Consider the following 230,686-nt stretch of genomic DNA (forward strand, 5'->3'; position numbering starts at 1 on the left):
TCCTGCGAGCTGCTGCTCGCGGGGCCGTCGTCGGCGGGGGAGGCAACGTCCGTGCCTGTGGTCGACCCGCAGGCGGTGAGAAGTCCCATCAGAACGGCGCTGCCCGCTATCGCCGCGGCCCTGCCGCGGAATCCGGCGAGGCGGTGCCCGGTGGTCGCGGTCGGCTGAGACAGGGCGTTGCCGGTGCTCAGGTGCATGCCCATGGTTTCCACTCCTGTGGTTCGCGTTCGTCCGACGGCTGATCCGCCGGGCCTGCTGCACGCAACACTTCCGCCCGGATATCCCGATTCCGTCACCGGAGACCCACCAAGATCCAACAACCACTCCGCCACATCCCCCAGGAGGAGGCGTGAGTTTCGTGCAACTTCGCCGGCGCGGGCTTCCAGCGCATGCTCCACAGGGCTTGGCCCTTGTGAGTGTTCTTGCCCGGCGGGGAATCCAGTTGTGCGGCGATGACGTCCCCGACCTGGCCGAGGAGGACGGACGGCGGCCGTCCCGGCCGTGGCTCGTCGACGGGAGCGTCCGGCCGCCGCTTGACGAACCGCTTGATCCGCCGATTTCCAGCGCATCACACTAGTGCCGCGGCAGGCAACGTTTGCCCGTCAAGGAGCGGCGTTCGGTGCGTGCTCTCGGCGTGCCGGCCGGAAGTCCTTGTACTGGACGTACTCGGGCTTTCGGCCGGTGCGGCGAGAGGGCGTGCCGGGCGTCGCGACGGGGCGAACGTTGCCTGCCGCGGCACTAGCTGACTGCCGAGCGGGGAGGGTCGAATGTCTTCGCAGTGGAATGCGCGAACCACTCGCGGGAGCTGCGCTGGTGGAGCAGCACCAGCATCGTCACGCCCAGGACCACACTGAGAATGGACCCAGGGCTTTTCACTATCACCAGCAAGGAAACGGCACCGAGGATGTACACGGACAGAGTCACGGTGAGGGTGATGCGCAGTATGTTGCGGCCTGGTCGGAGGTAAAAGACATGGATAACACTCGACAATGCGGGCAGAAGTGACAGCACCTGCACGAGCAGCGATCCGGGGTAGTACTGCAACGCGATGCCCACCACCGCGATGACCACGAAGGCCATGAGGACGTAGAGAAGTGTGCGCAGTGCTTTGACTGTACTTGGAAGCGCCATTGTGATCTCCTTGGGTTCTTGCCGCGAGGCCAAGAGGCTTGGATGGTTTGAAAGCGGGCCCGTATGGCGACACGGTTCACTTGAGCTTTGGTCTGATTTGCCCGGCCGGCCGGTGCGAGGCTCTTCGGCATTGCTGCGGATTGGTGGACACCTCAGCCCACCCTCAGCAGTCAGTTGCAGCCGGCCTCCATTGGCGAGGAAGTCTGCCAAATCGGTCGCGGCCCGGCCCGGCACCGGTGCTGCGGGCTCGAAGCCAGTGCAGCGTTTTGGTGAAAGCGTCACTCAGGCCGGTGATGTCGGCTAGCAGGCGGGGTCCGGCATGGTTAAACACCCGCGACCGTCGCAGGGAACGACGAGCTTGGGGCGTAGGGCGATGAGGTTCACGCAGATGGCGAAACGCGCAAGCTAGGTCATGTACCTGAACCAGAATGCTTCGCTGCCAGATCCGCGGCAGCAAAATTACTCACCGTTTCAGTAAAGGCGATTGAGGCGTTCTGGTCGTCTCTCTCCGCAGCTGTGGTCATTGCGGCCACCAGACCCGCGGTTGCAGCGCGAAACGCACGTCTTCGCCTTTACCGAATTCATCATTTCCTTCGCTGAAGAGAGGCAACTTTGCCACGTCTGCCTCGTGGTGCATGACATTCTACTCATGATCCTTGGTGCGTCAACTAACTCTTCGACGGGTATGTGTGACAGGCGGACTGGAGAAACGAAACGGACGGGTCGTCAGGAACAGTTCCACTGTGTCTGTTTCGCGGAGTTGGCCTGCGGTGTCCAGCAAGGCAGTCGGCGATCGGGGCGCCGGTACGGTCCTGCCGGACCGTACCGACGCCCCTTGTCTCGCGCAGGAGTTTCCGCTCAGGCAGGAGAATGCCCGGCAGGCTCCGGTGTCAGCTCGTCAGGTAGGCGTCATTGATCGTCTGCTCGACGGCGTTGCCCTGCTTGTCGACGGCCACGGCCTTGAAGGAGACACTGCCTCCGGCGCGGGGGTTGACGACCTGGACCGCATTGTCACGCACCGTCAGCTTATGCCAGGTGTCGCCCTTGTCGTAGGAGGCCCACACGGTGAGGGACTTGAGGTTGCGCCCCGCCGCGGGTCCCTCGACGCTCACCGGCACCTTGATCTTCGCGCCGGCCTTGGCGGTGTTGTTGAAGGACAGTTCGGGGGTGAAGCGGACCACGGAGAGGGGAAGGGCGGTCAGCTTCGTGGTGCGCTCCGAGGCGAACGTCCAACTTGCGGTCACGTTCGTGGAGACTTCGGACACCGTCGGGCGAGTGATCGAGACCGTCAGCCGGTAATCGGCTCGCTCGTCGCCCAGTCTGAACTGGAAGTCGAAGGGCTGGGGGCTCCAAAAGACGGACTTGCCGTCGCGGTGGAGCTCAGTCGAGGCGTCGTCGTACGGGGTGTGGTTGTCGTTCATGTTGCCGAAGCGATCCACGAACAGCGGCACGTCTCCGAAGAGCGACGAGTCCAGACGGTAAACTCCGGCACCTGTAGGCAGGGCGGGGCCGAAGACACCCACGTTGAACGCCTTGCGATAGACGCGTCCCGGCTTGAACACGTCTGCGGACAGTGGCGTGTACTTGGTCCACCAGCGGCCGTTCGCGTTGGTCTGGTTGAACACGCTGTGCCAGGTGCTGTTGCTCGGCCCGAGCAGGTGAACGGCGCCGGTGTACGGCAGACGGTGGGACGTTGCGTAGCCACCGCCCACCCCGGAGATACCCGGGCTGACGATGCCGAACTTGTCCTTGCCCGTCGCTCCGATCTTGACGTTGACATCCGCGAAATCGTGGCGCTTGGTGTGGCGGGTGAAGCCGGTCAGAGCAGCGTCGCTCTTGGGCTGGTACACCAGGTGGTACTCGTCATGGCCGGTGGCGCCGGTGGAGAAGGAGAACGCGAGGTTCTGCTTCAGGAACTGTTCCTGGAGGTTCACCTTGGGGCCCAGGTGGGCGGTGCGTATCGCCTTGAGGGGGTCGAGTTTCGGGTCAGCCCCGGAGTATCCGACGACGAATCCGGCGCCCTGTTCTTCGCTCATCCCGGTGTACACACCCATGACGGCGGACACCGGACGTGCGGAGCGGTTCGGGACGGTGACGTCGAACGACTTGGTGGTACGGGCGTCCAGTGTCACCGTGGTGTCCCCGGTGATGTCGAGCCGGGGCTGGTTGATGAAGTCGATGCCCTGGTCGAACGACCCCTCCGGATCCACCGGGAGCAGTCCGTTGAGGAAGTAGCGGCCCTTGGGAACCCGCACGGAGGGAGTGCTGCCGGGCACGTAGGCGTTGTATCCGGCGCCGGCGCCGGACAGGCCCGCCAGCGCGGCGGACCAAGAGGGATCGGCTGGCTTGCCGGCACGGTCGAGAGCCTTGACGGTGAGGGTGTAAGCCTCAGCCTCGAGGTCCACCGACAGGGCGGTGCGGATGGTCTGGCCGCCGCCGGTCGCGATGACGCGCCCGCTGAAGAGCCCTGTCCGGTCACCGGTGGTCCGGGTGTCGGCGGTGACCTTCACGGTCTTCTCGCCGCCGGGGGCGACGGTGACCTGCTCGTCGACCGTGAACAGGCTGCTGGGCGCGGGCGTGCCGTCGGGCCCGGTGGCCTCCGTGGTCAGCTTCAGGGTGAGCGGTGTGCTGCCCAGGTTGCGGTACGTCACGTCCTTCGTGATCGGCTGGTCGTCGGTGTGCGGCCACAGGGCGGTACCGAAGGGCAGCGACATCTGACGGGCGACCGCGGTCTGCTTGATCGCCGCGCCCAGATCGGTGCGTCCGGAACCCTGCTGGAAGGCGGTGTAGGCACCCGGCGTCGTGGAGGAGGTCAGTACCTGCTTGATGTCCTCTCCGGTCCAGTCGGGGTGCTGCTGGGCAAGGATCGCGGCGGCACCGGCGACGTGTGGGGTGGCCATGGAGGTACCGCTGAGGGCGGTGTAGCCGTCGCCGACAGGTGTGCCCAGTCCGGTGTCTTTCGCCAGCGCGGCCCCGATGTCCACACCGGGCGCCGTGAGGTCGGGCTTGAACGCGCCGTCACCGACCCGCGGGCCGACACTCGAGAAGTCTGCGAGGCGGTCCTGCTTGTCCACCGCCCCGACGGTCAGAGCGGCGTCCGCGCTGCCCGGCGAGCCGATGCTGCCCGCGAACGGCCCGCGGTTGCCGGCAGCGATGACGAACAGGGTGCCGGTCTCGGCCGACATCCTGTTGACGGCCTCCTCCATCGGGTCGACGCCCGGGAAGTCGCTGCCGCCGAGGCTCAGGTTGACGACGTCGGCCTTCTCGGCCACCGCCCACTCCATACCGGCGATGATGCCGGAGCTGTCACCGACACCTCCGTCGCCCAGAACCTTGCCGTTGAGGATTTCTGCGCCCGGCGCCACACCCTTGTACTGGCCGCCGGACTTCGCTCCGGTACCCGCTGCGGTGGATGCGACATGGGTGCCGTGGCCCACCCGGTCGAGGGTGTCCGGCGAGTCGGTGAAGTTGCGCTCGGCGGTCACCTGCCCGGACAGGTCGGGGTGGGTGGCGTCGATACCTGTGTCGAGGACGGCGATACGCGACCCGGTGCCGTCGAATCCCGCTTCCCAGGCCTGGGGGGCACCGATCTGCGGCACGCTCTTGTCGAGACTCGCCTCCACCACGGCGTCGAGCCACACGGAGGCGATACCCGGTGCGGTGGTGCGGTTGGCGGCTCCGGCGGATCCGTTGGTGAGCGCGGACCACAACTGCGCGCTGCCGCCCGGAGCGGAAAGCGCGTCCCCGTTGATGCTGTCCAGGGTGTGCCGCGTCTCCGTACCGGCGCGCAGGGCCGTCCTGGCGGCCGGGCGGGCGGAGTCGTACCGCACGATGAACCGCAAGTCCTGGCGCTGCGCGTAGGCGGGAGAACTCAAAGTGGTGATGTCGAACAGCCGCCGGTCCAGCCGACCACTGTGGATGAGCTTCCGCGCATCGGCGGGCACCGCATACGTGTGCCCACCGAAGGTCTCCCTGACGACAGGGATCCCCTCCCGGCCCTTGGCGGGACGTATGGAGACGATGTCCCCCTTGCCGTTCACCGCCACCAGGTCGCCGGTGAGCAGCGGAATCCAGCGCTGCTCACCGGCCGAGTTGCCGGAGGAGGAAGAGGCCGTGGAGCCGGGCAGGGCGGCCGAGACCCGACTCGGCGGCACCGCCGCGCCGGTGGGCCCGGCGACAGCCAGGGATGTCGACGCGGTGGCGGCGACCAGCAGCATGCTGAGGGCCGCCACCGCATTGCCGCGCGCGGCTCTGTAGTGCTGGGATTTCACGATTTCCTCTCGTTCTTCCGTCAGCTTTCGACCTGCGACATGCATTTGACAGCAGGCGAAGGCGCACAGCGAAACACTCGTGCGAAGAGAGTGTCAATGATTACGCTGATGCAATGGCCTCAAAAGGCGCGCGATGGACGGTTGTTGACTATATCGGCGACGAATAAATTCCACCGCCCGCCGCGTGGGGACGAAAAAAAGTCGTGTGAGTGACGGACCTGTTCCCGTGGTACCGAGCGAGCGGATGACCAGGGTCGTCGTCGGCACCCCCGTTGACGCACAGCTCGCCGACCGCCGATCGCTATCCGGAGTGGGGAGTGTGGTTCGTCGGTGATCCGAGGGCCTCCGCCGTACGATGACGAATAAATTCACCTGCCTTCGCCCGGAGACGAAGAAAATCGCGCGAGCGAATGATGGTTGACCTACTCACCTGACCGATTCGAACCGGGCTGAGGTCGAGCACAGGCTCGCGCCCACCAATTCGTGTGGATACACCGTCCGAACTTGTCTCCACCCCGGGCCGGTACCTCGCCCGCGGCGTCCCAACCGATCAGAACGTTCCACGGGGCTCGGACCTTGTGTCGGAGTCGTCAGGGGTGGCCTTCGGCGGGCGCAAGCACCTGGGGGTGCCGGAGCAGCGGGTGAACGTGCTGGGGTACCGGCGTGCTTGACCGTACAACCTTTCCTGCGGGCCGCGAGTCATGGGGACGTCCGTTGTTCGAGACAAGGAGTTCCGTTGCGTAGAGCAGTCACGGCGGCCGCTGTGCTCACGGCGTCGGCCGCCGTCACCCTGACCCCGGTGACATCGTCCGCCGCCGCCCCGTTCAAGGGCGCCAACACGGCGTCCGTACAGGACGACTTCAACGGTGACGGCTACCGCGATCTGGCCGTCGGGGCTCCGGGTGCCGCCAACGGCACGGTGGAGGAGGCCGGTTCGGTCGTCGTGCTCTACGGCTCCGCGTCGTCGGTGAGTACGACCCGCCGCGCGGTCATCACCCAGTCGACCAGCGGGATCCCCGGCACCGCGGAGGAGTCCGACCGCTTCGGCAGGACGGTGGCCAGCGCCGACCTGGACCGGGACGGCTATGCCGACCTGCTCGTCGGCGCGACGGGTGAGGACGTCGGCGGTGTCGAGTCGCGGGGTTCGGTGACCGTGGTGTGGGGCGGGCCGAACGGACTGAAGGGCGGCGCGAACATCGCTCCTCCGGCCAAGTACGGCGAGGGCCGGACCTACTGCCGGTTCGGTATGTCCATCGCCACCGGCGACATGAACGGTGACGGCGCCCCGGAGGTCGGTATCGGCTCCGGCTGCAACGTTGCGTCGTACAGCGGCCCCTTCACCCGCGCCGGACGGGCCACCGCCGGCTATCTCGAGTGGCGGGAGAACGCCCGCGGCGTGGTGATGGGCGATGTGAACGGCGACGGCAGGGCCGAGCGCTTCTACCTGGCCGGTCCCACCGACGGTGACCTCCGCGGACCGGTCACTCTCGACGCGGGTGCGCCCGACGCCGAGGACCCGTCCGCCAACTCGGGCATCGAATTGCCGTACGCCGACGGCCACGCAGGGAAGATCGGCGACATCAACGGCGACGGTTACGGCGACCTCGTCACCGGCATCGCGCTCGACAACTCCCACTTCGACTCACCCGCTTCCTCGGCCCACCGCGGCGGCGAGATCCAGGTCCTCTACGGCGGCACCCAAGGCATCACCGCTGGGCAGAAGCCGAAGGTCTTCCACCAGGACACGGCGGGCGTCCCCGGTGCCGCGGAGTGGGGCGACTGGTTCGGCCGGTCCCTGAGCGTCGGCGATGTCAATGCTGACGGGTACGCCGATGTCCTGGTCGGCTCTCCCCTGGAGGCCGTCGGGTCGCGTGCTGCGGCAGGTACCGCTGTTCTTCTGCGCGGTTCAGCCGCCGGACTGACGACGTCCAAGGCGGTGGGTTACACCCAGAACACCGCGGGCGTCCCCGGCGCCGCGGAGGCCGAGGACTGGTTCGGCGCCGCCGTCCATCTCGCCGACCTGAACAAGGACGGCAAGGCCGAGACGGTCGTCGGCGTCCCCACCGAGAACTCGGACGGCTGCCTGTGGGTCGCCCGCGGCTCGGCATCCGGCCCGGTTCTCAAGGGCTCGGTCAACCTGTGCGGCAAGAGCGCCGGCATCGCCGTACGCGGAATGAACGGCCACTTCGGCGCCGCCCTCACCAGCCCTCACGTGGAGAGCTGACACGGGCCGGAACACTCAGGGCCCTGGGCGTCACCCGTCACTTCGCCCAGGGTGCCGAGACCGACGAGTTCCTCGACCTGGCATGTATCTGCCGCCAACCTCACAACGCGGCCCCACCCGACGGACCCGCGCTGACAGTACCTCGGAGGGAAACCGTTGTCGGCGCGGGCGGGGGCTGTTCGTGCGGCGCCGCGGGTACCGCCCCGCAGGCTGTGATCACCGCCCGGCGCGGCTCCTAGACTGGGCTCATGACCACTCGCGCTTACCGTTCGACCGTGCGTGAACGTGCTGCCGTAGCCACGAGAACGGCGATCCTGGACACGGCCGAGGCGCTGTTCGCGGAACACGGTTACGCCCACGTCACCATCAAGCGCATCGCCGAAGAGGCGGACGTCGCCCAGGGCACTGTCTACACGGCTTTCGGCAGCAAGCCGGCTCTTGTGTCCGCGCTGACCGAGCGGGCCGCGGGTGACACCAGCATCGGTGATGCTCTCACCGCGGTCGAAACGGCGGCGACCGGTGAGGAGGTGCTGGCGCTGGTCATCGCGAACACCGGCGATCTGGTGCGCCGCCACAGTCGGACGATGACCGTCCTGTTCGACGCCGCGGCGCTGGACCCGGCCATCGCCGCCCTGCTGCGCGAGAGCGAAGACCTTCAGCGAAGTCGTTTCAGGCTGGTGGCGGTACGGCTGGAAAGCCTCGGCGCGCTGCGCGACGACGTCACGGAGAGCGGCGCCGTGCGGATCTTGGAGTACTTCGTCACCCCGCTGTCCTGGCACCGGATGCTTCAGCTCGGCTGGGACTGGGAGGACGCCGGCGTCTTCGTCACCGAAGCGGTCTGTTCCGCCCTCCTCCGCGGGTGACATATATTCAATGTAGTCGCACTTCATTGAATGTCTTAGGATCGGTGCCATGCGCATCCTGTTCTCCAGCACCCCAGCGTTCGGGCACCTCCTGCCGCAGCTTCCTCTCGCTCGCGCGTTCCGTGACCGTGGCGACGACGTGGCTGTGCTCACGGCGGCTTCCTTTCGACCGATGCTCACAGGCGAACGCATCGCCCTGCTCGCCGTCGGTCCCGAGGCGCCCGAACTGCTCGCGGAAGCGGCCCGCCGGACGGGACCCGACCCCGCGCCGGAGCCCACCCCCGCGGCTGTGGCCGAGTTCTTCGCCGGAACGCGCATCGACCTCACCGCGGACGCGGCACTCGTAGCGGCGCGAGACTTCCGGCCCGACCTGGTCGTCGCCGAGGCCACCGACTGCGTCGGCCCCCTCGTCGCCGCCGCGCTGGGAGTCCCGTACGCCAAACTGGCGTTCGGCCCCTTGATACCGGCCGAGTTCACCGACGCCATCGACTCCGTCGCCGAGAGCCGCTACAAAGAGCACGGCTTGGACATGGTCACGCCGACCTGGTACCTGGACCCGTGCCCCGAACTCCTGCGAGCGCCCGGCTGGGAGCCGCCGCACGGCTGGACCCCGATGCGGCCGGAAGCCCACCGCGGTTCCGGCACACCGGACACAACCGTCGACGCCGCCGAGCCCACCGCCGGCACAACCCGGCCCAAGGTGCTGCTCTCCTTCGGCACGGTCTTCGCCGAACCCGCGGTGCTGCGCCCGGTGATCGAAGCCCTCGCACCGACGGCCGACCTCCGCGTCACCCTCGGCCTCACCGCGACGGCCGCCGACTACGGCAGCGGGCTCGAGCATGTCGACTTCGTGGGGTTCACGCCGCTTGCGGAGCTGTTGAACGGCATCGACCTGGTTGTCACCCACGGCGGTGCCGGAACGACGATGGGCACCCTCGCGCGCGGCCTGCCCATAGTGGTCGTACCGCAGGGCGCCGACCAGTTCCTGCAGGCCGCGGCCGTCGCGGGCTCGCGCACCGGGGTCGCCGTGCAATCGCCGGCCGGCCCGGAAGCCGTGGCTCAGGCCATGAACGAGGTGCTCGGGAACTTTGAGTACGGCGTCAACGCCCGCCTCGCCGCCGAGCAGATCGCCGCGATGCCCTCGCCGCGCCAGGTGGCGGACCAGCTCGCCGCCGCTCTCAGCTGACCATTACGCATTTCCGGACAGTCCACTCCGGACACATCTGAAGCCCGTCCGGACGGGCAATGCGCGGACGCCCGGACCGCGGTTGGGCACCGTAAGGCAATAGTCGTCGCACGGGACGGTGGCGAAAAATGTCACGGCCGCACAAGCGGCCCCTGGAGCTGCACATGCGGCTGTACGCGAAGTGCTCGTCCTTGACCAGCCTGCTCAGTTCCCGTGTGCAGGTTGTCGGAATTCCTCGGGCTGGTCGATGGTGCCTTCCTGAAGTGGAACTCGCTTCCCTGGACATCGAGGAAGCGCGGCCGGGCCGACCGCGGGGAATCGTGGCCCTTGGGTTCTTGGCCCGACGGATCGCCAACGCGGGCTGACGGAGCATCAGCTTTCGGGCAATTCCCGTTCAGAAAAGTTGACGCATCAATCATGTGCGGTTACTGTCGCTGTATGGATGATCCCGGGCCATCCATTCACAAGGTTCCGTCAGAGCGTTTGACAGGCTGCAATCAAGCGATGTGGATTCATGCGTATACTCTTCTTCGGTAATTCGCTGGCCGGCCATCTCCTGCCTCTCCTTCCGCTGGCTAGGGCGTTTCGTGAGCGCGGTGACAGCGTGGCTGTCTGCACGGCCGCACCGGCGTCGCCGCTGTTCGATTCTGAAGGCGTCGAGTTCCTGTCTGTGGGGCCGACGCCGGACGTGATAGTGGCGGAAGTCCTTCGCACCACCGGTCACGACCTGTCGCAGGGCGCGACCGTGGAAACGGAGGCGGAGTACTTCGCCGGAGCCCGGATCGACCTGACTGTCGACGAGGCACTGGCCATGGCGCGTGACTGGCGACCGGATCTGATTGTTGCCGAACAGGCCGATTTCGTCGGCCCGCTGGTCGGAGCGATCCTCGACGTGCCCGTGGCATCCCTGGCCTACGGACCCGCATGGCAGTCGGAGAGCGTCGAGCCCCTCGCGACTCGCCTGCGCAGCAGGTACGAGGCACGTGGTCTGGTTTACGGACCGCCGCGCTGGTACCTGGACACCTGCCCGCCCGCGCTGCAGCACCCGGACTGGGAGGCGCCTGAAGGCCGGATCGGTCTGCGCCCCGAAGCGCACAGGAATCCAGGTCAGGAACCAGCGGCGACGCCTGGCCGAGACGCTGCCCGTCCGCGCGTCCTCGTGAGTTTCGGCATGTTCGTGAACATGCCGGAAATCGTCGGCCCCCTGCTGGCTGAGCTGGGACAGCTTGACGTGGATGTGCTCGTCACCCGCCACAGGTTCTCGCCTGACGACTTCGGTGTGGGCGCCGACGCGGCCGGACGAGTGGAGTTCGTCGAATTCACACCGCTGGCGGAGTTGCTGCAAGGTGTCGATGCGGTGCTGACGCACGGCGGCGCCGGGACCGTACTCGGCGCGCTCTCCCGGGGCATCCCGATGGTCATGGTCCCGCATGGTGCGGGTCAGCCTGCTCTGGGCGAGCGGGTGGCTGCCGCGGGCGCCGGAATCTCATTCCCGCTGCATGAGGCCCCCGCCAAGGCCGTGGCCGAATCGGTGGCCAGGATTCTGGCGGACGCCGCGTACCGGGAGCGTGCGGAAAAGATCGCCACACAGATCGCCGGTCTTTCATCGCCGGCGGACGTGGCAGAACACCTCGCATCCGCCCTCGCGCGGTAACGAGAACGGCGGTCACGTCCACGTAAATGGTGTAGCGGCCCCCACGGGGGCGGGGGCGAGCGGGGGGCTCGCCCCCGGCCTCGGGAATGCGTTGCTCGGCTGACATCTCGACTTGTTCGCGATGAAGAGGAAGCCGCTCGAACAGGCAGCGCGGCGTTGCCGGTCCGATGGCGGCGTGTGGCGTACGCAATTGGTCGCCTCAGTCCCAATTCGAGTCGTAACAGCCCTAATTGGCGCACTCCCGCGCCTCACTGATTGTTTGCGGAATCGATACATCACTCCCGAGTGAGGCTGTTGAGTCACCCGGCCCGACCCAGCCTGTTGATATGGAATAAGATTCCGAATGGAAAAGTATATGAATTCCTTTGCTGTGCACGCCGGTTCGTTCTTCGATGGGTTCGTCCCGTCGGGACCCGTCACGGTGTACGTCAGAGGCACCCGTATCGTCCGAGTGGACCGCACAGGCGCGCTGCCCGCCGACGGCACACAGGTCATCGATCTCGGCCCCCATGCCTGCCTGATCCCCGGCCTCATCGATACCCACGTCCACCTTGCCTTCGACGCCGGCCCGGACCCGGTGACGTCCCTCGCCGCGACCGGTGACGCAGACCTGCTGGCCCAGATGCGGGCGGCGGCCCTGACCGCACTGCACGCCGGCATCACCACGATCCGTGATCTCGGTGACCGCGACTACCTCTCGCTGACCCTCGTGGAGGAATGGGCGGAGCACCCGGAGCGGGGCCCCGAGATCCTTGCCGCCGGTCCCCCTCTGACCACCCCACGCGGGCACTGTCACTTCCTCGGCGGAGAGGTCGAAGACACAAAGGCGTTGCGTGCCGCCGTCCGGGAGCGCCACGCCCGTGGTTGCGCAGTCATCAAGATCATGGCCAGTGGCGGCAGGATGACGCCCGAATCCGTGCCGCCGCACGCCTCGCAGTACGGACTGGAGGACCTGCGCACGGTCGTGGACGAGGCACACCGCCTCGGGCTGCCCGTGGCCGCCCACGCCCACGGAATCCAGGCCATCCGGGACGCCCTCGAAGCGGGCGTCGACAGCCTGGAGCACGTCTCCTTCCTCACCGCCGATGGCATGAACGCCGACCCGGCTCTGATGCAGGCCATCGTGGACAGCAACACCTTCGCCAGCGTGATGGCGGGGGTGGAACCCAGTGTGCCCATCGATCAGGCGCGGTACGAGGTCATCATGAATGTCTACGGCACCCTGCAGAAGATGGGTGCCAAGGTCGTCATAGGCTCGGACGCCGGCGTCGCGCCCCCCAAGCCCCACGACGTCCTCCCGCACGGCGTCGTCGATCTGGTCCGTGCGGGCGTGGCTCCCGTCGACGCACTGATCTCCGCGACCAGCCTGGCGGCCCGACTGTGCCGTGTGGAGGGCCGCAAGGGACGGGTCACCGCCGGTGCTGACGCCGACCTCCTGGCCGTCAACGGCGATCCGCTCAAGGACCCTGGCGCCCTGCTGGACGTGCTGGCCGTCTTCCGGGTGGGAACCCGCGTGCGGTGACAGCAGGCAATGCCGTGCATCCCGCGACTGCGCCATCTGCTGGAGACCTGCCGGACCGTTGTTGAAGCGCGCTGGGCAGAGCGTGCACCGATCCGTCGTGATTGCGCAGAATGTCACCCTCGTCTCCTGAGCCGGCGAGTTGAGACGTAGGCGCCTCTCTCGTAGCAGCTCGGGAGCCCTGGCCGTTGCCTACGGCCCCGCCGGCACCCGTCCGGGCTGCCCCATCTGAGAACCCTCAATGCTTGAGCTCTTCTTTGAGGTCAACGACGCTCAGGACGCGGTCGGCTGTCCCGGGGCCGCAGTGGCGCGGCCGGACGAGACCAACGGCGCGCGCTAAGAGCGTACCTTCGACAGGCCTCCACAGGAGGAGAAGCCGGGGACGGTGCGGTACGCCCAGGTCGTCATCGACCGGGCGATCGCCGACGACATCAAGCAGACGCCGGGGCAGAGCGCCTGACGTTCCGTCCTCGCCGGGCTGCGCTGTGCCCGGCGCGGCTCGCGTAGTGCGCAAACCCGTAGTTGTGGCCTCCGTCCCAGGGCGGAGGCCACACGCATGAGTGCCTGCATCGCCGTGCTGCCGCAAACTTCCGGTCCAGGCGCCGGGGCCGCGCGTGGCGCAAACGTGCCAGGCGCCCAAGTGCGTCACCCTTCAGGGCGCTCCACGCCCGCATTCCTGCCGAAATGCCAGCCCCCGGCAGAGCACACCTTTTCTCAACACCGTGCCTGACCTGGGACATTGCCCCTTCGCTCTCGCGCGCGCCACGTCGCTGACCCCTTGGTTGCGGGTTGCGTACGTCGCACTTGGGTCATGTCCCAGGTGCGCCTTGTCGAGCCGGATTCCGATGCACCTCGACGAGCCCATAATCCGAACGACATGTGAACCACAGGTGTGCGGAAGGCTCTCACCCATGCCCAAGATTCGCCTGATGACGGCGATGCGGCTGGACTGACGCTGGTCGGCGGGGGTGTACCGGCCGTGGCCTCGGTTCAGCCAACTGCCGCCGAGACGGCGGCAGTTCCCGCCACCCGTCCGCCGAGGCGCGCAACGTCTCCACCGCGAGAGTGCGGCCGATCACCAGCAACCGCGTCACGGTCAGCGGCGCGCCCAGTGGGAAGAAGCCGGCTTCGGCGCGGCGTGCGCCGGGGCGCGACAAGGTTTTCGTCCAGATCACCGACAACGAGATACGAATAGAGAAGACTTACATTGCCCCCTGTATCCCCTCATAGAGCGAGGTTGGTGGCGCTCGGCGTCACAGCGCTCATGCTGCCCCTCTCGACCACGACATCCGCAGGCGCGCAGCCCGCACCGCCGGTCGGAAGCAAGGCGTCGGCCAATGCGTTCGGCCCGGCTGCCGCGGCGGCGGCGCGGTCCGGCCCCCGTACCGTCACCCTGGTCACCGGTGACAAGGCTGTGGTCACCCCCGCTGCCGGAGGAGCCGGCACCGTGTCGGTGTCCGGTCCGCACGGTGAGCCGATCGCCGCGAAAACCCACCGGGTCGGCAATGACATCTATGTGTATCCCGAGTCAGCCGCCCCGTATGTCTCCGCCGGGCTCCTCGACAAGGAGCTCTTCAACGTCACCCAGTTGGTGGCCGACGGATACGACGACGCGCGGGTGAACCAGCTGCCGCTCATCGTCACGTACGCCAGTGCTGCCGATGCCCGCAAACAGGGTGCGCTGCGTGGATCGACCAGGATTCGCTCCTTCTCCAGCATCAACGGTGCTGCCATCGCCGAGGACCGCGGCAGGGCGACCGAGTTCTGGTCGGCGATCACCTCCGGCGTGAAGGCATCCGCGCTGGCTCCCCGTGACACCCTCCGCGCCTCGCCCGCGTCCAAGTCCACCCTGGCCGGCGGTATCTCCAAGATCTGGCTGGACGGCAAGGTCGAGGCGACCCTCGCCGACTCGACGGCGCAGATCGGTGCACCCGCGGCGTGGGCCGGCGGCAACACGGGCAAGGGCGTGAAGGTCGCCGTGCTGGACAGCGGCGTCGACGACGGTCACCCGGACCTGGTCGGCCAGGTCGCCGAGGCGATCAACTTCGTACAGGACCTGGAACCCGGCCCCGGTGATCCCCAGAGGCAGGCGACCGACGAAACGGATGCCGTGGATCGCCAAGGACACGGCACCCACGTGGCTTCCACCATTGCCGGTACCGGCGCGGCCTCCGGCGGCAAGGAGAAGGGTGTCGCTCCCGGCGCCCGGCTGCACGTGGGCAAGGTTCTCAACGACCAGGGCCAGGGAAACCTGTCCTGGATCCTGGCCGGTATGGAGTGGGCCGCCCGGGACGCGGGCGCCAAGATCATCAGCATGAGCCTGGGCGGGGGCCCGTCCGACGGGTCCGACCCGCTGAGCCAGGCCGTCGACCAGCTCAGCGCCGAGACCGGCGCGCTGTTCACCATCGCCGCGGGCAACTCGGGGTCCACGGCGAAGACGGTCGCTACGCCCGGCGCCGCCTCCGCGGCGCTGACCGTCGGTGCCGTGGACGGCGACGACAAGCTGGCCGACTTCTCCAGCCGCGGTCCGCTCTGGGGTAACAGCGTGGTCAAGCCCGAGATCACCGCTCCCGGTGTCGACGTTCTCGCCGCCCTCTCGCGGCACGCCGGCGGAGCCGGTGACTACATGAAGATGAGCGGCACCTCCATGGCGACTCCGCATGTCGCTGGAGCCGCCGCGCTGCTGGCCGCCGAACACCCCGACTGGACCGGGCAGCAGCTGAAGGACGCCCTGGTCAGCACATCCAAGCCGACCCCGGACTACACCGCCTTCCAGGCAGGGGCCGGCCGGGTCGACGCCGCGGCGGCAACCAAGGCCACGCTGTTCGCCACCGGCACGGTCTCTCTGGGCGAGCACGCCTGGCCCGCCGAGCCCGGAGCGATAGTCAGCGAGACGGTGACGTACACCAACACCGGCGACGCCCCGGTGGTGTTGGACCTCGCGGTCTCGTCGTCGAAGGCCCCGGCAGGCCTGTTCACTCTGTCGAAGGACAAGGTCAGCGTCCCGGCACATGGCACCAGCACGGTGACCGTGACCGCGAACGTCGACAAGGCAGCCGCCGGAAAGAATTACGAGGCACGTATCGACGCCTCGGCGGGAGGCACCCGCCTCGCGCACACCGCCGTCGGCTTCGTCACCGCCAACCAGACCTTCAAGGTCACGGTCGTGCCCAAGGACCGGTCGAGCGAGATATACAAGGGCGACGCGGCCCTGGTCGGCGTCTCCGACCAGGAATCTCACCCCTATTTGAGCGATTGGACCATCGACCTCGAGTCTTGGTTCAACCCCGGCGTCTTCACGTTGGAACTGCCGGCCGGCACCTGGTCCCTGGCCTACTGGATGCAGGTCCAGGGCGATCATGGTTCCCAGTCCCGCGGACGCGCTCTGCTCGCGGCTCCGCAGATCGAGCTCGACCGTGACATGACCGTCGAGTTCGATGCCACCAAGGCCCGCCAGATGAAGCTGGTGACGCCCCGGGAGTCCGAGACGACCGCGCTTCGGGTCGACTACACGCGGGCCTTCCCCGGTGGGAACAAGCAGAACTGGTCCTTCCTCACGGGACGTACGGAGAACAGCATCTGGACGGTGCCGACCACGAAGGTGACCGACGGAACCCTCGAAGTCCGCACCCGATGGCGCAATGAGCAGCCTGCGATGAAGCTCTCCGCGGGTGGCGAGACCTACCGCGACCTGTTGGTGCGGCGCGGGACGAAGCCCCTGTCCAAGGGGACGCACCGGATGGCGGCCGTGCACGTGGGGCAGGGCGCCGAGGCGGACTACGAGGGGCGTGACGTCCGTGGCAAGGCCGTCATAGTCGATCGCAACGACACGGTTCCGCTGTCCTCCCAGGCCGCGACCGCAGCCGCCGCGGGTGCCGGGCTGCTGCTCGTCGTCAACGACGGCCCCGGCCGTGTGGAGCCGCTGGCCTTCGACAGTATCGCGCCGCTGACCATCGCGACGTTGAAGTACGACGAAGGCCACCGCCTGATCTCCCGGGTCACCAAGGCCGGGAAGTCCCTGGAGGTGTACTCCAACCCGACCACCGAGTACCTGTACGACGTGGTGGGGAAGTACCACGACAAGATCCCGACGGATCTCGTTCAGCGCCCGCGTACCGGCGACCTCGCCCGGGTCGACATGTCCTTCCGCAACTATCGCCCGGCTCAGGCCACGGACTTCCGCTACGACGTGTGGCCGGAGAACGATTGGTGGGCGGTCGGGTGGCCGGAGCTTCCGGGGCAGGGCCAGGGCGATCGCACCGACTACGTGTCCCCCGATGTGAAGTACCGGGAGAGCGCGATGGTGATCGGCGAGACCCGGGTCATCGCCGCGGACAAGCACTACGGTGAGGGAAGCCGCACGGCGCAGAACTGGTTCTCCCCGATCCAGCGGCCGCGCGTCTCGTACGACAGCTCGATGCTGGGCCGCTTCAGCACCTTCATGACTGCGTTTGTCGGCGCAGGATGGGGCGACGCGGGCGCCGACCGCGAGGGATACACGAACCACCCGGGCGTCCAGGCGAACACCTCGGTCTACCAGGGCGACACCCTGCTCGAGCAGGCACCGACCTATTGGGCCACCGTGAGGGGACTGAAGCCCGAGCGACTTCCGTACCGCATCGTCTCGGAACAGTCCCGGGGCACCTGGGCGAGCCCCTACTCCACCAGTACCCGGACGGTCTGGGACTTCACCTCGGGGGCGGGTGCGCCGAACGACATGGAGCCCCTGCCGCTGGTCCAGCTGGACTATGACGTCGACACGGACTTCTCGGGCAAGGCGCACCACGGTGCGGAGGTTACCGTCAAGCCGGCCATGCCGGGCCAGTGGCCTACCACGTCCGAGGATCTGCCCCCGGTGGCATTCAAGGGTGTGACCCTGCAGTTGTCCTACGACGACGGTGCCACCTGGCACCGGACATCCCTGAAGCGGACCTCCGACGGACGCGGCTGGCGGGCGGAGCTGAACGCGCCCAAGGGCGCCAAGTTCGTCACCCTGAAGGCAGGCGCTCGTGACGCCGAGGGCAACGCCGTGGAGCAGACGATCACCCGGGCCTTCGGCCTGAAGTAACGTCAGCGCACCTCCGCTGCTCTCGGAGCGAAGTCGAGGGCGGGATCATGCCATGGTCCCGCCCTCATTCGACGGGGCCGCCCGACCGGTTGCCATGGCATCGCTCGGGCACTGTCATCTTGACTGACCGGGTGGGACGACCTACTCGGCGTTAGCCGGCTCGACCTCTCAGAGTGTCTCCCCGGGTCGATCGTGGGCTGGTGGAACCGCGTGCGGACGATGACGGTTCGGTGGATCGCGGCGTCGAACCGGCGGCGACCGCCGTGGTTGACGCGGTGCCTGCCCCCGGTGATGCCGGAGCCGGTCGGCACGGGAGCGATGCCCGCGAGTTTGGCGAGAGCCGCCTCGGACTCGATCCGCTCAGATTTCGAGCATCGCCGCCGACCTGGGCATCAACCGGGCCGCTTTGTGAAGCGAGATGCCAGCTCCTTGGCCTTGGTGACGGCGTCCTCGTGCGCTTGGCGCCGGGAGGCTTCGTACAGGCGAATGTGTTCTGACCTCGAGGCCCGCTTAGGGGCAGAGGTGAGCTCGGGGACGATGAACTCGACTTCGGTGATGCCGAAGTAGCCGGCGAAAAGAGTGGTCAGGTAGGGGACGACGAAATCCCAGCCATCACGGGGGGTGCCCGGCCGGTAAGAGCTACCGCGGCTGGAGACGACCACGACCGGGGTTCCAGCAGCGGACGGCTGCTCGCCGATGATGCGACCCTGGACCATCACCTGGTCGATCCAGGCCTTGAGCGTACTGGGGACCGTGAGGTTGTACATCGGGGCGGCGATCAGTACGACGTCGGCCTGTTCGAGCTCGGAGGCCAGCGTGGCACGCAGAGGATCCTCATTGCCGGCAGTGAACACATCGCCGGTGAGGTGGGGGAGCGGCTCGCCTGCCAGATCACGGTAGATCACGGTGCCGTGGGGGTGCCGGGCCTCCCACTCCCCACGGAAGGTGGCCATCACGTCACGCGACATGGAGGTCCCGCTGGGCCAGATCGAGCTGTCGAGGTGCAGGAGTGTCGGCATGTCGTCGTGACTTTCATTGCGTCGGCCGGGGTCGTTTCGTTCCCGATGCCATTCAGGCGTTGGCTTTCCTCATGAGCCGGATGCCGAGGTAGCCGGCGCGGTCGCGGATGGCATCGGTGTGGTCGATCGGAGGAGGGCCACTCTGCGTTGATCTGGCGCTCAAGCGTCCTCCCCGCTCGGAGTCGGGCGTCGTCTGGTGTACGAGCCGACTGCCCAGAGCCAGCGCGGTGCTCGACCACCCCCACTCCTCCCGCAGGGCGGCTCACACGCGGTCGTGCAGGGCGAAGATCTCGGCACCTGGGTCATCGGGCAGCGTGCCGGGGGACAAGTTGATGCCCTCGCAGCAGTACCTGCTGGCCCCCTGCGGGGTGGAACCATGGCCGCCGGCGAGAGGGGGGCGGCTGCGCCTGTTCCCCGGCCGCAGGGAGACCGGCGGGAGGCTGGACGATCCGGGGCGGCTCCTCCGGCCCCGTTGAGCTTCGGCTCAGCGGGGCCGCGTGCTGCGAAGCGGCGGGTGCGGCCCCGGGCCCGGGGTGTTTCGTCAGACGGCGGTGACGTTGATGGTCACGGGGACGTTGCCCTGGATGGCCTTGGAGTACGGGCAGAGCTGGTGCGCGGCGTCGGCGAGTTCGACGGCCACGTCCTTGTCGACCCCGCCGAGTTGCACGTTGAGGACGGCGGAGAGGGAGAACCCGTCGTCACCCTTGTTCAGGGAGATCTCGGTGTCGATGGCGGTGCTGGTCAGCTTGACCTCGCGGTCGCCGGCGGCGCGGCGGACGGCGCCGAGGAAGCATGCTCCCCATCCCGCGGCGAAGAGCTGCTCGGGGTTGGTAGCGGTGCCGGCGCCGCCGAGCTCCTTCGGGTGGGACAGGTCGGTCTCCAGCACGCCGTCGTCCGACCGGACCCGGCCGCCGTTGCGGCCTTCTCCGTTGACGCTGACAACCGTGGTGTAAAGCGTGGCCATGGAAGTTCCTCTCGGAAGTCGATCACAGATGTGGCAGAGCAGGACGATGCCCCGAGGAACGCCGTCCGTCACCACTTGAAGAGGTGACGAACAATTGCAGAGTGAAGCATCACCTGTCAAAGCGGTGACGTCATGGGAGGGTGCTTCGGCGTCGCCCTCGCCAGCCCTCACGTGGAGAGCCGGCTCGGCCATGGCACGATCAGGACCCAGGACGTCACCCTTCACCTCGCCCGGAACGCCGACGCCCCGCGCTTGTTCGCATGCGGGTCGAGGCGTGGGACTCCGGGGCCTTGACCTGGTCGGCTGATCGGCGGGAGCGGTACGCGAACGATCTCGGCGAAGAGGGGGCCTGGTGACGGTGACCGTCGCCGCTGTTGATCACTACGCCTGGCCGGCCGTGGTTCAACGGGGGAGCGGTTCGCCTGCACTCGCGGGTATACCCGATGTATTCTGGCGTGATGGCGCACACGACGATCAAGGTCGAGAGCACGGTCCGGGACAGGCTGGCCACCCTCGCGGCCGAGAAGGGCACCACCATCGCGCAGCTGGTCAGCGACTTCGCCGCGCACACCCCGACTGCGGAGGAGCGAGCTGAACGCACGGCCCGCACCCTGGCGGTACTGAGCGAGATGTCGGGCTACACCCCGAGTCCCGAGCAGGACCGTGCGGCAGACGCCGAGCTGGCACGCCGGCTTGGTGACATTGCATGACGTCGACCACCCCCAGCACGGTGGACGTGATCCTGGACGAACACGCACTCCTCGCTCTGGGCGCCGGCAACATCCTGGTCTCCCGGATCCTGCACCAGTCGGCAGCCACCGATGCCTGGCGTATCCACGTCGCCCTGGCCGCACTCGCGGACGCCGATCGCTCTCGCGTCGGAGTGGCAGCCCACGTGGCGATGCTCGACCAGATCGTCTTCCACCCCCTGGACCTGGCCGCTGTCCTTGACGCCTCCGGCCAACCCCGTTCCCTGGGCTGGTCGCACACCCGGCACGTGGCCCAGCCCGGCCCGGAACGCCCGGAAGGGGCACGCGTGGTGACGACCGTGCCGAAGGAATGGGACGCAGCCGGCGTCCGGATCCTCGACGTGTCGCCCTGACCGAGCACACTCCCAAGCGCGCGGGTTCCCGGAATTCTGAGCGTTGGTAAGCGGGAGCCTGCCTGTCAGCTGATGGCTGTGGTGGTCCCGCGCGCGGATTCGCAGTGGTTGAAGGGACCTGGCTTCCCCGGCGTTCGCCGTTGCCCCATCCAACTTGCTAGCCCGTGGGCCGGTGTGGGTTCGGCATGCCTTCATCGCCCATGTGCGCCCGCTGCCAGATTCCTTTCCAGCCGTACGGCATCTCCGGCGCGAGCCGATGCCGCTGCCCGCACGGACATGGCGCCGGCGCCCACGCGCACCCGCGGCACAGCTCGACCCAGCCGTGCCCGGTCGAGTTCGGCTCCAGCGGTCGCTCGTCCCCACAGGCCGGGCAGCCGGGGAGATCGGCGCCGTCCATCATCGCGTTCTGTCGCCGGACGTACTCGGACAATCGCAGCGGCGGGTGGCGAGACGGGTCTTCGTACCAGGCGCGGTCCGGGCCCTCCCACCTGCTCCACAGCCACCACGGTCGCGGGTTCGCCACAGCCCGCCGCCCGGCCTGCTTCTCGGCCCGGCGCCGCGCGGCGTACTCCTCCGCCCGCGCGAGCCACAGCACCCGCGCCTCATGCAGTTCCTCCACCGCCCGCACCAGCGCGTCCGGATCCGCCTCCAGCCGCCGGGGGATCGCGGCGCTGAGCGTGAGGTGGTGGTAGGTCGCCCGGAAGCCGTACGGCGCGAAGAGGGTGATGCAGGTCCGCAGCGCGCTGTGCCGGCTGCGGAAGGGGAGGCAGGCGTCGTGCACGCGCGCTCGGTGGGTCAGGAAGCTGGTCATCGTACGGGCCCCAGGTCCAGTGCCCGTGCCAGAGCGGCGGTGACGGCGGGGGCGTGTGCCGGCAGGTGCTGTTCGGCCCAGGTTCCGGTGAGGCCGAGGAAGTTCTGCAAGTCCTGCTGAGCACCGGTGACGAGCGTGCGTACCTGGTCTACTGGCAGCTCGACCACCGGGCTGCCGTCCTCCCCGTAGACGTCGAGAGTCAGCCGTACGGTGTCGCCGACGCGTTCGGCCGCCGAGGACGGGTTATGACCGAAATAGGCGCAGCTGGTGCCGTCGAGCACCTCCAGCCAGTCCCGCCAGGTCTCCAGGCCGTTGCAGCAGCCCGGCTCGACGAAGACGGTGTCGGTGGCGTTGTCGGTCACCCGGAACCCGCCGGCGGCGAGCAGGTCTGGCATCGTGAGCAGCCCGTGCAGGAATGTGCCGAGCGGGTCGGTCGGGTAAGGCCCGTGCTCCTCCTCCGGCTCGAAGTCGTTGCACTCGGCGATCAGCATCACCGCGGTGCCGACGTCCGCCGGAGTCAGCGCCCCGTCCAGAACGAGGTAGCCGTACGACTCGTGCTCGCCAACCGGCCAGAGCGCAAAGTCGTCGGCAGCGACGATCTCCAGAACGGGTTGCATCACCATCACACGGGGATGATGCCGGACCCACTGCCGCACGGCCACGTACTTCAGCCGCGGTATCGGGGTCAGGGCGGGCCCGATGCCTGGGCGGTTTCGCGGTTCGCGTGACAGCGTCCGTCTGCGCGTGGCGTTTGCCCGACTGGCGGCTCGGCGCTTCCCGTGACCCGGCGAGCCTTCCCGCCGGGAATCCGCCGTGGTCCGAGAGGAGCAGGCGCTCCGGGGGCCCGGCCGGGGCGGCGGTCGCCGGGAATTCCGGGTGCTCGCGCCGGGAGCCCTGCAGTCGGTGCCGGCATCGGAGCGGAACTCACGGCGTCCGGCGGGCGCGATCGCGAGGCGGAAGTGGCACGGGACGTGCAACTGTTCAGGGTCGGCAGGAGTCTAGCGACCGAAGCGCTGTTCTCCTGGAAAACACCGTCCGTTTGCCCGCGTTCCGACAGAGGTCAACTCCATGCCGATCCCCCCGTACAACCGTCGCGCCTCCCGTGCCGCCGTTGCCGCCCTCGGCGCTGCCGGCCTGATCGCGCTGGCCGCAGCTCCCACCGCCTTCGCCGATGAACCCGCACCCGAATTGGTCATCGGAGGCATCGAGCCGATCAGCGGATTGCAACCGGGGAGCACCTTCGATCTGCCGGGCACCGTGGCGAACAAGGGCACCGTAGCCGCCGAGGAGGTGTGGGTCACCTACGCCGTCACCCGGGGACTCGACTTCGCGGAGGTTCCCTCCAACTGCAGAACGCAGCAGGTCCCGTCCTACGACGAGATGCCCGAGAGGTGGCACGTGGTGTGCGGGTTCGACCAGGCGGTGGAGCCGGGCGCTGTCTACACGCCCGAGCGGCCTCTCCTTGCCAAGGCGCTGGACCGCGCGTTCAACGACGAGCTGCTTGTGCGTGTCGGGGAAAACGATCCAGGGGCGGACGAGAACGGCACTGTGCCGGTGGCGGGAACCGCACCGGCGGTGAAACTGGTCGAAGGACAGGCCGAGGGCGAGGGATCCGCGCGAGTCGTCATTGTGCCCGTCACCTCCGTCAACACGGCCGACTACCAGGTGACTGGTGCCGAGTTGAAGGGGCGCGTCGGTGAAACGGTGCCGATGAAGGTGGAGTTCACCAATGCCGGGCCCGCCTGGTTCATGGCCAAGTTGGGGGAGCCGACCGTAAGGGTCATGATCACGCTGCCCGCCGGAACGTCGGTCGTCAAGACCCCCGGGTTCTGTAAGCCCAAGGGTAAGGCGTACCAGTGCGGTATGAGTCAGCGGGCTCTCAACGAGGGCGGCCGAGAGCCCTACAACTTCCAGCTGAAGATCGACAAGCGCGTGGAGGACGCCAAGGGCTCGGTGGCGCTCAGCACCGAGGCGCGGCCGTTCGACCCCGACAAAGCCAACGACAAGGCCGATATCACGCTGGATGTCACCGGTGGGGGGCCGGGCGGCTCGACCGGTGGTTCGACCGGCGGTTCGACTGGTGGTTCCAGCGGCGGTTCCACCGGTGGTTCGACCGGCGGCTCCTCCGGTGGTTCGGCCAGTGGCTCGGGCGGATCGACCGGCGGGTCGTCGTCGACCGGCGGCGACGGCACGGCGGCGAATGGCGGCAACCTGGCAGAGACCGGGTCCTCGGCGCTGCCGATCACGGGTGCGGCCGCCGCGGCGGTGGTCACGGGTGCGGGCCTGGTCGTCATCGTGCGCCGCCGCCGGGCCAAGAGCCTGAGCTGACGACCGTCCGACGCGAGCGGCGGTACCCACCCCGGGCCGGCCGCTGGTCCGGGACCTCCGTGCCGCGCTGGGACCGGGATGCCGTGTGATCGCGGTGGACGGGATGCGCGGTGGCCCGGTCGACCGGGCCACCGGCTCGAAGCTCGGCCGGCCGCCCCCGCATCTGGGCGCTGTTGTGCGATGAGAGCGGCGGCGCCGGCCACGTGCGGTGTGGCCATCGATGTCCCGCCGGCACGGGTGCAGTGCTCGTCCACCACCGTGCCCATGGCCGTTCCGGCGGCCCGGGCCGCGACGGTGCCGACACCCGGAGCCGCGATGTCCGGCTTGAAGGCCCCGTCACCGACCCGCGGTCCGCGGCTGGAGAAGGAGGCCATCTTGTCCTCCCGGTCGACCGCCGGCACGGTCAGCGCCTCGTCGGCGGCACCCGGGAATCCGACCGTCCCGCTGCCCGGGCCGCTGTTGCCTGCCGCGACCACGAAGAGGGTCCCGGTGGTGCGGCTGATCTGGTTCAGCGCCTGGCTCGACACATCGGTCCCGTCGGTGGCACCACCACCGAGGCTCATGTTGACGACCTTGGCCCCCGAGCGGCCGGCCCACTCCATGCCCGCGATGATGTCCGACGTGCATCCGGAGCCTTCGTCGTCGAGCACCTTGCCGACCCGCAGTTTGGCGCCGGGCGCGACACCCTTGCGCAGCTCCTCGGACGCGGCTCCGCTGCCCAGGACCGTGGCCGCCACGTCGGTGCCGTGCCCATGCCCGTCACGGGCACGGGGGCAGCGCCGGTGAAGTCGACCTGCTCGATGAGGTTCCCGGACACGTCCGGATGGTCCGGGGCGATACCGGTGTCCAGTACCGCCACGGACTCGCCCGTACCGTCATACCCACGATCCCAGGCGGTCTTCGCCCCGATCTGCGGAACGGACGTTTCGAGGTCGACCTTGACCACGGAGTCGAGTCATACCTTCTTGCCCCCGGCGAGGGACCCGGCGAACCGGGCGGCGGCGGCTCCGTCCGCGCGTCGGCCGCGGCCGCCGGCGGATGGACCTCTTCCCTTGCGGCTGCCTCCAGATAGGCGCGCAGCGCGGTGACGACCCTCTTGCCCAGCCCGTTCTGGTGCTGCGAACCGGAGAGGCGGATGTCGTGGGCCCCGATGAACTGGAGGCGGGCACAGAGGCTGTGCCAGGTCTCCAGTTCCTCTACGGGGCCCTGCTCTGCCACTCCAGCTCCAGGGCCCTGGCCCTGCGCTCCTTGATTCCGGGGCCAGTTCCTCGGTCCGCTTCTCGATTCGCGCGGCACGGGGCTCCACCGTCAGTTCCTTCAGCAGGGCACGCTCGTCCGCGGACCACTCATGCTGTACATCCTCGCCGTTCTTCTGCGCCAGCAGGATCGCCAGGTCCCGTTCCCGTAGCGCCTTGAGCCGTGCCAGCCTCTCGGCACTCAGCGGTTCCGCGTCGGCCGCACGCGCCGACAGTGCACAGGACACGGCGGAGCAGCTGAATCGCCAGCCGAGGAAGCTGCCTTATGACGACCCGGCCTACGCCGTCCAGCTACACGATCAATCAGGTGATTTCGGGATGCACAGTACTTTCTCATGCGGGCACAGGTACCCAATACTTAGGGTTCTGGCGGCAAGGGGGATGTCTGATGGATCCGATTGCGCTAGCGGCCGGGACGGCTCTGGTGGGGGCGATAGCCACCGATGCGTGGCAGGGGGCGCGTACCGGTCTGGTCGGACTGTGGCGTCGGGTGCGTCCCGAACAGGCTGAGGCGGTCGACGCGGAACTCGCCGAAACGCGCCTCCACATGCTGGCGGCGCGAGCAAGCGGGGAAACGGATACCGAGCAGGCACTGGCCGCGGACTGGCAGTTGCGGATCCAGGCCCTGTTGCGAGCGAACCCAGCGGTCGCGGTCGAGCTGCGGCAACTGCTGGATGAGCAGCTGACCCCGGCGCTGACCGCTGATGAGCGGTCCCGGATCGGGAGGTTGGTCATGAAGGCCGAGGCATCCGGCAGCGCGAGGGTGTATCAGGCAGGCCGGGATCAGCACATCACCGAGCGATGAGCACGCCGGAGTCCTCGCCGCCCGGCAGCGAGGAGACGCGCCTCGATGCCAGCGCCTCGGGCCAGGCCCGGATCTACCAGGCGGGCCGGGACCAGCACATCGTGGAACGGGATCTCCACCTGCACTACGAGGACGGTGTACGCCGTGCCCGTCGCGCCGAGCTGGACGACACACCTGCGAGGGAGTGCCCGTACCCGGGCCTGGCCGCGTTCGACGAGGAGCAAGCCCGATGGTTCTTCGGCCGGGATCCCGTGATTGCGGACCTGCTGATCCGTCTGGATGAACGGCTGCGAGACGGCGGCAGTTTGGTGGTGGTGGGGCCGTCCGGCGCGGGCAAGTCCTCACTGCTGCGGGCCGGTTTGCTGCCAGCTCTCGTGCGCGGGGCACTGCCTGCGGCCGGATCGGCCCACTGGCCACGGCTCCTGCTCACGCCCACCGCCCACCCGGTCGCGGCGCTGGTCACCCACCTTGTCGACGCCACCGGTGCGAGCGTCCAGGACGTATCTGCGGCTGTGGCGGCTGATCCGCGGTCGTGCGCGGTCCGGCTGCGCGCGATGGCCGAGGCCGACAGGCGGGCAGGCACACGGCTGGTGGTCGTCGTCGACCAGCTGGAGGAACTGTTCACGCTCTGCGTGAGCGACCGGGAACGGCGTGCCTTCCTCGGTGTGCTGACCGCTCTGGCAGAACAAGGACCGGACGGGGCCGGCCCGGCCGGGCTGGTGGTGTATGGGCTGCGCTCCGACTTCTACACCCCGTGCGCCAACCATTCCCAACTGCGTACCGCACTGCAGAACGGGCAGCTCTTGCTCGGCCCCATGTCACAGAGCGAGCTGAAAGAAGCGATCCTCTTCCCGGCCCGGGCGGCGGACCTGGACATCGAACCGGGTCTGGTGGAGGTGTTGCTGCGCGACCTGGGTACACCCCCCGCCGATGGCTCAACCAACCTGCCGGCGCAGGGCTATGAGGCGGGACGCCTGCCGCTGCTCGCCCACGCGCTGCGCGCCACCTGGCAGCAACGCCACCGCCACACGCTCACCGTGGACGGCTACCAGGCCACCGGCGGCATTCACCACGCCGTCGCCACCACCGCCGAACGCCTCTTCGCCACTCTGGATCCTGCCCAGGAGCAGGCGGCGCGCGCGGTGTTTCTCCGGCTGGTCAAGATCGGCGACAACGCCGATGACACCCGCCGACGCATGCCCTGCACCGACCTGCTCGCCTCGGCCAAGGACCCGTCGGCAACGGCTGCCGTCATCGACACCTATACCCACGGCCGCCTGCTGACTCGGCACGCGGACATCGTCGAGATCACCCACGAAGCATTGCTGCATGCGTGGCCCCGTCTGCGGAACTGGATCGACGACGATCGGGCGGGGCACCTCATCCATCAGGACCTCATGGAAGCCGCAGCCGACTGGGAACGCGCCCATCGCGATACCGGCATGCTCTACCGGGGCCATCGCCTTGAAGCAGCCGTCCATTGGGCCACCCGTTCCCACCAGGACCATGCCGGCGGCGCCGCTTCCGCCTTCCTTGCCGCCTCCACCCGCCATGCGCGCCGTAGCGCACGCATACGTCGCTCAGTGATCGCCATCCTCACCGTCCTTGCCCTGATGGCCTCCGCTGCCGCCGTCGTTGCCTTCCAGCAACGCTCCCGGGCACAAGCTCAGCGGAACGAAGCGGTGTTCAACCAGATCCGCGCTGAGGCGGAACGGCTCCGCGGCAGTCAGGCATCGCTTGGTGCGCAACTCGATCTCGTGACGCACCGTATGCGGCCACAGGCGTCAAGTCTTTACGGTGACCTGATCACCGACGCGAACACTGCCCTGTCCGCTCCGCTGACCGGACACGCCGGCGACATCATCTCGGTGGCGTACAGCCCGGACGGCCGCATCCTGGCCAGTAGCGGAAGTGACCGCACGCTGCGGTTGTGGGACATGGGAGATCCAGCTCATCCCAAGCCACTGGGGGCACCGATCCGGCACACCGGCTGGGTTCAATCAGTGGCGTTCAGTCCAGACGGACAGACCCTGGCCAGCGCCGGAGAGGGTGGTGAGGAAGACACACTGGTCCGGCTGTGGGACCTGGCCGACCCGACACACCCCACACCGCGAGGCCTGATGAACGCAGGCCGGTTCAACCGCGTGCTGTCCGCGGTGTTCAGCCCGGACGGGCACACCCTCGCTGCGGCCGCAGACGATGGAGTACTGCTGTGGGATGTGGCCGACACGGCCCGTCCCAAGCAGCTCAGCCATTTGGTGCGGGGCCACACCGGTACGGTCTGGACCGTGGCCTACAGCCCGGACGGAAACACCCTGGCCAGCACTGGCGGAATCAGCACAGCGTTCGGCGATGGGGCGCTGCTGTGGGACGTGTCCGATCCGTCCCGGCCTGAGTTGCTGGGACCACCGGTCGAACTCGACAGCCCTTCGCTGGCGTTCAGCCCGGACGGGCGGACATTGGTCGGCTCGGCCGATGGGGCCGTGCGTCTGTGGGACGTGTCCGATCCTCGGCGTCTCAAGCAGCTTCGCCGCCCACTGCGGAGCCCCAATCTCGGCTCTGTCGCGTTCAGTCCGGACGGGCGTACCCTGGCCACCGCTGGGGGCGACGCAGTGCAATTGTGGAACCTCTCCTCCCCGGCCTGGCCCCAGAAACTCGGTTCCCCACTCGGTCACACGAGCCCCGTCAGCGCCGTCGCCTTCAGCCCCGACGGGCAGACTCTGGCCACCGCCGGGGCCGACGGGCCGATCATGCTGTGGACGCTCCCGGCCACCGTGCTAGCCGCACACCCTCACGCCGTCTGGACGGCCGCGGTCAGTCCCGACGGGCGCACCCTGGCCAGCGGGTCGGAGGACCGCACCGTACGCCTGTGGGATCTGTCCGACCCAGCTCATCCCAAGGCGCTGAGCCGCCCCTTCGGCAATACCGGTGCGCCGCGACCCAAAGACCCCTACATCGCAGACGAGCATGCCGTCATATCCGTGGCGTTCAGCCCGGACGGCCGCACCCTGGCCGCCGACGGAGCGGACGACACCACGCAGCTGTGGGACGTGACCGATCCCAGCCACCCGAAGCGGCGCGGCCCATCCCTGAACCATGATGATGCCGTCTCCGGATGGGTCTCGCAGGTGGAGTTCAGCCCGAACGGGCGGGTGCTGGCCGTGCCAGGTGTCGGGGGCGAGGCATGGCTGTGGAATGTCACCGATCCAGATCACCCCAAGCTGCTGAGGCAGCCCCCCGACATCGACTCCGCGACCGAATTCGGCTGGGCCGTGGCATTCAGCCGCGACGGGCGCACTCTGGCCAGCGGTGGTGAAGATGGCGACGGTCGCGGAATCATCCGGCTGTGGGACGTGACGGACCCCGCACACCCCAAGCGGCTCGGACAGCCGCTGACCACCCCTGGCGTCGTGAACAAGGTGGCATTCAGCCGCGACGGGCGCACTCTGGCCAGCGGGGGCGAGGACACCACCGTGCGGCTGTGGGATGTGACCGAGCCCGGTCGCGCCAAGCGGCTCGGGCAGCCGCTGACCACCGGCGGCCCTGTCAACGCGGTGGCTTTCAGCAGAGACGGGAAGACATTGGCCGGCGGCGGTCGGGGTGGGGCTGTACAGCTGTGGGACATGGCCGACCGCCTACACCCCCAGCAACTCGGCGAACTCCTCGGACACACCGTCAGTGTCACTTCTCTGGCGTTCAGTCCGAACGGGCACACTCTGGTCAGCACCGGAGAGGACTTCACCGTGCGCGTCTGGGAGATGAACGTGGATGCGGCCATTGACCGGATCTGCCGCATCACCCACAACAGCCTCACCCGTCAGCAATGGGACCAGCACATCCCCGGCACCCCTTTCAACTCACCGTGCCCATAGTGGGCACCGGCCCGCACCCCCGGAAAACACACGGCCCGCCTCTGTTGCTGACCGGGCGAGCGCAAGCCAGAAGTGACACCGGACGTGCAACTGTTCGGCACCGGCGGGAGTCTAGCGGCCGAAGGGATGTTCTCCTGGAAAACACCTCCGTTCACCCGCGTTCCGACAGGGTTCTCTCCATGCCGATGCCCCCGTATGACCGTCGCGCCTCCCGTGTCGCTGTTGCCGCCCTCGGCGCTGCCGGCTTGATCGCGCTGGCCGCAGCGCCCGCCGCCTTCGCCGATGAACCCGCAGCCGAATTGGTCATCGGAGGCATCGAGCCGATCGACGGAGTGCAACCCGGGAGCACCTTCGATCTGCCGGGCACCGTGGCGAACAAGGGCACCGTAGCCGCTGTGGAGCCGGGCGCCGTCTACGCGCCCGAGAGGCCTCTCCTTGCCAAGGCACTGGACCGCGCGTTCAACGACGAGCTGCTTCTGCGTGCCGGGGAAAACGATCCAATGCCGGGCCCGCCTGGGTCATGGCCAAGTTGGGGGAGCCGACCGTAAGGGTCATGATCACGCTGCCCGCCGGAACGTCGGTCGTCAAGACCCCCGGGTTCTGTAAGCCCAAGGGTAAGGCGTACCAGTGCGGTATGAGTCAGCGGGCTCTCAACGAGGGCGGCCGAGAGCCCTACAACTTCCAGCTGAAGATCGACAAGCGCGTGGAGGACGCCAAGGGCTCGGTGGCGCTCAGCACCGAGGCGCGGCCGTTCGACCCCGACAAAGCCAACGACAAGGCCGATATCACGCTGGATGTCACCGGTGGGGGGCCGGGCGGCTCGACCGGTGGTTCGACCGGCGGTTCGACTGGTGGTTCCAGCGGCGGTTCCACCGGTGGTTCGACCGGCGGCTCCTCCGGTGGTTCGACCAGTGGCTCGGGCGGATCGACCGGCGGGTCGTCGTCGACCGGCGGCGACGGCACGGCGGCGAATGGCGGCAACCTGGCAGAGACCGAGTCCTCGGCGTTGCCGATCGCGGGCGTGGCTGCCGCGGCGGTGGTCACGGGTGCGGGCCTGGTCGTCATCGTGCGCCGCCGCCGGGCCAAGAGCCTGAGCTGACGACCGTCCGACGCGAGCGGCGGTACCCACCCCGGGCCGGCCGCTGGTCCGGGACCTCCGTGCTGCCTCGTTCGGTGGCGTATCAGGAGGTTCCCGGATCCGAGCCGAGTTGTTGAGCGGCATGCACGAACGCCGTTGCCGGCGACGGACCGGAGCCTGTGAGCGCGGCTTGATGATCCATGTCAAGCCGCGTTCGTAGTCCAGCGGCGAGCACGGGTCGCCCAGATACTCCCCGGACCATCAGCAAACCCTCCTTGCTACCCCGCCAGCCGACCCGACACAGGTTGCAAGCCCGACCCGGCAGCACCCGGGCGGTATTGGGTTCGACGGCGTGCCGGGCCATGAGCGCTGCGTACTGGTTGGCCAGGTTCCCTGGCCCTGCGGGGTGGGCATCAGCGTCAGGGGCGTTCCTTGAGGCCGCCGCACCCAAAGGGCCGTGTCCCGGTTACCCGTCGGCACATCGGGTGATCGTCGCGTGCAGGTTTCTGCGAACGCGGCGCCGGGGGCAGGCAGGTGCCCTGCCCCCGCACGGGGGACGCACCCGGCGACTTCCTTGACAGGCCGTGTCCCGACCAGGGCTCGCTGGGGGTGCCGCCGGGATCCCCGCGATGATGACGGGCATGCTCGCTGGCTGCCCCGACGGCGATGGGACCGGGCCGATGTCCCGACAGCTCAGCGGCGCGGGCGTGAGTTTGCCCCACGCGCCATGTGCTGAGGCGGGCGGGCCGTGGGCCCCGCGGCCATGGGTGGGCGGGGCCACAACGGCTGGGATCAGTAGTTGGCGTTGGCGAGGATCTCGCCGTCCTTGTCGTAGACGGTCACGAGGCCGTTGTCCGACTCGTAGCAGGACGTGAACGCCGAGGCGATCAGCTTGCCCTGGCCGGCGTGCGGGCCGATGAGTCCACCGGTGAAGTCGGTGAAGACCTCGGGCGCGTCGAGGATGTCGTTCCGCTTGTCGGCGCCAGTGACCTTCGTGACGTGCTTGACGGCTTCCTTCTCGGTGGGCGTACCGGTCTTGGCGACGCAGTCCTGGAACTGCTCGGCCTGGGTCTTGCTTTCCTCGGCCGGTTCTTCCTTGGCCTCGTCGGCCTTCTGGTTGTCGTTGGCGCTGATGGCCTTGTCCTTGTTGCTGGTGTCGGTGGAGTCACTGTCTCCGCCGCTGGCCGCGACGCCCGCGACGACGAAGAGGGCGATGACCCCGAGGCAGCCGAGACCGGCGATCTTGCCGAAGCTGCGCTTCTTCGGCGGCTGCGGCGCCGGCGCGCCGTAGTAAGGAGGCGGCTGCTGCGGGCCGCCCCATCCGGGCTGCTGCGGGTACTGCTGCTGCGGCTGGTTGGGCTGCTGCGGGTACTGCTGGTTCACGTGTCCCCCCGAGGGATCGTTCGTGTATTGCCGGTGTACGACTCGTGAAGAAGTCGTGTGGTTGTAGAAGATCAAACCATTTCATTCGATCGAGGGATAGTCGTGACCCGAATGGGTGAGGGTGCGGCCTTGCTGGTGAGGTGGTGCCGACTCTGCGGTCGGAGTGGTGCACGGATGAGATGGGCCGTGGCTACAGGGCCGCGGAACTCATCCAGCCGGCGTGCTGGTCGGGCTGGGGGTGCGCTGCGAGGCGGGGGCTGACGGCCCGTCTCCTGAGGGGCGGCGGCCAGCGGCGCCGCGAGGGCGGGGATGTCGCGTAGGAAGCCGGCCAGTGCTGGCTTGTCGGGTGGCGGTGTGCAGGGGGTGACGCGATTGGTGATGTCATCGGGTCGGGTGCCGTCGAGGACGAACAGGAGTCGCGGGAAGTTCAGGTGCGGCGCCGCCAGTTCTCCGCCCCAGACGTCTGGTCGAAGGCCGCTGGCCGGGGCCTTGTGACAGGCACGGGCGTGTACGCGTATCACCCCGCGTACGCGGTGATTCTTGCCGTGAGGCGTTCGGGGCACATGATGGTCCGGTCGACCTCGACGAACGCCCGCAGCATCACACCGGTCAGCGCGTGGCTGGCGCTCGCGGCCGTCCGGTCGCCTGGTCGGAAGACCGCAGGAAAGCGCCGGGCCTGGCAGACTGTGCGCGACCTGGGGGGAGATTGTCGTGCCGGATGAGTTGACCGTCCGCCGGATGCTCGGGGACCAGCCGTTCGCCGAGATCGGCCGGCCCGAGTGGGCGGTGACCGACGCGCGTCACGGCTGTGTCATCGCGGCCGGTGACCTCGGGCACGTCATGTGGCGCGGTACGGGCCACTGGCTCGCCCACCGGATCGGTGTGTACGAGGCCGACACCCTCCGTCCGCGCCACGTCGTCGCTTCCCGCTACTCCATATGTGCCATCGAGCCTCACCCCGAGCTGCCGCTCGTCGCCGTCGGCACCGGGCGCTACGACGGCTCCTGGGACTTTCAGGGACAGCTGCTCCTGCTGCACCTGGAGACCGGGCGCGTGACGAACCTGCTGAGCAAGAGCCGCCAAGTACGCCATCTGCGCTGGCTGGAGGACGGCAGGCTCGCGATGCTGCTGTCCCCCGAGGACAAGGACGGCGGCTTCAGCAAGGGCTTCGAGCTGGCCGTCGCGGCGGACGACTGGCTGTCTGCCCCGGCCGGTCTGGTCGACCCCGACGACACACGCCATCCGATGGTCGAGAGCGGACTCCTTTACGACCCGCGTGTGGAGGACACCCTTGCGCGGCTGACGGAGGGCCGGTGGCGGCGGCGGGCGGACGTGCGTGACCTGGCCGTGCTGGCCGACGGCCGGGTGCTCGCCACCGGCCGGCACACGGACCTCGAATGCTGGGATCCGTCGGGCGCGCTGAGGTGGACTCTGCCGGCGGACGGGGAGGGGAGCGTCCGGGTCGAGGCGGCCCCTGACGACGAGTCGGCGTGGGTGACGTACCGGGGCTACCGGCGCCACGAGGAGACGGGTCGCCCGGTCGACCGCTCGACCACCGTTCGGCGGATATCGACCGCGGACGGCGATGCCGTGGACTCCGTGGACGTGCCGTCGGCCCCCGCCGTGTGCGCCGCGGACGAAGGCTGGCTCGCCCTGCGCCCGCAAGGGCGCGACGCACACGCCGCGCTGCTGTTCGCCCCCACGCACCAGGAGGCGGCGCGCCTCGACGTCGTCCCCAGCCGCTCCAACTCCCCGGCGCTGCGCGTGAGACACAGCGCCCGTCTGCTGTACGTGGACGGCCCCGGCCCGGACGACGACGCGCCGTGGATCCACGCGATCGATCCTCCGGGCGCCCACGGCCCCGCCGCTGTGCGCGCCCTCTTTCCTCTGCGCTGGGACCCGGCGTCCGCATTCCAGCCCTGGTCCGGCCCCGCCGTCGAGCTGACACACACCCTTGTCCACGCGGGCCGGTCGTACGAAAGGGGCGCTACTTATGCGGAATCCCGCGAGGGCACGTACGTCGTGAGTCGCCGGCTGCCGGACGGAGAGGCACGCTGGGTCTACCTCACCGACAAGCCGCTCGCCGATCTCGACGGCGACGAGCGGAGGATGTACGTCGTGTATCTCACCGGCGACGTGGAGATCCTGGACACGGCGACGGGCGAGGTGCGGGCCCGGCACACCCTGCGCGCACACGGCCACCCGGTCACGCCGGTGTCCGCCGCGTACCGGGCGGAGCAACAGCGGCTGGTCGTGGGGACGGTGGACGGGCGGATCCTGGACTGCTCGGTCCTGGATTGACGGAGTCGGTAGAGGCCACCCGTCACCACGATGTGCCACCTGCCGGCGGAGGTCTCCTCCTCAAGAGGCTTCGGTCCGAAGTCAGTAACTGTGCGAACCAGCCAACTCGGCCAGAACGCCGCAACCGTGAGGATGTCTCGCCACCCGAGACGCGTGCCGTCCGATGCCTGGCCATTTGGATAGTTGATGCATTAATCAATAGGGTGGCCACTGCGGAATGGACACAGACCGCCGCCGCAGGCTGAGGCTGCCCTCTCCCCAGGAACCGTGCGATCCATGCGCTGTCCGGGGAGACGAGGCGCACCGGCCGGCGCTGTGGTGCCGCCGAAGACGCGGCACCGCGACGCGCCCCCCACCTCTGTCACGGCGGACCCCGACCGGGCCGCGCCGTCGGCCGTCACGGCCCGGCTCCGGCCCCCCCGCCAGACCACACGTACAGGAGCACAACCGTGACGTCCCACGACGAAGCGCAACTGCCGACCTACCCCATGTCGTTCGAGCAGGAGTCGATCTGGCTCCAGGACCAGTTCCACGAGGTCGGCGCGGGACCGGGTGACGACGACGAACCCCCGTACCCGTCGCGGTACTTGGAGTCCCTGGTCCACCGTCTGCACGGCCCCGTCGACACCTCCGCCCTGGAGTCCGCGTTGACCGCGCTGGTGGCACACCAGGAGGGGCTGCGCAGCGCGTTCCGCAGCGTCGACGGCGCCCTGGTGCAGCAGGTGTTCCCGCCGATGCTGCTGCCCGTCGACGAACGGCGTGTTCGGCCGGACGAGTTGGAGGACGCACTGGCCGCGGCGATCACCCGCCCGGTGCCGCTGGACCGGCCACCGCTGCTGCGGGCCACCCTGCTGCGCACCGGGCCCGAGGACTCGGTGCTCGCGCTGGTCGGACACCACGCCGTGATGGACAGCTGGAGCAGCCGTCTGCTGGAGGAGCAGATCAGCGAGGGCTACCGGGCGGTCGTCGAGGGCCGGCCGCCCCGGCTGCCGGACATCCCCCTGCAGTTGGGGCCGTACGCGCAGCGGCAGCGCGAGGACGACGCCGTGAACTCCCCGGTGCATCTGGAGCACTGGCGTACCGTGCTCGCCGACGCGCCGGAGGAGTCCACCTTCCCCGGTGACCGGCCTCGGTCGGCCGTGCCCAGCCATCGTGGCGGCGAGATCCGCTTCACCGTGAACGGAGCCACCGGCACCGCGCTGCGTACGCTGGCGCGCGCCGAGCGGGCGACTCCGTTCGTGGTGCTGTTGTCGGCGTGGACGACGCTGCTCAACAGGCTGTCCGGGCAGGACGACGTGGTCGTGGGCACACCGTTCTCGCGGCGCAACGGAACGGAGGTCAAGTCCCTGGTGGGGTGTCTGACCGATGTGATGCCGGTGCGGCAGCGCTTCGGCGACGGCTGCACCTTCCGCGAGGTCGTCGCCTCCATGAAGGCCGGGGTGTGGTCCGCGATCCGGCACCGCCACATCCCGTACGGGCATCTCGTCCGCGAGTTCAGCCCCGAGCGCGTACTGGGCCGTTTCCCACTGTTCCAGGTCATGTTCACCCTGGACGACGGACTGGGTGAGGGTCTGTCGTTGCCGGGGGTGGTTTCCGAGCGCGACCACGGCCACAGCGGCCGGGCCAAGGTCGACCTGCTGCTGAACCTGGTCACCGACGGCGACGGCTACCGCGGCTACCTCGAGTACGCCCACGACCTGTACGACACCGCGACGGCCCAGCGGATCGCCGACCGATTCGCCACCCTGCTGCGGGACGCGATACACAGGCCCGACGACCAGACCGCCGATCTGCGGCTGGTGACGGAGGAGGAAGAGGCCCGGACCCGGGCCTGGGCACAGGGGCCGCCCCCGTCGGTGACGCCGCCGCGCGCCCCGTCCGTCGTACGTCCGCACGCACTGGACGCCCCGAACCGTCCCGCCGTGGTGCACGCCGACGTCACCCTCTCCTACGCCGAACTCGACGCCCGCGCCGACCGCCTGGCCGCGTCCCTGACCGCGCGGGGTCACACGGGAGCGCGGATCGGCGTGTGCATGGACCGCTCCGCCGACCACACCGTCACGGTGCTCGGCGTCCTGCGCGCCGGGGCGGCCTGCCTGCCACTGGACCCCGCACAGCCGGCCGAGCGCACCGCGTTCGTCCTGCGCGACGCCGACGTACGCGTCGTGCTCGCCGACCCCGCCCACGCCGCAGCCCTGCGCGCGGAGCACCCCGGCGTCACCGTCCTCACCCACGACGCGCTGCCCCCCGCCGCCCCGGAGACCGCGCTGCCCGAGGTCTCCGGCGACAGCCTGGCCTACGTCCTGTACACCTCCGGATCGACCGGACGCCCCAAGGGCGTGGCCATGACCCACCGCGGCCTGGCGAACCTGATCGCCTGGCAGCGGCGCGACTCCGTCTGCCGTACGGGCGCCAGGACACTGCACTTCGCGCCGCTCACCTTCGACGTGGCGTTCCAGGAGATCTTCGCCACCTGGGCCGCCGGAGGCACCCTCGTGGTCGCCGACGAAGCCGCCCGCAAGGACCCCCTGCACCTGCTCGCACTCCTGCGGGACCAGCGGGTGGAACGGCTGGTGCTGCCGTTCGTCGCCCTTCAGCAGCTCGCCGAGCACGCCGTCGCAGAAGGCCAGGTCCTGGAGCATCTGCGGGAGGTGGCCACCTCGGGCGAGCAGCTGTACGTCACCCCGGCGCTGCGCGCCTTCTTCGGCCGGCTCACCCGCGCCGACTTGCAGAACCAGTACGGGCCCACCGAGACCCATGTCGTCACCGCGCTGCGCCTGACCGGGAACCCCGCCGGCTGGCCGGACCGGCCGGGCATCGGACGTCCGATCGACGGCGCACGCGTGGACGTACGGGACCGGGCGCTGAACCCGCTGCCGGTCGGGGTGACCGGTGAGATATGCGTCAGCGGTGTGCCGGTCGCGCAGGGCTATCTGGGACACGCCGCCGACGCGAACGACGGCTTCACGACCGGTCCCGACGGCGAACGCATCTACCGCACCGGGGACATGGGCCAGTTGCTGCCCGACGGCCAACTGGCCTTCCTCGGACGCGAGGACGACCAGGTGAAGATCCGCGGCTACCGCGTGGAGCTCCAGGAGGTCGAGGCAGCGCTCAAGCAGGTCCCCGGTGTCGCCGACGCGGTAGTGGTGGCCGTACCCGGCGAGACCTCGGCCTCCACCTGGCTCGCCGCCCACTACATCGCCGCCACGGGCACCCAGGTGTCGCCGTCGGCCGTACGGGACGCCCTGCGCGACCGGCTCCCCGCCCACCTGGTACCCGCCGCGATCGAGGCCGTCACCGCCTTCCCGCTCACCGCGAGCGGCAAGGCAGACCGCGCCGCGCTGGCCCGGGCACTGCCCGCTCCGGCACCGCTGGACGCTCCCCGCCCCGCGGCGGGAACCGCCACGCTGGAGCGCATGTCCGACCTGTGGGCCCGGCTGCTGCGCCGCGACGCCGGCACCGTCGGACCGGACGACGACTTCTTCCACCTGGGCGGCGACTCGCTGCTCGGCGCGCAGCTCATGCTCCAGCTCCGCGAGGAGTTCGGCGTCCGCCTGGGCCTGGACGCCATGTACAACGCGCCCACCATCACAGGGCTGGCCGCGCTCGTCGACGCGGGTACGGTGACCCGCCGGCCGGGCGCGGTGAGCGCACCGACACTGCCCGCCGACATCGTCCCCGCCGCGAGCTGGGAGACCGGCAGCGGCGAACCGGCACCCGAGCCGACGCGTACGCCGCCCGCTCCCGCCTCCGCCCGTCGTCCGGCGGAGGGGCCCGAGACGCTCCAGCGGATGGCCGACCTGTGGGCCCGGCTGCTGCGCCGCGACGTCGGCACCGTCGGACCGGACGACGACTTCTTCCGCCTGGGCGGCGACTCGCTGCTCGGTGCGCAGCTGATGCTCCAGCTCCGCGAGGAGTTCGGCGTCCGCCTCGACGTGGAGTCCCTGTACGAGGAGCCCACGATCGCCGGGCTGGCCGCACTCGTCGACACGGACGCGGGAACCCGCAGACCGGACGCGGACGCGGAGGCGGCGATTCACCGGCCTGACGGGGAGACGGCTCCCACGGCGCATGCCGACGGCGTACCCACCAAGGTGACGCCTGAGCGCGCCCCGCTGCGGCACGTCCTGCTGACCGGCGCCACCGGATTCCTCGGCGCCTTCCTGCTCCGTGAGCTGATCGACCGCACCGACGCCACGGTGCACTGCCTGGTGCGGGCCCGGGACGACGCGCACGCGCTGCGCCGGCTGGAGGAGTCCGCCCGCGGCCACGGCGTGTGGACGCCCGAGGTCGCGGCACGCACGGTCGCTCTCGTCGGTGACCTAGGCAAGCCCGCCCTGGGACTCGACCCCGCGCACCACGACGAACTGGCCAGGACGGTCGACGCCGTGTACCACTGCGGCGCCGCGGTCAACCTGGTGCTGCCCTACGCCGAACTGGAGGCCGCGAACGTGACCGGGACGGTGGAGGTGCTGCGTCTGGTGGCCCTGCACCGCACGGTCCCCGTGCACCATGTCTCGACGGTCGGCGTGTACTCCGGCGCGCACCTGGCGGGGAGCCCCGTCACCGCCGACGAACCGCTGCCCGGCGTGGACGGCCTGCACCTCGGCTACGCGCAGGCCAAGTGGGCGGCCGAATGCCTGATAGCCCAGGCGCGCGAACGAGGTCTGCCCGTCTCGGTGTACCGGCCCACCCGTATCGCCGGCGACACCGAAAGCGGCGTCTGCCGGCCCGACGACTTCCTCTGGCTGCTGCTCAAGGGATGCGTGGAGGCCGGCGGGTACCCGGTCGACCTCGGCGTCGGCTTCGACCTGGTGCCCGTCGACTACGTCAGCGCCGCCATCGTCGCCCTGTCACTGGACGCCGAACCGCCCGGGGCCGCCCACCTCGCGCACGGCGCCGAACTGTCCCTGCGGGAGGCGGTCGACCGGCTCGCGGACCTCGGCTACCGACTGCAGCCGCTGCCGACGGCCGAATGGACCCGCAGGATCGAGGCGGACCCGCACAACGCGGCGTTCCCCCTGATCGGGCTGATGGCACCGGAGACGATCGGCTCGCAAGCCGCCGCCCTCACCTTCGACGGGAGCGCGGCGCAGACCACGGCGGCGGCCCACGGCGTTGTCCTGAGGCCGGTGGACCGCGCGGCGTTCGCGCGGACGGTGGACTACTTCGTCCGTACGGGATTCCTGCCGGCACCGTCCGGCACTCCCCGCAGTCCGAGGCAGACCTCGTGACCTCGTCGACACCCTGGCGCCACGCGACCTGATCCCCCGAGGGTCGACGCCGAGAGGCGAGCGATCCGCCTGCCGAGCTCTCGACTTGACCCGGTCCCAAAGGGCCGGGTCAAGTCCCCTCACCAGCCGCGCGCCCAAATCGTCGCAAGCCCAGATGAAATCCCTCACACACGAGAGAAGCGCTCCACCTTTGGGGGATGGGCAGCACTCTTCCGATGTTGCGCAACGGCGAGGCCTCCGCAGGCGGTCGGAGCCATGCGCGCAAGCAGCATCAAGCGCCGGCGACCTGCATGATGCAGCCCCCGAACCACCCCGGAAGCGGCTCATCCGGTGACCCCATTGAGGGGGTTCTTGGCCAGCTTCGGGAAGTACGCGGCCCGGAACTTCTTTCCGCACCCCAGATCCTTCAGGGCGATTCCGATCTCCTGAGCGAGCTTGGCCCTCGCGGTCTCCTTGTCCACCGTGTCCACGTCGCCGCCCCGGCTGTTCATCTGGAACTTCACCATGTCCCCGATGGCGGTCGGCTGCGTGGTGGTGACGGCGATGCCCGTATCGCGCAAGCAGGACGCGAACTCCTGCGCCAGCGACACCAACGTCGGGTCACCGTCCAAGGCCCGCTGCGCCTGGCGGTGCTTCTCCTCGTTCGCGGCACTTTCACGCTCGTGTTCGGCCCTGGACTTCTCCGGCCCGTAAGCCTTCTCGTACGCGTCCTTGTGGCAGCCCGGAAGCGTCGTCTTCTTTCCGTCCACGAGTGCGAGGCCGAACTCCGCGTCGTAGGCCCGCTTCTGCGCCGGGGACAGAGGGTCCAGATACGCCCGGTCGGGACTGGTCTCGTACTTCTCCTTGTAAGCCCGCGACCCGTGAGCGTTGGCGTCGTCCGGGTAGACGACCTTGGCATGGGTGGCGCCGTACCCGTACTTCCCCCGGTACTCCTTCGCCAGGTCGTAGTCCTGACCGTCGATCGGGAGTTGCGCCGCTTCGGAGCCCTCCACACGCGGGGTGTAGGTGAAGCCCTTCGCGCGCATGCAAGCCGCGAGGGCGTTCTGGTACAGGAACTCCTTCTTCACGTCCTCATCGGCGTCCTGAGGCACGGCCAGCAAGCCGTCCTCATCGGCGGCCGTGGCTGAAGTGCCGCCGGTGGGGGAGGCAGCCGCCTCGGGTCCGGCGGCGTTCGTGCCGGTCCAGGAGGAGCACCCCGGCGAGCGCCAGCACACCGGCGAGAGGCGGCAACCGGCAGGGCACTACGCATCCTGATCAGGGGAGTCACATCGTTCCATCGGGTCGGTCGGACAGGGTGGTGCGGGGTGAAACACCCCGCCGACTTCCTCAACCCGGTGGCCCCCATCAGGGGAGTGCCTCGCAGAGGGATGTGGGGGACGTCACGGATCAAGGGCTACGGCGCGGCCCCGCGACGCTCAGCTTCTCCGCGGGCGGGGCAGGTCTCCCACCCCCTGATGGCGCGTCGGGATGCGGCTGAACCATGAACTGACCAGATGACTGATCTGGTCAGTTCGTGTACGGTGAATGCATGAAGACGAACTCACCGCGTCAGCGGGCTCTCGTGGTCGGACTCGGCATCAGCGGAACGGCTTCCGCGCTACGGCTGCACAAGGCGGGCTGGGACGTCGTCGTTCTGGAGCGGTCGGCCGAACGCCGCCGCGGCGGGTACTTCCTGGCCCTCTTCGGTACCGGGATCACCGCGGCAGAGCGCCTGGGCATCGATGTACCGAACCGTGATTCGAAGGAGATCGCTTACTACAACTTCGACCGCAGCGGCCGGCGGCGGCGCTGTGTGGGGTTCACCGAGGCGGTGGGGGACCCGGCGCGGCCGGTGGTGCGCGGTGATGTGGAGACGGCCGCGTTCGACGCCCTGCCCGAGGAGGTGGAGATCCGGTACGCGTCCGTCCCGGTCGCGCTGTGGCAGAGCGCGGACAGAGTGCGGGTCGACATCGAGGACAGGGCCGCGGGGATGGTGACCACGGAGCAGTTCGATCTCGTGGTCGGGGCGGACGGCTTGCGTTCCACCGTGCGCCGGTTGGCGTTCGGGCCCGACGAGGGCCGCGTGCACCGTCTCGGTTACATGATCGCGGCGTGTGCGCTGCCGGGGCCGGTCCCCGGTTTCCGGAACATGGACGGCATCGTCATGACCGAGCTGCGCCGGTCGTTCTTGGTGTTCCCCTTCGCCGACCGACCGCCGACGGTGCTGTTCAACTACCGGACCGACAACGTGGACGGCCAGTTCGAGCGGCCCGCGATCGACACGCTTCGGTCGGTGTTCGGGCCGGAGCCCACGGGTGAGACGCTCGGCTGGCTGCTCGACCAGTTCGAGCAGGCGCCTGACCACCTGTTCGACTCCGCCGAGCAGGTGCGGCTCGACTCATGGTCCCAGGGCAGGGTGGTCCTTGTAGGCGACGCCGCCTGGTGCCTGACCCTTTACTCCGGGATGGGGGCCTCCACCGGCCTGGCCGGGGCCGACATGCTCGGAACGATGCTTGAGCAGTACCCGGGGGACGTCCCCCGGGCGCTGCGGGCCTGGGAGGCGAAGTTGCGCCCGTTCATCAAGTTCCACCAGGACGCCGGTGTGGCCTACCGCAAGCTCTTCGTCACGGCCGACCCCGCCGAGTATCGCGTGCGGTCCGTCTTCGACGGCGTGGTGGCGACGACGCCCGGCAGGAATCTCGTCACGGTGGTGGAGCAGCACCGCAAGATTTCCCGAATGAAGCAGGTCGACCTCGCCCGCATATGACCGGGCGGGCGGGGAGCAGCACCGCACGCCCGGCGCACCATTGCGGAAATCCCGTGACATCATGACGCCCGAAGAGCGAACGGGAGAAACCACGACGGTGAACCGACTGATCGAACACGACTCCGTCAAGGCGGCCAGAATCCTCGACAGCGCACGCGCGCTGGTCCTGGAGCACGGTGTCCGCAAGGTGACCATCGCGGAGATCGCTGCGGCCGCAGGCGTCGGCAAGGGCACGGTCTACCTCTACTGGGAGACCAAGGAAGACCTGTTCGTCGGGCTGGCCGCACGCGAGGTGCTGGGCTGTATCGAAGCCATCAACGACCAGATCGCCCAGGACCCGCAGTGCATCCTGCCCCGCCGTCTGTCTCCGCTGCTGATCCGCACGACCCTGGGCAACCCGTGGATGCGATGGCTTTGGAGCGAGGACAGTGCACTTCGGCAACTGCTCCACCGCCCCGCCGACCAAGAGCGCTTCGCCGAGGCCACCGCGAGCGCGATGGGCGGCGCGGTCATTTCGATCCTGCGCGACTGCGGGATAGTGCGCGACGATCTCCCGCTGCCCAGGCAGATCTACGCCCTGCACTCCGTGCTGGTCGGGTTCGCCACGGTCATGAGTGACGTCGAGGGCGCAGGCCGCTTCGGCATCGATGACCCCGAAGCCGCACTCGCCGACACGGTCCACCTGCTGCTCGAACGGCCGCGCGACCCGGCCGCGCGCGATGTCGCCAAGGCCGCGGAAGCGGTGCGGACCCGATTCAACGAGATCCACGACAACCTCCTGGGACTCGTCACGGTGGGCGCTGCCGGAACCAGATGACCCGTGCCCTGGAGGCCGTGCCGTTCAGGTGCGGATCGGCATGGAGCCGAGTACGGGACAGAGCCGAAGCCCCTGCGGACCCCGCCCGCGACGAGCACCCCCACGCCCTTACGCGGTACCGGGAGCGGCGCATCCGCAGCCGGATGTGGTCGATGACGGGACAGCACTTGCCGCGCGCGATTACGGCATCCACCACGTCGGCCTGCTTGCCCCTGTCCAGCCCGCGACGGTCCAGCAACTCTCCGGTGGCTGCGGCGGCGGTACCGCCGCCGACCGAGCGCACGACGCTCTTGCTGTTCCACGAAAGCGGCGAGCCCGGTGGCGGTGATCATCATTACCGCCACCGGGCTCGCCGCCCTCACACGTCACCTCAGTCGCTGAACGACCCGCCCATCAGCGGCAGCTCGGTCAGCCCAGTGGCCGTCGGCCCCGCGCTCGAGCCGCGCAGCAGCACGCTGACGTCCGCCGCGCCGATGCCTAGGTCCGCCTTGCCGTCGCCGGTCACGTCGCGCAGGCGCAGGGCGTAGCCGAAGGACACCCACGAGTGGGCCGCACCCTGAACGGTCTGCGGGATCCACGAGGACCGCGTACCGGTCAGTCCGCCGGAGCCGCCCTTGAACACGTGGACGCCGCCCTGGTCCTCCAGGCCGTTCACGTCCTCGTGCGGCACGCCGACCACCAGGTCCGCGTAGCCGTCGCCGTTGGTGTCGCCGGCCGAGACGGAGTAGCCGAAGTTGTCGTCCGCCTCGGGACTGCCGGAGACGCCGGAGCTGGCCTGGTTGTACGTCATCGAGCCGCTCGGGCCAGCGGACGTGCCGCGCCAGACGCTGACGATGCCCTTGCCGCTGTTGTTGTCGGGCAGGCCGACGGCGATGTCGCCGTAGCCGTCCTTGTTGAAGTCGCCGATCGCCGCGGTCCACGGAGCGCTGATGTACGTCTTGGAGGCGCCGGAGGTCAGGCCGCCCGAGGCGCCCTTGAGGAACCAGATGCGGTAGACCGGCTTGTTGTCGATGTTTTGCTCGCCGAGTACCACCAGGTCGGTCTTTCCGTCACTGTTGACCTTGCCGGCGGCGAAGCCGTACGAATACCAGCCCTGACCCGCTTTGTCGATCTTGCTGACGCTGCCGGTGGTGCCGGACTTGGTGAAGCCGCCGCGGTACAGCCAGGCCTCGTGGCCGCCGATGACGGCGAGGTCGGGTGAGCCGTCGCCGTTGAAGTCGCCGGTGGCGAGGTCGCGGCCGAAGTAGCTGCCGGCGCCGGACTTCGGGGTCACGTTGGTGCCGCCGGACAGGCCGGACCTGGAGCCCCAGACGATGGTGACCGAGCCGCGGTACTGCGTGCTGCCCACCGTCTCCAGCGAGTTGCCGACGACGAGGTCCGCGTAGCCGTCCTTGTTGAGGTCGGCGCTGGTGATCGAGTCGCCGAACATGTCGTCTTCTTCGTCGGTGCCGGGGATGCCCGGGCTGTCCTGGTGGATCACCTGGGTGCGAGAAGTGTCGAGGCCGCCGGCCTTGCCGTAGACGACGTTGACGGCGCCGCCCTCCCAGCCGTCGGCATCGGAGGTGCTTTTGTAGGAGTGGCCGTACGCGAGATCCCGGTAGCCGTCGCCGTTGAAGTCGTCGTAGTGCTTGGCGACCGCGGCGGAGGCCGGCGCGCTCAGCGCGAGCGGTGTGAGGCCCGCGGTGAGGATGGCGGCGGCCAGGGTCGCCGAGGTTTGTCTGTGCATCGGTGAGGAGAACTCCTTTGGTCTAGCCGAACATGATCATGCTCAGTCGGAGGTCGTGGCCGGTGGAGAGGCCAAGGTGGATCGGGCCGTACGCCGTCGTGTCGGACGTCGTCATGCCCGAGGCAGATCCCTTCAGGACGGTGACGAGGCCGTCGAAGCCGTTCTCGCCGTTCGGGGCGGCCGGCAGATCGGTCTTGTCGTCCCTTTTCAGACCGGTGAGCAGGTCGCCCGTCAGCGCGGCGGCGGTCGCCGCCGCGAAGGCGACGCGCAGAGGTTGGTGCTCGTGCATGCCGGCTCTCCTGCTGCATGCGGGATGCCCGATGGTCATCCGCAGTCGGTGGGTGCCTGACCGCCCGCGTTTGCCGGAGGTTGTCCTCTACTTCACCGGGTGGCCAGCGATCAGGAGACGCGCGGAGGGGCGAAAGGGTTGTACGTGAGTTCGGCGGACGTACGGCCAGCGCCGGCCGAACCGTGCGGCGCCCGACTCCGACAACGCGCGAACGCCTTGTCGGACGGCGCGCCCAGGCTGCCCGCACGGGCTGCACCAGGGAGCAGCGCAGTGCGGATAGAGCGGCATCAGGTGGGCGAGGCAGTCGTTACGGCGACGCGCGAGGACTTCGCGAACAGGATCGGGGGACAGGTCCGGTCCATGTCGAAGGCCGGCCGGATGGCCGTATACGAATGGCAGTCGATCGCCGATGAGTTACTCGACTACCTGGGCGCCCTGTCCGTGGAGACGCCCGGCCTCGACACCCCGGAGGCCGAGACTGCCCTCAAGGCCGCGGCAGAGGCCGCGGCCCGAGCCGTCCGAACTGGGGCTTCGCCCCGCCACCGGCCGTACTGCTGTCACAGCTCGTGGAGGGCGACGAGGAGAGCTTCAACCTGGCTCTGGCCGATGCCCTCGAAGCCCACCGCGATCACTGCCAGGCCGCCGGCCGCTCCGACGACGCCGACGCCACGATCAATTTCAACGTCCCGGCCCTGGCCTGCCACGCCCGCCGCCGGGGCTGGAACATCCGGGTCGCGTCCCCCTACCTGCCTCAGCGTCTCCTCGACGCTGCCGAGCCCATAAGCCTGGAGCCTGACGGGACGTAGCGCTGACCATCACCGTGGCGCGCCCGGAAGGGAAAGCACCGCCCAGGGCTGGCCCGGGACACCGTGGGCTGGTGCCGCGGCAGGCAACGCTTGCCTGTCAGGAAGCCGCGTCCGGTGCGTGCTCGGAAAGACGCCGATACGCGGTCGGGCAGAGTCCGATCATGGACAGCCGAGGAGCGGCACGCTGGGCAGGGCCTGCCGCCCAGTGAGGGGATCCACGCCACTCAGCCCGAAGAACAACAGCGGCCCGCCTGACCCCACTTGCAGTCAGTTACGGTGCTGCCTATGGCGATGTTCTCGGCCGTATCCCCGGCGCTGTCCTGGCCGCACTGTGCTCACGGCGCGGACCCGGCCACCGATCCCGTCGGCTGCCGCGGTATCCACGTCCCCGGCCATACCGCCTGCCTTGCCCACCTGAGCGACACCGACCGCGACACCTACCTGGCGGGCCTGACACCCGGCTCCGACATCGACCACCGCGGCACCCCCTTCACCGAAGACCTCCTGAACCGACTTCTGCACGCCCTCCAGGACTCCACCACCACCCACCCCCACCTCGGCGCCACCAGGTTCGATGGGGCGCAGTTCTCCGGCACCGCCAGCTTCGTCGGGGCAAAGTTCTCCGGCTTCGCCATGTTTGTCGGGGCGAAGTTCGCCGGCGACGCCGTGTTTGTCGGGGCGCAGTTCTCTGGAATCGCCGTATTCGTCGAGGCGCAGTTCTCCGGCACCGCCAGGTTCGACAGGGCGAAGTTCGCCGGCTCCGCCGTGTTCGGCGGGGTGGAGTTCTCCGGCTCCGCCGTGTTCGACACGGTGGAGTTCTCCGGCATCGCCGTGTTCGGCGGGGTGGAGTTCTCCGGCGATGCCGTGTTTGTCAGGGCGGAGTTCTCCGGCGACGCCGGTTTCGTCGGGGCGAAGTTCTTTCGCAGCGTCGCGTTCGACAGGGCGGAGTTTGCCGGCACCGTCGCGTTCGACGGGGCGAAGTTTTCCGGCATCGCGGGGTTCGGCAGAGCGAAGTTCACTTGCGACGCCAGGTTCGGCAGGGCGCAGTTCTCCGGCATCGCCGGGTTCGTCGGTGCGAGGTTCTCCGGCGACGCTGTTTTCGTCCGGGCGAAGTTCTCCGACGACGCCAGCTTTGGCGAGGCGAAGTTCGTAGGCACCGCCAGGTTCGTCGGGGCGAAGTTCTCCGGCTCTGCCGGGTTCGTCGGGGCGGAGTTCGCCGGCGACGCCTGGTTTGGCGAGGCGCAGTTCTCCGGCATCGCTAGCTTCGGCGTGGCGAAGTTCGCCGGCGACGCCAAGTTCGATGGGGCGCAGTTCTTGGTGACTTCGCGGTGGGGGCCGACTGTCTGCGCGGGGACGCTGGATCTGTCGGGTGCCGTGTTCGGGGAGCCGACGACATTGGAGATCGCCGCGCGTGAGGTGCGTTGTGTGCGGACGCGGTGGGAGTCGACGGCCACCGTGCGTCTGCGCCACGCCGCCGCCGACCTCAGCTACGCCGTGCTGGCGGCTCCCGTAGCGGTCACAGCCCACCCCGCCCCCTTCATCAATGGCGATGGTGTCGTGGACGAGAGTCTGCTGCCCGGCCCCGCGGGGGTGCGGGTGACCTCGGTACAGGGTGTGGACGCTGCGCTGCTGGTTCTGACGGACACCGACCTGTCCGACTGCCTGTTCTCCGGGGCCTTCCACCTTGACCAACTCCGCCTGGAAGGCCGCACGGATTTCGCATTTCCCCCCACCGGATGGCACCGCAAGGGGATAGGACCGGTCCGCTGGACACGCCGGCGCACCCTGGTCGAGGAACACCACTGGCGCGCCCAGTCCATCGGCCGGCCAACCCCGCCCACCGGCCACGCCCACTCGCCCCGCCAGTGGCGTGCCGGCCCGTACCACCCCGACCCCGACCACACCCCCGACCCAGAAGATGTCGCCGCCTTGTACCGGCAACTCCGCAAAGCCTTCGAGGACGCCAAGAACGAACCCGGTGCCGCCGACTTCTACTACGGCGAGTGCGAGATGCGCCGCCACGACCGCGCCGGCACCCCCAGAGTCGAACGCGGCCTGCTGTGGGCCTACTGGCTGCTGTCCGGCTACGGCCTGCGCGCAGCGCGCGCCCTGGGCTGGCTCGCCGCCGCCATGTTGCTCACGATCATGCTGCTGATGGGCTTCGGCCTGCCGGGTTCCTCCCCGAAGCAGGAAGCGACCGGCACCGTTCCGCCCGGCGGGGGCAAGGTCACCTTCACGATCGACAAAGACGACGCGCAGAACCCGACCGGGGACAGGTTCACCGGCAAGCGGTTCGAGAAGGCCCTGAACATCACGCTCAACTCCGTGGTCTTCCGCTCCAGCGGACAGGACCTGACCACTGCCGGCACCTACATCGAGATGACCTCCCGCCTCCTGGAACCCGCGCTCCTGGCCCTCGCCGTCCTAGCCATCCGCGGACGCATCAAACGCTGACCAACCGACGCAGGGACTGCTCGATCCGCACCCCCGGTGAGACGACGAGGTACATCTGCTCGGTGGTCGCCATCCAGTGCTGCGCCGGCGACGCCAACGCCAACCGGTCCCAACTCGGGTAGGCCGCCGCAGCCGTGGTGTCTCGACCGCGCGCGTGTGCCCTCTGATGGTTTTGGCCAGTTGGTTAGTTGATGTTTTACTCAATATGGCAGCCGCCGCGGGATGCTCACGAACCATCGCCGTAGGCTGGCGCAACCCACGCGACGCCCGCGGCTCTAGGGGATCGATGACTGAGTATGGCAGGGGCCCAGGCTCCGAACCGTGGCATCCGCAGGACCCGTTGTTCGGGGACGGCGGATGGGGAGGCCAGCAGGCCCAAGCGGGTCAGCAGTTACCTTACGGCGACCACCCGCAGCAGTGGCAGTACGGCGACCGGGGTCCCGGCGAGCATCCGGGCTACGGCCATGCGCAGCAGTACGACCAGCAGCAGTACGCCGCTCAGGCGCAGCAGTCGTACGGCACTCAACAGCAGTACGACACCGGCAGTTGGGCCACCGGGACGCAAGTGCACCTGCAGTACGCCGCCGACCCCACCGACCTGTACTCCCAGCAGGGCGTTGCTCCCGGCACCGAGCAGCCTGACTTCTACGGCCCGCCCGACGTCTACCCACCGCCGGAGCCGCCCAGTCGCCGGCGCACCGAGCCGGAGCCCGAGACCGACTGGGACCCCGGCCCCGATCAGGGCGAGCACGCCTTCTTCTCGGGGGAGGTCGATTCCCAAGACGAGGAGCCCACGGACCGGCGCGGGCGCGTCGAGCGGCGGGGGCGGGGCGGCAAGGGCAAGAAGAGCCGCAACGGGGGTGGCCGCCGCGCGGTGGCCCTGGTGTTCGGCGGCGGTATGGCCGGCGTCGTCTACCTCGGCTACCAGTTCTACCCGGACCGTTTCGGCGTGGCCCCGGACTTCGCGGGCGGTGGAAACGGTGAGGCGGTGACCGTAACGATCCCCGAGGGTGCGGGCGGCTATGAGATCGGCGGCCTGCTGAAGAAGGCCGGTGTCGTGAAGAGCGTCGACGCATTCGTCGCGGCGCAGAACCGCAACCCCGAAGGCAAGGGCATTCATTCCGGTGTGTACGCGCTGCAGCAGGAGATGTCGGCCGACAGCGCGGTTGAACGCATGCTCAATCTCGACAGTATCAACAACCTGATCATCGCCGAAGGTAAACGCAACACCGACATCTACAAGCTCATCGACAAGCGCCTCGAGGTCGCCGATGGCACCACGGCCGCGATTGCAAAGAAGGAATACAGAAAGCTCGGCCTGCCCGACTGGGCGTTGAACCAGGAGAACGTCAAGGACCCGCTGGAGGGCTTCCTCTACCCCTCCAGCTACGCCGCCGCCAAGGGACAGACCCCGCAAGACGTTTTGAAGCAGATGGTGAGCCGCGCCACTTCGACGTACACAAAACTTGGCGTCGAGAAGAAGGCGGAAGAGCTCGGCCTTGACGGCCCTTGGCAACTGCTGACCGTCGCGAGCCTGGTGCAGGCAGAAGGAACGAGCCACGACGACTTCAGGAGAATGGCCGAGGTTGTCTACAACCGCCTGGACCGCTCGAACCCCCAGACCAACGGCATGCTCGAGTTCGACTCCACGTACAACTACATCAAGAATCAGAGCAAGATCGACCTGAGCCTGAGCGAACTCCGGAACTACGACAACCCATACAACACCTACTACAACAGGGGTCTCCCACCGGGACCGATCAGCAACCCGGGTGACGAAGCGCTGAAGGGCGCACTCGACCCGACGGACGAGGGCTGGTACTACTTCATCTCGCTGAACGGCAAGACCAGCGAGTTCACGAGGACGAATGAAGAGCACCAGCAACTAGTCGACGAATGGAACGCCACGAGGGGCAACTGATGGCCGTACTGTGAGTGCCACCGCACCCGGGTCTGGCATCGCCGACTCGCACACACGGTGCGCATCGCGCTGCACACGCGGAACTGGGACCCACTCTGCCGGGCGACCGAGCTGAGATCGGTGTGGTCGCCCCCGGCTTCGCCGGTCAACAGGGCGGAAGTGGTTGAGGGTTCGCAGAGAGTCAACTGGTTGTTTCGCGTGCTTCCCCTCACGCGATGCCTGCGCTGCCGAGCCCACCCGCATGGTGACCTGGTCCATCAGACCCTTGGGCATGCAGATACTCCGTTTGAGGAATCCAGCACCAGCCGCACGACGCCCGGCAGCAGGCCTCAAGTGGCGAACTACCGTAGTGTCACCGCTGCCGAGTGCAGCGCGGGGACATGAGTTGGGGGCGCAGGGGCCGCACACGAGGGGGATGCGTTCTCCGGCGACGCGGCATGAGCAGTCTTTGCGACCGAGACCCGGATGCTCGCAGGGACCGTTGGCTGCCATGGCTGAGTTCCCCAAAGTTCGATCATGAGGCACGCATCTTCTATAGCCGTATGGCTGAGACGGGCTACGGTGAGGACAACCGAAATTTCGGTGCGCCCTCGCGTGCCTCTTGGCTGCAGCTCCCCGTGGCTGCTCCAAGGGATCCGGGCATTTCTAATCTTATTAGAGATGCGACCGAGTGGCGTCGAGGAGACCGTGGTATGCGCCCCCCCGATCGGATACCACGGTCTCCTCCTATTCAGGTCGATCCTTGCGGCAGTGAGTTTTGTATTGATGTCTCTTGTTCGCAGGGCAAAAGGAATCTTATTCCCATGGCTTGAGTCACAAATTTCAACGAGACGCGAATCAGAAAGCTAGCTGTTTTGCCTCAGATCCCATTGCTTCCACACTTTCTCGTTGATCTGCGAGTCGCAGTTCCGTGCTCCAGTCGCCCTCATCTGTTTTACCGGCCGGACGAAGTGACCGAAGGCGCGAGTAGTCGAGGTCAGTCGAGAACAGCGGAAGCTCGCGAATTGTGCGCCACCTGCCCCGTCACCGTTGCTTGCCGCAACTGGGCGCGCGAGAGCGGCGAGTATGGCATATGGGGTGGCGAGACCGAGAGTGAGCGAATTGCCGCTGGCTACGCATGTCGCGTTCATGCTGACAAATAGTGGCCGTGGCTTTGCCGTGCTGGCGTCGTTGAGGAGGGCGAGGTGCCGCTCCGTTTTGAGTGCGGCGAGCAGCCTGAGTCGGCCCGCTACTGAAATCAACGGGGCGGCTCGGCACAACCCGCAGGAGAACTCTGTGTAATTCGACCATCACGCAATGTGCACCAAAGTCGACGTGAGTGGTATCTGCGCGCCGCATATGGGATAGGCGTGCTGATTCCGGGTGCGAAGTGGGGGTGTGCGGGGGATTCTGGTCGTGTCCAAGCGGCCTGCCGTCGGTCGGTACGGGCGGATCAGTCCCGTCCGGTCGTTGTCGCGTGTGCGGGCTGCTCCTGGCTGGTGAAAGCGAGGCACCCCATGCAGATGCGAGCAGCGCGGATGCACGGGTACAACGAACCTCTTCGGCTTGAAGAGGTACCCGTTCCCGAACCCGCCCCGGACCAAGTTCTGGTGAAGGTCGCGGCGGTAGGCATGTGTCGAAGTGACTTCCAGCTCGTGGAGGGCTACTTCAAGGGTGCGTTCCCTGTGGACTTCCCCTACATACCCGGCCATGAGGTCGCGGGTCGTGTGGTGGGGAAGGGCAGCGCCGTCCCGGATTCGCCGGGCTACTCCGAGGGTGACATGGTCGTGGTCCTCACTGGTTGGGGCGACGGTACGTGCCGTCAGTGCCGTGAGGGCAACGAGCAGATCTGCAGCGGCACGGGCCGGTGGGTCGGGTTCGGGCCTCCTGGAGGCTACGCCGAGTACATAGGGGTGCAGTACGCCCATGCCATCCCGGTCTCGGAGGAGGCCGCCCGGCATCCCGAGTTCCTGGCCCCGATGACGGACGCGGGGCTGACTCCGTACCGGGCGATGAAGAAGCTGCGTGACACGGGCAAGGTGGTGCCCGGACGTGTCATCGGTGTCACCGGTATCGGCGGTCTGGGCAGCTACGGGGTCCAGTACGCGAAGCTGCTGGGCGGCGGTGCGACGGTGGTGGCCCTGACCCGCTCGGACAACAAGCTGGACGTGGCGAAGGACAACGGCGCGGACCACGGGATCAACGTCCGGGACAAGTCCACCGAGGCCATCCAGGACACGCTGGAGTCGCTGACCGGCAGCAGGACGCTCGATGCCGTGCTGGACTGCGTCGGCAGCAAGGACGCCATCGCGACGGCGTTCGACGTGCTCGGCTCGGAAGGCATCGTGGCCTCCGTCGGTCTCATGGACCACCACGTCGAGCTTCCCCAGTTCCCGTTCGTCGGGACGGAGCGGTCCTACTTCGGCTCGTTCTGGGGCAACTACGAGGACCTCGCAGAGGTACTCGCTCTCGCCGAAGCCGGCCTCGTCAAGCACAACGTCACCAAGATCAAGCTGGAGGACGTCAACGAGAACCTGGAGGCCCTCGGCCGCGGCGACGTCGTCGGCCGCCTGGTCATCACCTTCGAATGACATCCAGCTGAGATCGAGCTGAGAGGCAGCGGGACGGCCACCCGGTGGGGACCGTCCCGCTGACACGGCCGCTTCCAGCGGAAACCTATCGACGGCGGAGATCTCAGCGGCACGCCGAATCGGTTGGCGACTGCCCGAGCCTGTTGCTTGTCCGCTCGACGGCGTTACGCATTTTGGTCGCGCTGCTCGTGGCGTTGCCACTCGCGTCCGCCGTCGCGCGAGACCCACAAGCCTTCGCCCTTCACCAGGTCATACGTCGGTGTCGTAGCATCCGCGATGCCGTAGAGCGTTGTTCCGTCGACGGTGAGCGAGGTGAATTGCGCCGGCGTCCGCAGCTTGCGGAAGGCGGTGTTGCCGGGGTCGTCGGCGAGCCAGTAGCTGCCGCCTTCCTCGCCGACGAGCAGCCGTCCGTCCGCGAGCACCTCCAGGACCAACAACTCCGAGCCACCGTCGAAGTTCTGCCAGGGGATGCCGCCGTCGAGGAGCGTCCGCCAGTGCTTGCCGCTGTCGGTCGTCACCAGCAGGCCGCCTACGCCCTCGTCCTCACCCTGGACGAGGGACAGCGCCGCGGTGCCGCCCCGCGCGGCCAGGACACCCCCCGTGTACGGCTTCGGGACCGCGGTCGATCCAAGGGTGCGACCGTGGCGCTGCCATACAACACGGTAGGGGTCTTCGGTCAGGGACTGCTGCACGCTCCAGACAGTGCCCAGCTCGTCCACCGCGAGGCGGACGGCGTCGTCCGGCAGCCCCGCCGGGGGCGCAACGGTGCGCGTGGCCGGGCGGTAGACCAGAGTCGGCTCCGGTGCGGAAACCAGGATGTCACCGCCACGCGTCCCCAGCGGGGCCTCGCTGACAACGACCTTGTGCCGCTCACCGCGTACATCGAGGACGTACGCCTCGTTGGCATGCTCCCCAGACGGCACCCGTACAAAGCCCCCCGGCACCCCCTTGAACTCGGCTGGCGCCGCTTCCGCGTGTTCCGCGTGCTCAGCGACCGTGCGGCCGTCGGGGCCGACGATGCGCCAGGCTGTGGCAGCCGGTCCTTCGTCGTCTTCGACGTTGTCGAGGTCGTACGTCAGGAGAAGCGAGCCGTCGTCCGCGCGGACCACGTCGGCGGGGGCGCCGGCCGCCTCGATCACATCCGCGGGGCGCGGGCGCGGGTCTTCGATGATCTGCTTGTACTTCGCCTCTCGGCTCCCCGGGCCCGTGCCCGCGCCCTCAGAAGCCTTGTCGTCGGAGCTACCTGAGCCGCAGGCGGTCATCGCCAGCGCCGCACTCACCGCGGCCACGAGCGTGGCCGTCCGTCTCGCACGTTTCGTCAGACACAACACCGCCGCATTCTCACATGACGCGGTGGTCAACTGGGCGGAATGCGAGTCCTGGAGGGGTCAATTGCACAATTATTCCACTTCCTGGCACGCCGATACCGTGTAGCGGCACCTGCGACCTCATCGATCGGGCAGGCGGCCACGCCGGCAAGTGGCCGACCAATTAGGCATCGGCGAGTGCATGGACGCATAAAGGGCGGAAAGGGGGCGTTGGCCGTCGGTCGCCGCTGGCCAACCAAAGGCTGCCGACGGGGCCGCTTTCAGACAGCCGTTCTTCGTCTTTTCGTTCCGTCCGTTGGACGGAATTGACGGATGGTGGCCAAGCGTCCCATCAGGCATGTCTCCTGCTTCACGCCAAGCGCTTCGGGTGGCGAGGTCAGCGACCCGGCGTTGCCGCACGGTCCCCGTCAGAAACCACCGAACAATGACGGTTCCCCCGTCGGCCTGAGAACAACAGCGCCACATGTATAGAACGTCAGTGTCGACCTGTCGCAATCCGCCGGTATTCGCTGACCTTGTGATCAAGAGCAGTCCTCCAATCCCGTTCTGCACTCACAAGTCGCCGACACCGTCAGCACGTTTCGGCCGGAGGGCGGGAAACGGAGCCAGGTGGGAGGACGAGCTGTGCCGGTGGGCATATTGCGGTTCATCGTGATGCGGGCTTGGGTGTATCGCGCGCTCCTCGCCGCCGCGTTCGTGACGGCCGTGCTGGCCGCGCAGTGCACCCGCATGAAGCGGTGATGGGCATGCTCACTCGGCTGCGTGGCGCCTCCAGCTGCGAGATGCGGAAGCTCAAGACCGACGAACATCGACATGCAGCCCCATACTGTCCGGCTGGGAAAGCGTCCCTCATTCCATCCCCCTGGACCCTGTTCCCTGGACAGTGCTGCAGCGGTGTCTGGCCCACCTAGAGGCATCGCGGACAAACAACCCGCACGTCATTGGTCGCCAAGCCGCGGCCTTCGGTACGGATCAGCAAGCCGCCCTGACCTATGTCGCCCCCGGGCTACTGCCCGATCACTGAACATCAGCGCAGCGTCAGAGAACGGATCGAGTAGCGGGCCCTGACCGCGAGAGCGACAGCGATGTACGTCTTGCCAACGGCGGGAGCCCGAAGCACGTCGGCATTCGCATTGCCATCGACGGATGAAACGGTGGCTAGAGCCAACCTCCTCTCGTCCTACAATTATGGGTGTGGCGATGACTTACAGCAGCGGAAGCTACGACGACCTTCCCAATCACGCTAGGCCGGATATCTATCTGGCTCCGCTCACCGCCACACCCAACGAGTGGGTAACCGTCCTTGGTAAGCCCATCCAGCAACGCTCCGACTGGGGGATCACCAGCTATCTGACCAGCCCTGAGGCACAGGCACACGCATTGCAGGAGTACACCTGGAGTCAGGCAGCGATCGGCGCTGCCGGGGTCAGCACCTTCTACCCGAAGGGACACACAGTCTTCGGGGAGGGCCTTCGAGATGAGGACGAGCACGCGGAGTTCTTCGTCCAGCGCCGGGCCCATCTAGGGTTCGCCGAACCGACGCTGGAGTTCACCCCCTCGTTCCTGTGGTACTTCGACGCCATCCCCCGGAACGACCGCTCGTGGTACTACCTCAGCGAGGTCGGCCGTGAGCACGAACTGGTCCGCATTTGCCGCACCGACACAGAATTGCGCGTCGACATCGCGGCCTTGCCCCTACGCCGCTACCTTGCCGCGCGTAGACGCCTTCTGGTCCTTCAGCATGACTGGATCTCCTGGCTCGACCAGGCACCAGAGCCGCGCATCGATGCGGTCGACCGCTCCGACGTGCGGCACTTCGCCTTCCATAGCGGAGCGACCAGCTCTGCGGAACGGCCGGGATTCGTGCGACTGATTGGGAAGCAGATCGTGCTACCGCTCGACACAGCACTCGTCGATCTAGTGTGATGCGCCAGACATGGCGGGCCTAAGCTTGGTGTTGACCCCGGCCGTTCGCCTGACCTGCTGATCTTGGTTCGTTGCCGGGACAGAAGAGCGGCCGTCCTTCACGCTTCGAGGTGTCGAGCAACGTCGCGTGAAGGAACGGCCGCTGGTGAAGAGTCTTGCCGCTGAACAGTCCGCTGACGCCGCGTTGGGCGTCCTGTCCCACTTTCGTGTCGAGTTCTACGACTGCTTCTGCACCCGGGCGGATGCGCTCTTTGAGCTGACCGACGCGGTGCTGTGCTCGGACGGCCCGGTGACGGAGCCTCCTCCTGAGTGGTGGACACGCTGCTACTGGATCTGCTTGGACCGGAGGAAGCGAGCAGACCGCTGATGGCGATGAAGGATTACTCGGACGAGTTGAAGGCCGATGCCGTGGCCTTGTACGAGTCCACACCCGGGGCGACGTCCTTCGGAAGGGACCGGTGCCGCAGTGCGTGCGGCACCGGTCCCTGCGTCACTTCAGGCCGTGAGCGCGGATGATGGTCTGGCTGACCGAGCTTCCCTTTTCATCGGTGGCAGTGGTCCGCAGCGAGACGAACGAGGCCGAGTGAGGTGCGATGAGGACCGTCGTCCAGGAACCGTCGTGGCGGATGGCCTTCTGGCGATGCCACGTGGCTCCGTCGTCGTACGAGACTTCGAGTCGCACGGAAGAGACCTTGGTTGCCGGTGCGCCGAGCACTGAGGGCGTGATCGAGAGGTCTGCGATGCGCCGGGCGCTGCCGTCGAGGTCGAGGTCTACGGCGTAGTCGAGTTGCACCAGTGGAACGGTTGCCTGCTCCGCTTCGCCGGAGACGAAGGACCACTCGGTGTGCGTGGAGGTGGAGTAACGGCTGTACGCGCGGTTGTCGTTCGTGGCGTCCACCACGAGCCGGTAGGGCAGCCGATCCGGGGAGAGGTCCCAGCCGGCCCCCCTGCCGCTGTCCGACTCGGCGATCAGCGCGTTGCCCTGGTGGAGCGATGTGCGCTGGGACAGGCCGTTTGCCCAGTCGGTGCTGCCGGAGTGTGCCGCTCCGCCGCTCGCCCAGGCGGGCGCGTTGAAGAACAGCGAGCTGCCGTCACGAGTGGGAAGATCCGCACCGATCATGCGGGGACGAACGATGGGAGTGATCCAACGCTCCTGGTGAGTTTCACCAGCGTGGTACGTCACCAGTTCCGACGCCTCGCGCACCACGCGGTCGACAGTGACCTCCTGCTGCCATTTGACGCCGGCGTCCGTCGAGACCCAGTCGGTACGTGATCCGCGCGTCACGGGTTCGGCTTCGAAGCTCCACACAATGTCTGCGTACCGCGCGAAGTCCAGGCGAGTCTCCCTGACGGGAGTCCCTTCCTTCTGGCCGAAGGTGACGTCGACCCGCGCCAGGTTGCGTGAGTCGGCCCGGTAGGTGAGGTCCTTGGGGATGCCACCCACGTGGTGGCTGACCAGGTCGTACAGGTAGGCGGGGGTGGGATGCGCCGTAGCACGCAGGCGCAGGCTCTTCCGGGGCGATGCGGCGATTTGAGCGATCAGTGCTTCACCGCCGTCCTTGGTCACAGATGCCACCGCGAGTGGCCCGGGAGTCGCGTGGTCATCCTGCCCGTACCACTTGTAGAGCCGCCGATCTCCGTCGTTGACGACAAGGAGCAGCTTCACTCCGGCGGCATGGGCGGCCCGGGTCTGCTCGTATGCGGGGATGGAGCTGTTGTGGCGTACCACAGCGGCCTTGCCTCGGACGGACAAGTGTGCGTATTCCGAAGCCGTACCCGTGCCGGCGAAGACGGCATCCAGCTCCGTGGTGCCGTCAGGCAGTGGCTTGGTCCCGGGCTGGGTAAGCACGTCCAGTTCCTGTGAGCCTCGGGAAACGGCGAGAGGCGTTTGAGGGGCCCGCCATCTCGTGGTGAAGTCGAAAGCGCCGAGCTTGACGTTCTCCGGTGATGGCTGAGCCCAGACACTGTCGTACGTCGAGTTGATCTTCATGGCGTCCATCACGACCCCGTCCTGCGGTTGCGTCGTCGTGAACGTGCGCCGGTACTCGACTCTGGTGCTCACCGGCATGCTCGGCTTGGGGGTGAGAGCCTGAACCTGGACCGCTTGGGAAGCGTCGAAGGAAACCACCCTCGGATCTGTCAACTCGACTTCCGGGTCACCCAGCAGCGCCACACCCACGGAGCCAGGTCCGTGGGCGCCACGCACCTCCTTGAACATCATCGCCGTGTAGGTGTCGGTCGGCAGATGAAGGGTCATTCCGGTCGCCGGCACCGACAGGTAGCGGGCTTCGCTCTCCTTCGAGCCCTTGAGCACGACATCGCCCGTCATGGGTTGGCCGTCGCGGTCCTTCGCACGGAGCGTCAAGTCGTAGCGCTCGGAATCGGTCCTCGTGCTCAGGACGGTATGTGCGACAACCGCGCCTGTGCTGTCCTGTGCGATGACCTGTCCGGTGTATCCGCCCGTGGCGATCCCACGTGGGTCGATGACGAGGTTGACCGACGCGCTGTCGTTCGCCGGCACGACGATCTGGTCGGAGCCCAGGGCGAACAGGCTGCTGGGGCTTTGGCCGCGGTCCAGCATGAGCCGGAGCGTCACCGGGCTGTTGCCGTGGTTGGTGTAGGTGATGTGCCGTTCGACCGGCTGCGGGTCACGTGACCACTTGATGAGCCCTGTATCCACCTTGCCGGAGGCGACGACTTGCGCGCGGAAAGCCGCAGAAGCGTCGACCCGGCCGCTCCCACCGAGGTAGGGAGTGATGTCAGGGGTGATCTTGCTGGTGCTCATCAGAGCGTCCTTGAGCTGCTGCCCCGACCAGTCGGGGTGCTTCTCCGCAAGAAGTGCGGCGGCGCCGGCGACATGCGGAGTCGCCATCGACGTGCCGTTCTTGGTGGTGTAATACCCCTCGCCGTTGCTGTACTGGGAACGCGCTGCCAGAATTCCTACTCCTGGGGCGGTCACCTCGGGCTTGAGTCCGTCGTCGCCCTCGCGGGGGCCGCTGCTCGAGAAGTCAGCTATCTTCTCCGCGGAGTCGACCGCGCCAACGGTCAGAGCGGACTCGGCCGTTCCGGGCGCGTAGACTGTGTACGAAGGTGCCTCCTTACCGCTGTTGCCGGCGGCAATGACGAAGAGTGCGCCGGTCTCTTTGCTGAGCTGGTTGACGCTTTGGCTCGTCGGATCGTCCTGAGTATGCACCGCGGCGATACCCAGACTCATGTTGATGATCTTTGCCTTCTCGGTTTTGGCGGCCCACTCCATGCCCTCGATGATCGAGGACAGTGTCCCAGTACCCTGGCTGTCGAGGACCTTCCCGATGATCAGATCGGCGCCTGGGGCAACCCCTCGTTCCTTACCCGCCGATGCGGCGCCAGTACCCGCGAGGATGGAGGCCACGTGCGTGCCATGACCGCGCCTGTCCGTGACATCTTCGCCCGGGATAAAGCTGCGACTGCTGACGATTCGCTTCTCCAGGTCGGGGTGGCCCGCGTCGATCCCCCCGTCGAGAACCGCAACCTTGACGCCCGCGCCGGTGGCGCCATCCTCCCAGACCCCGGGCGCGCCGATCTGGGCTGTACTGTCCGCCAATGTTGCTTCGGCCTTGCCGTCCAGCCAGATCTTCTCGATGCCGCCGGCCAGGGACGGCGGTTCGGCTGCCTTCCGGTCTGCCTTTTCCTCGGACGTGGGGACAAGAGCACGCCACAGGCTCGTGACACGGGAGCGATCTGCGACCACTGCCTCGCCATCGATGGACTCCAGTTGCCGCTTGATGGCGACCCCCGGCAAGTCTGCTGCGGGAAGCCGCGATGCCCCCGCCTCGCGTGTGACGATCAGCGGCAGTCCGGACGTGTGCTCGTCGTCGTACCCCTGAGATATGAGGTCGGTGACATTGAAGAGCCGCTTGTCGAGTACGCCGGAGGCCACATAGGGATGAGCATCCGCAGGGAATACGTAAGTGCCCGAGTCATCGGTGACGGTTCGGACCGATCCGCTGGCGCCCGGACGCTCCTCCACGCTCAGGGAGGAGGGCCTGCCCTTCGCTCCAGGAGTGACGGTCACCTTGTCGCCGGTGATCAGGGTGACGGTGCGAGGGCGGCCGACAGCGGACTGATCCGCTGCGCGGCTATTTGAAGCCTCGGAGTCCGCGATGGAGAAGGATGCGGACGGGGATGCGGAAGCGGAGACGGAACCGACGCCTGAAAGCAGTGCCAGAGCGATTCCCAGTGCCGCCACCCGCCGGCTATGTGAAAACGGAAGCAAAGAATGTTCCTAACCGAGAAGGTAATCGGAGACCAACTGCTCCGACATACGATCGAGGTGAGGGCCGTTCATGCAACCGATAGGCCTGGCACATTGATGACATGTCTCATAGTGGACACGGGATATGGGAACTGTCTCGCAGTTGTGGCGCGCGGGTACAGCTTTTCTTGCGCTTGAATCCTAGACAAGCGATGCTGTGAGAAGCTAGTCGGAATTCGTATGTTCCGCGCGGTGCGTACCGGTCAACAGGGCGAAGGGCGGCGAGATTTAGGAGGATTGCGGCGGCTGATGCGTTGGATGTTGACGTACGTTACCTTGCGGCGTCGCGTCTTTTGACGCCTTGCCGGAGTAAATGCAATCAGACTTTCGTCACCCGCCCTCCGAATTTTCCAAGCAGCACGGTCCTCCGCAGCGAGCCAGCCCAACTCCGACTTTCTTTCTGTCCGATGACTCCCGTGACTGGACCGCGTTCTCTTGAAGATGACTGAACTACTTCGTGCGTGGAAGTGAGCCCCGTGCAGAGGTGCGGCATATTCAGGTCGGCGTCCCTGTTGCGCAGTTGCTCGGGATGGGTCGTGATCCAGGACGTGACCTCGCGGACCGAGGGAGGCTTGGGTCCCGGGCCGGGCGCGTATCCGCGCCCGGCCCGGTAGCGTCGCAGGTGGCGCAGCCTGTGTGGGCGGTCAGTGGTCAGCGAGCCGGAGGAGGAGCGCTTCCAGCGAGCGCGAGGCCCGCCACGACGCGTTCCGCTGGCTTAACCGCTACAACACCCGACGCCGTCACTCCCACCTCGTACACCGCAGCCCGATCGCCTACGAGACTGCGTCCGAAACAGCTTCAACTACGCTTGCACCAGCCGCATAGCCCGTTTCCAGGATTCGAGGTCAAGGCCCGGTGGCTGATGTACGTTCCCGGATCACCGTGCCGGCGCAGTGGTGGCGTCCGCGACGGACCTGCGGCGACGGAGCCCGAAAGCGGTCAGGGCCGAGAACGCCAGTAGCAGTCCCGCGCCGGCGGCGAAAGGCGCGCGCAAGCCGAGCGAATGCGTGACCACACCGCTGGCGACGGCACCGAGGGCGCTCGCACCTGCATTGATCTTCTGGTAGGCCATGCTGACCCTGCCGAGCAGGCGGTCCGGCACGACGCTCTGCCTCACAGAAACTGCCACGACGTTGAATGCCAGCGCCGCGGCACCGTAGCAGCCGATGAAGCAGCAGAACGCAACGCTGGAAGAGACCGAACCCGCTGCGGCCACAGTCGCCGCCTGGCCGATCATGGCAATGGTGAGCGTCCTACCGGTGCCGATCCGCTCAGCCAGCCATGCGACGGCGACGGCCCCGACCAGGCCACCGATAGCGAAAGCGGCCATGACCAGTCCGTAGCCGATGCCGCTGAGATGGAGCACGTCCCTGGTGTACAGCACCAGGACTGCCGTGAGGCCGACAACCACGAGATTGCTGGCGCCGGAGGCTACACACAGGAGCCGGAGGAAGCCATGATTCCAGAGCCAGTTGACGCCCTCTGCTACCTCTCGGCGTATGGATCTCTTCGGCGTTGCAACAGGTCTGTGCGCTCGATAGCTCCCTGGCAACAGCGCGACCAGCACGGCAGCACTCGCAATGCAGGCCGTCTGAACTGCGAATGGCGCTGCCACGGACACCGTGAACAGCACGGCGCCCAGCGGCGATCCGAGGAGATTTCCCGTCACCTGCGCTGACGCCTGCAGGGCTCCATTGGCTCGGGTCCGGCCGCTCGGTGCGACGAGTGCCGGCACCATGCCGGCCCACGCGCCGACGTACATGACCTGTGCGGCTCCGAGCAGCAGAGCGATTCCGCCGAGCAGTGCGATCGAGGCCTGCCCCAGGAGAATCGCCGCGGTGAACACGCCCACCACCACGGCTCTCAGCAGGTCGGTGATCCACAGGACACGTCGACGGTCCAGCCGGTCGGCGGCGACTCCGGATATCAGGCCGACCACGAGCCACGGCAGTTGCTCTGCGACGAAGACAATGGACACGTCTCGTGGATCGCTTGTGAGCTGGCCCGCGAGTAGCGGCATCGCGGTCAGGCCTATTCCGTCACCGAGGCCGGCCACGGACACTGCGCTCCACAGCAGGCGGAACCGGTGGCCGAGCGGCTGTCGAGGCAGGGTGGGTGGAGCTGACATGGGAGACCGTTCTTCCGGAAGACGAGTGAGCAGCGCGCCGAGGTCATCAGACGGCCTGGCCGCCCGGTTTTGGGAGTGCCCGGCTGCGACGGCCACGGGTGACGTGCCCACCTTCGAGACCGGCGTGGCAACGTTGGTTCGCGAACCGGGCCCGGGAGACAGAGGGCACTTCTGAGGCCGTCGTAGCGGACCGTGGCGCAACACCGGTCGGAGGGGCATGCGGATCACGTGCTTCGCGACCAACACGCCCCTCAGGCCGATTGCCGAGTTCGAACTGCGTCACCGGTTGCCAGCCCGGGATCGACGCGCGGTTTGACGTAGGACAAGTCCCGAGTTCCCGGGACTACCGTTCGGCTGCGGCACAGGTTCATAATCGGGAACCTCGGGCGGCTGCGTTGCATCCTTCGGCATCTCCGAGGGCGCTCCGCGAGGCAATGCCGTCAATATGCCGGAAGTCGGGGAGTCGCATCCCCACTCGACGTAGCTGCACAGACGGACAGGCGCCATGTCGACTGGTTCGTTCGCGCAGCAGATTCAGAGGATCTGTGTTCACATACGAAGGTGCAGAGGAAAGTGAGGAATCATTTTACACAGATATCGGAATGAGTCTTTCCGTGCATCGCGGAAAGAGCGCGGCTCTCGTATGGCCACGAGGGGCAGGCATCGTACTGGAAGATGTCTCCACTGAATACATGCGGGACCTGGTCGATTGTTCGCCCTCCGACGACGTATTGGTAGACCATGGCGGGTCGGCTCGAAAAAGAATGATGCGGCTGCTCTGTGAAACATTAGATGTGCCGGAGGTCGGACTGGCCCGCTGGACCCTGGGTGTTGGTCAGAGAATTGACGATACCAACGACCGCCAGGACGTGCTTCTCCTGTCGCTCGACGGCGGTTTCGAATGTCGCATCGATTCCGTGGGGGAAATTCCGGGCAAAACCCTGAATGATTCATCCATCCATCTCCGGGCCCGGTTCGGAGAGGTTCTGTATATACCGAAGAGCCTTGGCTTCTCGGTTTCCGGGGCCCATTCTCGGTGCAGCATCCTGAAGGTGGAGTTCTAGCCGGAGCGCGAGCGGATCGCGCCCGGGCGGGAACGTACCCTGAAGAGGAGTGTGCGGCCACCGGCCGAGCTCCGCGGCGATTAGTCCCCGGAGAGCGGATCGACACGGTGGCCGCACCTGGTCGTTTGTCAACGCGACAGTTCGCGGGCCATGCCGCGGCTGCTCAGCCGCCCCAACTGGTGTCGTTGTCCGACGGCGGGATGTCAGCGGAGGACGCCAGTGAATACGGTGCGTCGGCGCTCGCGCCGGCCGAGACCGTTGTTTGGTGGGCGAACGCCTGCTGGGTGCCCACAAAGCCGACCCACCCCGCCGCGAGAACCAGGATCGGCGCAATGAACATCTTCAAGTGCTTCATCTTCTGTTTACTCCCGTGAAAATGCGTTCTTGTGATTTCCGATCTTTCCGCCTCCATCAGATTGACAGGCCGTCTAGACGCATTCCAGGTTGAAACCCCCTCACTAAAGTGCCAGAACACCAAAATGTCAGGGTGACGAAAGGTCGCAAAGTCTCCCAATCTGGATTATATTTATGATGCACGTTAAATCGTTTACTATTGAATATTTTGGGATGTGCGCGGAGTTGCTCGCGATCCGTCAGGAGCGAAGCCGCCTGCAACCGCCGAGAGCCGGAGTGATGAGCGAAAGCGATCTGTAGCCGCCGCCGAGTTCCGCACACCATCGCAGTTGACCGCTGCGGCCGATGGCCACTGCTACGTCCGCCTGCTGGACCAGGACGCCTCCCGGTGCGCGCTGTTGATGGAGACCGCTCCGAGCCTCGCTCGACTCCACGGGACTGTCCGTAGCGGAGATGCTGGACGTGTTGGCCGCCACGCTTCGGCAGGCGTGGCTGGCGCCCTGTGTGCCAGGAGCCACCGTCGCTGCGAATAGCGACAAAGCCGAAGGGCTGATCTTCCTGCTGGACAGCCTCTGGCCTGGCGACGGGCGGGCCCTGTTCGCCCCAACTGATGCGGGGCGCCCGCTACTTCGCTGAGCAACGGGCGGCGGGCGGCACCGAGGCCGATCAGGTCGCCGGCCACGGCGACCTGCACCCGCAACCTCCTTGCAGTCAGGGCCCCAGAGCGCGGGCCGAGACGGGCCATGTGTTCGTGGACCCGGACGGAGTGCTCTGCGGCCCCGGTTACGACGTCGGAGTCGCCCTGAGCGGCTGGCAGGAGCGGACGAGATCAGCTCCAGGTGGTCGAGGTCGTCGAGGTCAGCACCTGCAGATGCATCCGCTGCGACCCCCCGCCTTGAACGCGGCGATCTTCTCGGCCATCTCCGTGGGTGACCCCGCGAGACCGTTCGCCTTCACGCTCGTCGACGTCGCGCGCCCGATGGCGTCGGCCCGCAGTTCCACCTCCAGGTCGCTCCGGGCGACGGAGGCGACGGGCGTGTTGGAGTGGAGCAGTTCGTCCCCGCCGCGCCCCTCCCGCTCGGCCGCCGCCCGCACCCGCTGGAACTGCTTCTTGGTGTCCGACAGGGAGGCGAGGGTGATGTCGAACTCGTCGGCGTACCGAGCGTCCAGGGCCGGTGTCCGCTTGGCCCCGTGCCCGCCGATCAGGACCGGTACCCTCAACTGCGCGGGCTTCGGCAGCGCGGGGGAGTCCTTGAGCTGGTAAAACGCGCCCTCATAGGTGAACCGGTCGCCTACCGGCGTGTTCCACAGACCGGTGACGACAGCGAGTTGTTTCTCCGGCCGGCCGAACCTTTCCCTGGTGAACCGTATCCCGTACGCCTCGTGCTCGGCCTCGTACCAGCCGGAGCCGAGTCCGAGCTCCACCCGTCCGCCCGCCATCCGGTCGACCTGTGCCACCTGGATGGCGAGGACGCCAGGGAGGGGCGGAAGGTGCCGGCCGTCACCAGAGCGCCCAGGCGGATCCGCTCGGTCTCCCGCGCGAGTCCGGTCAGGGTGATCCATGCGTCGTGCGTCCGGGGAGCCCGTCGATGGACCCCATGTGCAGACAGTGGTCGGAGCGGAAGAAGGCTCCGCAACCGAGGTCTTCGGTGGCCCTGGCGACGCGCAGCAGCGTCTCGCAGGCCGCCGCCTGCTGTGGTTCTGTGAAGACTCGAAGATCCATACTTCCTTCGTCCAGTGGCGTGCGTCCGCAGCAAGGCCCACTCAAGTCACGTCATGCCGGGATACACGGATTCGGTCTGCCGTGGCCAGCTCGCCAGGCGACCTGCGGCCGATCGTGTTCTGCCGAACCGGTTTCGCAGCCCTTCCCGGGCTGACGAAGCGGAACTCCTGGCCTTCACGTCGGTTCAGACGGTCAGGTGGCGGATCTCCGTGACGTGAGCGGTGACAGCCTCGCGCTCGGGCAGCGTCGTGTCCGGACGCTTCAGGTCCACGAGCAGAAAGCTACGGGGCCGCGTGCCTCGCCCGCTCGCGAGCGATGATCGCGGGGATGGCGGCGGTGGGTACGGGATTCACCGCCTTGGGGCTGATCCTCCGGCCCGCTGTGCTGTGGCTGGGGTGCTGTCCGGCCGGCACGGGGCTGTGCGTGTGGAACGTGTTGTGCTCCAGCCGCCTTCAGCGCCTCCCGCCACCGGCAGCCCTGGGCCGGGTCTCCGGTATCCAGCACATGCTTGCCTGGGGCCTGAACTCCGTGGGCAGCACACTCGCCAGAGGCGTCGCAGCCGCGACCACCATCCGTATCCCACTGGTTCTGGCCGGGGTGCTCACCCTCCCGGCACTCGCCTTGTTCGCTCCTGTCCTGCGCCGGGAACAGAGAGATTTGCCCGTTACGTCGACACGTCCTTCTGGTGCCACGCACTTAGCTGACGGGCCTTCTCCCTGGTGAGCGGTGGCCGCTCCCCGCAGGCTGGTACCGGACGCCGCCGTGTACGGGGTCGCGCCTTCCGCTACTTGGAGAATGCGTCGCTCGGCGGGGCATCGACCGCGCGGCCGACAGCTCCAACGGCGGCTGACAGCGACGGGGCGCCCAGCTGCGGCCGCGCCCATCTGTCTACTCACCAGGGGCTTTCATGTCTTTGCAAGAACTCGTCCAGCATTCCTTCACTCCCAGGGAGCGCGAAGTCCTCGTCCGTCTGTGTCGGGGAGAGACCTATCGGTCCATCGCGCGGGACCTGGGCATCAGTCCGCACACGGTGGACACCCATATCCGGCGGGTCCGGAGCAAGGCGGGCGTCACCAACCGTTCCCAGCTGGTGATCATGGCGGTCGAACTGGGCCTCTACCGGCCCACGTTGCTGGAGGTGCAGATGGGGCCGAGCGACGAGGCGTGACAGCCGCCCCACCGAGGAGGTGACGAGGATCCCGCCGGCCACGGCCGGGCGCTGCGCGTGGGCGGCGGCCGGGTCCGGCGGCGACCTCGTCCGGCTACTGACGGTTTCAGCGGGCCGAACCGATGCTCATGCGGGAACACCCCCCGATCGGGCCGCCGGTGATCTCGCCCTCGGCGTTGCGCCGGGCCAGGCGCTGGTCGGACCTCTGACGTTGAATCGGACTCAGATGCTCGGTATGGAGCCGTAGCGTCCAGGGTGCCGATCGCCATCGGCTCGTGTGACCTCATACCACCCCGACCCGAACTCGTTCATGATGAGTTTGCCGCCGCCGGTCGGCGCCCGCACGGTGTGGCTCGAACGAGGCGTCACCAATGGACGCTGAGACTCCAAGTCAGAGTGCCCACCGCACCCCGCCCACTCCGCTCGACCTGGGCAGGGTGCACGTGCTCACTATCGGTATCGACCCGCAGGGGTCCACCTACACCGCCGTCGCCGGCCGCGCAGGACATCAGCTTGCCCAGCGGCGCTTCGTCGTCAACGCAGTGACCGTCCGGCAGCTGATGCGCTGGTGCGAGCGGCGGCCCGAGCACCGCTTCGCGGTGGAGTGAGGCGAGGGACTCGGCTGCAGAGTCGCCGAGCAGCTGGCTTCCGCTGGCGAGCACGTGGTGGACGTGCCCTCCGCCCTCTCCGCCTGGCCTGGCTCCTGGCCGCCGGCGGGGACCGGAATACGAATGCGGCCGACGCCGTGCACGTCGCCCACTTGCTCGGAACCGTGGCCCCCCTGGCCCGCTGCCTTCTGGAGCAGTGCCGTCGGCTCACCGCCGAGATCCGTTCCTTCGCAGAGACAACCGACATCCGTCGGTGCCGGACGGGCAATCGCCAGCTCGACGCAGCCCTGCACCGGATCGCCATCACGCAAGCGCACTATCACCCAGCGGCCGGCACCAGAGCGCCGTCACCAGGCCGGGAACACCAACACCGAAGCCGTACGCGCCCTCCGGAGCCGCCTGTCGGTCGGACGGTGGTCTACCGAGCCCTCATCCGCGACGCCCAGACCAGCACCGAGCAAGCTGACCTCACGCAGGCTGCCTGATTGACATAGGAGTCATCGGACGCAAGCGTGCGCGCATGTTCTATTTCCACCGACACTGGACGGGATACTCTCTGGCGGGCGATCACCCAGAGCGCCCGAGGATGGCCGCATGGTTGTGCTGGGAAGCACTGTCCAACCCTTGAACAGGCGGAGATGCACGATAGTTCGGACCCTCATAGAGCCCACTTCGAAGTCGCTCGTGACGGGACCAGTCTCGCGCGCTTCAGCCATCGCAATGGTGAGGGCGCAGAGGACCGGCGGTGCCGGTGTATGGCGGGCGAGTCGGCTGCCGATGCCCGCCGGGTACTCGGTGACTCCGGCATGGCGCCCGAAGGGCGCACAACGAGGCGAAGGCCGTTGATTTGGGCGTTGGGTGGCCTCTCGATCTCTTCCTTCGCGTCGTCTTCAGCAGTATTCCGCGGAAGTCTTGACGTGACAGAAGTCGAACCCGTACACCACACTGGACGCACCCCTGAGCAGAGGAAGCGTTCAAATACTCGTCCGCTGTGCTCACACCGGTAATGGTGGATCGTACGGATACTGGGCAGATGAACGAATCGGAAGCGCCGCTGAGTGGGCCCCCTGCGAGGACGACGACATCCTCGTATACGGATGGATCGTCGAAACCAAAGGAGGAGGCTGCAGTGCCGACCGTGCGGCTTCCGACCTCGGTCTCCAGCCTGACCAGGTAGCTGCTGCACTGGAGCGGCTGGCCGGCTTGGGCCTGATAAGAACTGTCCAGCCGGGCTACGGCGAATTCATGGCGGTGGATCCCGACGCGGTGGCGGTCACTCTGACAGCACCGTTGCGCGCCTCGATCCGCCGCCAGACGGAGGATCTGGATCGAATACACGCCACCATCGATCGTCTGCGTGACCGTTTTCTCAGCCGAAGACCCGGAATCCAGGATTCCACCGTCGAGGTGGTCCCGACACTGGAGGAAGTGCGGGCGGCCCTGAACAGAGCCTCGGACAAGTGCCAGGAAGAGGTGGTCAGCAGCCAGCCCGGCGGCAACGGTCGGATTCCGGAGGCGATGGAGGAAGCCCTGGGCCGCGATCACGCGCTCCTTTCACGAGGAGTGCGGATGCGGACCCTCTACCACCACACGGCCCGGTTCAACGGCCCTAGCCAGGCGTACGTCGCCGCGGCGACAGCCCTCGGCGCGGAGTACCGCACGTCGTACGAACTGTTCGGCCGCCTGATCATCTATGACCGTAGTCTCGCCTTCTTGCCGGAAAGGACGGGGAGTTGGGGAGCGGTTGCCATCAGGGAGCCCACCATCGTGGGCTACCTCTATGACATATTCGAGCAGACCTGGGTCCGGGCCGCTCCATTCTCGGATGCCGCACAGGACGGTCTGGAACGTGTGGCGAAGGAGATCCACCAGACCATCGTGGAACTCCTGGCCGCCGGTCTGAAAGACGAGTCGATCGCCCGCCGCCTGGGCATGTCGCTGCGTACGGCCCGCCGACACATCGCCGACATCATGGACAGCCTGGGGGCTGAAAGCCGTTTCCAGGCGGGCGTGCTCGCGGCGAAGGCACAACTGGTGAACCAGCCGCCCTTATCCGATGTCGAGAGCGGGTGATCCGGGCCGTTCTGCTGTTCCGTGGCAAAGACATCGCTGTGGCGGGCGCGTGTGCCGCCAGGCCTCGAAGAGCGGACCGAGAGTGTCGCGGCCGAGCGCATATGTCCTGGCTGTCCGGCTACTGCCGCGTCAACCACCGTTACGCACGGGAACCAGCAACTACCTGACCATTTTCGGCTTGGCATCCGCTCTCTGCTGCTACTGAACGCTTCCTCAAACTCACCGACCAGGACACGATGGCGGCCACGGGCGTGCTGGCCACCTGGCAGGAAATATGTGACGGTCCGCCGACTCCGTCGGCGGACGATCCGCCCGTCTGCGGCCCGGGGCAAAGCCACTCCAGCCAAAGCCTCGCGCAGCCGCGCCACATCCAGACGCGCGCAGTTCAACCCGCCATACAGAGCACCATGACCACGCCGGTACTCAGGAGCCGGTGACAACTCGACCAGCGTCTTCGCCGGCGCGTCCATGCACAGCAAAGCGTCGACGAGCTCGAACACCTCGTCGCCCCGCGCTTCCGAACAGTCATAGGTTCCGGCGAAACCAGGACAGCACGCCAAGAGGGTCGTCGCGGACGACCTCGTCCTTCCCGGATCGGACCCCGCGTATTTGTGTGGGTCGCCCGAGTCGCCGAGTCACCCGGGGGTATCCAGCGGCTGGGTTGCTTGGATGCCTCGGGGAACCCTCAAGAGTCGAAGCCGATGCCCAACGCGTCACAGAGGCGCAGCAGAGGGCCGTCCTTGCCGCCGTTCGCGTCGGACTTCTCGACTGCCCGGCGCATGAGCTGGATCAGTGGGTAGGCCAAGGGCTCCGGCGGTATCGGGAACGGCTTGGACCGGGCCATCCTCAGCCGGGTCCGCTCGGTATCCAGGCCTTCGAGCAGATCGAGCATGGTTTCGGCGCCGAAGCGGGTGGCCCCGACACCGAGCCCGGTGTAGCCGGCGCTGTAGGCGACCCGGCCGCCGTACGTAACACCGTGGAACGCCGTGAGCCGCGTCGACATGTCGATCATCCCACCCCACTTGTGGGTGAAGCGCACACCGGTCAGCTGCGGGAAGGTGCGGAAGAAGTGGTCGGCCAGCAACTCGAAGGTCGCAGGCCTCTGATCGTTCTCCGCCGTGATCCGCCCGCCCTTGTGGTAGATCGCGTCGTATCCGCCGAAGAGGATCCGGTCGTCCGCCGTACGCCGGTAGTAGTGGAACTGCCGCCCCGAGTCCGTGATGCCGTGCCGCTGCGTCCAGCCGATGCTGTGCAGTTGCTCCCTGGTCAGCGGCTCCGTCACCAGCGCGTAGTCGTAGACCGGGACGGTCAGTTGCCGGGTGCGCCGCAGGAGCGAGGGGAAACCGTTGGTGGCGAGGGCGACCCGTTCCGCCACCGCCTCGCCGTGCTCGGTCCGCACGACGACCCGGTCCCCTTCGCGCCCGAGCCCTGTGGCCCGGGTGTGCTCGAAGATCCGGACGCCGAGTTCCTGGCAGGCGCGCTTCAACCCCCAGGCCAGCTTGGCGGGATGTACGTACGCGTAGCCCGCCTGCTTGATGAGTCCGGCGCGGTAGAGGGGCGAGTCGACGACCTCGCGCACCTGACGGGCGTCCAGGAACACGGTGGCGGGATCCGTGGAGCGCGCCGCCGCGTCTTTCAGGCCAGTGATCTGGGCTTCCTCGGTGGCCACCACGAGCACGCCGCTGTTCTCGAGTTCCGCGTCGATTCCGTAGCGCTCGATCGTGGCCTCGAAGTCGGCGAAATTCTGTTCGGCCAGCCGTGACAGCACGGGGAGTTCGTCCCGGTAGTGCCGCTCGCCGTTGCGGACCCCGTGGGTGAGGCTGCTCTCGAAGAAGCCGCCGTTTCGCCCACTCGCGGCGCAGGCGACCTCCTCGCCCTCGATGAGCACGACGTCGGCCCCGGGGTCGCGTTCCTTGGCGACCAAGGCGGTCCACAGTCCGCAGTAGCCGCCTCCGACCACGACGAGTCTCGCACTCACCCGGCCTTCGAGGCGGTCCTCGGCGGGCGGCCGTAGGGGTGAGTCGAGCCAGAAGGGCACGGTGCCGGCGTCGGCGAGGGATGTGGCGATCACGTCTGCACTGGTGCGCCGCTCGTGGCTGTACGCCCTGGTCGCTGATGACACTTCGAAGGGTCCTTCTCAGATACGGATGGCGGGGTGCACGGACTCGGGCTCAGCGTTCGGTGGAGGCGCGAAGGTGCAGCAGCGGCTCGATCAGCCGCTGGCGCTTGACCTGCCGGGATTCGACGATGCTGACGAGGAGTTCGACGGCTTCCCGGCCGAGATGCTCCGGTCGCAGGTCCAGGGCGGTGATGGGCGTCGGTGAGGTACGGCACTCCTCCGCATCGGAGCCGGCGACGATCAGGACGTCACGGGGGACCTCCAACCCGGCGTCCAGGAGGGCGCGGGCGGCCCCCGCCGCGTGTCGTCCGGTCTGGCAGTAGAACGCGTCCGGAGTGCGGGAGTTCTTCAGTAACGTGGCCACGGCGCTCTGCCCGCCGGCCGAGCCGCTCGCCGCGGGGAGCCTGATCAACTGCGGTTTCACGCCGTGGTCCCGAGCCCATGCGCGGTAGGCGGCCTCGGACTGCATGTTCCAGGAGTTGCGTTCGGTTCCCGAGATGAAGGTCACTTGGCGCGCACCCCGCCCCCTGAGGAGTTCGAGCACCTCTGTGGTGTGTCGGCGGCCGTCGGTGGAGACCCACGCCGTCTTGCTCTTGCGTGAGGGGTCCCAGCCGACGGTCACGAGCGGGATGTTCGCGTTCTGCAGGTGCGTGACCAGCGGGTCGGAGGAGACAGGATCCTCGATGATGTAACCGTCCGCCCACAGCGCGACCCGCTCCAGGGAAGGGCCTGCCGGGTAGGGGATCAGCATCAGGCCGAATGCGCTCTCCAGTGCCGCGACGGCGGCGGCACCGGCGATCCGCTCGAAGTGGTGCGCACCGTCGGCGCGGTAGGTCCCGGTGTCGTCCAGGGCGCGGATGCTGAGGCCGATGACTCCGCTGTGCCCGCCGCGCAGGCCCCGTGCCATGGGATGGGCCTGGTAGCCGAGTTCGGCGGCCGTTGCCGCCACCCTCTCGCGGGTGTCTCGTGACAGGGTCCCGGTGTCGTTGAGCGCGTGCGACACGGTGCTCACGGAGACCTTCGCTGCTCGGGCGACGTCGCGGATGGTCACGCGGCTCGTGCCGGGGGCGGGTTCTCGGAAGGTTCGCGGGTCAGGCATGGCCACGATCGTAACAACCAAGAAAACGTTTTTTCCAGCCCTGTTCATGAAAGGTTTCATGCCATAACTTCTGCTCAGCGCCACCGCAGAAGCGGCAATCGCCGACTGCTTGGGTCTGGCGCGCTGAGGCATGGGATGAAAGAGGGCACATGACTTCCTTCATGCGGGCCGGGTTGAGCCGGCGTGCCGCACTCAGGGGCGGGCTGGGCTTCGCCGCGGGCATGGCGTCGATGACGCTGACGGGATGTGGCTCCACGGAACCGAACCCGGCGGCGGCCCCGAAGGTGAAGCCGGTTCCGGACGGCGACATCACCTGGTTCACCTGGGACGGCTACGTCGCCCCCGAAGTGGTGGCGGGCTTCGAGAAGAAGTACGGCGTGAAGGTCACGCAGACGTTCTTCGACTCCGACGACGCGATGCTGCAGAAGCTCGCCACCGGACTGCCCTACGACCTTGTGACCAACAACAGCGCCTATCTGGCCAGGTCCATCGCCGGCGGCCTGGTGCGGCCGTTCGACTACGCGGACCTGAAGAACATCGACCAGCTGGTGCCCTTCTTCAAGAACGCCCCGTACGACAAGGGCGCGGAACGCTACTCGGTTCCCTATGGCCTGTCCTCGACCGGTTACCTCGTCCGCAAGGACAAGGCCGAGACGACCCGCAGCTGGTCCGATCTGTGGAACAGCACCGCGGCCAAGGGCCACATCACCGTCCTCCCGCAGATGGAGGAGACGATCGGGATGTCCCTGCTCCGTAACGGCAAGGACCTCAACTCGGCCGACGAGGCCGAGGTCACCGCCGCCGTGGACGAACTCATCGCGCTGAAGCCCGCGCTGCTGAACGTTTCCAGCGACACCGAGAACGACGTCGCCGGCGGCAACGCGTGGATCGCCCACACCTGGCCGGGGACCGCGTACCGCATCATCAAGGCTTCCAAGACCCCTGAAGTCTTCGACTTCGTCCAGCCCAAGGAGGGCGTCCCGTTCGGCGGTGACCTGCTCACCATCGGCGCCAAGGCCAAGGCTCCGGGAACGGCCATGCTGTTCATCGACTGGGTCCTGGAGGCGGAGAACGCGGCACGGAACGTGACGGCGACCGGCTATCCGAACGGCACCTTGTCCGGGGACGCCCAGTACGCCGAACTGGTCAAGGACTACCCCTTCCTCGACATGGGAACCGAGACCTACGAGCAGGCACGCTGGAAGGACTCCCCGACGGGAGCGCGCCTGCAGATGTACACGCAGCAGTGGAATCGCTTCAAGGCATGAGCGGGCAAACTACCGACCAGGCGCCGTACCGGAAGGTCCGGTGGACCTGGACCGCGCTTCCCGGACTGGCCATGCTGCTTGCGTTGTTCGTCGCACCGCTCGGCCTGCTGGTCGTCTACTCGTTCGGGACCATCGACGTGCTGGGCCGGCCCGTGGTCGGGTTCGTCTGGACGAACTACGAGCAGGTCCTCCAGGGTTACAACCTTCCGGCGGTCCTGAGGACGCTCGCCTTCGCCGTCGCCGCCACCGCCGTGTCACTGGTCCTGGGTTACGCGGTCGCCTACGCGGCCGTACGCTTCGCGGGGCGCGCCGGACCGGTCATCATCGCCCTGCTCATCATGCCGTGGCTGGTGGACTATCTCGTCCGCATCTACGCGTGGAAGGGCCTGCTGGCCGAAGAGGGCCTGGTCAACTGGCTGCTGTCGCTGGCCGGCCTGGGTCCCGTGCAGATCCTCGGCACTCCCTGGGCGGTCGTCGGTGGGCTGGTGTACGGATACCTGCCGCTCATGGTCGTCCCGATCTACGCCGCGTTCGGGCAGATGGACATGTCGCAGATCGACGCGGGCAAGGACCTGTTCGGCACCCCGGTCAGGACCTTCTGGTACGTCACGCTGCCCGCCACCCGTGAGGGCGTGGTCGGCGGCTGCCTGCTGGTCTTCCTGCCGGTCCTCGGTGACTTCGCCACGACACAGTTCCTCGGCGGTCCGAACACCACGATGATCGGCAACGTCATCGCCGACCAGTTCGTGTCGGCAGGGTCGCAGCCCTTCGGAGCGGCGATGACAGTGACGTTGCTCGTCGGCCTGGTGATCGCGGTACTCGTCGCCGCACTTGCCACCCGCCGGCGAAGCGGGCCGGCCGGGGGAGGTCTCCTGTGAGCGCGATGACACACGAGACCGAGGCGACCACCGCGACCAGCACCGGGCCAGGTGCGCCCCGTACTCAGGGACGCGGCAAGGAGTTCGACCGGCCGCGGTTCCTCTGGCTGGTCACGGGCCTGGTCCTGATACTGATGCTGACGCCGATCGTGACCGTGGCCGTGTACTCGTTCAATGCACAGAACTCTCTGGCCGTCATGGACGGCTGGAGCCTGCGCTGGTACCGCGAGCTGGCCGGAGATCAGGACATCCTCGCCTCACTGCGACTCAGCTTCTGGATCGCCCTGGTCGCCGCCGTGACGGCGACCGTGCTCGGCACACTGCTCGCCTTCGGCCTGCAGCGCGGCCGACCAGCCGTGGCGCGCACCGGACAGAGCCTGATCTTCCTGCGGCTGGTCTCACCCGAGACCGCGCTCGGTGTGGCACTGCTGCTCATGTTCACCCAGCTCGGCGTCGAACTGTCGCTGACGACGGTCGTCATCGGGCACGTGGCGTTGTGCACCGCCTTCGTCACCGTCGTCGTCCGCAGCAGGCTCGTCGCCATCGCCGCGGAGGTCGAGGACGCGGCACTCGATCTCGGCGCACGGCCCTGGCAGGCGATCTGGCTGGTCGTGCTGCCCCTGCTGCGGCCGGCGATCATCACTTCGGCGCTGTTGTCGTTCGTACTGAGCTTCGACAACTTCATCACGTCCTACTTCACCTCGGGGCTGGGCGTGGCCCCGTTGCCGGTACGCATCTACTCGATGATCCGCTTCGGGGTCACCCCGGAGATCAACGCCATCGGCATCCTGATGCTGCTGCTCACGGTGGCGTGCGTTGCCCTGGCCGCGCTGCTGCCCCGGTTGTTCCGGCGTCGCTCCTACCTCGCGGAGGTGTCCACAAAGTGACGGACAAGTCTTCCGACCCCACCGTGTCCATGCGCGGAGTCGTCAAATCGCTCGGCGGGAAGACCGTCGTCGACGGGATAGACCTGACGGTCGGCACCGGGGAGTTCTTCTCCATCCTCGGACCGTCCGGCTGCGGCAAGACGACATCGCTGCGGATGCTGGCCGGGTTCCTCACACCCGACAGCGGACACATCCTGCTGCAGGGCGCTGACGTCACGTCGGTCCCGCCGTACCGGCGCGATGTGAACACCGTGTTCCAGACCTACGCGCTGTTCGGACACCTGAGCGTGGCCGAGAACGTGGCGTTCGGGCTGCGACGGCGTCGCGTGCCCAAGCCGGAGATCGTTCGGCGGGTGGGTGAGGCCCTTGAGCTGGTCGATCTCGCGGACCGCCCGCACGCCAAGCCTCAGGAACTGTCGGGTGGTCAGCGCCAGCGCGTGGCGCTGGCCCGCGCGCTGGTCAACCTGCCCAAGCTGCTCCTCCTCGACGAACCGCTGGGCGCCCTCGACCTGCAGTTGCGACGCCAGATGCAGCAGGAGCTCAAGCGCATCCAGCGCGAGGTCGGCATCACCTTCGTCTACGTGACGCACGACCAGGAGGAGGCGCTGACGATGTCCGACCAGATCGCGGTGATGAACCGGGGGCGGATCGAGCAGGTAGGGCATCCGCGCGAGGTCTACGACCGGCCGTCCAGCGCGTTCGTCGCCCGCTTCATCGGGACGTCCAACCTGCTTGACGCCACGGCGCGCGACGGATCCCTGGTCCTCGGCTCCGGCACCGTGGTCGCCGACCGTCCCTCGGAGGTGGCCCGCGAAGCGGCGGTGCGGGTGTCCATCCGCCCCGAGAAGCTGGCGTTGGCCGATCCGGGCTCGGTGGACGGCCCACGCCTGCGCGCCCGCGTACAGAACGTGTCCTACCTGGGCGTCATCACCGACTACCGGCTGGAGACGGCAGAGGGAGTCCAACTGACCGTGGTCGAGGCGAACCCCGGCGGCCAGGCCGGCGGCAAGAGACGTGCCGCGGGCGACGAGGTGGATGTGACCTGGCACCCCGACGACGTCGTCACCCTGACGTCCTAGGCGCGTGCCGCCTCCAGTAATCGACACACGCAAACAGATCCAGGAGTGACCATGCGTATGAAGAACAAGATCGCGATCGTCACCGGCGCGGCCCGGGGCAACGGACGGGCCATCGCCCTGCGGCTTGCGGAAGAGGGCGCCACAGTGGTGCTCGGCGACGTCAACGAGGACCAGCTGAACCGGGTTACCGCGGAGATCGAGGCCGCCGGTGGCCGGGCGACCGCGGTCCGCTGCGACGTCACCAGCGAAGCGGACGTCGCGGCACTGATCGCGGCGGCCGAAGAACACGGACCGGTGAACGCCGTGGTGGCGCAAGCGGGGATCTCCTACAGCGGCCCGCTCGACAGCACGCCCCTCGACCAGTGGCAGCGCCTCATGAACATCGACGTCACCGGCACCTTCCTGACCGTGCGTGAGGCGGTGCGGTCCATGCTGCGCACCGGCGGCGGCTCGATCGTCACCATGTCCGGCACCTACGCCTACATGGCGGAGCCAGGTACGACCGGGTTCTGCGCCGCCAAGGCCGCGATCCTCTCCTTCACCCGCGCCGTGGCCGCCGAGTACGGCGACCGCGACATCCGCTGCAACGCCATCGTGCCCGGCTATGTGATGACCGAGATGGTGCAGGAGGTCTACGACAATCTCCCCGACGGCGCCGCCGCGCACGAGGAGATCTCCAAGTGGCACGCGCTCGGCCGTATCGCCACGCCGCAGGAGGTCGCCAACATGGCGCTCTTCCTGTGTTCGGACGAGTCGTCGTTCAGCACCGGCAGCCCGTTCCTGGTGGACGGGGGGCTGACCACCGGGATCAATTCCTTCCAGCGCCCCATCGCCCGTCCGGCCTGAGCCGGCCTGCGCCACAGCGCGTACCGCACACCCCGTCGAACACCTGACGCCGTCACGTCGTCCACCCAGGAGGGTCCCCATGAGCTTGCTGAAAAGACTCGACAACATCGACATCCTGTACACCGACAGGGACGCGATGCTCGACTTCTACCACGGTGTCCTCGGACTGCCGTTCTTCCTCCCGCACGAGGCGGACGACGACTGGTTCGCCCTGCAAGCCGGTGACGTCACGCTCTTCTTCTTCCCCGGCACAGGTGCCCACCCGCCGAGACTCGACGAGAACGGAGCCGTGAATCCGCCCGGCATCGAGTCCATCGCATGGGCCGTGGACGACCTCGACGCGGCCGTCGCCGTCCTGGACGGCAAGGTCGAGTGGGTGGGCGAGGAGAAGACCTGGACGCACCCCAGCGGCCGGTGGTACCGGATGCGGACCTTCTACGATCCCGAAGGCAACAAGGTCTGGATCACGGAACCGCACACGGCATGAACCCTGACACCAACTCGTCACCCACGCTGGCCCTCACCTTCGACGTCGACACGGAGGAGGTGTGGCTGGCGGAGGACCCGCGCAACGCCACCCGGCCGGTCCTGCTCTCGCAGGGCGGCTACGAGATGCGGCGCGGCCTGCCCGAAGTGCTGCGCCTGCTCCGATCGAACGAGGTCACCGGCACCTTTTTCGTGCCGGGACGGGTGGCGGAACGTCATCCCGACGCCGTACGCGCCATCGCGGACGACGGACACGAGGTGGCCTGCCACGGCTACACCCACCGCTCACCCGCGGATCTCCCCCTGGACGAGGAGACCGAAGAACTCACACGGGCCCTGGCCGCCTTCGACCGACTCGGCATCCAGGTGAGCGGATACCGCTCACCGTCCTGGGAGCTCAGCGCGTCGTCGCTGGGCATCCTTGAGAAGGCTGGGATCCGGTACTCCTCGAACTTCATGGACGACGTCGTGCCATACATACATCCGGGCACCCGGATCGTCGAGCTGCCTGTGCACTGGGCGCTGGACGACGCCGCGCACTTCTGGTTCAGCAACGAGTCCTGGTCCAAGAAGATCAGCACCAACTCCGAGGTCGAGGAGATCTGGACCGACGAGCTGCTGGGCATCGCGTCGATCGGCGGCTGCTGCATCCTCACGCTGCACCCGCAGATCATCGGCCGCCCCGGCAGGCTGCGCCTGTTGGAACGCTTCATCGCCCGGGCCCGGGAGGTGCCCGGACTGCGCCTGGCCACCTGTGCCGACATCGCTGCGTCAACGCTCCCGTCCGAGGAAGGACCAAGGTCGTGACCTATCCGTACGTCCGTGTCAGCGGTGAGCCCCGCGAGCGCGGCAGACAGTACGGGAGCGCGGCCCGCGCGCGGATCGAGGTGTCTCTGCACGGCTACGCGGCGGCATTCGGGAAAAGCGCCGGCATCGACTGGCCCGACGCCAGGGCGATGGCGCTGCCGTACCGTTCGCTGATCGCCGAACTCGATCCCTCGATCATCGAGGAGATGGAGGGGATCGCCGAGGGTGCGGGCCTGGACTTCGCCGACATCCTGGCCCTGAACTGCCGTACCGAGATCATGGCTGCCTCGATGGTCGCGAAAGACCTCGGCCCGGCCAAGACCGACGGATGCAGCGCTCTGGCGGTCCTGCCGGAGCGCACCGCCGATGGCGGCGTCCTGCTCGCCCAGAACTGGGACTGGCTGGTGCACTCGGTCGACAGCGTGGTGGTTCTGGAAGTCATCAGGGACGAGGGCCCGAACTATGTGACCGCAGTCGAGGCGGGACTGCTGGCCAAGACCGGAATGAACTCGGCGGGGCTCGGCGTGTGCACCAACTTCCTGGTCGCACAGGCCGATGGCAGCCGCACCGGACTGCCCTATCACGTCCTGCTGCGGGCGCTGATGGACCAGGAGACCCTGCCGGACGCCTACGAGCTGCTCCAGCGCCATCCGCGGGCGGCGTCGGCCAACTTTCTGCTGGCGCACAACGACGGGGTCGCCGCCGACATCGAGTCCGAGCCCGGCGGTGCCGACCGGCTCCACCTGCGTATGCCGGACAGCGGCGTGCTGGTGCACACCAACCACTTCTGCTCGCCGATCGACCGGCCGGACATCGCGCTGAAGCTGGTGCCGTGCAGCCCGTTCCGTTTCGACCGGCTCACGGCCCTGCTCAATGCCCGGCCCGGCGGGGTGACGGTGAAGAAGCTCACCGAGATGCTGGCGGATCACGCGAGCTTTCCCAAGTCGATCTGCGCCCATGCCGATCCCCGGGTCGATCCGCTCAAACAGGAGACGACAGCGCTGGGGATCGCCATGGACCTGCGGCGGGGCGAGGTCTGGCTCGCCGACGGCAACCCGTGCGTCGCCCCGTGGCGGCGACTGTCCCTCTCGGACGGCTTCGCGAAGCCGTCCTCGGTCACCGATCCGGCGTACTCCCCTGGTTACGTGAGGTAGCGCGGTTCGCCGACACGCCCGCCGCTGCTCAGTGCCGTCCGGTTTCGTGCCGGACGGTCACGCGTCAGCCACGTCCACCGCCTGGCCGTCACCGAGCCACCACGGGCTCGGCACGACACGTACTGGCGAGGCTGTCGTCGTCCCCCTCCGCCGCGCAACCTTCAGGGGTTTACGACTCGGTTGGTGACAACTGAGCGCGGTCCGGTCGTGTGTGATGGAGCGCGCTTCAGCCGGCCCTTTCGCGCTCGGTGTGGCCTCGCTGAGCGTCGGAGCCGGCCCGGAATCAGGATGACGTGGCGAAACGAGGAGCCCTAACGGCGGATCATGAACATCCTGATCGGTAGGCGGCAGCGGCTTCCTGGGTCGCGAGTTGGCTCAGCAGGCATTGGCAACCGGGCACGCTGTAACAGCGACCTGAGGCTTTCCCGTGATCCAGGACACCTGGAGACTGGAACGTGAGGTCCAGAGGAAGTTGTGCCAGACTTCCCAATGGGCTTGTCAAGCTGTGCCTGCGGCAGGGTGTGCGGGTTCGAAGCGGCGTCCGTCTCGGAGTAGAGCCCAGAGAACGTTGACGCGTCGCCGGGCCAAGGCCAGGACGGCTTGGGTGTGGCGCTTCCCCTCGGCACCTTTGCGCTGGTAATAGCAGCGGGACTCCGGACAGTAGTGGATGCTGCTCATGGCGGACATGTAGAAGACGCGTTGGAGCCCGCGGTGGTAGCGGGTGGGGCAGTACAGGTTTCCACTGACACGTCCGGAATCGCGCGGGGTAGGGGCCAGCCCTGCATAGGTCGCGAGCCGGTCGGCGCTGCCGAACAAGGCCATGTCGCCGCTGGTGGCTGCGAGGAACTCAGCACCAAGCAGGGGGCCGATGCCGGGCATGCTCGTCACGATCTCCGCATATGGATGGGACCGGAAGGCTTTTGCGATCTCCTCATCGAGCTCGGCGATTTTGCGGTCGAGGTCGATGAGTTCCAGCGCGAGAGCCTGGACCAGCCGGGCGGCGGCCTGCTCCCCGGGAACTGCAGTGTGCTGATGGCTGGCAGCTTCTACTGCGGTGCGCGCAAGCGCGGCCGACCAGCGAGCTCCGCGACCGCGCAGCCACTTCTCAAGGCGGCTGGCGCCGAGTCGACGGATCGTGCCAGGGGGCTGATAGCCCGTCAGCGGACCCAGGTTGGCCAGGTTCAGTTCACGCTCGAGGGCGGGGAAGATGCCGGCCAGCAGGCCGCGCAGGCGGTTGGAGGCACGGGTGCGGTCGCAGACCAGGTCGGTGCGTCGGGCTGTGAGGAACTTCAGCTCCGCCATGGCCTCGTCGGCGGCCCTGAGCGGGCTGAGGTCCCGACGCATCCTGGCCTGGTCGGCGATGATCAGCGCATCGCGTGCGTCGGTTTTGCCCTCACCTCGGTAGCTCCCCGAAGCACGGTTCACGGCTCGGCCTGGGATGTAGAGGGGCCGCTGCCCATGGCTGACCAGCAACGTGATCACCAGGCTGGCATAGCCGTCCGGAAGATCGATCGCCCAGGTGGCCTCGTCCCCGAGTTCGAGGACGTCCGCGTGTCGGCGTACACGTGAACGTGGCCCTGGCAAGATTTCCGTGAAGCTGGGGTGTGCCACCGTGCGCCGGTGACGCTCCGTCACGGGTAGCTGCACTGTCGGAAAGTGTGATGACCTCGTACGGGTCCTGTCTCCGCACCTCGATGCGGTGCGGGTGGAACGAGTGTGGGTGGCGGGCGGCGTGGTCCGCATCGCGGCCTGCACCCGCGGATTGACAGTGGCGTGTCCGGACTGCGGTCGCGGTTCTGCGCGGGTGCACAGTCGCTATTGCCGGACGCTGGCCGATGTCGCTGTCGGTGGGCGCCCGGTGCTGATCGGGCTGTCGGTGCGGCGCTTGTTCTGTGACAGCCCGAGCTGCGGTCGGCGGACGTTCGCCGAGCAGGTCGAGGGGCTGACGGTGCGCTACCAGCGCCGCAGCCCGCTGCTGCAGCACCTGGTGGAGATGGCCGGGGTGCTGCTCGCCGGCCGGGGCGGCGCCCGGCTCCTGCAGATCCTGAAGGTGCCGCTGTCGCGGACAAGCGTGCTGCTCCACTTGATGCGCTTGCCGCTTCCGTCAGCGGCGACCCCGCGGGTGCTGGGCGTGGACGACTTCGCGCTGTACGCGGACGTCTACGGAACCCTGCTGGTGGATGCCGATACCCGGTTGCCGATCGAGCTGTGGGTCGGGCGCGACGCCGAGCAACTGGCCGCCTGGCTGCGGACGCACCCCGGTGTTGAGGTGGTCTGCCGGGACGGCTCGCTGGTCTACCGCCAAGGCATCACCGACGGTGCCCCGGACGCGGTGCAGGTCAGCGACCGCTTCCACCTGTGGCAGGGGCTGTCGAAGAGGATCGGGGATATCGCCGCCGCTCACCGCGGCTGCCTACCTGCCGCAGTACCTGAGCCCGAGCCGGCACCGCCACCAGCGAACGCAGCGGGACCGTCCGACCAGGCCGATACCCCTGCCCGCCGCCACGCGAAGCGGCTGTTCGAGGCGGTGCACGCGGTGACCGAAACCGGACTCTCGCTCAGCGCCGCAGCCCGCGAGTTGGGCCTGAACCGGCGCACCGTGGGCAAATACGCCCGGGCCGCCACCTGGCAGGATTGCGTACGGCGCCCCCGGCCCCGCCGACCCAGCAGCCTCGATCCATACCTGGAGTACCTTCGGCAGCGGTGGGAGGAAGGCGAGCACACCGCGACGGTGCTGCACCAGGAGATCGCCGCCAAGGGCTACCGCGGCCACTACCAACGGGTCAAGATGGCCATCGCACCGCTACGCCGCGGCCTGCCGATCGACACCCCACGCGAACGGCCGCCCTCGCCCCGCGAAGTCGCCCGGTGGATCACCACCGGGCCATCCCGCCGCAGCTTGCACGCAGCCGAGGCACTCCGGCGACTGTTCGAGCACTGCCCGGAGCTGAACCGAACCCACGACTTGGTGCGTCAGTTCGCCGCCATGCTCGAAACCCGCGACGCCACCCCGCTACCGGACTGGCTCGACCAACTCGCAAGCTCGCGTCTTCCCGAACTGGCCAGCCTGGCCAAGGCCATCCGCGAAGACCAGCCCGCAGTCGTCCAGGGCATCACCACCCCGTTCAACTCCGGCGTCAACGAAGGCCGCATCACCGATCTGAAGCTCCAGAAGCGGATGATGGCCGGACACGCAGGGATCCGGCTGCTCCGCCACCGCGTCATCCTCATGGCCCTGCTCCGACGCCGCTACCCGTGACGGAGCGTCACCGACGCACGGTGGCACACCCCAGCTTCACGGAAATCTTGCCAGGGCCACATTAAGGAGTACGCCGACACCGCGAGGAGATTCAGCAGTTCTGGCTCGTCGTTCATCACCCGGCGCGAGAGGAGCTTGTCTCCCTCGGCATCGATGACCACGCAGTGGTGGTGGATCTTGCCCGCATCGATTCCGGCCCATATCCGGCTCATCGTTCCCCTGACGCCGTCGTTGCACTGTTTGGTTCTGACGGCCTCGCCAGTGGTGTCCTACGCAGCGATTCTGATCGCAGATCCCAATGAGCGGCCTGGCCGCCGGTGAGACCCCGGGCGGCTAAGTCTGCACAGCCACCGTGCGGCAACACCTCACCACCCACACCCGGTGTTCCTCGGGCGACGAGGCCTTACGAACGGCCCGATCAACCCGCACCAGAAGGTAGGACACCTCACGATGCCAACGCGTCAAGCCGCAGCCGCGAGTTCGGTGGCGAAGGCGGTGTGTTCGTCGAACAGCTTGCGGTGCTGGAGGCAGTGTGGCGCCAGCGGACGCTCGGAGTGAGGCGAATGCCCAGAGGTATCCGACGTGGTTGAGCCGGTCGTTCTTCACCCAACGGCGGGTGATGCTGGATTGCTTGCCGGAGGCCCTGGTGATGGGCGAGGCCCCGGCGTACGCCTTCAGACCACGGGCGTCGGCGAAGGGGGTGCGGTTGTCCCGGATCTCAGCCAGGATCCGGGCGGCGAGCTGGATGCCGAGCCCCGGGAAGCTCAGCAGAATCTCGGCGTCCGGGTGGTGAGGGAAAGCCTTTTCCACCGCTTCGGCGAGCTGGTCGGCTGCCGTGCAGGCAGCCTCCAACTGGATGAGGAGAGCGAGCATCTGCTTGCCAAGGGCTTCCTCGACCAGCGGCGGCTGGTGGGCCCAGTCTGCGCGGAAGACGTCACGCATCCGGTCGGCTTCTGCCTCGATGCCGCGCTTGCGGCCGGCACGCTTCAGGGTGGCTTGGAGCTGGGTGCGGGTCAGCCGCGCGGCCCGAGACGAGGTCGGCGCGGCATTCAGCGGTTCCCGTGCTTCCGGGCGATATAGGTCGTTGGCCCAGGTGGCGAAAGCTTCCAGGGCTGCGGGGTAGTACTCGCGCAGCAGGGTGGAGCTGGTTGGCGATCTGCTGCCGGTTCCATAAGGCGTCCTGCTGGGCGCGGGCGAGGACAGCGATCGCGCGTGCGAGGCTGCTGTCCTGCGGCAGGGGCCGGTGGGCGTGCATGTCGGTGCGCAGGATGTTCGCCAGGACGAGGGCGTCGCCGGGGTCGCACTTCTTGCGAGAGACGGAGTGGCGGTCGCGGTAGCGGGCGGCGGCCATCGGGTTGATCGCGAACACCTGGCGGTTCCCGGTCCGCAAGACCGCGACCAGCAGACCGCGGGAGGTCTCGATCGCGACCGGGATCGGGTTCGCCTCGGTATCGCCGTGCTCGGCAAGCGGCTCCAGCAGTTGTTCGTAGCCGGCCGCGTCGTCGGTGATGCGCCGCTTGGCCACCAAGACGCCGGTGTCGTCGACCAGGGCGACATCATGGACGCGTTCCTCCCAGTCGATTCCGCAGCGGACCACCCCCAGGGCGGAGCCGTGCTGGTCGAACAGTGTGAAGACATCCGCGACCGCCGTCCGCACCTCTTCATCGGGGTTTACGGTGATGGTGCCGTCGTCGGCATAGAATATGCCGACGGGCAGCGGAAGCCTCAGGTCACCGCGTTTGGCGGCGGCCTTGCGGGCGCCGTGCAGGCGCCCGGCCCGGATGTGCAGTTCGGCCTCGCTCATCGTGGACTTCAAACCGAGGACGGGACGGTCGTTGAATTCGCCCAGGTCATAGATGCCGTCGGCGTCGATCAGGAGGGTGTCGGTCCGGCGCGCGAACTCCAGCAGCCGGCCGAACTCGGCAGAGGAGCGGGCCAGCCGGGAGACCTCCAGGCCGAAGACCGCGCCGACCTCGCCGAGGCAGACCCGGGCCACCAGTTGCTGGAATCCGACCCGCAGCCCGGAGCACCGACCCGAGGTGCCCAGGTCGGCGTCGACGACGCCGATGTCGGACTCTGCCCAGCCCAACTCCCTCGCCCGGTCGGCCAGCCCGTACTGGCGGGCGGTCGACTCGGTATTCTCCCGCACCTGCAGCAAGGTCGACTGCCGCCCATAGATCAGCGCCAGCCTCGACCGGCGCGAGGAGGTGATCATCTGCAGTCTGCTCATCGACACCCGCCTGTCGGCGCAAGCATGGGTCGACCATGTTCGCCACCAGCAACGCAGCGATCCGCGTCCAGTCCTCCACTGCAGTCACCGCCCGTCACCGATGCGCGGGCACCCACGGCCGCGAAAGGCAGGGTGCCCTTCACGACCATCCTCCGTCTCCCGGGTCGATGCCACGGCTCATGAGGGCATCCACTGGCGCAGACAGAGCAGCGACCCCGGCGGTCGCAAACCGGTGCTCGTTCGGAGCGGGGCCGCGGTCTGTCCACGCCTGCGGAAGCGTCACCGTCACACCGTCACCGGCGGTGCAGATGAACACCAGACCGCTGGAGCGACGCACCGTGCGGCACACCCGCAACCGGCGCCCCGGCAGCGGATGAAATGGATGCGTGACCAGCAAGGTGTCCTCAGAAACGCCGCGAAGATGGGCACTATGCGAGGTCCTCTGGTCAGACGCCTGGGCCGAGTTCGTGCCCTTCCTCTCCTTCGACGTCGAGATCCGCAAGGTCATCTGCAGTACGAACGCAATTGAGAGCGTCAACGCCCGCATCCGCAGAGCCTTCCGGGCCCGCGGACACTTCCCCAACGAGGCCGCCGCCCTGAAGTGCATTTGCTGGCGCTGATGAGCCTTGACGCGACCGGGAAGGGCCGCAAGAGATGGACCATGCGCTGGCAAGTACCCCTGAACGCGTCCCAGATCGCCTTCGAAGGCCGCCTCACCCCGTGCAGCAACTGACCATCAACAACCAAGATCGGCCGTCAATTTGACTCACTCGGACGAGGCCGTGAGAAGAAACGGACATAACGTCCCCTCAGTGGCCGTCCTGGACGAAGATGGCTATGAGATCGTCCGCCGTGACACGAGGCGGAACGAGCACGGGGTCGCCGCCTTGACCAGCATCAACGACGTCGCCCGCGACCTCATCATCTGGTTGGCCGCCCACTGCTTCCCCGGACCGGCCAACCAGGCGGATCATCGGCATCTAAAACACGACCAAGCCGTCAAGGCGGTCGTGCTGGTCGGAAACCGGCTCAACCTGACAGTCGTCGCGCACCTCGGCGACCGTGCGCACCGCACGCCAGCAGAGCTCAAGCGCGTAGCAGGAAGGCTGCGCAATGACTCGGGCCCACTGTGAAATCGATTGCCTATTCGAACCGGAGCGGTTCACGCCTAGCTGAGCAACTTCCCTCTGACATCGACTGGCACGCGTGATCAATCGTTGTGTCACGGAAGTTCAATAACTTGACGAAACTGCAGTTCGATTTGAAAGCTGTGGCAATATTCCGGCCCAGAGGTGCGAACTGTCGTGAGCGGCGCGCCTGGCTTGCCTGGAGGAAGCGTGGCAACGAGACGGCTGTTCGAGCGTATGGACCAACTTGCCGTGGTCGATGCGGCACTGAGCAGGGCAGCGGCATCTGAGGGAGGCTGTCTGATATTCCGAGGTGGTGCGGGCAGCGGAAAGACCGCGTTGCTGGACGCGGCAGCCGAGCAGGCGCGGGCGGCTGGAGCGGCAGTGGTTTACGTCCGGGCCAGCCACGCCGAACACAAAGTCGAGAACAATATCGCTGTCCGACTTGTCCAAGCCCTGGTTGACCAATTTTCGGAGCGAGGACGTGAGGCGTTTCACGGATCACTGCCGTCACCGGTCCGCGTTCTCACCGAAGGCACAATTCTGGAAAGCGCAACACTCGGTGATGACGCCGCTGTACAGCTCTCTTCGTGCCTGATGCGGGCTGTAGTGCATGAGGATCGAATGACTGCCGTCGTCATCGACAACTTGCATTGGGTGGACCGCGCCTCAATGCAATGGTTGAGGACGCTCCAGTCCAGGCTGAGCACATTCCCCTTTATCGTGGTTGGTTCAGTTTGTGACGGGATCGCCGGAACCGACACCGAACTCCTGGAGGAGATCCTGGTCGCAAGCGACCACGTCGGTGCGATCGCGGGCCTAAGTGAACATTCCGTGGCTACTTTCTTCTCCTCTCGCCTCGACGGTCCCGTCGAAGCATCACTAACTTCCGCGGCCTTCAACATGACCGCTGGGAATCCCCTACTGCTAGAAACCCTGACCTGCCTCATCAAACAGCAGGGCCTCATGCTGAAAAGCAAGGCCGCCGAGTACGTGTCCCAGCTAGCTGACAGTGCGCTTGCGATGGGGGCCCGAGTCCGTTCTCGCCGGGTATCGCCGACTGCATTCACTGTTCTGCGCCTGACAGCGGCAATGGGTAACGAAGCCACACTTGAAAACATTGCCGCCCTGACAGGTTTCGACCAGGTCGCGGTGGCCAAGGACTGCCACGCACTACAGCAATTGGGCATGCTCGACGGCGACTGTGAGCATGTCACAGTCGCCCAACCACTGCTACAAAACTCGCTCCTAAAGGAGTGCCCACCGGATATCCTACATCTCTTGCATAGACAGGCTGCTCAACTACTCCACTCCGCCGGGGCATCGCCATTGTCCATTGCCCGACACCTGGTACTTACTCCACAACAGATCGGTGAAGACTGGGTAGTCGACATTCTGTTCGCCGCAGCAGACCGGACACTGGATGAGGGCAACATCGCGAACTGCCTTTCGTATCTCCAACGTCTATTGATTGAACCGCTGCCGGCGGATGGCCGAGCTGCAGTGCTGACCCGCTCGGCGTCTATTCGAGCGCGGGCCGACCTAGCCGTAGCGCTGTCCGCCCTCCGAACGGCTATGACTCTGAGCGCTGAAACCGTGTACAGCACCGCAAAAGCTGATCTCCTCGCGCTGCTCACCATTGGTACAGCACTCGACCAGCCGAATGCTGGACAGAGGGGTAGCGCTGACGCGGAGGTTCAGCAGTTCATTCCTACGGGGCTGCGTGTTCCATGTCTCCTGACACACAGTTCAGAAGCGCACAAGCCTCAGCAGGGGCCACCCGACCTGCCGGCTGACCGACTGGAGGTGGCGACGCTGGCGGCTGCCATGACGGCAGGCGGCACCGCAACCGCCGATGACGCAGCGCGGCTCGCCTGGAGTGTGCTGGCCGGGCACTCATCATCAGTGGATGCAGTTGTCGGACAGGCTCTCGGATTGTTCACCTTGTTCACCGCCGGCCAGGACAGCACGGTCGGGCAGTACGTCGATTGCGTTGAGAAGCAGGCTCGCGCGCTCGATGTCAGGCCCGCGCTGGCGCTGACGCTGGCGCTGCGGGCGGGTCGAGCCGCTCGGCACGAGCGCGACACCAACGCCGCTGCAGAGCTCGACGAGGCGCTGCATCTAGGGCGCCGCTGGGACCCGGGCTTCTCCGCCAGGTTGTGGCACCTGCTGATCCCAATTGCAGTGGAAACTTACATGACGCTTGAGGACCCGTCCGGACTGAACAGGTTCGTCGCTCTGGTCAATGAGCAAGACATCTCGAGCAGGCGCCTGATCGGTGCCTATCTTGAGTTCGGTCAAGGTCAGTTGCGTGCTGCTGCAGGAGACCCTGCCGGCGCAGTAGTTCACTTCTTGAGCTGTGGCCGGGCGTTGACGAAGTCTGGCGTGACAAACCCAGCGCTCTCCCCTTGGCGTTCACGAGCTGCCCTTCTTTTGCGAGATACCGGTCGAACCGAGGAAGCCAGTGACCTGGCTGGAAAGGAGGTCGTCTTGGCGAGGAAGTGGGGCGCACCGCTACCCTTGGCGCGGGCACTAGGTGCACAGGCTCAGACCAGCACGGAAGCCGACGCACTGCGGGCGGCACGTGAAGCCGTCGAACTACTTAAGAGGCCCCGGCAAGGGCGAATACTTGTCTCAGCCCTGCGTGAGTACGGCGGGTTGCTCGCCGCGGCCGGAGAGCGTGAGGCTGCCCAGCAGACACTGCAGTTGGCGCTGCACGAGGCATCACAGAGCGAGGACCCTGTCCTGTCGCAGTCCCTGCGGCAGGAGCTGATCGCCGTCGGTGGGCGCCCACCGCGTCCACGCCGCACTGGCCTGCAAGGACTGACCCCGTCGGAAGCCAGAGTTGCGTCGCTGGCTGTGCGCGGTATGAAGAACCGCGAGATTGCACGTACCCTATTCGTGGGCCTGCGCACTGTGGAAATCCATCTCACCAACGCGTACCGCAAACTTGGAATTGAGGGTCGGGAAGAGCTATCCGGAGCACTTAGCGCCGCTCATGAGTGATTACTGGAATATTGAGTGCATCACGCAGGTTTCGCTGCGAGTTAATATCCTGCCAGCTTCGTCATCAAAACGTTTAGCACGTCCGCGCGGCGCAGCCTGCCACAGGACTATCAGAGGCTTCTCCCGATGCCGCTCTGGCAACTGATAGGCCCCAGCCACGTGGTGAGTCCTGCCGGTCAGACTGCCGCGAGAGCGGCCCAGTTCGGCAACGAGAATCCGCGCTCTGCGACGTCGACTCGCACAGCGGTGGGCTGCTTCGTGCGGGGACGGCGGCCGCTCGCGGGCTTCGTCGATGGGCAGCCCGGACCTGAGGGGTACGACGGCCATCTTTACGCGCTGGTAGTGGCCGAGGTTGCCCTTAGCCTGGAGTTCCTCGTGCAGGATCTTCGTTCTGCGCTGTCCCTCGTCCCAGCGTTGCTGCAGGTGGCCGAGGTAGGGATCCAGGGTGGAGAGCGTTCGAGGTGGCCTGCGCATCACTTTCTACCAGCTGCGGGCCGGGCCATGCTGACGGTGTAGCGATTCAGGCCGAGTTTCCGGGCTACCGCGCCGTGACTCCGGCCGGAACGGGGCAGGGCCTGAACGGGCTCAAAGAACCTCCGGGCGTGTCGTCCGGCTCATGTGTTCGCGAGGAGTACGGCGCCCTCGACAGGCTCCTCGACACGGCCGGGGATTGTCTCGCTGAGCGGAGGTAGTGCTGCGGCCAGGCAACCGGGGTGGGCGGAGGCGACCTCCTAGACGCGTCGGCCCAGCCCCTGCCAGAGGTGGAAGCGGTCGGTGCACTGTACTGTTTCCGCCGCATCAGAAGTGATGCCTTGCCAGTAGGTCAGCGAGCCGTCGCGGCAGGCGATCTCGACACACGGGTGCTCACGCAGCCGCCAGCTGAGTCGTTCGGCATCACGCCCTCCCAGAGTCTGAGCGGGAGACGGATGATGGCGTCGATCAGGAGTGTGCCGTAAGCGTCGCGGTAGAGGGCGAAGTCATCCATCCCCAGTACCCAAGGCGCGATCAGGGGCGGAAGCGGCACGCCAATCAGTGGAACAGGACGCAGCACCGTGAGGGCCTGATGTTCAAGATCCTCAGCATCCAGGAACCGCCCCGCCCCGCGAGGGCTGTGGTCAGCGCCGCTGGTATTGCACGGTCAGCCCCGGCAGCTGTCCGGCAAATGTCACCTTCGGCACACCGTGTCTTCGCAGTACAGGCGGCGCACGGACAAGTCGATGTGTAACGGCCGGCCTGGGCAACGTGAGGCCAATGAGACGCCGCACATAACGGCTGTGGCACCACGTGCTGAGCTGTCCGCAGCCCGTACATCCGGCTGCCTCGCCGGATCTCGTGCGGGCCTGGACCGTCATGACAGCATCAGAGACATCAGCCGCTACCACCACCTGGCACGTGACTGTGACGGGCACACCGTCTCCGGCCAGCTTTTCCGCGAGTCGGTAGACTCCTATCCCAGCAGATTCGCTGCGGTCAGGTGTGCCGCGCCCCGGCACAAGATCTCGTTCTCCAGCACTATCAGCTTGATCTGCCGGCGTGCTTTCCGTAGTTCCACGCTGTCGTGGCCGGTTGTTTCAAGTTGCGCCGCTGTGTCGATGTCCGTCCGACGCATCCACTTCGATAGCGACATCGCGCGGACGCCGAAAACGGCAGCCGCTTGTTCGAGTTCCACGCTCGGGTCGCCGATCCTCGCTACCGGCACGACATCCTCGCGGAAACCTTCGAGACAGGGCTCGGGCACGGCGGCATCCTTCCCACTCGCCCCACAGGGCAAGCTAGTTCAAGATGTCACCTGATTGTGCACCCGACCCGATCGTGCGGCAGACCCCGTTACCTCCTGACTCTGTTACTGCGGAAGGCGGCTCGGCCAGAGCGTCGGCCAGCGTTCCAAGCGCGATCCGCAGGACACTGGAGAAGGCGTTCCGCTTCACCTGGAGCGGTCTGCATCCGCTTAGCTTCCGAGCGCAACCTCTTCCAGACCTATCCGGTTACTACCGGAAGTTCATGCCCACTCAACGCATACGATCAAGTTCGGAAAGCGGAAGGCGTCTGAAGACACCATGGACTACGGCGGCGCTGGCATCTGTAAGATTCCAGCAGCCAAGATGGCGCACACATTCTATTGATTGGTCATTTGATGGATTAAAGTCTAAGCAAGCATTCATTGATCTTGAGAGAAAATGAGAAGAAATATGCCCATTGCGCCAGAGCGGCTGACATCACTCGGGCCGCGATCATTTGCGCGTGATGTAGAGGTGACGCGTGCCGGACATGCTAGAGAGTTTGAGGAGACCTGGGCGACTCTAGAACCTCTGTTGCCGCAGATTCCCATTACGCGCGTCTATGACACGGCACCTATGGATTACCTTGATTTTCCGGTATGGCAGGCTGTCACGCCTTTGGCGAAAGACTTGACCGTGCATGGAGGTAAAGGAACAAGTAAAATGGCAGCAAAGCTGAGTGCGGTCATGGAAGCAATTGAGCGGGCATCAGCTGAAGAGCTGCCAAATTGGCGAGTCGCCAGGGGGTCTTATAACCAACTGGCATGCGCAGACGCAGTGGACCCGAGCAAATTTAGCTTGCCGCTCGATACCTCTTATCATCCTGACGCTACCTTCTCCTGGACTGGTGCGTACGACCTAATCGGAAACAGCTACGCGCTTGTACCAACCGATCTCGTTGTTAACCCTGCAGTTGAGGGAATCGTCCCTCGTATAGAAACTAACGGACTCGCATCCGGCAATACGTACTCAGAAGCAACCCTCCATGCCTTGTATGAGCTCATCGAAAGGGACGCCGTATCACAAGAAGACTTTTATACCATTCATCACGATCCAGCATTCTCGCCTCGCCGACCTTTGCGCAGTATCGATATAGATACGATCACAGCCGAAGCTGCAAAAGAGTTCATAAAAAAACTAGGCAAGGAAGGTTTGGTATTGCGGGTGCAAGACTTGACAAGCGCAATCGGCATACCTGTTTTTCGAGCCATTGTAATAAATCAAAACTTCTTTGGCCGAGAAGGGGAGATGAGCATATTTACTGGTGAAGGGTGCGATCTTGACCCGTCGCGAGCGGTTGTTCGGGCCATTACGGAAGCATGCCAGGCCCATAGTTCTGTCGTTACCGGTGCCAGAGATACTTTTGAGCACAGCGCTCACGGGCAACGGCCCGCGACACAAAAGCGGCTCACATCTCTGTACAGCAAACCAGGTTCCCTGCCCTTCCCTCAAGCTAAGAGGGGCGGCATCAGTAGTAACATATTGGGTAATGTTCAAACCGTTAGCAATCTACTGCGAGGCGCCGGCCTAGAGCAGTGTCTGGTGTCTGAGGTAACTCGTGAAGACCTTGGGATTCCGGTGGTTCGAGTAATCATTCCAGGCATTGCGTTCCCTTACGGCAAAGTTGCTCGCACCCCAACTCTCAGCATGCTGGAATCGGTGATTTGAAGCAATGAAAACAACCGCTTCTACTGGGCCTTCGCTTGCGCCGAGTGAGGCACAAGCTCTCCTTCCCGACGCTCAAATTCTTCCACCGGCAAAGCGAGTGGGTAAGGGCTGTGTTTGTTATTTTGATCAGCGAGAGAGTGCCGATTGAGCTTCAATGGCGGTAGGAATTCCAAGAATGGGCTGAGCTTCAGCGGTCCAAAAGTAGGCGAAGTGAAACAGCAAGAGGAGGCCAGTGAGAATGTTCGATGCGATGAGTGAAGTGATCAATTCGCCCTCTACTTTCAAGGAAAATCCACCCACCGTACCGACGGTATGGCGCTCGACGGAGAACAACCTACGTCAAATTATCGGTATCGAAAATTTGGTCGATATTCTTGATGGTGTAGTTCACGCGAAGGATAATGTCAGAATCACCATTGATGGAGACACAATAGACTCAGGCGCGTATACGGCTGCCCGCACCGAGGGGGGATCATTCGCAGGCGAGGTCCTGCCAATCCAAGTGGCGAAGTACTTGGAAAAGGGCGCCTCGCTTGTGATCAATAATCTAGAGCGTCATTGGAGGCCTCTACGCGACTATCATCGCAGGCTGACCCACGAAATAGGTACGGGTATCGAGTGTGTTGGTTTCCTTACGCCCCCCAAAGAAAGGGGATTTCGTCCTCATTACGATCAACTGGATGTGCTTATTTGCCAAGTTTCCGGACATAAAACGTGGAGACTGTATAAGCCTGTAGTCGAGAATCCCCTCATCGGCGATAATCCGCCGGCTGGCGCAGATTTGAGCGGATATATATCAAATGAGCAACCATTTCTTGAGATCGAGCTCGGCCCAGGAGAGCGCCTCTGGATTCCACGCGGTTGGGTCCACGTCGGCTTTTCAGGTCGCAATGAGTACTCCTGGCACGTGAGTCTCGTGTTCTGTGATTACACGCATAAATGGCTGGCGTTGGAGATAATTAAAGCTCTTGCTACAAGCGTGGACGAGTCATTCCTCAGGTCATTGCTACCACGCGGTGTTGCAAGCGATCGAGATCTTTTGAATGTTTCGGTGCGTGCCGTAGTAGAGCGAATTATAGAGACGCTTCCAACTCTGGATTTTGATCACGTTGTTCACAGTGTCCAACGGCAGATGCGGACGACGCTGCCCAGCGTACCTCGGCCGCTAACCGACGTCCATATTGGGCCTGATACCTGGCTACAGATAGTTCCTGAGAGCATTCTGGCGACAAGCCGTCGGAATGATGGGAAGCTTGATCTGCAGCTTTCGCGCGGGAAATTGACAATAAATGAGTCTGCTGCGGATTTCTTCTCGAGAATATTGGAAGCAGGTGACGGCGACAGAAGATGGCTGTCTACCGATCTCGCTCCGCAAGTAGGTGTGGAATCGGCGATAGAGGTTGCGAAGAAGCTTTATAAGGCAGGTGTAGCTAGAGTACTCTGAAATCGTCCTCGAGAGGAGGACTTCAAAGCACGTCCTGCTCCGTGCTGAGATGTATACCCAGCTCAGGTAAAAACCTGGCCAGTGCTTTTCTATGGGCTGGTGGTGTTCGGCATACAGGTAACGTGAGGATAAAAGGCGTTGCATAAAGTTGTGAGCTGGAAACCTTCCAGTTGCGGCTGGGGTGTTACGCGCTGAGCGGGTGTGGGTGGAGGTGTTCACGGGGCTGCGAATGACGGAGTTTTGGGCCTGCTGAAGGTAGTGCGAGAGCGGGGCGGCAACGGGACACTGTGGCGCCGACCGTGGTATTTGCCGTTAGCCGAGTGGGTATCGATAGTCGCGATGTACTATCGAACGTCCCTCACCGTGCGGCAGTTGGGTCCAGTGTTCGTCTCTTCTCATCCACGTTCTGCCGGGTAATCCAGCGGCTGGGGCCGCTGCCCGGACCGGTGGCCCATTCGGTCGTTGTTCCAGAGCGGATGTGGATCGTGGACGGCCAGGGCTGATTCAAAGTCCTGGTGATTACGTGGCGTTGCAGGTCAGGGCAGTCCGATCAGGTCCAGCGGATGGGTGAAGGGCGTGTAGGAGACCTCGCGCAGGCCGGCGGCGATGCTGTGGTGTCCGGCGGTTCGCAGGGTGCTGATCGCGAAGCTGCGCAGGGTGGCCATGTTCTCCGGTCTGTGTCCGGTGCGGATCTTCGAGGCGTCCTCGCCGAACGTGGTGTCTCTGACGTGGTGCACGGCCTCGATGCCCCATTGTGCGCGGGCGAGTTGGCCGATGGCCTGGGGAGACGCCGCACGCGCCGTCAGGTCGGTGATGGCGTAGAGGGTCTCGCGGGTGATCTTGCCTGTCTTGAGGTCGGTGCGGTGTCGGTGGATCTTCGCGGCCTGCGTCACGTGCGGGAAGTCCAGGCCGGGACCGGTGACGGTGAGCGTGCGCACCGGGCGGGTCTCACGTCGCTTGTGTCCCGCCTCGCGGTCGTAGCGGCGGGCGGTCACCCTTTTTCCAGGGCGGTGAGCGGAGCGTGTGGTGCAGCGTCGGCTGGTTCCGCTTGACCATGAGCAGGTAGTGCGCCTTCTTCGCCTCCACCAGCCACCTGGCGTGGTCACGGTGGGTGTGCAGGGCGTCGGCACTCACCACGACACCGGCCAGGTCGAACGGGGCCGGCAGCTTCGTGAAACCGGTGACCTCGGTGGTCTTGTCCGGCACGCGTAGCTGGCTGACGGTGCGTCCGCCGTCCAGGACGGCGGAGAGCAGGTGGGCGGCCGGTCCGGTGTCCGTACGCGAGCCGCGGGCGGCCTTGCCGTCCACGGCCAGGTGCCGGCTGCCAGCGGGTCACATCCGAGCAGGTCGGCAAGCCCGCCGGGACATACGAGGGTCAGGAGGCGGCGGATGGTGGAGGTCGACGGTGCACGGCGCACGCCGAGCGGGCCGCAGGCGCGTACGCCGAGGCGGGCGAGTGCGTCCAGGGGCGCGTGGCGGGCCCACTGGCCCACGGCCAGACAGGAGCGGGCCCCGGCCAGCACCGCGCAGCAGGCGGTGAGCAGGACCGATCCCAGCGAATGGCGCCGGCCCCGCCGATCTCGCGGATCACGGAGAACGGACAGGCGTCCGGCGACATCGTTCACGCCACGCTGGGCGGCAGTGGGCGACTTGGTCAGGCAGACAATGGCAGACGGCGGCACATCGAAGCTCCGGGCAGGCAGGGCGACTTGGGAAGGTCACCCCGTCAACCGGAGCTTCGGTGCCTTCGTGACGGGCTTCCGCAGGATCATCACACCCCGGCGACCTGCACATTTCCATGACCCCCAGGACTTTGAATCAGCCCTGCGTGGACGGCACGCTCGTCCTAATTCGCAATAACCGTGCGCACGCTGGCCGACGTCGCCGTCGGTGGCCGTCCGGTGCTGATCAGTCTTTCGGTGCGACGGTTGTTCTGTGACAGTGCGAGCTGCGGCCGGTGGACGTTTGCCGAGCAGGTGGAGGGGCTGACGGTGCGCTATCAGCGTCGCAGTTCGCTGCTGCAGCATCTGGTGGGGACGGCCGGGGTGCTGCTCGCCGGCTGTGGCGGGGCCCGGCTCCTGCACATCTTGAAGGCGCCGCTGTCGCGGACGAGTGTGCTGTTCCACCTGATGCGCATGCGCCTACCTCCGGTCGTGACACCGCGGGTGCTGGGCGTGGACGACTTCGCGCTGTACACGGACATCGATGGCACGGTACTGGTGGACGCGGACACGCGGCTTCCGATCGAATTGTGGGCCGGGCGTGATGCCGAACAGCTGGCTGACTGGCTGCGCATTCACCCTGGCGTCGAGGTGTGCCGGGACGGCTCGCTCACCTTCCGGCAGTTGTTGCCGCTGGAGACGGCCAGCGGTGCGCCGACAACTCCGAAGGTGGTACCCACGAGTTCGTCGCCTGGCTCGCCCAGCGCGGTCGGTAGCTGTCGTATTCGGTCGGCATGACCATCACCGACGCCATCCACGAGGCTGTCCTCAAGGTCCCGCCCGCCGCGTGGACGGTGGCCGTCGAGCCGGATGGGGAGATCCGCGATGGCGCCTGGGGCGCCGAACTCACCGGCAACGTCCTGGCGGCCTGGCCGAAGGGGATGCGGCTGATCGTCCGCAAAGAACGGTCGCACCCCGGCGCGCAGTTGCGCTTCACCGTAACCGACGGCCTGCGGCTCACCGCATTCGCCACCAACACCACCGGCATCCCGGTCGCCGCACTCGAACTGCGGCACCGCCAGCGGGCACAGGCCGAGGACCGCATCCGTGCCTCCCGCGCTACCGGCCTGCGCAACCTACCCCTGCACGACACCACGCAGAACGAGATTTGGCTGGAGATCGTCCAGATCGCCCTCGACCTCCTTGCATGGATGCCTGTGCTCGCTCTGATCGGCGAAATCTGCAGGTGGGAGCCCCGCCGGCTCCGGCGCCGTCGCCCGCCCAGCTCGTCACGACCGCCCGCCGCCAGCACCTGAGGGTCGCACGCCACTGGCCCTGGACCGACGTGATCACCGACGCCCTGGCAAGGCTCGAAGCCCTCCCGAACCCCGGTTGACCAGCGCGTTCCCATCCCTGCGAGCAGCACCACCCCGACCGGAGCTGTGGAACCCGGCGCGCCCACCCGACGCGACAGCCGGGCCATCAGCCTGACCTCCACCAGCCCGAACAACCGAAACGGTCCGCCGAAACCGACGGACCGTCACGAAAAATCGAGGTTAGTCTGTGGTCGAGAATGTCATGAGGACGCAGGCTCCGGTGCCGACGCCGGGCAGGACGTCCATATCTCCCCAGCGAGTGAAGCGACGAGCGGGGTGAGTTCTTCGCTTCCTAACTACTTATACCGAAACTTTCGCGGTCGATACCGAAAATCGTACCACAATGTCGTAGCTCAAGTTGTTGAATCTCGACTGTGTCGCATGAGTAAATATTGTTCGACTACCCACCATGGTGAACGTGTTTTGCAGTCAAATGCGGCAGCAAAATGACGTGCTGGAGAGTCGCATATTGCCGCAATGCATCGTCCGTATCCAGCTATGAGGAATTATGCGCGAACTTGAAGCATGGAATCAAATGCTTGCACTTGCCACCCCGACAGGAAAGCCAGTAGCAAAGGGATCTCCGCAACGTACAGTCGCCGAGATGATCGCCAACATAATGGCCGATCGGCGAACTATTCAACCCACTATGGTTCCCGCGGAGATAATCGATGCTGGCACTATCGAGACCCTTTCTGGTGTCGCCGGTTCCGCTATTTCCGAGAATGGTAGGCCTCACACAGGACACAAAGTTGCTGACGTCCCAGATGAGGCAATTCTGTGTCTTGAACAGACGGGCGTGATAGATTGGTGCAGGCAGATGGTTCCCGCGGTCGAAGTCTCTGGTGCCACATTCATCTATTACAACGAGGCCGGAGAAGACAGTAAGCTGCACGTGGATGACAATGCAAGGTGGGTCTACAATCTTCTCATTTGCCTTAGCCGCAGGAAGCCGGAAACTGGGCCGGGGTCAGCCACCTACTTCATGCTAGGAAATGGCGTTACGAAAGCTCATCGACTTAACGGCGGAGAAGCAATTTTCTTCCACTCTGAATCTACTCCGCATGGCCGTACGCCTATAGTCGCCGATGAGCAAGTGCTCCTATTGTCTGTCGCTTTGAGGGAAAGCAGCTATTGATTCTCAACGCGATACTGAAAGCTGGCTTCGTAACTAGCCTCGATTTTGCATGAGGGTGCGTCAGCTTGCTGGCGGACCCTTTCTGCTCATTCAGGGCGGAGATTTCGGCTCGCGGACATGCTGATGGCCCGGCTGTCGCGTCGGATGGGCGCCGGGTTCCACGACTCCGGTCGGGGTGGTGCTGCTCGCAGGGACGGGACCAGGCTGGTCAGCCTGGGTTCGGGAGGGCTTCGAGTCGTGCCAGGGCGTCGGTGATTACGTCTGTCCAGGGCCAGTGGCGTGCGACCCTCAGGTGCCGGCGGCGGGCGGTCCTGATGATCTGAGCGGCGGCGGAGACGAGACGGAGCCGGAGACGACGGGGCTCCCGCCTGCGGGTTTCTCCGGTCAGAGCGAGCATGGGCATCCAGGCCAGCAGGTCGAGGGCGATCTGGACGGTCTCCAGCCAGATCTGGTTCTGTGCGGTGTCGTGCAGGGGGAGGTTGCGCAGGCCGGTGGCGCGGGCGGCGCGGATGCGGTCCTCGGCCCTCGCGCGCTGGTGGTGCCGCAGTTCGAGTGCGGCGATCGGATCGCCGGTGGTGTTGGTGGCGAACGCGGTGAGCCGCAGGCCGTCGGCGTCGGTGAGCCGCAACTGGGCGCCGGGGTGAGGCCGTTCCTTGCGGACGATCAGCCGTATCCCCTGCGGCCAGCCGGCCAGGACATTGCCGGTGAGTTCGGCGACCCAGGCGCCGTCGCGGATCTCGCCGCCCGGCTCGACGGCCGCTGTCCATGCGGTGGGCGGAACCTCAAGGGCGGCGTGGTGGATGGCGTCGGTGATGGTCATGCCGACCGAGTACGACAGCCACCGGCCGCGCTGGGCGAGCCAGGCGACGAACTCGTGGGTTCCGCCTCCGGAGTCGGTGCGGATCAGCGTCCGGCGTCCGCGCCGGTACTTCTTCGGCAGTTGGGCCAGGGCGAGCTGGGCGGTTTCGATGTGGTCGGCGGCGGTGTTGCTGCCCGCGTTGCCCGGCCTGAGCAGGCCGGCCACCGGCTCCCCGCTTCCGCCGCTTCCGTGATCGACGAAGCCCGTCAGCGGGTGGTGTCCGAAGGTCTTCTTCCAGGTCGCGGTGGCGTCCTGCTTGTCGGAGTGCGCCAGCACCAGCACCCCGTCCAGGTCCACGATCACCTGTCCGGTCGTGCTACGGCCACGAGGCTCCGGCCAACTTCCAGACACGCTCGCGTGATTCGGCTCGTGCTGAACGGATCGCGGTCAGGGCCTTCAAGCCCGCCGCGGCCAGAGTGAGGCGGGAGACGGTCGGGTCAGAGGCCACCGGGCCGAACACAGCCGGCTCGGCCCGCATCATCGCGACATCGGCCAGACAGTCCCCGCCCAGTGCGACCGCCAGCGGCGCATCCAGCACGATCTTGCCCGGATCGTGCACGGCCCTGGCCTTCCGCCACGGCGCCAGCGCCGCTGATATTGCCCTGTCCAAGCCGACCTTGCGGACGGTCTCGACCAACAGCACGCTCCCGGCCTGGGAGACCACAGCCCGGCCGCCGCCCTCGATGCGGACATGCGGGTACGACCCGATACGCTTCCTCACCTGAGGAGTGCTTCTTTCCTCGCAGCCAACAGGACTCTCGACAAGCCCTATCGTTGCAGGTCAGGAGCACTTCTCGCGTTTGCGATCAAGCCTTGGACAGCTCACGTCATGAAAGCGCGAGGCTAGCCACGCCACGGGCCTCCTCGGCCCGCTTGAGACACCCTCCGACCCAGCTATCTTGGCCTGTGCCTTCTTGGGTGCCGAGCACCTTGGGGACAGGGCGCATCCCGGCGGTATGCCTACCGATGTGCGGTCGACGGGATTGTTGTAGCTACCGAAGGTCGCCCACCGTGGCACCGAAATGGGTGCCGAAAAATATGACGAAGCACGTTGACTCGAACTTTCTCTCCATGACTCAATGGATCTTGTGCTGAATCGTAGAAGGCTGGGCTATCGGCTTGGTGCCGTAGCAAGTCATATGGGGGTTGGTCTGCTTCAGTATCAGAAAGTTGAAGAATTTATCAATTGTTATACGCGCTTACTCACCCAGGTCTGGGGCAGCGAGGAATGTTCGCGTCGTTTGGATGAGCATCCCCGCACTCTACTGTCGGAAGTCGGCCTGAATATCTCAGCCGATGCTACATTGCATGTGCTGAGGGAAGAGATCGCGGGCTTCCATCTCGGTCACCAGATAGATCTCTGGAATCAAGGCCTCCAGACAGGACAGTTCACATTGTACGTACCGCGCCCGCTGTGCGCTGATGGAGATCTCAGCGAAGTGGACCTCGGTGACCTAGCCGGCGGAGTGAAAATCAACTGCCAGATACTTTGAACCATATATCGCCATGTCGGCAGTAACAAAAGGGCGGTATACCTCAGAGGCCTCGTGACGACCGAAATCCAGCGTACATTGTCAACACTGTATTTGACGCAGGACGGTTCCGATGTCTCGTCTGGTCGCTACAGAGCGACTGGTGGAGTGTCTTGTCCCAGTGCCGATATCAGGCTCACCACTAAGCCACGCGTCGACTCGAACCAGCGGTCGAAGTTGGTTGAGAAGATTCGTATTGAGCAACCACCGTCCTTTTTCCCTGCCGCGTTGAGAAGGCGAGCAGCACCTGTGAAATTTCGTCAGCAGGCACTGGCCAAACTGCAGAGCCCGACCGTACTGGATGCCCCCATCCAATTGGCACAGCCGCGCAATTTGCTATCACTCGCCGTGGTAGCCCTACTGGTCGTTTGTGGCGGAGTCTGGGCTGTGACTGGCTCAATACCCAGGCAGACCACGGCCACGGGGATCCTCACCCACGCCAAAGGCAGCATTTATTTCGAGAGTCCACACACGGGCCAAATCACGGGTGTGTTTGTCACTGCGGGCTCGATTTTTCCAGCCAAGACTCCACTGTTCAACATCCAGAGCGAGACCGGCGAACGTACAGTTCGTTCCACAGCAGGGGGGCGCATCATCAGCTTGCTGGGTAGTGTCGGCCAGCAGATCTCCCAGGGAGCACAGCTTGCGGTGATCGAGCGCGTGGACGATATCCACGACCCCGTCGTGGCCGCCCTATATGTACCACAATCGTCGGCGGGCTTGGTCCGGGTAGGCAGTCAGGTCGACCTGGACGTTCGCTCCGCGCCCTCAAAGTCTTATGGCATTCTGCGTGGGACAGTGGAGTCGATCGGGCAATTCCCACAAACTGAGTCGCAGATCGCGAGCTTCCTCGGGGATGCACAGCTGGCGAAGACGTTCACCATGACAGGGCAGCCGATGAGCGTGATCGTACGTATTACGCCAGATAGCTCCACTATTAGCGGCTTCAGTTGGTCCAGGGGGGCGGGCCCGCCTTACCAGATCGACTCACGCTCTCTGGTCACCGGGGCCATCCACCTGGCACCCATCAAGCCAGTCGATTGGATCTCGGCCTAGCCATGATCTTTACGCCGCGTGACACCCCTGGATCCCGATCCGTTGGTGGTGATTCTCCAAAATGAGCACGGAAAGACGACCTTCTTGCCGGCGAACCACACAGCGGGTCAGGACACAGAGCGTCCTTCAAATGGAGGCAGTCGAGTGCGGAGCGGCCAGCCTGGCCATGGTGCTGCGCTACTTCGGCCGCTACGTGCCACTGGAAGAACTGCGGACCGCTTGTGGAGTCTCCCGCGATGGCTCCAAGGCAACCAACATCATGAAGGCGGCGCGCGAGTACGGCATGATCGCGAGAGGGGTCCGTAAGGAGCCTGAAGGGCTGGCTGCCGGAAAACTACCGCTCATTCTTTTTTGGGAGTTCAACCATTTCGTAGTCCTGGAGGGATTCGGTCGGCGATTCGGGCAGGAGGTCGTCTACCTCAATGATCCGGCGCAAGGTCACCGCACTGTCAGTGCGTCTGAATTCGATGCGAGTTTTACCGGGGTAGCACTGGATCTGAGGCCAGGGCCTGATTTCCAGGTTGGCGGGAAGCCGCCGGGCCAGCTCTCCGGGCTAAGAAGGCGCTATTTCGGCAGTGACCTGCTCCTCGTCCTCGCTGTCCTGACCAGCCTATTGCTCACCGTGACGGGCGTGGCCCTGCCTGCGTACACGCGGGCATTTGTTGACACCATCCTCGTGGGTGGAGATACCTCAATCAGGATCCCCTTCGTCCTGTTGATGACCGCGACCATCGTCGCCACGGCTTTGCTCACCGGGCTGAGAGAGTCCTTCTTGCACCGTGTCAGGATCATCAGCGCGACCATCGGTAGCTCACGTTTCTTGCGCCATCTCTTCAGGCTGCCCGCTCGATTCTTCACTCAGCGAAGTCCTGCCGATATCACAAACCGCATGCAGACCAACGACACGCTGGCCGTCACACTCGCCAATGACCTTTCTGGGGCCGTGATCAGCGCCATGGTTGTTGTCCTGTATGCCGCGCTCATGTGGACGTACAGCGTGGTACTCACGCTGCTGTGCATCGTGGTCGCTCTGGGGAACATCGTCGCACTACGGTTGGCGACCCGGGCCCGTTCGAACGGCGTAACCCGTCTAGCAGCGGACCGTGCAACCTTCCTGACGACGTCCTACAGCGGACTCCAACTGATTGAGAGCATGAAGGCGTCGGGTGCAGAGAACGAGCACTTTCGCCGATGGGCCAGCGAACACGCCGTGGTCATGACGGGTCAGCAAAAGGTGGGCGTGCCCCCGGCCCTCCTGGCCGTCGTGCCTCCCGCCCTGGCCAGTGTGAACGCCACTCTCATCCTTCTCGTCGGCGGATTGCAGGCACTTTCAGGTCACATCACAGTCGGTCTGCTTGTCGCTTTTCAGGCTCTAGTCGTAGCCTTCACAGCGCCGATGGGCCAGTTCACGGCTGTCGCCGGGCGGATGCAGGATTTCGTCGTACAGTTGACGCGGCTGAGGGACGTCGAGAACTTCCCAGTCGACGAGGCTACTGACGACCCGTTGGACGGACGGCCGCTGCGGCGACTGACAGGTCAGTTGGTCTTCGACGAGGTAACGTTTGGCTACAGCCCTCTCACGTCCCCGCTGATTCAGAAGCTGTCCTTTTCTGTGGGGCCTGGCGAGCAGATCGCACTGGTCGGTGGCTCAGGCAGCGGAAAGTCTACGGTGACGCGACTCCTCTCTGGGCTGTATCAGCCCTGGGAGGGCGCAATCACCATCGACGGAATATTCCGCAACAGCATTCCGCGTGCGCAGTTCAGCGCTTCTGTCGCGTTCGTCGACCAGGACATCTTTCTATTCGAGGGGACGATCCGCGACAATCTCACCTTGTGGGACCAGTCCGTGCCGGACGACGACATCATCAACGCCCTGAAGAGCGCGCACATCTATGACGTGATCTCGTCCAGGCCAGGGGGCATCTACAGTCAGGTGGAGCAGGACGGCCGGAATTTCTCGGGTGGGCAGCGTCAGCGACTTGAGATCGCGCGTGCCCTCGTCCGTAACCCGAGTTTGCTGGTTCTAGACGAGGCTACGAGCGCGCTGGATGCGGAGACGGAAAGCCTGATTACGGACAACCTTAGGCGTCGCGGCTGCGCCACGATCGTTGTGGCTCACCGCCTGAGCACGATTCGAGACAGCGACCAGATCATCGTTCTGGAGCGCGGCTTGATGGTCGAACAGGGCGACCACGAGAAGCTCGTGTCCGCGGCAGGGCGCTACGCCCAACTGATCGGGGAACACTAACCATGGCGCACGCACAGGTGCGTAGCACCGCCGAAGCACTGCATCAGAGGTGGGAGGCACTGGCGCAGCTGGGCGAACACGTCGATTGCTCCGGGCGTCAGATCCTCCTGAACCGCCAAGGTGCGTTGTGGCTGGTTACGGAAGGCGAGTTCGACCTCTTCGCAGTCGATGTCGGAGCTCACGGACCATGGCACCACATCGGCCGGCTCGGGGTTGGCACCATTTGTCTGGCCCCTGTGGCGGATGCACAACACGACCTTGTGCTGCGTCCGCTGCGCGATGCGGCACTGCGACGGCTATCGGTATGCGAGACGGTCCAGGCGATGGAGGGCCGTGCGTCAACGCGGGACACGGCCAGGCCTTTGATCCCCCTGCTGGCAGAGGGGATCGACCGCGGTCTCGCAGTGCTGATGGACTTCATCCAGGAAGGCTTGCCACCCCAGCACTTCATTCCCCTGGTCCCGAGCACCGAGGTCGAACTGGCCGCAGGTGATGACGGACGTCCACAGGACGGCATCGTGTGGGTGGAGATTCTCGCTGGAGAGGTGTGTTCCGGAGGGGACGCCCATGCTGGGACCCTCACCCGGGGCGATAGCTTGACTCTGGGCCCGGGGGACTGGATCAGGAGTCTCTCGGCCGCCCGAATTCGCATCCGCTCGACCCGCAATCTGCAGCGTGATGGGGAACTGTGGCATCACGTCGCGCAATTCGAGAACCGCATTCTGCATCTGGTAGACCGGGCGATCGAGAGCAGGGAAGACCACGCGGAGCGCCGGATCAACGCAGGGCTGGCGGCCGACCAGGCGGCGGCCCAACGGGCGGAGCAGGCTCTTAGCGGAGTCCTGCAACCGTCGGTCCGAGACACATCGCGGCCTGCCGGAGGTGACGACGACGCGACATCGGCCGCGTGCCGGGTCGTGGCGCAGGCCCTGGGTATCGAGCACGTACCTTCACGTGGCACGGCGCCGATGACAAAGGTGGGGCCGATCGAGCAGTGGGCAGTGCAGGCCCGGTTGCGGACCCGAGTGGTCGGTCTCAAAGATGCTTGGTGGCAGACCAACATCGGTCCGCTGGTCGGGCACCTGAAAAGGAGCGGCGCCCCCGTCGCCCTCTTGTGGCATCGTGGGAAGTACCGGGCCTGGAACCCGGCGACCGGTTCGTGGACGGAGCTCGACCGGAGCGCTGCCGGGGAGTACGAGCCACGCGGTTGCATGCTGTACCGGCCGCTACCCGAAGGCGCTATCAGTAACTGGCGTCTGGTGCGCGAGGGTTTGCGTGGTGCCGGTAGTGACATGCGTTCGGTTGCTTTGAGTACACTCATTGCAGTGGTATTGAGCGTCCTCGTACCGATCAGTACTGGCACGGTGCTCGGGCAGTTGGTGCCACAGGCCCAACGAAGCCTGATCATCGAAGTGTGTATCGCGCTCTTCATGGCCACACTGGCCGCAGCGGCGTTTGCTGTGATGCAGAACGTTGCGCTGCTGCGGTTGGAGGGGCGTTTCGAGGCCACCGTGCAGGCTGCGGTCTGGGACCGGTTGCTGAGGCTGCCGATGACGTTCTACCGGCGATACTCCACCGGTGAACTGGCTGGCGCGGCACTCGGTGTCGCCGAACTCCGCACCGTACTGATGGGCGTGAGTTCTACAGTTCTGTACGCCAGCGCAGTAGCACTGGTCAACTTCATCGTCCTCTTGTGGATCAGCGTGCCGTTCGGCCTGCTGAGTGCCCTTTTCGTCGTGATCGGACTCGCAGCGTTCGGCATTCTAGGCACACGCCAGATGCGATGGGAGACGCAGGCGCTCCATCTGGGTTATGAGCTGAACAACAAGGTCTTTCAGACGCTGCGCGGGATGCCCAAGCTCCAGGTGGCCGCTGCGGAAAATCGGGCCTACGCCGACTGGGCGGGCACTTTCTCCCAGCAGAAGAATCTACAGAAGCGCATCGCTGGGTATCAAAAGGCGATCACAGTCTTCAATGCTGCCTTTCCGCACAGTTGCCTGCTGGTGTTCTTCATCGTCACGTCTAGCTCAGAACAAGCCCTGTCCGTGTCCGAGTTTCTGACATTTAACGCATCCCTCACCCTCATGCTGGCCGCACTCACTCAAGTGACTGGAGGCGTCGCCTCGGCGGTCGCTATTGTTCCCATCTATACCCGGCTCCAGCCAATTCTTCAGGAGCCACTGGAGTCCTCTGTCATGAGCAGCGATCCTGGGGAACTTTCCGGCGACGTCGAAGTCAGCCATCTCACGTTCGGCTACTCACAGGATGCGCCACCAGTGCTGGACGATATCTCCTTCCGTGTACGGCCAGGCGAGTTCGTGGCTGTTGTTGGTGCCAGCGGCGGGGGAAAGTCGACATTGCTGCGTCTGCTTCTCGGTTTCGAGAAGCCAGATGCTGGCACGGTGCTCTTTGACGGGCAGGACTTGTCAGCCCTCGACAGCGCAGCTGTCCGCCGGCAGTGCGGGGTGGTGCTACAACAGGTTCAGCCATTCAGTGGCTCCATATTCCAGGCGATCACCGGATCTGGGAATTACTCGATGGACGAGGCTTGGGCCGCAGCCGAACTCGCCGGCCTACGCGAGGACATCGAAGCCATGCCGATGAACATGCACACGCTCATCAGCGATGCCTCAACTCTTTCCGGCGGCCAGCGTCAGCGCTTGGCAATCGCGCACGCCCTCATCCGGCGCCCTAGGATTCTGTTCTTTGACGAGGCGACCAGTGCCCTTGACAACGCGACTCAGCAGACCGTTACCGAGGCCACCCGGCAACTGCGCGCGACACGCATCGTAATTGCGCATCGACTGTCGACAGTCATGGACGCCGACAAGATCATAGTCCTCTCTCAGGGGAGAATTGCGCAGTTTGGCTCCCCTACGGATCTGCTCGCCGATCCGGATGGGCTCTTCTACCAGCTAGTTCGAAGACAAATGCATTGATGGGACAGTTGATGCGTTCATTTAGATTCTCCCGTGTGCCCGCCTCTGCTTGCGGGCTGCTCGTCACTGCTGTGTTCCTCGTCGGATGTGGCACCGTCAGCCAGGAGACCGAGCAGAAGCAGCCACCCTCCGAAACTGCCGCAGTGACGACAGCAGACGCTACGACAGTCGTGCGCAGCTACGATCAGAAGAACAATCTGGCGAACAGCGCATTCAACATGGGTGACCTTGCAGCCATCGAAACGCCTCCTCTGCGCACCGCGAGCGAGGCCCTGATGAAGATCAGCAAGAACTTGCGACAGGAAATTCCGCAAATTGCTCATACCAGCCCGCGATTCGTCATTCCGGTACAGCCTGGCTATCCGCGGTTTTACCTGTCGATCTCTCAGCGCGTGATCGGAGGTGTCCCCTCTGCCCAGCCGACGTACACCGTCTACTATCAGGAGACACCCTCGGAACCATTTCGGGCTGCATACGCGCTGACGCCAGCCGAGCAGGAGACCGTCGGTCCATTCGCACTGAATTCTAATGGCGCCGCACAGCCAGTCACTTCCGATCCCAGTCTTCTCATGGCGCCGTCGGACCTAGGCCAAGCGATCACCAGACATTATGTGCAAGGGCTACGGGATAAGGATGACTTCCTCTACAGCGCTCCTTTGGACGACTCGCTCGGAAATGGCTACACCTTGGGCCGTAAGGTGCTTGGTAGCCGAGGTGTGACCCTGACCCGGGCAGTGAGATCCGTCGGGTCGCAGGTATTCGCTTTGAGGACGGCCGACGGCGGGGTATTGGCCTTCACCTCCGTTGTTGTCACCGACCACCTGCAAGCCAAAACAGCAAAATTCAGGGCCTCCTTGCGGGCTGGAAGTAACGACGCGGCCCTGCTCGGGAAGCCTGCCGGCGCGACGGGCAAGTCCTTCAGCATCGACCGCCTACAGATGTTTATGACTCACATCCCCACTAAAACGTCCGGCACGAAAGCAAAAGTTCTTGCTTACAGCGAGACCGCGGTGTCGGTGAAGTAACAGATCGTGCCGAGGGGCACTAGTCCATCAGAAAGGTAAATCGTGATCGACAGGAACGAGGAACAAGAGTCGGAAGCAGCTCACCTCGCGGGAGCGCATCTGACCGTTGAGGACGCCGACCAGGAACTGACGGAGCAGGACCTGGATCTGATTGACGGCGGAGACGGAGGTCAGACTCCCTACCCGCCGTACCTCTAGACGACGCGACCCGGTACTGGCTGTGCTTAGAAGCCGCATCTCGACCGAACATGGATCGTGCTGTTCGAACACGTCTCCTGCCGGGTGATCTTCCCGTTGTACGCGCATGAAGACAGGGCCTCTCGGTAGCTCGGGGATGCGAATCTGACCGAGCAGTACCGGGAGGCCCTGCTGTCGTTGTTGTACGTGTCCAAGCCCGCCCCGTTTAACTCGGTTGCTCCATTGTGTGATTGCCTTGCGCACGTGTACGGCAATGCGGCCGATCAGCCCGATCGGTTGGGACGGAATATCCATCGGACGTCACGAAAAGCCGAGTGTACGGAGGTCCGGCCACTGCTGCCGGCGCTGGCCTGGTTGTTGGCGCGGCAGAAGGAGAGCCACGGCTGCGAACCCGTCAGCCTGCGTGATTTTCGGCTTGCTGAGATGCGCGACGACTACCGGAACGAGACAGCCGCCATGCAGCCGCGGAATCCTCGGTCCCGCAGTACGGGAACATGCGAGGTATGCGGTACGGCGGTTCAGGCCAATGGATTTGGTAGGAACTACGCCAACACCAACCCCGACGAAGCGCGGATGGTGTGGTGCAAGATGAACTGGCAGGGACCTGCGGTGGCCCGCTGCACCGTCAAGCGCCTCATGTGCGAGTTCGATGTCACCGGCACTATCCGCGGACAACCGGTCCTTCCGTGCAAGTTGCTCCATCGTCGGTAGGCAGTGGGCCCGGGCAATACATGGGTTTCCGGCTAGCCAAGCACCCGGACATCGTCGGCAATGCGACCTCGACCGGGGCCACCTTCCAGCGTTCCTGGAGCACAAATTCGCCCACCTCCAGCGCCACGACACTGGCAAGAGCCTCGCCGCCCAGGCCGCCGCCATTGCGACGACCGAGCTGGTCGCAGGCAGGAGGACTCGACCCAAGTTGCAAGCCGTGATGCGCCTTTCGTTTCGTGCCACTGCGTCCGTGACCTGATCTGCCGCACGTTGGAGGAATACGGCAACCGCCGCCGAACGCAGAGCCCACATGGAACGCCTCCGCGCACTCGTCCTCGACGGCATCACGTGATCCGCCCGGCATCCGAGGCAAACGCCGGGCGCTGGGTGATCTCCCGAGACATCGCGCAGGCTTGCGGCCTCACAGCTTCCTGCAAATACCGAAAGAAGACCGAAAGAAGACCGAAAGATATGACGATCTGGTGCGAGTCTCACGCTGACCACGTTTAGACTGGAGTAACCACCAACGAGGAGGCAATATAATGGCAGACAACGATGTGACTAACGAGCATGAAGATGCTACGGATGTCGTTCTCGCTGAAGAGGAGATCGAAGATATCGCTGGCGGAAACGACAGCACCAACCCCCAGGGCGTACAGACCGGACGCTGACTCATTCGCGCTCGCCTGACCGGAGGAAGAACTCCCTGGTGTGGGCGAGTCTGGTATCGAAGCCCCTCGCGGTTGGTCGGGTAAATTCTCATCATCTCACCGCACGCGAGGGCTACGTTCGAAAGCTTGTTTAGCGCTCCAGCCGGATTGCGCTGACTAATCTGTTCTTTCGCCGGATGGCTGGAATGTGGTGGGACTTCGATGGTGTGGGGGTCTCAGGGAGATCGTCCCTCGATCGTGCGACAACGCCGCAGGAAATGACAGCGGCGGGGCCACCTTTGCTTGCCGCGAAGGGGTCCGCCAGGTTTCCTGGTGGGCCCCTTTTCCTTTCTGGCTGCGAACGCCGGAATGAACTCGTCAGCGAGGGCCCTGGCGTGTTCCTGTTCGTGCCACTGTCGGATACCCCAGCCCTCGTGTGATAGCCGGGACGTCGCCGCGATGGCCAGCACAGGCTGGTTCACGTCCACGAGGCGCTGAACAGGGCGTATTCGAGCAGGTCGGGCGAGGCGTGGGGTGCCTGCCATGGCCGAGCCCTCAAGTTCGATCATGAGGCACGCATCTTCTATAGCTGCATGGTTGAGACAGGCTAGGTTGAGAACGCTGAAATTTTGGTGTGCCCTCGTACATCCCTTGGCTGCACCTCCCTGTGGCTGCTCCAAGGATCCGGGCATTTCTAATCTTATTAGAGATGCGACCGAGTGGCGTCGACGAGACCGTGGTGTGCGCCCCCGATCGGATGCCACGGTCTTCTCTGTTCGATCAGATCCTTGCGACAGTGAGTTTTCTGTCGATATCTCTCGTTTGCAGGGCAAAGGAGTCTCAACTCGTTGGCTTGAGGCACAAACGTCAACGAGATGCACACCAGAAAGCCAGCTGCCTTGCCTCAGATCCTATTGCTTCCACACTTTCTCGTGGATCTGTGCGTTTCAGTTCCTTGTTCTGGCCGCCCTCATCTGTTTTACCGGCCGGACGAAGTGACAGATGGCACGAGTGGTCTAATCCGTTCGAGAACAGCGGAAGCTCGCGCACTGTGCGCCGCTTGTCTCGTTACTGTTGCTTGCCGCAACTGGGCTCGCGAGAGCGGTGAGTACGGCATATGCGTGTCGCGTGCATGCCGAAGAATAGTGGCTACTTTTAGCCGGCCCGGCATGCCGCGAGAGCGACGGCGACGTGCGGCCTGCCGACTCCGGGCGGCCCGAGCACGTCGGCATTCGCATTGCCATCGACGGACGAGACGGTGGCTAGAGCCAACCTCCTCTCGTCCTACAATTATGGGTGTGGCGATGACTTACAGCAGCGGAAGCTACGACGACCTTCCCAATCATGCTAGGCCGGATATCTATCTGGCTCCGCTCACCGCCACACCCACCGAGTGGGTCACCGTCCTCGGTAAGCCCATCCAGCAACGCTCCGACTGGGGGATCACCAGCTATCTGACCAGCCCTGAGGCACAGGCACACGCCTTGCAGGAGTACACCTGGAGTCAGGCAGCGATCGGCGCTGCCGGGGTCAGCACCTTCTACCCGAAGGGACGCCCGGGCTTCGGGGAAGGCCTTCGAGATGAGGACGAGCACGCGGAGTTCTTCGTCCAGCGCCGGGCCCATCTCGGGTTCGCCGAACCGACGCTGGAGTTCACCCCCTCGTTCCTGTGGTACTTCGACGCCATCCCCCGGAACGACCGCTCGTGGTACTACCTCGGCGAGGCCGGCCGTGAGCACGAACTGGTCCGCATTCGCCGCACCGACACAGAATTGCGCGTCGATATCGCGGCCTTGCCCCTACGCCGCTACCTTGCCGCGCGTAGTCGCCTTCTGGTCCTTCAGCATGACCGGATCACGTGGCTCGACCACGCACCAGAGCCGCGCATCGATGCGGTCGACCGCTCCCACCTGCGGCACTTCGTCCTCCACAGCGGAGCGACCCGCTCAGCGGAACGGCCGGGATTTGTGCGGCTGATCGGGAAGCAGATCGTGCTACCGATCGACGCAGCACTCGACGATCCAGTGTAACGGGCCGGAAATCGCGGGCCCAAGAGGTCGTTAAAGTCCTATCGAGGATGACCTGCTGTCGCCCCTTCGGGGGTGACGCAACGGTTCCGTTCTCGTGTAAGGGCGCTGTCCGCGCCCCGTCTGCACCGCTCCGACCGCGCACTCTCCAATACCCGATGGCGGACCAACTGCCCTTGTGAAGCTTCCCCTTGATCGTGGACACCTGGACACTGGGATCTTGAGGTTCCAGAGGAAGTAGCACCAGGTGGGAAGCAAGTACTTGAAGCGGTACACCGAGGAGTTCAAGCGAGACGCCATCGCGCTCGTCGACTCCTCGGGCAAGACGGTCACCGCCGTCGCCAGGGAGCTCGGGATCAGCTCCGAGTCCCTGCGCGGCTGGTATCGCCGGGCGAAGGCGGACCGGGGCGAGGACGGGTCCGGTGAGCTGACCAGTGCCGAGCGCGAGGAGCTCAAGCGGCTGCGCAGGGAGGTCCGCGAACAGCAGCAGACGATCGAGATCCTGAAAAAAGCGACGGCCTTCTTCGTGAAGGAGAACGACCGGTGAGCGAGCTGTACCGGTTGATCCATGCGGAGAAGGCGACGTACCCGATCGTCCTGCTGTGCCGGGTGCTGAAGGTCGCCCGCTCCTCCTACTACGCCTGGTGCGAGGGCGTGGCCGCCCGCCGTGTCCGCCAGGCCGCCGACGACGCGCTCGCGCACGAGATCACCGTGGTGCACATCGCTTCCCGGCACACCTACGGTGTCCCGCGCATCCACGCCGAACTGCGCCGCCTGGGCCGGCGGGTCAACCGCAAGCGCGTCGCCCGCGTGATGCGTGAGCGCGACATCCGCGGCGTCACCCGGCGCAGGCGGCGTTCGCTGACCCGGCCGGATGCGAAGGCGAAGCCGGCCCCGGACCTGATCGGCCGCGACTTCCATGCCGAGCGGCCCGGGACGAAGCTGGTCGGCGACATCACCTGCCTGCCCACCGCCGAGGGCTGGCTCTACCTCGCCTGCTGGCTGGACCTGGCCACCCGCGAGGTCGTCGGTTATGCCATGGCCGACCACCACCGCGCCGAACTCGTCGTCGACGCCCTCGACATGGCCCACGGACGGGGCGGAATGGAACCCGGCTGCGTGGTTCACAGCGATCGCGGAAGTGAATACACGTCGACCCAATTCCGTGCACGGATAGGGAAGTTGGGGCTGCGGCAGAGCTGCGGACGCACCGGATCTTGCTTCGACAACGCAGCCGCGGAGAGCTTCTGGGCCCTGCTCAAGGAGGAGATCGGCACCCGCGCCTGGCCCGACCGGGCCACCGCCCGAACCGACGTCTTCTCCTTCATCGAGACCTTCTACAACCGCCGCCGCCTGCGCAAGCACAAGACTTTCGGCTACCTCACCCCGACCGCGACCAGGCAGCGGCACCAGCACACCCTCGCGGCATAACGAACGAGTGTCCGAGATCACGGGGAAACTTCACTTGGCAGGAGACCCCCTCTCTCGGATGAGCTGCCGGCCATGGCCTCTCGTCCACAGCACGCGCTGGGTGTTCATCGGGTGGCGCTACGGTATTTACGAGTGGCCAGCCAGGAGAAGACGACCAGGATCACCAACGACCAGGTGAGCGAAGCGAGGACCGGGTGCTGCATGGGCCACACGTCGGCGGGATCGGCACCAGGGTTTCCGAACAACTGCCGACAAGCCTGGACCGTGGCGCTGAGGGGATTCCAGTACGCGATGGTCTTCAGCCAGCCGGGCATGGTGGCGACCGGGACGAAGGCGTTGGAAAGGAACGTCATGGGGAAGACCCAGATCACCCCCGCCGACCCGGCCGCCTCGGAGGTGCGGACCGAAAGACCCACCCAGGCGCCCACCCAGGAGAAGGCGTACCCGAACAGCAGCAGCAGAACGAAAGCGCCGAGTGCGGGCAGCAGGCCATGGTGGATCCGCCATCCCACCAGCAGGGCTACCACAGCGAGGACCAGCAAAGTAGCCGCGGTCTGCAGTACGTCCGCAAGCGTCCGTCCCATCAGCACCGCGGAGCGTGCCACGGGTAGCGACCTGAAACGGTCCACCAGCCCCTTGGCCATGTCCTCGGCGACTCCGGTCGAAGCGCCGGCCACTCCGAACATCACCACCTGGGTGAAGATGCCCGCCATGATGAACTCGCGGTATCCGCTCGGCCCGGCGCCCGGTACCACGACCGCGCCGCCCAGCACATAAGAGAACAACAGCACGAACATCACAGCTTGAACCAGGACGAGGACGAAGCTCTCCGGTATGCGTGTCGTCCGTCGCAGGTTGCGTTTGGTCACGGTCCACGAGTCCCGCAGCAGCCGAACCAGCCGCGGACGCGATCTGGGTGTCTCCGGGGTGACCGTCAGGCTGTTCGTCGTCATCTCAGATCTCCTCTCGAGCCGCGACCCGCGTGCCCCCGGCCCTTACTTCGACCGGAGAGGGAGCCGGACTGCCGTCAGGGACGTCGGCGTGGCCGGTCAGCGACAGGAAGACCTCGTCGAGGGTCGGCCTGCGCAGACAGATCTCGTCGGGTCGCAGACCGCGGCATTCCAACTCGTTGATCATCCCGGCGAGCACCGGGGCGCCCCCGTCGACCGGCACAGTGATCCTGCCGGTGCGCCGGTCGACGACCACGCCTGCCGTCGCGACACCGGTGATCGCCTCGACCGTGGCGGCGATCCGGTCTCGGTCGCGCACCACGATCTCGACTCGCTCGTTGCCCACCCGCGCCTTGAGCTCGTCGCTGGATCCGCGGGCGATCACCTCGCCCTTGTCGACCACAGCGATGTCGTCCGCCAGCCGATCGGCCTCCTCCAGATACTGGGTGGTGAGCAGGATGGTGCTGCCCTGGTCGGCCAGAGACTCCATCACCTCCCACAACGCGATCCGGTTGTGCGGGTCGAGGCCGGTTGTCGGCTCGTCCAGGAACATCACCGGTGGCCGTACCACGAGGGCAGCGGCGAGGTCGAGTCTGCGCCGCATTCCTCCCGAGTAAGTCTTGGCAGGCCGGTCGGCCGCAGCGCCGAGATTGAACCATTCGATCAGTTCTTTGGCCCTGACCTTGGCCTCCCGCGTGGTCATCTGGTACAGCTCACCGACCATGCGCAGGTTCTCCGTGCCGGTCAGGTACTCATCAACAGCCGCGTACTGCCCGGACAGACCGATCAGTCCACGCACTTTGTCTGGGTGACGCAGTACGTCCACCCCGGCGACGAACGCCCGGCCGGCGTCCGGGCGCAGCAAAGTGGTGAGCACCCGCACCGTGCTGGTCTTGCCCGCCCCGTTGGGCCCGAGCAGTCCGAGCACCGTTCCCTCCGGCACGTGCAGGTCGACCCCGGCCAGGGCTCGGACCCCGCCGAAGGTCTTCACCAGTCCCTGCGCACTGATGGCTTCCACCTCTCGCCTCTCCTTGTTCCACGTTCGATGTCGTCGTTCCCGGAGCGCGACGCGGACGCCGGCCGGGACAGGTCAGTTATTGTCCATCGCTGCGATCAGGCTCTTGGGCCGCATGTCGACCCACGACTCCTCGATGAACTCGAGGCATGCCTCACGACTCGCCTCGCCGAAAGCGACCGTCCACCCGTCGGGCACCTCGATGAAGGCCGCCCACAGCGAGTGCTGGCCTTCAGCGTTGACAAGGACGAGGTAGTCGGCAGTGGTGTCCTCGAAGGGGTTGGTCATGATGATTTCCTTTCTTGGGCAGATGACGGCGCGGCCAGAGCGGCTCGCCCCGGAACTCGCTCGGCGCCTAGACGCCGAGCCTGCCGAGCACATCCGCGACAAGATCGCGGGCATGCTCGACCAGGTAGAAGTGGCCACCCTCGAACGCACGGTTGGTGAAGGAGATTCGTGTCGCTTCCGACCACGCCGACACGAGGTCGGGCCCCAGCGCGGTGTCCTGCCTGCCGTAGTAGGCGGTCAACGGCGCGTTCACGGGCCGTACTACGGGTGCGACATGGTTCTCGAGCAGTCGATAGTCCGAGCGCACGGCTGAGAGGACGAGGTCGCGAAGCTCAGCATGTGTGAAAGCCTCCGCGTCCATGCCGCCCAACTGGACGAGTTCGTCCATCAGTTCGTTGTCCTGGGCGTCCGCCAGTGACCTGGGTGGGCGCCGTTCCGGGCCGGAGTAGCCGGATACCAGGAGGGCTGCCACCTGCGGACCACCGGCGGCCTGCAAGCGTAGAGCGGTCTCGTAGGCGACCAGCGCGCCCATGCTGTGTCCGAAGAGCGCCACGGGAACTCCGCCGGCCTCGGCCGCGATGGCGCGTGCCAGTGGTGCGGTCAACTCGTCCATGGTGCGCGCCGGAGATTCGAGGAGACGGTCTTCTCTGCCCGGATAGCGGACAGTTCTACTTCTGCGCCAGCGGGTACATGGTGTGCCCAAGGCCGGTAGAAGCTCGCAGATCCTCCGGCGTACGGGAAGCAGATCAGCCTCATGCGCGGTGCTGGACTCGCGTGCCAGGTACGCAGCCATCGGCTCGTCGGCCCATGTCGCTGGTGGGACCGGTCGGGTCGTCGGACGTCCGCCTCTGTCGTGCCGGTCATCATGCCTCCCGCCAGTGCGAGATCGCCTGCCACACTCTGGCCAGCATGTCGGGGCGGGCCATGTCCTCGTGCGCGCACGGCAAGTGGTACTGCGTGATCTCACCGGTCACGAGGTGTTTCCACCGGTCGGCCCCGCCGCTGAGCATGCCCTCCATCGACGGGATGAACAGTAGGCCGCCGTCGTATTCACGAGGGCTGTGAGCAGCGGCGATCCGAGCATTGTTGGCGACGATCCGCCGGAGAAGCGAGGGATCCGCCCGCGGCACCGTGGTGTCCAGCCCTGCTGCCTCAATCAGTCCCGCGATGGCGTCAGCCGACACCTCGGTCGCGTCAGGGTCGGTGAGGATCTCGGACGTACTGCCCGGGGCGGACGGATAGGCGTCCAGGATGACGAGAGCGGCGACTTCCGCGCCGCTTTCCCGGAGTCGGACGGCCATCTCCTGCGCGATCAGCCCGCCGAAGGACCAGCCCAGGAGGTGATAGGGACCGTCGGCCTGTACGGATCGGATGTGGTCGACGTAGGCGGCAGCCATCTCCTCGACGGACTCGTGCACCACGCCGTGCCCGTCCAGCCCGCTGGACTGTAGACCGTACAACGGGGTGTCGCTGGGCACGTGGCTCGCCAGCGGCGTGTAGCACCAGCTCAGACCGCTCACGGGGTGAACGCAGAACCAGGGTTCACGGCTGCCCTGGGTGCGAATCGGCAGGAGCACCTCACACCCGTCGTCCGTGGACCGCTGCAAGACGCGCTCCGCCAGCTTCGCCGCAGTCGGTGCGGCCATCACCGCCTGAAGGGAGAGGTCCATGTTCAGGGTCGCTCGGATGCGGCTGACCAGTTGTACGGCGAGGAGGGAGTGGCCGCCGAGTTCGAAGAAGTTGTCGTCCACGCCGACGTCTGGAATGCCGAGGACTTCGGCGAAGACGGCGCAGAGTGCCTTCTCCTGCGGCGTGGAAGGTCCACGTCCCACATTCGCGGAACGCATCTCGGGGGCGGGTAGGGCGCGTCGGTCGAGTTTGCCGTTGACCGACAGCGGTAGCTCACCGAGCTGGATGAGCGCGGAGGGCACCATGTGTTCGGGCAGTACATGCTGCAGTCCCGTACGCAGGGCCGTCGTGTCGATCGTGTGGGTGTCTGTGGCGGGCACGATGTATCCGGTGAGGCGTTGGTCGCCTGGGGTGTCTTCTCGGACTACGACCGCAGCTTGGGCAACGGAGGAATCAGCGAGCAGGGCTGCTTCGATCTCTCCGAGTTCGACTCGCTGGCCACGGATCTTGACCTGGTCATCGGTGCGGCCCAGGAACTCGAGCACGCCCTCGGAGTTCCATCGGACCAGGTCGCCGGTGCGATACATGCGCTCACCCGCCCTGCCGTAGGGGCACGCAACGAACCGCTCCGCCGTCAAGCCTCTGCGCCCCAGATAGCCACGCGCCAGCTGGACACCGGCCAGATACAGCTCTCCCGGGACGCCCGGCACCACCGGCCGCAGAGCGGCGTCGAGGACGTAGACCTGCGTGTTCCACACCGGTCGACCGATCGGCACGGTCACCATGCCCGCGCCTGTGTCCGCGCCCGTCTTGCACGGCCATGCCGTGACGTCGACCGATGCTTCTGTCGGCCCGTACAGGTTGTGCAGCGGCACCCCCGGCAACACTGCCCCGAACCGAGCAGCCAGTTCGGCCGGCAATGCCTCGCCACTGCACACCACTGCACGTAGCCCTCCACAATTGGCGGCGGCAGGCTCGGTGAGGAACATGCGCAGCATCGAGGGAACGAAGTGGGTGACCGTGATCTGTTCGCGTGAGATGAGTTCGGCGAGGTAGGCCGGATCACGGTGCCCGTCGGGTCGGGCGACGACCAGCGTGGCGCCTTCCAGCAATGGCCAGAAGAACTCCCACACCGACACATCGAAACCGAACGGTGTCTTCTGGAGCACCTGGTCCGACGCGTTGATCGGACACATTTCCTGCATCCATGCCAGCCGGTTCACGATGCCCTCGTGTGCGACGACCACGCCCTTGGGTTGTCCCGTCGAACCCGACGTGAACATCACATACGCCGGATGCCCAGGCAGCACACCACGACCGGTCAGGTCCCCCGAACTGGCGCACGCCAGTGCCGCCACCGTTTCCGGAGCGTCGAGGACCACCGCCGAGGGCAACCACCCACCCACAGAAGCAGCCGTCACCACACACACCGGCTCCGCATCCGCCAGCAGACCCTCAACACGCTTCCGCGGATACCCGGGATTGACCGGGAGATAGGCGCCACCCGCCTTCAACACCGCAAGCAGCGCCACTACCAGATCCACGCCCCGGTCCAGCATGACCGCGACGACACTCTCCGGTCCCGCACCTCGATCCACCAGCACCCGAGCCAGCCGGTTGGCACGAGCATTCAACTCCGCATACGACAGCCCCACACCCTCGAACACCACCGCAGCAGCTTCAGGCGAACGCACAACCTGCGCCTCGAACAACCCCGGCAAAGTGGCAGCAGACACCAGACGATCCGTGTCATTCCACTCCACCAGAATCCGAGCCCGCTCACCCCCACCCATCACGTCGACATCGGTCAGCGGTGTTCCAGGCGCTGTTTCCAGCGTGGCCACCAGCTGCTCAACAGCGGCGACCACTCGCTCGCCGACCGCGTCGGCATCCGCTCCGGTGCTCTGGCTGATCAGCAAGAAGTTCTCGCCGTCGTCGTTGACCGAGAGCGTCAACGGGTAGTTCGTGACGTCCCGCGTGTGCAGCACCCGGATACCCGGAAAGCTCGCCACCTCCGGTTCGGCCGCAGCGGCAGCCTGCCGGTAGTTCAGGAGCGAGGTGAACAACGGTGTCTGTGCCGCCAAGCCACTGGCGCGTTGGGCCAGGGACAGCGGGGCGTGCTCGTGCACCATCAGCTCGGCGAGTTGGTCCCGCATCGCGTGCACGGCATCAGTCACGCTCAAGCCGCCGGTGGTCAGCCGCACCGGCAGCGTGTTGATGAACAGGCCCGGGATGCGGTCGGCGCCGGCGCCGGCGTTCAGGCGTCCGAACAGGACGGTGCCGAACACCACGTCGTCGCGGCCGGCGAATGCAGCGGTGACACGGGCCCACACCACGTGGAAAAGGGTGGCGGCCGAGACACCCAGCTGTCGCGCCTGCGCGCGCAGCCGGGCAGAAGCCTCCGGTGACAGTCGGCGTGTCGACTCGGTCAGGGCCGTGCCGTCGCCGAGGGTGTCGACCACCCCGAACGGGGCGGTGGGCTCGGTGACGTCGCCGAGCAGGGCGCTGAAGTACTGCTCATGCTCGTCGCGGGAGACCCGCAAGCGTGACTGGGCGACGAAACTGCGGAACGGCAGCGGGGCGGGCAGCCTGTCCTGCTGTCCCTCCAGGAACGCGCGGACCTCGCCCAGCACCACTTCCAGGCCTGTGTGGTCGTCGATCAGGTGGTGGAGATGGAGGAGGAGCACGGCTCGTCCGCTCTCCGGAGCCGTGGTGACGTGGGCCCGGATCAGGGGCGCCACACCGATGGCCATGGCCGGCGGGCAGACGGCGAGCAACTGGGCCGCGAAGTCTGTTTCGTCCGCGGATGAGGGCGGTTCCACCGTCTCGACGGGAATCTCCGCCTGCCGGACGACAACTTGAACGGGCTCGCTCAGCCCTTCCCAGCAGAACGCCGTCCGCAGGATGTCATGCCGGTCCACGACGTGTTGCAGTGCTTCGAGGAACCGCTCGACGTGCGCGGAGGAGTCGAACTCGAGCATGATCGGAATGACGTACACGTCGGCCCCGTCCTCGGCCATCAGGTGATGGAAGAGGATGCCTTCCTGCAGAGGCGCCAGCGGGTAGATGTCGGCGATGTTCGCCGCACCGCCGGGAATCTGTCCGACGATCCGCTCGATGGCGGCAGTGTCCAGGTCGACGAGCGGCAACATGTCCGGTGTGATCGCGTCTGCGTGTGCGGGAATCAGGTTCGGTGGGACGTCCACCTCACCGCGCGCGCCGGCCCTGGCGAGTTCGGCCACGGTGGGCTGGGCGAACAGGGTGCGCACGTCAACGGCGATGCCGCAGCCCCGCAACCGTTCCACGAGCCGGACCGCCAGCAGCGAATGCCCGCCCATCTCGAAGAAGTTGTCGCCGGTGCTCACGCTCGGCACGTCCAGCACTTCGGCGAACACGTCGCACAGCGCCTGTTCGCGCGCGGTGGCTGGAGCACGTCCCGCGCCGGTAGATGCCGCGTCAGGCTTGGGCAAGGCACGCCGGTCCAGTTTGCCGTTGGCCGTGAGAGGCAGCGTGTCCAGAGCGACCACCGATGCGGGACGCATGTGCTCGGGCAGCCAGTGCCGTACGAACGTGCGGATGTCCGCGGTGTCGACACTCTCGCCGGACGTCACTACATAGCCGACCAGTCGCTGGTCGCCCGGAGAGTCTTCCCGCACCACCGCCGCCGCCTGGTTGACGGCCGGGTGGCGCAGCAGAGCGGCTTCTATCTCGCCCAGCTCGATGCGGAACCCGCGGATCTTCACCTGGTCGTCGGCGCGGCCCAGGTACTCCAGCTGACCGTCGGTGGTCCATCGCACGAGGTCACCGGTGCGGTACATCCGCTCTCCGGGCTCACCGAACGGACAGGCCACGAAGCGCTGCGCGGTCAGACCGGGTCGGCGCAGATACCCGCGGGCGAGTCCGGCTCCGGCCACGTACAGTTCACCGGCCACGCCGGGAGCGACCGGGCACATGCCTGTGTCGAGGACGTAGAGCCTCAGGTCCGGGATGGCCTGACCGATCACGCCGACCGCTGTGGGGGTGTCGGCCGCCGCGGCGTTCATAGCCGCGTATGTGACGTGCACCGTTGTCTCGGTGATGCCATACATGTTGACCAGCACCGGGGCGTCGTCCGCGTGGCGGTCGTACCAGGGTCGCAGGCGGCGTGGGTCCAGTGCCTCACCTCCGAACACCACGTGGCGCAGCGCGAGCTGCCGCTCGGGTGCCTCGGCCTCGGCGACGATCAGCTGGTAGAACGCGGACGGAGTCTGGTTGAGCACGGTGACCCGTTCGCGGGCCAGCAGGTCGAGGAACTCCCGGGGCGACCGTGACACCGTCGTGGGTACGACCACCAGCCGCCCGCCGTGCGCCAGCGCGCCCCACAGCTCCCACACGGAGAAGTCGAACGCGAAGGAGTGGAACCAGGTCCACACGTCATCCGCCCCGAAGCGGAACCAGTCGTGGGTGGCCGAGAGCAGGCGCACCACGTTGGCGTGGGGCACGAGAACGCCCTTGGGCTGCCCTGTCGATCCGGACGTGTAGATGGCGTAGGCCGGATGGCCGGGCAGGAGCGGGCGGGAGCGTTCCGCGTCGGTGACGTCCGTGTCAGGTGTCCGGAGGAGCGTGGTGAGCGTCGCGGCGGAGTCGACGACGACCGCCTCCGAGCCCTGGGGCAGTCGGTCACGCAGGTCGTCGGTCGTCAGGACGCACGCCGGGCGGGCGTCCCCTGCGAGGTAGGCGATCCGTTCGTCGGGGTAGGCCGGGTCGATCGGCAGGTACGCGCCGCCTGCCTTGAGCACCGCGAGCAACGCCACGGCCAGTTCGATGCCACGGTCCAGCAGCACGCCCACGAGGGTTTCCGGTCCGACACCGCGCTGGATGAGCAGCCGGGCGAGCTGGTTGGCCCGACCGTTGAGTTGCGCGTAGCTCAGGACGGCGTCCTCGCCGGACAGCGCAATGGCGTCAGGCGCAACGGTGGCCGCAGCCTCGAACAGCTGCGGCAGCGTCCGTTCCGCGGCGGCGGTCTCGACCGTGCCGTCGCAGGCGGGCAGCATTCGGCTGCGCTCCTGCTCGTCGAGGATTTCGATGCGCTGCAGGGACGTATCCGGTGCGGTTTCCAACGCGTCGACGAGGTTGCGCACCGTGGTGTCCAGCCAGCGGCACACCGACTCGGGGTCGATCGGCGCCATCGCCTGGGCGTTGATCGTGTACCCGGTGGTGGCGTCGTCGATGGAGACGGTGAGCGGGTAGTTGTTGATGTCCCTGGCCTGTATCACTTCGGCACCGTCCACGACGGTGGACACGCCGTCGCGGGACTGGGTGCCGTGCCGGTAGTTCAGCAGGGAAGTGAACAGCGGCGTCCGCGGCGGGACGGCGCTGGCCCGCTGGGCGAGCGTCAGCGGCGCGTGTTCGTGGATGAGCAGCTCAACCAGCCGGTCCCGCATGGCGGTGACCGCGTCCGCGACCGTGTTCGCGGTGTCCATGCGCACCGGCAGGGTGTTGATGAACAAGCCGGGCACCCGGTCCGCTCCGGATCCGGCGGCCATGCGCCCGAACAGCACCGTGCCGAAGACGACATCGCTGCGTCCGGACAGCGCGGCGAGCAGCCGCGACCACGCGACATGGAAGATCGTCGCAGCCGTGACGCCGTGCCGGCGCGCCTGTTCGTGCAGGCGCGCGCCGAGCTCGGCGTCGAGGGGGCGAGTGGCCTCGGCGATGCCGCTGCCGTCGCCCAGCACGTCGAGGACGCCGAGCGGTGCGGTCGGCTCGGTGACGTCTCCGAGAAGTTCGGCGAAGAAGCGCTCGTGCTCGGCCACCGGCACCCGCAGTCGTGCGTTGGCGATGAAATCACGGAACGGCAGCGCCTTGGGCAGCAGATCTTGCTGCCCGGCCAGGTACGCGTTCACCTCGCCGAGCACCACCTCAAGTGCGGTGTGGTCCTGTATCAGGTGGTGTACCTGGAGGAGCAGGTAGGCCCCGTTGGCGGGCTCGTCCGCCACGTAGGCGCGCACCAAGGGCGCGGCGGTGATGTCCATGGCGGACCCGCACACGGCCAGCAGGCCTTCGGCGACATCGGTGTGATCGTCGACAGTGACGGTGACGACGGGTATCTCGGCGTGCCGGACGACGACCTGCACGGGTTCTCGCAGCCCCTGCCAGAGGATCGCCGTGCGCAGAATGTCATGCCGGTCCACGACCGCCTGCAGCGCGGTGAGGAATGCCGTCAGTCGCTGCCGGGAGTCGAACCGCAGCACGGCCGGCAGGACGTAGGCGTCGTTGTCCGCCTCGGCCATCAGATGGTGGAAGAGGATGCCTTCCTGCAGCGGAGCCAGCGGGTAGATGTCGGCTATGTTCGCCGCGCCGCCGGGGATCCGTCCGACGATGTTCTCGATCTCCTGGGTGTTCAGGTCGACGAGGGTCAGCATGTCCGGGGTGATCGCGGCGGCGTCCGCCGGTATCAGGTTCGGCGGTACCGTCACCTCGTCCTGACCGGCGGCCGCGGCGAGGGCGGCCGGGGTCGGGCGCGCGAACAGGGTGCGCACGTCGACACCGATGCCGTGACCGCGCAGCCGTTCCACCAGCCGGACCGCGAGCAGCGAATGGCCGCCCATCTCGAAGAAGTTGTCGTCCACGCCGACGCCCGACACGCCGAGGGCTTCGGCGAACGCGGCGCAGATGAGCTCTTCCTGCGGGGTGCTGGGCCCGCGCCCTGATCCGGAAGCGGCGGACGGACCTGGTGCCGGCAGCGCGCTCCGGTCCAGTTTGCCGTTCGCCAGGACCGGCAACGTCTCCATCGCGACGACCGCGGCGGGCACCGCGTACCCGGGCAGACGGCCGCGCAGGTGTTCGCGCACGGTCGCGGCGTCCACGGCCGCGTCGGAGGGGACCACGTAGCCCACCAGTTGCTGCTCACCACGGTCGTCCGTACGCACCACGACGGCCGCGCGGCTGATCCCGGGACACGCCAGGAGCGCGGCTTCTACCTCGCCGAGTTCCACCCGGAACCCCCGCAGTTTCACCTGGTCGTCGGTGCGTCCGAGGAAGTCCAGCTCGCCGGAGGTGTTCCAACGCACCAGGTCGCCGGTGCGGTACATCCGCTCCCCGGGCGCGCCGAACGGGCAGGCCACGAACCGTTCCGCGGTGCGTGCCGGCCGGCCGAGGTACCCGCGGGCCAGCCCGGCACCCGCGATGTACAGCTCACCGGGCACGCCCGGGGGGACCGGACTGAGGCCGGCGTCCAGAACGTAGGCCCGGGCGTTGTCGACGGGCCGCCCGACCAGCGGCCGGGCCCCCTCCGCAACGGGGTGCCAGAGGGCGTCGATTGTGCACTCGGTGGGACCGTAGAGGTTGAAGCTCTCGACGCCGTGCGCGGATCTGAGCTGCTGCCACAGCGGTTCGCCGAGCGCTTCACCACCGGCGATGACGATGCCCGGCCTGTGCCGGCGCGGGTCGAGCAGGCCTGCCTCGACCAGCTGCCGCAGGTGGGTGGGTGTGCTGTCCACGACGTCGATCTGCGCGTCGCGGACGTGGCCGACCAGCGCTTCGGGGTCGTGGCGCACCCCGTCCGGGACCAGGTGCAGTTCATGACCGGCGATCATCCACAGCAGGCTCTCCCACGCCGCGTCGAAACTCAGCGGGTAGGTCAGGGCCACCCGCAGCGGCCGGTCCGGGGCCGACGTCATGTGGGCGCGCTGGTGGTGGAAAAGGTTCACCAGGCCCTGGTGCGGGACGAGAACCCCCTTGGGCACACCGGTGGAGCCCGAGGTGTAGACCGCGTAAGCGGGGTGGCCGGGGTGCAACGGGCCATTACGGTCGAGGTCGGTGAGGTCGGTGTCGGCGAGTTCCTCCAGCCGCGCCAGCGTGCAGGGCGCGTCGAGCGCAAGGGCTGAAGAGACCCGGGACTGCCATGCTTCGGTGGTGAGTACGCGGACGGGCTGTGCGTCCTCGATCAGATACGCGATGCGTTCGTCCGGGTAGTCCGGGTCGATCGGCAGGCATACGCCACCTGCCTTCAGTACGGCCAGCAGTGCCACGATCACGGCATCGGACCGGTCGAGGAGCACCCCGACCAGGTCCTCCGGCCCGACGCCTTGCTCCACCAGCAGTCGCGCGAGCTTGTTCGCACGGGAGTTGAGCTGTCGGAAGGTCACGCTGACGTCTCCGAACACCACGGCGGTGGCGTCCGGTGTGCGCGTCGTCTGTGCCTGGAGCAGATCCGGCACCGTGGCTTGCGGAAGAGTCCGAGTCGTGGTGTGCCAGCCGTCGACCAGCCGGCGACGTTCGGCTTCGTCCAGGACTTCCAGGCTACTGATCGGCAGGTCGGGCCGGTTCGCCGCGTCGGCCAGAAGGCGCCGGAAGCGCTCGCAGAAGCCCTGGGCCGTCGGCTGGTCGAACAGGTCCAGCGCATAGGTGAGTTCCCCATGAATGCCGGCGGGCGCCCCGTCCGCGTCGAAGGTCTCGGCGAGGTCGAAATCGAGGTCGAACTTCGCGGTACTGGGCGCCGTCCCGGCCGGGCCGACCGCGATGCCGGGCAGATCCAGCACGGGCGAGGTGAGGCCGCGCACCGCGAGCATCACCTGGAACAGCGGGTGGCGGGCAGTCGACCGGGTGGGGGCAAGGTCCTCCACCAGCCGCTCGAAGGGGAGGTCCTGGTGCGCGAAGGCGGCCAGACCGGTGTCGCGGACCCGGCTCAGCACCTGGCTGAAGCCGGGATCGCCGGACAGGTCGGTGCGCAGCACGAGCGTGTTGACGAAGAACCCGACGAGGTCTTCCAGCGCATCATCGGTACGGCCGGCGATCGGTGTGCCGATCGGGATGTCGGTGCCCGCGCCGAGCCGGGACAGCACGGCGGCGAGTGCGCCCTGGAGCACCATGAACACGGTCACGTCGTGGGCGCGGGCCAACCGCGTCACCGAGGCGTGGAGCACGGGGTCCAGTCGGAGCGGGATCGAACCGCCCCGGTGCGACGAGGACAGCGGGCGGGGCCGGTCAGCAGGTAGTGCGATCTCCTCGGGCAGGCCGACGAGTTGCGACCGCCAGAAACCCAGTTGGGCGGAGAGCACGCTCGCGGGATCGTCCAGGTCGCCGAGGTGGTCCCTCTGCCAGAGGGTGTAGTCGGCGTACTGCAGGGGCAACGGTTCCCACCGCGGCGCGTGGCCCGCGCGGCGGGCGGCGTACGCCTGCGAGAGGGCACGGGCCAGCGGGCCCAGCGACCAGCCGTCACCCGCGATGTGGTGGATGACGAGCACCAGCACGTAGTCGTCCGCGGCGACTCGCAGCAGCCGCAGGTGAATCGGTATGTCCGTGGTCAGGTCGAACACGTGCTCGGCGGCGGCCGTGACAGCGGCGGGCAGGTCGGTGGCGGCGATGTCACGCACGGAGACGCCGTCAGTGGCGCTGTGCGGAGGAAGGATGTGCTGGTACGGCTCTCCGTCCGCGACGCGGTACACGGTACGCAGGACTTCGTGCCGGGCGACCACGTCCGCGAGCGCCGCGTCGAGCATCTCGGGCACCAGAGCGCCCGTCAGCCGCAGCACGATGGGGATGTTGTAGGTCGTACCGGGCCCGTCGAGCTCGCCGAGGAACCACAGCCGCTGCTGCGCGTACGACAGCGGCAGCACGGCTGGACGCTCTTGAGGTGCCGGCGCCGACCGCGTGGTGTCCTCGGTGCCGAGCCTGGCGGCCAGTCCCGCCGCCGTGGGCGCATCGAAGACCGCGCGAATCGGGACCTCGATGCCGAGCGTCGTCCGGATCCTGCTGGCCAGCCGCGTGGCCAGTAGCGAGTGGCCGCCCAGTTCGAAGAAGTTGTCGTCCACGCCGACCTCGGGCAGAGCGAGGATGGCCGCGAACACCTCGCACAGGTCCGCCTCGCGCTGAGTTGACGGCTTCCGGCCGGCACCGGACGGGGTGGTCGTCCGAGGCGCGGGCAGTTTCCCGCGGTCCAGCTTGCCGTTGGCCGTCAGCGGCAGCTCGTCCAGCACGACGACCGCGGAGGGCACCAGGTATTCCGGCACCCGGTCCCGCAGATACGCGCGGACATCCGTGGCGTCGGCGCCCGCGACGGGCACCACATAGCCGACGAGGTGCTGACCTCCCGCGGGGTCCGCACGAACGACCGCAGCGGCCTGGGCGACCGCGGGATGTGCCAGCAGGGCGGCTTCGACCTCACCCAGCTCGACACGGAAGCCGCGGATCTTCACCTGGTCGTCCGTGCGACCGAGGAATTCCAGCACTCCCTCGGGACTCCACCGGACCAGGTCCCCACTCCGGTACATCCGCTTCCCGGCACCATCGAAGGGACAGGCCACGAAGCGCTCTGCGGTGAGCGCGGGGCGGTTCAGGTATCCCAGGGCCAGTCCACTGCCCGCGACGTAGAGTTCTCCGGGCGTGCCGACGGGTACCGGACGCAGCGCTGCATCCAGCACGTAGACCCGGGTGCCGCTGATCGGGCCGCCGATGGGCACAGGACGGCCGGAGTCCGCGTCGGTGGCGCGGATGTCATGGGTGGCGCTGAAGGTGGTGTTCTCCGTCGGGCCGTACCCATTGACGAGCCGCACTCCAGGCAGTTCCCGCAGCAGTGTGCGGCAGCGGTGCGGAGACAGCACGTCACCGCCGGTCAGCAGCACTCGCAAGCCCCGCAGCGCCTTCACGTCCGCGTCGACCACGTAGTGGAACAGGCCCGCTGTCAGCCACAGCACGCTGACGCCGTGCGCCGAGATGAAGCCGCGCAGCGCTGCGGCGTCGAGTACGCCGGAGGGCGCGACAGCCAGCGTGGCCCCGTTGAGCAGGGCGCCCCAGATCTCGAACGTGGCGGCGTCGAAGGACACCGAGGCCAGCTGCCCGATCACATCGTCAGGGCCAGGTGTGACATAGCCACCCTGACGGACCAGCCGATCCACCGCGGCATGCGGGACGAGGACACCCTTGGGCCGTCCCGTGGAACCAGAGGTGTAGACGGCGTACGCGGGGTGCCCGGGCAGCACAGACCCGAGGCGCTCGGCCGCCGTCAGGTTCGTGGCGGCCCGGTCGCGCAGTTCGGCGACTGTCTCGCTTGCGTGCACCAGGATGATGCGCTGCCCGGTGAGCGGCCGCTCCCGCAGGGTGTTGTCACCGATCACACACACCGGCGCGGCGTCGGCCAGCATGGCGTGCACGCGCTCGTCCGGGTATGCCGGGTCGATCGGCAAGTAGGCGCCGCCTGCCTTGAGAATGGCCAGCAGCGCGATCACCAGATCCGTGGACCGCTCCATCAGCACCCCGACCAGACGGTCAGGTCCCACACCCTGCGTCACGAGCAACCGGGCCAGTCGATTCGCCCGCTCGTTCACTTCCTCGTAGGTGAGCCTGTGGCCGTCGTCGACAAGCGCGGGGTGAAGCGGCATGAGTGCGGCCTTGGCCTCGAACAACTCATGCACCGTGGCCGCTGCCGGCCGCTCACCCGTGTCGTTGTTCTCTATCAGCAACTGGTGGCGCTCGGCCGCGTCCAGGATCTCGACAGCACTGACAGGCACGTCCGGCCGGGCGAGAGCGCCACGCAGCATCAACACGAACCGGTCCGCGATGGACCGCGCTGTGCCGGGTCCGAACAGATCGGTGGCGTAGGTGAGCGATCCGCGGATACCGGCCGGGTGCCCAGCGGTGTCGAACTCCTCGGCCAGCTCCAGGGACAGGTCAAACTTGGCCGCGGCTTCGCCGACCGCCAGCGGTTCTGTCGTCAGACCGGGCAGGTTCAGCACGGCGGCAGAGGTGTTCTGCAGCACCAGCGCGACCTGGAACAACGGATGCCGACCGGTGGAGCGGGTCGGGGCGAGCACCTCGACCAGGCGCTCGAAGGGTATGTCCTGGTTGCTGTACGCGCGGATGAGCGAGCCGCGGACGCGGTCGAGCAGCGCGACGAAGCTCGGGTCACCGCTGACGTCGGTGCGGCTGACCAGGGTGTTGACGAACATGCCCACAGCACGGTGGAGGGCCTCGTCGGTCCGCCCCGCGATCGGAACGCCGATCGGGATGTCCGTGCCCGCACCCAGCCGGGACAGCAACGCGGCCAGCGCGGCCTGCAGCACCATGTGCGTGGTCGCACCCCGGGATCGTGCCAGCTCGACCAGTTGGCGATGCAGATCGGCGTCGATGTGCAGGCCGACGTCGGCACCCTCGTGCGAGGCCACGTCGGGGCGTGCCCGGTCGGTGGGCAGCGTCAGCTCGGCCGGGAGGTCGGCGAGCGTTTCACGCCAGTGGGCGAGCTGCCGGCTGAACACGCTGTCCGGGTCGTCGTCCGCGCCCAGCAGTTCCTTCTGCCACAGTGTGTAGTCGGCGTACTGCACCGGCAGCGGCGCCCAGTCGGGTTCCTGGCCTCGCAGTCGCGCCGAGTACGCGGTCGCAATGTCTTCCGCGAGCGGCGCCAGCGACCAGCCGTCGGCCGCGATGTGATGGATCACTACCACCAGCACGTGTTCATGCGGGCCGACCACGAGCAGCCGGGCACGCAGGGGCACCTCGACACTCAGTTGGAACGGGGCGCGAGCGGCCGCGGTTGCCGCGGAGTGCACCTCGTCGGCGCCGACCTGCTGGGTCGACAGGTCGAACTCGACCGAGTCGATGGGCAGGATCCGCTGACGGGGTACACCGTCGGAAACGGGGATGACGGTGCGCAGCACCTCGTGCCGGACCAGGACATCGCGGAACGCCGCGCTGAGGGCCGGGCGGTCAAGGGCGCCACGCAGGCGGACCGCGAGGCAGATGTGATAGGCGGCGTCTGCCTCTCCGAGCTCACTGAGGAACCAAAGCCGCTGCTGGGCGTACGACAAGGGAATCATGCGTGCTCCACAATCCCGTGGGCAGCCTGTGTGTGCCCGACAGTGATTTCGATCTTGTTCACTTCTGTGCCGACTTCGTCGAGGCTTCTGGTCACTCGCTGTCCTCCGCGCGCCGGGCCCGAGCCCGCAGCGCAGGCCGGACGGGTGCAGGCTGGCCGAGCAGGCGGACCAGTCCGGCGACGGTCGGCGCCTCGAACACCGCCGCGATCGGTACCTCCGCGCCGAGTTCGGTGCGGATGCACCCGACTAGACGTGTGGCCAGCAGGGAGTGGCCGCCGAGTTCGAAGAAGTTGTCGTCCACGCCGACGTCTGGAATGCCGAGGACTTCGGCGAAGACGGCGCAGAGTGCCTTCTCCTGTGGCGTGGATGGTCCACGTCTCACACTGGCTGAACGCATCTCGGGGGCGGGTAGGGCGCGTCGGTCGAGTTTGCCGTTGATGGACAGTGGCAGTTCACCGAGCTGGATGAGCGTGGAGGGCACCATGTGTTCGGGCAGTACATGCTGCAGTCCCGTACGCAGGGCTGTCGTGTCGATCGTGTTGGTGTCTGTGGCGGGCACGATGTATCCGGTGAGGCGTTGGTCGCCTGGGGTGCCTTCTCGGACTACGACCGCGGCTTGGGCAACGGAGGAGTCAGCGAGCAGGGCTGCTTCGATCTCTCCGAGTTCGACTCGCTGGCCACGGATCTTGACCTGGTCGTCCGTGCGGCCCAGGAACTCGAGCACGCCTTCGGGGTTCCATCGGACCAGGTCGCCGGTGCGGTACATGCGCTCACTCGCCCTGCCGTAGGGGCACGCAACGAACCGTTCCGCGGTCAGGCTTCGGCGGCCGAGGTAGCCGCGGGCGAGCTGGACTCCGGCCAGGTACAGCTCTCCCGGGACGCCGGGCACCACCGGCCGCAGAGCTGCATCGAGCACATACATCTGTGTGTTCCATACCGGACGGCCGATCGGCACGGTCACCATGCCCGCGACCGTGTCCATGTCCGTGTCTGTGTCTGTGTTGCAGGTCCATGCCGTGACGTCGATCGATGCTTCTGTCGGCCCGTACAGGTTGTGCAGCGGCACTTCGGGCAGTACGTCCCGGAAGCGTTCGGCCAGTTCGGCCGGCAATGCCTCGCCACTGCACACCACCGCACGTAGCCCTCCACAATCGGCGGCGGCAGGCTCGGTGAGGAACACGCGCAGCATCGAGGGAACGAAGTGGGTGACCGTGATCTGGTCGCGTGAGATGAGTTTCGCGAGGTAGGTCGGATCACGGTGCCCGTCGGGTCGGGCGACGACCAGCGTGGCACCTTCCAGCAATGGCCAGAAGAACTCCCACACCGACACATCGAAACCGAACGGTGTTTTCTGGAGCACCCGGTCCGACGCGTTGATCGGACACATCTCCTGCATCCATGCCAGCCGGTTCACCACGCCCTCGTGCGCAACGACCACGCCCTTGGGACGCCCCGTCGAACCCGACGTGAACATCACATACGCCGGATGCCCAGGCAAAAGCCTGCCACGACGATCTCCGTCAGTCAGATCCGCAACCGACGCGGCTTCCAGCACCCGCACGAAATCGGCATCGTCGACTGCCACCGTCTCCCGTCGGCCAGCCGCCAGGACCCGCGCGGACCGCGCGCGATCCGTCAGCACACACACCGGCCCGGCCTCGTCGAGCAGCTGCGCGATCCGCTCGTCCGGATACCCGGGATCGACCGGCAGATAGGCGCCGCCCGCCTTCAACACCGCAAGCAGTGCCACCACCAGATCCACGCCCCGGTCCAGCATGACCGCGACGACACTCTCCGGTCCCACGCCCCGATCCACCAGCACCCGAGCCAGCCGGTTGGCACGAGCATTCAACTCCGCATACGACAGCCCGACACCCTCGAACACCACCGCAGCAGCTTCGGGCGAACGCACAACCTGCGCCTCGAACAACCCCGGCAAAGTGGCAGCAGACACCAGACGATCCGTGTCATTCCAATGAACCAGAGTCTGGCGACGCTGCGCCTGCGTCATTACCTCGACCGAACTCAGCGGTGTGTCCGATGCCGTCTCCAGGGCGGTGAGGACACCCTCCAGGGCGGTGGCAAACCATCCAGCCACCGACTCGGCGTCGATCCCGCCTCTGGCTTGGGCCTTGATCGTGTATCCGACACCGGTGTCGTCCACCGACACCGCTACGGGGTAGTTGGTGACGTCTCGCGCATGCAGTACGTCTATGCCGTCTGTCACAGCACTGTTGGCGTGGTCCGCGTCGCTGTGTCGGTAGTTGAGCAACGAGGTGAACAGAGGCGTCCGGACCGGAACTCCACTGCACTGCTGTGCGACAGACAGCGGAGCGTGCTCATGCACCATCAGTTCGGCCAACTGGTCGCGCATCGCAAGTACCGCGCCCGCCACCGTCAGCTCGCCGGTCGGCAGCCGAACCGGGAGTGTGTTGATGAACAGGCCCGGCACGCGGTCCGCACCAGATCCGGCTCCCATCCGACCGAACAGCACGGTGCCGAAGACGACATCGGTCCTCCCGGACAGCGCTGCGGTGGCCCTGGCCCACCCGACGTGGCAGATTGCGGCGGGCGTGGTCCCGAAGCGACGCGCCTGATTCCGCAGCCGAACGGCCACCGTCGCCGGCAAAGGCATCGTTGACTCCGCTACATCTACGTCGTCGCCGATGACATCCAATACGCCGAGCGGGGCCGTCGGTTCGGTCACATCACCGAGCAGTTCGGTGAAATAGCGCTCGTGTTCCTCGCGGGACACCCGGAGCCGTGCCTGCGCCACGAAGTCCCGGAAGGGCAATGGCGCGGGCAGTCGGTCCTGCTGACCGGCCAGGATGGCCCGGATCTCACCCAGCACCGTGTCCAACGCGGTGTGGTCCTGGACGAGGTGGTGGACCCGCAACAGGACGAGTGTCCGACCACTGTCCGGCGTACTGGCGATTTGCGCATGGACCAGCGGCGCGCGGCCGAGATCCATTGTCGCTCCGCCCACGGCCAGCAAGTAGTCGAGCGCGTCCGCTGTGGCCGGCACATCGACGGTGCTCACCGGCACCTGCGCGTGTCGGAGCACGACCTGCACCGGGTCACCAGAGCGGAGCTGGACAATCGCGGTGCGGAGAATGTCGTGCCGGTCCACCACGTCTTGCAGCGCCTTGAGGAACTGGTCGACTCGCGCCCGCGCATCGAAGGCCAACACGACCGGCTGGACATATACGTCGCTACCGCCCATGGTCATCAGGTGATGGAAGAAGATGCCTTCCTGCAAGGGGGCCAGCGGATAGATGTCGGCAACGTTCCCCACGCCACCCGGGACTGCGGCGACGATCCGCTCGATGTCGATAACGTCCAAGTCGATCAGCGGCAGCATGTCCGGCGTGATCGACTGCGCGTTCTCAGGAATGCGGTTGGGAGGTACGACGACCTCATCGCGACCGGTCGCGGCTGCGAGTCCGGCGACCGTCGGCCGGGCGAACAGCGTCCGCACATCGACAGACAGGCCGCGGATGCGCAGCCGTTCGACCAGTTGTACGGCGAGGAGGGAGTGGCCGCCGAGTTCGAAGAAGTTGTCGTCCACGCCGACCTCGGGTACGCCCAGGACTTCGGCGAAGGCGGCAGCGATGTCCCGCTCTCTTTGTGTCGAGGGCCGCGCGCCGGACATTTCCGTAGTGCGTGCGGCAGGGGCGGGTAGGGCGCGTCGGTCGAGTTTGCCGTTGACTGACAGTGGCAGTTCACCGAGCTGGATGAGCGCGGAGGGCACCATGTGTTCGGGCAGTACGCGCTGCAGTCCGGAACGTAGGGCTGTCGTGTCGATCGTGTGGGTGTCTGTGGCGGGCACGATGTATCCGGTGAGGCGTTGGTCGCCTGGGGTGCCTTCTCGGACTATGACCGCGGCTTGGGCAACGGAGGAGTCAGCGAGCAGGGCTGCTTCGATCTCTCCGAGTTCGACTCGCTGGCCACGGATCTTGACCTGGTCGTCCGTGCGGCCCAGGAACTCCAGGACGCCCTCGGAGTTCCATCGGACCAGGTCCCCGGTGCGGTACATGCGCTCACCGGCAGGGCCGTAGGGACTGGCCACGAACCGTTCCGCGGTCAGGCTTCGGCGGCCGAGGTAGCCGCGGGCGAGCTGGACGCCGGCCAGGTACAGCTCTCCCGGGACGCCGGGTATCACCGGCCGCAGAGCGGCGTCGAGGACGTAGACCTGCGTGTTCCACACCGGTCGACCGATCGGCACGGTCACCATGCCCGCGACCGTGTCCGCGCCCGTCTTGCACGGCCATGCCGTGACGTCGACCGATGCTTCTGTCGGCCCGTACAGGTTGTGCAGCGGCACCCCCGGCAACACTGCGCCGAACCGGGCAGCCAGTTCGGCCGGCAATGCCTCGCCACTGCACACCACCGCACGTAGCCCTCCACAATCGGCGGCGGCAGGCTCGGTGAGGAACACGCGCAGCATCGAGGGAACGAAGTGGGTGACCGTGATCTGTTCGCGTGAGATGAGTTTCGCGAGGTAGGCCGGATCACGATGCCCGTCGGGTCGGGCGACGACCAGCGTGGCACCCTCCAGCAACGGCCAGAAGAACTCCCACACCGACACATCGAAACCGAACGGCGTCTTCTGGAGCACCCGGTCCGACGCGTCGATCGGACACATCTCCTGCATCCATGCCAGCCGGTTCACCACGCCCTCGTGTGCGACGACCACGCCCTTGGGACGCCCCGTCGAACCCGACGTGAACATCACATACGCCGGATTGCCAGGCAGCACACCACGACCGGCCAGATCCCCCGAACTCGCGCACGCCACCGTCGCCACCGTTTCCGGAGCGTCGAGTACCACCGCCGAGGGCAACCATCCACCCACAGAAGCAGCCGTCACCACACACACCGGCTCCGCATCCGCCAGCAGACCCTCAACACGCTTCCGCGGATACCCGGGATTGACCGGGAGATAGGCGCCACCCGCCTTCAACACCGCAAGCAGTGCCACTACCAGATCCACGCCCCGGTCCAGCATGACCGCGACGACACTCTCCGGGCCTACGCCCCGATCCACCAGCACCCGAGCCAGCCGGTTGGCACGAGCATTCAACTCCGCATACGACAGCCCGACACCCTCGAACACCACCGCAGCAGCTTCGGGCGAACGCACAACCTGCGCCTCGAACAACCCCGGCAAAGTGGCAGCAGACACCAGACGATCCGTGTCATTCCACTCCACCAGAATCCGAGCCCGCTCACCCCCAGACAACACGTCCAATCGGCCGAGGAGGGCAGGGTCGTCGCTCTCCAGCGCGGCAACCACTTCTTGCAGCGCGGTGTGCGTCATGGCACCCACCGAGTGCGCGTCGATGGATCCCGCCGCGTTGATCATGAGCAGGAAGTCGTCTCCGGTGTCGTTCACCGACAGCATCAGCGGATAGTTGTTGGCGTCGCGTGCGTGCACCACCTGCACACCCTCCAACCCGACGGTGAGCCCACCCTCGCTGCCGGATACCTGGCGGTAGTTGAGTAGCGAAGTGAACAGTGGGGTGCCCGCCGGTACACCACTGGCGCGCTGTGCCAGCGACAGCGGGGCGTGCTCATGCACCATCAACTCGGCCAGTTGGTCGCGCATCGCGTACACGGCGTCGATCACCGGCAACTCGCCCGTCGGCTGCCTCACAGGCAGCGTGTTGATGAATAGTCCCGGCACCCGGTCCGATCCGCCGTGAGCACGGCCGAAAAGGACAGTGCCGAACACGACGTCGTCGCGGCCGGCCAGCGCCGAGGTCACCCTGGCCCACACCACATGGAAGACGGTCGCTGTGGTCACGCCGAGCCTGCGGGACTGGTCCCGGAGTCGTGCAGCCAGGTCTGCTGTCACCGCCAATGACGATTCGGCCGTGTCACGGCCGTCGCCCAGCACATCGAGCACCCCGAATGGCGCGGTCGGCTCGGTTACGTCGCCCAACAGGTCGGTGAAGTAACGGGTGTGCTGCTCAGCCGGTACCCGGAGCCGGGCCTGTCCGACGAACTCCCGATACGGCACCGGCTGCGGAAGTTCCTCCTGGCGTCCGAGCACGAAGGCCCGGACCTCGTTCAGCAGGACATCGAGGGCGGTGTGGTCCTGCACCAGGTGGTGCACTCGGACGGCAGCCAGAACAGCGCCGTCGGCTTCCTTTGCGACCGACAGCCGAACCATAGGCGCAACGGTGACGTCCATGGTGGACGGACCGGCCGCCAGAAGTCCGGTCAGCACGTCCTCGCCCGCAGGCACATCCACGGTGGCCACGGGAACGGTGCCCGTGCGCAGCACGACCTGCACAGGCTCGTCCAGACCCTGCCAGTGGATCGCGGTGCGCAGGGTGTTGTGCCGATCGACTACGGCCTGCAAGGCCGCATGGAAGGCTTCCCAGCGCTCGGCCGAGTCGAAGCGCAGTACTGCGGGCTGCACGTAGACGTCGTGGTCGCCTCGGTCGAGCAGGTGGTGGAAGAGAATGCCTTCCTGCAGTGGCGACAGCGGGTAGATGTCCGCGATATTGGCCGCACCGCCCGGTACGCCGGCGGCGATCTGCTCGATCTGCTCGCAGCTGAGCTCCACCAGGGTCAGCATCTCCGGAGTGATCGCGCGGGCGCCCTCGGGAATCCGGTTCGCCGGCACCGCCACCTCGTCCGACCCGGCCGCCTCAGCGAGCCTGGCCACCGTGGCCTGCGCGAAGATGGTACGGACATCCACCGGGATGCCTTGAGCACGCAGTTGTTCAACCAGCCGCAGTGCCAGGAGGGAGTGGCCGCCGAGTTCGAAGAAGTTGTCGTCCATGCCGACCTCGGGTACGCCCAGGACTTCGGCGAAGGCGGCAGCGATGTCCCGCTCTCTTTGGGTCGAGGGCCGCCCGCCGGGCACGTCCGAAGTGCGCGTGGCAGGGGCGGGTAGGGCGCGTCGGTCGAGTTTGCCGTTGACTGACAGCGGTAGCTCACCGAGCTGGATGAGCGCGGAGGGCACCATGTGTTCGGGCAGTACGCGCTGCAGTCCGGAACGTAGGGCTGTCGTGTCGATCGTGTGGGTGTCTGTGGCGGGCACGATGTATCCGGTGAGGCGTTGGTCGCCTGGGGTGTCTTCTCGGACTATGACCGCGGCTTGGGCAACGGAGGAGTCAGCGAGCAGGGCTGCTTCGATCTCACCCAGCTCGATCCGCTGGCCGCGGATCTTGACCTGGTCATCGGTGCGGCCCAGGAACTCCAGGACGCCCTCGGAGTTCCATCGGACCAGGTCCCCGGTGCGGTACATCCGCTCACCCGCCCCGCCGTAGGGACAGGCCACGAACCGCTCCGCCGTCAACCCTCTGCGCCCCAGATAGCCGCGGGCGAGCTGGACACCGGCCAGGTACAGCTCTCCCGGGACGCCGGGTATCGCCGGTCGCAGAGCGGCGTCGAGGACGTAGACCTGTGTGTTCCATACTGGTCGGCCGATGGGCACGGTCACCATGCCTGCGACCGCGTCCACGCCCGTGCCTGTGTCTGTGTCTGTGTTGCAGGTCCATGCCGTGACGTCGACGGATGCTTCTGTCGGGCCGTACAGGTTGTGCAGCGGCACTCCCGGCAACACTGTGCCGAACCGGGCAGCCAGTTCGGCCGGCAATGCCTCGCCACTGCACACCACCGCACGTAGCCCTCCACAGTTGGCGGCGGCAGGCTCGGTGAGGAACACGCGCAGCATCGAGGGAACGAAGTGGGTGACCGTGATCTGTTCGCGTGAGATGAGTTCGGCGAGGTAGGCCGGATCACGGTGCCCGTCGGGTCGGGCGACGACCAGCGTGGCACCTTCCAGCAATGGCCAGAAGAACTCCCACACCGACACATCGAAACCGAACGGTGTCTTCTGGAGTACCTGGTCCGACGCGTTGATCGGACACATTTCCTGCATCCATGCCAGCCGGTTCACGATGCCCTCGTGTGCGACGACCACGCCCTTGGGTTGTCCCGTCGAACCCGACGTGAACATCACATACGCCGGATTGCCAGGCAGCACACCACGACCGGCCAGATCCCCCGAACTCGCGCACGCCACCGTCGCCACCGTTTCCGGAGCGTCGAGGACCACGGCCGAGGGCAACCATCCACCCACAGAAGCAGCCGTCACCACACACACCGGTTCCGCATCCGCCAGCAGACCCTCAACACGCTCCCGCGGGTACCCGGGATCGACCGGCAGATAGGCGCCACCCGCCTTCAACACCGCAAGCAGTGCCACCACCAGATCAATGCCACGGTCCAGCATGACCGCGACGACACTCTCCGGTCCCACGCCCCGATCCACCAGCACCCGAGCGAGCCGGTTGGCACGAGCATTCAACTCCGCATACGACAGCCCGACACCCTCGAACACCACAGCAGCAGCTTCAGGCGAACGCACAACCTGAGCCTCAAACAACCCCGGCAACGTAGCGACGGGTACGTCAACCAGCGGGCCGGTCCCTGCCGCGAGCAAGCTGGCGTGACCTGCTGCGTCCAGCAGCTCGATGTGGGCCAGCGGAAGGTCAGGGGTGTTCTCCAGAGCGGTCACCAACGCGGCGGTCACGCCGTGGACCCATGAGCACAGTTGCGCGGGATCGATCTCCGGGGATGTGCGGGCATCGACCAGGAAGCCGGTACCGGTGTCGTCGATGGAGACGGTGACGGGATAGTTGGTGTACTCGCGGCTGTGGACCACGGTGACACCGGGTAGGCCGGCGTCTTCACGCAGCGTCGCACCGCCGGTGTGCCGGTAGTTCAGCAGGGAGGTGAACAAGGGCGTTTGAGCCAGGACCCCGGAAGCCTGCTGTGCCAGGGACAAGGGTGCGTGCTCGTGGGCCACCAGGTCGGCCAGCCGGCCGCGCATCGCGTGCAGGGCCTGGGTGACCGTGCAGCCGACATGGGCCTGTCGAACCGGCAGGGTGTTGATGAACAGGCCTGGGGTGCGGTCGGCTCCGGCACCCGCGTTCATCCGTCCCAAGAGAACGGTTCCGAACACGACGTCGTCCCGGCCGGAGAGAGCGGCGACGACTCGCGCCCATACGACGTGGAACACGGTTGCGGGGCTCACACCGTAGCGGCGTGCCTGTGTGCGCAGCCGTGCAGCCAAGCCCCCCGGCAGCTTGAGCGATCCGTGGGCGGTGCCGGTACCGTCGCCGAGCACGTCCAGCACTCCGAGCGGGGCGGTCGGCTCGGTCACGTCGCCCAACAGTTCGGTGAAGTAGCGGAGGTGCTCCGAGTGCGGCGTGCCGAGCAGTGCCTGCGCCACGAAGTCTCGGAACGGCCTGGGGGTGGGCAGTTCATCCTGCTGTCCGGCCAGAACGGCCCGCACCTCGGCGAGCACGATTTCCAGTCCGGCGTGATCCTGCACCAGGTGATGCACCTGCAACAGCGCGATGGTCCGCTCCTGCTCCGTCGCCACCCACAGGCGCAGCATCGGTGCCTGGCCAATGTCCATCCACGACGGGCAAGCGGCGATGATCTGCTCGGCCGTGAGGCCATCCATGTCGACGGTGGTAGTGCCTGGCGGCAGGTCGGCGACCGGTATCTCGGCCTGCCGAAGCACGACCTGAACCGGCTCGCGAAGTCCGGTGGACACGATCGCAGTGCGCAAGATGTCGTGCCGGTCCACCACATGCTGCAGTGCCATGCGGAAATCCGTGAGGCGCGTCGGGAAGTCGAACTCCATGACGACCGGGAGCACGTACGCGTCGTGGACCCCGTCGGCCATGGCGTGATGGAACATGATCCCCTGCTGCAGCGGTGCCAGCGGGTAGATGTCCGCGATGTTCGCAGCGCCCCCTGGAACCGCCTCGCAGATCCGGTTGATCTCTGCAGTGCTCAGGTCGACCAGCGGAAGCATGTCCGCGGTGATGCGGGACGTTCCGACTGGGATCAGATTGGCCGGGACGGGCACCGAGGCTTCTCCGACCGAACGTGCCAGGCCGGCGACGGTGGGGTGCGTGAACAGGGATCGCACATCGACTGTGACCCCTTGGTCGCGCAGCCGGTCAGCGAGTCGCACTGCCAGCAGCGAGTGGCCGCCGAGTTCGAAGAAGTTGTCGTCCACGCCGACGGCCGGTACGCCCAGTACCTCGGCGAATGCCGAGCACAGCAGTTCTTCCCGCGGGTTCGACGGCCCTCGGCCGTCGGCGGAATGGACGCGTGTCGGCGCAGGCAGCGCTGCCCGGTCGAGCTTGCCGTTCCGGGTCACGGGAAGCCCGTCGAGCTCCATGACGACGGAGGGCACCATGTGGTCGGGGAGGACAGAGTGCAGGCTGTGCAGGAGAGCAGGCGTGTCGATCGTGTTGGTGTTTGCGGCGGGCACGATGTATCCGGTGAGGCGTTGGTCGCCTGGGGTGCCTTCTCGGACTACGACCGCGGCTTGGGCAACGGAGGAGTCAGCGAGCAGGGCTGCTTCGATCTCTCCGAGTTCGACTCGCTGGCCACGGATCTTGACCTGGTCGTCCGTGCGGCCCAGGAACTCGAGCACGCCTTCGGGGTTCCATCGGACCAGGTCGCCGGTGCGGTACATGCGCTCACTCGCCCTGCCGTAGGGGCACGCAACGAACCGTTCCGCGGTCAGGCTTCGGCGGCCGAGGTAGCCGCGGGCGAGCTGGACTCCGGCCAGGTACAGCTCTCCCGGGACGCCGGGCACCACCGGCCGCAGAGCAGCATCCAGCACATACACCTGCGTGTTCCATACCGGTCGGCCGATCGGCACGGTCACCATGCCCGCGACCGCGACCGCGACCGCGACCGCGTCCGCGTCCGCGTCTGTGTCTGTGTCTGTGTTGCAGGTCCATGCCGTGACGTCGACCGATGCTTCCGTCGGCCCGTACAGGTTGTGCAGCGGCACCCCCGGCAACACTGCCCCGAACCGAGCAGCCAGTTCGGCCGGCAATGCCTCGCCACTGCACACCACCGCGCGCAACCCTCCACAGTTGGCGGCGGCAGGCTCGGTGAGGAACACGCGCAGCATCGAGGGAACGAAGTGGGTGACCGTGATCTGTTCGCGTGAGATCAGTTCGGCGAGGTAGGCCGGATCACGGTGCCCGTCGGGTCGGGCGACGACCAGCGTGGCACCTTCCAGCAATGGCCAGAAGAACTCCCACACCGACACATCGAAACCGAACGGTGTTTTCTGGAGCACCCGGTCCGACGCGTTGATCGGACACATCTCCTGCATCCATGCCAGCCGGTTCACCACGCCCTCGTGCGCAACGACCACGCCCTTGGGACGCCCCGTCGAACCCGACGTGAACATCACATACGCCGGATGCCCAGGCAAAAGCCTGCCACGACGATCTCCGTCAGTCAGATCCGCAACCGACGCGGCTTCCAGCACCCGCACGAAATCGGCATCGTCGACTGCCACCGTCTCCCGTCGGCCAGCCGCCAGGACCCGCGCGGACCGCGCGCGATCCGTCAGCACACACACCGGCCCGGCCTCGTCGAGCAGCTGCGCGATCCGCTCGTCCGGATACCCGGGATCGACCGGCAGATAGGCGCCGCCCGCCTTCAACACCGCAAGCAGTGCCACCACCAGATCCACGCCCCGGTCCAGCATGACCGCGACGACACTCTCCGGTCCCACACCTCGATCCACCAGCACCCGAGCCAGCCGGTTGGCACGAGCATTCAACTCCGCATACGACAGCCCGACACCCTCGAACACCACCGCAGCAGCTTCGGGCGAACGCACAACCTGCGCCTCGAACAACCCCGGCAAAGTGGCAGCAGACACCAGACGATCCGTGTCATTCCACTCCACCAGAATCCGAGCCCGCTCACCCCCAGACAACACGTCGAGCATGCTGACGGGCTGGTCCGGGTCGGTAACGGCGTCTACGAGAAGCCGGTGCAGCCGAGCCGCCAGGTCCTGGGCGGTCTCCGGGTCGAGCAGGTCGCGGGCGAAGGTGATCTCCCCCGTCATGCCACCGGGCGCGCCGTCCGTCGTGAACGTCTCAGTGAACTCGAATTCCAGGTCGAACTTGGCGGGCACCTCGTCGAGCGGCATCCGGTCGACGTCGAGCCCGGACAGTTCGAGCTGCGGCCGGGGCACATTGGCGACGGTGACCATGATCTGGAACAGCGGGTGCCGTGACATGGACCGGACTGGCGCCAGGTCCTCCACCAGACGTTCGAACGGCACCTCTTGGTGCACGACCGCCTCCAGTGCAGTGGTGCGCACCCGCTCGACGAGTTCCGTGAACGTCGGGTCGCCGGAGAGGTCGTTGCGGATCACCACTGTGTTGACGAAGAGACCGATCAACCGGTCCAGTCCGTCATCGGTGCGTCCAGCGACCGGAGTGCCCAGAGGAATGTCCTCGCCCGCGCCCAGGCGCGACAGCAGCGCGGCCACCGCCGCCTGGACAACCATGAAGATCGTCACGCCGCGTTCGCGCGCCAGCCGCACAATCCGTGCGTGCAGATCGGCGTCCAGCGCGAGAGTGGTTGAACCGCCCCGGTGGGTGGAGATCACTGGCCGCGGCCGGTCCACAGGCAGTGCGAGTTGCTCGGGCAGGTCCGCCAACTGGGCCCGCCAGTAGGAGAGGCTGCTCGACTCTCCATCACCCAGGCCGCTCCCAACGGCTCCTGACGTCTGCTGCCACAAGGCATAGTCGGCGTACTGCACCGGCAGCGGTTCCCAGTGCGGCGAACGGCCCTCGCGCCGGGACTCGTACGCGCGCGACACTTCGTGCGCGAGGAGTCCCATGGACCAGCCGTCGCTGGCGATGTGGTGCAGCAGCAGTACCAGTACGGACTCCTCAGGGCCCGTGCGCAGAACGGTCGCGCGGATGGGGAGTTCTTCCGCGAGGTCGAACACGCGCATGGTGGCGGCGGCGACGGCTTCGCTCAGTTCGCCGTCGGCCACGGCCTCGACCACCACCGGAACCTGGCCGGAGCGCGGCGGCAGAATGCGCTGGACGGGCTCACCGTCGACCTCGGGATACACCGTGCGCAGGACCTCGTGGTGGGCTACCACGTCGTCCAGCGCGGTGGCCAGTGCGGCTACGTCCAACGGTCCGACGAGTCGGAGCACCGCAGGCATGTTGTAGGCCGTGCTCGGGCCGGCCACGCGGCCCAGGAGCCACATGCGGTGTTGGGCGGAGGACAGCGGCAGTCGGTCGGGCCGCTGCTTTGCGACCGGGGCGGAGCGGACGGTGCCCCGTCCGGCCATGTCGGTGAGGCGTGTGGCCAAGGCAGCCACCGTCGGCGCCTCGAAGACCGACCTGACGGTCAGTTCTGTCCCGAGCACCGACCGGATGCGGCTCACGAGCCGGGTGGCGGACAGTGAGTGTCCGCCCAGGTCGAAGAAGTTGTCGTCGATGCCTACGTTCGGTACGCGGAGTACGTCGGCGTAGATACCGCACAGGATTTCCTGCTGCGGATCTTCAGGCCCGCGCTGGACGGTCCGCGTGGCTGCCCAATCGGGGGCAGGCAGCGCCCTCTTGTCGGTCTTTCCGTTCGCGCTCAGGGGCAGCTCGCTCAGCACCACCACAGCTGAGGGAACCAGGTGCTCGGGCAGTGCGGCGGCGAGGGCCGCGCGCAGTGCCGGGCCGTCCACGTGGCCGGCGTCGGGCGCGGGCACGACATAACCGACGAGCCGCTGCTCACCCGGGATGTCTTCGCGGACCATGACAGCGGCCTGGGCGACGGAAGGATCGACGCGTAGAGCGGCCTCGATCTCGCCGGGCTCGACGCGGAAGCCTCGGATCTTCACCTGGTCGTCCGCCCGGCCGAGGAACTCCAACTCACCGTCCACGCTCCAGCGTGCCAGGTCACCGGACCGGTACATGCGTGCCCCGGGCGTACCGAAGGGGCACGCCACGAAACGCTCCGCGGTCAGGCCGGACTGACCGATGTAGCCGCGGGCGACCGGTACACCCGTGATGTACAGCTCGCCGGCCGTCCCGGCGGGCACAGGTCGCAGGGACCGGTCCAGTACGAACACTTGGGCGTTGTCGACCGGGCGGCCGATTACCGGACGGGTGCCCGAGATCTCGGTCCAGACCGAGTCCACCGTGCACTCGGACGGACCGTAGACGTTGACGCCTTGCACGCCCGGCGTCGATCCCAGCGCCTCCCACAGACCGGTACGCAGTGCCTCGCCACCGGAGATCACCATGCGCGGAGTGCGGGCACCCGAGAGCAGTCCGGCCGACAGCAACTGCTCCAGGAAGGACGGAGTCGACTCCAGGACGTCAATGCCCTGCTCTCGCACGTAACTCACGAGCTCGTTCGGGTCGCGCCGCACCGTGTCGGACACCATGTGCAGTTCGTGGCCCGCGAGCAGCCACAGCAGGCCGTCCCAGGCCGCGTCGAAGGACAGTGCCGCGGTCAGTGCCACGCGCACGGACTCGCCGCTCATCGCCGAGAAGTGCGCCTGGTGGTGGTGCAGGAGGTTGACGATATTGCGGTGTTCCACGACTACGCCCTTGGGCCGGCCGGTGGAACCGGACGTATAGACCACGTATGCCGCGGCAGCGGGCGTCACGTGGCCCGTCCGTTCGCCGCGCGCGAGGTCCGCAGCCGAGCGGCTTTCAATCTCCGCCGTCGTCGCCGGACCATCCAGCACCACGGTCGGCGCCGCCTCGGTCCGGGGCAGCGATCGGCGGCACTCCTCGTCGGTCACCACGCACACCGGCCGGCAGTCGGCGAGCAGATACGCCACCCGTTCGGTGGGATAGGTGGGGTCGACGGGCACGCACACGCCACCGGCCTTGAGTACGGCCAGCATCGACACCACCCACTGTGTCGAACGGCCCAGCAGCACCGCCACCCGGCGTTCGGGTCCCACACCCCGGTCGATCAGCACTCTGGCGAGGCGGTTGGCACGGGCGTTGATCTGCTCGAAGGTCGTCGCGGCGCCCTCGCACACGACCGCGACCGAGTTCGGCGCAGCCACGACCCGCGCCGCGAACACGGCGTCGATCGTCGTCTGCGCGGACCGCGTCTGCTCACCGACCCCCAAGCTGAGGAGGTGCGCGCTCTCGGCGGCGTCCATCATCCTCGCCCGGCCGACCCGGTCGTCGGGCGCGGCGCTGCCCAGCCACCGCAGTACGGCGCCGAAACGGGCCACGTCCTCTCCGACGGACTGTTCGTCGAATCGCTCCCCGTTGGCGTTCAGGGCGAGTTCGACCCGGCCGTCGGCGGAGCGGTCGTAGATGGACAGCGCCAGGTCGTCGAAGTGCACTGTGGTCAACGCATGAGCCTGGGTCGTACAGTCGCCGAATGTGAGGGAGGCGTAGTCGAAGGACATGATGTTGATCGACAAGGCGTGCAGGTCGCCGCGTCCGACCATGTTGAGATCACGCAGCATGTCCTCGTACCGGTAGCGCTGGTGCTTCAGCGCCTGCCGGACGGTGGTGGACACCTGTCGGACGAGCTCTCCGACGGTCTGGCCGGCGCTCAGCCGGAGCCGGATGGGCACGATATTCGCCGTCATCGCCGGGATCCGGTGCTGCTGCGCGCCGGTCCTGCCGTAGACCGGCAGGCCCAATACGACATCCTCCTCGCCGGTCCTGGCGTGCAGATATATCGCGGCGGCGGTGATGGCCAGCCCCGAGAAGCTGGTGCGCATGCGCCGCGCGGCCGCCTTGACGGCCGCGGAATCCGACGGGGTGACGTCGTGGAGCTGTCGCCGTCGCGACCGCGACGGCAACGGCGAACGCCGCTCCCGTGCGAGCAGAGCCTGGGGCAGCCCGGCGAGGGTGTCGAGCCAGAACTGCCGGTCGGCTTCCCAGCCTCCCGACTCCCGGTAAGCCGTGTCCGCGTCGACGAGATCCACGAACGAACCGGGAGCCTTCGCAGTGTCTGTGTATCCGGCCAGCAGCGCGTTGTACGCGTCGGCCACCTGCTTCACGACGCTGGAACCGGCCAACCCGTCGGCGATGAGGTGGTGACCGCGCTGGTACCAGAAGTACCGGTTGTCGGCCAATGTGAACACAGCCTGTGTGTGCAGCGGTCCCTGCCGCGGGTCCACCGGACGGTCCATGTCCGCGCGCATCCAGTCGAGAGCAGCCCTCTCGGGATCCGGCTCAGCGCTGACGTCAAGCAGGTGCGGAGCCCAGTCCGAGGGTGCGGTGAAATGCTGGTAGGGCTGTTCGTCGCTGCCACTGAAACTGATGTGGTAGCAGTCGTTCACCTCGACGACCTGCCGGAGAGCGGTCACCAGGAGTTCCAGCTTCAGGTCGCCCTTGATCTCTAGGTACTCGCCCATGTTGAACAGCGGGTTCTGCGGATCCAATTGACAGATGCGCCAGATACCGAGTTGCCCAGCCGTCAGTTCACGGCCGCCCGTCTCAAGTCCGGACATCAGACACGCCTTTCACAACACAGGGATACCGTTCAACGACGTTGATGGCATCGCCAGGGACCATGCCGGGAGTCGCACCGGCAGAGTTGAATAGATGAGACACCAGATGGAGCAGGGGGATTCCAGGCCGATTCTTACGGTGGGCGAGTTGTCGCCGTCGTCACGTTGCTTCGATCTGGAAGTCGTCGCTCACATGCGAGAGTTCACGGGCAGCCAGTAATTGCCATGACCTTGCCACTTTCCTTGCACCTTCGACGCGTAACGCGTCCGCACCGAATCCGTTCGGGCCGAGCCCCATTTCATCACGAGCCCAAGCGGGATATTCAGCCTTTCCTGTATGGACCCCGTCAAGATTCGACAGAGTGGCACAGGTCACTGCAAGACGATTCGCCTCTGGACATCCGGGCGACGGCAAGGAGCCAACCGGCAGACAGTCATCTCCGCTTGCCTTGATGATGGCCCGAAGTGGACGTCCGCCCCAGCTCGGGGCGCAATAGGGGCCGAAAGTCCGTCGCCATCCTTCCAGGGGTATGGCGCTGAAGTGCTATTCATGGCGCAGGAAATCAATTAAGGGCTGGGGCTGAAGGCTGCCTTCTCGCAGGCACCGCTGTGGGAGATGACGCGGCAACGCACATGCCCAGACCTCACCTGCAGACGTACGGCAGGGGCAGCGGCCGTACGCGAGGTGGTGAAGGCCACCGGGGTCCTCAAGGGCAGGCACCGGAGGGCAGCCCGCGCGGACCTCGTCGACGCTTTGATCGGCGAAGCGCTCAGGCTGCTGGGGCATCTGCCCGAGCAGGAACCGGGCGAGAAGACGGCGAACGCGGTCGGCCTGCCGGCCCTGCTCGAGGTCAACGGCGGTCTGCTTCCGCTTCTTTCCTGCCCGCGCCAACGCGATGGCGCAGGCGCGGAACTCAGCGGGGTAGGCGCGGGGCATGTCCGGCAGCCTTTCGTGAAGGCCGTCAGTCAGCCAGCAGAACTGGAACCTGAGAGGCGGGTGCAGGACAGACCTGTCACCCAAACCTGCACCGTACCCCCGGCTTGCGCCCAGGCCAGGGAAGAGGCACGAGCCAGCCGGTGGGACAGCTCATACAGGCAATAGACATGGCTGACAGAGTTCTGACAGTGATGCACCACACTCCGCGCCATGAGGAACTCAACGAGATCCGGCGGGCCGGTCCGGCTCCGCGTCAAAGTGCTTGCCCTGAGTGCTGCTGTGCTGATCGGTGGCGGTGTCCTTCCGGCCTGCTCGTCAGGTACTGACGCCGCGGACAAGCCGCGTGTCGACACCTTGTCCACGCTGTCTCCTGGCGCTGAGGCGACGAAGGGCGAGAGTGACAAGGATCCGTCGGCCGACCCCGCCGTGGAGGCCAAGCGCCCGCAGTTGCGGCTCGACACCTCCGACGAGGAACGTGCGCGGTTGGGCGACGCCTACAACGCGTGTCTCGAGGCGCAGGGGGTGCCCATGGCGACGGAGCGCGCGGCCTCCGCCGGCGCAAAGCAGGCTCCCCCCGTACAGGGACTCGGCCCCGAGTACGACGACGAGTTCGATGCCTGCCTGGTCAAGCTGCCCCTGCAGCCCCCCGAGACGGCCCCCGACACCAACCCACAGTACGCCGACGACTTCCGCGCGTATGTGCAATGCCTGCAGTCCCGCGGCATGAAGGTGCATGTCGTACCCGACACCAGCGTCTATCCCGACGGCCTGACATGGACCTATGACGATGATGCCGGGCCGGAGTCGGTTGAGGTGCCGGCGCAGACGGAGAAGGAATGCATGATGGAAGCGTTCGATGGCAAGAAGTGACACCAGGCGGGTCCCGAGCCGACACACCGGGAAACGCGTGTTCATGAGTGTGCTGGTGCTGGGCGGCGTCGTGGGTGGCGTGTACGGGACCGCGGCGCTGTCAGAGCATGGCGAGGCACAGAATCCCAAAGCGGCAAGCGTCCCCTCCGCGGAGACCATCTCGGTCAAGCGGATGGACCTGTCCAATGACGAGACCGTGCCCGGCGCGCTGGGCTTCGGCCCTCCCACCTCGGTCAAGAGTGCGGGCAAAGGCACCGTGACCCGACTGCCCGAGACGGGCTCGGAGGCTTCTCGCGGCAAGCCTCTGTACTGGGTGGACGACCGACCGGTCATGGTCTTCTACGGTGACACTCCGCTCTTCCGCAAGCTTGACGAGCCTGGCACCGTCGGGCGGGACGTGACCGTGCTGGCTGAAAATCTGCGGGCTCTCGGCTACGACATCGATCGGCCGGTGCCCGGGGAGGAACGGCGAGCCCCGAAGACCGCGAAGGGCGCCACCGTAGGAACTGAGCTCACTTCCAGCCTCCTGGCAGCGCTCGAACGCTGGCAGCGGGACACGGGTCAGAAACAGACCGGCACTTTGGACGTGGGGCAGATTGTGGTCCTGCCCGGCACAGCGCGCGTCAATTCCCTCACCGCGCAACTCGGCGACCCCGTGCCGGGAGAAGTGCTGACGGTCACCTCCGCCCGCAGGTCCGTCGGTATCAAGGTCCCCGCTCAGAGCGCCAGCTCCATCCACCAAGGTGACAAGGTCAGCATCACTTTGCCGGACACCCGAATCGTTCCCGGCACAGTGGTTCTCGTCGCTACCGAGGTGCAAGGCGGCGGCTCCGACGAGGGAACCGAAGGGATCGACACCACCCCGACACTTCAGATCACGGTGGAACCGGACGAAGGTGACGCCGTGGCGCATCTCGATGCGGCATCCGTCCAAGTCTCCTTTGCCACGCAGAAGCGCAAGGACGTGCTCGCGGTGCCCGTAGGGGCGCTGCTGGCCTTGAGGGAGGGAGGCTACGCCGTGCAGCTTCCCGATGGACGACTGGTCGGTGTCGAAACAGGCTTGATCGCTCGAGGTCTCGTGGAGGTGTCCGGTTCCGGAATCAAGGAAGGCGACCGGGTGGTGACAGCTTCGTGAACGCCTTCTCGGCCTCCTGCAACGACGACCAGACCGTGAAACTCACAGCTCTTCCCCGTACGGGTGTGTCATCGTCGGCGAACCGGAACCGCCCGGCGCCAGTGCTGGAAGTGCGCCATGTGAGCAAGGCGTACGCAGGCGGCGTCACCGCGCTCGACGATGTCTCGCTCACCGTCGACGCGGGCCAACTCCTCGCCATCGTCGGCCCTTCAGGCTCCGGCAAGTCCACCCTGCTGAACCTCATGGGCACTCTTGACCTGCCGACCAGCGGCACGATCGACCTCGGTGGACAGGACGCGACCAAGCTGTCCGACCGTGAACTGTCGGCATTGCGCGGCCGCTGGCTGGGCTTCGTCTTCCAGCACTTCCACTTGACCGACGGCCTCACCGCCTGGGAAAGCGTGGCGACAGGTCTGCTGTACGCGAACGTGCCACGGAAGAAGAGAAAGCCTCTCGCCCTCTCCGCGCTCGGCCGCGTCGGTCTCTCCTCGCGGGCCCACCACCTGCCGCACCAACTCTCCGGAGGAGAGCGTCAACGCGTCGCCATCGCACGCGCCTTGGCGAACCAGCCCTCGCTCGTCCTCGCCGACGAGCCGACCGGGGCACTGGACACCGCCAACGGGCAAGCCGTACTGGACCTGCTCGTCAGCCTCAATACAGAAGGCACGACCATCGCTGTCATCACGCACGACCGGGACATCGCCCGGCGACTGCCGCGGCAGATCGAGATGCGCGACGGACGCATCGTCTCCGACACGGCCGACCCGGCGGAGGGCCGGTGACCCGCTCCGAAACCACCGCTGCCCGAGCCCGAGCGGACGATCCCGTACGACCCGTGCGGCTGGCCCTCATCGACATACTCCACCTGGGGTTGCTGGGCATCCGCACCCGTAAGATGCGCGCCGCACTGTCGGCTCTCGGGATCTCCATCGGGATTGCCACGCTCATTCTGGTGACCGGCATTCCGGCCTCGAGCCAGAAGGACCTCAACGAACAACTGTCGGCGCTCGGGACCAACATGCTGCGTGCCGAGCCGCAGCCGAACCAAAAGCCGCCCGTGCTGCTTCCGCCCGACGCGGCGCGGACTGCCGCCCGCATCGGACCTGTCACCCACACCAGCGCCGTCGCCAATACGCACGCGATCGTGCGGCGCTCCGACCTCACCGATCCGCAGGACGGCCTCGGCCTGACCGTGCTGGCCAGCCGGAACGACCTGCTGCCCGTACTCGCGGGCAAAGTCATGTCGGGGAAGTTTCTCGACAAGAGCACCGACCAGTTGCCCACCGTCGTCCTCGGTTACCAGGCCGCGGCCCGCCTCGGCATCCCGCGTATCGTTCCGGGGGAGCAAGCCCCGCTCGTGCCGATCGGCTCGACATGGTTCACCGTCATCGGAGTGCTCAGCCCCATGCCGCTCGCCCCGGACATCGAACGCTCCGTCCTGGTCGGATGGCCGGCGGCCCAGCAGTACATCGACTTCGACGGTCACCCCACTGTCGTGTATCTCAAGGCGCACGAGGATGCCATCGAGGACGTCGCGGCCGTCGTGCCGGCCACGCTCTACCCGCAAACACCCGGGCTGGTGCAGGTAAGCCGACCTTCGGACGCCCTGGCGGCCAAGCGTGCGACGGAAGCCACGTTCTCCGCCCTCTTCCTCGGCTTGGCCGGAGTGGCGCTGCTGGTCGGCGGAATCGGCGTCGCCAACACGATGTACATCTCCGTGCTCGAACGCCGCAAGGAGATCGGACTGCGGCGGGCCCTGGGAGCGAACCGACGGCAGATTCGAGGCCAGTTCCTCACGGAGTCGGTGGCCCTCTCGCTCATGGGCGGACTGGTCGGCACGGTCATCGGGGTGCTGGCAGCGACCGGTTACGCCACCTACCAGGGCTGGCCCGCTGTCATCCCGACGGCAGCCGTCGCCGCGGGAACGGGCGGATCGATCGTCATCGGCGTACTGGCCGGCGTGTACCCGTCGGTTCGAGCAGCCAGGCTGACCCCGACGGAAGCATTGGCAGCATGAACCGGGGCTCGTCGCATGCGCACCCGGGTCTGATACACGGTCGGGTGACGTCTTGCCCTGTAAGGCAACTGGGAAGGATGTCGCTGTGCCCAGGCCCTGTCCGCAAGAGTTCCGCGAGGATTCGCGGCCCGGGCGTGAGGCCCGCTCTGCACCGACATCCGAGGAACCCTGAGAAGTCCGCGGACCGGAACCGCGGAGGGCGCGAGCCCTGGACCGCGGTTCCGGACCCCCGGCCTACTTCGTGAGGTAGGCGTCGACGATGGTCTCGTCGACGGTGTTGCCCTGCTTGTCCACGGCCTGGGCCTTGAACGACACGCTGCCGCCGGCCTTGGGATTGGTGACCAGGACCCGGCCGTCGCGCACGCTCAACTTCTGCCAGTGGGCTCCCTTGTCATAGGAGGCCCACACGCTGAGGGACTTGAGGTTCCTGCCCGCGGCGGAGCCGCTGACGGTCACGGGGACCCGCACCTTCGCCCGAGCCTTGCCCGTGTTGTCGAGCGACAGAGCGGGGGTGAAGCGTACGACGGAGGTCGGGAGCTTGGTGATTCCCGGGGCGAACTCGGAGGAGAACGTCCAGCTCGCGGTCATGCTCGAGGAGACATCGGCGACCGTGCCGCGCTTGACCGAGACGGTCAGCCGGTAGTCTGCCCGCTCGTTCTCCGCGATGTAGAAGACGTCCATCGGGTAGATGCTGGTGTTGACGAGCTCACCGTTGCGGTAGAGGGACGTTCTCGCGCTCTCGATGGGTGAATTGTTGTTGCTGATGTTCCCCTCGCTGTCCGAGAAGAGTGGAAGTCGCCCGTCGATTGCCTCGTCGGCCCGGAGCAGCCCGGCGCCCTCCGGGAGGTCCGGTCCGAAGACACCGACGTTGAACACGTGCTCGTAGGAGCGACCGGGCTTGAACGACCTGGCGGGTGCGGCGTAGTCGGACTCGTAGGTGTCGTTCGCGTCGACCTGCATGAAGCCCAGTTCCCACGAGGTGTTCCCCGAGAGGAGGTGCATGGTCCCGGTGTAGGGGAGGGCGTGCACGGTGCCGAGGCCGGCACCGCCCTCGGTGGTCGGCGTGACGAATCCGAACTTGCCCCTGGCGGGTGCTCCGAGCTTCACCTGGACCTTGGCGAACTCCCGGGACTTGGCGTGGTGGGTGAAGCCGGTGAGGTACCTGTCGCCGGTGGGCTGGTAGACAAGGTGGTACTCGTCGTGGCCGTTGACGCCGGTGGAGAAGGTGGTCATGAGCTGCTGGGTCAGCCGGTCGCCCGCGGCGGCTTTGGGACCGAGGTGGCCGGTGCGGTACTTCGCGAGGGAGTCGGTGATGACCCCGTAGCGGGTGCCGAAGCCGTCGGGCAGCTCGATGCCCGCGCTGAAGAGGCTCCAGACCGGCTGGGCGGAACGGTCGGGGACGGTGATGTCGAGCGCCTTGGCGGTGCGTGCGTCCACGGTCACCGTGGTGTCCTTGGTGACGTCGAGGCTGGGCTGGTTGAACCAGTCACCGCCCTGGTCGTACGAACCCTCCGGGTCGACCCGGACCATGCTGTTGAGGAAGTACCGTCCCTTGGGGACGCGCACCGAGTGCGTGTTCCCGCCCAGTACGGTGTTGGTGCCCTTCGCGGGTCCCGACAGGCCCTGCAGCTGTGCGTCCCAGGCGGGGGCAGGCGCGGGGTTGCCCTTGCGGTCCAGGGTCTTGACCGTGACGGTGTACCTCTCCGACTCGCGGTCCACGGCCAGCGCGGTGCCGACGGTCTGGCCGTCGCCGACGGCTGTGATCCGTCCCGTGAAGGCACCGGTCGTGTCACCGCCGAGGCGGGTGTCGGCGGTGACCTTGACGGTCGCCTCGCCGTGCGCCGGGACGGTGACCTGGTCGTCCGTGGTGAACATTGCGCCGGGCGCGGGGTTTCCGTCCGGCCCGTTGGCGTCCACGGTCAGCTTCAGGGTGACCGGGGAGTCGCCTGAGTTGTGGTACGTGAGCTCCTTGGTGAGCGGCTGGTCGTCGGTGTGCGGCCACTGCGCGACACCGTACGAGAGCGACGTCTCGCGGGCGACGACCGTCTGCTTGATCGCCTTTCGCAGGTCGACCCGGCCCGAGCCCTGCTCGAAGGCCGTGTAGCCGCCGGGCGTCGTCGAGGAGACCAGTGCGTCCTTGATGTCGTCGCCGGTCCAGTCGGGGTGCTGCTGGACGAGGATGGCGGCGGCGCCGGCGATGTGCGGGGTGGCCATGGAGGTGCCGTTGAGGGCGATGTAACCGTCCGCGACAGTGGGGGCGACACCGGCCAGGTAGCTGTCGTGCGCGGCCGCGGCCCCGATGGCCACACCGGGCGCCGTCAGATCCGGCTTGATGCCGCTGTCACCGGCGCGCGGGCCCGTGCTGGAGAACGAAGCCAGCCTGTCCTGCTTGTCCACCGCGCCGACGGTGAGGGCGGCGTCGGCGCTGCCCGGTGAGCCGACCGTGCCGGCTCCCTGCTCGCCGTTGTTGCCGGCCGCGATGACGAAGAGGGCTCCGCTCTCGGCAGACAGCCGGTTGACGGCCGCCTCCGCCGGATCGATCTCCGGGGAGTCGTAGGTGCCGAGGCTGAGGTTGACGACGTCCGCCTTCTCGGCGACGGCCCACTCCATGCCCGCGATGATCTGGGACATGCTGCCGCTGCCGTTGTCGCCCAGGACCTTGCCGTTGAGGATGTGCGCACCCGGCGCCACACCCTTGTAGGTGCTACCGGACTTGGCGCCGGTGCCGGCCGCGGTGGACGCGACGTGCGTGCCGTGACCGTGGCGGTCCTCGGCGTCCGGGGACTCGGAGAAGTTGTTCTCGGCGACGACCTGTCCGGCCAGATCGGGGTGGCTGGTGTCGATACCCGTGTCAAGAACGGCGATGCGCGTGCCGGTGCCGTCGAAACCGGCCGCCCATGCGTCGGGGCCGCCGATCTGGGGGACGCTCTTGTCCAGGCTCGCCTGGACGAGGCTGTCCAGCCACACCGAGGCGATACCCGGTGCGACGGTGCGCTTCATGTCGTCGGCGGACCCGTTTGTGACGGCGGACCACAGTTCCGCGGTGCCGTTCGCGGGCGCGGCGACGGCGTCGGCGTTGACGCTCGACAGCGTGCGCCGGACCTCGGCACCGCCGGTGGAGCGCAGGGCCGTCCTGGCCGCCGGACCGGCCGCGTCATACATCACGATGAGCCGCAGGTCATGGCGGTGCGCGTAGGCCGGCGCGCTCAGTGTGGTGATGTCGAACAGACGCCGGTCCACCTTTCCGCTCTGGACGAGGTCCCGGGCGTCATCGGGCAGGGCGTAGGTGTGGCCGTCGCGGGTCTCCACCCGGATGGCTATGTCCTCCCGGCCCTTGGCGAGTCGCGCGGCGACGATCTCGCCCTTGGCGTTCACCGCGATCCTGTCGCCGGTGATCAGTGGGATCCACCGGTGCACGCCGGTACCGGCCGGAGTCCCCTCGATCTCAGAGGCCGTTCCGAAGGCCGAAACCGACGCCGAGAACGGCGTGGCCGACGATGCCGAGCTGGCAGGGGTGGCAAATGCCAGGGACGCCGAGGGGTTAGCGGCGACCAGCAGCATGCCAATTCCCAAGACCGTGCCGATAGCAGGTCTCTTGGACGTGAATTTCACGGTTTCCTCTCGTTCATTCACCCCGCGTCGGCGCATGGGTTTCGCCGTGGACCTGGGGTGCACGGCACAGAGAAGCACCAGCTCCGAGGGGGTGTCAACGCGTTGATCTTGAATAGCGGCATGGTGGACGGGTGGCCAACAGGTGAGTTGTATACGGCATTACCGCACTCATCGACCCCGAGCCGCCCGCCGGCCGGTAAGACAGGGACAGACCACGTATCACCTGCGGAAGGCATTCCCGACGACCCCGAATCGGTCCGCCATGCCGACGACTACCGGCTCGAATACAACACGATCCACCGCCCCCACGGGGCGCTTGCCTGGAACCGGCCTGCCGACGTCCACACCGGCCGGTCCGAACCTCTCGTCATCATGTTTCCGAAACCCGGAAACATGCCGGTTACTTGACGCGGGGCACCACAACCCACCCCACCAATCGCTCCGGGTTTGGTGTCGAGCGGGATGTCACGCGTTGACGCGTTCACCGGCGTGGGTGTGTGGGTCTTTGACGTGCTCCCCGGCCTGAGAAGTCATCTCATTTGGCCGGGTGAGCAGCACGGCGTGGCGAGGATCGTCGAGCGGCTGGTGTCGGACGAGTTGTGGGAGCTGTTCCAGCAAGTGGCGCCGGAGGCGCCGTTGTGCCCCCAGGGGGCCCGGCGTCGGCACGGCGACCGCGAAGTGCTGGCCGCAATCGTTTTAGTGGCGACCTCAGGCTGCACGTGGCAGCAGTTGCCGAGCACGTCGTTCGGGCCGTCCGGCGCGACGGCTCACCGCCGCTTCACCGAGTGGACGAAGGCCCAAGTGTGGGCCAGACTCCACCGCCTGGTCCCCGACGAACTCGGAGCCCGCGGCCATCTGAACTGGTCCCGGTGCGTCATCGGCTCGGTCAACATGCGGGCCCTGAAAAGGGGGAGCTGACAGGCCGGAGCCCGGTCGCGCCCCCCGACAACCACCGTTGTGCCTCTCGGGGCACTGGCGACAGTGGAACCGGGAGTTCGGCAGTAGCCCCTGCGTTACCGCGCCTGCCCCTGCGGATCGGCGGCTCGGTCTACGTCCCCGCGTGGACGTACGCCGCCCAGATGTGCGGCCGGTCCGGGATGCGGCGCCGTAGCTGTCGGACTGTGTCGTGCAGGGCGTGCGCGACGCCGACACTGTCGGCGGCCGTCGTACGCCGATAGAAGTCCCGCGTCATATGGTCCGCATGTGTGCTGTCAATCTCCCACAGCGTGCCGACCGCTGCCGGAAAGCCGGCCAGCAGGAACGAACTCGTCACGTGGATGGCTTCGTCCGTGAGGCGTTCGGTGGTGCGTGCGGTGCCGCAAGCCGCCAGAAAGGCGAGCTGTGCCGAGCGCGGGCGGGCCCGGCAGATGTCCAGGACCGAGACCGGCTCGCCGCTGGGCAGGTGCAGGAGGGCGCCGGAGGGTTCCGTCGGGTCGGTGGCCGCGTGGCAGCCGAAGTGCGCCCACGAGGCGTCGTGCAGTGCGGCGAGCACGGCCGCACGGGTGGCCTTCGGCCCGGTCAACGGTGCTGGTGCGCCTAGGAGTTCAGCCGCGTAATCGGCGGCCGCCGCGACTCCGGGGAGGTCGGCTTCGGGCGCGGCGACCAGCAGAACGCTGCCGTGGTCGGGTGTGCCGCGACTCCGGGCCCGGGCCCGGGCGTACGCCAGGGTCTGCAGGCCGGGCGCATACGACGACACCACGGTGTCGAGAGCGGCGCCGCACCCGCCTTCGGCGCAGTCGGGCGCCGTGCACTGGGCCGCATGCAGCGGCAGGGCGTTGAACGGGCCTGTGGGCACCCACCAGATGCGCGGCCACACGCCGTGGCGCGGGACGGGCTCCACCGCTCCGATGGACTCCAGCACAGGGTGCACGATCCTGTGCCAGGTCCACGCCAGAGTCTCGCGGACCTCTTTCCCCGCGACGACGAGCTGGAGGGGAGAGGGGCGAGAGGCGCCCTGCGCGTTGATGGCGTCCACGGCGTCGCGTAGTCGGCGGGCAGCGTTGGTGATCTCGTCCGGTTCGACTTCGAGCGGGCGGGCGGTGATCGACCGGGGGGTGACGACGAGGGCATGGCAAAAGTGCTTGCCGTGGTTGAGGACGACGATGGGGCCTTCGGCCGCGAGGGCCTTCGACTCCCCGGCGGTCAGTGGTTGGAGGAAGCCCTCGAACCCCGGTCGCGTGCGGATGCGCCGTACGAGGTCGTCGAGTTCGTTGGATGCGCGCAGGCCTGCCAGCCGGGCCCACTCGGCGCCCCCGGCGTCGGCCGTTTCGGGCCGCGCGTCGAGCTGATCGGTCAGCAGCTCGAACTCGTCCGCCAGCTCGGGATGGGCGGCGCGCAGGTCGCCGATGTCGACGCGGGCCTCGATGCGGCGGGCCAGCAGCAGACCTCGGCCGCGCTCCAGCAGTTCGGCGGCACGGTCGACATCTGGGCCCTCGACGGTACGGTCCAGGGCGGCGAGGTCGGCGAGGTCGGGCGGGGCCTGCCCGGTCTCGAGTGCCCGCAGGCCTTGGTTCAGGACATGCAGCCGGTCGACGACACGTGAGGCGGACTCGCGCAATTCGAGGCGGGAGAGGATCAGTGCCACGACCGTCCTGATGTCCCCCTCGAACGTTGACAGACCGTGCTCGGCGGACGCCTGGTCGCTGCCCCGGTCGGTGAGGGCGGCCATCGCCTCGACGGCCGCCTCGAGATGTGCCAGCGCCAAATCGACGCGCGGCTTCGCGCGGGCCAGCGCACCGGCCGCCGCACCGATCTCGCCGTGGGCGCGCATCGACACCGGGGTCGCGGGGCCGTCCCAGCCGCCGAACTCCGCGTGGCCGGCGAGGCGGGACCGGATGGGGTCGAGGAGGGCGGTGAGCGGACCGAACAGTCCTCCGCCGTCCGCTCGTGCCGCTGCGGGACCGGGCAGCTCCGTGCCGGGCACCTCCGTGCCGGACACTTCTGGAAGGCTGCCCCGGCCGATGAAGGCGAGGAACAGGCGTAACGTGCCGGCCATGTCGATCGGGAACCCGTGCTGCGTCACCTCCTCCAGGACGTGGCTCAGTCCCTCCGCCTCGGCGATCAGGGCCTGCACCCGCTCCGGTTCCGTGGCGCGGAGGGCGACAGCACGCTGCATGAGGGCCTGAGCGAGCGTCATCGTCACGAGGAACCGCATCGGGTGCCCGGCGGGGCATGCCTGGAAGGTCCGGCGGCACTGCTCGACCACCTCATCGGTGAGGTCGGGCCGTGGGCCGCCGCCCGGCCCCACGGTCTCGACGAGGTCGACGTACGCGTCGCCCATCAGGTCGTACCAGGCCCGTTCCTCGCCCGGTGTCACGGCACGCGTGATCTCCCGTATTCTCCGGGCGATCCGCCGGGCCCGTTCGAGCTGGGCCGGTTCATGGCCCAACAGGTAGTTCTGCAGGGCGTTGTGGAACTCGGTGCGCGCCGAGAGGAGTTCCCTGTCGGTCTCGGTTGCCACCATGCCGCCGTACGGGGCTGAATCCTCGGGTGTGAGCGGGCCGGGGTCGGGCGCCGAGGCGAGCAGGGCAGCCGCCTCGCGCGCGCCTTCCGCGTCGAAGGTGCCCGCCGACAGTGCGGTGAGGGCCTGGGCGAGGCTCTGGTCGAACTGGCCGGCCAGGTCGGGTGTGCGGGCGCGTGCGTAGCGCAGCAGCTCGACGATCTCTTCGAGTACGGCGGGATCGGGCTGCTCGGCGCTGCGGGCGGACAGAGCGCTGCCGAGCGCGCCCGCCAGGTACGGTCGTAGGAGGACGTCGTCCTCGTCCGTCGTCGCGAGCAGCTCCCGGATGGTCTCGATGTCGGAGTCCAGGTTCTCCGGAGCATCGAGACGGACGTCGTTCAGGCGTGACAACTGCGCCATCATCATGCGTAGTTCGTCGGGGAGCTCCTCACCCGGTACGTCGTGCCCGGTGGCCGCGATGACGGCGGCGGGCAGCGCCACATGAAACAGTTCGTTCCGCAGCAGGTCCGAAGCCGGGAATCCGGGCGGGGCGACGGCCAGGACCTCCTCGGTCAGCTCCCGGCACTCCGCGTCGAGCAGAGCGGCGCGGGCCGGCACACTGCTGCGCAGTGCCTCCGCCCGCATCCCGGTGAGCGCTGCCAGTACGGCGACGTAGGCGTGGCGGTTCGGGCGGTCCGCGGGGAGGGCGGCGAGAGCGGTGCGATAGCGGGCGATGTGCTCGTCGGAGGTGTCGTCGGGCGTGAATCCGGCGGCCAGGCCGACGACCTCGAGATCGATGTCGACCGTCCTGCCCTCGCGTGCGGCACTCTCCCGTACCCGCTCGACGAAGCGCTCGAGAAGCGGCACCAGCCGCTCCAGGTCGTCCGGGTCCTCACTGCGGCTCAGCCGCTGCAACTCCCGCTGATCGTCGAGTATGTCACGGTAGCTTTCGGCCAACTCGCCGCTGGAGTCAGTGAGGTCCATGGACTCCATGAAGGCATCCGTGTCCTCGCGCTCGCGCGCGAAGGCCGCGAGCGCCCGGCTCAGCGCGGCGGTCACCTGGCGGTGTGCGGGATGCCCGGCGGGGGTGGTCTCCAGGGCCGTACGCAGTCGTCGTACGGCGCAGGCGATACGGCCCGTGTCCTGCTCCGCGATGCCCGCCTCCGCGATGGCCGTGCCGACGACCAGGTCGCGTTCGCCGGGCCAGCTGACGGGGTGGATCTCCAGCATGCGCAGGAAACGCAGCCCTTCGGCAGCCTCCGGGGTCAGCGCGCCGTCGTGTGCGGAAGCCAGCCGTTCGACACGGGCGAGCCGGGGTGTGCCGAGCAGCCGGGCGGAGTCCACCACTGTGCGCAGGGTGGCCGCGGCGACGGCCCGCGCCTCCGCGGGGTCGAACAAGCCCGGGTCGACGGCGGCGAGCCGCTCGCACACCGCCCGCCCGTACCGGGCCGCGGCGGCCAGCCCGTCCGGGTCCGCCGCGAACTGGAAACGTGTGATGTGGAGGTCGTGGGCCTGGACGGCCAGCTCCAAGAACCCCACGTGGTCTTCGGGGTGGAAGCACTCGAACGCCATGTCCGACCAGGCCAGCGCGGCCTCCAGGGCGGCGGCCTGCCCGTCGCCTGCGGCACCGGCGTACGTCGAGCTCATCAGACACGCGAACCGCGCCTCGTGGGACGGGTCGGCGGAGTCGAAGCCTTCCCTCAGGGCTTCGGGGAACCCTGCGCCCTCGGGGACACGCGGGCACAGGTAGCCGAACGTCCCGAACACGACGGTCTGGTTCTGTGCCGCGTCGGGATCCTCCGCGCCCTGGTGCCGGGACCAGAAGGTCCAGAAGACGGCGGCGACCGAGTCGAGGTCGACCGGGTGCTCTGGAGACGGCGCGGCCTCACGCAGCAGAGCCAGCGCATCGGCCACGGCCTCCGGATCGCGCAGGCACGCGGGGTCACGGGTGTTCTGAGTCATGACAAGGCGTGCGACCACTTGTTTCCGAAGCTCGGACATCATTCCTTACATTAGTCTGACCAACAGTCAGGGGACAGTGTTTCTAGAGACGTTCGGGGAGGCCGACGTGGGGGACGGAGCGAAGGCGCGCAGGGTGTACGAGGGTGCCGTGGAGTATCTGTGCCGCCATGTCGAGGAGTTGCGCCCTCTGATCGCCCCCGCCGTCTGGGAATCGGCCTACCCGGTCGTACGGGATGCGGACCCGGCTGACACCGAGTGGCGGGATGCCGTACACGCACTGCACGATGCGGTCGAGGCGGCCGACATCCCGAACGGACTCGGGCTGCCGGCCATCATGGGTGTGGGCGACTGGCCCGACGCTCCCACACCGCGGTCGGTCGGCTGGGTCTGCCCCTCGAGCCGCTGCGCTCGGGTCGAACTGCGGGACGGAGCCGCCTCCCCGGCACCGGTCTGCACCCTGGGCGGAGGCCCCATGCGCCTGGTGGAGGGCTGACAGCGGTGGGGCTGCTGATCGAGCTGCAGAAACGCATACCCGACGGCTGGTTCCTACGGCGGCTGCTGCCCGCCGCACTGTTCGTTGTGGTCGCCGTCGTCGGTGGCGGGGAGCTGGGCCACACCCACTGGAACGACGCCTCCCTCGCGCGCGAGCGGATCGCCGATGCGCTTCGGACGGGCGGCGGTCTGTCCGCGGACGCCGTTGCCTCGCTCGTCCTCTTCGCGGTGCCGGTGGTGGGGGCCGCGTTCGCGCTGCCCTACATCGCGGCCGCGATTGGCGCGCTGGCCTCCGGGGCCTGGCCGTGGTGGCTGATGCCGGTGGGCCGACGGGTGACCGACTGGCGGGTACGGCGCTGGGTCGAGCCGGACACCCTGGCCAGGCAGTCCGTCCGGGCCCGTGCCGACGGCCACGCGCTGCGCGCCGACCGGCTCGACGCGCGGGCCGCCCGTGCCAGAGCCGTGGGCCGGCCCGAGTCACCGACCTGGTCGGGCGACCGCTTCCGCCTCACCGAGGCGAACGTCAGACAAGCCACCGGCGGCGACGTCACGACCGGCTGGACCGCACTCCTCCTCGGCGCCCAGGACCCGCCCCGCGCCGCGCTGGCCGATGCCCGCGACGCCTACGACGCAGCCTGCGAGGCCCTCGCCTGGAGCACGGCGTTCACGCTGCTCGGCGCCTGGTGGTGGCCCGCGGCCCCGGCCGGCGTCCTCCTCGGCCTGGCCTCATGGCGCTCACTGCGTCATGCGGTGCAGGCACTGTGCCGCACTACGGAGGCGGCGTTCACCCTGCGCGAGACGGAGCAGCTGCGCGCCCAGCCCTGAAACGGCCCTCTGCCACACCGACCAGTTGGGCCTTGCGGATTGGCGGAGTCGCTCGTCGATGTCGCGTATTGTCCGCCTCGGTTTGGATTCCTGTGACTGGCAGTCACCATCGCGCCCTGGTGACTGAGAATCCGCGATACTCGAAATGCGCAACTCTGTGCTGCGTCAGCCAGTCGGTTGGGGTCTGCCGCGCGGCGAGGTGCTCGCCGTGAGGGCGGCTCCGGTTCCGCGCGGCCTCCCGCCGAACCGGACATGACGGTTCCCAGTCATCCGGCTCTCGAGTGACTACTGCGTGAATGGTCTGGCTGGCCGTTCCGAGTGGATGCGGTCGCGGCACGTGCCGCAGGTCACGACGGTTTTGCGGCGCCGGTGGAGCATGACGCGCGCCCAGTCGGAAGGCTGCCATCCGGCATGTGCGAGGTCGGCGAGAGCGCGGACCTGGTGCACTGGCATGGTGTGGGCCCATTGGGTGTGTCGATTCTGGCCTTGTGCTTGGTGGCCATCTTCGACACGGATGAACGGTGCTTGGCGGCAGGAGTCTTGAGCATGGATGTCTCCATGACCCATTGCAGCCGGCGCAACCGGAATACACCTCCGGCAAGCAGGTAGTGCTGGACAACGCCCCGGTAAACGGTCCCGTAGGTCGCCACGATCGCGCGATCGCTGCTGTTGGTCAGGGCCGTCCTGTTCGCGGGTTCCCCGCGAGCGAGATGGGGTGCACATTTGCTTTTGATCACGTCCCGTGGACCATGGAGTCCGGCCGAGCTGTCCCGGCTTCGCATCGCCCGGGGCAAGCGCACCGCCGAGCGTGCATGGCTTACCGAGGTGTCGGCGGTCGTTCTGCGGCAGTCACTGCGGGACCTGGATGCTGCCTGCAAGTACTTCTTCGACTCGGTCGACGGCAGGCGGCAGGGGCCACACAGTCGGCCCTCCCCGGTACAAGTCGAAGAAGGACACCCGGCAGTCGATCTGCCTCAACGCCAACGATTTCTCCCTCCAAGGCGACGGCACGGTGTACGTGGCCAGGCAGGCAACCTCAAGGTCAATCCCAATCGTGCACCAGACCTGCCGCACGACGAAGCCCCAGATCGATGACATGGGGCTTCGTTGAGCGGCCATGACGGGAAGCGGACCCCCTTGGTGGAAGTGTGGGCCCGTTTCTCAGCCGGGGGCCTCTACCGGTTGAGGATCTGCTCAACCTTGTCGGCCACGTGCTCCGCCTGGATGTCGCGGCCCTTGTCATTGGGGTGCGCGTACCCGGGGAGCCTGTAGTCGCCGATCTCGATCTGGGAGTTCTCCAGCAGTCCGCCGATGCCCCGGTCGGCGCCGCCTTCGGCGTCAGCGGCAGCCTTCTTCATGACGTCGTTCAGCCGCTTCTGGATCTGGTCCAGGACCGGCAGGGCATCCTGCGGGATGTCGGCGAGCGGCAGCTCCGTCTGACCGGGCGCCGGGGTCAGGCACTTGGCGGTGTCCGCAGGGATGAGTCTGGGGTAGCCGACCAGGACGGGCTTCGCGTCGGGGGCGAAGTAGTGGATGCGGTCCAGCAATTCCTCCAGGTCCCATCCGACACGCTCGAACTGGTCGTCCAGCCATTGTTTTCCGTCGCCCGATTCGAAGAACTCGCGGCAGCTCGCGGCCGGTTGGTCCCCGTCCACCGGCTCTCCGGGCAGCAGAGCGTGCTGCTGGCCGCGGAGGCTGTCGGAACACTGCTTCAGGACGCGGGTGAAGCCCAGCGTGTTACCGCCCATGCTGCCCACGGCCAGCTGGGTGTCCTGCTTGAGCGCGTCCTGCTGCTTCGGGACATTCAGGCCCGTACCGGGCAGCAGTTCCTGTTCTTCCCAGAAGTGCTGGACGAGAGCGCCTCCGCAGGAGACGTCCGACTGGACGTCGAGCGTGATGCCCTTGTCCGCGAGGCGCCGGGTGGCGACGGCGGGATAGTTCTCCTTCGCCTGGAAACAGAGGTCCCTGCTGCCATCCTGGTTGTACGGTGCGATGCCGAAGCCGGCGGTGTACGAGTCGCCGAAGAAGACGGCCGGTACGGTGTCGGCAGGCGCCGCGCCGGCGCCGTTCGCATGGCCGGCGAGCGCCAGGCAACTGCCCAACGCGACCGCCGCGGCGGCCAACCGCCGCACCCTCGGAGCTCTCATCGTCTTACGCATGACCGAAGACATGGCTGTGCCCTTTCGTCGAGGCCCACGAGGAGTACCGAGCGGGCCGACACTCTACGTATTCAGTCATGTGCACAGCGTGGTTCCCTCAGGGTGTGCGAACCACGCGCGGGCGTTCTTGGACAGCCCCTGCACTTATGTCCATTGCGCCTGTTCAGCGGGGATGTCAGGCAGGCAGGGCCGACGAGTCCGGACGTGATCACAACCCGAAGGAGAAGCAGCCCGCCCGACAGCCGCACAGGTCCGGCGGCGTGGCCGTGCACTCAAAGGGCAAGGACGCCCGGCAAGCAGCCGGCCATGTCGCACACATGAGCGGCCACGGAAGATCAGTTCCGAGACCGCCACGAGGGCCTCTGCATACTTGGCCGAAAGCCTGCCTGAAAGGGCCCAGGTCAGCGGCGTGGGTGGGAGGCGCCGGCGAACAGGTCACTCCCACCCCCGAACACCGGGCGATGAGATTCAGGGAGCCTCATCAACGACGGACGTCCGGGATCAGGAGTCGTGGATCCCGCAGTCGACCGCACCTGCCGCAGTGCGGCGAGAGTACGAATGCCATCGGCGGGTTGCTGGTAGCGCGGGACACTGCTCCCCGTGAGGGCCCTGCCCGTCGCGCGCCGAAACCGGGACTCGCCGCTGCGGTGGACGCCGTAGGGCTTCGACTGTTTCGCGGGCGCTTCAAGCTTGCGGGACACGGCGCCCGTGCGTAGTTCCTGCAGAACCGGGATGTGGTCGTAGAGAGTGCCCGGCGAGACGCCCAGCAGCTTGGCGATCGAGGTGGCTGCCGCTCCGGCTTCCGCCCGCCTGTCGAGACCCGGGCGTACCCGATTGTGATCTCTGCGCGGACAACCGGCTCGGCGACAAGGTGGTCCGCTTCGGGGGCGGTCATGACCCCGAATCATGTAACAAAAAGGGGGTGACCCGGGTTGTTCAAGCGACCCAGGTTTTGAAGGTGCCGCAGGGGCCGAGCGGCCCTGCAAGGCACTCATCGGAAATCGTCCTGTGGGTCGAGGTGCCGGTTGCCCCAGGCGGCCAAGGCGACGATCACGGGGCGCAGGGAGTACCCGCGCTCGGTGAGGACGTACTCGTGACGGACAGGGTTCGCCTGGTAGGGGCGCCGTTCCAGCAGGCCGTCGGCGACCAGGGCCTTCAGTCGCGCGGTGAGCATGCTGGTGGAAATGCCCAGGCTCTGCTGGAACTGATCGAAGCGCGTATAGCCGTCGAAGGCGTCGTGGAGGATCAGCAGCGTCCACCACTCGCCGACGTGCTGCACCGTGGTCGACAGCGGACACTCTCGATCCTCCAGCCGGATCCGGCTCGACACCCCACCGGCTCGTTCTGGGCACGGCCGGCTACGACGCCGTCCACGGCCAGTTGGACAGCATGATCGAAGAGTTGCGCGCCCACGAAGCCGCCTCACGCGGCGCGGACTTCCCTCCTGCCGCATAGCCATGGCTCACCGAGCGGGCCGTACGCCGACACGCCGCAGGATGTGCTCCGCTCAAGCGCCAGAACAGAACTCCTCCTCAGCATGGCGTGCGGGGCGCGGAAGGGGCGCAGGACTTGGTCGGCGCCGCCGGCCTCGATATCGAGGCCGGCGGCCCCGGAAGTCGATCAGGCATCTCGGTCTCGATGGGCCGGTCCTTGCGTGGAATAGGTCGGGCGATCAAGCCCACTGCCAGTCGAACAGTGAACCGCTCCGGGTCTGTTGGAGACTCTGACTGTGCGACATTCCGTGAGTTGCCCTGAGCCCCGTTGAGTCCTCAATCCCGTGACCAGGAGGTTCGCCCTTTCTCCGGTGCCTCTTCCTGGCCTGACGGAACTTCGCGATTTCTGAAGCGTCCTCACTGTGTCCGACTGATCCAGGGACGGCGACATGCCCGCCCATCATCGGAGGGTCATGGCCCGCCGGAGCCTGAAGCGGCCCCAGGAACTCCGGGACGCTGTGTGTCCGGTGAACCGTCGGCCGGAGCAAGTGACAGCCTGGACCCGCTGCTCCATCGTCGACCAGGGCGGAGCGCTGTCGCGGCGCGAGATGGCGGTAGGGCCGGGGGTGCGTGGCATGGCGTCGGGTGTGAATGAAGCGAGGCGCCGAGACCACGACCAGCCGCAGCCCAGGGTTACCGTCCTTGCCCCTGCAGGGCACCGCAAGGACTGGCAGCCGGCTCACGACAGACGCACGGACGGTCAACGCGAGCGGCCTACATCCGCTGTACGTACGCAGCCCGCCATTCCGGCGACGGGTCCGTACCCAGCTCGGTCCAGTACTCCCGCCCGCGTACGATCTTGCCGTCCCGAACGGTCCAGAACGATGCCACGCGGTGGACCCCCATGGCGTCGTGCGGGACCTCCACTTCAGAGACCACTGCCTCGCCGTCCGCCACGATCCGCAGCACCCGAATCGACCACCCCTCCGGATACTCCGCGTTGATGCTCACGAAGTTGCCGCGACCCACGATCCTCTCGCCGCTCACGGGCCACTCGACCACCAGGTCATCGGCCAGCAACTCACCCAGGCCTTCCCAGTCCCGGGCCTGCATACGGTCCCACAACGCTTCAACGATCTTCGAAGACTCCATGGCCGCATCCTGACAGGCAGGCCCCACCGGCAACACCCGGTCCGTGATGCCGCATAGCCGCAGGCGACAGCAACGAAGAGGGGAGTGTCCAATAGGCGGGTCTGGCCCGGAGTCGGTGGTGACGGCCAGTAGCCATCAGCGATCATGATCTTGTGGTGTAGGTCAACTCGCCGGTGAAAAAGGTGTCTTCGGGATTGCCGGCATTCCAGGCAGATCGACGAGGTGGCGCGGGAGTTGTGCGGTCGGGCGGCCGCACGACTCTCCGGTCGGCTGGCCGTGCCGGTCTCCCGTACCACCAAGCTCAGGTGGCTGTGACGCCTGCCGACCCCGAAGCACCGGTCCCCGCGGTGATCGGAGTGGATGACTTCGCGCTGCGTCGCCGCCACCACTACGCCACGATCATCACCGATGCCGTCACCGGCCGGCGCGTCGAGGTCCTGCCCGGCCGGGACGCCGGTCCCCTCGAAGCCTGGCTCCGCGGACATCCCGGCATCACGACGGTTTGCCGGGACGGCTCAGCCACCTACGCCGAAGCCATCCACCGCACCCTGCCCGATGCGGTGCAGGTCAGCGACCGCCGGCATGTGTGGCGCAACCTGTGCGACAAGGTCCGGCTCGAAATCCGTGCCCACGCCGACTGCTGAGCGCGGTCCTCAACCCGCCGCTGCCCGGCGGAGTAGGCGAGCAGACCCCCGTGAACGCTGGAACAAGATCCACACCCTGCTCGGCCAGGGCGTCGGGCTGCTGGACTGCTCCCGCCGCCTGGGCCTGGCGCTGAATACTGCTGAGCGCGGCGCCCGCATGCCCGAGCCCACGGGCCTGCGCATCGCACCGGCCTACCGGCCCACTCTTGTTGACGCCTACCGCGAGCACCTGCGTCGACGCCGCGCCGAGGGGCCGGGCGGCCCTGTCCTTTACTTCTTCCACGGGATCAAGTCACTCGGATACACCAGCAGCCTCAACGGCTCGCATAAATACCTCAACCAGGGCCGCGCCGACGGCGACCGGCCCGTCACCACTCCGCGCCGCGCCGTGCGGCTCCTCCTCACCGACCCGGACCACCTGCCCCGAAACAGACCGTCCTGCTGGAGAAGATCACCGCAGCCTGCCCGGAGATGACCGAACTCGCCAACCTTGTAGGCGACTTCGCGGCCCTGTTCACACCGGTCCGGGGCAACGACGTGAAGCTCACCGGGTGGATCAACAGGTCGTGGAGCGGTTCGAGGGGGGACACCGGCCGACGCAGTATGAGTGACTCGGGCACGCTGCTCATGATCCGTGGTCTCCTACGTCTGCTCCGGGCGGGGGCCTGTCGGCGTCGGTCCGGGGCCGGTTGCGGTGGCCGGACATGCATGCCCGGCCACCGCAACGACACAAACGGCCCGCCCAGCCGACGGTTGTTCGGCTGGGCGGGGCGGCGTCACGGGCCGAGGTGCTTCTTGTAGAACGGGATCAGGTGATCCAGGGCGATCTTGACCGGTTCGGGCTGGTCGTACAGGTCGTAGTGGGAGAAGCCTTCCGCCACGACCAGTTCCTTGTCCTGTGATGCCGCGCGGCGGTAGATCTCCAGGCCGTCCCGGTAGGCGCCGAACGCACCGGGCTTGTCTCCGACCACTACGCACAGCGGCCGCGTCAGGAGCACCTCGGCGCGGTGGAAGGCGTCCCAGCCGATCGCGGAAGCCTGCCGGGAGAACAGTCCCTCGGTACGGCCATTGGGCTTCTCGCCGCGCTCGGTGCGGTAGTACGCGGTGGCCTCGGACAGGTCGAGTTCGGTCAGACCCTGCTCCTTGGCGGCCTCGGGAGACGCCGGCAGGTACTGGGTGACCCGCCGCTCTTCTCCCCTTGCCTCGGCCGTGCGCTGCTCGGCCACGGCGTCGAGGGCGCCGATGGGGTCGTAGCCGCTGAAGGACTCGTGCATGAGGCGCCCGAAGTTCACGCCTGTGACGCTGCCGACGGCCTTGATGCGGCGGTCGGTCATGGCGGCGTTGATGGAGTAACCTCCGCCACCGCACACGCCGATGACCCCGATGCGGTCGGCGGCGACATAGGGCAGCGTCACCAGGTGGTCGATGACGTAGCTGATGTCCTGGGCCCGGAACACCGGGTCCTCGGTCGACCGCGGTTCACCGCCGCTTGCGCCCTGGAAGCTGGCGTCGAAGGCGATGACGACGAATCCTTCGTCCGCCAGCGCCGTTCCGTATACGTTGCCGGCGGTCTGTTCCTTGCACGAGCCGATGGGGTGAACGCTGACGATGGCGGGGTAGGTCCGGCTCTCGTCGAAGCCGGGCGGGAGGTAGATGTCAGCGGCCAGGTCCCAGGCGAGTGCCTTGACCGCGACGTGCTTGATGTTGTCGGTCATGGGTGCAACTCCTTGTCAGTGAAGCGGGTCGCGGCCAGTGGCTCGGGCGGGGCCGTGCGTCCCACAGGTGATCAGTCGTTGTCGGCGGGCTCGCCCGTCAGGTGCTCCCGGAAGAACGGGGCGGCCTGGGCGATGGCGCGGTCGACGTACTCGGGCACGTCGTAGAAGCTCATGTGCCTGCCGCCCTCGACGACCTGGAGCTGCTTGGGGCTGCGGACCCGGCCGTGCAGTTCGGTGGACATCCACAGCGACCCGGCCTCGCTGCCGGCCACGATGAGGATCGGCTGGGTGAGGAGGTCCTCGACCATGTGGAAGGCGTCGAAGGTGAAGATCCGCGAGACGCTCTTGGTGAACAGGAACTTGTTCTTGGCGTTGGGGTGCTGGGCGCGCGGGGTGAGGTAGTAGTCGCCGGCCTCGGCCAGGTCGCGCGGGGTGTTCTCGTCCGGCTCCGGCGGGACGTAGGGCAGGTAGGCCGGGTCGGCGCCCTTCGTGGCCTCGGCGGTCCGCTGCTCGGCGAGTGCCCTGAGGGTGGGCACGGCGGCCGCGTCGGAGTCGGTGCCGTACCAGCCGCGGCGGAAGGAGGTGCCGATGTTGACGGCGCTCACGGTGGTGAGGGCCTTGATCCGGTAGTCGGTCATGGCGGCGTTGACGCTGTATCCGCCGCCGGCGCAGACGCCCAGGGTGCCGATGCGCTCCGGGTCGACGTAGTCGAGGGACTGGATGTAGTCGACGGCGGCGCGGACGTCCTCGACGCGGGCGTAAGGGTCTTCCAGGTGGTGGGGCTCGCCGCCGCTGTCGCCCTGGAAGGAGGCGTCGAAGGCGAGCGCCACGAAGCCCTGCTCGGCGAGCTTGCTCGCGTACAGGCCGGCGGCCTGTTCCTTCACGCCGCCACCGGGGTGGACGACGACGATGGCCGCGTGACGGGTGTCCGGGGCGAAGCCGTCGGGCAGGTAGAGGTTGCCCGCCATGGTGATCGGGCCGTTGGGGAAGGTGATGGTTTCCATTGTCTGTTCCTGTTGTGTGTCGGTGCGGTGCGGTTTCAGTGGGTGCGCAGGTGCGCGAGGTCGTCCCTGACGTGGGCCGGTTCGGCGTCCAGGGGCAGGTTGGCGGCGTCCTTGACGGCGTCGAGGGCACCGGAGGCGTCCGGCTGGGCCTTGGCGAACAGGGCGGTGAAGTCCTTGGTGGCCCGTCCGGGCCCGGAGAAGACCTCGAAGGTCTTGCCGACGGCCGCGTCGTCCAGCAGCGCCTCGACCAGGAGGCCGCCGAGGGCCTCGCGGCTCACTCCGTCTTCGCCCGTGTCGCCCTGCTCGATCCGCAGCTGCGCTCCGCCCTCGCCGGCATCCAGCCAGCCGGGGCGCACGATCGTGTACGGGGCGCCGCTGAGCCGTACGAGCCGCTCGGAGCGGCGCTTCCAGTCCAGGGCGTGACCGCCGTCGTTGAAGGAATGGCTGCGGCGGGTGACGAAGATGGTCGTCTGCAGGACGATCCGGGTCCGGCGCTCCCCGAGCGCACGCAGGACGTTCGAGACGCCGCCGTAGTCGATGCGTTCGAAGGACTCGGGGCGGGCGTCGTCGTCCGATCCGTGGACGAAGATCACCGCGTCGATGTCCTGGACCGCCGCTGTGAGGGTGTCCGGTGCCGTGAGGTCGCCGACGACGATCTCGGTGTCAGGCGGCAGTGCCTTGCGGGCATGGGATGCGCTGCGGGCGAGGGCCACGGCGGTCAGACCGCGGGCGGTCGCCGCGGCGACGACGTGCTGCCCGGTGCGGCCGGTGGCCCCGACGACGAGGACACGATCGATAGAGGGCATGAGGGGGTTCAGCTCCTTTTCCGGCTCAGGAGTCGATGACGGCCATTCCGGCTTCGTCGTGACGCTCTCCGGAGGCCGGGGTCAGGTTGTTGAGCCGGTCGATCTGTTCGCCGGTGAGTTCGACGCGGTCAGCGGCGGTGTTCTCCTCGACGCGCGAGACCCGCTTGGTGCCGGGGATGGGGGCGATGTCATCACCCTGGGCGAGGAGCCAGGCCAGAGCGACCTGTGCCGGTGTCGCGCCCGCTTCCGCCGCGACGGCCTCGACCTCGTCGACGATCCGCAGATTGCGCTGGAAGTTCTCGCCGATGAAGCGCGGATTGATCCTGCGCCAGTCGTCCTCGGCGAAATCCTGGGTGGACCGGATCTTCCCGGTGAGGAAGCCGTGGCCGAGAGGCGAGTAGGGGACGAAGCCGATGCCCAGCTCACGCAGCAGGGGCAGCAGCTCGGCCTCGGGGTCGCGAGTCCACAGGGAGTACTCCGTCTGCAGGGCGGCGACGGGATGCACGAGGTGGGCGCGGCGGATCGTCGCCGGGCCGGCCTCGGACAGGCCGATATGGCGGATCTTGCCCTCGGCGACGAGATCGGCCAGGGCGCCGACCGTCTCCTCGATCGGGGTGTCCGGGTCGACCCGGTGCTGGTAGTACAGATCGATGTAGTCGGTGCCCAGACGGCGCAGCGAGCCTTCGACAGCGGTGCGGATGCTGGCCGGGCTGCTGTCCAGCCCCGGGCGGCCGGTGTAGGAGATGCCGCCGAACTTCGTCGCCAGCACGACCTGGTCCCGGCGGTCCTTCACGGCTCGGCCGACGAGTTCCTCATTGGTGTACGGGCCGTAGATCTCCGCGGTGTCGATGTGGGTGACACCCAGGTCGAGCGCGCGGTGGATGGCGCGGACGGCCTCGGCGTCGTCACTGCCGGCACCGGTGTAGTAGGCGGACATCGACATGGCGCCGAGGCCGACGCGCGAGACGTCGAGTCCGCCGAGACTGATGTGCTTCATGAGGAGGATGGCTCCGTTTTCTCTGTTGATTCAAAGCCGGTAGTGGCCGTGAGCGGAGGATGTGTCCGACCCACGGTCGGGACAGACCCGAGCCGAAAGGTTCCCGGTGAAGAACTCCGCCGGTCGGGGGCGAGCCGACATCCTGTACTGGTCCTTGTCGTGCAAGGCCATATGGGCGGGGCCCCGAGACGGCATCGTGGCGCCTGCTCGATTCCGTCGGATACGGAAGTTCTCGGTTCCGAATTGTTAGACGCCGGCGAGCATTCGCCTCGCCGTCTTTCTTCTCTTGGCCACAGGACGACACTCGCACGCGCCATGCGCCTCCACCAGAGGAGACTTTCATCCGGGGAGGAATCCATCCAGGGATAAAAGTGTCCCTGCCACTCCAGTTGCCTTCCGGGTAACACTGGAGACCATGACCAGTAGTGCACGCCCCGATGAACTGGGGGCCTTCTTGAAGGCACGCCGGGCCGATCTGAGCCCACGATCGGCCGGCCTCCCCGAGAGCGGAGGCCGCCGCCGTGTCCCGGGGCTGCGCCGCGAGGAGGTCGCCGCCCTGGCCGTGATCAGTACGGACTACTACACCCGCTTGGAACAGGGCCGCATGCAGGCATCGGCTCCGGTGCTGAACACACTGGCGCGAGTCCTGCACCTGGACGACGACCAGCGCACCTACATGTTCCAGCTCGCCGGGCGCCCCTCGGGCAAGCCGGCACGCCGCTCCGCCCAGAAAGCACAACCCCGGCTGCAGCGTCTGCTCGACGACCTGGCCACGACCCCGGGAATCATTCTCGGCCGACGCATGGACATTCTCGCGTGGAATCCACTCGCGACAGCCCTTGTCACCGATTTCTCACACATTCCGGAGAAGCGTCGGAACTATATACACCTGGTTTTCACCGACCCGAAAATGCGGGAGCTGTACGCCGACTGGAAGAACGTCGCCCACACCTGTGTGGCACAGCTGCGCATGGAAGCGGCCCGCGACCCGGACAACCCGCGCCTCACCACACTCGTCGGCGAGCTGTCGGTCCAGGACGCCGATTTCCGCCGGTGGTGGGCCGACCATCACGTAGCAGTGCGAGGAGTCGGCACGAAGACACTCAGGCACCCGGTCGTCGGCGAGCTGACCCTCGACTGGGACACCCTCGCCTCCACCACCGACACCGATCAACAACTCGTGGTCTGGTCCGCCGAACCCGGCTCCCCGTCCCACGACGCGCTGCGCATCCTCGCCTCCTGGGCCAACGCCACGACCGCGGCCACCACCGGGACCAGCGCCGACACCGGCCGCTCGCTACCCGGCTGACCTGAGCCGCTGCCACACTGGAACCATGAGCAGCGGCAACGCCGACCAGAAGGAACTGGGCACATTCCTCAAGGCGCGCCGGGCCGAGCTGGATCCCCTCCAGGTAGGGCTGCCGGACACCGGACCCCGGCGGAGGGTGGCGGGCCTGCGCCGCGAGGAGGTCGCCCAGCTGGCCGCCATCAGCACCGACTACTACACCCGTGTCGAACAGGGCCGCATGCAGGCATCCGTCCCTGTCCTGGAGGCGATCGTCCGGGCCCTGCGCCTCACCGACGACCAGCGCTCCTACCTGTTCGAGATTGCCGGCCGTCCACCGATCGAAGCGCCTGTCCGACCGGACCGAGGTGTCACCCCGCACACTCGCAGGCTCCTCGACCAGCTGACCGGATCACCCGCCCTGGTCCTGTCCGACACCATGGACGTGCTGGCCTGGAACCGGCTCGCCGCAGCCCTCCTCATCGACTTCGGACAAGTCACCGAAGAAGACCGCAACTACGTCTGGCTACTGTTCAACGACCCCGTCCTGCGTGCCCTGTACGACGACTGGGAGACCGGCGCACACGCATGCGTGGCCTACCTCCGTATGCACACCGCCCGTCGCCCGGACGACCCCCGCCTCCAGCGTCTCCTGGCCAGGATGAGGCCCCACACCGACTTCCGGAACTGGTGGCAGACACGTGAGGTCGCCGTCCAGGGCACCGGCAACAAGGTGTTCCACCACCCCACCGCCGGCACGCTCACCCTCGACTGGGACACCCTCACCAGCTCGACCGCCCCCGACCAGCACATCGTCGTGTGGACCGCCCAGCCGGGCAGCACCTCGGAGAAGGGGCTCCAGCGTCTGGCTGCAGCCGCATACGAGGCAGATCTACCGCCGGCAGTTGTGAACACCCGCAGTTGATCCGCCACGCAGCGCCGCGGAGGACCTCGAAGAGCAGTGTCCCGAGTCGCAGCCGGCTGTGTCGGCGTGCAGCGTTGTCCACCACGTCGGTCCGCTTGGCAGCCGTCCCGCCCGCGACGGTCCAGCGGCTGGTGGGCGGCCGTGTCGGCCGCAGTGCCGCGGAACCGGCCCGGGGCACCGACCTCCGCCCCGTTGTCCTCCGTGCCCTGTTGCCGGCCGCGACCGTTCGTCACACGGCGATTCCGTGCTCGGCGCCATTGACCTGGCCCTTTTCGCGTGGCGGACGGCGTCTTCGAGTTTCCCGCGGTGGGACGGCAGGCGCCTGAGTTCAGGGGCCATGAGAACTCGCCCCATGGCGGCTCTCGCGCAAAGCCGCTACGCCGACCTCGCAGCCTGGCAGCTCCCGTGTCCTCCGGACTTGGGCACCCCCTCCCTGTTTGATCGTGCGTATGACGAAGACCCGCGAGGTGGGGCTGGCGGCAAGTGTCGTGCTGGGGATCGCGGTGATACGGGGAACGTCCGCGTGCGGACCTTCAGCCCGCACCTCGCTGACCAGGCACAACACCACCGCCTAGAGAAACGCCCTTCAAGCGGCCACACCCATGTCCACGCAGATCGGACCCCAGATTCCGAGCTCTAGGCTGTCGAATTGCGTCGAACCCGGGTTGGGGGCCGCTGCCCCTGGGGACCGTCAGTCGCAATCGGGAGGCTGCGCAGTGTCAGTGCGGCCGGCGGGGGCAGCGGTTTGTTGGCCTTGTCGGTGCGGAACGACTGGAGCAGGTAGGCCACCAGGCGCCGGGACGCCGCTTCGTCGTCCGGCAGGGCGGTCATCAGAGCGCAGTGTGCCAACAGGACCACGCCGAGGTCGGACGGGTGAAAATCGGTCCGCAGCGCGCCCGAGGCCTGGGCCCTGCGTACCAGGGTCGTGAGGTCCCGCTCGGCTCGTTGCCGGGACTGCATGTGTTCTGACGTGCTTTCCGGGAAGGCCGCGACGAACGCGGCCGGGAACCCGCGTTCCTCCCGTTGCAGAGCGCAGACCGTCTCGACCAGTTGCTGGAAGCCTTGCCACGGGTCAGGGGCGGCCAGAGCCTCGGTGAGCGCCCGCGCGCAGGACTCCATCTGCTGCGCGAATGCGTCTCTCACCAGGGCGTCCCGGGTCGGGAAGTGCCGGTACAGCGTCGCCACGCCGACCCCGGCTCGACGGGCCACAGTCGCCATCGGGGCGTCGATTCCGTGCTCGGCAAAGACCGCGCGGGCGGCGCCGAGGAGGCGCTCCCGGTTGCGCCGGGCGTCCGCCCGCACTGTGTCCCGGGCTGTGATCCGAGAGGATTCCGCCATCACTGTCTCTCGCTTCCGGTCCAAACGGACGATTGCGTCCGCTTACGAGTTTACGGTCGATGCCAGATCCCAGTACGGCCCCCGGACGGCAAAGGCAGAACGATGAACGACCGCATGATGAAAGCAGTGCTCTACGACCGCTACGGCGGACCCGATGTGCTGTACACGGGCCGCGTGCCACGCCCCGAGCCGACCACCGGCGAGGTCCTTGTGAAGGTGCGCGCGTTCAGCGTCAACGGCGGCGAACTGGCAGCCCGTGCCGGCCGTCTCCGCCTCCTGAGCGGCCGGAAGTTCCCCAAGCGCATCGGCTTGGACTTCACCGGCGAGGTCGCGGGACTGGGTGCCGGAGTCACACGGTTCGCGGTCGGCGACCGCGTATGGGGGGTCCTCGGCCGCACCTCCGGGTTCGGCAGCGCCGCCGAGTACGTGACCGTGCCCGCCGAGCGGGTCGGCCGGCTCCCCGACGGCCTTGACCTGGTGGAGGCCGCCGCACTGCCGGTGGCCACCACGGCCATCACCGCGCTGCGGGACAAAGCCGGGCTGCGCCCCGGCGAACGACTCCTCGTCCGGGGCGCGGCGGGCGGTGTCGGCAACGCCGCCGTCCAGCTCGGGCGGGCGTACGGCGCCGAGGTCACGGCCCTGGCCCGTGCAGCCAACCTCGACTTCGTCCGCAGGCTCGGCGCGCACAAGGCCGTCGACCACCGGACCGTGCGGCCGGCGGAACTGGGCCGCTTCGACGTGGTCCTGGACACCGCGGGGACCGACCTGCGGGCCTTCCGGCGCCTGCTGAATCCGCACGGGCGCATGGTCACCATCGCCTTCGACACGAAACGGCCTGCGGCGTCGCTCGGCTACATCGCGGCCAGCACGGTCCACGGACACGGCCGGGTGCGCTTCTTCAGCGGGAACCCCACGCGGGCGGACTTCGACGACCTCGCCCGCCATGTGGTCGAGGGCAAGTTGATCCCTGCGGTGGACACGGTCTTCCCCCTGGAGGAGACAGCAGCGGCACACCGGGCGCTGGAGGCGGGCGGTGTCCAGGGCAAGTACGTCGTCAGGGTCGCGTAAGCGCCTGTGAGGGTACTGATCACAGCCACTCGTTGATGGCAGCAATGAGGACCGTCGCCTCGCAGCGGACCGCCGGTTTGTCGTATTGCGTGGCGACGGCGTGGCGCCTCTTGAGGCGGTTGATCCCGCGCTCTGAGGCTGACCCTTTGGAATGGACACCCTGACAACGAATCTTGATGGTCCAGGCAGGGATGCCCACGTGGGACGCAAGTCTCCGTATCCGGAGGAGTTCAGGAAGGACGCGGTCGCGCTCCACCGTGCCGCGGTCGGGAAGTCCACGCTGCTCGCTGTGCTCGCTGTGCTCGCCGGCCACGGGTGAGGTGCGGGGGCGATCCGGGCCTGACGGTCGGCCTGCTGGCCCAGGACACAGTCTTCGCACGTCCGCAGCGCACCGTGTGTGGCACCTACGACTCGTTCCTCGGCGCCGAGCGTGCGCAGGCCGTACCGCTCCACTCCCTGGGCCTGCTGCGGGAGGCGGATCTCGACAGGCCGGTCGGGCACCTGTCGGTGGGTCAGCGCCGCAGCCGCGCCATGGCGTTGCTGCTGGCGCGGCCGCCCGAACCGCTGCTGCTTGACGAACCGACGAACCACCTGTCGCCCGCGCTGTGCGACGAACCGGAGGGCGCCCTGCACTCGGGCCCGGGCACCGTCGCGCTGGCCGGTCATGACCGCCGGCTGCGCACCCGTTGGGAGGGACGTGAGTTCCGGCTGCCTGACGACGGCCGGGCTTGACCCCGACCGAGGGTGCTCAGCCGGTCCTGTTCGGCTCGGTTGCCGAGTCGGTGCCTGTCCGAAGGATTCCTTCGACGCCTCCCAGAAAGGTCTCCGAGATCAGTCGCGGGTCGAAGAGGCAGCCGGCCGCCATGGCGCCGTCCCTGAGCATCACGAGGTGTCGGCCGGCTGCGTCCGCGGGCGCGCAGCCGGCTCCTTCCAGCAGCTCCGTCATGGTCTCGAGGAACCATTGGCGATGGGCCAGCACAGCCTGATGGATGGGGTGAGCCGGGTCGGGATACTCGGCGGCCGCGTTGAGGAAGGCGCAGCCGCGGAAGCCGGGGGACTGGATGCCGTCCGTGATGGACCGGCAGGCGGCCCGGACCTTGTCGACCGGTGACTCACCGCTTGCCTGCGCGGTCGCGATCTGCGCCCGGATCCCCTGGTCGGCCAGGCCGAGATAGGCGAGGACGAGTTCTTCCTTGCCCGCGAAGTGCCGGTAGAGCGTCGCGCGGGGCACCTGTGCCTCCGCGGTGATCCGGTCGATGCCGACGGCATGGATACCTTCGGTGTAGAAGATCTTCGTTGCGGTGCCGAGCAGCCTGGCTCGTGGTTCCGATGTGCTGCCGCCCTGGGTGCCCCGACTCATGGATCGGAGGTTACCAGACGATGAGGGAGAACGTTCGGTCTTGACGGTGGTCACAGAGCGCCCTTAGATGCAACGAGACCGAACGTTCTCCCTCGTCTGCTTCGCATCCCAGCCCGCACCCGATGGCCGATCTCTCCAGCACTCGTGCCCTGCCACCGAAAGGCCCCCCGTGGACACCCTCGTCGTCACGACCCCCACCAGCGCCCTGCGGAAGCTCTACTTCACGCGGTTTGCCTTCGCCGTCGTATGGGCCGGGCTGCTGTTCGCGACAGCTGACGCGCTGACTCCGCTGAGCGCGACGCTCCTTGTGCTCTACCCCCTGTTTGACGTGGCGTGCGCCGTCGTCGACGTCCGGTCCGCCAGGACGCACGACGGCCCGGTACGCCATCTGTACCTGAACATCGCGCTCAGCACCCTGACCGGTGTCGGCCTCGCCGTCGCGGCCGCGTCCGGTATCCCCGCGGTGCTGCGTGTCTGGGGTGTCTGGGCCGTCACCGCCGGCATCGTCCAGCTCCTGGTCGGCGCACTGCGACGCCGTATGGGAGGGCAGTGGGCGATGATCGCCAGCGGCGCGATATCCACCGTCGCCGGTGCCTCCTTCTTCGCGCAGGCGGGCACGCCCGACGCCTCCCTGGGTAACCTGGCCGGCTACGCCCTCCTCGGAGGGATCTTCTTCCTCGTCGCCGCCCTCCGCCTGGACCGCGCCGCAAGGTGACGTGCCCCTGGCCGCCCCGGACGCCGCGGGCCCGACCGGTGTTCCCCCCGCCGGCCAGGCCCGCGGCTCGTTCCCGGGGCGACCTGTTTGCCCTTCTCCCGACTCCTCCATGGATCGGGGAGCGGACCTCAAGGGACCGGCCGACGTCTCATCCCCCGTCCGGCCCGGCCGGATCACCAGGTGCGTAGCCAGATCGATGCGCTGGGCGCCCTTGCCGGACTCGCCGTTTCTGAACAGCATGCGGGACGCCTCCTTCGCCATCTGGGGAGGCGACTGGTGCACCGTGGTGAGCGGCGGGCGGCCCTCTTCGCAAAGGAGTCGACGAAGTAGCCGCGCGCTACGCGTTCATCGACGCGGAGAAGGCCACCGAGAACAACCCGGGTGGTCATGGTGTCACCTTGATGTGCAGGGTGTTCGGGGTGTCCCGTTCGGGCTACTACGCGCACTTCGCCGCCCGGCCGGCGGCCGAGGAACGCCCCCGTCGGGAGGGCGAGCTGGTTGCCGAGATCCGGCAGATCCACGCGGCGTCCCGCCGCGCATACCGTGCCCCGAGGATCACCGCGGCGCTGCGCAGGAAAGGACGGCGGATCAACCGGAAGAGGGTCGAGCGGCTGATGCGCGAGCGCGACATCCGCGGGATCACGCGCCGCAAGCGCCGCGGCCTGACCCGGCCGGGCAGGAAGGCGGCCCCGTCGCCGGACCTGGTAGGACGCGACTTCACCGCTGCCGAGCCGGGCACCAGGCTGGTCTCGGACATCACCTACGTGCCCACGCTGGCCGGCTGGTGGTATCTCGCCACGGTCATCGACCTGGCCACACGCGAGGTGGTCGGATAGGCGATGGCCGATCACCACCGCGCCGAGCTGGTCGTCGACGCACTGAAGATGGCCGCCGCCGCGGCGGCCTGCAGAAAGGGTGCTGCCCTCGACCGCGTTCACCGGGGACTGACCGTGCAGGGATTCCAGCCTGTGGAACACGTCGTCGACAGCGGCTACATCTCTCCGGACAGCATCCACCAGGCCTCCCAACAGTGGGGCATCACACTCTTTGGGCCGGTCCGTGACGACCCGCAGGCGAGCAAACGGCCCGGCTTCGCCAACCAGGACTTCCACATCGACTGGCAGGCCCGCACGCTGACTTGCCCGAACGGCGTGACGAGCCCGGCATGGAAACCCACACTGGGCGACGGCCACCCCCGGCTTTCCGTGCTCTTCCCGCGCAAGGCATGCCGCGAATGCGCTGACCGGCTCAAATGCACCGGCAACGTCGACGGCATGGGCCGCCACATCTTTTTGATGCCCCAGCCTCTTCAGGAGATCCAGACACAGCACCGGGCCGAGCAGACCACGGCGGAGTGGCGCCGACGCTACGCGATCCGCGCCGGGCTGCGAAGCCACGGTCTCCGACACGGTGCATGCCCGTGGCCTGCGGAACTGCCGCTATAGCGGCATGGCCAGAACCCACGTCCAGAACGTTCTCACCGCAGCCGGAACGAACATCGTCCGGCTCAGCAAGTACCTCTCGCCCGGCTTCACACCACCCACCGACCCCGGCCCAGTAGCCGATTCCAGAGCTTCTGCAGCAGCCTGCCTACCTGAAGATCACCAACAGCATCCGGGAAGCGAGCCAGAACCCGTTCTCGTGGACAAAGCCACTCACGGGAGCAGTTCGATGTGCGGATGGCCCGGGGATTCCGGACAGACGTGGAGTTGGAGGTCGTAGCCGCCGATGATGTCGAGCAAGGTGAAGTTGCCGTCCTGGGCGCCCAGAGGAGGCGGGGCCGGGTTCGTCCGTTCCTCCTCGGCGATCCAGGACTTGCTGATGCCGTCCCATTCCGAGGAGGCGATGGTGAGGAGCGGGACCTGTTCGGTGCCGCACTCGGGGCAGGGGCGGGGCACAGGGTCGGTGCGGGGCCAGCTGCTCCAGCCGCCGGTCTTCCAGCCGGGGGCGGTGGAGAGGTTGCCCAGGTAGAGCTCGCCCGGGTCGTCCGCGTACGTGTTGTACCGCGCGGGTTCGATCGACTCCCAGCGGCTCATGTCGTCCAGCTGGTCCCGGAGCTCCTTGTCCAGCTCCCTGGGGTGGGGGAATTCGGTGACCTGCTCCGGTGAGAGCAGGCACGGCGCCGGGAGGTAGTAGCCGTCCTGGACGATCGGCGGCTCGGGCGGTGCGTCGAGGACGGCGGCGACGGTGGCGGAGGAGCGCCAGAAGAGTGCGGTCCGGGGGTGGGGGTGTTCCGCGTGGTGGAAGGGGCACCACAGGACTTGGAGGAGGTCCGCGCCGGACGGGCACGGGAAGGGGACGTCGCGGGCGTACAGTTGGGCCACGGGCAGCAGGGGGATCGGGCCGTTGAACCACGGGCGGCCCGCCCTGATCCGCTCCAAGGTTTCCAGCTCCTCGGAGGTCCGGTCGGGTGCCTCGGGGTCGTGGTGCAGCCGCTCGGCCGATGCGGCGCGGATGCGGCGCAGGAGCCGGATGTCGTCCGGGGAGTGGACCACCGGCGCCGCGCGTCTGTCGTGCGGCTCGTTGCAGTGCGGCCACGGTTCGTCGGCGGGCCACAGGAGCGGTCCGCCGACGGAGCTGTCGTGCACGGTTGGTGACCCCGGCCGGGGGTGGAGTCGGGTCGCCGTGCGTGCCAGCGCGGCCAGTTGAGGGAAGAGCGCGGTGACGTCGAACGGCCGCGGTGGGGTGGTGCGGATGGCGTTCATAGCCGGGATGCTGCCAGTAACGTCTGACAATGGGCGTACCGCGCCACGTCAGCCGACACCAGATAGCTGCCCTACGTCAGCAGGCGGACCAGGGGAAGATGCCGGTGATATGGGGTCCGGCCAGGTAGATGGTCGCGGTGTTCTCGTAGCGCGTGGCGATGCCGCGCTACTGCTGCCGGCGGTTGATGGACCGTTCGACGGTGTCGCGCTGTTCATAGGTCTCGCGGTCGAACGCCGATGGTCTCCCGCCCCGATTTCCCCCGCCGCAGCCGATGGCCACGTTGACCTGCCGGCATGGGGATCACCGCACCGATGGCGCGCTTGCTTGCTGATGGGGTGGTGCGCCCGCGAGCGCTGAAAAGCAACGTGGAGTTCGACGCGACTGCAGGTCAGTCCAGTGGGTCGGGCCGTTTCACTGGCAGGCAGTAGGTCGCGAAGCCTCGCTGTTCTGCTGCGGCCCAGAATCACTTCGCTGACGGAACCCCCGACGGCACGCCCCGCCGCTACGTCCCGGTATGCCATCCAACCTCCCCATACCGGTTGTTTCGCGTGGTCGATGAGCGTGGGTGCTGCCCGGCGGCCGGTGCCTACGCTCATGGCCTCCCTCGAACGGGGTCCCGTCAAAGGGCCGTGTCTGGCGATGGAACATCCGGCGGCCCGGGGGAGTTGGAGGCATCATGCAGCCTGCCTCGGCGCCGTGGCCGGCGGCAGGGCGAGATATGACGGGTTGGCGATTGTCGGGCACGGGGAAGGCCCGTCTGGTGCCGGGGTCTGCTGGACCTTCGACTCGGGTTGAAGGTTTACCGTCGGCGGTGTGACGACCTACCGCATCTCGCAGCTGGCCAGGCGCTGCGGCGTTCCGGCCACGACGCTGCGTTTCGATGAGAGTGCCGGACTGCTGCCGGCTGAGCGGACCGGGTCAGCTTCCACGGCGGCCGGTCGATTTCGAGACGGTTCGTGAAACTGCTCAAGTGGGTCAGTTCGACTGCGCAGGCGGCCGTGCTCCACTCCGCAAGTTTCACGTCGTTCCCCTCCGCCGGCGTCAGCAGGGCGGCGAAGCCGCCTATGAGATCGACGGGTGCGGTGACCTCCAGGCAGGCACGGCGATCTTCTCCAGTAGAGCTGACACCTTCGGGCGAAGTGTTTCGGGTGCTTCTCGTCGCCGACGTCGGGCGTGCAGGTCAGGCCGCCGGGGTTGTCTGATTGGCGGCAAGCGCCGCTTCCAGCCTGGCCCGTGTTTCCTCAGCCCGGGCTGCTCGGTGCTGGGAGACGTAGAGGGCGAGCGCCTGCTGCCAGGCGGCCTCGGCCTGAGTCTGCTCGCCCAGGGCGTGGTGGGCTTCGGCCAGGCTGCTCAGAGTGATGGCCTCTTCGTACGCGTCACAGCGTCTGCGTTGCACCTCGAGAGCCTGCCGGAAGTAACTGGCGGCCTGTCCGGGTCGGCCTGCGCGCATACTGATGTGACCGAGGCTGTCAAGCGCCCCGGCTTCACCCTGGGTGAAGCCATGGTTCCGGCAGGTCGTTAAAGACAGAAGGCAGCTGGCATGTGCAGCCTCGTACTGGCCGAGGCCCGCCTGGCACCAGCCCAGCGTGTTGTACGCGTTCGCCTCCCACAGTTGGTGGCCGGCACGCACGTACAGGTCGAGCGACCGAGCGGCGTGCTCAAGCGCGGCTTCGGATTGGTCGGCGTTGTCCAGTGCCATGACGATGCCCTGGTGGGTGTGTGCCTGGTTGAGCAGGTCGTCTGTGCGTTCGGAAAGGAGCAGTGCCCGGCTCAGGTGCTCGAAGGTCTCCGGCCCGGTCCGGCCCGCGAGCAGTAGCGCCGAAGCCACCGCTCGATGGGCCAGTCCTTGAAGTCTCTCCGCTGTCGGCCCCTGTACTTCGAGCGCAGCCGCCAGACCGGTCTCGCTCGTCTCAAGGAGATCATGGACGTGGCCGCACCGGCGAAGGAGCAGGTGGGCATCCCAGCACAACCGCCACGCTTGGGAGTGCAGCCCCAGGGTGCCGGCGAGGGTGGCCGTGCCCAGCAGGCAGGACCGTTCGGCTTCGAACCATCGCGCGGCCTCGGCCGAGTCTTCCGGCTGGCGGGCGTGGTCAGTGGGCTCGGGAGCGTGCCCGGCGGCCACCGCCGACGAGGTGCCGTAAGGGTCCATCAGCGCCCGGGCCGCAGAGGCGGCCTCGACGTAGAAGCCGGTCAGGGCTGTGAGAGCTGCGGTACGGACCTCCAAGGACCCACTGTGCGCGCCGCGCTCCGCGGCGTACAGGCGCACCAGGTCGTGCAGGCTGTACCGTCCCGGTATGTGCTGCCGCAGAAGGTGGGCGTCTTCCAATGCACGTAGCAGCACACGGGCACGGACCGGTGGCAGCCCGGTGAGAGCTGCTGCCGCCGGCAGACCGATGTCATGGCCGGGAGCCAGGCCCAGCAAGCCGAGGAGCCGTGCCGCATCGGGGAGAAGAGCACCGTAGGAGGTGTCGAACACCGCCCGCAGCGACGTGCTCAGATCGCCTGTGTCAAGAGCGTCGAGCCGGGTCCCGGCCTGGTCAAGTTCCGCTGCCAGCGTGGCGAGCGGAAGCTGCGGGTCGCCGACTGCCCGGGCGCAGACCACGGCCAGGGCGAGGGGCAGTCTGCCGCACGCCGCGATAAGCGAGGCGGCCGCTTCCGGCTCGCCCGACACGCGCTGTTTGCCGAGCCGGTCGGCCAGCAGGCGGGCCGCTCCGTCGGGAGTGAGTGGCTCCAGGACGAGAAGGTGCGCTCCTTCAGCTGCGATGAGGCCGGTAAGCCGGTTGCGGGACGTGATCAGCACGGTGCAGGAAGAGGAACCGGGCAACAACGGGCGTACCTGTTCGACGTCACATGCGTTGTCGAGGAGCACGAGGATTCTCCTGCCCGCGGTCAGGCTGCGGTACAGACCGGTCTGCGCCTCGAGGTCCGCCGGGATGACCCGAGGGTCGACACCGAGGGCGGACAGGAACAAGCGCAGTCCCTCCTGCGGGGTCAGGGGGGCTGTGCCGGGGTCGAATCCGCGGAGGTTCACATAGAGCTGGCCGTCAGGGTAGTGCTCCAAGTTGGCATGAGCCCAGCACAGAGCCAGTGACGTCTTCCCGGTGCCGCCCATGCCGCAGATCACGGTGATGGGCGATGTGCCGGCGCTGCGGGCCGCGTCGAGCGCGGTCTGCTCCCGTGCCCTGCCGGACAGCGAAGAAGGCGGGAGGGGCAGCTGGCTGGGTACCGCGGGGGAGGATGCCGCTTCTTCCCGGGCTTCGGGGAAGTCGGGGCCGGGCGTGCGGCGATCACGAGACTCAGTGGCGCGGGCTTGCGCTGCTTGGATGTCCGAGTCCTGCGAGACGATCAGCTTTCCCACCGGAGCCGTGGGCGAGCCGAGGATCTCCAGATGCAGCCGCCTCAGCTCGGGAGCCGGGTCCGTGCCCATCGATTCCGCCAGCTCCCGGCGCAAGTGTTCGTACAGTTCCAGCGCGTGTGCTGTGCGGCCCTCCTGGTGAAGTGCCAGCATCAACTGGCCGACGAGCCGTTCGTGGGTGGGGTTCGCCTCGACCCTGGAACGCAGCTCCACCAGCAGTTCGGCCTGCCGTCCCTGGCTCAGCAGCAGGTCGTTACGGGCGATCTCGGCCTGAAGCCGCTCCTCGCCGGTGTGCGCGCGGACCTCGTCGAGCCAGTCGCCCTCGAGTGAACCGAACGCGCTGCCGTGCCACAGTCCGAGTGCCGTCTCGAGCAGAACGGCCGCTCTCGCGCTGTCGTTGACCGCCAGAGCGCGGGCCTGCGCGGTGAGTTCCCTGAACTGGTGCAGGTCCATGGTGACATCGTCCGCGGGATTGTGGCTCAGGCGCAGCACGTATCCCCCGCTCCGCCGCTCGATCAGCATGCGTTCCCCAGCGGGCTGTAGGGCGGCGCGCAGGCGGGAAAGGTAGCTGTGCAGGGCCTGGCGTGCACCGTTGGGCGGGCGACCGTTCCAGACCCGGTCTGTGAGACGGTCGGCGGACACCACATTGTTCGCGTCGACCAGCAGACTCGCCAGCACGGACTGTCGCCTTGGGGGACCAAGTTCGGCAGGGCGCCCGTCGATCTCCACGTGGAGGCCGCCGAGCACGGAGACACGAACCGTCATCGAGCAACTCCCGTCCCACCGCAGCCCCTGTAGTTGCCCTCCTCACGGCACCGCAAGGATTCCACAAGGAGGTGGCAAGCGTACTCCCCGACGCTGGACCCGAGCCCTGCAGGCCGATGCGGAGGGCGGTGAGGCTTGCGGCACGTGGCAGGAGCCGCTGGCCCCGCACTCGCCGCACCGGGGATGGGCCCAGAGCGGACTTGCACGGTCCCGCACGGACGCCGTTGCAACTGCTCGTACAAACCAGTCGGTTCACTGACGAAGGATGGACATGAGTACTCGCAGAAGTCACCGTCTCGCCGCCCTCACCACCACGGGCGCCCTGCTCACGGGCACACTCGCAGCGGCGTTCGTCGCGACCCCTGCGGCATCGGCTCACGGCACCTATCGGCACTGCACCACTACCGCCAGCATGTTCGTCGACAACAACCGGGATCTGAGGGCGCCGCTCCCGTGGGGTTACAACGAGTCCACCCCGACCTCCACCTGCTACCTGACCAACGGCGATGTCGGCAGCAGCACCGATTCCGCAGTCACGGCTCTGCAGCGAGCACTCAACAAGTGCTACGGGGCCGGTCTCACGCTGGATGGGGCTTTCGGCGACCTGACGGAAGCCGCCCTCAGGAGGGCGCAGAGTGCCTCGGGCGCGACGGTCGACGGCGAGTACGGTCCCAACACCCGCGACCACATCCGATGGCCGGTCTACCGGGAGAGCACGGGGCAGTTCGTGAAGTGCTCCAAGACGTCGAGCATGTCCTCGGTATACATCCCCTGACCTGCCCTTCAACTGGTTGAGCACGCCGAGGTAGCGACGCGCCGTCCCGGTCCCGCAGGGGCGGCGCGTGCTTGGGCGAAGCCCGCTCAGTTCGGCTGCACTGCTTCGTGGGGTCCCACAGTTGTACGCGGGTGAGTGCGTGGGTGCGGCCGTCGAGAGTGAGGCAGCCGACCGGGTGGGAGGGCAGCCAGACAGAAGATCCGCGCCGATCTGAAGAAGGCGTACAACAAAGGAGCCTCGCTCCGGACCCTCGCCCAGGGCTGCGGCCGTTCCTACGGCTTCGTCCGTGGGACCGGATCGAGCCGTTGTTGCCGGCCGATACGGTCCGTGGCCGGCGGTGGGCCGATCACCGTCGAACTCTTGAGGCCATCGCGTGGAAGTACCGCACCTGCTCGCCTTGGCGGGACCTTCCGGACGAGCTGGGTCCGTTCCAGACCGCTCACAGGCGACTGATCAGGTGGGCCCGGACATAGGGACGTCGGGTCGCATAATGTAGAGAGGCACCTTCCCAGTCCAGCGTGACAGCATGCGGCAATGGCCTTCCGGTACCCCGACGGTGACTACGCGATCACCGCGATGTACTCCGTGCCCGATGACGCCTGGTATCTGGAAGGCGACGACGCCAAGAGCCACCCGCACCGGATTTCCCACTGTGCGTGGCACGCCCTGACCGTGGCCGTCGACCACCTTCAGTGCTGGCGGTCCTTGGTTCTCGTCGAGCACAGCGTGAGTGGGACGGAGGGCATGGAGCCGGCTGCCTGACCCCTGCGGAGGCGCGTGCCTCCGGTCCCGCAAACGGCGGCGCGGGCAGGGAGGCGTCGCGCGAAACCCATGGTCGCCGATCAGATCCAGCCGCGGCGGGTGGCTTCCATGGCGAGCTGGAAACGTGTCTGTGCGCCGAAGCGGCGCATGAGTCTGGTGATGTGTCGCTGGACGGTGCGTTCGCTCCAGCCCAGCGCCCGGCCCGCCGACCTGTCAGTGGCTCCCGAGGCGAGCAGGGTCAGCAGCTTCTCCTCGTCCTGTGACAACTGGTCGGGGAGGAAGTCCTCGTCTGCGGGCGGCGTGAACGGCCGTATCTGCACACTTCGTTCCCAGACCGACTCGAACAGCGCCACCAACGCGTCGAGCAGGGGCGAGGGGTGGATGACGTACGACGCGGTGACGGCGTCGTCGCCGGGCCGGAGCAGGGGCAGCATGGCGATCCGGTCGTCGGATATGGCCAGCTTCGTCGGCAGGCCGGGGGCGATGCGGGCCTGTTCCCCCCGGCGGATCCCCGCTGTCACGTCCTCCAGCCAGCCGGGTAGGTCGAGCACCGAACTGTCGTATATGACACGGTATTTGACGCCACGTCCGAGCAGTTCGAGTTCGGTTCCGTTGGGCTCGGAGTGGCCGGCCGCCGCGGCGTACGGCGGGCAGTCGAAGCCACGCACCTGTGTGCGGGTGGCCCGCTGCATCTGTGCCCAGTTCCGGTTGACCTCGTCCCGGTCCGAGATGACCTCGACGAGTTCGCCGGGATGCGCGAAGCGACTGCCCGCGCGATAGAGGGCCATCAGATCCGACAGTTGGGAGCGCACACCGTTCAACGCCCGCTCACGCTCGCGCAGTACGGCTTCCAGACCACTGTCGGGCGGGACCGCAACGTAGGTGACGGGACGCCCGGGTGCGGTCGAGGCCAGACCGAGGCCGACCAGTGACCGCAGCGAACGAGAGGTCACCTGGGCGCTGAGGCGGCAGTCGGCGGCAAGTTCCGCCGTGTTGGCCCGGGTCCTTCTGATCAGGGCGTCGTAGACGGCTTCGTCGCGCTCGTTCAGGCCGATGGCCTCCAGCATGGGGTGGCACCCCTTTCCACGTCGTCTCTGCCTGTCCGTTTCCTGTCAGCTGACGGGAAGTCGCCGCCCGTTGATCTTGTCATGGGCTCCGGCCGGATGTCAGCGTTCGGCCAGCTACGTGATCGACCCGACCCCACGACGTTCAAACGCGTCGCGTAAGGAGTGCACCCATGCCGCTCCCGGCCCATCCGCCGCGCGGACAGCGCCGGCGCAGAGCCCTGTTGTCCGCCCTGGGCATATGCACCACCGTGTTGCCGGCCGCTCCCGCGTTCGCGCAGGACGCCGTGCCCGGACCCGCGTTGTCGGCGGCCGTCCGAAGCAAGATCGACCCCGGGCTGCTGAAGCGGATGGACAACGCCGAGGCTCGCGGCGACGGACGTGTCGTCGCGGCCGTGGTGCTTCGGCAGGGCACCACGACCCCTAGAGCGGGTGACAGCACTGCCGCGGTGCGCCGCGAACTGACCCGCGGCGCCGCGTCCGACCAGGCTCCCGTCGTGGACCTTGTGAAGGCCCGGGGCGACCGCGTGCTCAACACCTTCTGGCTCAAGAACATGGTCCTGGTCGAGGCCGGGCCGCAAACCCTCGGCGACATCGCGGCGCTCGCCCCGGTCGACCGTGTCATCCCCAACTTCACCCTCAAGACCCCACCCGGCGAGAAGGCGGACACCAGGACGTCGGCCGTCGCCCGCGCCACCGCGCAGGCGGCCACCTGGGGTGTCACCAAGATCGGCGCCGACCGGGTGCACAGCGAGCGGAAGCTCACCGGCGACGGCGTCCGGGTGGCGGTCCTCGACACCGGCATCGACATGAACCACCCGGACCTCGCGGGCAAGCTGGCCGACGACGGGTCCGACGACCCCGCCCGCCCCGGAGCCTGGATCGAGTTCGGCACCGACGGCAAACCGGTCCCGGGGTCCCTGCCGCACGACAGCAGCTACCACGGCACCCACGTGGCGGGCACCATCGCCGGCGGAGACGCCTCCGGCACGCAGATCGGCGTCGCCCCCGACGTCGACCTGATGGGCGGCCTCGTCATCCCGAACGGCACGGGAAGCCTCGCCCAGGTCATCGCGGGCATGCAGTGGGCCGTCGCCCCCTACGCGGCCGACGGCACCCCGGCAGGCCGGCCCGCGGACGTCATCAGCATGTCACTCGGCGGCGACGGCTACGCCGACGAACTCGTGGAGCCGGCACGCAACATCCTGCGCGCCGGAATCTTCCCGTCCTTCGCCATCGGCAACGAGTGCTTCCGAGGCTCGGCGAGCCCCGGCAACGTCTACGAGGCGGTTTCCGTCGGCGCCACGGACTCCGCCGACAACGTCGCCGACTTCTCCTGCGGAGAGGTCGTCGACAAGAGCGACTGGAGCGCCCCGCCGGCCGAATGGCCCGACACCTACGTCGTGCCCGACGTCTCCGCACCCGGCGTCGACGTCCTGTCGACCCTGCCCGACGGCGGCTACGGCACCCTCAACGGCACATCGATGGCCACACCGCACGTCTCCGGCACGGTCGCCCTGATGCTCCAGGCACGACCGGACCTCACCGTGGACGAGGCACTGGCCGTCCTCACCGGCACATCCGTCTCCGACGACCGCTACGGCGCGCGCCCCAACTCCCGCTACGGGCACGGTCGCATCGACGCCTACGCGGCGGTCGCGGAGGCGTCCCTGCGCAGCGGTGTGCGGGGAACCGTCACCGACGGCAGGACCGGACGGCCGCTGGCAGGCGTCACGGTCACGCGCACCGACACCGGCCGCAGGCTGACCACGGACGAGGACGGACACTTCACGATCCGTCTCGCGCCCGGCAGCCACAAGCTGGGCCTCTCCCGATTCGGGTACGTCGAGACGGAGACCCGGCAGCAGGTGAGCGCCGACCGTTTCACCGACGTCCGTCTGAAGCTGGCGCAGACCCGCCGCGGATCGGTCACCGGCACGGTGCGGTACGAGCCGACCGGCACCACGGTGCCGGGAGCGACGGTCGCCGTCCTGGACGTCCCCGACGAACTGACCGCGGTGACGGACCGAAACGGCCGCTACACGATCCGTGACGTACCCGTCGGCGCCTATCGGGTGAGGGCGGCGGCGCCCGGCATCTCTCGTTCCAAGCCGCTGGCCGTGAAGGTCGACGGCCGCGCCGGCACATCCCGGCGTGCCGACCTCGATCTGCCGCGTCCGCCCGCCACCGACCGGGTGTCCCTCACGACGCAGGGCAACCAGTCCAACGACGACGTGTGGTGGCCCGAGGTGAGCGACGACGGCCAGGTGGTGGCCTTCACCAGCCAGGCCTCGAACCTCGTCCCGGGTGACACCAACGGCAGCCTCGACATCTTCGTGAACGACCGGCGCGCGCAGACCACGCACAGAGTGTCGGTCGCCACCGGCGGCGCCCAGGGCAACGACTTCTCCCTCACTCCCACCCTCAGCGGCGACGGCCGTCATGTCGGTTTCAACAGCGCCGCCACCAACCTGGTCCCCGGTGACACCAACGGGCAGACCGACGCGTTCGTCCATGACCGGTCGACCGGCACCACGGAAAGAGTGTCGGTGGCGTCGGACGGCACACCGGGGAACGGCCTGTCGTCGCCGCCCTCGCTCAGCGGCGACGGCCGCTACGCCGTGTTCCACAGCGACGCCGACAACCTGGTGCCCCGTGACACCAACAACGACACGGACGTGTTCCTGCACGACCGGCGGACCGGGACGACCGTCCGCATCTCGCAGGCCCGGTCCGGCGAGCCGGCACAGGGCAACTCCCGGGAGCAGTCGGTCAGCGCCGACGGCCGGTACGTCGCCTTCCAGAGCACCGCGGGCGACATCGTCCCCGGTGACACCGACGGCCTGGCGGACGTCTTCGTCCACGACCGGGAGACGGGAACCACGACCCTGGCCGGCCGACCCGACGGCGAGAACACCAGCCCGAAGATCAGCGCCGACGGCCACGTGATCGCGTTCAGCAACGACGGGCAGCTCCACGTCCACGACCTGCGCACCGGTGCGATGGAGCAGGTCTCCGTCAGCGGCAGCGGCCAGACGGCCGGAAGCTGGTCCTTCGGGGCGTCACTCAGCGGGGACGGCACCAAGGTCGCCTTCTTCAGCTACGCGGCCGATCTCACCCGCGACGACACCAACGGACGGTCGGACATCTTCGTACGGGACCGGACCGCCGGCACCACGACACGGATCTCGGGCGGCCCGGAAGGCGCCGAGGGCGACGGCAGCTCCTACATGGCGTCCATGAGCGGCGACGGCCGGCACGTCGCGTTCGAGAGCACCTCCGCCAATCTCGTCGGGGACGACACCAACCGTCACTCGGACGTCTTCGTCCACGACCTGTACGCCGGTCCCGAGCCGCGCTTCGCGCTCGACGACCTGTCCGTGAGCCCGTCCCGGGTCCGTCCCGGGGCGCCTGTGCGCGTCACGGCCCGCGTCAAGAACGTCGGTGAGAAGGCGGGGACGTACTCAGCCGTCCTGCTGGTGGCCGGAGAGCCCGACCAGCGCCGCTCCGTGACGATCCGCGCCGGCAAGGACGTACAGCTGCAGTTCACGGTGCGCCGTGACATCACGGGCACGTACACCGTCGGGCTCGGTTCCTTGACCGGAGCGTTCACGGTACGCAAGTGACCGACGGGGAACAGTGGTTCTGCGGCCGGGCTCCGTCCGGCCGCAGCACCTTTTCTCCGCAAGGGTGATGACACGGCACCAGGTGCGCTCTCCGGCCTCCGGCCGGGGACCGCGCCGACGGCCTGAGCGCAACGCGCGCTTCGACAGTCATCCACACCCACGCACAGGCCTCGCTGGTCCGGGGATCTTCGAGAACTCGTCCCGTGCGGTATGGCTGCCCGGTCCGGCGAACCGCCTCGAGTGTCTTACACGGCGCCTTCGCCGACCACATGCGCGCCGACCTCGTCGTCGACGCCCTGAAAGCGGCCGAACGGACCCGTGACAGCCTCGCCAGCGCCCTTTTCCACACCGATCACGGAGCCCAAGGCAGCCGGGCCTTCGCCGAAGCCTGCCGCGAAGCCGGCGTCACCCAGTCCATGAGCGCGGTCGGTTCCAGCGCGGACAACGCACTCGCCGAGTCGTTCAACGCGACCTGCAAACGGGAGACCCTCCAAGGCCGCCGGGCCTGGGACACCGAGCGCGAGGCCCACCTGGACCTCCTTCGCTGGCTCCACCGCTACAACACCGTCCGACGCCACTCCCGCCTCGGACACCGCAGCCCCATCGCCTACGGGCGAGCACTCCGAACAACATCAACTACGCTGGCCGAAGCCGCATAACAGTGAGGATGTACGTGAGCGTTCCTCGGCGGGGTCTGACCCACCGCATAACTGACGCAGGGTCCTCAACGGGATTTGTCGGCCCGGCCGGGGGACGCTCGCCCGCATCTGTCGGGCCGGGGGACGTGACTTCATAAGAGCCTGGCCAGAGGCCCCATCGCTGTTTTGTCCGCCCTCCCGGCCGACGGGTGCCATCCCGCCCGGTCGATTGGAGAGGACGGCACAACCCACGATGGCTCAGCATGAGGTCGAGGTCACCGGTGGCGTCGACACCCACAAGGACACCCACACCGCAGCCGCGATCGACTCAGCCGGCCGGGTCCTGGGCTCAGCCCAGTTCCCCGCTTCCGCGCTTGGCTACCGCAAGCTGCTGAGCTGGCTCCGCTCCTTCGGCATCCTGCTGATGGTCGGGGTTGAGAGAACTGGGGCCTACGGGGCTGGTCTTGCTCGCTACCTGCGCGAGCATGACGTGAGAGTGGTGGAGATCGACCGCCCGGACCGCAAGACCCGTCGCTGGCAGGGAAAGTCCGACCCCGTCGACGCGGAAGCCGCGGCCCGGGCCGCGCTCGCTGAACGCCGCACTGGGGTCCCGAAGTCCCGTGACGGCAGGGTCGAGGCCCTGCGGGCCCTGCGCGTCGCCCGCCGCAGCGCGGTCCAGCAGCGGGCCGACGTCACCCGGCAGATCAAGAACCTGATCGTCACCGCGCCGGAAGGTGTCCGCACCATGCTGCGGCACCTGAAAGACAAGACCTGCTCGCCATCTGCGCGGGCTTCCGTCCCCACCCGGACCAGGCCGGCGATCCGGTCACCGCGACGAAAACCGCCTTGCGCTCTCTCGCCCGCCGCCATCGCGACCTGGGCCGTGAGATCGACGAACTGGACGAGCTGATAGCCCCGCTCACCCAGGAGATCAACCCGGCGCTTACCGAGTTGAAGGGCGTCGGCCCGGAAGTCGCCGGCCAGCCGCTGGTTACCGCGGGCGACAACCCCGACCGGCTCCGCTCCGAAGCGGCGTTTGCCATGCTCTGCGGCGCCGCGCCGCTGCCTGCCTCCTCCGGCCGAACCCACCGTCACCGCCTCAACCGGGGCGGGGACCGGGCCGCAAACGCGGCCCTCTACCGGATCGTGCTCTGCCGCCTGCGCTGGGACCCACGCACCCGCACCTACATGGAACGACGAACTAACCTCGCTGTTTCGCTTGGGGTTGGTGGCTGCCGAGGCGAAAACGCGAAAGTGCCTTCCTGACCTGGAACGATGAACCTTGCTGAGGGGTTCTGTCGGTCCAGGCGGAGGGCACTTTCTACGTGCAGGGTATCGGGTTGCGTCCCAAGATCTATGTCAGTGCCGATGGTTCGGGGGTGGTCGGTCGTGCCGGGACACGGTTGCTGGCGGATCTTGCCGATGCCACGGGGCTGACCGCCGCGTACTCCACCGCGCTCAGGCCGTTGCGGCCACGCGGGACCGGACATGATCCAGGACGAATCACCACCGACCTGGCGGTGATGCTCGCCGACGGCGGCGAGGCGTTTGCGGACCTGGCCGTACTGCGGGACCAGGCCGAAGTGTTCGGCTCGGTTGCCTCGACACCGACGGCCTGGCGGCTGCTCGCCGACATGGACGAGCAGGCACTTGCTTCGCTGCGTTCGGCCCGCGCTTCGGCTCGGGAGGTCGCTTGGCTGCAGGCCGCCGAGAACGGTGAGGGCATACCCGCTGCCCGGGCCGCGGGTCGTGTGCTGCCCGGCCTGGTCCTGGACCTCGACGCCACGCTGGTGGCCTGCCACTCGGAAAAGGAGGCCGCCGCGCCCACCTACAAGGGCGGTTTCGGGTTCCACCCGCTGGTGTGCTTCCTGGCCAACACCGGCGAGGCGCTGTCCGGGCAGCTGCGGCCCGGGAACGCTGGCGCCAACACGGCCTCCGATCACATTGCGGTCCTCGACCAGGCACTCGCGCAGATCCCCGATGCCCACCGGCACGGCACCGACATCCTGGTCCGCACCGATAGCGCCGGATCCGCGAAAGCCTTCCTCGCTCACGTCCGTGACCTGCGCAAACGAGGAATCCGTACCTTCTTCTCGGTCGGATACGCCATCACCGAGCCGATCCGCCGCGCCATCCGGGCCATGCCCGACCGCCTCTGGCATCCCGCCCTGGACCAGGACGGGACACTGCGTGATGGCACCGAAGTCGCCGAGCTGACCGGCATGGTCGATCTGGGCGGCTACCCGGCCGGCACCCGCTTCATCGTGCGCCGCGAGCGGCCACACCCAGGAGCACAGCTGTCGCTGTTCGACCTGGACGAGGGACTGCGTCACCAGGTCTTCCTCACCGACACTCCCTATCCCGGTGGTGGTTCGGCCCAGTTCCTCGAGGTCCGCCACCGCGGGCATGCCACCGTCGAGGACCGCATCCGGTGCGGCAAGACCACCGGGTTCGGCCGTTTCCCCTCCCGCGACTTCGGTGTCAACGCCGTCTGGCTCGAACTCAGTCTCACCGCGATCGACTTGCTGGCCTGGACGTGCCTCCTGCTGCTGGACGGGGAGATGGCCACCGCCGAGCCGAAGAAGCTCCGCCACCGACTCCTGCACGTCGCCGCCCGCCTCACCCGCGGCGGCCGGCGACTACGCCTGCGGATATCGGCGACCTGGCCGTGGAGACACGAACTCGCCACGGCTTTCCACCGCCTCGCCTCACTGCCCCGTCCCGCCGGCTGACCAGCAAACCCCAGACCGCCCACGACCCGAAAGACCTTGGAGAACCCGGCCCGAGCGTCGGGCCTTCGCCATACTCACCGGCCGACCAGCGACCGAAATCATCGGTCGACCGCCACCAGACCAGCTCAGCCACCCGAAGCGAAACAGCGAGGCTAAAGAGGGTCTGTCGAAGAAAGAGATCATCCGCTGTCTCAAGCGGTTCGTCGCCCGCGAGATCTACCACATTCTGACCACGACGAACGCCTCAGCAGCGGCCCCAAGTCACCTCACGACCGCTGCTTGACATGCATAAGAGCATCCCGTGTTCAAAATCAGGGGTCAAGGCCCCAGCAGACACCCAACAGATCCTGCCGACCTAACACCCAACTGCCAAGCCGCACAACGAATTTCACTCTGAAACGATCAATAGGACCGATCGTGGCGATCGGAGGACGAAGTCGGTCGCATCGCCCCCAGCGGAATCCACCACTTCAGACACAGCTTGGTCGCCAGGTGCCTAAGTGCGTGAAAGAGTGGTGCTCCCACCAACTTCGTGTGCGTGAGAGGACGATGAGCACTTCCAGGCGACTGGCCGCCTGCATCTCTCAGCTGGTGCTCGGCCGGTTTCCAGCACCCTCCAGAACCGATCAGGGTGCGGGTAGTCGGCGTAGTTGCCGATACGATCATGCGAAATGGTCCGCCGAACTGATCGGCGGACCATCACAAAAGCCGAGGCTAGCAGAAAGAACTGATCTTGTCGTTCATACCGAAATAGCCAAGGTTTTCGTGCCAGCCCGGGTCAACCCGGAGCCGCTGCCCCTGGTAGTTGGTGTCAGCGTACGCGTAGAAGCTGCTCGACTTCCTACTGATGATGGACGAGATGCTGTCGTTGAGGTTCTTACTACCTCCCTGCGGGCCAGCGTAGTAGTACTGCTTCAGGTTGGCCAGGCAGCCAACCGAACCCAGATTGGCCTGCGCGCCATTGTATGACGTGTGCTCAAAAACACACACGCGTCCATTATCTGGCGGGCAGTCAAAAGGGCCCGCACTTGCTGTAGGTGCCGAGATCAACATGCCACCGGCAGCCAGGGCTGCCCCAGCCAGCAATGAGACCATGGCCCGCGCTCGCGACTTCATCGTGCTTACTCCGTGTCTCTACGATCGAACGGCCCTGATCCTAGCCAGCAGATTTACTGAACCCATAGAACATGCGCGACATTCGGTAGGACTTAGCCGAGAGATACCCGCCACGACTTCAATATGTACGAGGCGGCCTACCGCTCGTTGACAGTGGCATCCCTGTCACGGAGGACCACGTCCCGATCAACGTCCAATGGTTGTCCGGCCGATCATTCATCGCCGGGGTCTGCCTGTCGGTTCGATCACACGCAAGACCCGACTGAGCTTTGGCCGACCCAGTACGGCACAGCCGTGCCATACCGCGCTGCAGCGGTGCTTCTCACGCCAGTGGAACCGTGACAACGATCCTCTCACCAGCGACCCTGTGACCTCCCCGAGGGCGGGCCGCGTCACCTCCGCGCATCCGCAGCAGGACACAAAAGGTGCCGCGGGCAAGAGGAACATGATCACCTCTCGCCGGAACCAACTAGGCAACGAACGCATGCCAGTTGATAGCCGTCCCGCGCCTGTCACGCATTCAGCGCTCGACTGCCTTGCGGATCACATCACCCGAAGCGGCCACCGCAAGGAACAAGGGCTACGCCGCGCAGAGTGCATCAGATACGGTGATCCTGCTCACATGGCGTGCACGTTCTATCCAATTCATTCGGTTCGGTCTAAAACTTTGGAGGTCGGACCGTAAATGAGCGGAGCAGTTAACATGAAGTTGAGAGCAAGTACGCTGATCGCGACAGTATCCGGAGTGGCAGTCGCCGTCAGCGGTTTGCTGGTCTCGGCGCCCACGGCAAGTGCGGCCGGTAATGTCGGCCCATGCTACGCAAACAACTTTTGCGTCTATTACCACACGTCGTTCACCGGTCCGCAGAAGATCGCTGGCAACATGAACATACCTGACTTGAAGAAGGTCAGGTACGACAACAGCAGCACCACCATGAATGACAACATCTCCTCGGTGATCAACGCCCAGCCCGGGTACAACGCCAATGGGAACGGCTCCATCGGCCTCTACGAGCACATCAATCTCGGTGGTGGCTCTGTGTGGATTGCGCCGGGCAAGTCGATGGCGAACCTCGGCGACCGAAACTTTAATGACAAGGCTTCTTCCATCTGGGGAATCGGCCCGTGATGCCGGTGCTTTAGCGCTGCAGGTACAAATTAGTCTGTAGCCGCTCGCACATTGCACGTGTGGCCCGTCGGTGTTCTGACGGGCCACACATATCGTTTGATCCCTCGCTACCTGCGGTAGGGAAGGATGGATCATGGAAGAATTTGATTCTGGTGGTTGCGTTATGAGGTTCGCCGCCTCTTGTGGACGTCAGAAGTGGCAGATGGCTGCCCTATCGCTCGGCGTGGGAATCGCAGTTCTTACCGGTTGCGGCTCTATTAAAGATAGCGAGGGGCCAAGCGCTCAGCAAATGGTGCTCACTCTTGAAGGGCTACTTCCCGAGGGGGACTCTTCACAGCAGCAGGGGCACGGGGTGCAGGAAAAGAGTGGTGACCTCGGCGCCAAGCTCCATTTTCGCAGGAACGGGAAAACGTCGACGGTTTCGGTCGCACTGCGTAAGCTGGGTGACGCTGAGATTGAGCAATGCCCGGACACTGCGTATTTTCCCTTCAGTCGTTGTACCGTAACGCGACTGCCAGATGGGGCCAAGCTGGCGGTAAATCGATCACCTGAAGATGATTCCCACCCATCGGGGCCTGAAATCTTCACCGCTGTGGTTACCTACGCCGGGGGCAAACAGGTCATGGTCGCACAGACCGACGTGCGGTCTAATGGGGAGGGGCCTGCTGATGTCAAGAAGTCTCCATTGACGCAAGAGCAGGTCACTGCCATCGCAACCTCCACCGTGTGGACGCCCATCTTCTCGAAGATGCCCGAGCCGCCAGAGCAACCGCTTCAGTCCCCGGTGATGACTGGACAACAGATCGCCCGCACCATCACATCGCTGCTTCCTGCTGGACTGCGCGCAACTGACCCTGGTGGTTCCGACGGGTTCGGACATGTAGCGGCCGATGACGGCCATGGCAAGGGCCTCGTTGCCGTGAACGTACAGAAGTGGGATCCACACGACGAGGCCATGAAGGAAGTCTTCAAACAAGGTTCGAAAACCTTGGCCGATGGCACCCGCATCAGGATCGCCAAGGGGCCCGCTCTGGGGGACGGAAAGAATGCCGTTGAATGGACGGTTGACACTCTCCGGAAGGACGGCTTCCGCGTCGTGATCATGACCGTCAATGCCAAGGCCTATAAGCTGCCCGCTGGCCGCAGTGAGCCGCCGCTTACCATCCAACAACTTCGGCAGATCGCACTCAGCGGGGTCTGGCGGTCCTCTGCCAACCTTGGGACTTCATAGCTCGAGCTGCCGACGGGAACAAGGGTTCGAGGTTCGTTCTGTTCCAGCTGGATCTTGCATTCTGAGCTGGTGGTAGTGACTGCCCTGCATCGAGGCGAAAGATGAAGTCGGTGAACGGCAGGCCGAGTTGCGGCGATTGGTGGTCGAGTGGTGGGTTCTGCGGGCTGCTGGCCGGGGGGTCGTGCAGTTTGCCTGGTTGGTGTGCAGGTTGATCGGGCTGCTACTTATGCTTGCGTGCTTATTCGTCGCTGGTGCTGCCGGTCTGCGGTTCGAGGTGGATTTCGTGCAGGGCCAGGATGAGGTGGCTTTCGACGTCTGTGGTGGCCTCGAGGGTTGCTTGCAGTTCCTGTCGGCCGTAGTCGAGGAAGGTGTCGATTGAGGTTTTGACGGGAGGCGCGGGAGGGAGGGCAGCGGCGTACAAGGCGGCTGTCAGCCTGCTGTCGACATCCGTGGTTGCGTCCAACGCGTTGGTCAGGCGCTGCATGGCGGAGGCCAGCACGCCGTCTACCGGCTGGGCGGCACTGCGCCTGGGTGAGTTGCTCACAGTGCGCCTCCCTCGTTCTGGGCGATCGAGGAGTGCTTCCAGGCCGCGAAGAACGAATGCCGCCTGGACCAGTACGAAGTCCGTCGCTACACGGGCTGGTTCCGGTACAGCACCTTGGCCATCCTCGCGCACGCTTTCCTGGCCGCCACGGCGCACCAGGTCCGGGAAAAGGGGGCGGCGCCAGTGGGACACCTGGGGCAATCGAGTTCACAGTGGCGGAGGTTCGGCGACTCCTGGCAGCTTGTCGTCCCCGACCGCCGCACATTCGTGGCCGCCAAGGACGACACCACGCCCTGAGCTGGTCGAACTGGCGCCGACGACTGCCAGGCGGTCGCCCGCCGCTGTCATTACCTGCGGCGCTGTCCCACGATCGAGGGGCGGCCTGCCGAAGGCCACCCCTGACCACTCCGCGGCCCACTACGCTTCAGCGGCCCGGCGAAACCCGCAGGTCAGACACCGAAATCCTGCTGGAGTACTAGTCCTGCTGCATGGAGTCGCGTGCAGTGTTGTGGGAGGTGCCGACGTCGGATGTGCTGTCGCGTTCGGCCCAGCTGCCCAGAAGCGCCAGATTCTCCCGGTCGGAGGGTTCAGGGCCCGCGGTGTAGACGCACAGGGTCTGGTCGGGGTCATCCGGCGGGGAGAGACATTCGTAGCGGAAGGTGATGTCGCCGACGAGGGGGTGATGGTAGCGCTTGTGCCCGTGGGTGCGTTGGCGGACCTGGTGGTCGGACCACCAGAGGGGAAACTGCTGGCTGTGGACCGACAGTTCACCGATCAGGGTCGTCAGCTGCCGGTCGTGGGGGTGACGGCCGGCGTCGAGGCGCAGCATGGCGACCGTCTCCGCCGCAGTTCGCTCCCAGTCCAGGCAGCGCTCCTGGGCGGCGGGGTCGAGGAGGAGGTAACGGGCGTAGTTGCGCTGGTTGGCCGGGAGGGCGTCGAAGTCGGTGAGGACGGTACGGGCGAGGGGGTTGGCCGCCAGGACGTCGGTGCGCCGCCCCAGGATGAACGCCGGCACGTGTTCCAGCGTTTCCAGGAGATGCCACAGGCCTGGGCGGACCCTCTGTGGACGCTCGGGGGAACGCCGACGAGTTGCTCCGGTGGCGGCGGACGCCAGGTTCATCAGGTGGGCGCACTCGGTCCGGTCCAGGCGCAGGGCCTGAGCCAGGGCGTGCAGGATCTCCTCGGAGACGTTGCCCGCCCGCCCCTGTTCCAGCCGCGTGTAGTACTCGGTGCTGATCCCGGCGAGCCGGGACAGCTCCTCGCGGCGAAGCCCGGCCACGCGGCGCGGACGGGCGTCCGGCGCTATCCCGAGGTCTCCCGGCTGAAGCCGGGCGCGACGGGAGCGCAAGAACTCGCCGAGCTCGGCAGTTTGCTTCATGTATCCAGTCTGCGGGCTCGGCCGTGGAACGCGAGAGCTGTGACTGGTCCTGCCGGTACCAGTCACGAGGGGGCCAGCTCCGAGCCCTGCACGGTCTGTGGTCAGTGATCTGCTGGACGAGGCGGCACGAACCCGGCCGCCGCGCCTGACAGCCACGAAAGAAGTTTCGTACCATGTCTGAACTGATCAACGACACCACGCTCGCCGGCCGCATCGCTGTGGTCACCGGTGCCTCCAGCGGCATCGGCGAGGCCACTGCGAGGCAACTCGCCGCCCGCGGTGCCAAGGTCGCACTCCTGGCCCGCCGCGCCGACCGCCTCCAGGACCTGGCCGACAAGATCGAGAAAACCGGCGGCACTGCCCTTGCGCTGAGCGTCGATGTCACCGACGCCGATGCAGTGGGCGCCGCGGCCGAGCGGATCAGGCGGGATCTCGGCACCGTCGACCTGCTGGTCAACAATGCCGGAGTGATGCTCCCCGCCCCCGTCGAGGAGCTGCGTACGGACCAGTGGCAGCGCCAGATCGACCTCAACATTACCGGCCTGATGAACGTCTTCGGCGCGTTCCTGCCGCAGCTGGTCGCGGCGGGCACCGAGCGGGGCGTGGCCGACCTGGTCAACGTGTCCTCGATCGCCGCGAAGAACATCTTTCCCAACTTCGCCGTCTACTCAGCCACCAAGGCCTACGTCACGCAGCTCTCCCGCCACCTGCGCGCCGAGCTGGGCGAGAAGCACGTCCGGGTGTCCGCGATCGAGCCCGGTATGACGCACAGCGAGCTGCACGACCACGTGACCGACCGGGGTGTCCAGGAGTGGACGGCCGGAATCCACGACATCATGCTGCACTCCGAGGACATCGCCGAGACGATCGTGTTCACCGTCTCGCTGCCCCCGCGGGCCAACCTGCAGCAGGTCACGATCATGCCCACCGGGCAGCCCGCCTGACCCGACAGCGCGGCTCGAGCACTGACTAACCGGCCCCGGCCCACTGTGGGTGCAGCCGAAAGAAGCGCCGGCCTTGCCCCTGGTCGATCTTGTGGAGCCTGTTGGTTGCGGGCCGATCGGGCCAGGGGCTGACGTAGGAACGTTCCAGAAGGCCGGTGCCGTAGTCGGAATTCCTGAGGCTGCGCGACCTGGGCTGCTGGCGGAAGGGGTAGGGCCGACTGGCAGGTCAGGTCGGTCAGCGGGCGGGTACTCGGGGCTGTGACGAGAGCCGGTTCGGACTGCATCGCAGGCTCGGTGGAAGATCCGCCAGGATGTGAGCCCTACGATCCTGGTGCGACTGGTGCCCCTGCCGCTGACAGAGCCCTGTTGCTGATCGCCGGCGATGTGTGAGTGAGTTCTCCGAGACGCGGGCGTCTGACCGGCGTGATCACCCAAGGCTCCGATAGGGGCGCGTCGTCGGCGAGGGCGGAGACGCCGTGGCGTTCAGAGATCCGGATGACGCGTTAGCTAGGGCCTGTATCTGGTTGTGATCAAGATGTGCTTTGCGTGAGGTCGTTGATCCAGATCATGGAGGCACGGCGATGCAGGCCATCGAGGTAGCTCTGGGGGGTCTTGTCGCAGCGTGTGGCGATGCCCCGCCAGGCTTTCAGCTTGTTGATCAGGCGCTCGACGGTGTTCCTCTCCTTGTAGAGGGCGGCGTCGTGGCCGACGGGCCGACCGCCCCGGCTGCCCTTCTTCTTCCGGTTGGCGGCTTGGTCCTTCTTCTCCGGGATGACCGCCTTGATCTGGCGTCTTCGCAAGTAGGCGCGGTTACCTCGGGACGAATACGCCTTGTCCCCGGCGACCGCGTCGGGCCGGGTGCGGGGGCGGCCGGCCGGGCCGCGGACCCGCACCTTCTTCAGCACGGGGACGAACTGCGGGCTGTCGGCCGCCTGCCCGGCGGTGAGGAGGAGTGCGAGCGGACGGCACTTACGGTCGGAGGCGACGTGGATCTTGCTGGTCTGCCCGCCGCGCGAGCCCCCGAGCAGAGCGGCCTTCAGGCGGCGTCGTTCTTCCCGGACGGGGTCACTGTCTGCGGTTCACCCGTCTTGTCCTTGCCCATCACCCCCTTTGACCGGGCCTTCTCCTCCTCGGCAGCGGCCTTCTCCAGGGTGGTGAGCATGTCTTCACCAAGCTGCATCCCGGCGGCGTCATGGTGGGCGCGGGCGGTGCTGGAGTCCACACTGACCAGCGACAAGTCCACCTTGCCGCGCTTGGCGGCCTCGGCTGTCAGCCCCTCCAGCAGGGCCTCGAAGACACCGGCGTCGCGCCACTGCCGGAAGCGATTGTGGACGGTGGGCCAGGCACCGAACTCGGTCGGCATCTCCCTCCACTGCCCGCCCGTCCTGAATCTCCAGATCACGCCCTCGAACTGCTGCCGCAGCCGCTCGGGATACGGACCGTGCGCGATTACGGCATCCACCGCGTCGGCCTGCTCGCCGCCGTCCCGCCCGAGACGGTCCAGCGGCTTCTGGGCGGCCGCGCCGACCGTTCCGCCGCGGACCGGGCCCGCGGCATCGACCCCCGGCCCGTCGTTCCCGCACCCTGCCCCCGGCCGCGACCGAACACCCACATGATCACCAGCGGCCATGCCTGTTCTGCATCCAGGGGAAGGGAGGGACCTGGCAGGCGAACCGCCCACCTTGAGACTTCTCAAAGGCCCTGTCCAGAAAGCAAAAGGGTCCGCCGACTCCGTCGGCGGACCCTCAAGAAAGATCGAGGCTAGCAGAGGCTAGCAGAACGACGACAAAACGTCGTTGAAGGGTCCGGTGTGAGACCAGGTGCCATTGTTGTGGTAAACGGTGACGTTCTTTGTCAAATCAATAATACTTTGAGCCGGCACGTTGATGTACCGGCCACCGAAGTTCGTGTGCTCGTAGAGCTTGAGGTTCTTTGTCGTCTTGTTGGCCACCGACGAGGTATGGTCGTTCAGATACTGGCCGGGCAAGGTTCCTTGAATGGCAGACACGCAGGTGCTGCTATAGGTCGCCATCTCGCCCTGCCAGTTACCGTTGAGGTAAATGCAGAAATACCCCGTGCGACAGTTTTCGGCCGCGGCGCTTGCCTGACCGGCCGACATAAGGGCACCACCGACAGCTAAAGCAACGGTGGAAGCGAGAGTCACTGCCTTGATCTTCATGATCTCATTTCTTCATCGAGGAGTGGATCGATTTTAAAAATACTCGACTCCTCGACGTAGGTATAGGACTTGCGCGCCAAGGGTTGCGGCGTTGTTCCTGCAACGGTCATATGGAGTTCATGGCGGAAGGGGTCGCGTTCCGGTACGACATCGTCATGCGTACGCTGAAGTTCCCCCAAGGCCGGGTAGTTAGCGTTTTCGCAGGTCACGCAAGAGGTGCCGTTTCCTGTGTGATGGCCGCGTAGCGCCCCGTGCGGACCCTCTTGATCATTCCCTTCTGGTCCAGCGGGCGAGTTGTCGGTGGGTGGCAACGAGAGTGACGTCGCCGAGGAGTTCGGCGATCTCCCTTGAGCGCCATAGCCGTTCGGGTTCTGCCTGCAGGATGGCCAGCACACGTGTCATGGGGGTGCTGGTCCTGCCGGGGCCGGCGCACTGGGGGACTGTGGTCGTGGGCAGTGCGGCCTCCGGCACCGGCGGCGGCGGAAGCGTGATCGCCGTTGAAGTAACGGCTTTGCTGGCGTCGGGGCGGCCGTCCAGTTTCCGTCCAGCGAGCCGTCCCGGCACACTACCTTCACGTCGGGATGCGTCCGCAGCCACTCGGACAGCTGCTCGGCGTCCCGCCTGGCCCACAGCTCGATCGGCAGCCGCGTGTCGGCATCCACGAGCAGGGTGCCGTAGACGTGCGCGTACAGCGCGAAGTCATCCACGCCCAGCACCCGCGGTGTCGGGGCCGACGGCAACCGCATGCGCATCAGCTGGAACAGCACACTCGTCCGCGACAGCGGCGCCTTCAAGATGTGCAGAAGTCGGGCCCCGCCACGGCCGGCGAGTAATACGCCAGCCATCTCCACCAGATGCTGCAGCATCGGACTGCGGCGCTGGTAGCGCGCAGTCAGCCCCTTCACCTGCTCGGCAAACGTCCGCCGGCCACAGCTCGAATTGTCACAGAACAACCGCCGCACGGTCAGATTGATCAGCACCGGGCGGCCACCAGCAGCGACGTCGGACAGCGTGCGGGAATACCGACTGTGCACCCGCGCCGACTCGCAGCAGCAGTCCGGACACGCCACCATCAACTCCAGGGTCCGAGCGTCGATACGGACTACGCCAGCAGCCGACCACACCCGTTCCACCCGCACCACATCCAGGTGGGAGACATAATCCGTACGAGGCCATCACACACTCGCTTACGGTCGCGCTACCCGTGACGGAGCGTCACCGGCGCACAGTGGCATACCCCCACTTCACGGAAATCTTGCCAGGGCCACTTTAAGAGGACGTTCGCGTCACCTATGTGCCGCTTCATGGTTGTTCGCTCCTGCCGGAATTCACGGCGTACAGGCGAAACAGGTAGTTTGCGTCCGCGGTCGCGTCGGGGTTGATCTCGCATTTCGCCAGGGTTCAGGCCGATAGCTCCTGTCCTGTTCGAATACCTCCTGAAAGACGGCCTTTTGTCTCGCTCGATCGAGCGATATGCCCGGGAGTGGTCCTCGTGCATGAGTATCCCTATGACCTCCTCGCAGCAGCGCCAGCCGTACCTGAGCGATCTGTCCGATGCCCGCTGGGCATTGATCGAGCCGACGTTGACGGCCTGGCGGGCCGAGCGGCAGAAGAACTCGCTCAACCTCGGGGGAAAGGTCACCGACCTGCGGGAAGTCATGAACGCGATCCTCTTCCTCAACCGGACCGGCGTCCCCTGGCGCTACCTGCCTCATGACTTCCCGCCGCACACCACCGTGTTCGGCTACTTCAGCGCCTGGACCGCCGACGGCACCATCGAGAAACTCGGCCTCCACCTGCACCGGATGGTCCGTGAGCAGGCAGGACGCACCGCCGAACCCACTGCCTGCGTCATTGACGCCCAGAGCGTCAAAACCGCGACCAGCGTACCCACGGACACCCAAGGCGCCGACGCCGGCAAGAAGATCGTCGGACGCAAACGCAGCATCGTCGTCGACACTCTCGGCCTGTTACTGCTGGTCATGGTGACCGCCGCCAGCGTCTCGGACAACGCCGCCGGTATCCAGCTCCTCACCCGCGTTGCTGCCGACCACCCCACCATCAGCAAGGCGTGGGTCGACACCGGCTACAAGAAGAAGGCGATCGAGCACGGAGCCTCGCTCGGCATCGACGTTGACGTCGTTCCACGGAACGAGCAGGTCAAGGCTTTTCAGTGATCCCGCGGCGCTGGGTCGTGGAGCGGAGTTTCGGGTGGATCATGATGCACCGTCGCCTCGCCCGCGACTACGAGGCCAAACCGGCGCACTCCGAAAGCATGATCCGCCTCGCGATGATCTCCAACCTCGCAAAACGAGCGACGGGTGAAACGGCCATAACCTGGCACAATCCATGAACTATCGCTTCTTCAAGCAGGACGTCATCTAAGACGTCGTTTCTTTTGGTGGTTCTCGGGCCGAGCTGTGCAGGGATACTGCTGTGGTGCTGTTGACGTGGATCGCTGAGGTGGCGGCCGAGCCCCTGGTGCTGGAGCCGGCTGATCGGCGAGTGGAGTGGGAGACCAACACCTGGTCGCTGGGTGCGGCGGACGAGGACAGGAGTTCGTTGTCCGTCACCGAGGTGGTGGATGCCTTCGAGCGGACTGCTGCTGCCGTCCGGGAGCGCATTCGCGATCTGGGGTTTCCCGGGGTGGCGACGTTCTACGTGTGGCACGACGAACAGGCAGGGCAGCTCCGGTGCTCGACCGGTTCTGTGCCCCGGATGCGTTGCCGTTCACCGGTGCCTATGTGGCATCAGAGGACCTCCGTCCGGTCGTCGAGGGATTTCTGGCCGACGACGAGCCGGGCTTCATCCCCTGGTCGGATCTGGACGACGCGCAGGGCCTCTCGGAGCAGGCCGAGACCGAACTGGAGATCGCGCCCTTGGATGTCTGGGTCAGCAGCGTCGGAGCCTCACACTGACTGGTCCTGCCGGTTCACACGGACGAGTCGGCGGTGGCAGATGAGGGCGGCAGCGATGCCGACGAAGGCGAGGAAGTGTTCTGCCTTGCGTTCGTAGCGGCGGTGCAGGCGGCGGCAGCCGGCGAGCCAGGAGACCGTCCTTTCAACAACCCATCGGTGACGGCCGAGTCGCTGTGAGGACTCGATGCCCTTACGGGCGATGCGATGGCGGATCCGGCGCTTGCGGAGCGATCGGCGCAGGTGGTCGTAGTCGTAGCCCTTGTCGGCGTGCAGCTTCGCCGGACGACGACGTCGGGGTCCGCGGGGAGAACGAATGGGTGGGATGCCGCGCACAAGCGGCTGCAGGCCGAGGCTGTCGTGCATGTTGGCACCGGAGATGGCCACCGACAGAGGCAGTCCGTTCCGGTCGGTGATCAGGTGAATCTTCGATCCACTCTTGCCGCGGTCGGTCGGATTCGGTCCCGTCAGTGGCCCCCTTTTGCCGCCCGGACGCTGACCGAGTCGATCGCGCATCGCGACCAGTCCAGCTCACCACAGGCCCCGAGTTCGTCGAGAATGACCCGGTGGAGGCGGGCCCAGACACGGGCTCGGCTCCACCGGGCGAACCGCCGGTAGACCGTTTGCCAGCTCGGTCCGAAAACCGGCGGGAGCTGTCGCCAGGTGCAGCCTGAGGTCGCCACGAAGATGATCGCGGCCAGGGCCTCGCGGTCACCCGCCCGACGCCGGCCCCCGCCTTGCGGACGTATCACCTCCGTCGGCGGCACCACCCGCCGGAACAGCACCCACAACTCGTCCGGCACCAGCCGCTCAACCAGATCCGTCATGCACGGTTCAACGACCGATCACGCCATAAGAAACGACGTCTAAGGAGTACGCCGACAATCGTGCTCACGCAGGGTTCTGAGCACGCCGGGGGGCGTGCTCAGCCAGCAGCCCGGTCACGGTGGTGATGTAGGCGTAGGCGGTGCCGACGGATAACCCGAAGGCTGCGGCGATGCGGGTGAGGGTGTCGTGGTGACGCAGATAAAGGTCAAGCCTTACTGCTTACACCGAAACCTCAATGGTCTGTACCGAAATTTGTACCACAAGGTCGTGGGTGGGACGTTGACTCTCGACCGTGCTCCATGAGTGAATGCTGTTCAACTACCTACTATTTTAAGGTTAACTGCGGCAGTGGAATGGCATGCCGACGAGTCGCATACTGTCACCACGCATCATCAGTGTCCAGGAATGAGGAATTGTGCGCGAACTCGAAGCATGGAATCAAATGCTTGCCCTTGCCACCCCGACGGGCAAGCCGGTAGCAAAGGGATCACCGCAGCGCACGGTCGCCGAGATGATCGCCGATATAATGGCCGATAGGCGGACTATTCCACCCACCTTGGTTCCCGCCGGGATAATCGATCCTGGCACCATCGAGATCCTCTCAGAGATCGCCAGTGCGGCAATTTCCGAGAATGGCAGGCCTTGTGCGGGCCACAAAGTTGCTGACGCCCCAAATGAGGCAATTCTGCGTCTTGAGCAAACGGGAGTAATGGACTGGTGCAGGCAGATGGTTCCGGCAGTCGAAATTTCCGGTGCTACATTCATCTATTATGACGAGGCTGAAGAAGACAGTAAGCTTCATGTGGATGAAAATGAAAAGTGGGTCTATAATCTTCTCGTTTGCCTTCATTACAGGAAGCCGGAAACGGGGTCGGGGTCAGCCACCTACTTTATGCTAGGAAACGGCATTACCAAAGCATACCGACTTAATGGCGGTCAAGCCATATTTTTCCACAGCGAATCTACTCCGCATGGCCGGACGCCCATAGTAGCCGATGAGCAAGTGCTCCTATTGGCTGTCGCTGTGGGGAAAAGTGGCAACTGATTTCCGGTGGAGGAAGGCACCGCTTTCGCGGTCGCCGAACACCCATCGATCACGCGGGACAGGTGGAACCTTCCAAGGTACCGGTGCGCGACCCAGTGCATCGACTTGTTGCAGTGGCGACGCCTGGCCAGCCCATTTGAAGGTCAGCCGTCACATGTATTGATCCAGCGACGAGAACCTCGTCGTGGATGCCGCCCCCGGTAGTAGGCCACCCAACCGCGGACGATCCGGATCACCCTACGCAACTCAGCCTCGCCAATAGCCCCATGCAGCCTTCACGTTGGTCGATAATCGCGCCCGGAGGACCTCCCCCAAGACCGGGAAGTTTGCGAACCCCCTGATCGCAAGGTAGTTGATGTCCATGCTGCGACTGCGTAGAGCCAGGGCTGATTCAAAGTTCTGGGGGTCATGGAAATGTGCAGGTCGCCGGGGTGTGATGATCCTGCGGAAGCCCGTCACGAAGGCACCGAAGCTCCGGTTGACGGGGTGACCTTCCCAAGTCGCCCTGCCTGCCCGGAGCTTCGATGTGCCGCCGTCTGCCATTGTCTGCCTGACCAAGTCGCCCACTGCCGCCCAGCGTGGCGTGAACGATGTCGCCGGACGCCTGTCCGTTCTCCGTGATCCGCGAGATCGGCGGGGCCGGCGCCATTCGCTGGGATCGGTCCTGCTCACCGCCTGCTGCGCGGTGCTGGCCGGGGCCCGCTCCTGTCTGGCCGTGGGCCAGTGGGCCCGCCACGCGCCCCTGGACGCACTCGCCCGCCTCGGCGTACGCGCCTGCGGCCCGCTCGGCGTGCGCCGTGCACCGTCGACCTCCACCATCCGCCGCCTCCTGACCCTCGTATGTCCCGGCGGGCTTGCCGACCTGCTCGGATGTGACCCGCTGGCAGCCGGCACCTGGCCGTGGACGGCAAGGCCGCCCGCGGCTCGCGTACGGACACCGGACCGGCCGCCCACCTGCTCTCCGCCGTCCTGGACGGCGGACGCACCGTCAGCCAGCTACGCGTGCCGGACAAGACCACCGAGGTCACCGGCTTCACGAAGCTGCCGGCCCCGTTCGACCTGGCCGGTGTCGTGGTGAGTGCCGACGCCCTGCACACCAACCGTGACCACGCCAGGTGGCTGGTGGAGGCGAAGAAGGCGCACTACCTGCTCATGGTCAAGCGGAACCAGCCGATGCTGCACCACACGCTGCTGGAGGAAGGACTGGGTGGTCGAGCTCGACATCGAGAAGTTCTTCGACGGTGTCCGCTGGGACCTCATCGTCAAGGCCGTGGAAGCGCACACCGACGCCGTCTGGGTGATTTTGTATGTCAAGCGGTGGCTCCAAGCCCCGCTGCAACTGCCCGACGGCACCTTGCAACAGCGGGACCGTGGAACCCCACAGGGCTCAGCGGTCTCGCCCGTGCTCGCGAACCTGTTCATGCACTACGCGCTCGACATGTGGCTGGACCGGGAGTTCCCCGCCGTCACGTTCGAGCGTTACGCCGATGACGCGGTCGTGCACTGCGTCTCGGAGCGTCAGGCCCGCCAGGTGCTGGCCGCGCTCACGGACAGGATGGAGGAAGTCGGGCTGCGCCTGCATCCCGACAAGACCAGGATCGTCTACTGCCGGGACGGGAAACGCCAGGGCTCGTATGAGCACAAGGAGTTCACCTTCCTCGGGTACACGTTTCGCGCGCGGAAGTCGCAGGACAAGCAGGGCAGGCGGTTCTTGTCCTTCGAGCCCGCGATCAGCAAGGACGCCTTGAAGAGGATCGGCAGGGAAGCGTCTTCACCGACGGTCCGACCTCTCCTTCGTGGAGCTCGCCCGACGGATCAATCCGATCGTGGCGGGCTGGATCAACTACTACGGCCGGTTCTACCGATCGGCCCTGATCCCTCTCCTGCAGCGCATCAACGCCTACTTGGTGTGATGGATCCGGAAGAAGTACAGGCGGCTCTCGGCGTTGCGTAAGGCCCTTGGGAAGATGGGGGAGATCGCGAAGCGGTATCCCCGCATGTTCGCCCAGTGGCAGTTTACCACCGCAGCGTCCTCGGGCTGGTGATCAGGATGGCAAGAGCCGTGTAAAGGGAGATCTTTACGCACGGTGTGCGCCGTGAGGCGCTTCGCTGTATCCCCGACGCAATCGGGAGGAACTTGGAGGGAGGTTCTTGGGTCACCCGGCTTACCTGAACGCGAAAGCGAGAGGGGACCATAGCATGCCGGGAAAGCGGTGGACGTGCCGGAGGCGTTCAGGACGTCGTGCCGCAAGGCCCGCACGATACGGTCAAGGCTGGATTGCTTGAAGCCTAATTCCCAGAGTGAAAGTGACGCACCGTCGAAACAACGCCTGTAATCGACGCTTGCGCCATGCCCGGGCGTGAACCGTGAGACCGGGCAACCTCCATGGTGCAGGGCGCCGCACAACGAGGGCGGTCAAGGGAATGAGTGGGCGACCTACGTCGTGCTCGATACGTATAGCGAAGACGTACCACGGGATCGCCTACGGGGCGCGAGCCCTATGGCGACGGAGTGCCCGTAGTAGTCGCCGGAGTAACGACCGGCCGCGAAGTCCGGGAAAGCCGGAATGAGGGCGAAGGGGCACAGGTAATCAGGATGTTCAGACGGGGAGGGATGCGAAATTGCAGAGTGCTGAAACCGTCCTGGGCGTCATCCGGGAGCGCGGCAGGCGTGGCCTGCCGCTGGAAAGGCTGTATCGGCAGCTGTTCAACAGAGAGTTATTCCTGCTGGCCTACGGTCGCATCTACGCCAACAAGGGCGCGATGACGCCCGGGGCCACCCAGGAGACCGTGGACGGTATGTCCCTGGCCAAGATTGACAGGATCATCACGGCTCTGCGTGCGGAGTCCTATCGGTGGTCCCCAGCCAGGAGGGTGTATATCCCGAAGAAGAACGGGAAGCGCCCTTTGGGGATGCCTCCGTGGTCGGACAAATTGGTCGCGGAAGTAGTGCGCATACTCCTTGAGGCGTACTACGACGTCCAGTTCTCCGACCGCTCACACGGTTTCCGCCCCAAACGGGGTTGCCACACCGCTCTTGATGAGGTGGTGTCGGTATGGAAGGGAACGCACTGGATGATCGAGGGAGACATCTCCGACTGTTTCGGGAGTCCTGACCATAGTGTCATGCTCTCAACGTTGGCGGAGAGGATCCACGACGGCCGGTTCCTTCAACTGATCGACCGGATGCTCAAGGCCGGGTATTTGGGGGACTGGCAGTGGAACGACACGCTCAGCGGAGCACCGCAAGGCGGTGTTGCTTCACCGATTTTGTCCAATATCTATCTGGACCGGTTCGATCAGTTCGTTGAACAGCAGCTATTTCCGGATTACAACCGGGGTGGACGACGACGCACCCACCGTGCGTATGAGATCGTCGAAAACCGGATTGCGAGGGCCAGGCGACACGGTGACCGGGAAGCGGTGCGGGCGCTGCGGCGCGAACGCCGTTCCCTGCCGAGTCAAGACCCCAACGATCCTGGGTATCGGCGTCTTCGATACGTTCGGTATTGCGACGACTTCCTGCTCGGGTTCGCCGGTCCCAAGAGCGAGGCCGTTGAGATCAAGGAAAGGATCAGGGAGTTCCTGCGTGACGAGCTCAAGCTGGAACTGTCCGAGCCTAAAACCCTGATCACGCACGCCACCAGCCAGGCGGCGCGCTTCCTCGGCTACGAGATCAGAGCACAGCATGCCGACACGAAGATCACTCGGAATCGCCGGGCGGTCAACGGCGCCATCGGCCTGTTCGTGCCCAGGGACGTCATCCGGGACAGATGCGCCCGCTACATGAGCGGAGGAAAACCCGCGTTGCGCGGTCCGCTGCTTCACGACGAGGACTTCACGATCGTCGCGAAGTACGGCTCCGAGTATCGGGGGTTCGTCCAGTACTACCTTCTCGCCCAGGACGTTTCACGCCTGGGACCGTTGCGCTGGGTCATGGAGACCTCGATGCTCAAGACCCTGGCCAGCAAGCACAAGTCGACCGTCACGAAGATGGCCCGCAGGTACAAAGCGACCGTCGATACTCCTGACGGCCGGCGGACGTGCTTCCAGGTCACGGTGCAACGTGAGAAGTGGAAGAAACCACTGGTCGCCCGCTTCGGCGGGATCCCGCTCAAGCGACAGCGCAAAACCGTCATCATCGACCGCCAGCCCGTCATGGCCACTGCCAAACGCAACGAGCTGATTCACCGGCTCCTGGCAGGGCAATGTGAGATGTGCGAGGGACGGGACGGACTGCAAGTCCACCACGTCCGCAAACTCGCCGATCTCAACAAACCGGGACGGCCGGAACGGCCGCAATGGGTACGTCTGATGGCCATGCGTAAACGCAAGACCCTCGTGGTCTGCGAACACTGCCATCAGGAAATCCACGCGGGACGGGGAACAGCCACTACTCGGAAATGATCACTGGAGAGCGGTATGCCGGGAAACTGGCCCGTACCGTTCGGGAAGGGGCCGTCGGAAAAGGACCCGAACCACGGGCACCTCGTCGGCGGCCTACTTCACTCCGTGAGAGCCGGGGGGCGAAATTCCCTCCGGCTACTCGACTCTTGCCGTCGACCTGCATCTGGGCGAGGACATCGCCTTCGTGGGTCATCGCCGCGATCAGTGGGATGGCTGGCTGGTCTTTGGTGCGAGAGCCTCTCACCGTCTCCCTGCCGATAGCGATCACGCGTCGGTTCGTGGGAGGGCTGCCTCGTTCGTCGAGGAAGCGGCCAATGGCCTTGTCCAGGGCGTCATCGTCCACCGCGGCCAGGACGAGGCGGATGGTCGTGGGGTGTGGCGGGCGGATGAGGCCGGTCAGCGGGTCGGGGTGGATGTCGGCGTACACCAGAAAGCTCCGTACGCCGACAGCGGAACCCGAGCCGGGACAGGACGCGTTGCGGAGCGTCCTCGGCCCACTCGCCGATCGCGGCCATCGAGGTGGCGCCGGCCAGGACAGCCGCGGCCACTGTGGTCAGCAGCGCCGTCCATAGGGGGCGGATCCCGCGACGCCGTCGCGGATCGGACACGTCATTCAGGTATGTGCGCAGGTCAGCTACGGTTTCCAGTGCGATGAGACTGGAGGCATCCCCCAGTTGTTCCAGGCAGGAGGGCATACGGGAAGACTGGTGGGCAGGCATGGACTCGCTCGGTGCTCATTCAGATTCGACACCCACGTGATCAGCAGCGGCCATGCCTGCACTGCTTCAGGACCCGACACCATCGAGAGCCGACGAGTCGTCACATCACGCGCTCAGCAGACGAACCGCCCACCTCGACGCTTCTCAACGACCCTGCCCCTGGAGGGGCAACGCTGAAAACGCTCAATCACACAAGGGCGAAAAGCCTACGCTGACCGCGTCGCCACTAATACCAAGGACCCACTGATCACCGAACTGGAGCAGCGGCACCGCTTGCGGGCCCGCGCCGAGGACCCGCATTCACGCTGCCCGCACCACCGGCCTACGCAACCTCGCTCTGCACGGCGCCTCACAGAAATTCCCCTCCCTGCGAGCAGCACCACCCGACCGAGCCGTTGAATCCAGTGCCCACACCACACCGGTCTCGTATGCCATACCCGCTCAGCACAGAAGTACTCAGCTAATGGCTTTGCCTAACCCGTTTACGCTCTGGAGAATGTCAGATCGGCGCGGGCCTCATCAATCCAACTAAAAGGTATGCCGTTAGGCAGAATCCCATCCCGCAAATCTTGCCTCAGCAAGTCCCAACGACGATATCCGTGAGAATTCGCGATATTCTCCCTTACTTCAGTCTCATGATGAAAAGTAACGACGACCCCAGTCCGAATCTTATGATCTCTGAGTTGCGTCATCGCGTGCCATAGCATCACCTCCGTGGAAAATTGGGCAAATTTTTCCATTATGCCGATTAGGCGCAAGGAGGCCTCTCGATGATCCGCTAGAATTTCAGCTAGCGCAGACCCAATCGAGGAGTCCCCGGGCAAAGAATGAGCAAGTCGACTACGCCCCTCAATCGGAGGCTTAGATTCACTATTCAAGAGCAGTGGCAAGTACTTCTTAAAACGCCCACTCCCAAATACGAAACGGGCCAGTGCAGGTGTGATTTGTTCTCTATCATATCCAAGTAGCGGATCATGCGGCAGGTAACGCGGCCCCGCAACGAATGGTCGAGCCTTGTTGTGAACAATACCGCCATCGGCCGTCGACGCTAGATACTTAAGAGCCCTTAGTGCATCATGCTTTTTTATATCAGTACCAACGCAAATTGCTTCTAGGGACCCATCGGGATCAACCAATCCGCTCCTCTTTAGAATAAGCCGCCAAATCCTGTCAGGATAATACATACCCGCAGCGGTTCCGTACAGGTCAACTGCTTGGGATCTAGTAATCAAATTTAGGCCATAGAGCTTTCGAACGGCGGCGTGAATATTGACAAGAGCCACACTTACAGCGCGGTGCCCGTCTTCAGGATTTGTCGCGACCGCGACACCGTCGTCAGAATCAAACAGACCCAAGCGGTACATTCGATACACGGCGCCCACGCCTTGCACACCCGCTGGCCAGCATTCGGCTGCTCGAACAGCACCCATACTGGAGGACCCCAGGACCTGCGCGCCGTCAGTAGCAACGTCCACAACTTCTCGCGGTGAAACAGGCAGAACGTGCGAAAAGGAACCGTCGATGAGAAGTATACGAGTACTTCCGGTTTCCCTAGCTTTGTATATGTCCCCACGCTTTGCCGGCGGAAGCACTCGAGCTTGCGGGAGAACGGAATGCACCTCATTCGGTGAAATCGAAGGGCCGGTAAATACGGTTGTTGTCATGGTTAAATCACCGATTCCAGCATGCGGAGGGTAGGAGTTCTTGAGGAGACACCGAATGGGAAGGCAAGGCCGGGAACAATGACTCGAACCACGGGAATTCCAAGATCCTCTCTGGTTACCTCTGATACAAGGCACTGATCTATGCCGGCAGCCCGCAATCGATTAACGACCGTGCATAGATTCGCCAATATATTATCAGCACTGCTCCCGCTCTCGGCTTGCGGAAAAGGCATCACACCTGGCTTATCGTACAACGATCTGAGTCGTTTCCATACGGCTGGCCGATCTTCGTGAAGAACACCATCAAATGCTTCGCGGGCACCCGTACTGAAGGCGCTGTGTGATTGGCAAGCCTCGGTAATTGCCCGGATAACCGCTCGGGCCGGATCAAGTTCGCACCCCATGCCAGGAAAGACGGTAAGCGCACCCTCCCTCCCGAAGAAATGATGATCCAGAATTAGGGCTCGAAAAGTTGGCACTTGGATTTCACTGGTCACATCCTGCACGCGCAAGTCCAAGCCCTCCTCTCTCAGTCTGTCGATTAGACTCCTTGCTACTGTGATGGTATCTATATCGATATTTTTGATAGGTCTGCGAGGAGAAAATGCGGGATCGTGATGGGCGGTATAAAAATCTTCCTTGGCTTCGGCATCCCTTTCTATGAGTTCACACAACGCATGAAGGGTGGCTTCTGAATACGTATTTCCAGAGGCCAGTCCATTAGTTTCTATTCGCGGTACGATTCCTTCCATTGTAGGATTAATTACTAGGTCGGTCGGCACCAAGAAGTAATCCTTGCTGATCAGGTCGTAAGCCCCAGTCCACGAAAAGGGAGCATCATCCCTATATGAAGTATCGACCGGAAGATTGAATCTCATTGGGTCGACTGCTCCTGAGCTTGCCAGTTCCCTGAAGGAGCCCCTCACGATCCGCCACGAAGGCAACGTTTCTGCCGAAGTGCGTTCGACGGCTTCCATGGCCGCACTTAGTTTGGCCGCGTCTTTCGTAGCTCCTTTTCCTCCATGAACTGTCAAGTCTTTTGCCAAGGGGGTGACGGCCTGCCATACCGGAATGTTAAGAAAATCTATAGGCGAAGCGTCATAAATACGCGTGATTGGAATCTTCGACAGCATTGGCTTAATGAATTCCCACGTCTCCGCAAAGCTCCGCGCGTGTCCGGAGTTTGTCACTTCAGTGTCACTCTTGAATGACCGCAAGTCGATCGAGGTGAGTCGATCCGGAGTGACGTACATCTCTTTCCTGCCTTTACTTATAGCGGGCATTTCTTAGAGTGCAGCCTTTGAAGGTAAAGGCCACAAATTACCCAGTTGACTCCACGGTCTCAATGAGCCACCGGCTGAACTCGCGAGAAACGTGCCTCCGCGGCGGGTTCCTTCGTTGCGCTGCCTAGGATGTAGAGCCCACACCCTCTCCTTCTGGACATCCATATTGACTAGTGAGGCGTACTCCCTGTTGTGAAGTCAACGAAACGGATTGAGCTTTGTGGTCGGTCTCTCGGTAGAGGGTGCGGTTGCTTCCCTTAGCACACCAGCCACTCTCGGTATGCGCGGTGTGAGGCCGGGTGTTTGCTGTGCTGGTCTATAGCCGTGATAAGGTTGGATGTAACTTCATTTGGTTGGGTACAGTGACTGCCTGGATCTTGCGTGAGGGTCCACCGACGGAGCCGGTGGACCCTCACGCTTTCCGCTCCCTCCGACGCCGCCCGCTTCCTGACCTGGCAGGATGCGGAACATCCTGGGGGCTGGTCACGCGTCGATCGCACCTTCCGCGACGGGCACACCGCCACCTGGTGCGCCGCCGAATCCCAGCTGGGCTGGTGGGGCCCAAACGGGAATGTCCGCCTGGTCGTGGCCAGCGCCGACCCCGCAACCCTGCCGGCCAAGGCCACCTGGTACCCGGCCACCGACCTGCCCCGCCCCGGCAGCCCGCGCGCCGTCGACTCCCCCTACCCCCGTCTGCAGACCTTGCCGAGATCGTACGGATCTACGGGCTCCGGCACTGGGTCGAGCAGAGCTACAAACTGGTCAAGGACGAATTCGGCTGGGCCGACTTCCAGGTCCGCTCCGATGCCGCTATCCGACGTCACCAGATCCTCCTGAACTGCGCGTTCAGCTTCTGCCGGAACACCTGGTTCGCCCCGCCCCCACCTCCTCCTGCGACCGACCAGCCACCCGGGCCTTGATGCACTGCCAAGCCCGTTAGAGAGAGGGGAACCGGGGTCCCAGCAGCCCCAGCCAGCCTGCTGGCCCCAGGCACTCAGGGCCGGGGCCATGCTGCAACGCTACTGGCGGGGGCATGGTCGACCAAGCCCCCGCCCGCACACGTGCTGAAGGTCCCCTACTCGGCCTGGACCCCGGCCGTCGTGCAATCTGCCCCTGCACCGGGCAGCCCAGAACAACGTCTGGCTCGAGACCGTCCCGACCGCCCTCGACCTGCCGGCCTGGATGTCCGTGCTCGCCCTCACCGGCAAGGCCCGACTCCGGGAACCCGGCCGCCTGCGGTTCCGCCTGTTCTCCGCAGCCGCCCAACTCGTCACCACCGGCCGACGCAGAATCCTCCGCCGTGCCCGGCACGAGCCCTGGGCCACGGAGATCACCGCCGCCTTACAACGGCTCGCCCTCCTGCCCGACCCCGGCTGACCAGCAGGCGCCCTATCCCGACGACAGCACCACCCCACCCGGAGCAGTGGCCCGGCGCCCACCCGAAGCGACAACCGGGCCGCCGGCCTGCCCACCATCAGCTCCGGAAAGCGAAAGGGTCCCCCGACTCCGTCGGCGGACCCTCACGCAAGATCGAGCCTAGCGGTTCACGAACAGCATCTGGTTTCCGCTCTACTGGGACGGATTAGCCGGGGATGCTGCTGATGGCCGATCTGGCAGCACCGGTTTCGCCCTGTGGCGGGCCGCCGACTCCTCTCACCACGCAGGCCACGCAGCAACCCCCGCGTCATCAAACGCAAGATGTCTACCTGGCACCTCAAACACCCTCCTCACCGCACCCCACCCCACCAGAACCAGTCGATATCCAACAAAAACCCTAAGTCATCTGTACTCGGTCAAAACGGTTGGTTGCGGCAGTCTATTCCCTGATTCGCAGCAGGAGAACGGCAGCAGAGCCACCAGCCCGAACAACCGAAACGGCCAGCCCGAAAGACGGACCGTAATGAAGGATTGAGGTTTGTGTAGATACACCGATAAGGGACCGAGAATAGCAGTGCATCTAGCTTCACGAAGGTCCAATCCGTGATAAGTTCACGTCACGTTACTGAATGAGGTGAGTGCTATGAACGATGAAAAGAGTGGCGAGGAAAGTCTCACTCTCGAAGAGGAGGAGCTTATCGAAGAGGAGGAGCTTCAGGATCTAGCCGGCGGCGAACAGAACAAGATCAAGAAGGTGGGCCCTCCCACTCGATAGGGTCACCTGAAGTACAGCGGTAGACGGTCTACGGAGTTCGAATAGGCCGTCTACCGTTTCTTGTGCCGTTAAGCCATGAGACAACCTATCTAGAGGACAATTGCATGGCAAAGAGTGACCAATATTCATACTGCAACACACTATTGCTTACCTAAAAGATTACGTGAGGAGTAGAATAGTGAAATATGCTGCCATGGAGAAACTGACCGAATCAACCGATGCTTTCAAGGGGAGGCCGCCTTCCTACCCACTGACCTGGAATCTGGCAGAGAATCCACTTGAGCAGGTAGTAAGCACCGATGATCTTGCTGAAATTTTCGATGAGGTGATTTACCAAAAGGACAGCATTCGCCTCGTACTCGATGGTAATCCTGTAAATCCTAGTACTTACACTCGTCAAGCGCGTACTCCGGACGCAGCCTTTTCAGGCGAGATTCTTCCCTATCACATCGCCACGCACCTGGATCAGGGAAGTAGCGTGGCGATAAACAACCTTGAGCGATATTCGAAGCCGTTGCGTGAGTTCGTTCGTGAACTCGTTGCAGAAATCGGGACTAATGTTGAGTGCGTAGGATTTCTAACACCTCCTGGAAATACTGGTTTCGCCGCACATGCAGATCCGACGGATGTACTTGTTTATCAAGTGTCTGGTTATAAGAGGTGGACCGTCTACAAGCCGCTCCCCGAAGGAGTAGAGTTCAGCGACTTTGCGTCACATGCAGCAAACAGTAGCCCATACCTGGAAGTGACACTTGGCCCAGGAGATTGCCTTTGGATCCCTCGAGATTGGGTGCATGTTGGCAGAGCTTCACAGGGTGATACGCATTCGTGGCACGTTAGTTTTGTCTTCTGGCCGAGAACATACGATTGGCTTGTTGCTGAAATTTTGAGCAGCCTTGCACGGCAGGAAAACGTCCCGCACCTCCGGGAAAATTTGCCCTGGGGGGCCGCACTCAATGATGAGGTAATGCGGATAGCAATTCAATCTGCCCTGAAACGGATTAAGGAGGGTCTGGATTATCTTGACGTTTCACAGGCTATGAAAAATGCTCAAGTGAAACTTCGACTCGCACTCCCGAGTCCTCGTTACCCACTCATTCAAGAAAAGATAGATAAAAATACAGCTCTGCGAATTATTCCTGAAAGTGTATTGTCGCTTTCACGATGTCAGAATGGGAGCGTTCGGTTGAATCTTGCGCGAACCGTAGTCACTCTCAAGAAACCAGCGGCGGACGTATTTTTGCCGATTCTTGTCGGTGGCGACGCGAGTAATGACAGGATCTGGCGTCCTGCTGATTTTATTCCAAGTATCAGCGAAAGGGCTTCCGTTGAAATAGCGAAGAAGCTTTATCGACTGGGTGTGGCTCGGGTAGTCAAGTGAAGAATCATTATCTGGTAGCCGTGAATATCCGTCTTTGCCGCCACAGGTTATACAAAACGGCACGCTTCACTGTCTCGGCGCGAGACAATTCGGTTTGCTTCTGTACGCAACGTTAGTTCCTGAATTTCGGGGTTTTCGCGCCCGGTATTTTGGTTTTGGAGAACTCTATATGGTGAGTGTGCGTCAAATTACCACTGATGAACTTGCAGAATGGGTTAGGGTGCAGCGATCTGCGTACTTTATGCATCCAACAAGAATCGACATGGCTAGCCAGGAGAGGTGGTTCGTCGACGGAGAGGTTTTCGGTGCATACGAGAATAATGAGTGTGTTGGAACGTTTAGATCATCCCCCTATGGTATTGTGGTGCCAGGAGGAAACAGGGTAACTGCAGCAGGGATTACTAGCGTAGCAGTTACACACACACACCGCCGCAGGGGAATCCTGAATAGGATGATGCATACCGCTCTCGCTTCCTGCGTGAGCGAAGGTATGGTCATGGCGATGCTAGTTCCCACAGAATACACCTTGTATGGCCGCTATGGTTTTGGCCCAGCAGTTAAGAACGGATATATCAAAGTATCGAACCCGAAGAACGCATGGAATGAGAGCCTTGGCGCCTCTCTAGAGGGCAGTGTGTCTTTGATAACGGGTGAAAAGGTCAGAGATCTAGGACCGAACCTTTATCGTAAGTTTCAGGAGATGCAAGCTGGCGCGGCAGACAGAAAACCTGCGTGGTGGTCTGACGTTACGGGCGAATGGTTCCTGTCCCGGCGCGCAATTCAACCATTTTATGTCGTCCATCAAGACGGTGCCGGAAATATAACAGGGCTCGCCATATATGAAGCGACGCTGTCCGGAGAGTGCGGGAAGAATGCTACGCTCCGAGTAGTAGATCATATTTTCCTGGACGATGCGGCGAGAAATGCTATCTGGCGTTACATATTTTCGTTGAGTAATGTTGATTCTGTCATCGTTGACTCGATACCAATCGATGACCCTTTGCCGCTTCTTCTAAATGATCCAGGCGCTGCTCATGTGGGGAGCAATCCCACCCTGTGGCTTCGAATTCTAGATATTGCCAAGGTGTTGAGTGTTCGGAATTACGCGGCGAGTGGGAGCATTGCGATTTCAGTTCGAGATTCGCTCGGATATTGTAGCGGATGTTGGCTTTTGACGGTAGATGAAAGTGGCAAGGTGACTGTCACACCCACGTCTCAAATGGGCGATGTCGAACTTGATGTGGACTCCCTCTCGTCCCTGTATATGGGCGGAAATAATGCGATAACTTTGCGCAAGGCCGGTGCGATAAGAGAGAATAGACCAGGGGCTTCTGAAATGCTGCAGGAAATGTTTCGAGTCCATGAAGCACCCTGGTTTCCGGCAAATGGACTCAATCTGGTATAGGCTGTTTATTGACCTGGCGGCAGGTCTTCGAGGGGCATCACCTCTGGTTATGTGCCGCACGGCGCCGTCCTGACGACCGAACAGGTCGCGGCGGAGGTCACCGGCGGCCCCGGCTTCCCAATCGGATACACCTACATCGGGCACCCCACCGCCTGCGCGGTGGCGATGGCCAACCTGGACATCATGAAGAGCGCCCGGCGGTAGGCGTGTCTCGTTGATGAGGGCGACCCCGGAAGTCGAGCAGGCACGAGCCATGGTGATCATGGAGTTCTCTACGCTCAGTGATCACCGGAGGGCCCGTGCCTGTCCTGCCATCATGCCTGCTCGAACCCCTGTGGGACCAGTTCGCGACGCTGTTACCGGAGCACGTGGACAGCCACCCGCTGGGCTGCCACAACCCGCGCATCGCGGACCGCGTGGTGTTCGACCACGTAATCGCCGCCCTGGTGCACGGCTCCGGCTACGAGCGTTTCGCAACTCCTGGATGCTCGGACCGCACCATCCGACGACGAGTCGCCTACTGGGCCCAACTCGGAATAGCCGGGCAGTTGCACGCCCTGGTGCTTGAGGCGTACGACCGGATGATCGGCCTTGAGTTGCGCGAGTTGTCCGTGGACGGCTGCATCACCAAGGCTCCCTGCGGTGGCGAGGCCGCCGGGCGCTCCCCAGCGGACCGGGGCAAGCAGGGCCTGAAGCGCTCGGTGGCCACCGAGGCCCGCGGCATCCCGCTGGGCATCGTCTCAGCCGGGGCCAGCCGGCACGACTCACCGCTGCTCGTGCCCACCTTGGAGGCCGCGAAGGAGCAGGTCGGATCCCTGCCAGATCAGGTCAATGTCAACTTGAACCGTGGCTACGACAGCCACAAGACCCGGGCCGCATTGTCGGAACTCGGCTTCACCGACGAGATCGCCCGCAAGGGCGTGCCCGCTCCCATCCAGGCCGGCAAGAGATGGGTGGTCGAGCGCAGTCACGCGTGGATGAACGGCTTCGGCAAACTGCGACGCTGCACCGAGAAACGCAGCCGGGTCGTCGACTTCTACCTCTACCTGTCCGCCGCCATCGTCACGCTCCGTATGCTCATCCGCCGCGCCACCCCGCTCTACCGATGGGACGGTCGCCCCACCACCAAACGCCTGAAGTAGCGCCTACTGCCGGGTGCTCTTATTCCGACGGAATATCGTGCACGCGCGGTGCCTGCCCCCTCGGCCTGGGGACAGGGCCCGCACTGTTGTCCGTAGGCACGGCAGGGGACTCCGAGCGCCTGCTGCATGCCCCGCTGATGGCCTCATTGATCAGCTTTCGTGGACGTTCTGCCCAGAGTCGATCCTGATGGGCCACAACCCGGCCCGCATCGTGGGAGTGTGAGAACTGCTCAGTTGTGAGGTTGGGATGGGGGAGTGGGACGTGGCTGCGGGGAAGGGTGCGATACCCGAGCTGACGCGGGCGCATCGGGTCCTGATCGGTGTGGTGGTTGCCGGTGCCGTCGTCATCGCCGGTATCGGCTTCGCTGGTTCGTACGCGGCCGTCCGCGAGCTGGCCGTCCAGAAGGGCTTCGGGAACTTCTCCTACGTCTTCCCGATCGGCATCGACGCGGGCATCTGTGTCCTGCTCGCGTTGGACCTCCTCCTGACCTGGATCCGCATTCCGTTCCCGCTGCTACGCCAGACGGCCTGGCTGCTGACAGCGGCCACGATCGCCTTCAACGGCGCGGCGGCCTGGCCGGACCCGCTGGGCGTGGGCATGCACGCCGTGATTCCGGTCTTGTTCGTGGTGTCGGTCGAGGCCGCGCGGCACGCGATCGGCCGGATCGCCGACATCACCGCGGACCAGCACATGGAGGGCGTCCGCTTCACCCGCTGGCTCCTGTCGCCCGTGCCCACGTTTCTGCTCTGGCGCCGTATGAAGCTGTGGGAGCTGCGCTCCTACGAGCAAGTGATCAAGCTGGAGCGGGAACGCCTGGTCTACCAGTCCAGCCTGCGCTCCCGCTTCGGCCGAGCCTGGCGTCGCAAGGCCCCCGTCGAGGCGTTGATGCCGTTGCGGCTGGCCCGGTACGGCGTCCCGCTCGCCGAGACCGCGCTCGCTGGTCTGGCAGCCGCCGGCATCGAGGAGCCACCGATCCAGTTCACCGTCGAGCGGGTCACCGGCGCGGCCCCGGCGCAAGACACCGTCCTCGAGACGGCGGCACCGCGGGAGCAGGGAGCGGCCGTGCTGGAGAGCGCAGAGCCGAAGCCGGTCAAGGACACCGTCCCAACCCCTGCGCCCGGGCGACCGGACGAGCGGCGGGAGTCGGCCGATGAAGCGGCCGATCGGTTCGCCGAGGCCTACCAGGCGTTCCTCGCCCAGTTCCAGGCCGAGCCGTCCCCCACGCAGTGGGCCGTCTGGCTCCGTAACACCTACGGCATCTCCACGGGATCCGGGGAACCACTCTCCGAGGACCAGGTGCAGTCTTTGCTCCGGGTCCTGCAGAAACGCTATGCGCTCGTCAGCCAAGAGCCTGCTGGCACCGGCGGAGCGGAGCCGGCCGACCAGTGGTACGACTACTTCCACAGCGCCTGGCGCACCTACGCGCAGCAGTTCGGCACGTATCCGGATGCAGCCGATCTTGCTGCCTACGTGTACGAGCGGGACGCCATCACTGCAGACGGCAGCCGACCCATCACCGGCGCGGACCTGGCAGCCTTCGTCACGAGCTTTGAGGAGCGTGAGATCGCCAGCAGCAAACCGCCCGCCGCAACTGCCGCCGCCGACCCTGACGAGCAGGTCGCCGAAGAGGTCCCCCGGTCTGAAGAAGAACCCGAAGCGGCGCCGGCCGGCGCGGGCGCCCGGGCCGCAAAGGAGCAACGCACCCCGCGCGTGAACGCCGCCATCGATGACGAGTCTCCGGACGAGGGCGCCGTCACGGGGGTGGTCGTCGCCCTGACCACCGTCGACCGCTACTACCTGGCGTGGATGGAGTACCAGGCCGAGACCGGTGCAGAACCGGTCAAGGCCGAGCAGCTGTCCGCGTTCCTGGCCGGCAAAGGCCTCTATGGCCGGGGCGGGAAGCCGGTGAGCCCCTCCACCTTGCGGCGCTACCTGATGCCGTTCCGGGTCTACAGCCTCTGGGCCGCGCACCGGGCGCGCAGTGCCAAGCCGCCCTTCGACGCCGTTGCGCATGACTGCGCCGGCCACGGGGTCACTGCGCAGTACAACAGGCCCATCACCGCCGACTACGTCGCCGAGAACGCCGCCGACTTCGAACGCCGCTGGCAGGCACTCATCCGCCACCACGCCGAATCGCAGCAGTAGGGGGCGTCACCGCGCACCGGCTGGGCACCCCGTCTCCCCGACATGCCCAGCAGGCTACGCAATCAGAAGAAGCACCAGGTCAGCACTCCATTGCGCCGACATCGCGATCATTGCGCAGCCGTGTGCACCGCGTCCTTGCGCAGCCCTGCTCGTGGACCGACGAGGAGGACCCATGTAGGCACTGCGCATCGACCCGGACGCCACGGTCACGGACCTCAAACTGCCGCGCCCGATGCGCGCATCGAGATCCAGGAACACGTCGGTTCCGACGCCGTCGACCAAGGGTTCACCACCGGGGTGCCGTTGTGCACATTCACGGCAACGGGCCGAAGCAAGGACTTCCCCAGAACCTGGCCGCATGGGCCTGGGCGAGTGCCTGGCGTGGCATGCTCCCTGTACCCGCTGGCCGGTCCCATCGTCATCACGGGCCGAACCGCGAGCGGGGACATGGCGGCACTCGACAGCGACCTTGCGCAGCACGCCAAGGCCGTTGCGCAGACCGTCCGCGACACGCTGTCTGTTGTCTCACACTGAAACGTCCAAGATCTCTCTCACCGGAATGTCACCTGGAACGCTCTGTTGAGCTGGTGTGTTGGTTCTATGACGTGACATTGCGTGAAACGTGATCGTGGCAAGTCACGCAAAAGCGCAGGACATTCCGATGCGAATCGCGTAGAAGATTTGATCTTGGTTCGTGGGTCCGGAGTACCTGTCTTGGTCTATGGGCTTGAAGCGCGGTACATCACTACTTCTCCGCGTGTGCGAGCGTCACGGTCTTCGGTGACGGTTCTGCGTGTGCGCGCTGGCCTTCGAGGCGGGGCTGCGGATTGCGACCCGCCGCGGTACATCTCTGCGTTCACAGACCGAACCCGCCCTGGCTGGCCGTGAGGGGGGCGAGTGCTGCTGCACCTCCGCGTATGCGGAATGGGTGAAATGCCCCCGAGGTATGTGGGTGCTGCTGACTGGTGCATCTCTGCGGGTGTGCGGACTCGACGCCCGCGGGCTCTTGGATGTGTCCGTCACGTCTGGTGCATCTCCGCGCGCGGAGTGGACAGGGTAACGATCCGCGCGTTCGTTCCGTCGATCGGTGCATCCCTGCGCGTGCGGGTGGACGCGCGCCAGTGGGACTTACCCCGACTAACGGTAGGTGTATTGCTGCGCTGCGGGGTGAACTCGGCATCGCAACCAGCCTCGAAGTGCCCGAACGGTGCATCTCCGCGCGCGGGGTGGATCCGCATCTGAGGAAGCGGCAGGGCGGACGGACCGGTACATCTCCGCGTGTGCAGGTGGGATCTTCCTCGGCACGCTGGTAGGTCGCGTCGTACGGTGCATCTCCGCGCGTGCGGTGTAGGCATTAGTCCAGGTGGCGCAGATTCCCGACGAGGCCGGTGCATTGCATCTCTGCGTGTGCGGAGTGGACGAGACGGCCAGGAGGGCTCCCGGGGCGGTCATCGATGCATCTCCGCTCGTGCGGGGTGGCCGGTATGGGCGATGTCGATGACCCGGGCGATCACGGTGCATCTCCGCTCGTGCGGGCTGGACGCCGGAAACTGCGAGGCGATGTGCGACACGGCCGGTGCATCTCCGCGTGTGCGGGTGGACGCCGACACCACCGAGGTCGACTTCCTCGGCACCGGTGCATCTCCGCTTATGGGGGACGGACTCTCTTTGACCTGCGCTTGTGTGGTGACTTTGCCCTTGCGTGATGTCGGTGTGGGCAGGGTGACTGAGGCAGTCTGTCCTGTTTCCAGAGCTGATATTGCGTTCTTTGTAGCTATTTCACTCAAGAGGGCGGTTGTGGGAAGCAGTCGGCGACCTGCCGGGGCGTGGCGGGGTAGAGGGCGACGTGTTCGGTTTCGGTGGCTGTCAGGAGGGGGAGCGCAGGCGTGGGGGTAGTGGAAGACAGCAGGATCAACGGGCTGACGTTGTGTCTGTGGGGTAAGTACTGTGCCCGTCATGGGCTGATCTATCCGGTGCTGTTCCACATGCTCGATACGGCTGCGGTGGCGGGGGAGTTGTGGGACCGGCTACTGACCGGGCCGCAGCGTGACACTGTCGCGGCGGGGCTGGGGATGAGCCGGGCGCAGGCCTGCTGTGTGGTGATGTTCATCGCAGGCCTGCATGATTTGGGCAAAGTGAGCCGTTTCCAGGCCTGCGAGCCGGTTGCGTGGGCACGGGTCAGCGATGAGCTGCGGGCCGATGCGGGCCGCTGGAGACTGATGCGGCACGAGCGGGCTTCCGTGCATGCCCTGGTCGGGATCCTCGCGGAGATGGGCTACGAACTGTCCGGTGATGCCAGCCCGGCCGTGCGGATGGCGCAGATTGCCGGCGGTCACCATGGACGTTTCCCGCAGCTCGATGTGCACGGCGCGGCCAGCGTCCGGCGCGTGCAGGTCGATCTCGGCGGCCGGCTGTGGCAGGAGATCCGTTACCGCTACGCCGCTCAGGTGCGGCATCTGACGGGTGCCGAAACGGTGCCGGGGCAGGTGTCGGTCACGGCGGCGGTACTGATGACCGGGCTGGTGATGGCCGCCGACCGGCTGGCCAGCCAGCGCAAGGTGTGGGCGCCGCGGGCGGATGCGCCCGCCTACGGTGCTGCCCAGCATTTCGCCTGGGCCCGATGGAAGGCCCGTGAAGTGGTGGAGGAGTCACGGCTGGCGCGGATCGACCTGCCGGTGCTGCCGTTTATCACCGCGCATCCCCACCTGCGCGCCCCGAACCCACTTCAGGCATCAATCCTGGACAGCCTTCCCCAGCTGGCCGATGCACGGGGCGCCGGGATCGTGCTGGTCACCGACGGCACTGGCGCGGGCAAGACCGTCACTGCCCTGGAGGCGTCCCGCATCCTCAACGACGCGTGCGGCAGCCGGGGACTGTGCTTCCTGCTGCCCACCACGGCCACCGCGGACGCCGCCTACGACACGCTGTGCGGCTATCTTCATGCGCACCGTCCCACCCCGGCCGTGCTCACGCTCGTGCACAACCACAGCTGGCTGAACGCCGCCTACTCCGATGAGATGCTCGCCCCCGGCGACGTCCCCACCTGCACCGGCGACGACCCCCACACCGACGAAGACGATGACGACGACTGCCGGCCGCCAGGCAACGGTGGGAAGAGCGGGACCTGGCGGCGGATCCTCCCGGACGGCTGGGTACGCGGCTGGGACCGTGCACTGCTGGCCCAGTTCACCGTCGCCACCGTCGACCAGGCACTGATGGCCGCGCTCCCGGTACGCGACAGTGCCCTGCGGATGCTGTCCCTGTCGGGCAAGTGCGTGGTCGTCGACGAGGCGCACGCGCTCACCGCGTTCAGCCGGCGCATCCTGCTGCGGCTGCTGCACTGGCTCGGTAGCCTGCGCACTCCGGTGGTCGTGCTCTCGGCGACACTGCCGGGACAGACGGCACGCGAACTCTTGTACTCCTACCTGGCCGGTGCCGGACACCGCAGACGCGATCTGATCGCGCGCGAGGACGAGTTCACCGTGCCCTACCCGGGCTGGCTGTTCGCCGACGCCGCCACTGCCCAGACTGCTGTCATCCTTGGTGATGTACGCACCCGGCACGCCGCCGCGCAGCAGCGCACCATCACACTCCGCCTGGCCCCGGCGCGCTACCGGCGCCTCGAGGTTCCGGCGCGCCGGGCCAGAACGGGGGAGCGGCTGGCCCGTATCGCCGCCGCAGTCGCCCCCGTGGCACGGCTGGGCGGATGCGCCGTCATCGTGTGCGCCACGGTCGCCGATGCCCAGGACACCTACCGCTACCTGCAGCAGTTCCTTGAATGGCCCGCAGGCCCGCAAGACCTGCTGCTGGTCCACGCCCGTTTCCCCGGCCACTGCCTCGAACGGGCGCTGGCCCGGGTCCGTACCCAGCTGGGCCCGTTCGGGCCGCGCCCCGAACGGCTGGTGGTGGTCACGACCAGTCTGCTGGAACTCAGCCTCAACATCGACGCCGACCTCGTGGTCAGCGACCTCACCTCGCTGGCCCGGCTGATCCAGCGCGCGGGACGGCTGTGGCGCTTCGAACAAGCCTGGCAGGACGAACGTCCCCCCGGCATCACCCCGCGTCCGCCCTGGATCCGGGCCCGCGGCCCCCGCCTCACCGTCCTGCACCCTATCGACCATGACCGCACCACCCTGCTGCCCGAGGCCTGGGCCGCCACTGACCACCCCTACCTCCAGCACGCCAGCGCCCACCTGCTCACCCTGCCCGGCCACCAGCGGATCACCCTGCCCGAGCAGGCCCAGCACCTGGTCGAACTCGTCCACCAGTCCGGCCTGCCGGCCACCTGGTCCGGCCCGCTCGCCGCCCTCCACGAGCAGCACCTGGCCGCCGAGCGGGCCGAGGAGCACACCAGCACCATCCATCTCATCCCCCCGCACGACCGTGTCGCCTCCCTGGCCGACCTGCACCGCCAGAAACTGACCGCCGCGCAGGCCGCCACCCGCCCGCACGACCGGCCCCGCCGCGTCCTTGCCTCCTACCGGCGTCCCGGCCACCCGCCCACCCTCGACACAGCCGGCCGCTTTCCCCTGCTCCAGGGACCTCACCTGTGCCCAGCCGCCATCCGCACCGTCCTGCAGCACACCGTGCCGGTCCCCAGCGCCTGGGCCGCTGCCGCTACCCAGGACCACCAGAGCCCCGAAGCCTGGCAACAGCACCCCCTGCTCGCCGACCTCGTCCTCCTCCCGCACGATCCGGACCGTCCGCAACCAGTCCAGCTCGGCCACCACCTGCTGCACATCGACGACGAACTCGGCCTCATCCACGGCGAAACGGCCCCCGCAGCGCACTGAAGCCCGCCGCAAGACAGGCCGCAGAATCCCGACGCAGCCACCGCCGGCCTCACCCTGCCCGCGGAGCGCCACCACTGCCGAGGGACATGCGAACCCGGCTACAGCGCACGGCGGTGCAAACGGCGCGCACCGTCCCCCGTTGCGCGCCTGGCCCGCACTCCAGCCGTTGATCACACTAGTTCGCAGGCTCTGTACCGCGGTTCACCACGGATGCTTTCCTTGATCCATGTGACGGTGCGTATCGCACGTCACGGAATGTTTCCGTCCGTCGTCTCTGCGGCCCCTGCGATCCGCTCCCGCCCCAGGACGTCCTCCACGGACCCAGCCCGGGCGCGCCCCCCTCGCGCCGCATCCAGTCCATAGCGCTCTGCCCGAGCGCGTCGCCCAGGCCTCCTCGCCATGGCCCCGCACAGCCCGGCAGGAAGCGAAGAGGAGTGTTCGCGATGCCACCCCCGAGTTTCCGGATCGACCTGAGCCCCTGTATCCCGGTGCGCTGCGGCAAGCACATCGAGTACGTCGGCTTACGTGAACTCCTCACGGACGCACACCGCATCGACGACCTGGCCCTGCCCCTGCCTCCCGCCCGGTCCGGCCTCTACCGGGTCCTGGCCGCGATATGCGCCGCCGTCACCGAACTCGACGACCCGGACCAGCCGATCAAGGAGTGGCTGGACCACCGCGCAGAGCTCCTCAGACGCGAAGACGGCTTCGATACCGATGCCGTGCACGCCTACTTCGACGCCGATCCCGGCGCCTTCGACCTCTTCCACCCCACGCGCCCGTGGTGGCAGGACGCGGCACTGGCCGTCCAGTGCCCCAAACGCAGCGGGATCAACTCCCTCATCTACGGCCGCGCGGCCGGCCGCAACCTGGTCTGGTTCAACCCCCGCCACACCGACACCGATCCCCAGCCCGTGCCCACCAGGGAAGCGCTGTGGAG

Annotated in this window: 144 protein-coding genes and 29 pseudogenes (2 of these 173 only partly in view); 103 read left to right on the forward strand and 70 right to left on the reverse strand. The window is 66.6% G+C overall.

The features are described 5' to 3' along the window. From DN051_RS43625 to DN051_RS43635, 3 genes are all read right to left on the reverse strand, one after another. Positions 1–203, reverse strand: partial view of a DUF4232 domain-containing protein gene (locus tag DN051_RS43625; protein WP_112443249.1) — the beginning only. The gene continues 526 nt to the left of window position 1, outside the view; the window shows 203 of its 729 coding nt (coding positions 1–203); it begins with the start codon at positions 201–203; the stop codon falls past the left edge of the window. Positions 204–738: 535 nt separating this feature from the next. Beyond that, positions 739–1,131: a hypothetical protein gene (locus DN051_RS43630; protein ID WP_112443250.1), complete on the reverse strand. Its 393-nt coding sequence runs from the start codon at positions 1,129–1,131 to the stop codon at positions 739–741. Positions 1,132–2,021: 890 nt separating this feature from the next. Further along, positions 2,022–5,402: a S8 family peptidase gene (locus DN051_RS43635; RefSeq protein WP_246041218.1), complete on the reverse strand. Its 3,381-nt coding sequence runs from the start codon at positions 5,400–5,402 to the stop codon at positions 2,022–2,024. Between the two features lie 736 nt (positions 5,403–6,138). Between DN051_RS43635 and DN051_RS43640 the strand changes: the two genes are divergently transcribed. The 6 genes from DN051_RS43640 (at position 6,139) to DN051_RS43665 (ending at position 17,916) form a co-directional block, all read left to right on the forward strand. After that, on the forward strand, positions 6,139–7,626 hold the full coding sequence (locus DN051_RS43640) for an FG-GAP-like repeat-containing protein (protein ID WP_112443251.1): 1,488 nt from the start codon (positions 6,139–6,141) through the stop codon (positions 7,624–7,626). 275 nt (positions 7,627–7,901) lie between these two features. Next, the gene (locus DN051_RS43645; protein ID WP_162625207.1) at positions 7,902–8,489 is read left to right on the forward strand and encodes a TetR/AcrR family transcriptional regulator; all 588 of its coding nucleotides are present in this window, start codon (positions 7,902–7,904) and stop codon (positions 8,487–8,489) included. 49 nt (positions 8,490–8,538) lie between these two features. Next, the gene (locus tag DN051_RS43650) at positions 8,539–9,675 is read left to right on the forward strand and encodes a glycosyltransferase (RefSeq protein WP_112443253.1); all 1,137 of its coding nucleotides are present in this window, start codon (positions 8,539–8,541) and stop codon (positions 9,673–9,675) included. Positions 9,676–10,189: 514 nt separating this feature from the next. Further along, positions 10,190–11,329: a glycosyltransferase gene (locus tag DN051_RS43655; protein WP_112443254.1), complete on the forward strand. Its 1,140-nt coding sequence runs from the start codon at positions 10,190–10,192 to the stop codon at positions 11,327–11,329. 355 nt (positions 11,330–11,684) lie between these two features. After that, a complete protein-coding gene (locus DN051_RS43660) occupies positions 11,685–12,851 on the forward strand; it encodes an amidohydrolase family protein (protein ID WP_246041220.1) in 1,167 nt (388 codons plus the stop codon). A 1,237-nt stretch (positions 12,852–14,088) separates the two neighbouring features. Then, positions 14,089–17,916, forward strand: a complete 3,828-nt coding sequence (locus DN051_RS43665; protein WP_112443256.1) for a S8 family peptidase — start codon at positions 14,089–14,091, stop codon at positions 17,914–17,916. Between the two features lie 2 nt (positions 17,917–17,918). On the opposite strand, the gene DN051_RS47075 is transcribed toward DN051_RS43665, so the two are convergent. The 3 genes from DN051_RS47075 to DN051_RS43680 all read right to left on the reverse strand — a co-directional run bounded on the left by DN051_RS47075 (position 17,919) and on the right by DN051_RS43680 (position 19,899). Continuing rightward, on the reverse strand, positions 17,919–18,272 hold the full coding sequence (locus tag DN051_RS47075; RefSeq protein ID WP_281289092.1) for a transposase: 354 nt from the start codon (positions 18,270–18,272) through the stop codon (positions 17,919–17,921). A 36-nt stretch (positions 18,273–18,308) separates the two neighbouring features. Next, positions 18,309–18,935 carry an FMN-dependent NADH-azoreductase gene (locus DN051_RS43675; RefSeq protein WP_112443257.1) on the reverse strand — a complete coding sequence of 209 codons (627 nt, stop codon included), beginning with the start codon at positions 18,933–18,935 and terminating at the stop codon, positions 18,309–18,311. A 541-nt stretch (positions 18,936–19,476) separates the two neighbouring features. Next, positions 19,477–19,899 carry an organic hydroperoxide resistance protein gene (locus DN051_RS43680; RefSeq protein ID WP_053763735.1) on the reverse strand — a complete coding sequence of 141 codons (423 nt, stop codon included), beginning with the start codon at positions 19,897–19,899 and terminating at the stop codon, positions 19,477–19,479. A 458-nt stretch (positions 19,900–20,357) separates the two neighbouring features. On the opposite strand from DN051_RS43680, the gene DN051_RS43690 reads away from it, so the two are divergent. Then, positions 20,358–20,609 (forward strand): hypothetical protein, encoded by a 252-nt coding sequence (locus DN051_RS43690; RefSeq protein ID WP_112443259.1) that lies wholly within the window; start codon positions 20,358–20,360, stop codon positions 20,607–20,609. Continuing rightward, complete coding sequence (locus DN051_RS43695) at positions 20,606–21,001, forward strand: PIN domain-containing protein (RefSeq protein WP_112443260.1); 396 nt, start codon at positions 20,606–20,608, stop codon at positions 20,999–21,001. Before DN051_RS43690 ends, DN051_RS43695 begins: the two co-directional genes overlap by 4 nt. Before the next feature lie 157 nt (positions 21,002–21,158). Here the strand turns inward: DN051_RS43695 and DN051_RS43700 are convergent, their stop codons facing one another. After that, the gene (locus tag DN051_RS43700) at positions 21,159–21,812 is read right to left on the reverse strand and encodes a hypothetical protein (protein WP_112443261.1); all 654 of its coding nucleotides are present in this window, start codon (positions 21,810–21,812) and stop codon (positions 21,159–21,161) included. After that, positions 21,809–22,435, reverse strand: coding sequence for a hypothetical protein (locus DN051_RS43705; protein WP_425471825.1), 627 nt, complete (start codon positions 22,433–22,435; stop codon positions 21,809–21,811). Before DN051_RS43705 ends, DN051_RS43700 begins: the two co-directional genes overlap by 4 nt. Positions 22,436–22,880: 445 nt before the next feature. Here DN051_RS43705 and DN051_RS43710 point away from each other — a divergent pair, with 445 nt between their 5' ends. Further along, on the forward strand, positions 22,881–24,140 hold the full coding sequence (locus DN051_RS43710; RefSeq protein ID WP_112443262.1) for a hypothetical protein: 1,260 nt from the start codon (positions 22,881–22,883) through the stop codon (positions 24,138–24,140). A gap of 161 nt (positions 24,141–24,301) precedes the next feature. Here DN051_RS43710 and DN051_RS43715 read toward each other — a convergent pair. Next, positions 24,302–25,095 (reverse strand): annotated as a pseudogene (locus DN051_RS43715) (S8 family serine peptidase); the annotation flags it as partial. Between the two features lie 689 nt (positions 25,096–25,784). On the opposite strand from DN051_RS43715, the gene DN051_RS43720 reads away from it, so the two are divergent. The 4 genes from DN051_RS43720 (at position 25,785) to DN051_RS47085 (ending at position 31,172) form a co-directional block, all read left to right on the forward strand. Next, complete coding sequence (locus DN051_RS43720) at positions 25,785–26,201, forward strand: hypothetical protein (protein ID WP_053757694.1); 417 nt, start codon at positions 25,785–25,787, stop codon at positions 26,199–26,201. Continuing rightward, positions 26,198–30,073, forward strand: a complete 3,876-nt coding sequence (locus DN051_RS43725) for an NACHT and WD repeat domain-containing protein (RefSeq protein ID WP_112443263.1) — start codon at positions 26,198–26,200, stop codon at positions 30,071–30,073. The genes DN051_RS43720 and DN051_RS43725 overlap by 4 nt, the downstream gene beginning before the upstream one ends. A gap of 179 nt (positions 30,074–30,252) precedes the next feature. Next, the gene (locus DN051_RS47080; RefSeq protein WP_162625208.1) at positions 30,253–30,621 is read left to right on the forward strand and encodes a hypothetical protein; all 369 of its coding nucleotides are present in this window, start codon (positions 30,253–30,255) and stop codon (positions 30,619–30,621) included. Positions 30,622–30,626: 5 nt separating this feature from the next. Next, positions 30,627–31,172, forward strand: coding sequence for a hypothetical protein (locus DN051_RS47085; protein WP_162625154.1), 546 nt, complete (start codon positions 30,627–30,629; stop codon positions 31,170–31,172). Positions 31,173–31,943: 771 nt separating this feature from the next. On the opposite strand, the gene DN051_RS43735 is transcribed toward DN051_RS47085, so the two are convergent. After that, positions 31,944–32,534 carry a hypothetical protein gene (locus DN051_RS43735; RefSeq protein ID WP_112443265.1) on the reverse strand — a complete coding sequence of 197 codons (591 nt, stop codon included), beginning with the start codon at positions 32,532–32,534 and terminating at the stop codon, positions 31,944–31,946. Between the two features lie 711 nt (positions 32,535–33,245). Between DN051_RS43735 and DN051_RS43740 the strand changes: the two genes are divergently transcribed. Together DN051_RS43740 and DN051_RS43745 are read left to right on the forward strand one after the other, a co-directional pair. Beyond that, positions 33,246–34,835, forward strand: a complete 1,590-nt coding sequence (locus DN051_RS43740) for a hypothetical protein (protein ID WP_162625209.1) — start codon at positions 33,246–33,248, stop codon at positions 34,833–34,835. A 449-nt stretch (positions 34,836–35,284) separates the two neighbouring features. Further along, positions 35,285–40,072, forward strand: coding sequence for a non-ribosomal peptide synthetase (locus DN051_RS43745; RefSeq protein ID WP_112443267.1), 4,788 nt, complete (start codon positions 35,285–35,287; stop codon positions 40,070–40,072). A gap of 323 nt (positions 40,073–40,395) precedes the next feature. Here DN051_RS43745 and DN051_RS43750 read toward each other — a convergent pair whose 3' ends face one another. Then, entirely contained in the window at positions 40,396–41,172 is a 777-nt protein-coding gene (locus DN051_RS43750; RefSeq protein WP_162625210.1) for a hypothetical protein, read from the reverse strand. Positions 41,173–41,600: 428 nt separating this feature from the next. Between DN051_RS43750 and DN051_RS43755 the strand changes: the two genes are divergently transcribed. Both DN051_RS43755 and DN051_RS43760 read left to right on the forward strand, forming a co-directional pair. Beyond that, on the forward strand, positions 41,601–42,818 hold the full coding sequence (locus tag DN051_RS43755) for an FAD-dependent monooxygenase (protein ID WP_246041222.1): 1,218 nt from the start codon (positions 41,601–41,603) through the stop codon (positions 42,816–42,818). A 97-nt stretch (positions 42,819–42,915) separates the two neighbouring features. Then, the gene (locus DN051_RS43760; RefSeq protein ID WP_053764260.1) at positions 42,916–43,635 is read left to right on the forward strand and encodes a TetR/AcrR family transcriptional regulator; all 720 of its coding nucleotides are present in this window, start codon (positions 42,916–42,918) and stop codon (positions 43,633–43,635) included. Between the two features lie 370 nt (positions 43,636–44,005). On the opposite strand, the gene DN051_RS43770 is transcribed toward DN051_RS43760, so the two are convergent. After that, entirely contained in the window at positions 44,006–45,361 is a 1,356-nt protein-coding gene (locus DN051_RS43770; protein ID WP_112443271.1) for an FG-GAP and VCBS repeat-containing protein, read from the reverse strand. Between the two features lie 22 nt (positions 45,362–45,383). Next, positions 45,384–45,650 (reverse strand): hypothetical protein, encoded by a 267-nt coding sequence (locus tag DN051_RS43775; protein ID WP_112443272.1) that lies wholly within the window; start codon positions 45,648–45,650, stop codon positions 45,384–45,386. Positions 45,651–46,216: 566 nt separating this feature from the next. Here DN051_RS43775 and DN051_RS46060 point away from each other — a divergent pair. Continuing rightward, positions 46,217–46,456 carry an immunity 49 family protein gene (locus DN051_RS46060; protein ID WP_246041223.1) on the forward strand — a complete coding sequence of 80 codons (240 nt, stop codon included), beginning with the start codon at positions 46,217–46,219 and terminating at the stop codon, positions 46,454–46,456. Between the two features lie 285 nt (positions 46,457–46,741). Continuing rightward, a complete protein-coding gene (locus DN051_RS43785; RefSeq protein ID WP_425471811.1) occupies positions 46,742–48,910 on the forward strand; it encodes a pentapeptide repeat-containing protein in 2,169 nt (722 codons plus the stop codon). Between the two features lie 391 nt (positions 48,911–49,301). Here the strand turns inward: DN051_RS43785 and DN051_RS47435 are convergent, their stop codons facing one another. Further along, positions 49,302–49,436, reverse strand: a complete 135-nt coding sequence (locus tag DN051_RS47435) for a hypothetical protein (protein ID WP_281289075.1) — start codon at positions 49,434–49,436, stop codon at positions 49,302–49,304. A gap of 39 nt (positions 49,437–49,475) precedes the next feature. On the opposite strand from DN051_RS47435, the gene mltG reads away from it, so the two are divergent. The 3 genes from mltG (at position 49,476) to DN051_RS43800 (ending at position 53,401) form a co-directional block, all read left to right on the forward strand. Continuing rightward, on the forward strand, positions 49,476–50,831 hold the full coding sequence (mltG, locus tag DN051_RS43790; RefSeq protein ID WP_246041224.1) for an endolytic transglycosylase MltG: 1,356 nt from the start codon (positions 49,476–49,478) through the stop codon (positions 50,829–50,831). Positions 50,832–51,700: 869 nt separating this feature from the next. Next, positions 51,701–51,973, forward strand: coding sequence for a WhiB family transcriptional regulator (locus DN051_RS43795; RefSeq protein WP_281289093.1), 273 nt, complete (start codon positions 51,701–51,703; stop codon positions 51,971–51,973). Between the two features lie 360 nt (positions 51,974–52,333). Beyond that, positions 52,334–53,401: an NAD(P)-dependent alcohol dehydrogenase gene (locus tag DN051_RS43800; RefSeq protein WP_199315054.1), complete on the forward strand. Its 1,068-nt coding sequence runs from the start codon at positions 52,334–52,336 to the stop codon at positions 53,399–53,401. Between the two features lie 164 nt (positions 53,402–53,565). On the opposite strand, the gene DN051_RS43805 is transcribed toward DN051_RS43800, so the two are convergent. Further along, positions 53,566–54,690, reverse strand: a complete 1,125-nt coding sequence (locus tag DN051_RS43805) for a beta propeller repeat protein (RefSeq protein WP_246041225.1) — start codon at positions 54,688–54,690, stop codon at positions 53,566–53,568. A gap of 648 nt (positions 54,691–55,338) precedes the next feature. On the opposite strand from DN051_RS43805, the gene DN051_RS47440 reads away from it, so the two are divergent. Further along, entirely contained in the window at positions 55,339–55,470 is a 132-nt protein-coding gene (locus DN051_RS47440; protein WP_267890894.1) for a hypothetical protein, read from the forward strand. Positions 55,471–55,923: 453 nt separating this feature from the next. Then, a complete protein-coding gene (locus tag DN051_RS43815) occupies positions 55,924–56,655 on the forward strand; it encodes a hypothetical protein (RefSeq protein WP_234388891.1) in 732 nt (243 codons plus the stop codon). A 490-nt stretch (positions 56,656–57,145) separates the two neighbouring features. Here DN051_RS43815 and DN051_RS43825 read toward each other — a convergent pair whose 3' ends face one another. Together DN051_RS43825 and DN051_RS43830 are read right to left on the reverse strand one after the other, a co-directional pair. Then, positions 57,146–60,883, reverse strand: coding sequence for a S8 family serine peptidase (locus DN051_RS43825; protein WP_246041226.1), 3,738 nt, complete (start codon positions 60,881–60,883; stop codon positions 57,146–57,148). Between the two features lie 943 nt (positions 60,884–61,826). Continuing rightward, a complete protein-coding gene (locus DN051_RS43830) occupies positions 61,827–63,296 on the reverse strand; it encodes an MFS transporter (RefSeq protein ID WP_342781618.1) in 1,470 nt (489 codons plus the stop codon). Positions 63,297–63,622: 326 nt separating this feature from the next. Here DN051_RS43830 and DN051_RS45610 point away from each other — a divergent pair, with 326 nt between their 5' ends. Further along, entirely contained in the window at positions 63,623–64,141 is a 519-nt protein-coding gene (locus DN051_RS45610) for a hypothetical protein (RefSeq protein ID WP_162625212.1), read from the forward strand. A 163-nt stretch (positions 64,142–64,304) separates the two neighbouring features. Here the strand turns inward: DN051_RS45610 and DN051_RS43840 are convergent, their stop codons facing one another. Further along, positions 64,305–64,496, reverse strand: coding sequence for a hypothetical protein (locus tag DN051_RS43840; RefSeq protein ID WP_053760717.1), 192 nt, complete (start codon positions 64,494–64,496; stop codon positions 64,305–64,307). A gap of 820 nt (positions 64,497–65,316) precedes the next feature. Beyond that, a pseudogene (locus DN051_RS45615) lies at positions 65,317–66,218 on the reverse strand (LLM class F420-dependent oxidoreductase); the annotation flags it as partial. Between the two features lie 907 nt (positions 66,219–67,125). On the opposite strand from DN051_RS45615, the gene DN051_RS43850 reads away from it, so the two are divergent. The 3 genes from DN051_RS43850 (at position 67,126) to DN051_RS43860 (ending at position 70,067) form a co-directional block, all read left to right on the forward strand. Continuing rightward, on the forward strand, positions 67,126–67,386 hold the full coding sequence (locus DN051_RS43850) for a response regulator transcription factor (protein ID WP_112443279.1): 261 nt from the start codon (positions 67,126–67,128) through the stop codon (positions 67,384–67,386). Positions 67,387–67,757: 371 nt separating this feature from the next. Continuing rightward, positions 67,758–67,994 (forward strand): hypothetical protein, encoded by a 237-nt coding sequence (locus tag DN051_RS46065; protein ID WP_199315035.1) that lies wholly within the window; start codon positions 67,758–67,760, stop codon positions 67,992–67,994. A 1,245-nt stretch (positions 67,995–69,239) separates the two neighbouring features. Further along, a complete protein-coding gene (locus DN051_RS43860) occupies positions 69,240–70,067 on the forward strand; it encodes a helix-turn-helix domain-containing protein (RefSeq protein WP_246041227.1) in 828 nt (275 codons plus the stop codon). A 302-nt stretch (positions 70,068–70,369) separates the two neighbouring features. Here DN051_RS43860 and DN051_RS43865 read toward each other — a convergent pair. From DN051_RS43865 to DN051_RS43875, 3 genes and pseudogenes are all read right to left on the reverse strand, one after another. Beyond that, a pseudogene (locus DN051_RS43865) lies at positions 70,370–70,622 on the reverse strand (transposase); the annotation flags it as partial. Between the two features lie 130 nt (positions 70,623–70,752). After that, on the reverse strand, positions 70,753–72,189 hold the full coding sequence (locus DN051_RS43870; protein ID WP_112443281.1) for an NAD(P)/FAD-dependent oxidoreductase: 1,437 nt from the start codon (positions 72,187–72,189) through the stop codon (positions 70,753–70,755). A 49-nt stretch (positions 72,190–72,238) separates the two neighbouring features. Further along, positions 72,239–73,285, reverse strand: a complete 1,047-nt coding sequence (locus DN051_RS43875; RefSeq protein ID WP_159054159.1) for a LacI family DNA-binding transcriptional regulator — start codon at positions 73,283–73,285, stop codon at positions 72,239–72,241. Positions 73,286–73,434: 149 nt separating this feature from the next. Between DN051_RS43875 and DN051_RS43880 the strand changes: the two genes are divergently transcribed. From DN051_RS43880 to DN051_RS43915, 8 genes are all read left to right on the forward strand, one after another. Continuing rightward, on the forward strand, positions 73,435–74,553 hold the full coding sequence (locus DN051_RS43880; protein ID WP_053760722.1) for a polyamine ABC transporter substrate-binding protein: 1,119 nt from the start codon (positions 73,435–73,437) through the stop codon (positions 74,551–74,553). Next, entirely contained in the window at positions 74,550–75,431 is an 882-nt protein-coding gene (locus DN051_RS43885; protein ID WP_112443282.1) for an ABC transporter permease, read from the forward strand. The genes DN051_RS43880 and DN051_RS43885 overlap by 4 nt, the downstream gene beginning before the upstream one ends. A gap of 5 nt (positions 75,432–75,436) precedes the next feature. Next, positions 75,437–76,318: an ABC transporter permease gene (locus tag DN051_RS43890; protein WP_234388898.1), complete on the forward strand. Its 882-nt coding sequence runs from the start codon at positions 75,437–75,439 to the stop codon at positions 76,316–76,318. Then, positions 76,315–77,397: an ABC transporter ATP-binding protein gene (locus tag DN051_RS43895; RefSeq protein ID WP_234388894.1), complete on the forward strand. Its 1,083-nt coding sequence runs from the start codon at positions 76,315–76,317 to the stop codon at positions 77,395–77,397. Before DN051_RS43890 ends, DN051_RS43895 begins: the two co-directional genes overlap by 4 nt. A 51-nt stretch (positions 77,398–77,448) precedes the next feature. Continuing rightward, positions 77,449–78,243: an SDR family NAD(P)-dependent oxidoreductase gene (locus DN051_RS43900; RefSeq protein ID WP_063797342.1), complete on the forward strand. Its 795-nt coding sequence runs from the start codon at positions 77,449–77,451 to the stop codon at positions 78,241–78,243. A 79-nt stretch (positions 78,244–78,322) separates the two neighbouring features. Then, positions 78,323–78,730 (forward strand): VOC family protein, encoded by a 408-nt coding sequence (locus DN051_RS43905; RefSeq protein WP_053760726.1) that lies wholly within the window; start codon positions 78,323–78,325, stop codon positions 78,728–78,730. Further along, on the forward strand, positions 78,727–79,536 hold the full coding sequence (locus tag DN051_RS43910) for a polysaccharide deacetylase family protein (RefSeq protein WP_112443283.1): 810 nt from the start codon (positions 78,727–78,729) through the stop codon (positions 79,534–79,536). The genes DN051_RS43905 and DN051_RS43910 overlap by 4 nt, the downstream gene beginning before the upstream one ends. After that, entirely contained in the window at positions 79,533–80,690 is a 1,158-nt protein-coding gene (locus DN051_RS43915; RefSeq protein WP_112443284.1) for a C45 family autoproteolytic acyltransferase/hydrolase, read from the forward strand. The genes DN051_RS43910 and DN051_RS43915 overlap by 4 nt, the downstream gene beginning before the upstream one ends. Before the next feature lie 498 nt (positions 80,691–81,188). Here the strand turns inward: DN051_RS43915 and DN051_RS43925 are convergent, their stop codons facing one another. Further along, positions 81,189–82,325 (reverse strand): IS110 family RNA-guided transposase, encoded by a 1,137-nt coding sequence (locus DN051_RS43925; RefSeq protein ID WP_162625213.1) that lies wholly within the window; start codon positions 82,323–82,325, stop codon positions 81,189–81,191. 85 nt (positions 82,326–82,410) lie between these two features. Between DN051_RS43925 and DN051_RS43930 the strand changes: the two genes are divergently transcribed. After that, positions 82,411–83,949 (forward strand): ISL3 family transposase, encoded by a 1,539-nt coding sequence (locus tag DN051_RS43930; protein WP_246041228.1) that lies wholly within the window; start codon positions 82,411–82,413, stop codon positions 83,947–83,949. Positions 83,950–84,029: 80 nt separating this feature from the next. Here the strand turns inward: DN051_RS43930 and DN051_RS43935 are convergent. The 4 genes and pseudogenes from DN051_RS43935 to DN051_RS48060 all read right to left on the reverse strand — a co-directional run. After that, positions 84,030–84,161: pseudogene (locus DN051_RS43935) on the reverse strand (IS110 family transposase); the annotation flags it as partial. A gap of 121 nt (positions 84,162–84,282) precedes the next feature. Further along, positions 84,283–85,546 (reverse strand): annotated as a pseudogene (locus tag DN051_RS46070) (IS110 family RNA-guided transposase). A 144-nt stretch (positions 85,547–85,690) separates the two neighbouring features. Then, positions 85,691–86,179, reverse strand: a pseudogene (locus tag DN051_RS45625) (recombinase family protein); the annotation flags it as partial. A gap of 139 nt (positions 86,180–86,318) precedes the next feature. Next, positions 86,319–86,687, reverse strand: a complete 369-nt coding sequence (locus DN051_RS48060; RefSeq protein ID WP_425471812.1) for a DUF5372 family protein — start codon at positions 86,685–86,687, stop codon at positions 86,319–86,321. Between DN051_RS48060 and DN051_RS43945 the strand changes: the two are divergent. From DN051_RS43945 to DN051_RS43955, 3 genes and pseudogenes are all read left to right on the forward strand, one after another. Next, positions 86,599–86,912 (forward strand): annotated as a pseudogene (locus DN051_RS43945) (transposase); the annotation flags it as partial. The gene DN051_RS48060 and the pseudogene DN051_RS43945 overlap by 89 nt on opposite strands. A gap of 79 nt (positions 86,913–86,991) precedes the next feature. Beyond that, positions 86,992–87,312 carry a hypothetical protein gene (locus DN051_RS43950; protein ID WP_162625156.1) on the forward strand — a complete coding sequence of 107 codons (321 nt, stop codon included), beginning with the start codon at positions 86,992–86,994 and terminating at the stop codon, positions 87,310–87,312. A gap of 204 nt (positions 87,313–87,516) precedes the next feature. Beyond that, the gene (locus DN051_RS43955) at positions 87,517–90,312 is read left to right on the forward strand and encodes a helix-turn-helix transcriptional regulator (RefSeq protein ID WP_162625215.1); all 2,796 of its coding nucleotides are present in this window, start codon (positions 87,517–87,519) and stop codon (positions 90,310–90,312) included. 1,447 nt (positions 90,313–91,759) lie between these two features. On the opposite strand, the gene DN051_RS43970 is transcribed toward DN051_RS43955, so the two are convergent. Then, the gene (locus tag DN051_RS43970; RefSeq protein ID WP_112443291.1) at positions 91,760–92,050 is read right to left on the reverse strand and encodes a hypothetical protein; all 291 of its coding nucleotides are present in this window, start codon (positions 92,048–92,050) and stop codon (positions 91,760–91,762) included. A gap of 451 nt (positions 92,051–92,501) precedes the next feature. Between DN051_RS43970 and DN051_RS43975 the strand changes: the two genes are divergently transcribed. The 3 genes and pseudogenes from DN051_RS43975 to DN051_RS47090 form a co-directional block, all read left to right on the forward strand. After that, complete coding sequence (locus DN051_RS43975; protein ID WP_162625216.1) at positions 92,502–93,758, forward strand: YcaO-like family protein; 1,257 nt, start codon at positions 92,502–92,504, stop codon at positions 93,756–93,758. A 238-nt stretch (positions 93,759–93,996) separates the two neighbouring features. Beyond that, on the forward strand, positions 93,997–95,202 hold the full coding sequence (locus tag DN051_RS43980) for a JmjC domain-containing protein (protein WP_112443293.1): 1,206 nt from the start codon (positions 93,997–93,999) through the stop codon (positions 95,200–95,202). 229 nt (positions 95,203–95,431) lie between these two features. Further along, positions 95,432–95,696, forward strand: a pseudogene (locus DN051_RS47090) (IS5/IS1182 family transposase); the annotation flags it as partial. A 42-nt stretch (positions 95,697–95,738) separates the two neighbouring features. On the opposite strand, the gene DN051_RS43990 reads toward DN051_RS47090, so the two are convergent. The 3 genes and pseudogenes from DN051_RS43990 to DN051_RS47100 all read right to left on the reverse strand — a co-directional run. Then, entirely contained in the window at positions 95,739–96,197 is a 459-nt protein-coding gene (locus DN051_RS43990; RefSeq protein WP_112443294.1) for a transposase, read from the reverse strand. Beyond that, positions 96,151–96,516, reverse strand: a complete 366-nt coding sequence (locus DN051_RS47095; protein WP_425471826.1) for a hypothetical protein — start codon at positions 96,514–96,516, stop codon at positions 96,151–96,153. Before DN051_RS47095 ends, DN051_RS43990 begins: the two co-directional genes overlap by 47 nt. A gap of 47 nt (positions 96,517–96,563) precedes the next feature. After that, positions 96,564–96,884, reverse strand: a pseudogene (locus DN051_RS47100) (transposase family protein); the annotation flags it as partial. Between the two features lie 644 nt (positions 96,885–97,528). On the opposite strand from DN051_RS47100, the pseudogene DN051_RS44005 reads away from it, so the two are divergent. Next, a pseudogene (locus tag DN051_RS44005) lies at positions 97,529–98,259 on the forward strand (transposase); the annotation flags it as partial. A gap of 584 nt (positions 98,260–98,843) precedes the next feature. After that, positions 98,844–99,377 (forward strand): hypothetical protein, encoded by a 534-nt coding sequence (locus DN051_RS45635; RefSeq protein ID WP_162625217.1) that lies wholly within the window; start codon positions 98,844–98,846, stop codon positions 99,375–99,377. Positions 99,378–99,585: 208 nt separating this feature from the next. Here DN051_RS45635 and DN051_RS44010 read toward each other — a convergent pair. Further along, a pseudogene (locus DN051_RS44010) lies at positions 99,586–100,957 on the reverse strand (IS1380 family transposase). A 358-nt stretch (positions 100,958–101,315) separates the two neighbouring features. Here DN051_RS44010 and DN051_RS45640 point away from each other — a divergent pair. From DN051_RS45640 to DN051_RS47445, 7 genes are all read left to right on the forward strand, one after another. Beyond that, entirely contained in the window at positions 101,316–101,729 is a 414-nt protein-coding gene (locus DN051_RS45640) for a hypothetical protein (RefSeq protein ID WP_162625218.1), read from the forward strand. Positions 101,730–101,945: 216 nt separating this feature from the next. Next, positions 101,946–102,824, forward strand: coding sequence for an HlyD family efflux transporter periplasmic adaptor subunit (locus DN051_RS44015; protein ID WP_162625219.1), 879 nt, complete (start codon positions 101,946–101,948; stop codon positions 102,822–102,824). A 61-nt stretch (positions 102,825–102,885) separates the two neighbouring features. After that, on the forward strand, positions 102,886–105,072 hold the full coding sequence (locus tag DN051_RS44020; protein ID WP_112443296.1) for an NHLP family bacteriocin export ABC transporter peptidase/permease/ATPase subunit: 2,187 nt from the start codon (positions 102,886–102,888) through the stop codon (positions 105,070–105,072). A 2-nt stretch (positions 105,073–105,074) separates the two neighbouring features. Beyond that, positions 105,075–108,011: an NHLP bacteriocin export ABC transporter permease/ATPase subunit gene (locus tag DN051_RS44025; RefSeq protein ID WP_112443297.1), complete on the forward strand. Its 2,937-nt coding sequence runs from the start codon at positions 105,075–105,077 to the stop codon at positions 108,009–108,011. Between the two features lie 35 nt (positions 108,012–108,046). Then, positions 108,047–109,036 carry a DUF8094 domain-containing protein gene (locus tag DN051_RS45645; protein WP_162625220.1) on the forward strand — a complete coding sequence of 330 codons (990 nt, stop codon included), beginning with the start codon at positions 108,047–108,049 and terminating at the stop codon, positions 109,034–109,036. Positions 109,037–109,078: 42 nt separating this feature from the next. Further along, the gene (locus DN051_RS45650; protein WP_162625221.1) at positions 109,079–109,234 is read left to right on the forward strand and encodes a hypothetical protein; all 156 of its coding nucleotides are present in this window, start codon (positions 109,079–109,081) and stop codon (positions 109,232–109,234) included. Positions 109,235–110,487: 1,253 nt separating this feature from the next. Continuing rightward, positions 110,488–110,616 (forward strand): hypothetical protein, encoded by a 129-nt coding sequence (locus DN051_RS47445; RefSeq protein ID WP_281289076.1) that lies wholly within the window; start codon positions 110,488–110,490, stop codon positions 110,614–110,616. Between the two features lie 1,137 nt (positions 110,617–111,753). Here DN051_RS47445 and DN051_RS44035 read toward each other — a convergent pair. Further along, positions 111,754–111,861: pseudogene (locus DN051_RS44035) on the reverse strand (ATP-binding protein); the annotation flags it as partial. A 32-nt stretch (positions 111,862–111,893) separates the two neighbouring features. On the opposite strand from DN051_RS44035, the gene DN051_RS44040 reads away from it, so the two are divergent. From DN051_RS44040 to DN051_RS44050, 3 genes are all read left to right on the forward strand, one after another. Continuing rightward, positions 111,894–112,625: a hypothetical protein gene (locus tag DN051_RS44040; RefSeq protein ID WP_246041230.1), complete on the forward strand. Its 732-nt coding sequence runs from the start codon at positions 111,894–111,896 to the stop codon at positions 112,623–112,625. Between the two features lie 244 nt (positions 112,626–112,869). Next, positions 112,870–113,169 (forward strand): transposase, encoded by a 300-nt coding sequence (locus tag DN051_RS44045; protein ID WP_112443299.1) that lies wholly within the window; start codon positions 112,870–112,872, stop codon positions 113,167–113,169. Continuing rightward, positions 113,166–114,053 carry an IS3 family transposase gene (locus DN051_RS44050; protein ID WP_112443300.1) on the forward strand — a complete coding sequence of 296 codons (888 nt, stop codon included), beginning with the start codon at positions 113,166–113,168 and terminating at the stop codon, positions 114,051–114,053. The genes DN051_RS44045 and DN051_RS44050 overlap by 4 nt, the downstream gene beginning before the upstream one ends. Positions 114,054–114,157: 104 nt before the next feature. Here DN051_RS44050 and DN051_RS44055 read toward each other — a convergent pair whose 3' ends face one another. The 6 genes from DN051_RS44055 to DN051_RS44080 all read right to left on the reverse strand — a co-directional run bounded on the left by DN051_RS44055 (position 114,158) and on the right by DN051_RS44080 (position 147,032). Further along, the gene (locus tag DN051_RS44055; protein WP_112443301.1) at positions 114,158–115,006 is read right to left on the reverse strand and encodes an ABC transporter permease; all 849 of its coding nucleotides are present in this window, start codon (positions 115,004–115,006) and stop codon (positions 114,158–114,160) included. Position 115,007: 1 nt separating this feature from the next. Further along, positions 115,008–116,021: an ATP-binding cassette domain-containing protein gene (locus DN051_RS44060; RefSeq protein ID WP_246041231.1), complete on the reverse strand. Its 1,014-nt coding sequence runs from the start codon at positions 116,019–116,021 to the stop codon at positions 115,008–115,010. A 72-nt stretch (positions 116,022–116,093) separates the two neighbouring features. After that, entirely contained in the window at positions 116,094–116,306 is a 213-nt protein-coding gene (locus DN051_RS44065; protein WP_112443302.1) for an MbtH family protein, read from the reverse strand. Positions 116,307–116,373: 67 nt separating this feature from the next. Next, a complete protein-coding gene (locus tag DN051_RS44070) occupies positions 116,374–117,099 on the reverse strand; it encodes a thioesterase II family protein (RefSeq protein ID WP_112443303.1) in 726 nt (241 codons plus the stop codon). A 70-nt stretch (positions 117,100–117,169) separates the two neighbouring features. Then, positions 117,170–130,726 carry an amino acid adenylation domain-containing protein gene (locus tag DN051_RS44075; RefSeq protein ID WP_112443304.1) on the reverse strand — a complete coding sequence of 4,519 codons (13,557 nt, stop codon included), beginning with the start codon at positions 130,724–130,726 and terminating at the stop codon, positions 117,170–117,172. Between the two features lie 91 nt (positions 130,727–130,817). Then, positions 130,818–147,032: a non-ribosomal peptide synthetase gene (locus DN051_RS44080; RefSeq protein WP_112443305.1), complete on the reverse strand. Its 16,215-nt coding sequence runs from the start codon at positions 147,030–147,032 to the stop codon at positions 130,818–130,820. A 685-nt stretch (positions 147,033–147,717) separates the two neighbouring features. Between DN051_RS44080 and DN051_RS45655 the strand changes: the two genes are divergently transcribed. From DN051_RS45655 to DN051_RS44105, 5 genes are all read left to right on the forward strand, one after another. Beyond that, positions 147,718–148,134 carry a hypothetical protein gene (locus tag DN051_RS45655; protein WP_162625157.1) on the forward strand — a complete coding sequence of 139 codons (417 nt, stop codon included), beginning with the start codon at positions 147,718–147,720 and terminating at the stop codon, positions 148,132–148,134. 45 nt (positions 148,135–148,179) lie between these two features. Continuing rightward, positions 148,180–148,839: a hypothetical protein gene (locus tag DN051_RS44090; RefSeq protein ID WP_162625223.1), complete on the forward strand. Its 660-nt coding sequence runs from the start codon at positions 148,180–148,182 to the stop codon at positions 148,837–148,839. 43 nt (positions 148,840–148,882) lie between these two features. Next, the gene (locus tag DN051_RS44095; RefSeq protein ID WP_246041233.1) at positions 148,883–149,974 is read left to right on the forward strand and encodes an efflux RND transporter periplasmic adaptor subunit; all 1,092 of its coding nucleotides are present in this window, start codon (positions 148,883–148,885) and stop codon (positions 149,972–149,974) included. Between the two features lie 119 nt (positions 149,975–150,093). Next, positions 150,094–150,756, forward strand: a complete 663-nt coding sequence (locus tag DN051_RS44100; protein ID WP_342781600.1) for an ABC transporter ATP-binding protein — start codon at positions 150,094–150,096, stop codon at positions 150,754–150,756. Further along, positions 150,753–151,991, forward strand: coding sequence for an ABC transporter permease (locus tag DN051_RS44105; RefSeq protein ID WP_246041234.1), 1,239 nt, complete (start codon positions 150,753–150,755; stop codon positions 151,989–151,991). Before DN051_RS44100 ends, DN051_RS44105 begins: the two co-directional genes overlap by 4 nt. Positions 151,992–152,225: 234 nt before the next feature. Here the strand turns inward: DN051_RS44105 and DN051_RS44110 are convergent, their stop codons facing one another. Further along, a complete protein-coding gene (locus tag DN051_RS44110) occupies positions 152,226–155,408 on the reverse strand; it encodes a S8 family peptidase (RefSeq protein WP_246041235.1) in 3,183 nt (1,060 codons plus the stop codon). 756 nt (positions 155,409–156,164) lie between these two features. On the opposite strand from DN051_RS44110, the pseudogene DN051_RS44115 reads away from it, so the two are divergent. Continuing rightward, positions 156,165–156,538 (forward strand): annotated as a pseudogene (locus DN051_RS44115) (transposase); the annotation flags it as partial. A gap of 113 nt (positions 156,539–156,651) precedes the next feature. On the opposite strand, the gene DN051_RS44120 reads toward DN051_RS44115, so the two are convergent. After that, positions 156,652–161,004: a CHAT domain-containing protein gene (locus DN051_RS44120; RefSeq protein WP_162625224.1), complete on the reverse strand. Its 4,353-nt coding sequence runs from the start codon at positions 161,002–161,004 to the stop codon at positions 156,652–156,654. Positions 161,005–161,110: 106 nt separating this feature from the next. On the opposite strand from DN051_RS44120, the gene DN051_RS44125 reads away from it, so the two are divergent. Both DN051_RS44125 and DN051_RS44130 read left to right on the forward strand, forming a co-directional pair. Then, positions 161,111–161,497 carry a hypothetical protein gene (locus DN051_RS44125; RefSeq protein ID WP_112443312.1) on the forward strand — a complete coding sequence of 129 codons (387 nt, stop codon included), beginning with the start codon at positions 161,111–161,113 and terminating at the stop codon, positions 161,495–161,497. A gap of 5 nt (positions 161,498–161,502) precedes the next feature. Beyond that, on the forward strand, positions 161,503–162,321 hold the full coding sequence (locus DN051_RS44130) for a hypothetical protein (RefSeq protein ID WP_112443313.1): 819 nt from the start codon (positions 161,503–161,505) through the stop codon (positions 162,319–162,321). 285 nt (positions 162,322–162,606) lie between these two features. Here DN051_RS44130 and DN051_RS48065 read toward each other — a convergent pair whose 3' ends face one another. The 5 genes and pseudogenes from DN051_RS48065 to DN051_RS44165 all read right to left on the reverse strand — a co-directional run bounded on the left by DN051_RS48065 (position 162,607) and on the right by DN051_RS44165 (position 167,065). Then, positions 162,607–162,888 carry an HNH endonuclease gene (locus DN051_RS48065; protein WP_425471827.1) on the reverse strand — a complete coding sequence of 94 codons (282 nt, stop codon included), beginning with the start codon at positions 162,886–162,888 and terminating at the stop codon, positions 162,607–162,609. Further along, a pseudogene (locus DN051_RS48070) lies at positions 162,873–163,103 on the reverse strand (group II intron reverse transcriptase/maturase); the annotation flags it as partial. The pseudogene DN051_RS48070 and the gene DN051_RS48065, both read right to left, overlap by 16 nt. 393 nt (positions 163,104–163,496) lie before the next feature. Further along, on the reverse strand, positions 163,497–164,468 hold the full coding sequence (locus tag DN051_RS44145; protein WP_246041237.1) for an SGNH/GDSL hydrolase family protein: 972 nt from the start codon (positions 164,466–164,468) through the stop codon (positions 163,497–163,499). Positions 164,469–165,486: 1,018 nt separating this feature from the next. Then, positions 165,487–165,810 (reverse strand): annotated as a pseudogene (locus DN051_RS44155) (winged helix-turn-helix transcriptional regulator); the annotation flags it as partial. Positions 165,811–166,687: 877 nt separating this feature from the next. After that, positions 166,688–167,065, reverse strand: a complete 378-nt coding sequence (locus DN051_RS44165) for a nuclear transport factor 2 family protein (protein WP_112443315.1) — start codon at positions 167,063–167,065, stop codon at positions 166,688–166,690. Between the two features lie 222 nt (positions 167,066–167,287). Here DN051_RS44165 and DN051_RS47110 point away from each other — a divergent pair. Continuing rightward, positions 167,288–168,267 (forward strand): annotated as a pseudogene (locus tag DN051_RS47110) (transposase); the annotation flags it as partial. Between the two features lie 218 nt (positions 168,268–168,485). Here the strand turns inward: DN051_RS47110 and DN051_RS44175 are convergent. The 4 genes from DN051_RS44175 to DN051_RS44190 all read right to left on the reverse strand — a co-directional run bounded on the left by DN051_RS44175 (position 168,486) and on the right by DN051_RS44190 (position 172,231). Further along, positions 168,486–169,424, reverse strand: a complete 939-nt coding sequence (locus DN051_RS44175; protein WP_199315036.1) for an alpha/beta hydrolase — start codon at positions 169,422–169,424, stop codon at positions 168,486–168,488. A 71-nt stretch (positions 169,425–169,495) separates the two neighbouring features. Continuing rightward, positions 169,496–170,428 carry an alpha/beta hydrolase gene (locus DN051_RS44180; protein ID WP_053763407.1) on the reverse strand — a complete coding sequence of 311 codons (933 nt, stop codon included), beginning with the start codon at positions 170,426–170,428 and terminating at the stop codon, positions 169,496–169,498. A gap of 35 nt (positions 170,429–170,463) precedes the next feature. Beyond that, positions 170,464–171,234 (reverse strand): SDR family oxidoreductase, encoded by a 771-nt coding sequence (locus tag DN051_RS44185; RefSeq protein WP_112443317.1) that lies wholly within the window; start codon positions 171,232–171,234, stop codon positions 170,464–170,466. A 25-nt stretch (positions 171,235–171,259) separates the two neighbouring features. Further along, positions 171,260–172,231, reverse strand: coding sequence for an aldo/keto reductase (locus DN051_RS44190; protein ID WP_053763405.1), 972 nt, complete (start codon positions 172,229–172,231; stop codon positions 171,260–171,262). A gap of 415 nt (positions 172,232–172,646) precedes the next feature. Between DN051_RS44190 and DN051_RS44195 the strand changes: the two genes are divergently transcribed. The 3 genes from DN051_RS44195 (at position 172,647) to DN051_RS47450 (ending at position 175,016) form a co-directional block, all read left to right on the forward strand. Next, positions 172,647–173,540: a helix-turn-helix domain-containing protein gene (locus tag DN051_RS44195; protein WP_053763404.1), complete on the forward strand. Its 894-nt coding sequence runs from the start codon at positions 172,647–172,649 to the stop codon at positions 173,538–173,540. 25 nt (positions 173,541–173,565) lie between these two features. Further along, positions 173,566–174,441, forward strand: a complete 876-nt coding sequence (locus DN051_RS44200; RefSeq protein WP_112443318.1) for a helix-turn-helix domain-containing protein — start codon at positions 173,566–173,568, stop codon at positions 174,439–174,441. A gap of 449 nt (positions 174,442–174,890) precedes the next feature. Then, the gene (locus DN051_RS47450) at positions 174,891–175,016 is read left to right on the forward strand and encodes a hypothetical protein (protein WP_281289077.1); all 126 of its coding nucleotides are present in this window, start codon (positions 174,891–174,893) and stop codon (positions 175,014–175,016) included. Positions 175,017–175,077: 61 nt separating this feature from the next. On the opposite strand, the gene DN051_RS44210 is transcribed toward DN051_RS47450, so the two are convergent. Then, positions 175,078–175,779: a TetR/AcrR family transcriptional regulator gene (locus DN051_RS44210; protein ID WP_112443414.1), complete on the reverse strand. Its 702-nt coding sequence runs from the start codon at positions 175,777–175,779 to the stop codon at positions 175,078–175,080. Positions 175,780–175,881: 102 nt separating this feature from the next. Between DN051_RS44210 and DN051_RS44215 the strand changes: the two genes are divergently transcribed. Together DN051_RS44215 and DN051_RS44225 are read left to right on the forward strand one after the other, a co-directional pair. Beyond that, a complete protein-coding gene (locus DN051_RS44215; protein ID WP_112443320.1) occupies positions 175,882–176,847 on the forward strand; it encodes an NAD(P)-dependent alcohol dehydrogenase in 966 nt (321 codons plus the stop codon). Between the two features lie 393 nt (positions 176,848–177,240). After that, positions 177,241–177,579, forward strand: a complete 339-nt coding sequence (locus tag DN051_RS44225; protein WP_425471813.1) for an ATP-binding cassette domain-containing protein — start codon at positions 177,241–177,243, stop codon at positions 177,577–177,579. Positions 177,580–177,595: 16 nt separating this feature from the next. Here the strand turns inward: DN051_RS44225 and DN051_RS44230 are convergent, their stop codons facing one another. Continuing rightward, the gene (locus DN051_RS44230; RefSeq protein WP_112443321.1) at positions 177,596–178,207 is read right to left on the reverse strand and encodes a TetR/AcrR family transcriptional regulator; all 612 of its coding nucleotides are present in this window, start codon (positions 178,205–178,207) and stop codon (positions 177,596–177,598) included. Between the two features lie 169 nt (positions 178,208–178,376). Here DN051_RS44230 and DN051_RS44235 point away from each other — a divergent pair, with 169 nt between their 5' ends. The 3 genes and pseudogenes from DN051_RS44235 to DN051_RS44245 all read left to right on the forward strand — a co-directional run bounded on the left by DN051_RS44235 (position 178,377) and on the right by DN051_RS44245 (position 180,644). Then, positions 178,377–178,922 (forward strand): hypothetical protein, encoded by a 546-nt coding sequence (locus DN051_RS44235; RefSeq protein WP_112443322.1) that lies wholly within the window; start codon positions 178,377–178,379, stop codon positions 178,920–178,922. Between the two features lie 419 nt (positions 178,923–179,341). After that, positions 179,342–179,758: an IS3 family transposase gene (locus DN051_RS44240; RefSeq protein ID WP_162625227.1), complete on the forward strand. Its 417-nt coding sequence runs from the start codon at positions 179,342–179,344 to the stop codon at positions 179,756–179,758. A 48-nt stretch (positions 179,759–179,806) separates the two neighbouring features. Continuing rightward, positions 179,807–180,644 (forward strand): annotated as a pseudogene (locus tag DN051_RS44245) (transposase). Here the strand turns inward: DN051_RS44245 and DN051_RS44255 are convergent. After that, positions 180,578–181,627, reverse strand: a complete 1,050-nt coding sequence (locus DN051_RS44255) for a hypothetical protein (RefSeq protein WP_112443326.1) — start codon at positions 181,625–181,627, stop codon at positions 180,578–180,580. The pseudogene DN051_RS44245 and the gene DN051_RS44255 overlap by 67 nt on opposite strands. A gap of 814 nt (positions 181,628–182,441) precedes the next feature. Here DN051_RS44255 and DN051_RS44260 point away from each other — a divergent pair. Beyond that, a pseudogene (locus DN051_RS44260) lies at positions 182,442–182,549 on the forward strand (MerR family DNA-binding transcriptional regulator); the annotation flags it as partial. A 259-nt stretch (positions 182,550–182,808) separates the two neighbouring features. Here the strand turns inward: DN051_RS44260 and DN051_RS44265 are convergent. Next, complete coding sequence (locus DN051_RS44265; RefSeq protein ID WP_112443327.1) at positions 182,809–185,748, reverse strand: AfsR/SARP family transcriptional regulator; 2,940 nt, start codon at positions 185,746–185,748, stop codon at positions 182,809–182,811. A gap of 271 nt (positions 185,749–186,019) precedes the next feature. Here DN051_RS44265 and DN051_RS44270 point away from each other — a divergent pair, with 271 nt between their 5' ends. The 4 genes and pseudogenes from DN051_RS44270 to DN051_RS44285 all read left to right on the forward strand — a co-directional run bounded on the left by DN051_RS44270 (position 186,020) and on the right by DN051_RS44285 (position 187,285). Beyond that, positions 186,020–186,523: a peptidoglycan-binding domain-containing protein gene (locus tag DN051_RS44270; protein WP_162625228.1), complete on the forward strand. Its 504-nt coding sequence runs from the start codon at positions 186,020–186,022 to the stop codon at positions 186,521–186,523. Between the two features lie 198 nt (positions 186,524–186,721). Further along, positions 186,722–186,808, forward strand: a pseudogene (locus tag DN051_RS46170) (helix-turn-helix domain-containing protein); the annotation flags it as partial. Further along, a pseudogene (locus tag DN051_RS44280) lies at positions 186,784–186,987 on the forward strand (transposase); the annotation flags it as partial. The pseudogenes DN051_RS46170 and DN051_RS44280, both read left to right, overlap by 25 nt. Before the next feature lie 70 nt (positions 186,988–187,057). Then, positions 187,058–187,285: a hypothetical protein gene (locus DN051_RS44285; RefSeq protein WP_112443329.1), complete on the forward strand. Its 228-nt coding sequence runs from the start codon at positions 187,058–187,060 to the stop codon at positions 187,283–187,285. A gap of 80 nt (positions 187,286–187,365) precedes the next feature. On the opposite strand, the gene DN051_RS44290 is transcribed toward DN051_RS44285, so the two are convergent. Further along, positions 187,366–188,352 carry a helix-turn-helix transcriptional regulator gene (locus DN051_RS44290; RefSeq protein WP_112443330.1) on the reverse strand — a complete coding sequence of 329 codons (987 nt, stop codon included), beginning with the start codon at positions 188,350–188,352 and terminating at the stop codon, positions 187,366–187,368. 170 nt (positions 188,353–188,522) lie between these two features. Here DN051_RS44290 and DN051_RS44295 point away from each other — a divergent pair, with 170 nt between their 5' ends. The 5 genes from DN051_RS44295 (at position 188,523) to DN051_RS44310 (ending at position 195,345) form a co-directional block, all read left to right on the forward strand. Next, entirely contained in the window at positions 188,523–191,975 is a 3,453-nt protein-coding gene (locus DN051_RS44295) for a S8 family serine peptidase (protein ID WP_112443331.1), read from the forward strand. 269 nt (positions 191,976–192,244) lie between these two features. Next, positions 192,245–192,634 (forward strand): IS3 family transposase, encoded by a 390-nt coding sequence (locus DN051_RS44300; RefSeq protein WP_053764205.1) that lies wholly within the window; start codon positions 192,245–192,247, stop codon positions 192,632–192,634. 232 nt (positions 192,635–192,866) lie between these two features. Continuing rightward, on the forward strand, positions 192,867–193,523 hold the full coding sequence (locus tag DN051_RS47120) for an IS110 family transposase (RefSeq protein WP_246041238.1): 657 nt from the start codon (positions 192,867–192,869) through the stop codon (positions 193,521–193,523). Further along, on the forward strand, positions 193,460–193,879 hold the full coding sequence (locus tag DN051_RS47125) for a transposase (RefSeq protein ID WP_246041239.1): 420 nt from the start codon (positions 193,460–193,462) through the stop codon (positions 193,877–193,879). Before DN051_RS47120 ends, DN051_RS47125 begins: the two co-directional genes overlap by 64 nt. A 59-nt stretch (positions 193,880–193,938) precedes the next feature. Continuing rightward, positions 193,939–195,345, forward strand: coding sequence for an IS1380 family transposase (locus DN051_RS44310; protein ID WP_112443332.1), 1,407 nt, complete (start codon positions 193,939–193,941; stop codon positions 195,343–195,345). A gap of 714 nt (positions 195,346–196,059) precedes the next feature. Here the strand turns inward: DN051_RS44310 and DN051_RS44320 are convergent. Then, the gene (locus tag DN051_RS44320) at positions 196,060–196,461 is read right to left on the reverse strand and encodes a peptidase inhibitor family I36 protein (RefSeq protein WP_079002224.1); all 402 of its coding nucleotides are present in this window, start codon (positions 196,459–196,461) and stop codon (positions 196,060–196,062) included. A gap of 745 nt (positions 196,462–197,206) precedes the next feature. Between DN051_RS44320 and DN051_RS44325 the strand changes: the two genes are divergently transcribed. Further along, a complete protein-coding gene (locus DN051_RS44325) occupies positions 197,207–197,590 on the forward strand; it encodes a peptidase inhibitor family I36 protein (protein ID WP_159054328.1) in 384 nt (127 codons plus the stop codon). Between the two features lie 133 nt (positions 197,591–197,723). Beyond that, on the forward strand, positions 197,724–198,821 hold the full coding sequence (locus DN051_RS44330; protein WP_246041240.1) for a hypothetical protein: 1,098 nt from the start codon (positions 197,724–197,726) through the stop codon (positions 198,819–198,821). A 238-nt stretch (positions 198,822–199,059) separates the two neighbouring features. Here DN051_RS44330 and DN051_RS44335 read toward each other — a convergent pair whose 3' ends face one another. Beyond that, positions 199,060–199,365 carry a hypothetical protein gene (locus tag DN051_RS44335; protein ID WP_112443334.1) on the reverse strand — a complete coding sequence of 102 codons (306 nt, stop codon included), beginning with the start codon at positions 199,363–199,365 and terminating at the stop codon, positions 199,060–199,062. Positions 199,366–199,377: 12 nt separating this feature from the next. Between DN051_RS44335 and DN051_RS47130 the strand changes: the two are divergent. Continuing rightward, positions 199,378–199,662, forward strand: a pseudogene (locus tag DN051_RS47130) (IS701 family transposase); the annotation flags it as partial. 178 nt (positions 199,663–199,840) lie between these two features. On the opposite strand, the gene DN051_RS44345 reads toward DN051_RS47130, so the two are convergent. Next, positions 199,841–200,743, reverse strand: coding sequence for a helix-turn-helix transcriptional regulator (locus DN051_RS44345; protein WP_053764199.1), 903 nt, complete (start codon positions 200,741–200,743; stop codon positions 199,841–199,843). Positions 200,744–200,916: 173 nt separating this feature from the next. On the opposite strand from DN051_RS44345, the gene DN051_RS44350 reads away from it, so the two are divergent. Beyond that, positions 200,917–201,687, forward strand: a complete 771-nt coding sequence (locus DN051_RS44350; protein ID WP_112443335.1) for an SDR family oxidoreductase — start codon at positions 200,917–200,919, stop codon at positions 201,685–201,687. A 530-nt stretch (positions 201,688–202,217) separates the two neighbouring features. Here DN051_RS44350 and DN051_RS44355 read toward each other — a convergent pair. The 6 genes and pseudogenes from DN051_RS44355 to DN051_RS48075 all read right to left on the reverse strand — a co-directional run. Continuing rightward, a pseudogene (locus DN051_RS44355) lies at positions 202,218–203,128 on the reverse strand (IS5 family transposase); the annotation flags it as partial. Positions 203,129–203,458: 330 nt separating this feature from the next. Then, the gene (locus tag DN051_RS44360; RefSeq protein ID WP_112443336.1) at positions 203,459–203,866 is read right to left on the reverse strand and encodes a peptidase inhibitor family I36 protein; all 408 of its coding nucleotides are present in this window, start codon (positions 203,864–203,866) and stop codon (positions 203,459–203,461) included. Further along, the gene (locus tag DN051_RS45665; protein ID WP_159053998.1) at positions 203,863–204,075 is read right to left on the reverse strand and encodes a hypothetical protein; all 213 of its coding nucleotides are present in this window, start codon (positions 204,073–204,075) and stop codon (positions 203,863–203,865) included. Before DN051_RS45665 ends, DN051_RS44360 begins: the two co-directional genes overlap by 4 nt. 58 nt (positions 204,076–204,133) lie before the next feature. Continuing rightward, positions 204,134–204,268: a hypothetical protein gene (locus DN051_RS47455; protein ID WP_281289079.1), complete on the reverse strand. Its 135-nt coding sequence runs from the start codon at positions 204,266–204,268 to the stop codon at positions 204,134–204,136. Next, entirely contained in the window at positions 204,265–204,846 is a 582-nt protein-coding gene (locus DN051_RS44365) for a hypothetical protein (protein ID WP_246041299.1), read from the reverse strand. Before DN051_RS44365 ends, DN051_RS47455 begins: the two co-directional genes overlap by 4 nt. 18 nt (positions 204,847–204,864) lie before the next feature. Beyond that, positions 204,865–204,939: pseudogene (locus DN051_RS48075) on the reverse strand (hypothetical protein); the annotation flags it as partial. A gap of 435 nt (positions 204,940–205,374) precedes the next feature. Here DN051_RS48075 and DN051_RS44370 point away from each other — a divergent pair. Together DN051_RS44370 and DN051_RS47140 are read left to right on the forward strand one after the other, a co-directional pair. Beyond that, positions 205,375–206,219 (forward strand): annotated as a pseudogene (locus DN051_RS44370) (IS5 family transposase). Positions 206,220–206,529: 310 nt separating this feature from the next. Further along, positions 206,530–206,784: a hypothetical protein gene (locus tag DN051_RS47140; protein WP_246041241.1), complete on the forward strand. Its 255-nt coding sequence runs from the start codon at positions 206,530–206,532 to the stop codon at positions 206,782–206,784. Here DN051_RS47140 and DN051_RS44380 read toward each other — a convergent pair. Both DN051_RS44380 and DN051_RS44385 read right to left on the reverse strand, forming a co-directional pair. Further along, a protein-coding gene (locus DN051_RS44380) for an IS5 family transposase (RefSeq protein ID WP_199315037.1) occupies positions 206,776–207,608 on the reverse strand; the annotation gives its coding sequence in 2 pieces (ribosomal slippage) (positions 206,776–207,254 and positions 207,254–207,608; 834 coding nt in all). The genes DN051_RS47140 and DN051_RS44380 overlap by 9 nt on opposite strands. Before the next feature lie 64 nt (positions 207,609–207,672). After that, positions 207,673–207,807, reverse strand: a complete 135-nt coding sequence (locus DN051_RS44385; protein ID WP_425471828.1) for a transposase family protein — start codon at positions 207,805–207,807, stop codon at positions 207,673–207,675. Between the two features lie 217 nt (positions 207,808–208,024). Between DN051_RS44385 and DN051_RS45670 the strand changes: the two genes are divergently transcribed. From DN051_RS45670 to DN051_RS44400, 5 genes and pseudogenes are all read left to right on the forward strand, one after another. Further along, positions 208,025–208,654, forward strand: a complete 630-nt coding sequence (locus DN051_RS45670; RefSeq protein ID WP_162625229.1) for a hypothetical protein — start codon at positions 208,025–208,027, stop codon at positions 208,652–208,654. Positions 208,655–209,237: 583 nt separating this feature from the next. After that, a pseudogene (locus DN051_RS47655) lies at positions 209,238–209,501 on the forward strand (transposase family protein); the annotation flags it as partial. Between the two features lie 53 nt (positions 209,502–209,554). After that, positions 209,555–209,800: pseudogene (locus DN051_RS47660) on the forward strand (ISAs1 family transposase); the annotation flags it as partial. Between the two features lie 31 nt (positions 209,801–209,831). Continuing rightward, a pseudogene (locus tag DN051_RS44395) lies at positions 209,832–210,699 on the forward strand (reverse transcriptase domain-containing protein); the annotation flags it as partial. 577 nt (positions 210,700–211,276) lie between these two features. Further along, positions 211,277–213,061 carry a reverse transcriptase/maturase family protein gene (locus DN051_RS44400; protein WP_199315038.1) on the forward strand — a complete coding sequence of 595 codons (1,785 nt, stop codon included), beginning with the start codon at positions 211,277–211,279 and terminating at the stop codon, positions 213,059–213,061. Here the strand turns inward: DN051_RS44400 and DN051_RS45675 are convergent. The 4 genes from DN051_RS45675 to DN051_RS44415 form a co-directional block, all read right to left on the reverse strand. After that, on the reverse strand, positions 213,048–213,488 hold the full coding sequence (locus tag DN051_RS45675; RefSeq protein ID WP_162625158.1) for a transposase family protein: 441 nt from the start codon (positions 213,486–213,488) through the stop codon (positions 213,048–213,050). The two genes, DN051_RS44400 and DN051_RS45675, sit on opposite strands and share 14 nt — an antisense overlap. Next, entirely contained in the window at positions 213,394–213,780 is a 387-nt protein-coding gene (locus DN051_RS48080) for a transposase family protein (protein WP_112443339.1), read from the reverse strand. The genes DN051_RS45675 and DN051_RS48080 overlap by 95 nt, the downstream gene beginning before the upstream one ends. A 482-nt stretch (positions 213,781–214,262) precedes the next feature. Beyond that, the gene (locus DN051_RS48085) at positions 214,263–215,444 is read right to left on the reverse strand and encodes a TfuA-like protein (protein ID WP_112443340.1); all 1,182 of its coding nucleotides are present in this window, start codon (positions 215,442–215,444) and stop codon (positions 214,263–214,265) included. A gap of 2 nt (positions 215,445–215,446) precedes the next feature. Further along, positions 215,447–216,727, reverse strand: a complete 1,281-nt coding sequence (locus tag DN051_RS44415) for a YcaO-like family protein (RefSeq protein ID WP_112443341.1) — start codon at positions 216,725–216,727, stop codon at positions 215,447–215,449. A gap of 426 nt (positions 216,728–217,153) precedes the next feature. Here DN051_RS44415 and DN051_RS48090 point away from each other — a divergent pair. The 10 genes and pseudogenes from DN051_RS48090 to casA all read left to right on the forward strand — a co-directional run. Beyond that, a pseudogene (locus tag DN051_RS48090) lies at positions 217,154–217,644 on the forward strand (IS701 family transposase); the annotation flags it as partial. A gap of 187 nt (positions 217,645–217,831) precedes the next feature. After that, positions 217,832–218,104 (forward strand): annotated as a pseudogene (locus DN051_RS44425) (transposase); the annotation flags it as partial. A 643-nt stretch (positions 218,105–218,747) separates the two neighbouring features. Next, a complete protein-coding gene (locus DN051_RS47460) occupies positions 218,748–218,879 on the forward strand; it encodes a hypothetical protein (protein WP_281289081.1) in 132 nt (43 codons plus the stop codon). 193 nt (positions 218,880–219,072) lie between these two features. Continuing rightward, the gene (locus DN051_RS44435) at positions 219,073–220,260 is read left to right on the forward strand and encodes a JmjC domain-containing protein (protein WP_112443343.1); all 1,188 of its coding nucleotides are present in this window, start codon (positions 219,073–219,075) and stop codon (positions 220,258–220,260) included. A gap of 169 nt (positions 220,261–220,429) precedes the next feature. Next, positions 220,430–221,665 (forward strand): GNAT family N-acetyltransferase, encoded by a 1,236-nt coding sequence (locus DN051_RS44440; protein WP_112443344.1) that lies wholly within the window; start codon positions 220,430–220,432, stop codon positions 221,663–221,665. Between the two features lie 51 nt (positions 221,666–221,716). After that, on the forward strand, positions 221,717–221,869 hold the full coding sequence (locus tag DN051_RS44445) for a hypothetical protein (protein ID WP_246041242.1): 153 nt from the start codon (positions 221,717–221,719) through the stop codon (positions 221,867–221,869). A 95-nt stretch (positions 221,870–221,964) separates the two neighbouring features. Further along, on the forward strand, positions 221,965–222,807 hold the full coding sequence (locus tag DN051_RS44450) for an IS5 family transposase (protein WP_112443416.1): 843 nt from the start codon (positions 221,965–221,967) through the stop codon (positions 222,805–222,807). Positions 222,808–223,069: 262 nt separating this feature from the next. Beyond that, positions 223,070–224,953, forward strand: coding sequence for a DUF2637 domain-containing protein (locus DN051_RS47145; RefSeq protein ID WP_246041243.1), 1,884 nt, complete (start codon positions 223,070–223,072; stop codon positions 224,951–224,953). Between the two features lie 1,886 nt (positions 224,954–226,839). Next, a complete protein-coding gene (locus DN051_RS47465) occupies positions 226,840–229,746 on the forward strand; it encodes a CRISPR-associated endonuclease Cas3'' (RefSeq protein WP_112443346.1) in 2,907 nt (968 codons plus the stop codon). Positions 229,747–230,189: 443 nt separating this feature from the next. Continuing rightward, positions 230,190–230,686: the beginning of a type I-E CRISPR-associated protein Cse1/CasA gene (gene casA / locus DN051_RS44465; RefSeq protein WP_079000447.1), read on the forward strand. It continues 1,084 nt past the right edge of the window; the window shows 497 of its 1,581 coding nt (coding positions 1–497); its start codon is at positions 230,190–230,192; its stop codon lies off the right edge, out of view.

The organism is Streptomyces cadmiisoli, from assembly GCF_003261055.1.
GTDB lineage: Bacteria > Actinomycetota > Actinomycetes > Streptomycetales > Streptomycetaceae > Streptomyces > Streptomyces cadmiisoli.

Coding starts and splice junctions, on each gene's coding strand:
- DN051_RS43905 (WP_053760726.1), top strand. CDS start 78,323: ATGAGCTTGCTGAAAAGACTCGACAACATCGACATCCTGTACACCGAC.
- DN051_RS48065 (WP_425471827.1), bottom strand. CDS start 162,888: ATGGGTCATGGAGACATCCATGCTCAAGACTCCTGCCGCCAAGCACCG.
- DN051_RS47455 (WP_281289079.1), bottom strand. CDS start 204,268: ATGACACGTGTGCTGGCCATCCTGCAGGCAGAACCCGAACGGCTATGG.
- DN051_RS44350 (WP_112443335.1), top strand. CDS start 200,917: ATGTCTGAACTGATCAACGACACCACGCTCGCCGGCCGCATCGCTGTG.
- DN051_RS44175 (WP_199315036.1), bottom strand. CDS start 169,424: ATGACCGACAACATCAAGCACGTCGCGGTCAAGGCACTCGCCTGGGAC.
- DN051_RS43755 (WP_246041222.1), top strand. CDS start 41,601: ATGAAGACGAACTCACCGCGTCAGCGGGCTCTCGTGGTCGGACTCGGC.
- DN051_RS44295 (WP_112443331.1), top strand. CDS start 188,523: ATGCCGCTCCCGGCCCATCCGCCGCGCGGACAGCGCCGGCGCAGAGCC.
- DN051_RS44080 (WP_112443305.1), bottom strand. CDS start 147,032: ATGTCCGGACTTGAGACGGGCGGCCGTGAACTGACGGCTGGGCAACTC.
- DN051_RS44120 (WP_162625224.1), bottom strand. CDS start 161,004: ATGACTCAGAACACCCGTGACCCCGCGTGCCTGCGCGATCCGGAGGCC.
- DN051_RS47460 (WP_281289081.1), top strand. CDS start 218,748: ATGAACGATGAAAAGAGTGGCGAGGAAAGTCTCACTCTCGAAGAGGAG.
- DN051_RS44095 (WP_246041233.1), top strand. CDS start 148,883: ATGAGTGTGCTGGTGCTGGGCGGCGTCGTGGGTGGCGTGTACGGGACC.
- DN051_RS43875 (WP_159054159.1), bottom strand. CDS start 73,285: ATGCCTGACCCGCGAACCTTCCGAGAACCCGCCCCCGGCACGAGCCGC.
- DN051_RS44320 (WP_079002224.1), bottom strand. CDS start 196,461: ATGAAGTCGCGAGCGCGGGCCATGGTCTCATTGCTGGCTGGGGCAGCC.
- DN051_RS47445 (WP_281289076.1), top strand. CDS start 110,488: ATGGCAGACAACGATGTGACTAACGAGCATGAAGATGCTACGGATGTC.
- DN051_RS43710 (WP_112443262.1), top strand. CDS start 22,881: ATGCCGATCCCCCCGTACAACCGTCGCGCCTCCCGTGCCGCCGTTGCC.
- DN051_RS43890 (WP_234388898.1), top strand. CDS start 75,437: ATGACACACGAGACCGAGGCGACCACCGCGACCAGCACCGGGCCAGGT.
- DN051_RS47080 (WP_162625208.1), top strand. CDS start 30,253: ATGCCGATGCCCCCGTATGACCGTCGCGCCTCCCGTGTCGCTGTTGCC.
- DN051_RS44290 (WP_112443330.1), bottom strand. CDS start 188,352: ATGCTGGAGGCCATCGGCCTGAACGAGCGCGACGAAGCCGTCTACGAC.
- DN051_RS44210 (WP_112443414.1), bottom strand. CDS start 175,779: ATGGCGGAATCCTCTCGGATCACAGCCCGGGACACAGTGCGGGCGGAC.
- DN051_RS44230 (WP_112443321.1), bottom strand. CDS start 178,207: ATGAGTCGGGGCACCCAGGGCGGCAGCACATCGGAACCACGAGCCAGG.
- DN051_RS43910 (WP_112443283.1), top strand. CDS start 78,727: ATGAACCCTGACACCAACTCGTCACCCACGCTGGCCCTCACCTTCGAC.
- DN051_RS43660 (WP_246041220.1), top strand. CDS start 11,685: ATGAATTCCTTTGCTGTGCACGCCGGTTCGTTCTTCGATGGGTTCGTC.
- DN051_RS44330 (WP_246041240.1), top strand. CDS start 197,724: ATGGAAGAATTTGATTCTGGTGGTTGCGTTATGAGGTTCGCCGCCTCT.
- DN051_RS43880 (WP_053760722.1), top strand. CDS start 73,435: ATGACTTCCTTCATGCGGGCCGGGTTGAGCCGGCGTGCCGCACTCAGG.
- DN051_RS43775 (WP_112443272.1), bottom strand. CDS start 45,650: ATGCACGAGCACCAACCTCTGCGCGTCGCCTTCGCGGCGGCGACCGCC.
- DN051_RS44285 (WP_112443329.1), top strand. CDS start 187,058: ATGGCCTTCCGGTACCCCGACGGTGACTACGCGATCACCGCGATGTAC.
- DN051_RS44215 (WP_112443320.1), top strand. CDS start 175,882: ATGAACGACCGCATGATGAAAGCAGTGCTCTACGACCGCTACGGCGGA.
- DN051_RS43830 (WP_342781618.1), bottom strand. CDS start 63,296: ATGCCCCTCCGACCGGTGTTGCGCCACGGTCCGCTACGACGGCCTCAG.
- DN051_RS43690 (WP_112443259.1), top strand. CDS start 20,358: ATGGCGCACACGACGATCAAGGTCGAGAGCACGGTCCGGGACAGGCTG.
- DN051_RS44090 (WP_162625223.1), top strand. CDS start 148,180: ATGAGGAACTCAACGAGATCCGGCGGGCCGGTCCGGCTCCGCGTCAAA.
- DN051_RS43800 (WP_199315054.1), top strand. CDS start 52,334: ATGCGAGCAGCGCGGATGCACGGGTACAACGAACCTCTTCGGCTTGAA.
- DN051_RS44255 (WP_112443326.1), bottom strand. CDS start 181,627: ATGAACGCCATCCGCACCACCCCACCGCGGCCGTTCGACGTCACCGCG.
- DN051_RS46065 (WP_199315035.1), top strand. CDS start 67,758: ATGGACGCTGAGACTCCAAGTCAGAGTGCCCACCGCACCCCGCCCACT.
- DN051_RS48060 (WP_425471812.1), bottom strand. CDS start 86,687: ATGACCTTGCGGATCTCGACGTCGAAGGAGAGGAAGGGCACGAACTCG.
- DN051_RS44435 (WP_112443343.1), top strand. CDS start 219,073: ATGGAGAAACTGACCGAATCAACCGATGCTTTCAAGGGGAGGCCGCCT.
- DN051_RS43885 (WP_112443282.1), top strand. CDS start 74,550: ATGAGCGGGCAAACTACCGACCAGGCGCCGTACCGGAAGGTCCGGTGG.
- DN051_RS44300 (WP_053764205.1), top strand. CDS start 192,245: ATGCGCGCCGACCTCGTCGTCGACGCCCTGAAAGCGGCCGAACGGACC.
- DN051_RS44270 (WP_162625228.1), top strand. CDS start 186,020: ATGAGTACTCGCAGAAGTCACCGTCTCGCCGCCCTCACCACCACGGGC.
- DN051_RS44345 (WP_053764199.1), bottom strand. CDS start 200,743: ATGAAGCAAACTGCCGAGCTCGGCGAGTTCTTGCGCTCCCGTCGCGCC.
- DN051_RS43630 (WP_112443250.1), bottom strand. CDS start 1,131: ATGGCGCTTCCAAGTACAGTCAAAGCACTGCGCACACTTCTCTACGTC.
- DN051_RS48085 (WP_112443340.1), bottom strand. CDS start 215,444: ATGACAACAACCGTATTTACCGGCCCTTCGATTTCACCGAATGAGGTG.
- DN051_RS44165 (WP_112443315.1), bottom strand. CDS start 167,065: ATGGAGTCTTCGAAGATCGTTGAAGCGTTGTGGGACCGTATGCAGGCC.
- DN051_RS44185 (WP_112443317.1), bottom strand. CDS start 171,234: ATGCCCTCTATCGATCGTGTCCTCGTCGTCGGGGCCACCGGCCGCACC.
- DN051_RS45640 (WP_162625218.1), top strand. CDS start 101,316: ATGGATCTTGTGCTGAATCGTAGAAGGCTGGGCTATCGGCTTGGTGCC.
- DN051_RS43850 (WP_112443279.1), top strand. CDS start 67,126: ATGTCTTTGCAAGAACTCGTCCAGCATTCCTTCACTCCCAGGGAGCGC.
- DN051_RS44265 (WP_112443327.1), bottom strand. CDS start 185,748: ATGACGGTTCGTGTCTCCGTGCTCGGCGGCCTCCACGTGGAGATCGAC.
- DN051_RS44440 (WP_112443344.1), top strand. CDS start 220,430: ATGGTGAGTGTGCGTCAAATTACCACTGATGAACTTGCAGAATGGGTT.
- DN051_RS43655 (WP_112443254.1), top strand. CDS start 10,190: ATGCGTATACTCTTCTTCGGTAATTCGCTGGCCGGCCATCTCCTGCCT.
- DN051_RS47450 (WP_281289077.1), top strand. CDS start 174,891: ATGACGAAGACCCGCGAGGTGGGGCTGGCGGCAAGTGTCGTGCTGGGG.
- DN051_RS44200 (WP_112443318.1), top strand. CDS start 173,566: ATGAGCAGCGGCAACGCCGACCAGAAGGAACTGGGCACATTCCTCAAG.
- DN051_RS44415 (WP_112443341.1), bottom strand. CDS start 216,727: ATGCCCGCTATAAGTAAAGGCAGGAAAGAGATGTACGTCACTCCGGAT.
- DN051_RS43980 (WP_112443293.1), top strand. CDS start 93,997: ATGTTCGATGCGATGAGTGAAGTGATCAATTCGCCCTCTACTTTCAAG.
- DN051_RS44145 (WP_246041237.1), bottom strand. CDS start 164,468: ATGAGAGCTCCGAGGGTGCGGCGGTTGGCCGCCGCGGCGGTCGCGTTG.
- DN051_RS43675 (WP_112443257.1), bottom strand. CDS start 18,935: ATGCCGACACTCCTGCACCTCGACAGCTCGATCTGGCCCAGCGGGACC.
- DN051_RS43770 (WP_112443271.1), bottom strand. CDS start 45,361: ATGCACAGACAAACCTCGGCGACCCTGGCCGCCGCCATCCTCACCGCG.
- DN051_RS44360 (WP_112443336.1), bottom strand. CDS start 203,866: ATGAAGATCAAGGCAGTGACTCTCGCTTCCACCGTTGCTTTAGCTGTC.
- DN051_RS43705 (WP_425471825.1), bottom strand. CDS start 22,435: ATGGTGATGCAACCCGTTCTGGAGATCGTCGCTGCCGACGACTTTGCG.
- DN051_RS44070 (WP_112443303.1), bottom strand. CDS start 117,099: ATGGCTGCGTACCTGGCACGCGAGTCCAGCACCGCGCATGAGGCTGAT.
- DN051_RS45635 (WP_162625217.1), top strand. CDS start 98,844: ATGATCGCCAACATAATGGCCGATCGGCGAACTATTCAACCCACTATG.
- DN051_RS44195 (WP_053763404.1), top strand. CDS start 172,647: ATGACCAGTAGTGCACGCCCCGATGAACTGGGGGCCTTCTTGAAGGCA.
- DN051_RS44075 (WP_112443304.1), bottom strand. CDS start 130,726: ATGATTCCCTTGTCGTACGCCCAGCAGCGGCTTTGGTTCCTCAGTGAG.
- DN051_RS43840 (WP_053760717.1), bottom strand. CDS start 64,496: ATGAAGCACTTGAAGATGTTCATTGCGCCGATCCTGGTTCTCGCGGCG.
- DN051_RS43650 (WP_112443253.1), top strand. CDS start 8,539: ATGCGCATCCTGTTCTCCAGCACCCCAGCGTTCGGGCACCTCCTGCCG.
- DN051_RS44180 (WP_053763407.1), bottom strand. CDS start 170,428: ATGGAAACCATCACCTTCCCCAACGGCCCGATCACCATGGCGGGCAAC.
- DN051_RS44020 (WP_112443296.1), top strand. CDS start 102,886: ATGAGCACGGAAAGACGACCTTCTTGCCGGCGAACCACACAGCGGGTC.
- DN051_RS43975 (WP_162625216.1), top strand. CDS start 92,502: ATGCCCATTGCGCCAGAGCGGCTGACATCACTCGGGCCGCGATCATTT.
- DN051_RS43860 (WP_246041227.1), top strand. CDS start 69,240: ATGGCGGTGGATCCCGACGCGGTGGCGGTCACTCTGACAGCACCGTTG.
- DN051_RS44190 (WP_053763405.1), bottom strand. CDS start 172,231: ATGAAGCACATCAGTCTCGGCGGACTCGACGTCTCGCGCGTCGGCCTC.
- DN051_RS43785 (WP_425471811.1), top strand. CDS start 46,742: ATGGCGATGTTCTCGGCCGTATCCCCGGCGCTGTCCTGGCCGCACTGT.
- DN051_RS47085 (WP_162625154.1), top strand. CDS start 30,627: ATGATCACGCTGCCCGCCGGAACGTCGGTCGTCAAGACCCCCGGGTTC.
- DN051_RS44055 (WP_112443301.1), bottom strand. CDS start 115,006: ATGACGACGAACAGCCTGACGGTCACCCCGGAGACACCCAGATCGCGT.
- DN051_RS48080 (WP_112443339.1), bottom strand. CDS start 213,780: ATGCCTGCCCACCAGTCTTCCCGTATGCCCTCCTGCCTGGAACAACTG.
- DN051_RS43900 (WP_063797342.1), top strand. CDS start 77,449: ATGCGTATGAAGAACAAGATCGCGATCGTCACCGGCGCGGCCCGGGGC.
- DN051_RS43720 (WP_053757694.1), top strand. CDS start 25,785: ATGGATCCGATTGCGCTAGCGGCCGGGACGGCTCTGGTGGGGGCGATA.
- DN051_RS44025 (WP_112443297.1), top strand. CDS start 105,075: ATGGCGCACGCACAGGTGCGTAGCACCGCCGAAGCACTGCATCAGAGG.
- DN051_RS44065 (WP_112443302.1), bottom strand. CDS start 116,306: ATGACCAACCCCTTCGAGGACACCACTGCCGACTACCTCGTCCTTGTC.
- DN051_RS43700 (WP_112443261.1), bottom strand. CDS start 21,812: ATGACCAGCTTCCTGACCCACCGAGCGCGCGTGCACGACGCCTGCCTC.
- DN051_RS43725 (WP_112443263.1), top strand. CDS start 26,198: ATGAGCACGCCGGAGTCCTCGCCGCCCGGCAGCGAGGAGACGCGCCTC.
- DN051_RS47120 (WP_246041238.1), top strand. CDS start 192,867: ATGGCTCAGCATGAGGTCGAGGTCACCGGTGGCGTCGACACCCACAAG.
- DN051_RS43680 (WP_053763735.1), bottom strand. CDS start 19,899: ATGGCCACGCTTTACACCACGGTTGTCAGCGTCAACGGAGAAGGCCGC.
- DN051_RS43695 (WP_112443260.1), top strand. CDS start 20,606: ATGACGTCGACCACCCCCAGCACGGTGGACGTGATCCTGGACGAACAC.